172 protein-coding genes, 6 tRNA genes and 4 pseudogenes are annotated in these 178860 nt (G+C 67.4%); 119 read left to right on the top strand and 63 right to left on the bottom strand.

All coding sequences use genetic code 11. The annotated features are described in order from the left end of the window. The coding region (locus V9E98_04630) for a 2-oxo acid dehydrogenase subunit E2 (GenBank protein MEI2716269.1) at positions 1-397 on the top strand (397 nt) is incomplete at its 5' end. A gap of 394 nt (positions 398-791) precedes the next feature. Further along, positions 792-975, top strand: a pseudogene (locus tag V9E98_04625) (FAD-dependent oxidoreductase). Positions 976-2290: 1315 nt separating this feature from the next. On the opposite strand, the gene V9E98_04620 reads toward V9E98_04625, so the two are convergent. From V9E98_04620 to V9E98_04610, 3 genes are all read right to left on the bottom strand, one after another. After that, positions 2291-2668, bottom strand: coding sequence for a zinc-binding dehydrogenase (locus V9E98_04620; GenBank protein ID MEI2716268.1), 378 nt, complete (start codon positions 2666-2668; stop codon positions 2291-2293). Between the two features lie 2 nt (positions 2669-2670). Further along, the gene (locus V9E98_04615) at positions 2671-2799 is read right to left on the bottom strand and encodes a hypothetical protein (protein ID MEI2716267.1); all 129 of its coding nucleotides are present in this window, start codon (positions 2797-2799) and stop codon (positions 2671-2673) included. 82 nt (positions 2800-2881) lie between these two features. After that, a complete protein-coding gene (locus tag V9E98_04610) occupies positions 2882-3289 on the bottom strand; it encodes an alcohol dehydrogenase catalytic domain-containing protein (GenBank protein MEI2716266.1) in 408 nt (135 codons plus the stop codon). A gap of 243 nt (positions 3290-3532) precedes the next feature. Between V9E98_04610 and V9E98_04605 the strand changes: the two genes are divergently transcribed. The 4 genes from V9E98_04605 to V9E98_04590 all read left to right on the top strand — a co-directional run bounded on the left by V9E98_04605 (position 3533) and on the right by V9E98_04590 (position 6349). Further along, positions 3533-3703, top strand: coding sequence for a hypothetical protein (locus V9E98_04605; GenBank protein ID MEI2716265.1), 171 nt, complete (start codon positions 3533-3535; stop codon positions 3701-3703). Between the two features lie 42 nt (positions 3704-3745). Next, positions 3746-5116 (top strand): AMP-binding protein, encoded by a 1371-nt coding sequence (locus V9E98_04600; GenBank protein MEI2716264.1) that lies wholly within the window; start codon positions 3746-3748, stop codon positions 5114-5116. Next, positions 5023-5958, top strand: coding sequence for an SDR family oxidoreductase (locus V9E98_04595; protein MEI2716263.1), 936 nt, complete (start codon positions 5023-5025; stop codon positions 5956-5958). Before V9E98_04600 ends, V9E98_04595 begins: the two co-directional genes overlap by 94 nt. Before the next feature lie 160 nt (positions 5959-6118). Then, positions 6119-6349, top strand: coding sequence for a hypothetical protein (locus V9E98_04590; protein ID MEI2716262.1), 231 nt, complete (start codon positions 6119-6121; stop codon positions 6347-6349). Positions 6350-6539: 190 nt separating this feature from the next. Here V9E98_04590 and V9E98_04585 read toward each other — a convergent pair whose 3' ends face one another. From V9E98_04585 to V9E98_04575, 3 genes are read right to left on the bottom strand one after another with little or no spacing between them, the layout of a single operon-like run. Beyond that, a complete protein-coding gene (locus V9E98_04585) occupies positions 6540-6827 on the bottom strand; it encodes a dihydroxy-acid dehydratase (protein MEI2716261.1) in 288 nt (95 codons plus the stop codon). Positions 6828-6838: 11 nt separating this feature from the next. Then, on the bottom strand, positions 6839-8359 hold the full coding sequence (locus V9E98_04580) for an NAD-dependent succinate-semialdehyde dehydrogenase (protein ID MEI2716260.1): 1521 nt from the start codon (positions 8357-8359) through the stop codon (positions 6839-6841). 5 nt (positions 8360-8364) lie between these two features. Next, positions 8365-10278 carry a thiamine pyrophosphate-dependent enzyme gene (locus V9E98_04575; GenBank protein ID MEI2716259.1) on the bottom strand — a complete coding sequence of 638 codons (1914 nt, stop codon included), beginning with the start codon at positions 10276-10278 and terminating at the stop codon, positions 8365-8367. Between the two features lie 183 nt (positions 10279-10461). Here V9E98_04575 and V9E98_04570 point away from each other — a divergent pair, with 183 nt between their 5' ends. After that, positions 10462-11745, top strand: a complete 1284-nt coding sequence (locus V9E98_04570; GenBank protein MEI2716258.1) for an MFS transporter — start codon at positions 10462-10464, stop codon at positions 11743-11745. 198 nt (positions 11746-11943) lie between these two features. Here V9E98_04570 and V9E98_04565 read toward each other — a convergent pair whose 3' ends face one another. Further along, entirely contained in the window at positions 11944-12303 is a 360-nt protein-coding gene (locus V9E98_04565; protein MEI2716257.1) for a hypothetical protein, read from the bottom strand. 211 nt (positions 12304-12514) lie between these two features. Between V9E98_04565 and V9E98_04560 the strand changes: the two genes are divergently transcribed. The 4 genes from V9E98_04560 (at position 12515) to V9E98_04545 (ending at position 18409) form a co-directional block, all read left to right on the top strand. Further along, entirely contained in the window at positions 12515-13666 is a 1152-nt protein-coding gene (locus tag V9E98_04560) for a TDT family transporter (GenBank protein MEI2716256.1), read from the top strand. A gap of 177 nt (positions 13667-13843) precedes the next feature. Next, the gene (locus tag V9E98_04555; protein ID MEI2716255.1) at positions 13844-15544 is read left to right on the top strand and encodes an ATPase, T2SS/T4P/T4SS family; all 1701 of its coding nucleotides are present in this window, start codon (positions 13844-13846) and stop codon (positions 15542-15544) included. Positions 15545-15722: 178 nt separating this feature from the next. Then, positions 15723-16952, top strand: coding sequence for an amidohydrolase (locus tag V9E98_04550; GenBank protein MEI2716254.1), 1230 nt, complete (start codon positions 15723-15725; stop codon positions 16950-16952). 191 nt (positions 16953-17143) lie between these two features. After that, on the top strand, positions 17144-18409 hold the full coding sequence (locus tag V9E98_04545) for a YncE family protein (GenBank protein ID MEI2716253.1): 1266 nt from the start codon (positions 17144-17146) through the stop codon (positions 18407-18409). 38 nt (positions 18410-18447) lie between these two features. Here the strand turns inward: V9E98_04545 and V9E98_04540 are convergent, their stop codons facing one another. The 3 genes from V9E98_04540 to V9E98_04530 all read right to left on the bottom strand — a co-directional run bounded on the left by V9E98_04540 (position 18448) and on the right by V9E98_04530 (position 20695). After that, positions 18448-18780 carry a hypothetical protein gene (locus V9E98_04540; protein MEI2716252.1) on the bottom strand — a complete coding sequence of 111 codons (333 nt, stop codon included), beginning with the start codon at positions 18778-18780 and terminating at the stop codon, positions 18448-18450. Further along, positions 18777-20090, bottom strand: coding sequence for an NAD(P)/FAD-dependent oxidoreductase (locus V9E98_04535; protein ID MEI2716251.1), 1314 nt, complete (start codon positions 20088-20090; stop codon positions 18777-18779). Before V9E98_04535 ends, V9E98_04540 begins: the two co-directional genes overlap by 4 nt. A gap of 164 nt (positions 20091-20254) precedes the next feature. Further along, on the bottom strand, positions 20255-20695 hold the full coding sequence (locus V9E98_04530; GenBank protein MEI2716250.1) for a hypothetical protein: 441 nt from the start codon (positions 20693-20695) through the stop codon (positions 20255-20257). Between the two features lie 176 nt (positions 20696-20871). On the opposite strand from V9E98_04530, the gene V9E98_04525 reads away from it, so the two are divergent. The 3 genes from V9E98_04525 to V9E98_04515 all read left to right on the top strand — a co-directional run bounded on the left by V9E98_04525 (position 20872) and on the right by V9E98_04515 (position 23746). Beyond that, a complete protein-coding gene (locus tag V9E98_04525) occupies positions 20872-21891 on the top strand; it encodes a type II secretion system protein (protein MEI2716249.1) in 1020 nt (339 codons plus the stop codon). A gap of 222 nt (positions 21892-22113) precedes the next feature. Continuing rightward, the gene (locus tag V9E98_04520) at positions 22114-22335 is read left to right on the top strand and encodes a hypothetical protein (protein MEI2716248.1); all 222 of its coding nucleotides are present in this window, start codon (positions 22114-22116) and stop codon (positions 22333-22335) included. 100 nt (positions 22336-22435) lie between these two features. Then, a complete protein-coding gene (locus tag V9E98_04515; GenBank protein ID MEI2716247.1) occupies positions 22436-23746 on the top strand; it encodes a chloride channel protein in 1311 nt (436 codons plus the stop codon). Positions 23747-23759: 13 nt separating this feature from the next. Here the strand turns inward: V9E98_04515 and V9E98_04510 are convergent, their stop codons facing one another. Further along, the gene (locus V9E98_04510; GenBank protein MEI2716246.1) at positions 23760-24287 is read right to left on the bottom strand and encodes a hypothetical protein; all 528 of its coding nucleotides are present in this window, start codon (positions 24285-24287) and stop codon (positions 23760-23762) included. Between the two features lie 209 nt (positions 24288-24496). Here V9E98_04510 and V9E98_04505 point away from each other — a divergent pair, with 209 nt between their 5' ends. Beyond that, complete coding sequence (locus V9E98_04505) at positions 24497-26254, top strand: fibronectin type III domain-containing protein (GenBank protein MEI2716245.1); 1758 nt, start codon at positions 24497-24499, stop codon at positions 26252-26254. 156 nt (positions 26255-26410) lie between these two features. Here V9E98_04505 and V9E98_04500 read toward each other — a convergent pair whose 3' ends face one another. The 3 genes from V9E98_04500 to V9E98_04490 all read right to left on the bottom strand — a co-directional run bounded on the left by V9E98_04500 (position 26411) and on the right by V9E98_04490 (position 29805). Beyond that, positions 26411-27664 (bottom strand): serine hydrolase domain-containing protein, encoded by a 1254-nt coding sequence (locus tag V9E98_04500; protein ID MEI2716244.1) that lies wholly within the window; start codon positions 27662-27664, stop codon positions 26411-26413. Between the two features lie 221 nt (positions 27665-27885). Next, positions 27886-28896, bottom strand: coding sequence for a PIG-L family deacetylase (locus V9E98_04495; protein MEI2716243.1), 1011 nt, complete (start codon positions 28894-28896; stop codon positions 27886-27888). A 336-nt stretch (positions 28897-29232) separates the two neighbouring features. Further along, on the bottom strand, positions 29233-29805 hold the full coding sequence (locus V9E98_04490) for a hypothetical protein (protein MEI2716242.1): 573 nt from the start codon (positions 29803-29805) through the stop codon (positions 29233-29235). 226 nt (positions 29806-30031) lie between these two features. On the opposite strand from V9E98_04490, the gene V9E98_04485 reads away from it, so the two are divergent. Both V9E98_04485 and merB read left to right on the top strand, forming a co-directional pair. Next, the gene (locus V9E98_04485) at positions 30032-30196 is read left to right on the top strand and encodes a hypothetical protein (GenBank protein ID MEI2716241.1); all 165 of its coding nucleotides are present in this window, start codon (positions 30032-30034) and stop codon (positions 30194-30196) included. Positions 30197-30592: 396 nt separating this feature from the next. Next, entirely contained in the window at positions 30593-31252 is a 660-nt protein-coding gene (gene merB, locus V9E98_04480; GenBank protein ID MEI2716240.1) for an organomercurial lyase, read from the top strand. Positions 31253-31269: 17 nt separating this feature from the next. Here merB and V9E98_04475 read toward each other — a convergent pair. Together V9E98_04475 and V9E98_04470 are read right to left on the bottom strand one after the other, a co-directional pair. Then, positions 31270-31342, bottom strand: a tRNA-Arg gene (locus V9E98_04475). Between the two features lie 253 nt (positions 31343-31595). After that, positions 31596-32117 carry a hypothetical protein gene (locus V9E98_04470; GenBank protein ID MEI2716239.1) on the bottom strand — a complete coding sequence of 174 codons (522 nt, stop codon included), beginning with the start codon at positions 32115-32117 and terminating at the stop codon, positions 31596-31598. Between the two features lie 113 nt (positions 32118-32230). Between V9E98_04470 and V9E98_04465 the strand changes: the two genes are divergently transcribed. Next, positions 32231-33892 (top strand): MFS transporter, encoded by a 1662-nt coding sequence (locus V9E98_04465; protein MEI2716238.1) that lies wholly within the window; start codon positions 32231-32233, stop codon positions 33890-33892. Between the two features lie 67 nt (positions 33893-33959). On the opposite strand, the gene V9E98_04460 is transcribed toward V9E98_04465, so the two are convergent. The 5 genes from V9E98_04460 to V9E98_04440 form a co-directional block, all read right to left on the bottom strand. Next, positions 33960-34307, bottom strand: a complete 348-nt coding sequence (locus V9E98_04460; GenBank protein ID MEI2716237.1) for a DUF1905 domain-containing protein — start codon at positions 34305-34307, stop codon at positions 33960-33962. Between the two features lie 22 nt (positions 34308-34329). Then, positions 34330-36330, bottom strand: coding sequence for a choice-of-anchor D domain-containing protein (locus V9E98_04455; GenBank protein MEI2716236.1), 2001 nt, complete (start codon positions 36328-36330; stop codon positions 34330-34332). A gap of 72 nt (positions 36331-36402) precedes the next feature. Further along, positions 36403-37212, bottom strand: a complete 810-nt coding sequence (locus V9E98_04450) for an ECF transporter S component (GenBank protein MEI2716235.1) — start codon at positions 37210-37212, stop codon at positions 36403-36405. Next, complete coding sequence (locus V9E98_04445) at positions 37209-38816, bottom strand: ATP-binding cassette domain-containing protein (GenBank protein ID MEI2716234.1); 1608 nt, start codon at positions 38814-38816, stop codon at positions 37209-37211. Before V9E98_04445 ends, V9E98_04450 begins: the two co-directional genes overlap by 4 nt. Continuing rightward, a complete protein-coding gene (locus tag V9E98_04440) occupies positions 38813-39940 on the bottom strand; it encodes an energy-coupling factor transporter transmembrane component T (GenBank protein ID MEI2716233.1) in 1128 nt (375 codons plus the stop codon). Before V9E98_04440 ends, V9E98_04445 begins: the two co-directional genes overlap by 4 nt. Before the next feature lie 329 nt (positions 39941-40269). On the opposite strand from V9E98_04440, the gene ettA reads away from it, so the two are divergent. Next, a complete protein-coding gene (gene ettA / locus V9E98_04435) occupies positions 40270-41967 on the top strand; it encodes an energy-dependent translational throttle protein EttA (protein ID MEI2716232.1) in 1698 nt (565 codons plus the stop codon). A gap of 5 nt (positions 41968-41972) precedes the next feature. Continuing rightward, positions 41973-42371 (top strand): thioesterase family protein, encoded by a 399-nt coding sequence (locus V9E98_04430; GenBank protein ID MEI2716231.1) that lies wholly within the window; start codon positions 41973-41975, stop codon positions 42369-42371. A 21-nt stretch (positions 42372-42392) separates the two neighbouring features. Here the strand turns inward: V9E98_04430 and V9E98_04425 are convergent, their stop codons facing one another. After that, complete coding sequence (locus tag V9E98_04425) at positions 42393-42788, bottom strand: globin (GenBank protein ID MEI2716230.1); 396 nt, start codon at positions 42786-42788, stop codon at positions 42393-42395. 68 nt (positions 42789-42856) lie between these two features. Here V9E98_04425 and V9E98_04420 point away from each other — a divergent pair, with 68 nt between their 5' ends. After that, a complete protein-coding gene (locus V9E98_04420) occupies positions 42857-44239 on the top strand; it encodes a GAF domain-containing protein (GenBank protein MEI2716229.1) in 1383 nt (460 codons plus the stop codon). Between the two features lie 37 nt (positions 44240-44276). Here the strand turns inward: V9E98_04420 and V9E98_04415 are convergent, their stop codons facing one another. The 3 genes from V9E98_04415 to V9E98_04405 form a co-directional block, all read right to left on the bottom strand. Continuing rightward, positions 44277-45815: an SDR family oxidoreductase gene (locus V9E98_04415; protein MEI2716228.1), complete on the bottom strand. Its 1539-nt coding sequence runs from the start codon at positions 45813-45815 to the stop codon at positions 44277-44279. A gap of 171 nt (positions 45816-45986) precedes the next feature. Continuing rightward, positions 45987-46907, bottom strand: coding sequence for a mechanosensitive ion channel family protein (locus V9E98_04410; GenBank protein ID MEI2716227.1), 921 nt, complete (start codon positions 46905-46907; stop codon positions 45987-45989). Positions 46908-47024: 117 nt separating this feature from the next. Beyond that, positions 47025-49136, bottom strand: a complete 2112-nt coding sequence (locus tag V9E98_04405; GenBank protein MEI2716226.1) for a prolyl oligopeptidase family serine peptidase — start codon at positions 49134-49136, stop codon at positions 47025-47027. Between the two features lie 283 nt (positions 49137-49419). Between V9E98_04405 and V9E98_04400 the strand changes: the two genes are divergently transcribed. From V9E98_04400 to malQ, 4 genes and pseudogenes are all read left to right on the top strand, one after another. After that, entirely contained in the window at positions 49420-49743 is a 324-nt protein-coding gene (locus tag V9E98_04400; protein MEI2716225.1) for a lipopolysaccharide assembly protein LapA domain-containing protein, read from the top strand. After that, positions 49743-50606, top strand: a pseudogene (locus tag V9E98_04395) (amidase). Before V9E98_04400 ends, V9E98_04395 begins: the two are co-directional and overlap by 1 nt. 13 nt (positions 50607-50619) lie before the next feature. Continuing rightward, a complete protein-coding gene (locus tag V9E98_04390) occupies positions 50620-51180 on the top strand; it encodes an amidase family protein (GenBank protein ID MEI2716224.1) in 561 nt (186 codons plus the stop codon). Beyond that, positions 51173-53248 carry a 4-alpha-glucanotransferase gene (gene malQ, locus V9E98_04385; protein ID MEI2716223.1) on the top strand — a complete coding sequence of 692 codons (2076 nt, stop codon included), beginning with the start codon at positions 51173-51175 and terminating at the stop codon, positions 53246-53248. The genes V9E98_04390 and malQ overlap by 8 nt, the downstream gene beginning before the upstream one ends. 102 nt (positions 53249-53350) lie before the next feature. Here malQ and V9E98_04380 read toward each other — a convergent pair whose 3' ends face one another. The 5 genes from V9E98_04380 to V9E98_04360 all read right to left on the bottom strand — a co-directional run bounded on the left by V9E98_04380 (position 53351) and on the right by V9E98_04360 (position 58546). Further along, on the bottom strand, positions 53351-53935 hold the full coding sequence (locus tag V9E98_04380; protein ID MEI2716222.1) for an NAD(P)-binding domain-containing protein: 585 nt from the start codon (positions 53933-53935) through the stop codon (positions 53351-53353). Positions 53936-54000: 65 nt separating this feature from the next. Beyond that, positions 54001-55125 (bottom strand): ERAP1-like C-terminal domain-containing protein, encoded by a 1125-nt coding sequence (locus V9E98_04375; GenBank protein MEI2716221.1) that lies wholly within the window; start codon positions 55123-55125, stop codon positions 54001-54003. Positions 55126-55243: 118 nt separating this feature from the next. After that, positions 55244-56545 carry a M1 family aminopeptidase gene (locus V9E98_04370; protein ID MEI2716220.1) on the bottom strand — a complete coding sequence of 434 codons (1302 nt, stop codon included), beginning with the start codon at positions 56543-56545 and terminating at the stop codon, positions 55244-55246. Positions 56546-56574: 29 nt separating this feature from the next. Further along, on the bottom strand, positions 56575-57801 hold the full coding sequence (locus tag V9E98_04365; GenBank protein ID MEI2716219.1) for a patatin-like phospholipase family protein: 1227 nt from the start codon (positions 57799-57801) through the stop codon (positions 56575-56577). A gap of 10 nt (positions 57802-57811) precedes the next feature. Beyond that, positions 57812-58546: a DUF3159 domain-containing protein gene (locus tag V9E98_04360; GenBank protein MEI2716218.1), complete on the bottom strand. Its 735-nt coding sequence runs from the start codon at positions 58544-58546 to the stop codon at positions 57812-57814. 293 nt (positions 58547-58839) lie between these two features. Between V9E98_04360 and V9E98_04355 the strand changes: the two genes are divergently transcribed. The 3 genes from V9E98_04355 to V9E98_04345 are packed head-to-tail and all read left to right on the top strand — an operon-like array spanning position 58840 to position 59935. Next, a complete protein-coding gene (locus tag V9E98_04355) occupies positions 58840-59409 on the top strand; it encodes a hypothetical protein (protein ID MEI2716217.1) in 570 nt (189 codons plus the stop codon). A 14-nt stretch (positions 59410-59423) separates the two neighbouring features. Further along, entirely contained in the window at positions 59424-59675 is a 252-nt protein-coding gene (locus V9E98_04350) for a type II toxin-antitoxin system Phd/YefM family antitoxin (GenBank protein MEI2716216.1), read from the top strand. Beyond that, entirely contained in the window at positions 59672-59935 is a 264-nt protein-coding gene (locus V9E98_04345; protein ID MEI2716215.1) for a type II toxin-antitoxin system RelE/ParE family toxin, read from the top strand. The genes V9E98_04350 and V9E98_04345 overlap by 4 nt, the downstream gene beginning before the upstream one ends. A 73-nt stretch (positions 59936-60008) precedes the next feature. Here V9E98_04345 and V9E98_04340 read toward each other — a convergent pair. After that, positions 60009-60079 (bottom strand) — tRNA-Gly (locus V9E98_04340). Between the two features lie 89 nt (positions 60080-60168). Here V9E98_04340 and V9E98_04335 point away from each other — a divergent pair. The 5 genes from V9E98_04335 to clpX all read left to right on the top strand — a co-directional run bounded on the left by V9E98_04335 (position 60169) and on the right by clpX (position 64743). Continuing rightward, positions 60169-60244 (top strand) — tRNA-Pro (locus V9E98_04335). Between the two features lie 109 nt (positions 60245-60353). Further along, positions 60354-61811 (top strand): trigger factor, encoded by a 1458-nt coding sequence (gene tig, locus V9E98_04330; GenBank protein ID MEI2716214.1) that lies wholly within the window; start codon positions 60354-60356, stop codon positions 61809-61811. 185 nt (positions 61812-61996) lie between these two features. Beyond that, on the top strand, positions 61997-62608 hold the full coding sequence (locus V9E98_04325; GenBank protein MEI2716213.1) for an ATP-dependent Clp protease proteolytic subunit: 612 nt from the start codon (positions 61997-61999) through the stop codon (positions 62606-62608). Further along, on the top strand, positions 62605-63240 hold the full coding sequence (locus V9E98_04320; GenBank protein MEI2716212.1) for an ATP-dependent Clp protease proteolytic subunit: 636 nt from the start codon (positions 62605-62607) through the stop codon (positions 63238-63240). The genes V9E98_04325 and V9E98_04320 overlap by 4 nt, the downstream gene beginning before the upstream one ends. Before the next feature lie 198 nt (positions 63241-63438). Next, entirely contained in the window at positions 63439-64743 is a 1305-nt protein-coding gene (gene clpX / locus V9E98_04315; protein MEI2716211.1) for an ATP-dependent Clp protease ATP-binding subunit ClpX, read from the top strand. A 51-nt stretch (positions 64744-64794) separates the two neighbouring features. On the opposite strand, the gene V9E98_04310 is transcribed toward clpX, so the two are convergent. Next, positions 64795-65892 (bottom strand): hypothetical protein, encoded by a 1098-nt coding sequence (locus V9E98_04310; GenBank protein ID MEI2716210.1) that lies wholly within the window; start codon positions 65890-65892, stop codon positions 64795-64797. A 1078-nt stretch (positions 65893-66970) separates the two neighbouring features. On the opposite strand from V9E98_04310, the gene V9E98_04305 reads away from it, so the two are divergent. Continuing rightward, complete coding sequence (locus tag V9E98_04305) at positions 66971-67222, top strand: hypothetical protein (GenBank protein ID MEI2716209.1); 252 nt, start codon at positions 66971-66973, stop codon at positions 67220-67222. A 526-nt stretch (positions 67223-67748) separates the two neighbouring features. Here the strand turns inward: V9E98_04305 and valS are convergent. Then, a complete protein-coding gene (gene valS, locus V9E98_04300; protein ID MEI2716208.1) occupies positions 67749-70277 on the bottom strand; it encodes a valine--tRNA ligase in 2529 nt (842 codons plus the stop codon). A gap of 117 nt (positions 70278-70394) precedes the next feature. After that, complete coding sequence (locus V9E98_04295; GenBank protein MEI2716207.1) at positions 70395-70844, bottom strand: hypothetical protein; 450 nt, start codon at positions 70842-70844, stop codon at positions 70395-70397. 127 nt (positions 70845-70971) lie between these two features. Here V9E98_04295 and V9E98_04290 point away from each other — a divergent pair, with 127 nt between their 5' ends. Next, on the top strand, positions 70972-71559 hold the full coding sequence (locus V9E98_04290) for a 2-oxoacid:acceptor oxidoreductase family protein (GenBank protein MEI2716206.1): 588 nt from the start codon (positions 70972-70974) through the stop codon (positions 71557-71559). Then, positions 71543-72670: a hypothetical protein gene (locus V9E98_04285; protein MEI2716205.1), complete on the top strand. Its 1128-nt coding sequence runs from the start codon at positions 71543-71545 to the stop codon at positions 72668-72670. The genes V9E98_04290 and V9E98_04285 overlap by 17 nt, the downstream gene beginning before the upstream one ends. 617 nt (positions 72671-73287) lie before the next feature. On the opposite strand, the gene V9E98_04280 is transcribed toward V9E98_04285, so the two are convergent. After that, a complete protein-coding gene (locus tag V9E98_04280; GenBank protein ID MEI2716204.1) occupies positions 73288-73497 on the bottom strand; it encodes a hypothetical protein in 210 nt (69 codons plus the stop codon). A gap of 943 nt (positions 73498-74440) precedes the next feature. Here V9E98_04280 and V9E98_04275 point away from each other — a divergent pair. The 11 genes from V9E98_04275 to rodA all read left to right on the top strand — a co-directional run bounded on the left by V9E98_04275 (position 74441) and on the right by rodA (position 83739). Then, positions 74441-74983, top strand: coding sequence for an FAD-dependent oxidoreductase (locus V9E98_04275; protein MEI2716203.1), 543 nt, complete (start codon positions 74441-74443; stop codon positions 74981-74983). A 36-nt stretch (positions 74984-75019) separates the two neighbouring features. Then, the gene (locus V9E98_04270; protein ID MEI2716202.1) at positions 75020-75472 is read left to right on the top strand and encodes a hypothetical protein; all 453 of its coding nucleotides are present in this window, start codon (positions 75020-75022) and stop codon (positions 75470-75472) included. A gap of 88 nt (positions 75473-75560) precedes the next feature. Further along, positions 75561-76895 (top strand): folylpolyglutamate synthase/dihydrofolate synthase family protein, encoded by a 1335-nt coding sequence (locus V9E98_04265; GenBank protein ID MEI2716201.1) that lies wholly within the window; start codon positions 75561-75563, stop codon positions 76893-76895. After that, entirely contained in the window at positions 76892-77278 is a 387-nt protein-coding gene (locus tag V9E98_04260) for a DUF4233 domain-containing protein (protein ID MEI2716200.1), read from the top strand. Before V9E98_04265 ends, V9E98_04260 begins: the two co-directional genes overlap by 4 nt. A 44-nt stretch (positions 77279-77322) precedes the next feature. Next, positions 77323-77736: a nucleoside-diphosphate kinase gene (gene ndk / locus V9E98_04255; GenBank protein ID MEI2716199.1), complete on the top strand. Its 414-nt coding sequence runs from the start codon at positions 77323-77325 to the stop codon at positions 77734-77736. A 258-nt stretch (positions 77737-77994) separates the two neighbouring features. Then, positions 77995-79005 (top strand): rod shape-determining protein, encoded by a 1011-nt coding sequence (locus tag V9E98_04250; GenBank protein MEI2716198.1) that lies wholly within the window; start codon positions 77995-77997, stop codon positions 79003-79005. A gap of 3 nt (positions 79006-79008) precedes the next feature. Further along, positions 79009-80016, top strand: coding sequence for a rod shape-determining protein MreC (gene mreC / locus V9E98_04245; GenBank protein ID MEI2716197.1), 1008 nt, complete (start codon positions 79009-79011; stop codon positions 80014-80016). Next, a complete protein-coding gene (gene mreD / locus V9E98_04240; protein ID MEI2716196.1) occupies positions 80013-80564 on the top strand; it encodes a rod shape-determining protein MreD in 552 nt (183 codons plus the stop codon). Before mreC ends, mreD begins: the two co-directional genes overlap by 4 nt. Beyond that, on the top strand, positions 80557-80832 hold the full coding sequence (locus V9E98_04235) for a hypothetical protein (protein ID MEI2716195.1): 276 nt from the start codon (positions 80557-80559) through the stop codon (positions 80830-80832). Before mreD ends, V9E98_04235 begins: the two co-directional genes overlap by 8 nt. Beyond that, positions 80819-82591: a penicillin-binding transpeptidase domain-containing protein gene (locus V9E98_04230; GenBank protein MEI2716194.1), complete on the top strand. Its 1773-nt coding sequence runs from the start codon at positions 80819-80821 to the stop codon at positions 82589-82591. The genes V9E98_04235 and V9E98_04230 overlap by 14 nt, the downstream gene beginning before the upstream one ends. Then, positions 82588-83739: a rod shape-determining protein RodA gene (gene rodA, locus V9E98_04225; protein ID MEI2716193.1), complete on the top strand. Its 1152-nt coding sequence runs from the start codon at positions 82588-82590 to the stop codon at positions 83737-83739. Before V9E98_04230 ends, rodA begins: the two co-directional genes overlap by 4 nt. Positions 83740-83844: 105 nt before the next feature. Here rodA and V9E98_04220 read toward each other — a convergent pair whose 3' ends face one another. Beyond that, on the bottom strand, positions 83845-84732 hold the full coding sequence (locus tag V9E98_04220) for an alpha/beta hydrolase (protein ID MEI2716192.1): 888 nt from the start codon (positions 84730-84732) through the stop codon (positions 83845-83847). 391 nt (positions 84733-85123) lie between these two features. Between V9E98_04220 and V9E98_04215 the strand changes: the two genes are divergently transcribed. The 29 genes from V9E98_04215 to V9E98_04075 all read left to right on the top strand — a co-directional run bounded on the left by V9E98_04215 (position 85124) and on the right by V9E98_04075 (position 116501). Continuing rightward, entirely contained in the window at positions 85124-87043 is a 1920-nt protein-coding gene (locus V9E98_04215; protein ID MEI2716191.1) for a TIGR03960 family B12-binding radical SAM protein, read from the top strand. Further along, positions 87040-87720, top strand: a complete 681-nt coding sequence (locus tag V9E98_04210; protein ID MEI2716190.1) for a TIGR03936 family radical SAM-associated protein — start codon at positions 87040-87042, stop codon at positions 87718-87720. Before V9E98_04215 ends, V9E98_04210 begins: the two co-directional genes overlap by 4 nt. A 169-nt stretch (positions 87721-87889) precedes the next feature. Then, positions 87890-89749 (top strand): hypothetical protein, encoded by a 1860-nt coding sequence (locus tag V9E98_04205; GenBank protein MEI2716189.1) that lies wholly within the window; start codon positions 87890-87892, stop codon positions 89747-89749. A gap of 233 nt (positions 89750-89982) precedes the next feature. After that, positions 89983-91524 (top strand): hypothetical protein, encoded by a 1542-nt coding sequence (locus V9E98_04200; protein ID MEI2716188.1) that lies wholly within the window; start codon positions 89983-89985, stop codon positions 91522-91524. Position 91525: 1 nt separating this feature from the next. Beyond that, positions 91526-93400 (top strand): glycosyltransferase, encoded by a 1875-nt coding sequence (locus V9E98_04195; GenBank protein ID MEI2716187.1) that lies wholly within the window; start codon positions 91526-91528, stop codon positions 93398-93400. Between the two features lie 484 nt (positions 93401-93884). Further along, the gene (locus V9E98_04190; protein ID MEI2716186.1) at positions 93885-96293 is read left to right on the top strand and encodes an Rne/Rng family ribonuclease; all 2409 of its coding nucleotides are present in this window, start codon (positions 93885-93887) and stop codon (positions 96291-96293) included. 127 nt (positions 96294-96420) lie between these two features. Beyond that, on the top strand, positions 96421-96732 hold the full coding sequence (gene rplU, locus V9E98_04185; protein MEI2716185.1) for a 50S ribosomal protein L21: 312 nt from the start codon (positions 96421-96423) through the stop codon (positions 96730-96732). 1 nt (position 96733) lies between these two features. Further along, positions 96734-96988 (top strand): 50S ribosomal protein L27, encoded by a 255-nt coding sequence (gene rpmA, locus V9E98_04180; GenBank protein MEI2716184.1) that lies wholly within the window; start codon positions 96734-96736, stop codon positions 96986-96988. A 17-nt stretch (positions 96989-97005) separates the two neighbouring features. Continuing rightward, positions 97006-98358, top strand: coding sequence for a GTPase ObgE (obgE, locus tag V9E98_04175; protein MEI2716183.1), 1353 nt, complete (start codon positions 97006-97008; stop codon positions 98356-98358). Further along, a complete protein-coding gene (proB, locus tag V9E98_04170) occupies positions 98355-99476 on the top strand; it encodes a glutamate 5-kinase (protein ID MEI2716182.1) in 1122 nt (373 codons plus the stop codon). The genes obgE and proB overlap by 4 nt, the downstream gene beginning before the upstream one ends. A 12-nt stretch (positions 99477-99488) precedes the next feature. Then, entirely contained in the window at positions 99489-99881 is a 393-nt protein-coding gene (locus V9E98_04165) for a hypothetical protein (protein ID MEI2716181.1), read from the top strand. A gap of 16 nt (positions 99882-99897) precedes the next feature. Continuing rightward, positions 99898-101289, top strand: coding sequence for a glutamate-5-semialdehyde dehydrogenase (locus tag V9E98_04160; protein MEI2716180.1), 1392 nt, complete (start codon positions 99898-99900; stop codon positions 101287-101289). A 160-nt stretch (positions 101290-101449) separates the two neighbouring features. After that, complete coding sequence (locus tag V9E98_04155) at positions 101450-101608, top strand: hypothetical protein (protein MEI2716179.1); 159 nt, start codon at positions 101450-101452, stop codon at positions 101606-101608. 5 nt (positions 101609-101613) lie between these two features. Next, entirely contained in the window at positions 101614-102213 is a 600-nt protein-coding gene (gene nadD / locus V9E98_04150) for a nicotinate-nucleotide adenylyltransferase (protein ID MEI2716178.1), read from the top strand. After that, positions 102210-103424, top strand: a complete 1215-nt coding sequence (locus tag V9E98_04145; GenBank protein ID MEI2716177.1) for an LCP family protein — start codon at positions 102210-102212, stop codon at positions 103422-103424. Before nadD ends, V9E98_04145 begins: the two co-directional genes overlap by 4 nt. 309 nt (positions 103425-103733) lie before the next feature. Further along, the gene (locus V9E98_04140) at positions 103734-104105 is read left to right on the top strand and encodes a hypothetical protein (GenBank protein MEI2716176.1); all 372 of its coding nucleotides are present in this window, start codon (positions 103734-103736) and stop codon (positions 104103-104105) included. 28 nt (positions 104106-104133) lie between these two features. After that, positions 104134-104505: a ribosome silencing factor gene (gene rsfS, locus V9E98_04135; GenBank protein MEI2716175.1), complete on the top strand. Its 372-nt coding sequence runs from the start codon at positions 104134-104136 to the stop codon at positions 104503-104505. Further along, positions 104502-105161: a histidine phosphatase family protein gene (locus V9E98_04130; protein MEI2716174.1), complete on the top strand. Its 660-nt coding sequence runs from the start codon at positions 104502-104504 to the stop codon at positions 105159-105161. The genes rsfS and V9E98_04130 overlap by 4 nt, the downstream gene beginning before the upstream one ends. Before the next feature lie 50 nt (positions 105162-105211). Continuing rightward, positions 105212-105284 (top strand) — tRNA-Ala (locus tag V9E98_04125). Between the two features lie 54 nt (positions 105285-105338). Further along, entirely contained in the window at positions 105339-106058 is a 720-nt protein-coding gene (locus V9E98_04120; GenBank protein ID MEI2716173.1) for an SGNH/GDSL hydrolase family protein, read from the top strand. Next, positions 106058-106693 carry a lysoplasmalogenase gene (locus V9E98_04115; GenBank protein MEI2716172.1) on the top strand — a complete coding sequence of 212 codons (636 nt, stop codon included), beginning with the start codon at positions 106058-106060 and terminating at the stop codon, positions 106691-106693. The genes V9E98_04120 and V9E98_04115 overlap by 1 nt, the downstream gene beginning before the upstream one ends. Positions 106694-106833: 140 nt before the next feature. Beyond that, complete coding sequence (locus V9E98_04110) at positions 106834-108981, top strand: class I tRNA ligase family protein (protein MEI2716171.1); 2148 nt, start codon at positions 106834-106836, stop codon at positions 108979-108981. 113 nt (positions 108982-109094) lie between these two features. Further along, a complete protein-coding gene (locus tag V9E98_04105; protein ID MEI2716170.1) occupies positions 109095-109307 on the top strand; it encodes a hypothetical protein in 213 nt (70 codons plus the stop codon). 68 nt (positions 109308-109375) lie between these two features. Then, on the top strand, positions 109376-110251 hold the full coding sequence (locus tag V9E98_04100; GenBank protein ID MEI2716169.1) for a DegV family protein: 876 nt from the start codon (positions 109376-109378) through the stop codon (positions 110249-110251). Continuing rightward, entirely contained in the window at positions 110251-110868 is a 618-nt protein-coding gene (locus V9E98_04095) for a glycerol-3-phosphate acyltransferase (protein ID MEI2716168.1), read from the top strand. The genes V9E98_04100 and V9E98_04095 overlap by 1 nt, the downstream gene beginning before the upstream one ends. A 105-nt stretch (positions 110869-110973) precedes the next feature. After that, the gene (locus V9E98_04090) at positions 110974-111651 is read left to right on the top strand and encodes a ComEA family DNA-binding protein (GenBank protein MEI2716167.1); all 678 of its coding nucleotides are present in this window, start codon (positions 110974-110976) and stop codon (positions 111649-111651) included. Continuing rightward, complete coding sequence (locus tag V9E98_04085; GenBank protein ID MEI2716166.1) at positions 111648-113876, top strand: ComEC/Rec2 family competence protein; 2229 nt, start codon at positions 111648-111650, stop codon at positions 113874-113876. Before V9E98_04090 ends, V9E98_04085 begins: the two co-directional genes overlap by 4 nt. A 149-nt stretch (positions 113877-114025) precedes the next feature. Further along, on the top strand, positions 114026-115240 hold the full coding sequence (locus V9E98_04080) for a CPBP family glutamic-type intramembrane protease (protein ID MEI2716165.1): 1215 nt from the start codon (positions 114026-114028) through the stop codon (positions 115238-115240). A 253-nt stretch (positions 115241-115493) separates the two neighbouring features. After that, entirely contained in the window at positions 115494-116501 is a 1008-nt protein-coding gene (locus V9E98_04075) for a hypothetical protein (protein ID MEI2716164.1), read from the top strand. Positions 116502-116523: 22 nt separating this feature from the next. Here V9E98_04075 and rpsT read toward each other — a convergent pair whose 3' ends face one another. Further along, a complete protein-coding gene (gene rpsT / locus V9E98_04070; GenBank protein MEI2716163.1) occupies positions 116524-116787 on the bottom strand; it encodes a 30S ribosomal protein S20 in 264 nt (87 codons plus the stop codon). A gap of 124 nt (positions 116788-116911) precedes the next feature. Here rpsT and lepA point away from each other — a divergent pair. From lepA to era, 13 genes and pseudogenes are all read left to right on the top strand, one after another. Next, positions 116912-118760: pseudogene (gene lepA / locus V9E98_04065) on the top strand (translation elongation factor 4). Between the two features lie 82 nt (positions 118761-118842). Then, a complete protein-coding gene (locus V9E98_04060; GenBank protein MEI2716162.1) occupies positions 118843-120711 on the top strand; it encodes a long-chain fatty acid--CoA ligase in 1869 nt (622 codons plus the stop codon). 60 nt (positions 120712-120771) lie between these two features. Further along, entirely contained in the window at positions 120772-121962 is a 1191-nt protein-coding gene (gene hemW, locus V9E98_04055; protein ID MEI2716161.1) for a radical SAM family heme chaperone HemW, read from the top strand. Positions 121963-122046: 84 nt separating this feature from the next. After that, positions 122047-122697: a vitamin K epoxide reductase family protein gene (locus V9E98_04050; GenBank protein MEI2716160.1), complete on the top strand. Its 651-nt coding sequence runs from the start codon at positions 122047-122049 to the stop codon at positions 122695-122697. Positions 122698-122851: 154 nt separating this feature from the next. Then, the gene (gene hrcA, locus V9E98_04045; GenBank protein ID MEI2716159.1) at positions 122852-123871 is read left to right on the top strand and encodes a heat-inducible transcriptional repressor HrcA; all 1020 of its coding nucleotides are present in this window, start codon (positions 122852-122854) and stop codon (positions 123869-123871) included. A gap of 79 nt (positions 123872-123950) precedes the next feature. Further along, positions 123951-125072: a molecular chaperone DnaJ gene (gene dnaJ / locus V9E98_04040; GenBank protein MEI2716158.1), complete on the top strand. Its 1122-nt coding sequence runs from the start codon at positions 123951-123953 to the stop codon at positions 125070-125072. Positions 125073-125084: 12 nt separating this feature from the next. Further along, a complete protein-coding gene (locus V9E98_04035) occupies positions 125085-125831 on the top strand; it encodes a 16S rRNA (uracil(1498)-N(3))-methyltransferase (protein ID MEI2716157.1) in 747 nt (248 codons plus the stop codon). Between the two features lie 78 nt (positions 125832-125909). After that, positions 125910-126251, top strand: a complete 342-nt coding sequence (locus V9E98_04030; GenBank protein ID MEI2716156.1) for a histidine triad nucleotide-binding protein — start codon at positions 125910-125912, stop codon at positions 126249-126251. 115 nt (positions 126252-126366) lie between these two features. Continuing rightward, entirely contained in the window at positions 126367-127374 is a 1008-nt protein-coding gene (locus V9E98_04025; protein ID MEI2716155.1) for a PhoH family protein, read from the top strand. Next, a complete protein-coding gene (gene ybeY / locus V9E98_04020; protein ID MEI2716154.1) occupies positions 127367-127837 on the top strand; it encodes an rRNA maturation RNase YbeY in 471 nt (156 codons plus the stop codon). Before V9E98_04025 ends, ybeY begins: the two co-directional genes overlap by 8 nt. Then, positions 127834-129120 (top strand): hemolysin family protein, encoded by a 1287-nt coding sequence (locus V9E98_04015; protein ID MEI2716153.1) that lies wholly within the window; start codon positions 127834-127836, stop codon positions 129118-129120. The genes ybeY and V9E98_04015 overlap by 4 nt, the downstream gene beginning before the upstream one ends. Then, positions 129117-129491, top strand: a complete 375-nt coding sequence (locus V9E98_04010; protein ID MEI2716152.1) for a cytidine deaminase — start codon at positions 129117-129119, stop codon at positions 129489-129491. The genes V9E98_04015 and V9E98_04010 overlap by 4 nt, the downstream gene beginning before the upstream one ends. Next, positions 129488-130432, top strand: coding sequence for a GTPase Era (gene era, locus V9E98_04005; protein ID MEI2716151.1), 945 nt, complete (start codon positions 129488-129490; stop codon positions 130430-130432). Before V9E98_04010 ends, era begins: the two co-directional genes overlap by 4 nt. Here the strand turns inward: era and V9E98_04000 are convergent. Continuing rightward, positions 130374-132890: an EAL domain-containing protein gene (locus tag V9E98_04000; protein ID MEI2716150.1), complete on the bottom strand. Its 2517-nt coding sequence runs from the start codon at positions 132888-132890 to the stop codon at positions 130374-130376. The genes era and V9E98_04000 overlap by 59 nt on opposite strands. A gap of 49 nt (positions 132891-132939) precedes the next feature. Next, positions 132940-134244 (bottom strand): AI-2E family transporter, encoded by a 1305-nt coding sequence (locus tag V9E98_03995; protein MEI2716149.1) that lies wholly within the window; start codon positions 134242-134244, stop codon positions 132940-132942. Positions 134245-134351: 107 nt separating this feature from the next. Here V9E98_03995 and recO point away from each other — a divergent pair, with 107 nt between their 5' ends. Both recO and V9E98_03985 read left to right on the top strand, forming a co-directional pair. Then, the gene (gene recO / locus V9E98_03990) at positions 134352-135086 is read left to right on the top strand and encodes a DNA repair protein RecO (GenBank protein MEI2716148.1); all 735 of its coding nucleotides are present in this window, start codon (positions 134352-134354) and stop codon (positions 135084-135086) included. A 2-nt stretch (positions 135087-135088) separates the two neighbouring features. Continuing rightward, entirely contained in the window at positions 135089-135928 is an 840-nt protein-coding gene (locus V9E98_03985) for an isoprenyl transferase (GenBank protein ID MEI2716147.1), read from the top strand. On the opposite strand, the gene V9E98_03980 is transcribed toward V9E98_03985, so the two are convergent. Beyond that, positions 135878-136297 (bottom strand): DUF6703 family protein, encoded by a 420-nt coding sequence (locus tag V9E98_03980; GenBank protein MEI2716146.1) that lies wholly within the window; start codon positions 136295-136297, stop codon positions 135878-135880. The genes V9E98_03985 and V9E98_03980 overlap by 51 nt on opposite strands. Before the next feature lie 160 nt (positions 136298-136457). Here V9E98_03980 and V9E98_03975 point away from each other — a divergent pair, with 160 nt between their 5' ends. From V9E98_03975 to V9E98_03935, 9 genes are all read left to right on the top strand, one after another. Continuing rightward, a complete protein-coding gene (locus V9E98_03975; GenBank protein MEI2716145.1) occupies positions 136458-136802 on the top strand; it encodes an antibiotic biosynthesis monooxygenase in 345 nt (114 codons plus the stop codon). A 58-nt stretch (positions 136803-136860) separates the two neighbouring features. Beyond that, positions 136861-138234, top strand: coding sequence for a glycine--tRNA ligase (locus tag V9E98_03970; protein ID MEI2716144.1), 1374 nt, complete (start codon positions 136861-136863; stop codon positions 138232-138234). 163 nt (positions 138235-138397) lie between these two features. After that, on the top strand, positions 138398-139828 hold the full coding sequence (locus tag V9E98_03965; GenBank protein MEI2716143.1) for a ferredoxin reductase family protein: 1431 nt from the start codon (positions 138398-138400) through the stop codon (positions 139826-139828). Between the two features lie 2 nt (positions 139829-139830). Then, the gene (locus V9E98_03960) at positions 139831-140265 is read left to right on the top strand and encodes an FMN-binding protein (GenBank protein ID MEI2716142.1); all 435 of its coding nucleotides are present in this window, start codon (positions 139831-139833) and stop codon (positions 140263-140265) included. After that, complete coding sequence (locus tag V9E98_03955; protein MEI2716141.1) at positions 140262-140984, top strand: FAD:protein FMN transferase; 723 nt, start codon at positions 140262-140264, stop codon at positions 140982-140984. The genes V9E98_03960 and V9E98_03955 overlap by 4 nt, the downstream gene beginning before the upstream one ends. A gap of 30 nt (positions 140985-141014) precedes the next feature. After that, a complete protein-coding gene (gene dusB / locus V9E98_03950) occupies positions 141015-142184 on the top strand; it encodes a tRNA dihydrouridine synthase DusB (GenBank protein MEI2716140.1) in 1170 nt (389 codons plus the stop codon). 84 nt (positions 142185-142268) lie between these two features. Then, a complete protein-coding gene (ppdK, locus tag V9E98_03945) occupies positions 142269-145013 on the top strand; it encodes a pyruvate, phosphate dikinase (protein ID MEI2716139.1) in 2745 nt (914 codons plus the stop codon). Between the two features lie 100 nt (positions 145014-145113). Then, the gene (locus tag V9E98_03940; GenBank protein ID MEI2716138.1) at positions 145114-145779 is read left to right on the top strand and encodes a YdcF family protein; all 666 of its coding nucleotides are present in this window, start codon (positions 145114-145116) and stop codon (positions 145777-145779) included. Then, positions 145776-147014 carry a deoxyguanosinetriphosphate triphosphohydrolase gene (locus V9E98_03935; GenBank protein ID MEI2716137.1) on the top strand — a complete coding sequence of 413 codons (1239 nt, stop codon included), beginning with the start codon at positions 145776-145778 and terminating at the stop codon, positions 147012-147014. Before V9E98_03940 ends, V9E98_03935 begins: the two co-directional genes overlap by 4 nt. A 24-nt stretch (positions 147015-147038) precedes the next feature. Here the strand turns inward: V9E98_03935 and V9E98_03930 are convergent, their stop codons facing one another. Continuing rightward, on the bottom strand, positions 147039-148166 hold the full coding sequence (locus V9E98_03930; GenBank protein ID MEI2716136.1) for an aminotransferase class V-fold PLP-dependent enzyme: 1128 nt from the start codon (positions 148164-148166) through the stop codon (positions 147039-147041). A 185-nt stretch (positions 148167-148351) separates the two neighbouring features. Between V9E98_03930 and dnaG the strand changes: the two genes are divergently transcribed. The 4 genes from dnaG (at position 148352) to V9E98_03910 (ending at position 150876) form a co-directional block, all read left to right on the top strand. Next, complete coding sequence (gene dnaG / locus V9E98_03925) at positions 148352-150160, top strand: DNA primase (GenBank protein ID MEI2716135.1); 1809 nt, start codon at positions 148352-148354, stop codon at positions 150158-150160. Continuing rightward, on the top strand, positions 150160-150660 hold the full coding sequence (locus V9E98_03920) for a hypothetical protein (GenBank protein MEI2716134.1): 501 nt from the start codon (positions 150160-150162) through the stop codon (positions 150658-150660). Before dnaG ends, V9E98_03920 begins: the two co-directional genes overlap by 1 nt. A gap of 52 nt (positions 150661-150712) precedes the next feature. Further along, positions 150713-150785 (top strand) — tRNA-Asn (locus tag V9E98_03915). Between the two features lie 17 nt (positions 150786-150802). Further along, positions 150803-150876, top strand: a tRNA-Ile gene (locus V9E98_03910). Positions 150877-150890: 14 nt separating this feature from the next. On the opposite strand, the gene V9E98_03905 is transcribed toward V9E98_03910, so the two are convergent. Next, positions 150891-151769 carry a peptidoglycan-binding protein gene (locus V9E98_03905; GenBank protein ID MEI2716133.1) on the bottom strand — a complete coding sequence of 293 codons (879 nt, stop codon included), beginning with the start codon at positions 151767-151769 and terminating at the stop codon, positions 150891-150893. 188 nt (positions 151770-151957) lie between these two features. On the opposite strand from V9E98_03905, the gene V9E98_03900 reads away from it, so the two are divergent. Then, on the top strand, positions 151958-152962 hold the full coding sequence (locus tag V9E98_03900; GenBank protein MEI2716132.1) for an alpha/beta hydrolase: 1005 nt from the start codon (positions 151958-151960) through the stop codon (positions 152960-152962). A gap of 18 nt (positions 152963-152980) precedes the next feature. Here the strand turns inward: V9E98_03900 and V9E98_03895 are convergent, their stop codons facing one another. The 4 genes from V9E98_03895 to V9E98_03880 form a co-directional block, all read right to left on the bottom strand. Next, positions 152981-153340, bottom strand: coding sequence for a hypothetical protein (locus V9E98_03895; GenBank protein ID MEI2716131.1), 360 nt, complete (start codon positions 153338-153340; stop codon positions 152981-152983). Between the two features lie 105 nt (positions 153341-153445). Further along, complete coding sequence (locus V9E98_03890) at positions 153446-155077, bottom strand: hypothetical protein (GenBank protein ID MEI2716130.1); 1632 nt, start codon at positions 155075-155077, stop codon at positions 153446-153448. Between the two features lie 16 nt (positions 155078-155093). Then, a complete protein-coding gene (locus V9E98_03885; protein MEI2716129.1) occupies positions 155094-155360 on the bottom strand; it encodes a hypothetical protein in 267 nt (88 codons plus the stop codon). 55 nt (positions 155361-155415) lie between these two features. Next, complete coding sequence (locus V9E98_03880; GenBank protein MEI2716128.1) at positions 155416-157101, bottom strand: sodium:solute symporter family protein; 1686 nt, start codon at positions 157099-157101, stop codon at positions 155416-155418. A 157-nt stretch (positions 157102-157258) separates the two neighbouring features. Between V9E98_03880 and V9E98_03875 the strand changes: the two genes are divergently transcribed. Together V9E98_03875 and V9E98_03870 are read left to right on the top strand one after the other, a co-directional pair. Continuing rightward, positions 157259-158701, top strand: a complete 1443-nt coding sequence (locus tag V9E98_03875; protein MEI2716127.1) for a glycosyltransferase — start codon at positions 157259-157261, stop codon at positions 158699-158701. A gap of 58 nt (positions 158702-158759) precedes the next feature. Then, a complete protein-coding gene (locus V9E98_03870) occupies positions 158760-159728 on the top strand; it encodes an enoyl-CoA hydratase/isomerase family protein (GenBank protein ID MEI2716126.1) in 969 nt (322 codons plus the stop codon). Here the strand turns inward: V9E98_03870 and V9E98_03865 are convergent. Further along, complete coding sequence (locus V9E98_03865) at positions 159682-159975, bottom strand: GMC family oxidoreductase (GenBank protein ID MEI2716125.1); 294 nt, start codon at positions 159973-159975, stop codon at positions 159682-159684. The genes V9E98_03870 and V9E98_03865 overlap by 47 nt on opposite strands. Before the next feature lie 58 nt (positions 159976-160033). Beyond that, positions 160034-161251 carry an FAD-dependent oxidoreductase gene (locus V9E98_03860; protein ID MEI2716124.1) on the bottom strand — a complete coding sequence of 406 codons (1218 nt, stop codon included), beginning with the start codon at positions 161249-161251 and terminating at the stop codon, positions 160034-160036. An 8-nt stretch (positions 161252-161259) separates the two neighbouring features. On the opposite strand from V9E98_03860, the gene V9E98_03855 reads away from it, so the two are divergent. Genes V9E98_03855 through V9E98_03845 form a run of 3 tightly spaced genes read left to right on the top strand, consistent with a single transcriptional unit; the run spans position 161260 to position 163492 of the window. Further along, positions 161260-161877 (top strand): aminotransferase class III-fold pyridoxal phosphate-dependent enzyme, encoded by a 618-nt coding sequence (locus V9E98_03855; GenBank protein ID MEI2716123.1) that lies wholly within the window; start codon positions 161260-161262, stop codon positions 161875-161877. Between the two features lie 20 nt (positions 161878-161897). Continuing rightward, positions 161898-162512, top strand: coding sequence for an aminotransferase class III-fold pyridoxal phosphate-dependent enzyme (locus V9E98_03850; protein ID MEI2716122.1), 615 nt, complete (start codon positions 161898-161900; stop codon positions 162510-162512). Next, complete coding sequence (locus V9E98_03845; GenBank protein ID MEI2716121.1) at positions 162512-163492, top strand: DUF6206 family protein; 981 nt, start codon at positions 162512-162514, stop codon at positions 163490-163492. The genes V9E98_03850 and V9E98_03845 overlap by 1 nt, the downstream gene beginning before the upstream one ends. Before the next feature lie 19 nt (positions 163493-163511). Here V9E98_03845 and V9E98_03840 read toward each other — a convergent pair whose 3' ends face one another. Beyond that, entirely contained in the window at positions 163512-164306 is a 795-nt protein-coding gene (locus tag V9E98_03840; protein ID MEI2716120.1) for an N-acetylmuramoyl-L-alanine amidase, read from the bottom strand. Positions 164307-164385: 79 nt separating this feature from the next. Between V9E98_03840 and V9E98_03835 the strand changes: the two genes are divergently transcribed. Continuing rightward, positions 164386-164985: a carboxyl transferase domain-containing protein gene (locus V9E98_03835; protein MEI2716119.1), complete on the top strand. Its 600-nt coding sequence runs from the start codon at positions 164386-164388 to the stop codon at positions 164983-164985. Here V9E98_03835 and V9E98_03830 read toward each other — a convergent pair. Beyond that, positions 164969-165178 carry a hypothetical protein gene (locus V9E98_03830; protein ID MEI2716118.1) on the bottom strand — a complete coding sequence of 70 codons (210 nt, stop codon included), beginning with the start codon at positions 165176-165178 and terminating at the stop codon, positions 164969-164971. The genes V9E98_03835 and V9E98_03830 overlap by 17 nt on opposite strands. On the opposite strand from V9E98_03830, the gene V9E98_03825 reads away from it, so the two are divergent. The 6 genes and pseudogenes from V9E98_03825 (at position 165105) to V9E98_03800 (ending at position 169011) form a co-directional block, all read left to right on the top strand. Beyond that, the gene (locus V9E98_03825) at positions 165105-166568 is read left to right on the top strand and encodes a carboxyl transferase domain-containing protein (GenBank protein ID MEI2716117.1); all 1464 of its coding nucleotides are present in this window, start codon (positions 165105-165107) and stop codon (positions 166566-166568) included. The two genes, V9E98_03830 and V9E98_03825, sit on opposite strands and share 74 nt — an antisense overlap. Beyond that, a complete protein-coding gene (locus V9E98_03820) occupies positions 166565-167671 on the top strand; it encodes a hypothetical protein (protein MEI2716116.1) in 1107 nt (368 codons plus the stop codon). The genes V9E98_03825 and V9E98_03820 overlap by 4 nt, the downstream gene beginning before the upstream one ends. After that, positions 167637-168002 (top strand): biotin/lipoyl-containing protein, encoded by a 366-nt coding sequence (locus V9E98_03815; protein ID MEI2716115.1) that lies wholly within the window; start codon positions 167637-167639, stop codon positions 168000-168002. Before V9E98_03820 ends, V9E98_03815 begins: the two co-directional genes overlap by 35 nt. Then, entirely contained in the window at positions 167999-168223 is a 225-nt protein-coding gene (locus V9E98_03810) for a hypothetical protein (GenBank protein ID MEI2716114.1), read from the top strand. The genes V9E98_03815 and V9E98_03810 overlap by 4 nt, the downstream gene beginning before the upstream one ends. A gap of 202 nt (positions 168224-168425) precedes the next feature. After that, a pseudogene (locus tag V9E98_03805) lies at positions 168426-168728 on the top strand (hydroxymethylglutaryl-CoA lyase). Between the two features lie 109 nt (positions 168729-168837). Beyond that, positions 168838-169011: a hypothetical protein gene (locus V9E98_03800; protein ID MEI2716113.1), complete on the top strand. Its 174-nt coding sequence runs from the start codon at positions 168838-168840 to the stop codon at positions 169009-169011. Here the strand turns inward: V9E98_03800 and V9E98_03795 are convergent. The 4 genes from V9E98_03795 to V9E98_03780 form a co-directional block, all read right to left on the bottom strand. After that, complete coding sequence (locus tag V9E98_03795) at positions 168973-169971, bottom strand: glycoside hydrolase family 3 N-terminal domain-containing protein (protein ID MEI2716112.1); 999 nt, start codon at positions 169969-169971, stop codon at positions 168973-168975. The genes V9E98_03800 and V9E98_03795 overlap by 39 nt on opposite strands. After that, positions 169958-170092 (bottom strand): hypothetical protein, encoded by a 135-nt coding sequence (locus tag V9E98_03790; GenBank protein ID MEI2716111.1) that lies wholly within the window; start codon positions 170090-170092, stop codon positions 169958-169960. The genes V9E98_03795 and V9E98_03790 overlap by 14 nt, the downstream gene beginning before the upstream one ends. Before the next feature lie 95 nt (positions 170093-170187). Further along, positions 170188-170673 (bottom strand): patatin-like phospholipase family protein, encoded by a 486-nt coding sequence (locus V9E98_03785; GenBank protein ID MEI2716110.1) that lies wholly within the window; start codon positions 170671-170673, stop codon positions 170188-170190. A 48-nt stretch (positions 170674-170721) separates the two neighbouring features. Then, positions 170722-171117, bottom strand: coding sequence for a patatin-like phospholipase family protein (locus tag V9E98_03780; GenBank protein ID MEI2716109.1), 396 nt, complete (start codon positions 171115-171117; stop codon positions 170722-170724). A 169-nt stretch (positions 171118-171286) separates the two neighbouring features. Here V9E98_03780 and V9E98_03775 point away from each other — a divergent pair, with 169 nt between their 5' ends. After that, entirely contained in the window at positions 171287-172579 is a 1293-nt protein-coding gene (locus tag V9E98_03775) for an acyl-CoA dehydrogenase family protein (protein ID MEI2716108.1), read from the top strand. Here V9E98_03775 and V9E98_03770 read toward each other — a convergent pair. Continuing rightward, entirely contained in the window at positions 172576-173640 is a 1065-nt protein-coding gene (locus V9E98_03770; GenBank protein MEI2716107.1) for an LLM class flavin-dependent oxidoreductase, read from the bottom strand. The genes V9E98_03775 and V9E98_03770 overlap by 4 nt on opposite strands. A 498-nt stretch (positions 173641-174138) precedes the next feature. On the opposite strand from V9E98_03770, the gene V9E98_03765 reads away from it, so the two are divergent. Continuing rightward, positions 174139-174963, top strand: a complete 825-nt coding sequence (locus V9E98_03765) for a lysylphosphatidylglycerol synthase domain-containing protein (GenBank protein ID MEI2716106.1) — start codon at positions 174139-174141, stop codon at positions 174961-174963. Positions 174964-174987: 24 nt separating this feature from the next. On the opposite strand, the gene V9E98_03760 is transcribed toward V9E98_03765, so the two are convergent. The 8 genes from V9E98_03760 to V9E98_03725 form a co-directional block, all read right to left on the bottom strand. Further along, positions 174988-175398, bottom strand: a complete 411-nt coding sequence (locus V9E98_03760; GenBank protein ID MEI2716105.1) for a hypothetical protein — start codon at positions 175396-175398, stop codon at positions 174988-174990. A 319-nt stretch (positions 175399-175717) separates the two neighbouring features. Next, a complete protein-coding gene (locus V9E98_03755) occupies positions 175718-176182 on the bottom strand; it encodes a hypothetical protein (GenBank protein ID MEI2716104.1) in 465 nt (154 codons plus the stop codon). After that, on the bottom strand, positions 176113-176772 hold the full coding sequence (locus V9E98_03750; protein MEI2716103.1) for a hypothetical protein: 660 nt from the start codon (positions 176770-176772) through the stop codon (positions 176113-176115). Before V9E98_03750 ends, V9E98_03755 begins: the two co-directional genes overlap by 70 nt. Next, entirely contained in the window at positions 176726-177094 is a 369-nt protein-coding gene (locus V9E98_03745) for an FtsX-like permease family protein (protein MEI2716102.1), read from the bottom strand. The genes V9E98_03750 and V9E98_03745 overlap by 47 nt, the downstream gene beginning before the upstream one ends. A 142-nt stretch (positions 177095-177236) precedes the next feature. Then, complete coding sequence (locus V9E98_03740) at positions 177237-177503, bottom strand: hypothetical protein (protein MEI2716101.1); 267 nt, start codon at positions 177501-177503, stop codon at positions 177237-177239. A 223-nt stretch (positions 177504-177726) separates the two neighbouring features. Then, complete coding sequence (locus V9E98_03735; protein ID MEI2716100.1) at positions 177727-177852, bottom strand: hypothetical protein; 126 nt, start codon at positions 177850-177852, stop codon at positions 177727-177729. A gap of 494 nt (positions 177853-178346) precedes the next feature. After that, positions 178347-178523: an ATP-binding cassette domain-containing protein gene (locus V9E98_03730; GenBank protein ID MEI2716099.1), complete on the bottom strand. Its 177-nt coding sequence runs from the start codon at positions 178521-178523 to the stop codon at positions 178347-178349. After that, on the bottom strand, positions 178523-178860 hold a 338-nt coding region (locus V9E98_03725), incomplete at its 5' end, for a hypothetical protein (protein ID MEI2716098.1). The genes V9E98_03730 and V9E98_03725, both read right to left, overlap by 1 nt.

The following is a 178860-nucleotide window of genomic DNA, read 5'->3' as shown; positions in this document are numbered from 1 at the left end:
TCAGTCCGGGCGGCCTCATCACGCCGATCATCCAGGACGCCAACGGCCGCACCCTCACCTCGATCGCGCAAGCCATGAACAACATGCGACCCGCGCCAAGGAAGGCAAGCTCAAGACCCACGAATACGTCGGCGGCACCGCCAGCATCTCCAACATGGGCATGATGGGAATCAAGCAGTTCACCGCCGTGATCAACCCGCCGCAGTCGACCATCCTTGCCATCGGCGCGGGCGAGAAGCGCCCCTGGGTGATGGACGACGGCACGCTGGGCGTCGCCACGGTGATGAGCGCGACCGGCAGCTTCGATCACCGCGCCATCGACGGCGCGGACGGCGCGCGGCTGATGGCCGCGTTCCAGCGACTATGTCGAAAAGCCCGCTGGGCGATGGTGGCCTGACATGCGCGCCCCGACGGCGAACCGGTGATCCGCGTCACCGCCATGCCGGCGGACGCCAATGCCGATGGCGACATCTTCGGCGGCTGGCTGATGAGCCTGATGGACATGGGCGCCGGGACTGGTCGCGGCGCGCGAGGCGCGGGGCCGCGCGGTGACGGTGGCGATGGACGGCGATGCAGTTTCACCTGCCGGTCAAGGTGGGCGACGAAGTTTCGGTCTATCGGCCGGCTGGAACGGGTAGGGCGCACCTCGATGACGATCGCGATCGAAGCCTGGCGCCGCATCGCCGCGAGGACGGAAGGCCGGTTCAAGGTGACGGAGGCGATGCTTCACCTTCGTCGCGCATGCGACGAAGCCAGGGCAGCGCTCAGCGCCCGGTCAAGCAGGAGAGTTAATACCAGTGTCCGATCAATACGACGTCATCGTCCTCGGTTCCGGCCCCGGCGGCTATGTCGCGGCGATCCGCGCCGCGCAGCTTGGGCCTGAAGACCGCGATCGTCGAGCGCGAGCATCTGGGCGGCATCTGCCTCAACTGGGGCTGCATCCCCACCAAGGCGCTGCTGCGCTCGGCCGAAGTGTTCCACCACATGAAGCACGCCAAGGACTATGGGCTGTCGGCCGACAACATCGGCGTCGATCTCGACGCCGATCGTCAAGCGCTCGCGCGGCGTGGCCGACGCAGCTCAACAAGGGCGTCACCGGCCTGATGAAGAAGAACAAGATCGACCGTCGTACATGGGCACGGGCAAGCTCGCCGCGCACGGGCAAGCTCGCGGTCACCGGAGAGGACGGCAAGAGCGACCGACGCTCGAGGCCAAGCACATCATCATCGCCACCGGCGCCCGCGCGCGCGACCTGCCCGAGCTGGCAAGGCCGACGGCAAGCGCATCTGGACCTATCGCCACGCGATGACGCCGACCGAGATGCCGACGCAAGCTGCTGGTCATCGGCTCGGGCGCGATCGGCATCGAGTTCGCCAGCTTCTACAACGATCTCGGCGCCGAGGTGACCGTGGTCGAGATGCTGGACCGCGATCGTGCCGGTCGAGGACGCCGAGGTCTCCGCCTTCCTCGAAAAGGCGCTCAAGAAGCAGGGCATGAAGATCATGACCGGCGGCCAAGGTCGGCAGACGATCGAGCCGCGGCGACAAGGGCGTCACGGCGACGATCAAGGGCAAGGACGGCAAGGTCAGCGAGACCGACGAGTTCAGCCACGTCATCGTCGCGGTCGGCATCGTCGCCAACATCGAGAACATCGGGCTGGAGGACACTCGGCGTCGAGCCCGACGCAAGTGTCCACATCAAGATCGACGACTCATGGCCGCACCAACGTGCCGGGCGTCTGGGCGATCGGCGACTGTCACCGCCGGCGCCCTGGCTGGCGCACAAGGCGAGCCACGAGGGCGTGATCGCGGCGGAGGCCATCGCGCGGAGCTCGGCAACGCGACGTCCATCCGCATCCGCTCGACCGGCGCAACATTCCCGGGCTGCACCTATTGCCATCCGCAGGTCGCCAGCGGTCGGCCTGACCGAGGCGAAGGCGCAAGGAGGCGGGCTACGACGTGCAAGGTCGGCAAGTTCCCCTTCATCGGCAACGGCAAGGCCATCGCGCTGGGCGAGCCGGAGGGCTTCGTCAAGACGGTGTTCGACGCGCAAGACCGGCGAACTGCTGGGCGCGCACATGGTCGGCGCCGAAGTCACCGAGACTGATCCAGGGCTTATGTCGTCGGCAAGGCGCTGGAGACGACCGAGGCGGAACTGATGCAGACCGATCTTCGCCGCATCCCACGCTGTCAGCGAGGCGCTGCACGAAATCCGTACTAGCCGCCTATGGGCGCGCCGTCCACATCTGATCGCCGCGCCCCTCCGCGCGGGGAGGGGCGGGCGGTTGGGCTCAGAGCAGGTTCACCGCGACCTTGCCGAAGAACTGTCCGCTCTCCAGGCAGCGGTAGGCATCCTGGATGCGGTCGAGGTCATAGACCACATCGACCACCGGGTTGATGCGGTGTTCGACCATGAAGCGCGCCATCGCCTCGTGCTGGTCGCGGTTGCCGACCGCGATGGGGACGAGGTTGACCTCGGGGTTCTGCTTCGTCCAGCTGAAGTCCGAACCCCAGCATGCCGATGGCCGAAAGCTGACCGCCCTGGACCAGCAGCGAGGCGTTGTCCTCGAACTGCACCGCGCCGACCGTGTCGATGATGTTGGCGATCCTGGCGCCGCCAACGGCGTTGCGGATCGCTTCGCCCAGTTTGGCGTCGATTTGTAGTTCACGGTCACATCCGCACCCAGCCAGCGGGCGCGAGCGACTTCGCGTCCGACGAGGAGGTGATCGCGACATTGGCACCCATCGCCTTGGCGAGTTGCAGCGCGGCGAGCGAAACGCCGCCGGTGCCATGCGCCAACACCCATTCGCCAGGTGCGGTGGGCCGGAAACCCGTCAGCGCCGACCATGAGGTGAGCGCCGCGCAAGTCAGCGTCGCGGCTTCAGAGATCGCCCAGCTCGTCGGGATTGCGGACCAGGCTTTCGGCTGGGAACACGGCATATTGCCGGGCAACGCCATCGACCGAACCGCCCAGCATTTCGTAACTTTTCTGTTCGCCGCTGATCCAGCCCAGCGTGAAGATCGGGCTGACGCGGTCTCCGGCCTTCACCCGGGTGACGCCGCTGCCCACCGAAACCACCGCGCCCGCGCCGCAGGACAGCGGGATCAGCTCCGGTTCCTTCGCGATGCCGGGGATCAACCCCCTGGCCATGATCAGGTCGCGGAAGTTGAGCGTCGCCGCATGCAGCCGCACCAGCGCCTCGCCCGGCCCGGGATCGGGGATCGGCGCATCGATAATGTTGAGCGTATCGACGCCCTTTCCGCTCTGGAGTTTCGCAACCTTCGCCATCAATTCTCTCCCATCTGGCTTTGCCCCGTCCTAGACCAAGGCGGGGGCAGGTTTCACGTCCTAAATGCCATCGCCATGGCGATGAGCCGCGCCGCCAATTGCCTAAGCCTGCGCGGCGGCGTGACCGCCGCCGGGAACGGTTGGAGCCAGCCTTGCCTTGCGGAGGGCCGCTGTTAGGTTCGAACTTTCGCATCCGGTCAATGCACCCGGTCAATGCACCCGGTCAATTCAGGGAGATGTAGCGTGGCGGATACCGCCCTGTCACTGGTCAAGGGCATTCCACTTTCCGAGGAGGAAGGGCAGGGGGCACACACGATTGGCGGCTATTTGCGAGAGATAATAGCAGCGCGGCATGGCGATGCCGAGGCTCTGGTGCTGCGCGAGTGCAAAAACCAGCTATCAGTGGAGCTATAACGATCTGCTTCGGCGATTCCATGGCCGTGGCGAAGGCGCTGATTGGCAGCGGCGTCGGCAAGGAAACTTCACGTCGGCATCCTGATGACCAACCGACCGGAATTCATCGCCTCGCTGTTTGGAATCGCGCTTGCGGGCGGTGTGCCGGTGGCGCTAAGAAGCACCTTCTCGACGCCGAATGAGCTCGACTACATGCTCAAGGCCTCGCAGATTTCGCTGCTGCTGTTCGAACAGCATGTGTTGAAGAAGGACTTCCACGCGATGATCGCCGGGCTGGAACCGGCGATCGCGCAGGGCGAACCGGCTACGGCATCGGACCGCTTCCCCTTCCTGCGCCACCTCGTCTCGGTCGGCGGCGTGCCAGGGCGACGCCAATCCGCTGGAGCTCCACGCAGGGCGGAGCGGTGGAGCGGTGGGACGGTTTCCTTGAGGCGCGGGGCCGGAATCGGCGACACGCAGCTATTCGCCCGGGCCGTTCGGTGGTGCCCAGCGATCCTGGCGGCGTCTTCTTTTCATCCGGAACCACCAGCCTGCCCAAGGGCATCGTCCATTCGCAGCGCGCCTTCACCATCCAGTGGTGGCGCTGGCCGCGCACTTTCGCGATGCGCGAGCCGGTGTCGCGGCTGGACCGGCAATGGCTTCTTCTGGTCGGGCAATATCTCGATGGTCGCGGGCAGCGCCTTTTCCACTGGCGGCGCGGTGATCCTGCAGCGCTACTTCGACGAGACCGAGGCGCTGGAGCTGATCGAGAAGGAGCGCATTGCCTTCATCAACGGCCGCCCGCACCAATGGGCACGCTTTCAGGCCGCACCCAACTGGGCGAGCGCCGACCTGTCCAGCCTGAAGTACATCCCGCGCGGCGAGATGATCTGGGAGCATCCCACGGTGAACACCGACTGGCGCGTGCCCTTTGCCTTCGGCACCACCGACGATGACGGTGTGCACCGGCTATGCTGCGGATACGCCGCCCGAGGTCTACCTCGCCAGCGCCGGTCCGCCGCTTCCCGGCAATGTGATGAAGATCGTCGATCCGATGTCGGGCGCGATCCTGCCGCTCGGCCAGAAGGGAGAGATGTGCATCAAGGGGCCGACGCTGATCAGGGCTATCTCGGCAAGGCCCCGAGGAGTGCTTCGACGCCGAGGGGTACCCGTATATTGCACAGGCGACGGCGGCCATCGAGATGCGCAGGGGCGCTTCTTCTGGGATGGACGGCTGACCGACATGATCAAGACCGGCGGCGCCAATGTCTCTTTACCCCGGTCGAGGTGGATGACGTCATCGTGAGTTCCCTGGCGTCAAGCACAGCCAGACGGTGGGCGTGCCCGACGATCTGCTGGGCGAGATGGTGGTCGCATGCATTGTGCCGATCGAGGGAACCGAGCTTTCGGCAGCGGAGATCATTGCCTTCGTGAAGCAGGAAATCGCCAGCTTCAAGGTACCGCGCCGGGTGCTGTTCTTCACCGACGGGGATTATGCGCTGACCGGCAACAAAAGGTCAAGTCGAGCACCGTGCGCGAACTGGCGGTCAAGCGGCTGGAGGCGAAATCGGCGGGTTAGGCCGGCCGCAAGCGGCGGGAGACGGACGATGGAAGGCAGATTGAACGGCAAGGTGATCGTCGTCGCGGGGGCTGGCGGCATCGGCGATGAACTGGCGCGGCGTTATGCCTCCGAAGGCGCCTCGGTGGTGCTGGGCGACATTGACAGCAGAAGGGCAATCGGCACCGCCGAAGCCTTTTCCGGGGCGGGGTTGAAAGTCGCCGGCACGAGGCTTGACGGCGCCGACGGGGAATCCATCGCGGCAATCGTCTCGCTCGCGCAATCGCGCTTCGGCGGGCTCGATGGCTTCCACGCCAACTATGCCGGCTTCAACGAAGGAAATTCGCTGAACGACGTTACCACCATCCCGATGGACGACTTCGACGAGGTCTGGAACGTGAGCGCGCGCGGTTTCGTGCTGTGCACGCGCCATGCCGATCCCGGCGATGCTGAAGCGCGGCGGTGGTTCCATCGTCTATACGAGTTCGGACGCTGCCTTCATGGGCGAGGAAGTGCGGCTGGCCTATGCGATGAGCAAGGTCGCGCTCACGGCGCTGGCCCGCCATGTCGCGCGGCGGTTCAGTCCGCAGGGCATCCGCGCCAATGTGATCTGCCCCGGCGTTGTTTCGCACCCAAGGTTCGCGGAGCATATCCCGGCGGAAGTTGCCGAGGCATTCGCGAAGGCAACTCTCGTCGGTCGCCTGGGCAGGCCGTGTGACATCGCCGCGATGGGCGCACTGATGATGTCGGATGAGGGCAGCTACATCACCGGGCAGGTTATCAGCGTCAACGGAGGGGCGATGATGAAGCCATAGGCTGCCTGGTCCGGCATCCGAAAAGCCCCCCGTCTGGGGAGGGGAGACTTCCGATTCGGCGAATTGCGCCAGCGCCTGCCGCCCCGCCTTTTCCAGAAGGTCGTCCTGGCTGCCGCCGAGCACAAGGTTCAGCATCGCCCGCTTCATGAACAGGTGGCACTGGTGTTCCTCGGTCAGGCCGATGCCGCCGTGCAGCTGGATCGCTTCCTCGGCTACGAAGCGATAGGTGTCGCAGGCCAGGGCCTTGAGCGCTCCCATGTCGGCGAGCGTCGCAGCCGGATCGGCGGCGCGTGACCATAGCGGCGCCCCTCGGCGGCGACGATCTGGGTCTTGAGGTCGGCGCAGCGGTGCTTGAGCGCCCTGGAACATGGCGAGCGGCCGTTCGAACTGCTTGCGCATCTTGAGATACTCGACAGTCATGTCGAGCGTGGGGCGCTGGCCCCGCCGAGCGCGTCCGCCGAGAGCGCGAGCAGCACTTCTGACTTCAGGCCCATGCCGATCTCGTTCGACCTCGGCGCCCTCGGCTCGGCTCGGGCAGCGACATCGTGGGGAACACGAACGGCAGGCCACCGGCTTCGAGGACGCCGCGGCGAACCGCTTCGATGAGCTGGGGCATCTCGCGATGACAGGTCGTGTAGTCGCTGCTGGTGTCCGCGATACCCACGACAGGACGGTCGAGGTCGGAGTCGTCGAAGCCGGCGGACGCGAGGAAGGCGCGGCGCAGGAAACGGCTGAATCCCTCGTCACCGTAGGAAGTCAGCCCGCGATCCACGCCTCGTTGGTTCACTGCGGGTTCTCCGGCAGGAGCATGTTCGGGTTCTCAGGCAGGAGCATGTTCGGGTTCTCCGGCAGGAGCATGTTGATGTACTTCGCGTGGGTGTACGCATCGATTCCCTCAGTGCCACCCTCTCGCCCGTAACCGGAGTACTTGACGCCACCGAAAGGCGCCTCGGCCGTTGCGATCGTCAGGTGGTTCACGCCGACCATCCCGACCTCGAGTGCCTCCGCCGCGCGGTGAGCCAGCGCCAGGTCTCGGGTGTAGACGAAACCGGCCAGTCCGTAGGGAGTGGAGTTCGCGCGGGCGACAGCCTCGTCGAACGACGCGAACGACGTGATCGGGGCCACGGGCCCGAACGGCTCCTCGGTCATGACGGTCATGTCGTCCGAGACGTCGGTGAGCACGGTCGGGGCGAAGAAGAAGCCTGCCTGGAACTCCTCCATGCGAGAGCCCCCCAGGGTCACGGTCGCTCCCTTGTCGACAGCGTCCGCCACGAGGTCTTCCATGGCTGCCAGTCGCTTGGCGGAACCCAGGGGACCCATGTCCGCTCGGGGATCCGTGCCGGGACCCACGTTCAGTTGTCGAGCCTGGTCGACGAAGGCTTCGGTGAAGCGCGTGACGACGGATTCATGCACGAGGAACCGGCTCGCCGAGATGCAGACCTGACCCGCGTTGCGGAACTTGCCCAGGGCAGCGGCCCGGGCGGCAGCATCGATATCCGCGTCCGGGAAGACGAGGACCGGAGCGTGACCACCCAACTCCATGCTCACCGATTTCAGGGTGCGGGCGGACTGCTCGGCAAGGAGGATCCCCACCGGTACGGACCCGGTGAGCGACACCTTGCGGATGACCGACGAGGCGAGTAGCCGCGCCGAGATCCGCGCAGGATCGCCGGTGAGCATGGTGATGACACCATCGGGAAGCCCCGCCCGCTGGGCGGCCTCGGCGAACAGGAGCCCGGACAGCGGCGCTTCGACTGCGGGCATGACGATGATCGAGCAGCCGACGGCCAGGGCGGGCGCGATCTTGCGCGCGGGCAGTAGTGAGGGGAAGTTCCAGGGCGCGAACGCCGCCACGGGCCCGATGGGTTCCCGGATCACCGTGATCCGCATGTCGGTGGAGTGGGCCGGCACTGTGCGGCCGTATACGCGACGGGCCTCATCGGCGTACCAGTCGAACTGGTCGGCGGCGGAGAGAACCTCGGCCCGGGACTGTGCCAGCGGTTTGGACAACTCAGCGGTCATGACCGCCGCGTAGCGGTCCAGATCGTCGCGGATGATCTCGGCCATCCTGCGCAGAATCGCCGATCGTTCCCAGGCGCCCACGCGACGCCACGTGTCGAATCCGGCGGCAGTGCTGGCGAGCGCAGCGTCGACGTCGACGTCCGTGGCGTCGGGCACCCGGGCGATGACCTCTTCTGTCGCGGGGTCGTGCACGGCGATCGTGGCGCCGTCGGAGGCCGCGCGCCAGGTCCCGTCGATGAACAGTTCGGCGGGTGCCGCGAGGTCTCCCAGTGATGAAGGCATTGTCGTCACAGTCCGATCTCGTGTCGCAGAGCCTGGGTTTCGGCCACCCAGTTGCCGACGTTCCATCGCCCGAAAGCACCCAGGCCACCGAGGGGATCATCGCCGAAGTAGACAGGGACGTGGACCACTGCGAGGCCGGGGTACTGCAGTGCCTGCGTCATCGCGGCCTGCAGAGTGTCGGGGGTGGTGCCGCCATGAATGCCCCGGACCCCGGTTACCGAGTTCGCCCAGGCCACGTAGTCGACCGCGACGGAGTCGTTGGTCGCGAAGATCTCACCGTACTGAGCCGACTGCAGGCTGGAGATCGCCCCCATGCGGCGGTTGTCGAAGACGACGATCACTCCGTTTGCCCCGTGCTCGGCGGCGTCGATCAAGACCGCGGGGTTCATGGTGAAGGAGCCGTCCCCGGTCATGGCGACGGCCTGCCAGGGCTCGGAACCCAATGCGGTCGCGAGGACGGCGCTGGTGGCGAACCCCATGTAAGACGCCCCGCCGTCGGTGATGGTTCGGCCCTCGACGTCGTCATCGGCCAACTGGAATCCGTTGGCCTGGACATCGCCGGCGTCGAAGAACACCACCGCGCTGGCTTCGTGCGCCGCCTGCATGACGAGGTGGATAGCGGCGGGCTGGGTGAGGACCTCTTCCTGCCACGCCTCGTCGAACAGAGTGGGATTGTCGAAGCGCTCCTGTTTGAAGGCCTCCCATTCCTGCCGCTTCTGACGGCAGTCGGCCAACCACTGCGACTCGGCCCCGGCTGCATCTGATTCGGTGGCGCTGGCGGTTGCGGTGGTTCCGGTGGTGTTCCGCGCGAGTTCCTCGCGGACCGCGGCGATCAGCAGTTCGAGAGTCAGGCGAGCGTCACCGACGAGGCCGGTGGTCCGCTGGTAGTGCAGAGCGGCATCCATGTCTGTGTTGATGTTCACCACGTGCCGAACGTTGGGGTAGCCGGTCCGACTCGAATCCGACTGACACACGGCACGTGCACCCACCACGAGCAGGGCGTCGGCCTCGGACATCGCGTAGTTCCCGCTGATACTGCCCTTGCTGCCGCCCACGGTCATGCATCGCGAAGAACTGCTGGGGACCACTCCCACACTGATGGGCGACATCACGAAAACGGCGTCGATGAGTTCGGCCAGTTCCTGCAGTTCAGTTCCGCAGCCGCGCGCCCCGCCACCTACTTTGATGACGACGCGGTGCGCCGCGAGCAACTCGCGGGCGGCCGTGCCGTAGTCGCCGGCAGCCGGGCCCGGCGCCGGTGGAACACCTTCCGGCAATTCCTCGAGATTGAAGTTCGGCATCAACGCGGGTTGCGTGTTCAAGGGCATGAGCAGGTAGAACGGGCCGGCCCGGTCCGAGGCGTCCACCCGATTCAGGCCACGACGCAGCGCCACTGGAAGTGCGCCTGGTGTGTGCAGCGAATAGGAGGGGCCCATGGTCGAGGTGAGTTGTAGGAACAATCCCTGTTGTGCCCGAGGGATCTGCTGCATGTTGGGACCCTCGTCCTCAGTGGTCTCGTCTCCGTAGAGGTGCCAAACCCCGATCCCATCGCTCGCTGCCACCAGAGATCCTGCGAACGCCTGCAGGGCGCCCGGCCCGATGGAGGTGACCACCGCTGCCTTCTCGCCTCTGGCCCACCGCAGGGCCGTGGCGGAGTGGGCAGCCGCTGTCTCGTGTCGCACCGGGAAGACGTGGACAAGTCCCGCGCCCTGGTAGATCCGCAGTACCTCGCCGAGCTCGGTCGAGCCGTGTCCGAGAACGGTCACATAGCGGTTCACGCCTTGCCGCAGAAGGCCCAGCACAATGCCCTCGGCGACTGTCAGGTCGACGAACTTCGGAAGAACACCTTCCGTCAGCGCCGCGTCCATGCCCCCCGCCCGGGCGATCTGCGTCGCCCGGTCCTGTGGGGAACTCGCCATCACCTGTCGATTCGCCATCGTGTCGGCCCCTGTCTCGCACTCCGATCCTGCCGCAGTGAGCAGGGTGGTGGCACGCTGCCCCACCAATCCGTGCCCGCAACCGGAGAAGCCCCTGCTGAGCCGTCGGGCAGACAACCTTGTGGTCCGACACTAATGTCGAGAAGCAGGACACCAGGAGGCGTCGTGAGTGACCCGAGCCAGCCTGCGCATCAGATCCGGGCGGCGGATGACGCTGTGGCAGCCCTGGCCGAACCCCAGCAGAACGTGAGCCGGACGTTCCTGATCTCGCTGACCCTCGCCAATCTCGGCATCGTGATGGTCCTGATCACGCCGCTCAACAACTTGCTCCCCCGCTACACCGAGCTGCTCACCGGAGGGGACGGCAAGGAAGCCGCCCTGGCGTGGGTCAGCGGCATCGGGGCTGTGGCGGCCATGGTGTTCAACCCGCTGGCCGGTGCCCTGTCCGACCGCACCACGTTGGCCATCGGGCGTAGACGTCCCTGGCTGATCGTCGGCGTCGTCAGCGGTGCCGTCCTCATGGTGGGGATGTCGTTCCAGACGACCGTGGCGGGACTGGCGATCATGTGGTTCCTGGTCTTGGCGTGCGCGAACGTCGCGTTCTCGGCACTGACGGCCTACATCCCCGATCAGGCGCCGGTGCGACAGCGCGGGACCGTGTCGGGATGGGTGGGTTTCGCATCCGTCTTCGGCATCATGGTTGGCGTCGCGTTGGTGTCCTTCGTCGTCACCGACCTGGAATACGGGACGTGGCTGCTCGGTGGACTCATGGTCGTGTTGGCGCTTCCCTTGCTGTTGCTGGTCAAGGACGCACGGCTGCCCAAGTCCGCGTTGCAGCCGTTCGACTGGGGTCGGTTCTGGTCCAGCTTCTGGGTCAGCCCACGCGCCTACCCCGACTTCGCCTGGGCATTCATCACTCGATTCCTCGTATGGCTGGGCACGGCCATGGCCACCATCTACCTGCTGTACTACCTGCAGGACTACCTCGACTATCCGCAGCCGGCGCAGGGTCAGACGACACTCATCGCCTTGTACGGGGTAGGCGCGATCCTGACCACCGTGTTCTTCGGGCGGCGCTCGGATCGCTCGGGTCGACGCAAGATCTACGTCATCGTGTCCAGCATGGTGATGGGTGGTGCTGTGCTGATCCTGGCGTTCATTCCGAACTTCATCGCGGCGATGATCGGAGCGTTCATCCTGGGACTGGGCTACGGCATCTACCTGGCCGTCGACCAGGCGCTGATCACCCAAGTGCTCCCCGCCGCTGCGGATCGTGCGCGGGACCTGGGTGTCATCAACATCGCCAACACGATGCCGCAGATCCTGGCGCCTATGCTCGCCGCACCCTTGGTCACGTCGCTGGGCGGCTATCCGACTCTGTTTCTGGCGACCGCTGTCGTGATGGTGGTCGCCGGGTACCTCGTTCGGTTCATCCGCTCGGTCCCATAGCCCTGCCCCACGGATCGTGGTGGGGCAGCTCGTCTGAACAAGCCATCCGATCGCCGGGGCCAGCGCCGTCCTGCACAGGATCGGAGTCTGCACGGGCAACGGTGATTGTGGTGGGAGTCGGTTTCCCGGCCCGTGTCCCCGCCGGGTCTGGCGCGCCGGGTCCTGCGAACTCGGAGGACTCAGGAGAAGGCTCTGGCCCTACGTCAGGCGTCCCACGGCGGCGTTGACCGCAGCCGCGAGGATGTCCTGCATCTCACCGGCTCCACTGGTCGCGACTTGCCACGACGCGCCGCTCTCCTGCTCCCAGGCCTCCTGATAGTCCGGTGGCAACTCGTCGGCGAAGTGCACGACGGCCGTCTCCCAGATGTCGACACGCAGCGAACCATCTGAACTGTCCGCCGCCTCTTCGACGAAGACCGGATCGATCTCGGCGACGGCTCCGGCCACAGCCACTGCGGCTGCCCGGACCACCGCCGGATCACGATCGAGATGTTCGATGTCGGCGACGACTCCAGCGATCAACTGCGGGTCCGGCGCCGGGTGATTCGGACTGGTCATCGGGAACTCCTCAACTCGGAGGCTTCGCCCCCGACAATTCGCAACCTACTCCGGCGACGGAACTCCGAGTCTGCTGGGGCGACGACCCCAACCATCAGGGAGACGACCCCAACCATCAGGGATGGGTACCACCGTGGGGGAGTTCCGATAGCGGCGCGATGTGGTCCTGGATCGGCGGACTCAAGACGGTCCGGGACTAGGGTGATTGGTCATGCAAAGGCTCACAGTCGGCAGCGCGTTCGAACGTTGGGCGGGTCTGCTTTCTTCTCCCATCGAGGGTCGCGTGGTGCTCGGACCCAACTGGTTCGCGTCGGTCATGGGTACGGGGGTCATCGCAGTGGCCTCTGCAACACTGCCGGTCGAATGGCCCGTCCTGACCGTGTTCGGGACCGTGGCGTGGGTTCTCGCGAGTCTGCTGCTCATCGCGTTGCTGATCGTGGTCCCCGTGCATTGGCTGCGGGATCGCGAGGTCCTCAAGGGCATCGCCAACGACCCCATCGCCATCCAGTTCTTTGGAGCACCGCCGATGGCGCTGCTCACCGTGGGCACCGCCACGCTGCTGGTCGGGTCCCGCTACCTCGGCGATACCGCCGTGACCATCGACTGGATCTTGTGGACCGTGGGAACCGTGCTCGGCTTCGCCACCGCTGTCCTCGTGCCCTACCGGCTCTTCACCCAACTGCAGGTCCGACAGGATGGCGCCTTCGGTGGTTGGCTCATGCCGGTCGTACCGCCCATGGTGTCGGCGGCCGGAGGCGCGCTGCTTGTCGCGCACGCCCCCGAGGGCGCGGCTCGTGAGAGCCTGCTCCTGCTGTGCTACGCATTCTTCGGGATGAGCCTCGTGGCGTCGATCGTCGTGATCACCTTGATCTGGAGTCGCCTCGCCCACTTCGGTTCCTCCGGCTCCGCACGTGTTCCCACTCTGTGGATCGTGCTCGGTCCCGTCGGACAGTCGATCACCGCCGCAGGAGCTCTCGGTACAGCTGCTGCGCTCGCTGTGGCCGCACCTCTGGCCACTGCGCTCGACGTCCTCGCCGTCGTCTTCGGTGTTCCAATGTGGGGGTTCATGCTCCTGTGGCTTCCCATCGCTGCGTTGCTGACGCTGCGGGCGCGCAAACGCAGCATGGGATTCGCGCTGACCTGGTGGTCGTTCACCTTCCCCGTAGGAACCTGCGTCACCGGCACCAGTCAGCTGGCTCACCACACGGATCTGCCCATGTTCCGTTGGACCGCGGTCGCCTTGTACGTGCTCCTTCTGGCGGCCTGGGTGTTGGTCCTGGTCCGCACGGCCCGCGGCTCCATGAGGGGGCAGTTGCTGGTTCCGCCGCTGGAGTCGCCGCACCCAGTGGCGTCGAAGGGGTAGGGGCGTCGATCGGTTGCGGTTCGCGACGTCGAGATGCCTGGGGGTGCCGCCACACGGCAGCGATGTTCCGTGCGGGCGACAGACCCGAATGGCCAGTACCGTCGATTCAGGTAGTCGTGAACGCGATGCTCTGCGAGGTATTCGGCGGATGCCTCGCGGAACGGATCGAGGAGGCTGATGATGGGTCGTCAGCAACTCGGTGACCTTCTCATCCAGCAGGGCCGCGCCACCCCGGAACAGGTTCGAGCCGCCCTGGCCAGTCAGCAGCAGTCGGACCAGCGGCTGCGACTGGGTCGGATTCTGGTGCAGCAAGGGGTGATCGACGAAGTCACACTTGCGGAGGCTCTGGCCCAGTCGCATGCCTTGCGCAGTGTGAACCTCGAGCTTGTGGAAGTGCCGCCGGACATCGCTCGCAGCCTGCCGAAGGATCTGGCCGAACAACATCTCATGGTCCCCATCGAGGCCACTGACGATCACATGACGGTTGCTGTCGCCGATCCGGTCGATGTCTTCGCGTTGGACGATCTGCGTCGTCGCCTCCCGCATCACCACCTGATCATCGTCGTCGCGCCGGGCGAGCAGATCCGCCGCGTGTTGGCCCAAGCCTGGGGTGATGAACGCCATCGTCAGGCGATGGCCCAGATGAGGGACAACGTCGTTGCTGTCGCTGGGCCCACGGAGGCCGAGGATGATCTCGATGAAGGGACCGCTGCGCTCGTGACGCAGCTGTTGCGGACCGCAGCTGATAGCGGTGCCAGTGACATTCACATCGAGCCGCAGGCGGAGGCGATCCGCGTTCGCATCCGGGTGGACGGGATCCTGCGTGACCTGATGAAGTTGCCGTTGGGCAGCCTCTCCTCAATCACAGCACGCATCAAGATCATCTCGAACTTGGACGTATTCGACCGACGCACACCCCAAGACGGCCGCATCCGATTGCGGGTCCAGGACTACGACCGTGACATCCGCGTCTCCACGCTCCCTGCGATCCATGGCGAGAAGATCGTCATGCGGCTACTGCCCACCGCCGACCGGCTGCCACCACTCACTGAGTTGGGGTTGACCACCGAGCAGGTGACGATGCTCCGCGAGGTACTCACCAAGCCCCAAGGAATGGTGCTCGTCACCGGACCGACCGGCTCGGGCAAGTCGAACACCCTGTACGCGGGACTGGTCGACTCGATGGACGACGAACGAAACGTGATCACGATCGAGGACCCGGTCGAAGTCGAGATCCCGGGCATCACCCAGGTGCAGGTCAATGAGGCGGTCGGCCTCACGTTTGACGCCACACTGCGGGCCGCTCTTCGGCAGGACCCTGATCTGCTCATGGTGGGGGAGATCCGGGATGCCCCCACCGGTACTTTGGCCCTGCGCGCCTCGTTGACCGGACACATGGTCATGTCCACTCTGCACACCCTGGACTCACCGGGAAGTGTCGTACGACTGCTCGATCTCGGAATCCCGCCCTACCTCGTGGCCGCATCGTTGAGCATGGTGATCAGCCAGCGACTGATCAGACGCAACTGCTCGTTGTGTGCCGTCCCAGTACGACCTGATCCACAGATCTGTGGGCTACTCGGCATCCCTGCTGACGGAACTGCCGGCATGATGTCAGGCTCGGGGTGTGTGGCTTGCCAATACACCGGATATCGCGGGCGAATCGGCCTGTTCGACATCCTCCCGATCACTCCAAAGCTGCGCCACCTCATCTCCGCCGGCGCGAGCGAGGTGGAGTTGCGCCGTCAAGCCCGCGCCCAGGGGTGGCAGCCGCTGTTCTATCAGGGCCTTCGCTCTGCCGAGCAGGGAGTGACCACGTTGGACGAGATTCTGAGGGTCGTGGGCATCCCCTCGGAGGAGGCGGCCGAACCGATGTGACGGTGGCAAGTTGGCACACCCACATATCTCATCAATCGGGGTTCATCAAGGCTCGTTTCCGAGTCGGGCTGTCACTTCGATTCCCTGATGTGCTGGGCGAATCAGCGAGTACTTGGACCCGCGCATGACCGGCGGCGGTTGCTAGCCTGAGGGCATCGCAGGTGACGAAAGAGTCTCTATGTCCACTGATGGCGGCCTCGCCGAGTTGTACCGCGACCTGCATGCACATCCCGAGTTGGGCTTCGCCGAGAAGCGCACCGCTTCCATCATCGAAAAACGTCTTCGTTCGCTCGCTTTCGAAGTTACGACTGGCATCGGGACGACAGGCGTGGTGGGAGTGCTTCGAAACGGGGCCGGACCGACGGTTTTGTTGCGGGCGGATACTGACGGCTTGCCGGTTGAGGAGAAGACCGGACTGCCGTACGCGAGTCGAGCGACGGCTCCTGACGGCGACGAAGTCGATGTTCCTGTCATGCACGCCTGCGGTCACGACATGCACGTGACATGCCTGTTGGGCGCCTGCGCCGAGTTGGCGGCCGACGAGTCGTCATGGGCCGGGACGGTGATGGCTGTCTTCCAGCCCGCCGAGGAACTGATCACCGGCGCGCGGGCGATGATCGACGACGGGATCTTCGAGAGATGTGGCTACCCCGATGTGGTTCTCGCTCAGCACATCATCCCCTTCCCGGCCGGGGCCATCGGTCTTCGAGCTGGGACAGCCTGGGCGTCCGCCGACTCGCTCAAGATCACCCTGCATGGCCGGGGGGCGCACGGGTCGCAGCCTCAGGCTGCGGTGGACCCAGTCGTGATGGCCGCGGCCACGGTCATGCGGCTGCAAGGGGTGGTGTCGCGGGAGATCGCGGCTACCGACATGGCTGTGGTCAATGTCGGCGCCAGCAAGGCAGGCAACAAGGACAACATCATTCCGGACACCGCCGAGTTGCTGATCAGTGTGCGCACCCTGGACTCCAACGTGCGCGACACGGTTCTGGCAGCGATCTCGCGAATCGTGCGCGCAGAGGCGGCAGCTTCCGGTGCCCCTCGCGATCCGGAGATCGAGTCCATCGGGCAGGCGCCGGTTGTCGTCAACGATGAGCGAGCCGTCGAACGGACGCGGCCCGCCCTTGAGACCGCGGGCCGTGTCTTCGACCCGGGCCCACTGTTCGGCTCCGAGGACGCCGGCGACCTGGCGACCGCTGCCGGCGTCCCGATGGTCTACTGGGTCATCGGGTGCGCCGACCCCGCGCTGTTTGAAGCGGCGAGGACGACAGCGGAGATCAGCAGCATCATGGCCGAACAGCCTGTGAATCACAGCGCCCTGTTCGCGCCGGTCATCGAGCCAACCCTGACCGTCGGCGTCAATGCGATGGTCGCAGCTGCGAAGTCCTGGCTGCGCGTCCCGACCTGAGGTCGACCGTCCGGACCCGGATGGTCGGCGCGCCCCGCGATCCGCATCGGACTGCTCGGCCAGTGCGGGCCGGTCGGCCGTCCACGCGCCCGCTTGACGTGGACCCGGGCTTCGGCCTAGCCGGACTGCTCTCGTCCGACATGGACTCATGTGAAGGTGCATACTGCCGAGAAGTACCGATTGGAGTCGCCATGACGGTCAGGCAACAGCGTTACCGGACGGTGTGGACGACGATTGGAATCCTGCTCGGGATAGTGACTCTCGGGGCCACGCCCGCTCAGACGGCGACAGGGGCGGACAGCATCGACGTGGGCCTCTATCCGCTCGGTGTCGCCTTCTCTCCGGACGGCACGAAGGCCTATGTCACCAACAATTCCGATGGCACGCTCTCCGTGATCAATCCCGCGACGAGCACGGTGACGGCGACAACCACTGTCGGGTTCAACCCATCCGGGGTGGCAGTCTCTCCCGATGGGAGCAAGGTCTATGTCGTCAACTACAACTCTCCGTTCAGCGTCTCGGTGATCAACTCCGCCACAGGTACTGTGACCAGCACCATCGCGGTCGGTGACTATCCCGTAGCCGTTGCGTTTTCTCCGGACGGCACGAAGGCCTATGTCACTAACAGCGGCGACAACACCGTGTCGGTGATCAACCCGGCGACTGAGGCCGTGACCGCCACTCTCGGCACCGGGAACAACCCCGGTGGCATCGCCATTTCGCCAGACGGCTCCAAGGTCTACATCGCGAACCAGGGGAGTGCCTCGGTGACGGTGATCAGCCCCAACTTCGACACCGTTACGGGCACTATCCCCGTCGGGCGCTATCCGTCTGGAGTGGCGTTCGCGCCGGACGGTACCAAGGCATACGTCGTCAACATGAGTGACGACACCGTGTCGGTGATCAATCCCTCCGGCGGAGCGGTGGGAACGGTGACTGAGACCATCAGTGTAGGCGGGCAGCCGCAGTGGGTGGCCTTTTCGCCCGATGGCTCCAGGGCATACGTCACGAACTCTTCCGACGACACTGTCTCGGTCGTCAATCCCGCAGCCGGTGTCAACACCGGCACCATCCCGGTGGGCGACGAACCCCTCGGGGTTGCGTTCTCCCCGGTGGGGCTGTTGGCTTACGTTGCCAACGCCGACGACGCTTCCGTGTCGGTAATCACCAATCAGACGTCGGTGACACCCCTGCCACCCTCCGCACGTGCAAAATCGAAGGTAGTCAAAGCCTCCTGGACGGCGATCACGGGCACCAACAAGTATCAGGTCAGTGCCTACGGCAAGACCCGCTCGGGCAAGAAGTTCTCCAAGACCGCAACGACCATCGGCTCTCAGGTGAAGGTCAAGGTCAAGGCCGGAATAGCATCTGGCTCCAAGGTCAAGGTGTGTCTCACTGCGATCGGACCTGGCGGACCGTCGACGGCGGCATGCACCATGGCGACCCGGGGTGGGTAGTCGGGATCGCGCGGCGTCAAGGCCGACCTCAGCGGGGCCTATGGGGGATTGGCGAGCCCGAAGACCACGAAGGACACCACGGCAATCAGCGAAGACACCGTCGCGAGTGCGCCGATGACAATTGCCGCAACGCCTACGCCTGTATCCCGAGTGCGGACTCCGATCACCATGCCGCCGACGGCAGCCACGAGTGGAATGAGGTTCACGATGGCGGCGACAATCCAGGCAACTGGAATGATCCCCCCGGTTCCGGCGATGCCGAACGCGACGCTGAGCATGCCGAATGGGACAGTGCCGGCGAGTGCGACCGCCGCAACGATGGCCAGCGTCAGCGCGAGAGGGCCGGACCGCGATAGGCCGCTGGCTGTCATGTCAGCGGCCCCTCGTCCTGCGCCGCCGGGATGGCTCCGGGTGGCGGCCGCTGGGGGATAGGTTCGGGATTGATGATCAGTCGAGGGCCCCGGTCCCACGTCAGGTAGTTCCACGACCAGTTGAGCATCACCGAGAATCTGTTACGGGTCCCGAGCAGATAGACCAGATGCAGGAACAACCAAGCCAACCAGGCGATGAACCCGTTGAGCTTGAGGCCGTTCGGTAACTCCGCGACTGCGGCCGAACGCCCGATCGTGGCCATGATGCCCTTGTCGTGATACCGGAACTCGTCGCGTGGTTCACCCGCGATGGAGTGCAAGATCTGGTCGGCGGCGAACCTGCCTCCTTGTATCGCGACCTGAGCCAGTTGTGGCAACGGCTCTTGCTCGCCGTTGTCGATGTCGGCGATATCTCCAATGGCGAATGCCTCGGGGTGGCCCGGGATACTCAGGTCCGGGTTCACCGTGACTCGCCCGCCTGGACCCGTTGCCACATTGATCGCATCGGCCAGGCGCTGCGCGCGGATACCCGCCCCCCACACCACCATTCGGGTGGGCAGGGTCGAGCCGTCGGCAAACACCACATGATCGGCGGCGATTCTGCTCACTGCCGCGTCCAATCGGACCTCGATGCCCATTGCCTCGAGGGTCTTGATCGTGTACTTCTGCAACGCGGGCGCGAACGGGGCGAGCACAGTGTCAGCCCGTTCGACCAGGATCACTCGAGCCGCTGCCAGATCCATGTCGTGGAAATCCTGGTCCAGGACCTTGGCGACAAGCTCAGCGATGGCACCGGCCACCTCAACTCCGGTGGGTCCACCGCCGACCACCACGAAGTTCAGGATCCCTTGGGCCACCAACTCACGGTCGGCGTCGGCGGCCTCCACTAACGACAGCAGGTGATTCCGGAGCCGCAACGCGTCCGGGAGTGTGTACAGGGGGTATGTGTAGCGCTCGGCGCCGGGGACACCGAAGTAGTTGGCTGCGGCGCCCGCCGCCAGGATCAGGTAGTCGAATGCGACATCGTCCTCGTCGTCGATCACGACCCGCCGATTCACCCAGTCGATGCCCACCACCACACCCTGGCGGAACAAGACACTGCGCCTGCGCCGGAAGAGCCCCCGCACCGGGTACGCCACGTCGGCGTCGTTGAGTCCGGCGGTCGCCACCTGGTACAGCAACGGAAGGAACGTGTAGTAGTTGTGCTTGTCGATGACGGTGACGTCGACGGCCCGCTTCTCCAGGCGCTTGGCAGCCGCGAGGCCTCCGAAACCGGCACCGATGATCACCACGCGTGGTCTTGCCGCCATGTTGTGCATCATCGCCGCACAGCACTGTGCCCGCACGCCAGTTGAAGGAACAACGGTCGAACCGTGTCGCACGGGTGCCGGACGGTTACGGCGGTCATGAGTGCACGCTTCGTCAGACCGCGCCCGCGTTGGCCGCGGGTCGCATGCTCGACTGCCGTTCGACCTCAGCGTTGGTGGATCCTGCTGTGGCGCCAGGCGCGCCATGCCCCCGTCGACCACAGCGCCCAGAGCACCAGGACCGGCTGGAAGATCAATCGAATCCCTCGCAGCAGGTCGCTGTCGAGCCCGAACGCGCTGGTCTGGGTCACGAACTGAGAGACGTTGCCCGGGAAAATGATGACGAAGAAGCCGGCGACGATCCAGCCCACCTGTGCACGCCATCGGGGTAGGGCCACGAGGGCCACCGCCAAAGCCAGTTCGACAACACCCGAAACCGCGATCACAGCCTCCTGCCAGGGCATCCACGGAGGAACCTGAGCGCGGAAGGCTTCCGCATTGCTGAAGTGATTGGTGCCGGCGAATCCCAATGCCAGTGCCAGTGTCCACCGCGCTAGCGCTCGGATCGTCGAGCCATGGTCGGCGCTACTTTGGGCTCTGGCTGCCACGGAAAGACGCTAGTCCAGAGTCGCGATAGCGCACGTCGAACCCACGTCGATGCCTCGAGAGTCCCCTTTCACCTGCGCGGATTAGGTCGGAAGTCCTGTCCTCGTGTTCCCTGCCTCCAAGACCTGCCGGCGCTTTCTATGATGGAAGGAGCACTGCCCGCCTGTGGTTCGACGGCGTGGGCGTCCGGATCGGTGGTTCGGTGTGGCTGGCGGAGGAGGTGCCTCCCGTGTGTGTCTCGCGGCGACGCAAGCCCGAGACCGCCACACTCCAACGGGGCTTCACCCTCATCGAGTTGCTGATCACGATCGTCGTGTTGGGAGTCCTGGGTGGGATCGTGGTGTTCGGTGTCGCCAAGTTCCGAGATGACGCGAACACCGCAGCCGATCAGGCCAATCTGGTGCAGTTGAACCGAGCGTCGACCGCCTACAACGCCTCGGCCCCGGCAGGGGAATTCAATGGACTCCCCAGCGACACAGCACGGATGAACCGCCTGTTCGATCGCGGTCTGCTGACTGGCGAGGCCGGCGGCTCGGATGTGATCACACCGGCCGTGGAGGGGGCAGCCTTCGTGTGGAGCGCATCTCAGCGTGCCTGGCAGTACTTCGTGAACAACGCCGAGGTCATCGACTTCGCCTCTGCTGCGGCGCCGCCGAGCAACTACCCCCGGGTAGGGGCGTGGACACAGAACAACTCGGGATGGGTGTCACCCAGCCCGGGCGGGGGCTTGATCTTCATCCCGAACCCGCGCTCTGAATACACCATCAATGTCTCCGCAACTCTCGGCGCTGGACCCGGGGTCGGGTATGGCGTGCTGTTCAACACCACGATCAACGGCACCAAGGACACCGGCTATGCCTTGCAGTTCGACCGAGGTCTCGGGGCCATCGTCATACGACCGAGAACCAACGGGACAGAGGCGGGCACGGTCAAGGTGTGGAACAGCGCCAACACCGGCGGCCTCGTCCCCAGCGACAGGTCGAACTCGTGGTGGACGGATGAACACACGATTACGGTCAAAGTGACCGTCGTGAATGCAAGCCAAGGTACTGCTTCGGTGTCCATCGACGGCACTGCGCTGGGCAGTTACACCTTCAACAACCCCGTGCCAGCGGCCCAGAACTACACGGGGTTCCGCACCTGGTACGCGTCCAACCCGCCCACAACCGCGACCTTCCACACCATCAGCATTAGCTGATCGTCCGCAGGGGCTCCGCTCGCCTCTTGAACCGACCTCCGGAGTCTCCAACCGTCAATGCGCAAAGGGGTGCCACGGCTGAGATTCCATCGATGGCTGCGTCGCTCCAGGCCACGCTTGTCGGAACGAACCCTGCGGTGCCTAATGCTGGCGCATGGACCCCAAGGTCCAGTTGCACAAGATTTGCAACGGTTCTACCGTGAAAGAGACCAGGAGGTCGAAATGGATATCACGTACAAGATGAAGTACTTTGCCACCCGCACTCTGCTCACATTCCTGGGGCCGGCGGATCTCGACGAGAACAATGATCCGCGGGTGTTGCTCAAGCGGGAATACGTCGAGCGATACCCCAAGAAGGGCCGCGCGGGAGTGGACGGCGCGGACCCCCAAGCCCCGGTCGCGAGTCTCGCGTCCAGCGGCGTCACGGCCGCCCACACGCGGTAGTCAGCCCCGGCAGGATTCCGATAGACGTCGTGGTCGTCGTCAGCGCCCATAGCTGACCGAATGCTCAGCTCCGGGGCGGGGGATTCGGCAGAATCAAGCCGTGGGTCCTGCGCAAGCCACCGTGCGCGCCACCTGGGTCGAGTTGATCATCGTCCCGGTGGCCATCGGCGCTGTCACGGGGGTGTGCGTCGGTGTCCTCGTGGACGTCATCGAACGCTTCTTCTTGGAGCGAGTCGTGTTGGGCATCCCCGGTCCATGGTTCGCCTTGCCCGCCCTGGGAGTGTTCCTACTGACTCGCTTGGCTCTCATCCGAGTCGCGGGCACGACTCGACCGAGCACGTCTGAACTCTTTCCGGTCTACTACCACCACAGCAGTCGACCGTATCCGCTGCGGCAGGTTCCCGGACGCCTGCTTTCCGGGGCGACAACGGTGGGGCTGGGCGGCTCACAGGGTCTGGAGTCGCAGTCGGTCATGGTCGGCAACGCGCTGGGGGTGGCCTGCCGCCGCCTGACCCGGGGTCGCCTCGCCTACCTCGGCACTCCGCACGGGCGCCGACTGGTGCTGGTGTGCGGCGCGGCGGCCGGGATCGCCACGGTCTTCTCCTCGCCAATCCTCGGGGCCGCCTACGGCATCGAGATGCCCTTCCGGCGGAATCTGGACGGTAGGCGGCTGTTGGCCGCCATGCTCGCGGCGGCTTCGTCGTTCGCCACGGCTTCGCTCATCAAGAGCGCCCGGAACCTGATGACCTACGTACCGCACGAGATCGGCCTCTACGAGATGTTCGGCGTCATCGTTGTTGCGGTGCTGTGCGGGTTCGGCGCCCGGCTGTTCGCGATCATCATGGGCCGGGTCCGCAACTGGAAGGATGGCCCTCGACCGTGGGGGAGAGCGGCCCTTGCCGGCGTCGTGCTGGCCGGGCTGGCGGCCTCGTCCTGGTGGGTGACGGGCGCCGCCGTCACCGCGGGCCCCGGCTACGTCGCCTCCGACTGGGCGCTGCCGGCGTCAGGACCACCTCCGGCCCTGCTTCTGCTGCTGGCCGCGCTGGCTTTCCGCTGGGCGTCGGTCCTGCTGTGCATCGCAGCCGGGGGCGGCGGCGGTGTGTTTACGTCATTGGCCACGAACGGTCTGCTGATCGGGACAGCGACCGCGGTCATCATGGGCTTGCCCAACCCGACATTGCTGGCTCTGGTCGGGATGGGCGCGTTTCTCGGCGCCGGCTATCGCATCCCGCTGGCAGGTGCCGGTTTGATCATCGAATTGTGCGGCGAGGCGATGCCGACGGCGTTGGGAATCGCGGGCGTCGCGATCGCCACGGTACTGATGGGAAGCCACTCGGCCTCTGATGCCCAAGAGGATCAGGTCGAACTGGATGTGCCCTCTTCGGCGGGCCCTCCCACGGTCGCGCCGTAAGGGGCAGTCAGGATCACACCTTCGTGCCCTCCCAGCGATAGGTGCAGAACCTGTCGAACGGCCAGTACGTGTCGCACGTGGAGTACTTGCCGCGGAATGATCTTCGGTCGTCATTGAGTATCGTCCTGTGCCCCCCGGCGTTCAGGAGTCCGCTTGTGTCCTCGTACTCGCCCTTCCAGACGTGACCGCACGACGCATTGAGGTTCCCCCAAATCGTGCCGCTGGTCCCGCCGCCGCTGTAGTGGCCGCTGAGTGAGCGGGCTTTGGGGCCCTGGGTCTTGAGTACCATGTATCCGTAGTTCTGACCCCCGTCACCGGTATAGGTCCAACGGCCATTCCAGGCGCACCTGTTGGAGGCGGCTCGTCCTCCGACCCGCACGATCGTCACCCCAGGTGAGAAGGGGCCCCAGACAGCTGGATCTGCTGCACCCTGCGAGAAGCCGGGGTCAGCTTGTGGCGCCGACGCTGCATCGGCTGATGACAGACTGGCGAAAACACCCATGACGGTCACCGAGACCGCCACGATGACTTTCCTGATCACGATGGACACCTTCCGACGAGATCGATCCGAGCGCGTTGCCCCGGTTCCTGCCCACCCGCCCAGGGAAGCACGACAGCGGGGCAGTGCGGCACCTTGGCGACCCGAACGGGTGCATGACCGATGGTGCTGACATCCGTTGGGACAGACTCTTGAGGGATTCCAGAGAGTGGCCAGAGGTCTCCCAGATGGTCCTCCGACACTGTGAGACCATGAGCCTCTCTCGACCACTCGCCCTCGGCCTCGTTTCACTGTCCGTCATCATGACGGGCACAGTGACAGTCGCAGCCTCCCCAGCTTCGGCTGTCGCTGCTCCGGAGGCTCCCCGCGGTCTGTCAGTGACCCGGTCGGCCACTGACCCCCACGCCTTGGCGATCAACTGGAAGCCCGTGGCCGGGATCAACAACTACATGGTTCGCGTCAACGACGGCACCAAGGACACGAACATGATCGTCCCTGCCGATCAGACGTCGGCCGTCTTCCAGGGGCAGGGTGACTGCACCAACTACAAGGTTTCGGTGTCGGCCGTCGTCTCGAACGACTCGATGGGTACGACAGGAGCCACCTACGTTCCGTCCCTGGGTCCCGGGGGAGTCAACTCGACGAGCGGGAAGCGGACCGACAGCGGCACCACGGGGGTTGTGTCCTGGGGTGCGCCCAAGCATCAAGGCGCGACGCCCGTCAGCGGCTACGCGGTTCAGGTGAAGCAGTTGTCCAACGGCAAGGTGGTCCACTCGCAGGACCAGGCCCAGACTTCAGTGACCGTCAAGGACCTGGATCCTGACCGGATGTATGTCGCGAAGGTGACCGCCACCAACAGTTTCGGGGGATGCGTCACGAGCACCCAAGTGTTGGGCAACAATCGCGCCGCCAGCCCCAAGTTCACCGTCAGCCGGGCGGCAGACGAACCCGCGGCCGCAGTCGTTAACTGGAAGCCCAGCGACTGGACGGGATATGGCGAACTCACCGGATACCGCATCGGGTACAAGCGCTTGACGGACAAGTCCTACACCTGGGTTTCCGCCAAGCCGTCCGACCGGTCGGTCACTGTCTCCGCCTTGGATCCGACGGTGAACTGGACGTTCGTCATGCGCGGGGTCAACGGCGATGTCGAGGGCTTGCTGAGCAAGCCGTACAGCCTGAACCGCAGCGGCTACAACCCGGTCTCCGCGACCGCCACCATCACGGGTGGCGACGACTCGATCGCCGTCGACTTCTCCGCGCCGGTTGGTTCCTCGAGCAACTACCCCGTCGCTCGCATCGATGTCGCCCGGGCCAACGGCACTGCGGGATGGACGGACCGTCATCAGGTCACCAACAATGCGGGTCGGGTGACCTTCGACCCGGTGCCCTGCGGCACCTACAACGTGGTGGTCACCGGCATCGGGGCTACCTCGTCGCAGGAGATGCTCCGCATGAAGGCGCGCGTCTGCGAACCCGCCCCCATCTGTTTCGTGTCGACTTTGACCAACGGTGGGTTCGAGACTCCGGCCATCCCCAACGCGACCTACCGGATCCTGCCCTCGAGCACTTCGGGTCTGCAGTGGAACAACTCGGCGGAAAGCTTCATCGAGTTGTGGTCCACCGGGTTCAGTCATAGTTCCAACGGCAAAGTCACCGCCGCCGAGGGCCGACAGTTTGCGGAACTCAACGCCAACAAGGCCGGGACCCTGTATCAGGACCTACCGACCACTCCCGGCACGACGATGCGTTGGCACCTGAAGCACCGGGGGAGGGCCGGAACCGACACCATGCGGGTCATGGTTGGCGCCCCTGGCGGCCAACTGAGCCAGTCCGGGTCGGAGCTTTCTACCGGGAACACAGCGTGGGTCCAGTACACCGAGACCTACAAAATTCCGGCGGGCCAGACCACGACTCGGTTCGCCTTCCAGGCGGTGCGCACGGCGTCTTCGATGTCGGTCGGCAACTTCTTGGACGACGTGGTGTTCACGCCCGAGACGTGTCAGTAGTCCGAGTCCCGGGTCCGTCTGCTGGTCCCCTCTGTCCCCTTCGGGCAGAGGGGACCACTCGCGTGATAGCCCCGCTGGGCAGGTCCAGCGCGTCATGGCCGAACCATCCCAGCAGGGCCGAGTGATCGCCTCGCCTAGCGCAGTGACTCGTCGCTGCTACTTCTTGATCGGCGGTGGGTCCTTCGGGGCCAGGTAGGCGCCGATCATCCGCCACAGTTGGTCGCTGGGGTTTCCGGGATAGTTGCCTTGGTCATCGAACGCCGACTCGCGGAATGTGGCCGCGACTGCGATTGACAGCCTCTGCTTGGGCAGGTTGGCCATGGCGGCGCTGTACCCGCCCAGCAAAGGGTTCTGCAGCAACCAGGATCCCGAGCGGACCACCCCAAGTCCGTAGTTGTAACCCCGTACCTGCTTGAAGCACTCCGGCACACAGTTCGGTTGCGCGCGACCGAAACCCAACAGATTCGGACCGGTCATGGCCTTGTAGCTGGACTTGGACAGCAGACGCCCGCTTCCCACGGCGTCGGCAGTGGCCGTCATGTCGACGATGTCGGTGGTCTGGGTCGCTCCGATGGGAGTTCCCCATGCCGAGTTCCAGAACGTGGACTCCTCGTAGAACTTCTGACCCGTAGGGATTCCCAATGCTGCTCGACGTTCCGAACTGAACGAATGCAGCACCGGACTGGGGATCTGGGACGACTGAGAAGACACCGTGCTCGACAGTCCCATGGGACGCAGCACCTGCTGCCTCAGCAGCGTCGCCAGCGGCTTGGCGCCGATCGTGGACAGGATCTTGCCCAGCAACATGAAGTTGGTGTGCGAGTAGCTCCAGTTCGTTCCAGGGGGGAACAACTGGGGTCGGGAGAATGCGATCGTGCGCCGCTCCTTGAACGAGAAGTCCTGGAACGGGTTCTCGAGGAAGTCCGCAGTGAACTGCGGATCTTCCTCGTAGTCCGGGTAGCCGCTCGTCTGGTTCGCCAGCATCTTCACGGTGACTTGGTCGGACAACGGTACGTTCGGGAGCCAACGATCGATGGTGTCGTTCAGGCGTACTTTGTCCTGGTCCACGAATCTCATGAGCAAGGTGGCCACGTAGGCGAACGCGACGGCTCCGTTGCGGAAACGCATGTCGGTGGTGGCCGGAACCCCCGTGAGTGATTCGCCGAAGGCCTTGGTCATGATCACCTTGTTGTTCTTGGTGACCCGGACGATGACGGCCTTGAGATGGTCGGACTTCATGGTGTCGCGCACGATGTCGGAGATGTGCGCAGCTTGGTCCTTGCCGGACCCAGGCGCAGCCGACGCTGGGATGGCGACTCCTGTCGTCAGGACCAGCGCCGTTGCCGCAGCAGCCACGCGGCGAGTGGTTGCTGAACCGACAAGACCTGGTCGGTCGATGGGATTGTTCACGAAGTGTCCATTCCGTCGATCGGGCCCCCGCCTGCGGCGAATCTACCTGTTGTGTCCGCGGATCAGTCCAGAGTTCGCGGGCGCTTTCATGAGTCAGAGGGAACGGGTGGGAGCCGCCACAGTGGTGTGCGCGCCGATCGCCGAACTCGTGCGGCGCCCGCAGTCGGTCCGGTCAGATCCCTGGAGATCAGTACCGTGGTCAGGTGCCGGAACCGCTCCGGTCAGTCGATCCCGCTCATGTCGGTCTGTCGAAGTTCGCCCGGATCAGGAGCCCCCGGCACAGGCGGCGAACTGTCGAGGAGTGTGGTCAAGGTCGTATCGGTCGCGGCCAGTCGCCGGATGATGTCGATGTCGCCGTAGCCCGGGAGGAAGCCTGCGTCGGCTCGAGCCTCGAACCACACCGGATGGGAGCTCTGACTCACGTATGAGTCCGTTGCCCATGTCCAGTTCTCGGCGTAGGTGCGTTGCAGTGTCGGGGAGAACGCGGAACGGTCGAACGTCTCATCACCCTTCTGTGGCACCTGTGACTGCTCGTACCAGCCGTGCTCACGAAGGCCGTACAGGATCGGCCTTGTTCCGGTCGCGGAGTCCAGTTGACCGGAGATCCACATCGAGCGCACGATGCGCCCGAGCCCCTGGTGCTGTTTGTGCGCCCACGTCTCGCCGGGATTCATGGTGACGACAACGCCGGGCTGGACGCGCTCACTGATGAGCGCCAACTGCCGCCGTAGTCGGGGAACATCCCAGTTACGGATTCCGTTGTCCCAGGAGTCTTCGTAGTCGGAACGCTGCAGGTCGGACAGGAAGAAGACCTCCTGAACTCCCTGCCTGCTCATGGTGTCCAGGAACTCGGCCCGACGCTCCCGCGCCAAGTCCACGGAACTGCGCACAGGACGACCGCGGTCACCATCCGGCGGTTTGGCGACCACACGAACCGTTGGCGCCGGATCCTTCTCGGTCAGCACGTCACCGTCCTTGTCGGGAGTCGCTCGGATTCCTTCAACGACCTGACCGCCCTCGCCGTTGGTGACCAGTGCGACATCCACCTGCCAGTCACGTTCCCGAAACCGCCCAAGGCCGAATAGGGTCTCGTCGTCGGGATGGGCGGTGATGAACAGCACCCGTTGCGGCGGTTCGGTGGGTTTCGGTTCAGAGTCACAGGCCGTCACGAACCAACTGACCATGAGGAGGACAACAAGAGCGCCCCACGTGGGCGCTTTCCGCACTGGCATCGGTCTCCCTCTTCTCGTATCCAGTGTCCTCCCTGTCGTGTTCGGGTAGGTCGGCATGTCCCGGGACGTCGGTTCAGCGCCCCGCGACGAGGTCCAGGTCAGAGGCCGGACGGACGTTTCTGGCGCGACGTGAGGTCGCGGGATACCGGGACTGCCGCCCGCGTCCTCGCGAAACTCCGAATCGAACCTTCTTCCGCTGGACCAGCGCCTCCCTTTCCAGGCTGGCGTCTTCACGCTACGAGGGGAAGGCCAGCTGGCAGGGTCCTCAGTGCCGGGAGCGGTGGTTTCCTCACGGCCCCCACCGGAGCCGTTCGCTATGGCCTCAGCCGGGGTCCGTCAGCGGAAGGGCGGTCCGATAGGTGCTGGTCCCTGATCGGTACGCAGTTCGCCCCGCACTTCCGCCCCGTCGGTGTCGGTGAGTCTGATGGTGAGGACTGACCGGTCGGAGTTCCACGATCCCTCGGTCCATCCGCCCCCGATGGACTCGCTCTGCGTGCTGCTCAGGTCGTCGGGTACGCAGGTAACGGACCCGTCATCGCCGTAGATGGGGCTCGTCCGCCCTGATGTGTGCCAGTAACTGGTCACATCTTGTTTGAGCCAGAACCCGGTCATCCCCATGAAAGGGGCACCCGCGAACGTGGTGCGCGTCGTCTCTGTTCCTTGTGGACACTCCAGGCCCGGTTGGCCGACGGTCTCTTCGGACTTCTCATAAGTCACGGTGGATCCGGCGTCCTCCCAGGAGCCCTTGTTGTTCCACTTCTGGTGAACGGTCAGGGTCCACTCGACCTTGATGGCGGTGTCATCGACGTTCCTGTTCAGCGAGCCCCGTACGACGCCAGACAGGTCACCGTCCCCGACGGCGTAGCTGACCCTGGCGGTCTTGGTGCCAGCCGCATTCAACCGCACCACCTGTCGGGGCTGCGACGGTGTAGCTGGTCCCTTATCCGTGTTGACGGTCTTGGCTTGGATGACGTACCTGCCCGGTTTCAGGCCGCTGAGCCTCTTCGATGCAAGAGAGCCTGGCCGTACTTGCCGGGTCCATCGACGGTGACCGGGGCTAGGAGTGAGGTTCGATTGCCGGCGGGCAGCCCACGAATCTTGACTATCAGTCGCGCTGAGCCGGGAGCGAGTTGACGTGAGTGTGGAACTCGCGCCGTACCGGGAACAAGGGTCCGCGCCCGCGCTACCCATCGAGCCCGCGACGATCAGACTTGGCGCCACCACGCTGGCGCCAAGGGCCAACCCCATCAAGCTGCGGGCTATTGGGCTCATGGCTCAGGCGACCATGTTGGGGTCGTGATCGAAGCGGATCCGCCCGGAGGCAGGCGGCGACTCACGATCCACAAGTGAAGCATTGACATCCAGCGAGGCCCGGACGGCATGTTGTCGCATCATGAGGCGCCTCCATTGGTGGTAGCCAAGGTATACCCCATTGGCTCACTGGGGAAGGGGCCCCGGATCGGTTGTACGCGAAGCCATGAGCGGTACACCAGCCGCAAGTGCATTGTCGTATTGAGGATTGGAGCGCAATACCCCGCGTCGCTTTCTTGCGACTTCGGCCGCCAGATTGACGCTCCGGCCTTCGCGAATCCGGCGGCTACCCGTTCTCGGCGAAGTCAACACCGCCGCGTTGCGCCGAAGCGCCGAAGGCGCTCGCCACTCGTGACGTGACGTCGGGTTGCCCTACCTTGGACCGGTGGACGTCGAAGACGTGCGTGTGGCGGTGTACGAGTCGTTCAGCCGCACAGGCCGTGCCCCCAACCTCGATCGGCTTGCTGCTCGATTCATGGTTACCGAGCCGGAGATCCGAGGGGCACTGCGAGAACTTGCAGCCGCCCGACACCTCGCCGTAGGGGCCGACGGGTCCATCGTCATGGCGCACCCCTTCTCTTCGGTACCGCTCGGGTTCTCCGTGATGGGGAGGGACACGCTGTGGTGGGGTGGCTGCGCCTGGGACTCGTTCGCTCTCCCACACCTGCTGCCCTGGGACGACGAGGTTCTTGTCGCGACGCGGTGCCCGTTCTGCGGCCACCCACATGTTTGGTCGGTCGGGACCGGTAGCCCGCCGCCTGGGGATCAGGTCGCGCACTTCCTCGTACCAGCGGCTCACATGTGGGACGACGTGGTGCACACGTGCGGCAACCAGCGGATCTTCTGCTCCCGTGACTGTGTGAGCAGGTGGCTCAACGACACGGGTCAGGACCAGGGCTACGTGATGGACCTTCCGACCCTCTGGAACCTAGCCTCGCATTGGTATGACGGACGGCTCGACCACGGCTACATCCGGCGTGAACCGTCAGCGGCGCACGACTACTTGAGAAGTGTCGGTCTCTCGGGTCCGTTCTGGGGACTCTGAGCCACCAGGGGACTTTGCGCGCCCGGAGGGATTCGAACCCCCAACCGACCGGGTAGAAACCGGTTGCTCTATCCGTTGAGCTACGGGCGCTCGGTGCTGGCTCGCAACTGGCACCTCACTGGCTGAGATGTCGCCTGTGCACCTGGGTCGCCATTCTCTCAGATGATCAAAGAGGGATCCGGTTCGCGGGAGGTGGCGCCGATAGTGGTCCGGTCGGGACTCGCCCGACGCCGATCCGGCCCAACCTTCGATCACGTGGCGTGGAGTGACAACCGGGGGCATTCGGTGGATGCGATCCGACAGGACAACAGGACACGGCCAGCACCGGTGACTCCATTCCGAGTCAATCCGCGCTTCTCGCCCCCAGTCGGATCGCGAAAGTGGTGTCGAGGAGCAGGAGAAACACCCCCTGTGCGACCACAGCCACCCCATCGCCGCGCATCTCGTCGGCCCCGTATCGACGGCCAGGCGTCCTCGCTGGGATCGAGTCCGCGAGTGGGTCCGCGCGAGCGAACAGAACAACTCCCCCCGCCACATAGAAGACGTCGAGGACGCTGTTGATCACGAGAGCACGACGCAGCCGGCGCCTTTCGTCGTCGTCCGGTGGGCCCTTCCGGCGTCGAGCACGCACGAGTCCGAACCCCGCGATCGCGACGTCGATTGCTCCCCAGGCGGCCGTCTGCCGGCCGAATGCCGCCAGGCTCTGCTGACGTGCCGATGCCCACACAGCGCCGCCGACCAGCACCGACCCCGCACCCCACGCAGCCAGCGCCGTTGTCAGCTGCCGCTCCACCGGCGCCATGGATTTTCCGGGCCCACCATGCGCTGAGGGGCCAGTCCCTCTGTCGGCAACTTGATCGGTCATGGAGTCAGTTCACCATGCCTCGTCAAGGTCACGGCGCCGGACAGCACGCGTGACTCACTCCCGATGCGCCAGCATGGTCGCATGACGAGTCAGGCCGACAGGTGAACACCGAGATGCCCGCCAGCACCGATGCAGCGCACAAAGGCCGCTATCTGGCTCTGACCGCGATGGTGTTCGCCACGGGAATGACATTCATCGACATGACCATCGTGTCGATCGGTGCCCCGGTGATCGAGTCCGATCTGGGAATCTCCGACGACGCCGTTCAGTGGGTGGTCAACGGGTACCTGTTGGGCCTTGCTGCAACGTTCGCGCTCATGGGTCGAGTGGCGGATGTCTACGGGCACCGACGGATGGTCATCATCGGCACCCTGGTGTTCGCCTTCTCCTCGCTAATGTGCGGCCTGACCCCGGGCGGCAGCATCGCGGCGGGGTGGCTGATCGGATGGCGGGTCATCGAGGGAGTCGGGGCCGCCATGCTGTTCCCCGCGGCGTTGGCCATCGTGGTCGCTGCCTTCCCGCCGGCCGGCCGCGGTCGGGCGTTGGCCCTCTTCTTCGCCATCACCGGAGGTCTCACCGCGATTGGACCCATTCTCGGAGGTTTCCTCGTGGAGTGGAACTGGCGGTCGATCTTTTGGGTCAATATCCCCATCGCGATCGTCGCCTTGGCTTTGACCGCTATTGCCAAGCCGACCACCAGACGTCGGAACGAGCCCGTCGATTGGATCGGTGCGGTGCTCACCATCGTGGGCATGGGCTTGTCGGTACTCGGCTTCCAGCAGGCCGGTACGTGGGGGTGGAGCAGTCCGGTCACCTGGGCGTGCATCATCGGCGGCCTCGTCGTGCTAATCGTCTTCGTGCGGTACGAACTGGGCCAGCAGTATCCGTTGATCAAGATGAAGATCTTCGCCGACCGCGCATTCCAGGCGGACAACGCGGTGCTGTTCTTCATGTCCATGGCGTTCGTTCCGGTCTTCTTCTTCCTCAGCGTCTACGCTCAAGCCGCGCTCGGGTACACCGCACAGGAGGCTGGGCTGTTCCTGATGTGGTACTTCATCGGGTTCGTCATCGCCGCGCAGATCGGTGGGGCGATCCTGGATCGCAAGGGATCCAAGTTGCCGATGCTCATCGGCGGACTCATCGGGGCCATCGGCTACGCCGGGTGGGGGTTCAACGCGGGCTCCCTCAGCGCTAGTGCGGTGACACCGTGGATCGCACTGGGCGGTTTCGGAGTCGGCCTCATGCTGGGGCCGGCCAGTACCGACGCTGTCAACCGTGCGATAGACGCGACCTATGGGGAAGTCACCGGCATCACCCAGACAGTGCGCAACTACGCATCCGCGCTGGGGTTTGCGATGCTCGGGTCGCTCATGTCCAACCGCATCGCGGTCGATCTCACTTCCAGCGCCCAGCAAAGCGGCTTGGACCAGCAGCAGGCCGAGGCCTTGGTGTCTTCGGCGAGCGGGCAGACCAGCGGCGGTGCGGCCGGCACGATGGCGAATCTGCCGGCAGGATCACAGTCGTTCCTGGCCGCAGTGCCGGGGGATTTCGCAGCGGCCCTCTCGACCGTGATCTACGCCATGGCCGTGATGCTGCTACTGGCTGCCATCGTGGCCTTGCGCCACCCCGGTGGTCGGGCGGCCGTCGCAGAGCAGGCAGCAGCCGCAATCTCCGACGAATCCGGTGGCTCTGCCGTCCGGCAAACCGTCAAGCGACTCCTGATCTTCGCCGCCATCTTCATCGCTGTCTACTTGGTCATCGCCTACGTCCTCTGAACTGAGTCCCCTCAGCGCCGACGCCGAAGCGATTACGGATTGGCTTGACATTCCCCAACGCTTGGGATCAGACGGGACTCAAGGTGATGTGGATCGAGTCTCCCGCGGCGATGGCCTCGGACCGTCGTACTGCAGCCTTGATGGGCAGCACGAAACAGCCGGACTGCTTGTCTGGGAAGACCGAGGTTCGCCAGGTCGAGGTGCCGATGGTGACCTCCACCGGGATTGACCCGAATCCTCTCCTCGGTCCGGCCCGGGCCAGCAGATCGTCGCTGTGCTCTGGCGGGACTGTCGCGAAGGTCCAGGAGTCGGACTTGCGGGCGTCCCAGATCCACAGCTCCGCGGTGAAGGCGTAGACCATGAGGTGATTGTGCACCGTGGAGACCTGGTTGCCGGGAATGCCGCTGGCGAGCATCGGTACCTGGCGCAGAATCCATCTAGCCCTTCGTGCGCGTGCGTCGACAGACCTTCTTGGAACTGCCGGCGTCATTGTGGGAACGCACGCAGACCCGGTAGCGCTTGCTGGGTTTCAGGCTCTTCACGGTGCGGTGCAGCGCTGCTGTGGTGGCGGTACGAACGACTTTGGGCTTCTTGCCGCGCACGGCGATGCGGTACTCATTTGCCCTGGCGCCCGCCCGCCAGGTGGCCTTGACCTTCTTGCGCTTGGGGACGACCTTGAGGCCTTTCGGCGGCGCGGGGCGGGCGCCGGCGTTGGGTCCCGGTTGGGGAGCCGGGTCGCTACTGGACTCAGGTGCGGGGCTCACTCCCGATTCCGGGGTGGGCGTCATGCTGGAAGCGGGTGCGGGGTCCTGTGTCGGCGAGGCGGTAGGTGCGGCCTCCGCAGCCGGCGTTCCAGTCCCGGTCAGCGGGATCCGTTGTGGGCTGGCGTCCGCACCATCGGTGAACTGCAGAAACGCGTTGCGCCCGTTGGCAGCAGTGGGGGTGAATGTCACGGACACCGTGCAAGACCCAGCCGGCCAGGCTCCAGCGGTGCAGGTGTCCGACACGATGGCGAAGTCCCCGGGCGCCTCGCCGGTCAGTTCCACCGACGGCAGCAGAACTGCCGACCCGGAGTTGCTCACCGTCACAGTCTTGGCGTCCGCGGTAGACGCAACCTGAGTCTCCGGGAAACTGAGCCGCAAGGGAGCCGACGCGAAATTGGGGAATCCATAGAGCAATACCGCGCCGCCACCGCCGGCAGCCAGTTGGGCGCTGGGCCAGCCCAGCAACACGTAGTCATCATTGGCGGCCACACTGCTGCCGATCTGATCCAGGGTGTTTCCGGTTGGGGCGATCTGCCACGCGCTCTCATCCGTTGTGGTCCACCCGGCATCGGCTTCCGTGAACTTCACTAACCCGCCACGCTGCCCGATCCCGGTGGCGCCCACGAGAATTTCGGATCCGTTGACTATGACAGCCACTCCGGCAAAGGAGCTACCGGGGTCGCTGGGCACAGTCAGCCGCGCGGTCTGAGTCGCGTCCTGCCATCCGCCGGCGGGTCGAGAGTAGACAAAGGCGGCCCCGTCGCTGCCCCACTGTGGTGCTCCGACGACGATGGTGCTCTCGTCAACGTCAACGGAGTCTCCGACATCATCGCCAACTTCGCCAGTGGAGGTCGTGAGTTTCGCTGTCTGGCTGGCGGGCCAAGGGCCGAAGAGTCCCACGCCACGTTCGAAGACATAAGCGGCGCCTCGCCCATTGTTGTCTTTGGCGCCCGCGACAACGGTATCGCCGGAAATCGCGACTGCCCTCCCCAACTGGTCGGAGGGGTCCGCATCGCTGGCCAGCATGGTCTTCGTGGGTGTGGCGTCGTCCTGCCAGCCCAGCAGCGGGGTGTCGTACACCCGCACTGCACCTCTGGCTCCATCGTGACCGTAGTCCCCTGCCACAACGGCACCACTCGACACCGCGACGGAATACCCCAGGTAGGCGCTGTTCGCAGCGGTGAGTTTTGCCGTCTGCGTCAACTCACCGGACCACCCGGCATCCGGTCGCTTGAACACGTAAGCGGCGCCGGCGTCGGCGTTGGCGCCGTATGCTCCGACGACGATGGTCGAGCCGTCGATTGCGACAGCGCTGCCGAAGCGATCAGCTGCCACGCCATCTGACGCCTGCAATCGGGCCAAGCGGGTGACGCTGCGATCAGGATTGAATCGGTAGACGTACGCTGCGCCTCGCGCCGCATTCTCGCCGGCTGCACCGATCACCGCGTACTCTCCGTCAGCGGCAAGGTCCAAGCCGAATCCCGCCGTTGCTCCCCCCTGATTTGGGGTGAGCGTTGCGAACACTTCCGGCATGGCCTCTGCCCGGGCCCTCGTTGCCGGAACAGACCCACCGGCCATGAGCACGGTGAGCGAGAGGAGAACGACGGGGACGTACCACATCGTCCGGCCGCTGTCGGGGACGGATGTCGCCTGCACACCAACCTGGTGTCGCACGACGTGAGGCTACCGTCGAACTAGCCCCCGGTACACCACGACAGCCTCATGTCAGCCCCTTCGGAGCAGTTCTTACGGTGGTGTGGAGACCACAGTGTCCTCGAACACCGGGGTTGCGGCGAAGTTCGCCTTCCGCGTCACCCGGCGGATGCTGCGCAAGAGCGGGCCACCGGCGAAAGCGATCAGCAGCACATTGCCCAGCGCCCGGGGAATGTCGAAGCCCAGCGAAGTCACCAGGCAGAACGCCAGGAACCGGCTCAGATTCTCGGTCACGGGTGCCCCGGCGACGTAGGAGATGCCGGCGTCCCCGGCCATGAGAAAGGGCCACAACCACATGTTCAACAAGAACCCGTACAGGATCCCGGACACGGCCCCGTACCCCGCCAGCAGCGCCACCTCCGCCCGGCCAGTGGCGCGAGGCAGCAGTCCGGCGAACATCCCCAACCACGCCGCCCCCAGCATCTGGAAAGGTAGCCAGGGGCCCACACCACCGGTCAGCAGAGCCGATCCGAACATCGACACCAGCCCGAGACTGAAACCGAAGCCGGGCCCCAACGCACGACCCCCGAGGATCAACACGATGAACATCGGCTGAAACCCGGAGACCCCGGAGCCGAGCGGCCGCAGCACCGCGGCCGTAGCCGCCAAGACACCGAGCATGGCCAAGGCTTTGGCGTCCAGGTGCCCCGACGTCACCTCGGTCGCGAGCACCACGACAAGCATGGCCATTACCAGTGCGAACACCAACGGCGCATCGGTGCTGTGAGCCAGCTCGGAGTCCACATCTGCAAAGAGCGGCCATACGAACATCTCGAGTCCGATGACCGACACGATGGTCAGGACGACCGTGGATCGGGCGTTCAGCCGCATGGGAGTCGTCATGCGCGACCTGCCATCGCATCCTTGACCTCAGTCACGGTCAGATAGGGCAGCGGCGCTAAGACCTTGGCCACCTGGGGGGCGAACGCGGGGGATGATGCCGCCCCGCTGCGGGCGTCGGTGTCGAGCACCACCTCACCATCCGCGAGCATCACCATCCGCGAGCACACGTCCGCAACCAACTCGACGTCGTGCGTCGCGATCACGATCGCAGTGCCGCGCTGGGCGCGCTCGCGCAACAGCGCCGCCAGTCGTTGCTTGGCCAGGTAGTCCAGCCCGCGTGTTGGTTCGTCCAATAGCAACAGATCCGGATCCCCGGTGAGCATGATCGCCAGGACGAGCGCCAGCCTCGTGCCCTCGGACAGGTCGTTGGGATGAGTCTCCGGATCGGTGTTCGGGTGCAGTGTGGTGAATAGACCCCATGCGGTCCCGGCCGCAGCACCCGCGTCGCGATCCGCCCCTTCACACTCCGCTGCCACAGTCTCTGCCCACAACAGGTCCTGCGGCTCCTGCGGGACGAGGCCGACGGTGCTGACGAGCTCCCGACCCCGCAGGTCGGCGGGGTCGCGGCCACTCACCCGGACCGTCCCCCCGCCGGGTCGGTCCTGTCCGGACAGCAGAGCGAGAAGCGTCGACTTGCCGGCACCGTTGCGTCCCATGAGCGCGACGACATCGCCCGCGCATACGTTCAGGGAAGCGGATCGCAGCGCCTGCACTGATCCCCAGCTTCGCGACGCGCGCGACACGTCGGCAACAACAGCTCCTACGTGGCCACCTACCGGGGAACCGGGTGGTGGCAGTTCCGCGCGCAACATCACGGCAGCGCGACGGGCATCACGGATCGACAGTGGCAGCGGCGTCCAGTTCGCCCACTTGCCCAGATCCACCACCGGGGGCACCAACTGCGACACGGCCATCGCATCCGATGGGTCCGCGTAGTCCGCGACTCGTCCCCTTTCGTCGATGAGCAGGACTCGATCTGCGTATTGAATGACCCGCTCCAGGCGGTGTTCGGACAGCAGAACGGTCAGAGCCAGGTCGTGAACCAGGCGTTGGACAGTCGCCAGTACCTCCTCTGCCGCCTGAGGGTCCAGCGCCGAGGTGGGCTCATCGAGAATCAGGACCTTGGGATGCGCGGTGAGCACGGAACCGATCGCCACGCGCTGGCGTTGTCCGCCGGACAGAGTGCGCAGCGAGCGGTCGCGGAGGTCCGCGATCCCGAGCAGGTCGAGTGTCTCCTCGACGCGGCGGCGCATCACATCGGCGGGCACGGCGAGGCATTCCATCGTGTACGCGAGTTCGTCCTCGACGATGTCCGTGACGAACCCGTGCTGCGGATCTTGCGGAACGTAACCCACCACATCCGCCAGATCCCGGGGTGGTCGATCAGCGGTGCTGAGTCCGGCCACGGTCACCCTGCCGCGCAGCGTGCCTCCCGTGAAATGGGGAGCCAGTCCGTTCACGCACTTCAGCAGTGTCGACTTTCCGCAGCCGGTGGGCCCGACCAGCAGGGCCAGCTCGCTTTCGGGAACAGCGATGTCGACCCCGCTCAGGACAGGCTCACGCTCGGCCCCATAGGTGAAGGTCACGTTGTCGAAGGTGATCACGCGGGCACCTCCCGCACCCGTGACGGCGTCTGCTGCGCCGGCCGCGGCAATGGTGGTGCCACGACTACAGGCAAGGCCGCGACCAGGACCGCCAGCGCGGGCAGTACCGGCAGGGCGGGCCAGCCCGGCGGTGATGCCGGACCCAACAGTTCCGCTGTCGACCCGAAACCGACGAACACCACGGCGGGCACAAGTCCACTGACCGTCACGAGCCACTCCGGGGCGCGCCACGGGTCCGGGCGGTAGCGCGTGCGGGCGATGCGACCGCCCGCCAAGAGCGACGCTCCGGCCGCCAGTGCGGCGCCGACGATCAGCATCGGCCAACCGAGCAGGCCCGTGCCGGCGACTCCGGGTGTTCCGCCCTGCAGCAGGCCGTACAGCCCGATCAGCACTCCGAGCAGCCCACCCACCACCAGTGCCGAGGTCAGGTGACGAGACTTCGCCGGGACGTTTCCGGTGCGCCCGTAGCCGCGGGCATCCATAGAAGCGGCCAGCGACACGGAACGTTCCAGCGCACCCGAGAACAGCGGAAGAGCCATCTGCCCCCACACCCGCAAGCCGCGACTAGGTCGCCCGCGCAACCGTCGCGCCCGCCGGATTCGGGCGGCATCCGTGACGAGCGTGGGGGCCACCGTCATGCACACCACGACCGCGACACCAGCCTCATAGAGTGCGGCCGGAACGATACGCAGCAGTCGACTCGGATTCACCAAGGAGTTCGCCGCTCCGACACACATCAAGATGGCCGCAAGCCGCATGCCCTCGAAGACCGCCAACAGGAATCCGTCCCAGGTGACGACCCCTCCCAGTTGGACCCCCGCCATCCAACTCGGCAAAGCAATCTGCGGCAGAACGACCAGTGGGCGCCCGACATCCGTGGCACCGAAGACCATCTCGAAGACCACCCGAATGACGATAACCAGCAGCCCGAACTTCAAGAACGCGGTGTATGACCGCGACCATGGCCCCGGGACCCTGCGCTCACTGACAACCAGCCCGGCGACGGCAGCGATCAACAGCAACAAGAGGGGATTGGTGGTGCGTGCCGCGGCAGTCGCGAGCCCCAGCGCCCACAGCCACCACGCACCGGGATGCAGCAGTCGGGGGGCGAAGGTGGCGGACACCGGAACCTCTCGAGCAGGCGGCCCCGGGGCGACGGGCGCACAGCCCACCGCACCCGCAGACCACGACGGGCACTTCAGTCGCCACCGTCCGGTCCGGCTGTCACGGTTGCGGGTCAGCGTCGGGATCTCACCGACTTCGGGTGCGGAAGCCAGGCCAGTCTATGGGGTCGGACGACCCGTCACCTCGGACTGAATGCGGGGACTCGCAGACCAGCACCTGGCACGGGAATCGCAGCCGTGCAGGCGCGCGAACCGAGTTGCCCCGCGCAGCCAGTGCGAGTCGACCAACCCGTTCGGGCGCGCTGAGCTGCTCCCCGTACCCTGGCCCAATGGCGGAATTCATCTACACCCTTCAGAAGGCGCGCAAAGCACACGGTGACAAGGTCGTCCTGGACGACGTGACCCTGTCGTTCCTGCCCGGTGCCAAGATCGGTGTCGTCGGCCCGAACGGCGCCGGAAAGTCAAGTCTGTTGAAACTCATGGCCGGTCTGGACCAGCCCTCCAACGGCGAGGCGCGGCTGAGTCCGGGAGCCACGGTCGGCATCCTCGAACAGGAACCCGAACTCGACCCGGACAAGACCGTCTTGGAGAACATCGAGGTCGGGGTCGCCGCCACCAAGGCTCTCATCGACCGCTACAACGAGATCTCGGCCCAGATGGCCGACCCCGACGCGGACTTCGACAAGTTGATGGCCGAGATGGGCACGCTGCAGGAACAGATCGACCACAAAGATGCCTGGGACCTGGACTCGCAGTTGGAGCAGGCGATGGATGCCCTGCGATGCCCAGCGCCGGACGCCGACGTCACGGTGTTGTCCGGTGGCGAGCGCCGCCGGGTCGCACTGTGTCGGCTCCTACTGGAACAGCCCGACCTGCTCCTGCTCGACGAGCCGACGAACCACCTCGATGCCGAAAGTGTGCAATGGCTCGAGCAGCACTTGGAGAAATACCCGGGCACTGTCGTCGGCATCACCCACGACCGCTACTTCCTGGACAACGTGGCCCAGTGGATCCTCGAGTTGGACCGCGGCCGTGCCTACCCCTATGAGGGCAACTACTCGACCTACCTCGAGAAGAAGGCCGCGCGGCTGAAAGTCGAGGGCCAGAAAGACGTGAAGATGCAGAAGCGTCTGACCGATGAACTCGAATGGGTGAGGTCGAACGCCAAAGCCCGGCAGACCAAGTCCCGGTCCCGCCTGCAGCGCTACGAGGAGATGGCCACCGAAGCCGAGAAGACCCGCAAACTCGACTTCGAAGAGATCCAGATTCCGCCCGGACCACGCCTGGGCAACCTCGTCGTCGAAGCTGATCACCTCACCAAGGCGTTTGACGACCGCGTCCTGATCGACGACCTGTCGTTCTCGCTGCCACGCAACGGGCTCGTCGGTGTCATCGGTCCCAACGGCGTCGGCAAGACGACACTGTTCCGTATGATCGTCGCCGCCTCACAGGGTGGATCGGACGACAAGGCAGAACTGCCGACATCCGGAGATCTTCGGGTGGGCGACACCGTCAAGCTGTCCTACGTCGACCAATCCCGCGCCGGACTGGACCCCACCAAGAACGTGTGGGAGGTCGTGTCGGACGGGCTCGACTGGATCAAGGTCGGCAACGTCGAGATGCCGTCGCGGGCCTACGTGGGTGCGTTCGGCTTCAAAGGGCCCGACCAGCAGAAGCCGGCCAAGGTGTTGTCCGGTGGCGAGCGCAACCGGCTCAATCTGGCGCTGACGTTGAAGCAGGGCGGCAACGTACTGCTGCTCGACGAACCGACGAACGACCTCGATGTCGAGACCCTGAGCAGCCTGGAGAACGCACTTCTCGACTTCCCGGGCTGTGCGGTGATCACCTCCCACGACCGCTGGTTCCTCGATCGTGTAGCGACTCACATCCTGGCCTACGAGGGCGACTCGCAGTGGTTCTGGTTCGAGGGCAACTTCGACTCGTACGAGAGGAACAAGGTGGAGCGACTCGGCCCCGAAGCTGCCCGACCGCACCGGGCCACGTACCGCAAACTCACCCGCGACTGACGACCATGGCGGTCTTCCACACCGAGGTCGCGTTGCGCTGGGGGGACATGGATGCACTCGGTCACGTCAACAACGCCGCCACCTTGACTCTGCTCGAAGAGGGAAGGGTGCGCCTCCTGGCCGAAGCGCGGCAGGCATTACGCCCCGATTTCGGTCTGGTGGTGGGTCGCCACGAGATCGACTACTTGCGACCGCTGTACTACGCCATCGAACCCGTGGCGATGGACGTCTGGGTGGATCGGATCGGTACGGCGTCGTTCACGTTCGGGTGCGAGATCCGCGACGCGTCGGGCGAGGTTGCTGTGCGAGCCCAGACGGTCGTTGTGTGCATTGTGCGCGACGGTTCCGGATCGATGCCGCTGCCTCAGGCTGCTCGGGACGCGTTGGCGCGGTACCTGATCTGAGTCGCACCGAGCTGACGGCGATCACTCCAGCGCGGGGTTGACGTTCATCATCGCGTCGGCGGCGGATTCCAGATAGCGCCACAGTTCGTCGCGGACCTCGGGATCGAGGTCGCCACCGTTGTCCTGCAGTGATTCGTGCATCAGCGCGAGCCACCGGTCGCGCGCTGCCAGGTCGACGGGAAACGGTGCGTGGCGCATTCGCAGTCGTGGATGGCCGCGTTCTTCGCCGTAGGTTGTGGGGCCACCCCAGTACTGCATCAAGAACAGGCGTAGTCGGCGTTCCGCGGGGCCGAGGTCTGGCTCGGGGTACATGGGCCGCAGGAGGTCGTCGCCCGCAACGCGCGAATAGAAGCCGGCCACGAGCGCGGTGAAAAACTGCTCGCCACCCAGTCGGTCGTATCGCGTCACATCGGGCACTGGGGCATTCTGTCAGGTGTGGCCGGGTGCGGGTAGCGCGCCTGCGTCAGACCGAGGGGCGGAGATCGATGACGGCGGATGCGGCTTTGCGTCAACGGCGACTGCAAGCGTGCAACCAGTTGTTGCAGTTGCCCTCATCGACACCGGAGTCCGACATGCTGCGCCAGGCGGTGGACCTGGCCGTTGAGTTGACCGGCAGCACCATCGGATATGGGCACTTCGTCAATCCCGACCAGGACAGCATCGACCTGTGCGCGTGGTCGAGCGGCCTGCGCGATCACTGCACGGCTGCGCCGGCCCAACACCATCCCATTTCTGAGGGAGGCCGGTGGGCGGAGAGTGCCCGCACCCGGCGCCCCTACATCGACAACGACCCCGCTGACGCACCCGAATCCCGCAGCCTTCCCGAGGGGCATTCCCCTCTGAGGCGCCAACTCGGAGTGCCCGTGCTGGCAGCCGGTGGTATCTGCCTGCTGATGGGGGTGGCGAACAAGAAGGAACCGTACGACCAGGACGACGTGGAAACGTGCCAGATCATCGCGGACCAGGCCTGGGAGACTTCGCTGCGACTGCGGTCCTATCGCGAAGCCCAAAATCGGCCGGAACGACTGAGGGAAGCGCAGGAACCACGGTCGGCGGTCGACCTGGTCCTGTGGGACTGGGACCCTGTGACCGGCTCGTTGTCCTGGGACGACTCCGCTGGTTCGGTCGCGCCGTTCCTCGCGGATCCGTCAAGGAGTTGGGCCGGGTTGCGGCACATTCTCGATCACGGGTCGCGGGCAGCGCTCGACGAGATGTTGGCAGGCCCGCCCCAGGGCCAGTTCAAGTTGCGTCTCGTCGGATATTCCGCGGGCCTTCAGGTGCTGCGGTTGGATGCCGTGTGGGGGGACCGTTTGGAAGGGCATGGGCGGGTCCTGCGCGGCACCCTGATGAACATCACCGCGCAGGAGGCCGAGCGGGACGCCGAGTACCGCGCCACTCACGACGACCTCACGGGACTGCCCAACCTAACGTGGTTGCTCGGCCATCTGAAGACGCACGTTGGCGATGGGCAGAACCGACGCCAGGGCGCGCTGGCGCTGCACCTGATCTCCCTTGGCGGGATCGAGACTGTTGCGACCGCTCACGGTCAGGCCGTGGCCAACGCGATCATCGTTCAGGGCGGCCATCGGCTAGGAACGCTCACCCGGGACACGGACCAGGTTGTGCGGATGGAGGGGGACCGGCTCGCACTGGTGCAATCTGGACCGGTCGAAGAGGATGCCGCCCGCCAGTTGGCGGATCGGGCTCAACGGGTTCTGGTCGGCTTGCCCGACGGTGACACCCTGCACGTGCGCATCGGGGTCGCCATCTGGCATCCCGGTGAAGGCGTTGACGATCTCGTCGCACAAGCTGAAGGGGCGTTGGCCGAGTCCGTTCGCTCGGAGGTCGATGTGGTGGTGGCCTCGTAGCAGAGAAACTCCTCGGCAGACGTCGAGCCTGTGATCGTCAGGATGCGGCCGCCACCTCGAGAGGCGATGCATCGTCGGGTGTTGTGCGAGGTCGACGAGCGGTGCGTAGTTCGGCTGCCCGCGCGATGCGGCGCACCATCGGCTTGAAGACGAACGCGTGGAACGGAGCCACGGACCACCAGTAGGCGTGTCCCGCCAGTCCCCGCGGGTGGAATGTGGCTTTCTGCGTCAGGTGGGTGCCATCCGCTTGTGGTTCGACATGCCATTCGAGCCACGCCAAGCCGGGCAGTTTCATCTCTGCCCGAAGTCGAAGCAATTCGGGTTCGATCCGCTCTTCGACGCGCCAGAAGTCCAAGGCGTCGCCCACCTGCGTGTGATCGGGGTCGCGCCGCCCGCGACGTAGCCCGACACCGCCCACGACCCGATCCATCGCTCCCCGGATCTCCCACATCCAGTTCGCCGCGAACCAGCCACGCTCCCCGCCGATGCCGTCCACCACGGCGAAAGTGTCCACCTGATCGGCTGCCACACAGACTTCCCGAACGTCGGTGTACAGCGAACCACCCGCCCAGTCGGGGTCGGTGGGCAGCGGCTCAGCCGGTGCGCCTGCGACTGAAGCGCTGGACCACCGGGTTGTCACGTTGGCCTCGCGCACCCGGGCCAACGCCAAGCCGACAGCCGTGCGGTAAGGGAGCAAGCCTTGGGGTGGATCAGGGATGATCTCGGCGACCGAGTGGTCCCGACACACGACCGGTACCTTCAGTGACTCGACGAGCGGTCGAGCGATGCCGCGGGGGACCGGGGTCACGAGGCCGACCCAGTGGCTGGACAGGCCAGGACTCAACAGGTTGATCGGCAGGATGATCCGGGAGCGCAGTCCAGCGACTGCGGCGAACTCCTGCATCATCGACTGGTAGGTCATGACGTCGGGACCACCGATGTCGAAGTCCCGGTTGACCGTGCCGGGGACCGTCGCCGCCGCGACCAGATAGTGCAGGACATCGCGCACCGCGATCGGCTGCGTGCGGGTGCGGACCCAGCGCGGGGTGATCATCGCGGGCAATCGCTCGGTCAGGTAGCGCAGCATCTCGAAACTCGCCGATCCGGATCCGATGATCACCGCCGCGCGGAACTCGATCGTGGGAACGCCGCTCGTTCTCAGGATTTCCCCCACCTGCGCGCGGCTGCGCAGATGTGGGGACAACTTGGTGTCACCTGCTGGGATCATCCCGCCCAGATAGACGATGCGATGCACATCGTTGTCGCGGGCCGCTCGGGCGAACGTGAGCGCCATATCGCGCTCCATCAACTCGAAGTCGGCGTGGTTGCTCAGCGAATGCATCAGGTAGTAGGCAACATCGACACCCGTCATGGCCCGATCCATGTCCTGCGGATCCATGGCGTCACCGGCGACCACCTCGACATCGCCGAACCATTCGCGCTGGCGCAGTCCGTCGGGATGGCGCGCCAGGATGCGCACGCGGGCACCGGTGGCCACCAGCAGGGGAATCAGCCGCCCGCCGATGTAGCCGGATGCGCCGGTGACGAGGTACAGGGGGGAATCCGTGCGATCCACAGCGTCATTGTGCGCGCGGCTGTTGCGTCACGCACATCGGATGTGGGGCTCCGCGTCAGCCCAGGGCGCCTCGCCCGGCTGGTGCTCCAACGGTGGGGCCGGTTCCTTGCCCAGCGTGTCGGTGACCGTGGGGGACCCTGAGTCGCCGAGGAGGGAGTGTTCAAGTGGCAGTTACTGCTTGGTCGATCCCGAACCGGCGCCCGCACCCGCACCCGGTCCCCCGGGGGCTCCAGGCGCTCCCGGCGCTCCCGGTGCTCCCGGTGCCCCAGGCATCCGGTACAGCACCGGAACCCGGATCTCGGCCTCGTCAAAGGACGCCTTGAGTCGCTGCCGGATCTCACGCTGCAGTGGGATCTGATCTCCGGGGTCCGACTTCGCGAGCACCCGGACGAACACCGCCTCACCCGACACAGACTCGACTCCGGCGTACGTCGGGCGGCTGAACTCCGACACCAGACTGTCGGGATCGGCCACCATGGCATCGGCGGTCTGCTCCACGACGGTCTGAACGTCGTCGAGGTCCTGGTCGTAGGCCACGGGGATGTCGATGATCGCCATCGTCCAGCCCTGGGACCGGTTGGCGACGCGCAGGATCTCACCGTTGCGCACGTACCAGACCACACCGCTGGTGTCCCGTAGCCGAGTCACGCGCAAGGTGACCTCGTCGACAGTGCCCACGGCTTCGCCGAGGTCGACGAAGTCTCCGACCCCGAACTGGTCCTCGAGGATCAAGAAGATGCCGGAGAGGTAGTCCTTGATGAGTGTCTGCGCGCCGAATCCCAGCGCCACCCCGATCACGCTGGCGCTGGCCAGCAGCGGTGTGATGTTGACGCCCAGCAGCGGCAGGATCATCAGGACCGCAGTGCCCCACACGATCAGCGTGACGATGCTTGTGGTGAGTTGTCCGATCGCCTTGGCCCGCTGTTCACGGCGCTCCTGTTGGGCCTGCGCCTGGGCGCCGGCGCGCTTGAGCAGCCCCGGGGAGTTGATCGAGCGACGGACGACGCGCTTGATGAGCCAGGCCAGTACCCAGTTGATGATCGCGGCCGTCACCACGATCGCGAACAGGCGGATCGGGGCGTCGCTGAACACCCAAGTCAGAGGATCCTCGGCCGTGATGATCGCGGACGGGCTGGGGCTTGGAGTCGGACTGGGACTGGGGCTGAGACTCGGGCTGGGGGTGGGACTGGGGCTCTTGGCGAACACGGGTCAGCGCTCCTCGTCGCCCAGGCCGGTGATGTGAGCGGCGAACGCCAGCGACTCGGCGGCCTCGGCGACGGACTTGTCCAGAGCGCGGGCGCCGTGGCCGACATCCGACTCGGTGCGCAAGATGATCGGGGCGGTGCCTGTCGTGGCGTGCTGCAAGGCGGCGACCATCTTGCGGCCGTGCATGGGGTCGGTGCGGGTGTCGTTGTCGAACACCATCATCAGCACCGCCGGGTAGGGCACACCGTCGCGCACCCGGTGGTACGGGCTGTACTGCCACAGCCAGGCGAACTCTTCGGGGCGCGAGGGGTCGCCGTACTCCACGGTCCACGTGGCGCCGAGCTGACTCGTGACGTAGCGGATCATGTCGAGCAGCGGCGCGGTACAGATGACCCCGCCGTACAACTCGGGGTGCTGCGTGAGCGCGGCACCGACGAGCAGGCCGCCGTTCGAGCCGCCGCTGATGCACAGTTGGGCCGGCGTGGTCCAGCCAGTGTCGATCAGCCAGCGCGCGGCGGCGTGAAAGTCGTCGAACACGTTCTGCTTGTCGGCCAGCATGCCGGCGCGATGCCACTGTTCGCCTTCTTCCGATCCCCCCCGTAGGTTCGCGATCGCGTACACCCCGCCGGATTGGACCCAGGCCAACGCCGACGGGTTGTAGGCGGGGGGTAACGACACCCCGAACCCGCCGTATCCGTACAGGATCGTCGGCCGCGGGCGCGACGGCTGCCCGTCGGAGCTGATGACGTACATGCGCACTTCGGTGCCGTCTGATGAGCGGTAGACCACGTGCTGGGTGACCACGCGGGGGATCTGCACGTCGCCTGGCGGGGTGGCCCACAACATCGTGGTGTCGGACACGGCGTCGTAGCAGTAGACGTTCGGAGTGGTGGTGTGATCGGTGTAGACGTACCAGTTCTCGCTGCCGCCCTCGGGACGTCCGACGGGCCCCGCGATTGTGCCCAGACCCGGGACCGCAACCGGCCGCACCAAGTCACCGGTGTGGGAGTCGAGGACCTCCAGACTTCCGATGGTGTGGCTGGTCCGGTGCACCACGAGGTACTGATCAGGTCCATCCGGTCCGTCGCTGAGCCGGAATGACTCCAGCACCGAGTCCGGGGACTCGGCGACGAGATCCTGCCAGTGCTCCGGCTGCGGGTTTTCCGCGCGGCAATGTAGCAGTCGACCGCGAGGAGCCTCGAAGTCGGTCCAGATGAACATCCGCCCGTCCGGGCGGATCGTGATCGACGTCTGCGCGTCCCGGCGCTCGATCACCGGACGCAGGTCGGGGGCGGCCAGATCGGCGCCGGCGAGGGGGGCGAGATAGACGTCGTTGCGCGGGGCCGTCCCCTCCGCAGCATCGATGACCAGCCACTTGCCGTCGCGGGTGACTCCCACGGAGTAGTAGTTGGTGATGCGCAGCCCGCCGCCGAAGATCTCCGCGTCGGTGTCGGGGTCGGCGCCGAGGTGATGCAGTCGGACCCGGCGGTGGAACTGCACCTCGTCGGGAGCCAGAGTCGCAGGGTCCTGGCGGCGGACGTAATAGAACGCGGCGCCGCCGGGAAGCCACGCCACGGACGAAAACCTCGTCCGGTCGATCGGACCGTCGATGACGTCTGCGGTGGCGACGTCCATGACCCGCAGGACGGACTCCTCGGTGCCGCCTTCGCTGAGCAGGTAGGCGAGCTTGTCGCCCTCCCATGACGGCTGGAACCCGTCGAGCGTCGTGCGCCCCGACGGATCCAACTCGATCGGGTCGATCAGCACCCGGTCGGTGCCATCGGGGTCGACGGTGTAGAGCACCCCGAACTGTTGGCCCGGGTCGCGCCTGATGAAGAACTGCCGCTGGCCGCGCCACACGGGCAGGCCCTGGTATCCACCTGCCAGCAGATTTGTCAGGATGCCCGCAAAATCGTCACGGCGCCGCCACTGGGCAGCTTCCTGTTGGTAACGGTCCGCCTGCGCTCGATCCCAGTCCTGGCGCCACTGGCGCCACTGCGTGGCGTCCCCCTCTGGGAATGTCGCAGGATCCTCCAACCAGCGGTAGGGGTCGCCCACCGGCGTGCCGTGGTAATCGTCCACCAGGGGGAGTCGCGGCGCATGGTCTGAAGTCACGATCAGACCCTACGGTGACCGACCTGTGCCACACACAGGATCCCTACACGCGGCGCGGGGTGTCGCGCTACCGCGCTGTCAATCAATACTCTGGCCGAGGGTCAACCACCGTGGCCGAGGCAATCAACCACTGTGGCAGAGGCAGTCCGTCACTGCGGCCGAGGCAACCGGCCGGCCGGCAGCAGCCAACGGCCTTGGTCGAGCGGTCAACCGCTCCGGCCGAGCAGCCGACTGGCTGACGGACGCGGTGAAAGGCCCGGCGGCAGCGACGAAGGGAAGTGTCATGGCGGTTCCAGGTGGCAAGGACGGGCGGCCCATCCCCGACAAGGACTTCGTGCAGGGCAAGCCCCAGGTTGTCAGCGGCGAGGCCCCCGCACCGCCGTGGCGTCGCTGGGCCCGCTTCACCGCCTGGGTGGTGCTCGCGCTGATCGTGCTGGTGTTCATCTTCACCAACTCCCAACCGGTGCCGGTCAACTTCGTGATCTTCCGGGTCGACTCCGCGCCGCTGTGGATCGTGCTCGTGGTCGTCCTGCTCATCGGCATCATCCTCGGGTGGATGGCATCGTGGTGGACCCGGCGGCGTCGCCGGGCGAATGTCCGCGACTGATGACGACGCAACTCAGCGACCTCACCGCGCTGGAACAGTCCACTGGCATCCGTGCTGGGGAGTTCTCGTGCGGCGAGTTGACCCAGCACTACCTCGACCGCACCACCGCGCTCGATCCTGTGGTCGGCGCGTTCGCCCATCTGGCCGCGGAGCAGGCTCTGGCGCAGGCAGCGCAGGTCGATCAGGCATTGGCTCGCGGCGATTTCGCCGACAGTGACGCGTTGGTGGGTTGTGTCGCGCCCGTCAAGGATCTCGACCTGGTCGCCGGGATGCCGTGTACCTTCGGCTCCCGCGCGATGGCGGATTTCGTGGCTCCCGTCGACTCTGCCTTTGTGAAGCGGATGAGAGCCGCAGGGCTGGTGATCACCGGCAAGACCTCGACTCCGGAATTCGGGTTTCCCTCCTACACCGACAACGATCTGGGTCACACCGCGCGTACGCCGTGGGACCTCGAACGCTCCGCGGGGGGATCCTCCGGCGGAGCCGCGGCCGCGGTCGCCACCGGCCTCGCCTCCGTCGCCCAGGGCTCCGACGGCGGAGGTTCCATCCGGATCCCCGCCAGCGTGACCGGCCTGGTCGGCATCAAACCCGCGCGGGGCCGGGTCAGCAACATCCCCCTGGGGGAGTCCGTCGGCGAACTCGCTGTCGTCGGCCCGTTGGGGCGCACGGTCGCCGATGCCGCCGCGTTGCTGGATGTGCTCGCCGGGTCGACCGATGCAGATCTGTTCGGCTTGCCGAACGCAGCCCCCGGTTCGTTCCTCGCCGCCGCACGCCGCGATCCGGGTCCACTCGTGATCGGACGGTTCAGTCGCCCCATGGTCGTGGACGCTGACGTCGACGACGAGTGCATCGCCGCATACGAAGAGGCCACAAGACGTGCTCACCGACCTCGGCCACGAGGTCCGCGACATCGAGCGGCCGTTCACCCCAGAGGCGGTTCCCGCTTTCGAGACCGTGTGGCGGGTGGGCGCGGCCGCGCTGCCACTCACCGACTCGCAGGTGGATCTACTCACCCCACTGACCCGTCACCTGCGCGAACTGGGACAGCAATACAGTGCGGCCGACCTCGCGCTCGCTGTCTCCGTGATGAGACGGGCTGCGGCACAGGCGATCGAGGCGACGTCCGGATGCGACGTTCTGCTGACTCCGACCTTGGCGCAACTGCCCGCCGAGTTGGCCGGGCTGCGACTGGACCATGATCCAGCCGAGGACTTCGAGAACCAGAAGCGGTTCACCCCGTTCACGGCCCCCTTCAACGTCAGCGGTCAACCGGCCATCAGCGTTCCCGTGCATCACACGGACCGCGGACTACCGGTGGGTGTGCAGTTGGTAGGGCGCCCTCGCGACGAATGGACGATCATCTCGCTCGCTGCGCAGATGGAGCGGGCCGTGCAGTGGCATCTGCGCATGCCCGACCTGCGGGGCCCGCATGGATGATGCTCTGGCTCGACTGGCAGACCGCTACGGAGTTGCCACCGAGTACTGGGACCAACAGGGCAATCACCGCCAGGTGTCGCCGGACACCGTCGTCGCGGTCCTCGCCGCTCTCGGGGTCTCAGCCGCGACTCCCGTCGAGGTCGATGCCGCGACCACAGAGGCGGAGCTGAGGTCCTGGCATCGGGTGCTGCCACCGGTCTACGTCCACCGCCGCTCCCGCACCGGCCGCATTTGGGTGCACGTTCCGCACGGAACCACGATCACCGCTCACCTGGTGTGGGAGGACGGCAGCGGATCCCGACCCGCGACCCAAGTCGAGCACTTCGTGCAGCCACGCGAGATCGGCGATGTGCTCGTCGGCGAGGCAGCGTTCGAGATCCCCGCCGATCTGCCGCTCGGCTATCACCAGTTCCAGGTGCGAACCGAGCAGGGGATCGCCTACTGCCCGCTGATCGTGACCCCGGACCGACTCCCCGACGTCGAGCCCGGCTGGGGTCTCATGGTGCAGCTGTACTCGGTGCGCTCCCGCCGGTCGTGGGGGCTGGGCGATCTGGGCGACCTGGCTGAGCTCACGCGTCAGGCGGCCGAGTTCGATGGCGATTTCGTGCTGGTGAATCCGTTGTATGCGGGCAGCCCTGTCGAGCCGATCGAGCAGTCCCCGTACCTGCCGGTGACCCGCCGGTTCCCCGATCCGCTGTACCTGGACATCGACCGCATCGCCGCCGGCCTGAGCCTGAGCGAAGCCGAGCGTCAGCGGCTGTCCGATCTGCACGAACAGGTCCCGTCGATCGCCGCCGACAGGATCGATCGATCCCACATCTGGCCCGTGAAACGCGCCGCGCTCGAGGAGTTGTGGGCCGCGGCTGATCGCGATGATCCGGAATTCCTGATGTTCGTGTCTGACGGGGGAGTCGGGCTCCAGGACTTCGCGCTGTGGTGCGCTCTCGCCGAACAGCACGGCCCCAGATGGGGTGAGTGGCCCGAGGATCTGCGCGATGTCCGGGCGCCCGCCGTCACCGCGCGGTTCGCCGAACTCGAAGAGCGAGTCCAGTTCTACAGTTGGATGCAGTACCAACTCGACCGACAGTTGGCGCAGACTCAGTCCGCGGCGGAGGCCGCCGGCATGGGCATCGGAATCATCCACGACATCGCGGTGGGCGTCCATCCCGACGGTTGCGACACCTGGCGGCTCGCTGGCGTCGTGGCCGCGAACACGAGCGTGGGTGCGCCACCGGACATGTACAACCCGATGGGCCAGGACTGGTCCTCGCCTCCCTGGCTTCCCGAAGCGCTCGCCGATGCCGCTTTCGTGCCCTATCGGGACATGATTCGGACGACGCTGCGCCACGCCGGTGGCATCAGGATCGACCATGTGCTGGGTCTGTACCGACAGTGGTGGATTCCCGAGGGGTTCCCGCCCGATCAGGGCACGTACGTGGCCATGGACCATGAGGCACTGGTCGGGATTCTCGCGTTGGAGGCCGACCGCGTCGGTGCAGTCGTGATCGGGGAGGACCTGGGTACGGTGGCCGACTGGATGCGAGCGGACATGGCCGACCGCGGGATCCTCGGCACCGGGGTGTTGTGGTTCGAACGCGGCCACACGATCACGCCCCCCGAGCATTGGCGGGCTCAGTCGCTGACCAGCGTCACGGTGCACGACCTGCCACCTTCGGCCGGCTACGCGGCCGGGGAACACATCGACGTGCGGGAGCGGCTCGGCTTGCTGCACGGGACAGTAGAAGAGGAACGGCGGGACCATGCCACGGAGATTGCTGAGTGGCGGCGACTCCTGCACGAGCGCGGCTGGATCGCGCAGGTCGATGCTCCGATCGCCGAGTTCGTGGTCGGTCTGCACCGATGCCTCGCGGCGAGTCCCGCCGTCCTGCTTGGGGTCGCTCTGCCGGATCTGACCGGTGAGGTTCGCACCCAGAACCAGCCGGGCACACATCGCGAGTACCCGAACTGGTCGATCCCTCTCGGCGATGGCTGCGGTCGGACGGTGCCGGTCGAGGAGCTCGCCGACCAAGAACTGTGGGCCCAGATCCTCGACGTCGTCAACAGGTGACGCCGACGCCCCCCGGCTGAATCCCGCACCCGGGTGTTCCATCATCCTCCGCCACCGGGCGGCGAAGCGGTGGGACGACGAGTCGCCTCCGGAGGAGGGTGCTCAGCGGGTCAAGGCTCCCAGGGCGAAGTGGCGCCCCAGCCCACCCGCGAAAGCGAGAAGCCCCCAGTAGCGGGCGGCTTCCTCGAGCAGCCCCGCGTTGGCGAGTCCGCCGACGGCGACGGCCTCGTAGCCCATGGCCCGGGCGAGTTCCACGACAGACTGGCGAGCCTCGTCGTCATCACCGGCGACGGGCAGCAACGCCCGACCGGCGGGGAACTGGGGCTCGCGCATGTTCTCGGCTCCCAGCACATTGAAAGCCTTGACGAGTCGCACGCCTGGGCCCAATGCCCCGGCAATGGTCGCGGCACCGGAGGCCGCCCCGGAGGGCAGGGGTGCCCCGAAGGGGTTGGTGGCATCGACCACGATGGTGGACTTCCCGGGAGCCAGCAAAGCAGCCGTGTCTGCGGCGACTGCGAACGGCACCGCAAGGATCACCACATCAGCGTCGTCGGCTCCGCCGGGGATAGCCGTCTCGTCGGCGCGGCTGGGATCTCGGACTGCGTACGTCACCACATGTCCGAGTTCTGCGGCGGATTCACCCAAGGCAGAACCCACATTGCCCCGACCACACACCACGATCTTCATCTCGTTATCCTTCGTCAGCCTTCATATCGTTCTCCTCTCGTCAGCCTTCATCTCGCTCTCCCTCGTCAGCTGGCGTCGCGGGCGCGGGCACGCAGGGCCCGGGCCGTCGCATCCCGTCCCTCGGACACGAGCCGACGTGCTGATGCCCTGATGTCGGTACGGGCCAGGTAGGTGTCCGCCGCGGCGATGGTGTCGTCCTCGACCAGCAAGTACGGGTACAACAGCATCGTGATCGACTGCGCCATCTCCGGGGTGCGGTGGCGCCAGATGTCGTCGAGGGCGGCGAAATATCTGTCCCGGTAAGGCCTCAGCAAGTCGTCCTGCCCCGTCTGAGCGAAGCCACCTAGCGTCGCATCCAGCAGGGCGTTCGGGAGGTCGGGGTCCGACACGATCGAGTCCCAGGCCCGTTCCTTGGCGTCCTCCGTCGGCAGGGCAGCCAGCGCCAGCGCCTCTTGACGTTTACCGGTCGCCGTGTTGTCCCGCTGGCGTTCGGCGTCGAGTTCCGCGGTGCCGCACCGGCCCGCGGCAGCGAGTCGCTGCAGCAGCAGCCAGCGCAGGTCGGTGTCCACGGCCAGGCTGGGGAGTACAAGGTCACCGGAATACAGTCCCGCGACACGGTCGAGGTCGGAACCGGACTCGGCGAAGGATGCGAACGACCGGACGAACGCCAACTGGTGATCGCTGCCCGGATCGCTGCTGTTGGCCGCATCCCACAACAGGGCTGCCATCAGCTCGGCATAGCGGGGTCGGTTCTCAGGGGCCGCGTACTGGTCGACAGCGGCTTTCGCCTGCCGCAGTGTCGTCTGCACGATGGAGACGTCGGACTCCACGACGATGCCCGAGCGTACGAGGTCGACGTATTCGCCCGCGGACATCTCGGCATCGCGGGTCATGTCCCACGCCGCACCCCAGATCAACGTTCGCGCCAACGAGTCGTCGATCCGACCGATCCCGGAGATGGCGGCGCGTACCGACTTGTCATCGAGCCGAATCTTGGCGAACGTCAGATCGCCGTCGTTGAGCAGCAGCAGTTCCGGCTGCCGTTCTCCGGCGAGTTCGGGGACTTCGGTCACGGCGCCGGTGACATCGACCTCGATCAGCCGGTCGCGCACCAACTGACCTTGCAGGTCGATGTACAGCCCGACACCGATGCGGTGGTCACGCAGGACCGGCTCCAGTCCCGGCGGCATCGCCGGCGGCTCTTGGCGGATTGCGAACCGCTCGATGACCCCGTCGGTGACGGTGAGTTCCGGGCGCAGCAGGTTGACGCCAGACGTTTGCAGCCATTGCCGCGTCCAGTCGGTCAGGTCACGGCCGCTGGCGGCCTCGAGATGCCGCAGGAGGTCCGGCAGGGTGGCGTTGCGCCAGGCGAAGTCGCCGAAGTACGCACGCAGCCCGGCGAGGAAGTTGTCCTCGCCGACCCAGGCCACGAGTTGCTTGAGCGCGCTCGGCGCCCTTCGCGTAGGTGATGCCGTCGAAGTTGACGCGGACGGCGTCCAGGTCGGTCATGTCGGCCGCGATCGGGTGCGTCGACGGTAGTTGGTCCTGGCGGTACGCCCAGGCTTTGCGCAGCACGGAGAAGCTGGTCCAGGCGTCCGTGTAGCGCGTCGCCGCGACGGAGGAGAAGTGAGCGGCCCACTCGGCGAACGACTCGTTGAGCCACAGGTCGTCCCACCACTTCATGGTGACGAGATCCCCGAACCACATGTGTGCCATCTCGTGCAGGATCGTGTTGGCGCGCTGCTCGTAGGCCGAGTAGGTGACCCGGCTGCGGAACACGTAGTCCTCGAGGAACGTCACACAGCCCGCGTTCTCCATGGCACCGGCGTTGAACTCGGGCACGAACAACTGGTCGTACTTCCCGAACGGGTAGGGGATGCCAAAGATGCGCTCGAAGAACTCGAAGCCCTGTTTGGTGACAGTGAGGATCTCATCGGCGTCGAGGTGTTCGGCCAGGCTGCGTCGGCAGAAGACCCCCAAGGGATAAGTGCCGTATGTGCCCGTGTACTCGTCGCGCACCTCGTGGTAGGGGCCGGCCACGAGCGCGGTGATGTAGGTCGGCAGCACAGCCGTCGTGTCGAATTGCCATCGGGCCACCCCGTCGCCGATCGGAGTCGGTTCCGGAGTCGGGGCATTCGACACGACTGTCCAGTGCGCGGGCCCGGTCACGGCGAGTCGGAACGTGGCTTTCATGTCCGGCTGCTCGAAGCATGCGTACATGCGGCGTGCGTCCGCTGTCTCGAACTGGGTGTAGAGGTACGTCTCGCCGTCGACGGGGTCCACGAACCGGTGCAACCCCTCGCCGGTGTTCATGAACGCGCAGTTCGCCTCGACCACGACCTCGTTGTCGGCCGCCAAGCCGGTCAGTTGTATGCGGTGGCCGTCGTAGGCGGTGATGTCGACCGCAGCGCCGTTACACGTCACGCTGAGCAACGTTGGTGCGATCAGATCGAGCCAGGTAGTGGCAGTGCGCGCGGTGAAGCGCACCGTGGTTCGACTACGGAAGGTGGTGTCGCCGGTCACGTCCAACTCGACGTCGTAGGACTGCACCGAGACGTCGGCTGATCGTGCGGCGGCCTCAGCCCGGGTGATGTTCGCGGCAGTGGTCATGATCGTGAATCCTGCCAGACCCGGTGGGGTCATTTGTCGTCGAGTGCTCGCAGCGCGGCACGCGCGGCGGTCTGCCCGATCTCGATCTGGGCGGCGAAGTACTCCTCGTCGAACAGCACGTAGCTGAGCAGCTCACGCTGACCGGTGCCCTCGCCGATACCGCGCAGGACCCGCTCCAGTGCAAACAGATCGGATTCGCGGATCCAACTGCGCCAGCGCGACAGTCGTTTGCGGGTCATGACGTACTCGGCGAGGCTGGCGAGTTCGCCGGGTCGCGGTCCGACCGTGATGGTGTCGATGGGCCGGTACGCACGACCTTCCCGCGACACGGGGACGAGCCCCTGCGCTATCCACTCGTTGCGTTGTCGCAAGGCATGCAGGTCCTCGATCATCCGGTCACCCAGCACCGTGTGCAGGGTCAGGGCTGTGGCATCACCGACGTCCGGCCATGGTTCGCCCGCTCCGGCTGGGGCTTCGGCGGGTGCGTAGTCGGTGGCGTCGGCAGAGATCACGACAATCGTCTGCGCGCCCAGCGCCACCGCCGGACGCAGAGGGGCGTTCAGTCGCACCCCACCGTCGATGTACCAGCCCGCGACAGCGGTGGGATGGGACAGACGCACCGCCGGGAACGCGACCGGGATCGCCGCCGAAGCGAGCACCGTGTCGGCGGTCAGGTGACCCACAGCGACGTCGACAGCGCGGGCCGAGTCCGCCACCCCCTCCGTGGGGAGGTTCGTGTCGATGAAGACGACCGAGCGAGCAGTGCCCATGGCGGCGTTGCGGGTCGGCATACGCGTGGCCACGACCCCCACCGCGCTCACGACGTCGTCAGCGACATTGGCGGCGAGGCGGCGAGGGTCGAACACTGTCCGAGACGTGCGCACGAGCGGTTCGGTGTTGAGCAACGACCGCAACCCGGGCCCGCGCCCGGCCAAGGAACCGGGCAGCAGCCGCCAACTGTCACCTAGGACCGAGCCGACCGGATGCGTCAGGATGTCCTTGCGCCCCATCGAGCGCCACACGTCCACCATGCGTCGGCCGGCCCGGTCGCTGCCCAGATGCGCGAACGATCCCCACAGCGCGGCGTTGATGGCGCCGGCGCTGGCCCCCAAGAACACCGACGGACGCAGGCCGCGGGCCTCCAATTCGGGCACGATCGCGGCCAAGGCGCCGGCCTGGAATGCACCCCTGGCCGCGGCCCCCGTCATCACGACGGCGACGGTCGAGTTATCGGCGCTGGTCGTGGCGTCGGCCATAACGCGCAGGCTACTCCCGCGGGACTGACGCGGGACTGGGGGAACGAGGATGCAGCAGACCGGGATGGCCCGGTGGCAAGGAGCGGTGGATCAGCCACCAGGAGATGCCGATGACTGCCAGCACCATGGGCCAGCCGAGCACGAGCCGGGCGACCCCCAGCCCGACGACATTGTCGGTGAGCCATAGCGGGTACTGCACCGCCGCGCGGATCAGGAACGACACCGTCCACACCCATGACGCGAGTCCGTAGACGCGCACGAGGTCGGGGTCGTTGCGCCACCTGGTGCGCTGCCCGAGAGCGAGCCCGACGACGATGCCCAGCATGGGCCATCCCACGAGGATCGACAGCGCCCACGCCAGCGCGGACACGACATTCGCCAACAGGCTGGGCAGGAAGTAGTCGACGGCGTTGCCCGTCCGAGCGGCCACCAGCGCCGCTATGCCGACGGCCAGCAGCCCTCCAATCACCCGCACCGGTTTCTCGCGGCGCACCAGCCGCAGGATCGCCAGCGCGACTCCCACCGTGACCGCTGCGATCAGTGCTGTGCCGAGGCCGTGGCCCGCCACGACGTAGGTGAGGGCGAACACGACGCTGGGCGCCGCGGACTCCAACCCGCCGCGCCAGCCGCCGAGCAGGCGGTGCATCGGATTGTCGGGAGCCGCGACGGCGATCACGGCGTCAGGGCCATCGCCGTGAGGCTCGGCCGGTGAGTCACGCTCGGTGCCGGTGTCCTCGATGCCCACTCCGTCATTGTCGCGGGGGGAGCGGGGTTGCGCGAACTCCGTTGCACATCAGACTTGAACTCGGGCCGGCAGCTCCGGACGTTCGTGTCTGGAAGAATGGCGCCGACCGGATTCACGGGGTTTCCGATCGAAGTCTGCGGCAGTGGAGGACACGACAGATGCACACCGTTCCATCGAGCCATTCGAGCCATTCGAGCCATTCGAGCCATTCGGGCCAGCTGGCCGGTCAATCGGAGCCGGTCCGGATCGACAGCCGACGAGGGCGTCACGTTCGACTCGGGGCATGGGGGTCCGTGGCGGTGCTGGCGATCGGCCTGGCGGGCTGCAGCGGGTCGAGTTCTCCGAGCGAGTCCCCCAGCCTGTCGGCGTCCGCGCAGTGGGCCGACTCGGTGTGCACGTCGGCGGCATCAGTTCAGTCCAGCCTCGATGCGTTGGGCAGTGACTTGACCTACGACCCGGCGCAAGGCGACTCCGCAGTGGAACAGATGAAGGCCACCCTGAAGAGTCAGGCGGGGCAAGTGCAGGCGTCTGTGAATCAGCTCAGCACGACGATCGCCGCTGCTCCGGTGGACGCCGCGGGTGCCGAGCAACTGAAAACTGAGCTGTCGAACGCCGACAAGAGCTTCGACGAGTCGGTTCAGACCGCCGCTGACGCGGTGCAGAAGGCAGCCGACGCCCAGACCACCAAGGACTTCGTCAGTGCCGCTGCTGAGGCGTTGATTGCGGTGAAGGCGGCCGACGCTTCTGCGGAATCGTTCACGACGACCCTGACGACCGCGGCCTCCGGAGCCAACTCGGAGTTGAGTGCGGCCTTCGCCGCTGCCCCCTCGTGCCAGAAGGCGGCTTCGCCCAGCCCGAGCTAATGTACGATTCGTACATGACCGAGATTGCTGTCAGCGAGGCGCGCAACCATCTCGCCGAACTCATCGACTCCACCCGGCGCAGTGGGGACCCGGTGATCGTGACCCGTCGTGGGCGCCGCGTGGCGGTGATCCTGGACCACGAGGCCTACGAGCAATTGCTGGAGGACGCTGAAGAAGCCGTCGACCTGGCCGAACTGCGGGCTGCGCGGGAGGACGACGATTACATCCCGTGGAACGAGGTCAAGGCCGACCTCGGACTGGTGTGACCGGCACCTGCCGGGTGGAAATCGCGCGCCGGGCGCTGAAGTCGATCCAAGCCCTTCCCAAGAAGGAGCAACAGCGCGTGCGAGCGACCATCGAGCTTCTTTCGGTGAACCCGCGCCCACCGGCGTGTGTCCCACTCAAAGGTGAGAGTTCGGCGCACCGTGTCCGCGTGGGGGACTACCGCATCGTCTACGAGGTCCACGATCGTCGCCTGCTGATCCTGGCCGTCCGAGTCGGGCATCGCCGGCAGGTCTACCGATGAGGTCGGCCGGCGTCAGTCGTGACACGAAGTCAGCCGCGGAACAGAGGAGATGTCACTGTCGGACGACTGTGAGAGCGGGTGACGGGGATCGAACCCGCACCATCAGCTTGGAAGGCTGAGGCTCTACCATTGAGCTACACCCGCAACGACCACCGAGTACTACCCGCGGTGCGCGCATCAGTGTATCCGCCCGCAAAATGTTCTCGACCCGGCCCGTACACTGAGCGGGCTGCCGGGGCGTAGCGTAGTGGCTAGCGCGCCTGCTTTGGGAGCAGGAGATCGGGAGTTCGAGTCTCCCCGCCCCGACCATCACCACCACCGTCAACTCACCAACCAACCCAGCCGACAGCAACAGCCGACCAGACAGCACCACCCAACAACCCGCCCAGGCGACACCGCCGACCGACAGAGGAGCCCCGTGAAGACCGACGTTGAGAACCTGTCGGAGACCCGCGTCAAACTGACTGTGGATCTTCCTTTCGACGACTTGACCGACGAACTCGACGCCGCCTACAAGCGCATCGCGTCCCAGGTGCAGATCCCCGGGTTCCGCAAGGGCAAGGTCCCGCGGGCGATCATCGACCAGCGCCTCGGTCGCGGTGCGGTGCTCGAAGAGGTCGTCAACGCCGCCGTCCCCCCCGCCTACGAGGCCGCCATCAAGGAAGCAGATGTCATTCCCTTGGGCCAGCCTCAGGTCGAAATCACCGATATCACCGACGGTGACAAGATCGCCTTCGTCGCCGAGGTCGACATCCGGCCCGCCTTCGACCTGCCTGACTACAAGGGCATCGAGGTCGAGGTCGCCCCACTCGCCGTGTCTGACGAGGACGTCGCCGAACAACTGGACCTCTTGGCCAAGCGTTTCGGTTCGTACTCGGAGGTCGACCGGGACGTGGCCGACGGTGACGTACTTCTGATCGACATGACCGCCATGTCCGACGGCACCGAGATCGAAGAACTCGCCCAGACCGCGCTGTCGTACGAGGTCGGCGAAGAGGGACTGGTCCCCGGACTCGACGAGGCCGTCATCGGTCTGTCCGCCGGCCAAAGCACCACGTTCGACTTCACTCCCGAGTTCGGCGACTACCAGGGCAAGCCGATCGAGGTCTCCGTCACCGTCTCGACGGTCCGAGAGCGCATCATGCCCGAACTCGACGACGAGTTGGCCATGATGGCGTCCGAGTTCGACACCCTCGACGAGTTGCGCGCCGACCTGCGCACGCGCCTGGAGCGGGCCCGGCTCATGGAGCGGGGTCAGGAAGCCCGCGAGAAGGCCCACGACCAACTGCTCGCCGCGTTCGAGGTCCCGCTGCCCGAAGGGGTCATCGCCGCCGAGGTCGAGCAGCACTTCGAGAACCACGGTGAATCCGACGACGATCACCGCGCCGAGGTCGAGGCCGACGCCCGCAAGTCGCTGAAGAGCCAGTTCCTGATGGACGCCATCGCCGAGGCGGAGGACGTCTCTGTCGGCGAAGGTGAACTCAGCCAGTGGCTGCTCATGCAGGCTCCGCGCTACGGCATGTCACCGGATCAGTTCGCGCAGGCCCTCGTCGAGGCCGGGCAGGTGCCCATGGCGGTCGCCGAGGTGCGCCGCGGCAAGGCGCTGGCGGTCGTGCTCGAATCCGCTCGGATCACCGATACGGACGGCAACGAGATCGACTTGTCGCAGCTCGATCGCCAAGCTGAGGAAGCGGAAGCAGAGGAACTGGCCGAAGAGCTGGCCGAAGAAGCCGAGGAACTCGTTGACGCCCTGGAAGAGGCCGAAGAGGAACTCGACGAGGCCGAAGCAGTGCTAGAAGCAGACGAAGCGATCGAGGCCGAAGAAGCGCTCGAGGCCGCCGAGGCCGAAGAGGCCGCTGAGGAACGCGACCGCTGAGCTGCGCCTCGCGACGCCCCAGCGGGCTGCCGGCCTGGATGTCGAATCCCCCCGCCTGACCTGGCCCGGTCGCGACGGATTGAGCCGACCGCGAAACGGTGCGTGCTGCGGGAGTGGATCCCCGGTCGCCGCGTTAGGGTCTTCAAGACCACGACGGAAGAGCACGGAGGCTGCACGTGTCGGACATTCTGCTCCCCGAGTCCCGGGGCCGCGAGCCCTCGGGTCCGGGGTTGGACGAGTCGGTGTACCAGCGGTTGTTGCGGGAGCGCATCATCTTCCTGGGGTCCGTCGTCGAGGACCAGATGGCGAACACGATCGCCGCTCAGATCCTGCTCCTCGCCGCTGAGGACGCCGAGCGGGACATCTTCTTGTACATCAACTCACCGGGCGGATCAGTGTCCGCCGGCATGGCCATCTACGACACCATGCAGTACGTCAAGAACGACGTCGCCACCGTCGCGATGGGCCTGGCCGCGTCCATGGGGCAGTTCCTGCTGTCCGCGGGAGCGCCCGGCAAGCGCTACGCGCTACCGCACGCACGCATCATGATGCACCAGCCGTCAGGCGGCATCGGCGGCACGGCCTCGGACATCAAGATCCAGGCCGAACAGATGCTCTACACCAAGAAGAAGATGGCCGAACTCATTGCCCAGCACACGGGCCAGAGCCTCGAGACGGTCGAGGCCGACTCCGACCGCGACCGCTGGTTCACCGCCGACGAAGCCAAGGACTACGGCTTCGTCGACCAGGTCGTGGTCAGTGCCAGCGACGTGACCGGAGATGGTGGTACCGCATGAACCAGCCGCTGTTCGCGCCTCAGGCGCGTTACATCCTGCCCGAGTTCCGGGAGCGCACCTCAGGGGGCATGGAACGCGTCAGCAACCCCTACGCCAAGCTGTTCGAAGAGCGCATCATCTTCCTCGGGGTGCAGATCGACGATGCGTCCGCCGACGACGTCATGGCCCAGTTGCTCTGCCTGGAACAGATGGATACCGAGCGGGACATCTCGGTCTACATCAACTCCCCGGGCGGCTCGTACACCGCTATGACCGCGATCTACGACACGATGCAGTTCGTCAAGCCGCAGATTCAGACGGTGTGCCTTGGCCAAGCGGCGTCCGCGGCGGCTGTGCTTCTCGCTGCCGGTACTCCGGGCAAGCGGTTCGCGCTGCCGCACTCGCGCATCCTGATCCACCAGCCCTACAGCGAAGGGCAGGGGCAGGGCTCGGACATCGAGATCCAGGCCAACGAGATCATCCGCATGCGCAAGGAGATGGAAGGCATCCTCGCGCATCACAGCAACAAGCCCGTCGAGGAGATCGAGCACGACATCGAGCGTGACAAGATCCTCACGGCGGAGCAGGCCAAGGACTACGGGATCATCGATCAGGTGATCACGTCCCGCAAGGCCTCGCCGTCGGGCGCCTGAGCCGGTCAGAGGGGCCGGGCAACCCCGGCCATCGGCTGCGTCCGCTCGCAATCACCTGGGGGAAACGCCGAGTCGGTACCGGGCGTGGCTGGGTCGGTCGGGGTACGGTCTGAGGGGCTGCATCTGCGGTGTCGGACCCGGCGCTTAGGGTTCGTTCATGAGGTGGGTATCGGTCACCTTTCGAGGAGGGAGTGCGCAGTGGCACGAATGGGCGACGGCGGCGACCTCCTGAAGTGTTCGTTCTGCGGCAAGAGCCAGAAGCAGGTCAAGAAGCTCATCGCAGGTCCAGGTGTCTACATCTGTGACGAGTGCATCGACCTGTGCAACGAGATCATCGAAGAGGAGTTGTCCGACGGCTCTGGCGCGTCGATGGACGAGTTGCCCAAGCCCAAGGACCTCTTCGACTTCCTCGATCAGTACGTCATCGGCCAGGACAACGCCAAGAAGACCCTCTCGGTGGCGGTGTACAACCACTACAAGCGGCTGCAGTTCGGCGGTCGCGAGCGGGGCCGCGACGAACACGTCGAGCTCGCCAAGTCCAACGTCCTGCTTCTCGGTCCCACCGGGTCCGGCAAGACCCTCCTGGCCCAGACCCTCGCCCGCCGACTCAACGTCCCCTTCGCGATCGCCGACGCCACGGCACTCACCGAAGCCGGCTACGTCGGCGAGGACGTCGAGAACATCCTGCTGAAGCTGATCCAGGCCGCCGACTACGACGTCAAGAAGGCCGAGAGCGGCATCATCTACATCGACGAGATCGACAAGATCGCCCGCAAGAGCGAGAACCCTTCGATCACCCGGGACGTCTCGGGTGAGGGGGTCCAGCAGGCGCTGTTGAAGATCATGGAAGGCACGCAGGCCTCGGTTCCGCCGCAGGGGGGCCGCAAGCACCCCCACCAGGAGTTCATCCAGATCGACACCACCAATGTGCTGTTCATCGTCGGGGGCGCGTTCGCCGGGCTGGACAAGGTCATCGAGTCCCGGGTCGGCGCCAAGCCGATCGGCTTCACGCATCACCTCACCGAAGAGGAGTCGGGCGACACCAACCCCGACGACATCTTCAGCAAGGTCATGCCCGAGGACCTCCTCAAGTTCGGACTGATCCCGGAGTTCATCGGCCGGCTCCCGGTGGTCACCTCGGTGTCCGCGCTCGATCGCGCGGCACTCATCGCGGTCCTCACCGAACCGCGCAACGCGCTGGTCAAGCAGTACGAGCGGTTGTTCGAGCTCGACGGCGTCGAACTCGAGTTCGACAAGAAGGCGCTCGACGCGATCGCCGACCTCGCCATCGAGCGGGGCACCGGAGCGCGCGGGTTGCGCTCGATCCTCGAGAACATCCTGCTCCACGTCATGTACGACGTCCCCAGCCGCAAGGACATCGCCAAGGTCGTCATCACCGAGAAGACCGTCGTCGACCGCGCGGCACCCACCATGGTTCCCCGCGAGATCACCCCGCGGCGGCGGCGTGGAGGCGGCTCGTCATCGGAGCGCACGACCGCCTGAGCGAGTCACGAGCACTTCGACTGACTCACCAACCGGTTCGACGGCCTCACCTCAGGGGATGACCGGAGGCTCGAGGGCGATCCGCATGTTCGCCACCAGTTGCGCGGCGGCACTGCGGCCCATCCCGGTCACGTCGGCAGCGCCGCTGACTCCCTCATCGGTCCAGAAACACAGACTCTGCTGAGCGGATACCGCGGCGCACGCCATGGAGCCACCGCGGGGACCGGCCGGGACGGTGGTCAGGGTGCCGAGTTTCTCCCCGCCTGACTTGGTGTATGCGGCGGCGATCGCGGCTGGGTCCGCGCTGGCGGTGGGGGACACCCACACGGTCGAGGTCACGGCATTGCTGGCGGTGGCCTCCTGCTTCCCGTCGGGCTTTCCCTGGGAGTCCTTCTTGCTGTTCGAGGTCTTCTCGCTGTTGGGGTTCTTCTCGCTGTTGGGGTTCTTCTCGCTGTTGGAGGTCTGTGCTTCTCCGTTGGAGTAGGTCGCGAACTCGCTGCCAGGGCCGGCGCCGAGCGCGGTGGCGGTCTTCTTGAAGACCCCGGTGGCGGGCTCGGCGGGTTTGGCCGCCTTCGTCAGTCCTGCCGCCGCTGCGGGAGTGTCGACAGCCGGGACCACGGGGGCGATGGGCTTGGACTTGAGGAAGCCAGGGTTGACCAAAGCGATGTAGGCGCTGAGTGCGACAGCAATCAAGCCACCCCCGATGATCAGGATCCACGTCAATGCGCGTCGGCCACGGGGCTTCGACGGGGAGCCGTCGTCTTCGGATTCCGGTGGGGGTGGCTGCTCTGAGTCCGCCCCGGTGTCCGGCTCGGGTGGCTGTTCAGCCCCTGCTTCCGGGTTTGCCGCTGGGGCTCCCGTGGCTGCCGGCGGGGCTCCCGGGTCTGCCGGTGGGGCTCCCGGGTCTGCCGGTGGGGCTCCCGGGTCTGCCGGTGGGGCTCCCGGGTCTGCTGAGGGGGCAGGTGTCGACTCGTCCGTCGCTGTCGTCGTTGCAGGAGGTGTCGAATCATCGGCCGTCGCGATAGGGGCACCCGAGGGAGGTGGTTCGGGTACGTCGACGGTCGTCGGGAGATCAGCCGAGGCGGCCTCCGCGGCGCTGGCCTCAGTGGCCCGGGAGTCGGCCACCGGCGACTTCGCGACGCCGGCCACTGCAGCCACTGTCGCGGCCAGTGGCAGTGCCGCTTCGGGTGCGCCTGTATCTCGGGGAGGGGGCGTCGCTCCGTTCGTGAAAGCTGCAGGGTCAGAGCCAGACGAACTGTGGTCAGAGGCCTCGGAAGAGAAGGTGGGCAAGGAACTCGTCGTCGACGGCGGGGCGGGTGGCTCATCGTCAACGGTGTCGTGGGGGTTGAACCACGGCTGCGTCACCGGCCGGGTGACAGTGCGGGGTCGATCAACGGGAATCGCGTGGCCAGCCGGAGGCGGCCCGATGGGATCCGGTCGCGGTTCCGGGGCCGGCGGGGTTGGAGGAGCGGACGAGGTTGACCGGGTTGACGGGGCCGGCGGGGTTGGAGGAGCGGACGAGGTTGACCGGGTTGACGGGGCCGGCGGGGTTGACCGGGTTGACGGAGCTGACGGAGGTGACGGAGCTGACGGGGTTGGCGGGCTTGGAGGAGTTGACGGGGATTCGTCGGGCTCCACCAACCACCCGAACTGCGGCTGCACCGCGGCAGTCGCGGCAGGCGCATCGGCGGCAGACGCCCCAGCGGCGGCGGTGTCGGATGCGGTCGTCACCGAGGGGGCGGGTGGCGTGGCTGGAGAGGCTGATCCCTCGGACTGGGGCGGCGCGGGCGCTGCTGTCTTTGGCTGCGACGAGACGGCGGAGGGTGGCGGGACGACGGACGCAGATGACGTTTGGGAAGTCGCGAGTGGCGATGGTGTCACCACAGGCGGCGGCGCCATATCCGCGGGAGGCGATGACGACGCAGCAGCCGCGCTCGTGAGATCAGGGGAGGCAGCTGTGGCTGCCTGGGGGCGTGGGGGGGAGGCCGCAGCGGAATCCACCACCGGTGCCCCGACTGGCGGAGGCATGGCGGGCACTGAGGTCGCCCCTTGCCCAGTGGTGTCCTGATCGGAGGTGGGGGTGACCGGGGGCGTTGTCGGAGCCGGAAGCTGCGGTTCGGTCTGCGGCGCGGACCCCCACACCACGGGGCCGAGAGGGTGCTCGGACCACTGCGCGGGATCAGGGGGCGGCAACGGAGAGCCGGGGGGGAACGCGGGCGGCAGCGAGGTGTCGTACAACGCCGGCGCCGCCGGCGTTGTCTCGACCGGTGCCGACTCGGGTGTCGGTGCCACGGTGCCGGGAGCCAGCGCGGCCTCCGTCATGAGCGCCGCGCCGCCGGGGGCCGGGGTCGCCCACTCAGGCAGCGGCACTCCGGGCAGGATCGCGACCGCCACGCTGTTGATGTCCTCGGGCTGCGGTGCCGTGCCCCGCGCCGGAGGGCCGGCAGCAGGCTCCGGTTCGGACGCCGGTGCGAAGTAGTTGGCGGGCTGATGGGGGTCGCTGTAGGTCTGCGGCGGATACGGCTGGCTGGCGTCAGTGCCGGACGGATAGACCTGGGGTGCGCTCGTCTGATCCGGATACGCCTGTTGCGGATTGACCTGCTCCGCGTAGGTCTGGGGCGGGTAGTCCGGAACCGCCGTGGGCTGCGGGCCCTGATACACGGGGAGCGCAGCGGTCTGATCCGGAGGAAGTTGCTGAGCATCGACGGGCGCGTCGGACTCCTCGGATTTCCTCCGGCGCAGGCGCATGGTCGACTCCTCGTGTCAGGACGACAACATCCTGCCACTGCGGCAGCCGTCCTGGGGGTGTGTTGACGATCGGCGGTACCCGAGCGTCGCAGCAGACGTTCGCAGGCACGTCGGTCACAGCGATAGTCACAGGGATTCGTCCGATCCGATTCAGCGCGACGGCCTCAGGGCACCGAAGTACCCACCAAGTTGATCGTGCCCGTGCCGGTGGCCGCCCGGTCGCTGGCACCTCGCCCCCGGTGGGCGGCCGGGTTCGATCAGGAGTCGGTGACCAACTCGACGTCCGAAACGGCGAGTTCGGCTCCATCCGCGAACCGGAGATCGTCGATACGCCCGGCCGCGACGAGGTCTCCGGCGGCGGCTCGGATCCGATCCTGGGCGGCGTCGGGTCCGGTGACGGTCGCGTGATGGACGCGCGTGCGCATCCCGACTTTCGCCTCGCTCTTGGCCTTGCGGACCCGGCTCAACACCGCGCTGACCGAGGTCAGGATCTCGGGATCTCCGCCGGTGGGGATGTCGTCCGAACTGGGCCAGGGGTGGCGATGGACCGACCCCGCCTGCCACCACGACCAGACCTCTTCGGTGACGAACGGCAGGAACGGGGCGAAGAGAAGCAGTTGGGCCCGCAGCGCCACCCGCAGAGAGGCCTGGGCCGAACGCCGCCCGGCGTCGTCGGACTCGTCTGCGGCACGCGCCTTGACCAGTTCGAGGTAGTCGTCGCAGAACGTCCAGAAGAACGACTCGGCTGACTCCAGCGCGCGGGTGTAGTTGTAGTCGTCGAGGGCGCGGGTGGCGTCGTCGATCACCCGGGCCAACTGCGCGAGCATGGCGAGGTCGAGCGGATTCGTGACGTCGGCGGCATCGCGCTTGTCTGGGGCGGAGAGCAGTACGAACCGTGAGGCGTTGAGGATCTTGATGGCCAGGCGGCGGCCGATCTTCATCTGGCCCTCGTCGAACGCGGTGTCCGTGCCGGGGCGGCCGCTGGCGGCCCAGTAGCGCACGGCGTCGGAACCGTGTTGCTCCAGCAGGCCCATGGGCGTGACGACGTTGCCCTTGGACTTCGACATCTTCTTGCGGTCGGGGTCGAGGATCCAGCCGGAGATCGCCGCGTCGCTCCACGGCAGCCGGTCGTCCTCGAGGTGGGAGCGCACGACGGTCGAGAACAGCCAGGTGCGGATGATCTCGTGGGCCTGCGGGCGCAGATCCATAGGGGACACGCGGGCCCAGAGGTCGGGGTCGGTGGCCCAGCCGCCGGCGATCTGCGGGCTAAGTGATGACGTGGCCCACGTGTCCATGACGTCGGGGTCGGCGATGAACCCTCCGGCGGCGCCGCGCTGCTGCTCGGTGAAGCCGGGCGGGCAGTCCGACGCCGGGTCGACGGGCAGTTCGCTCGGCATGATCGGGTCGTCGTACTGCGGGTTGCCGTGGTCGTCGAGGCGGTACCACAGCGGGATCGGAACGCCGAAGAAGCGCTGCCGCGAGATGAGCCAGTCGCCGTTGAGGCCGGAGACCCAGTTGTCGTAGCGCACGCGCATGTGGTCGGGGTGCCAGTGCAGTTCCCGCCCTCTGGCGAGCAGCTCTTCGCGCAGTGCCGGTTCGCGGCCGCCGTTGCGCAGGTACCACTGCCGGGTGGTGACGATCTCCAGCGGCCGGTCGCCCTTTTCGAAGAACTTCACCGGGTGGGTGATGGGCTTCGGGTCGCCGTGCAGGTCGCCGGACTCTCGCAGCATGTCCGCCGTGCGTTGCTGTGCGGTGAACATGGTGGCGCCGTGCAGGGACGCGTAGGCAGCGATGCCGGCCGGGTCGGTGATCCAGGAGGGCGACTCGGCGATGATGCGGCCGTCCCACCCGATGATCGGTCGGGCGGGCAGCTGCAGCTCGCGCCACCAGGTGACGTCGGTGGTGTCGCCGAACGTGCAGATCATGGCGATGCCCGAGCCTTTGTCGGGGTCGGCGAGTTCGTGGGCGACGACGGGTACTTCGACGCCGAAGAGCGGTGTGGTGACGCTGGTACCGAACAGCGGCTTGTAGCGGTCGTCGTCGGGGTGGGCGACCAGGGCGACGCACGCGGCGAGTAGTTCGGGGCGGGTGGTCTCGATGAACACCAGCTCGCCGTCGGGTCGGTGGAACGACACCCGGTGGTAGGCGCCGGGGAGTTCGCGGTCCTCGAGTTCGGCTTGGGCGACGGCGGTGCGGAAGGTGACGTCCCACAAGGTGGGGGCTTCGGCCTGGTAGGCCTCGCCGCGTTCGAGGTTGTTCAAGAACGCCTTCTGCGAGGTGAGGCGGGCGTTGTGGTCGATGGTCTGGTAAGTCTGCGTCCAGTCGACGCTGAGCCCGAGGTGGCGCCACAGCGACTCGAAGCCTTTCTCGTCCTCTTCGGTCAGCGACTCGCACAGGTGGACGAAGTTGCGCCGCGAGATGGGGATCTGGCGTTTGGGGTCGGGCTTGTCCGGGGGAGTGAAGTCCGGGTCGTACGGCAGGCTGGGGTCGCAGCGCACGCCGTAGAAGTTCTGCACCCGGCGCTCGGTGGGCAGGCCGTTGTCGTCCCAGCCCATGGGGTAGAAGACTTCCTTGCCGCGCATGCGGTGGTAACGGGCGATGCAGTCGGTGTGGGTGTAGGAGAAGACGTGCCCGACGTGCAGGGCGCCGCTGACGGTCGGGGGCGGGGTGTCGATGCTGTAGATCTCGGCGCGAGTCTTGCTGCGGTCGAAGCGATAACTGCCGTCGGATTCCCAGCGTTGGGACCACTTGTCCTCGAGGCCCTCCAGCGCGGGGCGGTCGGGCATGGACACAGGCGTTGGTTCGGCAGGCACGGTCCCCGAGTCTAATGGCGCTGCCAGCGACGCCACATCTGGCTGTTGCTCGCGAGCGGTGTTGCGGGGATCGGGCCGCCTACGCGCTGGTCAGGTCTTGGGTTGCGTGAAGAAGGCGCTCGCGCGGGAACTCCACAGCATGCCGAGGATGATCAGCCAGATCAGGATGCCGAGCAGTCCCGTCCAGATGGACCGGTTCTGCCAGATCGTGAGTTCGGCGACGTCCACGAGAATCTGCAGGACGATCAAGATCGTCACGAATATCCGAACTCCGTTGCTGCCGTTCTTCAGGCCAATGGCCAACAAGATCGTGATGATCCCGAAGATGACGCCGATGATGCCGGCCGTGAGCAGGACACCCCCGGTGACGTCCTCGACTCCTGCGCCCTCGTCGAATCCCGTGACGAAACTGCTGCTGGTGGCGCCGAGCATCAACAGGACGCCGCCAATGATCTCGATGATGGCGTTGATCCACATCAGCACGACGATGAGCGTGATGGTTCCGGGTCGTGAGACGGTCCCGGTGGACGGTGCGGTCATGGACTTCTCCTTTGTGCCCACTCAGCTCGAAGTGAGTACTCGAGCTCCTTCAATGTCCCGCGTTTGAAGGGTCCGCGTCCAATCGACAGGCGTACGGTGGGGGTAGACAGTCGGACGGAGATCCCACGTGTTCCAGACCCGCATTCACGGTCGAGGTGGTCAGGGGGTCGTCACGGCTGCGGAGTTGCTGTCCGTCGCCGCCTTCGACGCCGGTGCCCACGCACAGGCCTTCCCCAGTTTCGGCTCGGAACGTACCGGCGCCCCTGTCGTCGCGTACTGCCGCATCGACGACAAGCCGATCCGTACCCGCGAACCGATCGTGGTGCCCGACGCGCTGATCATCCAGGACGCCACCCTGCTCCACCAGGTCGATCTGCTGGCCGGCCTGCCAGAACACGCCTACCTGGTCGTGAACACTACCGAGGACATCGCCCGCCTCGGCATCGACGCCTACCTCGCCGACCACAGGAGCGAACGAATCGTCACCTTGCCGGCCACTCAGATGGCGCTACGGCACATCGGTCGGCCGGTGCCGAACGCGATCCTGCTGGCCGGCTTCGCGGCGCTCACCCACGTCATCACGCTCGCGGGTCTCGAACTGGCGTTGGCCGAGCGGTTCTCAGGGCCAGTCCTCGAAGCGAACATGGCGGCCGCGCGCGAGGCCTACGAGTTGGTCGCCGCAGGGATGGAGGCAGCCGATGCGACTGCAGATTGAGGGCTCGCAGGCGGTCGCGCGGGCGGTCGCCCTGACCCGGCCCGAGGTGATCTGCGCCTACCCCATCTCGCCGCAGACCCACATCGTCGAAAGCCTCAGCGCCCTGGTGAAGTCCGGCGAACTGCAGCGGTGCGAATACCTCAACGTCGACAGCGAGTTCGCTGCCATGAGCGCCGCCATCGGAGCCAGCGCCACGGGGGCCCGCACCTACACCGCGACCGCCAGCCAGGGTCTGCTGTACATGGTCGAAGCCGTCTACAACGCGTCCGGGCTGGGCTTGCCCATCGTCATGACCGTTGCCAACCGCGCCATCGGCGCCCCGATCAACATCTGGAACGACCACAGCGACGCCATGAGCCAGCGCGACTCCGGCTGGATCCAGCTGTACGCCGAGGACAACCAGCACGCCGTCGACCTGCACATCCAGGCATTCCGACTGGCCGAGGAAGTGTCGCTGCCGGTCATGGTGTGTATGGACGGATTCATCCTCACGCACGCCGTCGAAGAGGTGGACATGCCGTCGGCTGCCGCAGTGGACGAGTTCCTGCCCGGCTACGACCCGCGCCAGGTCCTCGACCCTGCCGACCCCATGTCCATCGGCGCCATGGTCGGGCCCGAAGCATTCCTCGAAGTGCGCTACCTCGCCCACCTGCGTCAGATGCAGGCACTGGAACTGATCCCCGACATCGCCGCCGAGTTCGGCGCCGTCACCGGACGCGAGCGTGACGGTCTGATCTCGCCCTACCGGCTCGACGACGCCGAGATCGCCGTGGTCGCCCTCGGCTCCGTGCTCGGCACTCTGCAGGACACCGTCGACGAACTGCGCGACGCCGGTCATCCGCGTCGGCGTACTGGGCATCACGTCGTTCCGGCCCTTCCCCCTGGACGCGGTCCGGGAGGCCCTGTCCGGCATCGACCGCGTCATCGTGCTCGAGAAGTCCCTCGCCGTCGGCATCGGCGGAATCGTCAGCTCCAACGTGCGCACCGCGCTGGCCGACCTGCCCATCCACACCACCACCGTCATCGCTGGTCTTGGTGGGCGGCCGATCCTGACGTCGTCGTTGGCCACGATGATCCGACAGGGACTCGGCCGGTGACCTGGCACCGCTGACGTTCCTCGACCTGCAAGACCGAGCTGATCGAACGCGAACTGCAGCGCACTCGCGAACATCCGGCGTTCCGGTCCAGCGGCGGAGAACATCCTGCGCGACGTCGCCGGCGTCGGCGACCCGCACGCAGTGGGGAGGCCCCGGTGAGCGAGCACCGTGAAGTTCTACCAAGTCGGATCGTTCGCAGTCGGCAACCGACTGCTCGACATCGAGGACCTCAGCGTTCAATCCGACCCCGGCCGCAGCAACGCCATCACCAGCGGACACCGTGCGTGCCAGGGCTGCGGCGAGGCACTCGGCGCCCGCTACGCGCTCGACGCCGCCATGCGAGCCACCGAGGGCCAGACTCGTGGCGGTCAACGCCACCGGCTGCCTGGAGGTCTTCTCGACCCCGTACCCGGAGACCAGCTGGCAGATCCCGTGGCTGCACTCGCTGTTCGGCAACGCCCCCTCGGTGGCCACCGGAGTGGCGGCGGCGCTGCGGGTCAAGGGCCGCGACCGACGTGCGGGTCGTCGCGCAGGGCGGCGACGGCGGCACGGTGGACATCGGCATGGGCACCCTGTCGGGCATGTTCGAGCGCAACGACGACGTGCTGTACATCTGCTACGACAACGAGGCCTACATGAACACCGGCGTGCAGCGCTCCGGCGCCACGCCGCCCGCCGCGCGCACCATGACCACCCAGGCAGTCGGACGCACATCCCGGGCAACCAGTTCGGCCAGGGCAAGGACCTGCCCCGCATCGCCATGGCCCACGAGATCCCCTACGTCGCCACCGCCACGGTCGCCGACCTGCGCGACCTCGAGGCCAAGGTCGAGCACCGCCATGTCGCTCCGCGGCGCCCGCTACCTGCACGTTCTCGTGCCCTGCCCGCTGGGCTGGGGTTCCGCGCAGCGGCGAAACCATCCTGCTCGCGCGCCTGGCCACGCAGAGCGGGCTGTTCCCGGTCTTCGAGGCCCGCGACGGCGAGGTGACCTCCGTCGCCCCGATCCGCACGCCGCGTGCCCGTCACCGAATACCTGTCGCCGCCAGAAACGGTTCGCGCACCTGTTCAAAGACCCGCCCGCCACCGAAGTGACTCGACCGCATCCAGGCCCACGGCCGACCGCAACATCGCCCGCTACGGCATCGCAGGAGGTCGCCGGTCATGAGCGACAAGCCCTTCGCCATCACCCTCGACGTCGGCTCCAGCCTGGCCAACAAGACCGGCTCCTGGCGCACCGAACGGCCGCGTGTACCGCAACGCGCTGCCGCCGTGCAACGACGCCTGCCCGGCCGGGCGAGAACATCCAGGGCTGGCTCTACGAAGCCGAGGAGGGCAGCTACGAGGCGCGCCTGGAGCGCTGCTGGTCACCGACAACCCGTTCCCCGCCATCATGGGCCGGGTCTGCTACCACCCGTGCCAGATCGGCCTGCAACCGTGCCCAACTCGACCAACCGGTCGGCATCAACTCCGTGGAGCGGTTCCTCGGCGACGCCGCGCTGTCGCGACGGCTGGCAGCTCGACCCGCGCCCGCGGCCGACACCGGCACGACGCGTCCTGGTCATCGGCGCCGGACCTTCCGGACTGTCCGCCGCCTACCACCTGCGTCGATTCGGTCACGCGCGTCACGATCCGCGACGCCGGTCCCGAAGCCGGCGGCATGATGCGGTTCGGCATCCCCGCCTACCGCCTGCCCCGCGACGTCCTGGACGCCGAGATCGACCGGGTGCTCGGCGCTCGGCATCGATCTCGAACTCGATACCCGCGTCGACAACGTCCTGGCCGCCATGACCGACGACGGGTTCGACGCCGTATTCCTCGCCGTCGGCGCTCACATCGGCAAGCGTGCCTACATCCCGGCGGGGGAGTCCGCCCACGATCCTCGACGCCGTGTCGCCTGCTGCGGGGCATGGAGGACGACGAGCCAGCCGCTGCTGGGACGGCGGGTGGTCGTGTACGGCGGCGGCAACACCGCCATGGACGCCGCCCGCACCGCCAAGCGGCTCGGCGCCGACGAGGCGATCGTCGTGTACCGCCGCACCCGCGACCGCATGCCCGCCCACGACATCGAGGTGCAGGAGGCCCTTGAGGAGGGTGTCCTGATGCGGTGGCTGTCCACCATCAAACACGTCGACGCCGGGCACGATCGCCGGTCGAGCGGATGGAACTCGACGACACCGGATTCCCGCAGCCCACCGGCGAGACCGAGGAGCTGGCCGCCGACTCGCTCGTGCTCGCCCTGGGTCAGGACGTCGACCTGTCGCTGCTCGACGGGCGTGCCCGGGTCTGGAGGTCGACGGATGGTGTCGTGCGCGTCGACGAGCGCATGATGACCGGGCACCCCGGGCATCTTCGCCGGCGGCGACATGGTCCCCAGCGAACGCACCGTCACCGTGGCCGTGGGCCACGGCAAGCAGGCCGCCCGCAACATCGACGGCTGGTTGCGCGGGGAGCAGTTCGTGCACGCCCGCGCGGCCGCCGCTGGCGACCTTCGACACGCTGAACACCTGGTACTACACCGACGCGCCCAAGACCGTGCAGCCCGACGCTGGACGTCGCCCGCCGCGCTCAGCACCTTCGACGAGGTCAAGCAGGGCCTCGACGAGTCGACCGCCCTGTTCGAGGCCCGCCGCTGCCTGTCGTGCGGCAACTGCTTCGGCTGCGACAACTGCTTCGGCGTGTGTCCCGACAACGCGGTGCTGCAAACTGCCGCGCGGCTCCGAGGCCGGCGACAACGGCCGCGACTACGCGTTCGACCTCGACTACTGCAAAGGCTGCGGGATCTGTGTCCACCGAATGCCCCTCGGGCGCGATCGTGATGGTGCCCGAGCAGACCTGAGCCCGGATGTACCCGGGCTGAGCGTCGGCTGAACTTCTGACTCGCCGCGCTGCCCATAGACTGCGACAGTGACGGAACCGCCCGACCTCGCTGATGTGACCGAGGAACTGCTGGCGAGGCAGCCCGAGACCGACATGGTGCCCACCCTCGACCGGGTCGCGCGGGTCATGGAGTTACTCGGTGACCCCCAGCGGTCGCCGCGGATCGTCCACATCACCGGCACCAACGGCAAGACCTCCACCGCGCGCATGATCGAGACGCTGGTGCTGTCGTCCGGTCTGCGGGTCGGCACCTTCACCAGCCCCCACCTGAACTCCGTGACCGAACGCATCCGCGTGGACGGGCACCCGATCGGCGCCGAGGAATTCGTCGCGTCCTACGAGGACATCCGACCCGTCATCGACATCGTCGACACCGAACAGGCAGCCGAGGACCGTCCGGCGCTCACCTTCTTCGAGGTCCTCACCTGCATCGCGTTCGCGGCGTTCGCCGACGCTCCGGTGGACGTTGCCATCATCGAAGTCGGACTCGGCGGCCGCTGGGACGCCACCAACGTCGCCGATGCCGACGTCGCCGTGATCACCCCCGTGGCCCTCGACCACGAAGTCTGGCTCGGCCACACCATCGAACAGATCGCCGCCGAGAAAGCCGGGATCATCAAACCCCGATCGATCGCGGTGATCGGCCATCAGGACCCCACGGTCATGGCCCTGCTGCTGCAACGCTGCGCGGACGTCGGTGCCGCGGCGCGGGTGGTCGGCCGTGACATCGACCTGGTCGAGCGGGTCGTGGCGGTCGGGGGGCAGGTGCTGGGCATCCGGACCGTCACGGGCCAGTACGACGAGGTGTTCCTCGGTCTGCACGGCGGCCACCAAGCCGACAACGCGGTGCTCGCCGTGGCGGCCGTCGAGGCGCTGCTGGTGTCGCACTCCGCACTGGATTCGGCACTGGTCGATGCCATCGGCAGCGTCACGTCACCGGGTCGCCTCGAAGTGGTGGCCCGTGAGCCGACGGTCCTGATCGACTCGGCACACAATCCCGCGGGCGCCCGCGCCCTGGCCCAGGCGGTGCGGGACTCGTTCACTTTCCCGGACCTGACCCTCGTCCTCGCGGCGATGGCCGACAAGGATGTCGCCGGCATCATGAGCGCTCTGCGCGATGTCGCCGACCGCGTCGTCGTCACCCGGAACAACTCCTGGCGTAGCTGTGACCCCCAGACCATGGCCGAACTCGCGGCCGCCGTGTGGGGCGCGGACCATGTCGATGTGGAGCCCGACCTGGCCGAGGCGTTGACGGTCGCCCGCCGCCACGCGGAGCAGACCGGCGGCGGGGTGCTGGTCACCGGCTCCGTCGTGACGGCCGGAGACGCCCGCACGATTCTGGGTGCGGAGGAACCGACATGAGGGTGCTGGGGTCGACGGTCCTGGTCTTCGAGTGGCTCATCGTGGCCCTCGGCGTTCCGGTCGCCATCAACACCGCGGGCGTGCCCGCCACCGGGGCGTGGGTGTTCCTCGCGGTGGTCACCGCGCTGATTGTGCTGTCGATCGCCACGATCACCCGTCCACTCGGGGTCGGCCTCGGGTGGGTCGTCCAGGCTCTGATCCTCGCGGCCGGATTCGTGGTGCCGCTGCTGATCCTGCTGGCCGTCATCTTCGCGGGACTGTTCTTCGTCGCTGTGCAGCAAGGGCGCCGCGTCGACGCGATCCGCGCCGCGCGGACAGTGGCCCCCGCCGACCCCGAGCCCGGCGGCGTCGGGGACACTGAACCGGTGAGCGACGGCCGCTGAGGCCGCCGCCGATCCGCCAGCTTCTTCCGAAAGGACCTCAACCGATGACCGAACGCACGCTGATCCTGGTCAAGCCCGACGGCGTCGCCCGCGGGTTGATGGGTGAGGTCATCGCCCGCATCGAGCGCAAGGGGTTCCGGTTCGTCGCGCTGGAGTTGCGCACGCTGGACGCCGACACCGCGGGCCGTCACTATGCCGAGCACAAGGACAAGCCGTTCTTCGCCGACCTGGTCGACTTCATCACCAGCGGCCCCCTGCTCGCCGGTGTGATCGAAGGCCCCGACGCCATCGCCGCCTGGCGCACAATGATGGGTGCCACCAACCCGGTCAATGCTGCTCCCGGCACCATCCGCGGCGACCTCGCCACGGAGATGCAGAACAACGTGTCCCACGGCTCCGATTCGCCCGAATCCGCCGTCCGCGAGATCGGAATCTTCTTCCCCGAGCTCAGCGCCTGACAGAGCCCGGATACGCCGCTTCGCACCGCCGCGAGCGGGGTGGCCGGCGATTGCCCACTTAGCCGAGCGCCCGGCCATTACCCGGCCAAGGCATCAGGGCATTGCCCGGATCGGGTGAGTCGCGGATCGACTCGCCGTGGCACCTTCCTCCGGGCCCCTTCGCGAAGTACAGTTGCGGCCTGACGGAGTTGGGCCGTCGGGATCGAACAGCCGCTGTGCGGCGTGGTGGGGTGAGTGATGGGGTTCGAGGCTGCCCTCATGGGACGCGACCTCGCGGTCGACCTGGGCACGGCCAACACCCTTGTCTACGTCCGGGGTCGCGGCATCGTCGTCGACGAACCGAGCGTCGTGGCCGTCGACCAGAACTCCGGCGCGGCGATCGCCGTGGGGGAGCGCGCCAAGGAGATGCTCGGGCGCACGCCCGACGACGTCACCGCCATCCGCCCGCTGCAGGTCGGGGTCATCGCCGACTTCGAAGCCGCGGAGGACATGCTGCGTCACTTCGTGCAACGCGCCCAGCCGCGGCGCGCGCTCGCGAAACCCCGACTCGTGGTGTGTGTGCCCTCGGGAATCACCGGAGTCGAACGCCGCGCCGTCGAGGACGCCGGCTATGCGGCCGGGGCTCGCCGGGTGTTCCTGATCGAGGAACCCATGGCCGCGGCCATCGGCGCGGGCCTGCCCGTCTACGAGGCGGCCGGCTCCATGGTGGTCGACGTGGGTGGAGGCACCACCGAGGTCGCCGTCATCTCCTTGGGTGGCGTCGTGGTCAGCCTGTCCGCCCGGATCGGCGGCGATGCCATGGACGAGGCTCTGGTCCAGTACATGAAGAAGCAGTACTCGCTGCTGCTCGGCGAGCGCACCGCCGAGCGCGTCAAGATGTCCATCGGGTCGGCGTACCCGGCGGCAGGTGAGCCCGACGCCGAGATCCGCGGCCGCGACCTCGTCTCAGGGCTGCCTCGCACGATCGTCGTATCGGCCCAGGAGATCCGCGAGGCCCTCGACGAGCCCGTAACCGCCATCGTCGACGCCGTGCGCGACACGCTTGACCGCACCCCACCGGAACTCGCCGGCGACGTCATGGACCGCGGCATCGTGCTCACCGGCGGCGGTTCGCTGCTCGGTGGCCTCGACGAGCGACTGCAGCACGAAACCCGCATGCCCGTGCGCACAGCGCCCGACCCGCTGCGCTGCGTCGCGCTCGGAGCCGGGCGGTGTGTCGAGGAGTTCTCGGACCTGCAGCCGCTGCTGATGAACCGACCCCGGCGGTGACCGGTGAGCACTTCCCCGACTCGCACCCAGCCAACCCGCACCCAGCCAACCCGCACCGCGCCAACCCGCACCCCGCCGACGCTCGCCGAAGCCCCCCGACCCCAAGTCCACGCCAAATCCCAACCCCAACCCCGACCCCAGCCCCGGCTGAGTGACCCCGACCTGCGGACCCGGCGCTGGCGGCGGTGGGCACCCGGACCGGTCGCCCTCGTCCTGATCCTCGCGAGCCTCGCGCTGATGCTGCTCGACCTGCGCGGCGGACCCACCGACGCGCTCCGCAGCGCCGGGGCAGTGGTCGGCGGCCCCCTGCAATCGCTGACCGATTCGGTACTGGGGCCGGTGCGCACGGGGGAGTTCCGCCGCGCCGACACCCAGGCACTGCAGCAGCAGGTCGCCGACCTCGAGGAGGCCAACCGCCGGTTGCAGGCCCAAAGCGACATCCTGGCCGAACAACTCGCCGACGCTCCCGAGCAGCGGGCCGCCGCCTCAGCCGCCCAACGCCGCGTCGAGTCCGCCGTCGCCGCCCGAGTCGTGGCGGCCGATCCCGGGCTCGGGTCGGCAGCCGTCACCATCGACGTAGGCAGCGCCGACGGTGTCGTCGTGGACAGCCCGGTGCTGGTGGCCGGCGGTCTGGTGGGACGGGTCGTCACGACGGCAGCGACCACGGCGACCGTCCTGCTCGTCACCGACCCGGGTAGCTCGGTGGCCGTGCGGGTGGGCGCCGACAGCGCGCTGGCCCAGGGTACCGGCGACCGGCACAGCGTGACCCTCGGATACCTGGACCCGCTGGTCCCCGTCGAAGTCGGTCAGAAGGTGGTCACGCAGGGCTCCGACGACGACTGGCCCTACCCCGCGGGGCTGCCGGTGGGCACCGTCCGCGCGATCAGTGGCGACCTCGGCGACCTCGACCGCGTGGTCACCGTCGAACCCGCAGCCGGCATGAGTTCGCTGGACCACGTCATCGTCCTGACCCGGCCCACCGATTCCGCGCGACCCGAGGGCACGCCATGACCCCGCGGCAGTGGCAGATCGCCACCGCGGCGCTGATCCTGCTTGCGGCCGTGCTGATCCAGTTCGTGGTGTTGGCCCGGTTGCCGTTCGCCGGACCCGGCCTGGTGCTCGTGGCCGTCGTCGGGATCGCCATGGCCGCCGGGCAGAGCGCCGGGGCCATCGCCGGGTTCGCCGCTGGGCTCACCCTGGACATCTTGCCCCCCGGCGACGGGCTTATGGGCGCCACCGCTTTGGCGCTGGTCGTGGTCGGTTACCTGGCCGGGCGGGTGCGCGACCCGCGCGGCCTCGCCCCGCTGCAGTTGCTCGGCATCGTGGCTCTTCTCGCCGTGATCGGCGCCGCCATCAGCACCGGTTTCGGGCTGCTGCTGGGCGACTCCGCCGCGGCCGTGCAGCCCACCGTGCTGGCGCTCACGGTCTATGTCGTCGGAACCGCCGCTCGTGGGCGTGGTCGGTGTCCCGCTGATCGGTGGGGCTCTGCGTCGGGTCACGGGTGTGCGGCGCCGTCGGCGGCGCATCGGAACCGTGGCCGGGTGAGTGCCGGTGCATGAACGTTCCACACTGCGGCTGGCCCTGTTCGGGGTGTTCCTCGCCGCCCTGCTCCTCGTCCTCGCCGGGCGACTGGTCGAACTGACGGTGGTGCGTGGGCCCGCCCTGGCCGAAGCCGCCGAGACCAACCGCACCCGGGTCGTGCCCGACCCCGCCCCCCGCGGACTGATCCTCGACTCGTCGGGCCGGGCACTGGTCGCGAACACCGCCGCCGCCGGCGTGCTCATCGATCGTCAGGTCCTCGCCGAACAACCCGATGGTGGGAGCTGACGTCCTGCGTCGCGTCGCGCCTCGGCTCGGTCTTACGGTCAAGGAGCTGCGCAGCCGCCTGGTGCTGTGCGGCACCGACGGCGCACCGCCCCGCCCGATCTGCGACGACGGCAGCCCGCAGACTCCCGTGTCGGTGCTCAGCAAGGACCGCTCCGAACTGCTGCCGCTGGCGGAGACCCCCACCGACTACCCCGGCGTGACCTTGACCAGTGCCGTGAAGCGCTCGTATCCCGCCGACGGGGTCAGCGGCGGGCACCTGCTGGGATACCTGGGATCGGTGTCCGCCGAGGAGCTCGCGTCGGACGAGATGCTCACGTCGTCGGACCTCATGGGCCGCGGGGGATTGGAACAGCAGTACGACGCCGAACTGCGCGGCTCCGCCGGGCAACGACGCTTGCTGGTCGATGCCGCCGGTGACGTTCAGGGCACCGAGCAACTGGTGCCTGCCCAACCCGGCACCAACCTGGTGACGTCCATCGACGCCCGCCTGCAGGCCGCCGTCGAGGCCGCGCTGAACAACGCGCTCGCCTACGCGGGCAGCCCCGACGCCCGGGCGGGCGCTGTCGTCCTCGACGTCACCACCGGCCGCGTGCTCGCCATGGGCTCGAAGCCCGACTTCAGTCCCGCGGTGTGGGTCGACGGCGTCACCCAGGCCGACTACCGCCGCCTGTCTCGCGGCGGGGCGCTGGTCGACTACCCGGTCTCCGGAACCTCCCCGCCCGGGTCGGCGTTCAAGCCGATCAGTGTCCTGGCCATGTTGCGCTCCGGCTACACCACCACCGAGCCGTACGACTGCCCCAGTACCTACACCGCAGGGGGACGCACGTTCACCAACCACGAGTCCGAGGCGTTCGGCAGCCTGTCGCTGCAGCGGGCTCTCGAGGTGTCGTGCAACACCGTGTTCTACCGTGCCGGCGACCGGCTGTGGCGCCTAGGCGGAGGAGAGAAGCAAAGTCAGGGCGACCTCGGTCCGGTGGCCCAGGCAGCCACCGACCTCGGCCTGGGACGAGCCACCGGCGTCGACCTGCCCAACGAAGTCGGCGGAATGGTCGCCAGTCCCGCGCAGAAGTACGACCTGTGGCTGCAGCGGCGCGACGCCTGGTGCGCGGCTGCCGAATCGAAGTACCCGGAAATGCGTCGCACCGACCCGGCCAAAGCCGACTACTACACCGCACTCGACCGCGAGAACTGCCGCTCGGGTCAACTGTGGCGGCAGGGCGACGCCGTCAACGCCGCCATCGGGCAAGGGTTCACGGCCACCACGCCTCTGCAACTCGCCGTCGCGTACGCCGCGATCGCCAACGGCGGCACCCTGTGGCAGCCCACGGTGGCCCGAGCATTGGTGCAACCCGACGGCTCCATCGCGCGCGAACTCGCCCCCCAGGCCATGGGCCAACTGACCGGCGACCGGGCCGCCCTGCGGTTCCTGCGTCGCGCGCTGGAGTCGGTACCCCGATCGGGTACCGCGGCCGACGCCTTCGCGGGATTCCCGCTCGATCGGTTCCCCGTCGCCGGCAAGACCGGGTCCGCGCAGGTCGAAGGCGAGAACTCCACATCGTGGTTCGCGTCGTTCGCCCCGGCTGACGCCCCCCGCTACGCGGTCGTGGCCATGGTGACCAACGGCGGCGCCGGGGGCGAGACCGCCGCTCCCGCGGCCCGGCGGATCTACGAGGCGCTGTTCGGGGTCGGGATCGAGCGGGTGTTCGGACCCGAGGGTCCGCCGCAGCAAGTGGCCGAGGTCCGGGGGATCGGCGAATGACCATCACAAGCCCCCGGCCCCGCCTGGCTCTGCGGCAGCGCGATCGACGCCATGCCGCCCGCCTCGACTGGGTGCTGCTCGCCTCGGCGCTCGCGCTGTCCCTGCTCGGCTGCGTCCTCGTCGCCTCGGCCAGTGCTGCCACCACGGGCGGTGCGCCAGCCAAACGCCAGTTCCTGTCCGTGCTCGCAGCCGTGATCCTCGCGTACGCCGTCAGCCGGGTCGAACCCCGATCACTGCGCGCGTGGTCACCGGTGCTGTACCTCGTGGCCATGGCCGGACTCCTGCTGCCGTTCACACCACTGGGCGTCGAGATCGCCGGCGCCCAGGCGTGGGTGTCGCTGCCCCTCGGCTTCACCGTGCAGCCGTCGGAGTTCGCCAAACTCGCGCTCATCTGCGCCCTGGCCACCACGCTGGCCGTCGGTCCCCGCGACCAGGCGATCGGCAACGATGTCGTCGTGCGGGCTCTGGCTCTGGCGGCGCTGCCGCTCGCACTCGTGCTGGTCGGCAACGATACCGGCTCGGCGATGATCATCACCGGCATCGTCGCGGCGATCATGCTGATCGCCGGGGTGTCGTGGCGGTGGCTCGCCGGTCTCGGGGGCGCTGCTGTCGCCGTCGCGGTCGCGGCCATCAGTCTGGGGTTGCTCGCCGACTACCAGATGCAGCGACTCCTCGCGTTCCTCGACCCGACCGCGGACCCGTGGGGGTCGGGACTGAACACTCTGCAGGCGCGCGTGGCCGTCGGATCGGGGGGCGTGACCGGTCGGGGACTGTTCGACGGGCCGCAGACCCAGGGCGGGTTCGTGCCCGTCAACGACTCCGACTTCGTGTTCACCGTCGCCGCCGAGGAACTCGGCTTGCTCGGAGCGCTGGTGCTGCTCGCGTTGCTCGCGGTGCTGCTGTGGCGGGGTCTGCGGATCGCGTTCGACGCTCGCGACATGTTCGGCCGACTGATCGCGGTCGGCGTCGTCGCCTGGTTCGCGTTGCAGGCGTTCGAGAACATCGGCATGAATCTCGGGGTCATGCCCGTCACCGGCGTCACGCTGCCGTTCGTGTCCTACGGCGGATCGTCCATGATCGCGGCCTGGCTGGGGGTCGGACTGCTGCAGTTGGTGCGGTTGGCCAGCAATCCGCCGCCGCGCGTCTGAGGGATCCGCGTCCGAGGGGTCCGGGTGCGAGGAGTCCGGATCCGAGGAGTCCGGGTTCGAGGAGAGGGATTCCGGCTCGGCGGATCGAACCCACCACAGGGCGCGCTACCGCCGCAGGAAATCGACGATCCGGGTCTGCGCACTGGCGGCGTCCGCGGACGCCCACACCGCCAGATGGGTGCCGTCCGGAATGGTGAGGACGGTGTTGTCCGGCAGCTGCCCGGCGGCGAAATCGGTGTAGGAGGGCGGCAGGTCGGTGTCGGCGGTGCCCTGGACCAACAAGACCGGAACCTGAACCGAGTCGAGTTGCAGCGAGTCGATGGCGGCGAACGTCGTCATGTCGTTGTCGGTTCCGGCGCGGCGATCCCCCCGGTGGCTGACCGTGCCCGCGAGGCTCAGGACGAACTGTCGCTGCACCGGGTCGGCGCAGACCTGGGCGACCAACTGTTGGATCTGTTCCTTGTCCAGATCACCCTCCGTGGACAAGGTGGCGGCGATCAACTTCTCGGGCTGATGTCGGGCCATCATGCCGATGAGCCAGTTGCCCGGCCGGGTGCCGAACGTGAACTTCTCGTCCATGCCCAGATGCCATTCGTACCGCCGGCTGACAGCCGCCACCGCCACCAGTGCGGTGACCCGGTCCGCGTGCCGCACCGCCATCCGATACGACGACGGACCGCCTCCGGACCAGCACAACACCCCGGCCTGTGGAATCTCGAGCGCGGTCAGGAGGGCCGCGTGGAGGTCCGACTGCGCGTCGATCGATGCGTTGGCTTCTGTCAGCGGCGTTCCCAGGTAGCCCGGCCGCGACGGGACCACGACCCGGAATCCGGCAGTGAGCAGGAACTGGGCCATCAGCCAGCCCGCGTCGGCGCCGCCCGGGCTGCCATGGACCACGAGCACGGCTGGTCCATCGCCCGCTTCGAGGAACTCGACCGGGCCGCGGTCGGTGTCGATCGTGCGTGTGGCCGGGGTGCCGGGGATCGCAGGCATGAGGTCCTCCTACTGTCGGGCTCGCCGAGCGGCTGTCGGGCTCGCCGAGCGGCTGTCGGGCTCGCCGAGCGGCTGTCGGGCTCGCCGAGCGGCTGTCGGGCTCGCGGAGCGGCTGACCGGCTCGCGGTGGGGCCACGGTAGTACGGCTTCTTGCCCTGATGTCGAGGTCGACTGCCAACGGGGCTGTGGCCGGACGTCGGCTGTGGCCGGACGTCGACGTGCAGGGCGGCGGCTGGAGTGCCAGGTCGCTTGGGTGGGAAGCGGCGTACCCTGCGTCTCTGGTGGGCGTAACTTGGGGCGTGATCTAGGGAGGCGCGGTTCTGGGGCGGATTCCCGGGGGAGTGGTGTTGGGGGCGTAATCTGGGGCACTGCCACACTCCCGGAGGTCTTCATGGCGGCTTCGCTGTACCCGCAGTTGGAGCCCCTGCTCGCCTCGGTGACCAAACCCATTCAGTACGTCGGTGGCGAGGTCAACTCGGTCGTCAAGGACTGGGATTCGGTCGCGGTCCGATGGGCACTGGTCTATCCGGACGCCTACGAGGTCGGGTCGCCCAACCAAGGGCTCCAGATCCTCTACGAGGTCCTGAACGAGCGCCCCGACGCCTTGGCGGAACGTGGCTACGCCGTGTGGCCCGACCTCGAAGAGCAGCTGCGCGGCGCGGGGTTGCCGTCGTTCACGGTCGATGCGCACCACTCACTGGCGGACTTCGACGTCGTCGGTGTGAGCCTGGCCACCGAACTCGGCTACACGAATCTGCTCACCCTGCTCGACCTCGCCGGAATCCCACTGCACGCTGCGGACCGCGGCGACGACCACCCCATCGTGCTGGTCGGTGGCCATGCGGCGTTCAACCCCGAGCCGATGGCGGCGTTCATCGACGCGGCGGTGCTCGGCGACGGCGAACAAGCCGTCGGGCGCGTCACCGACATCATCGCGGCCTGGCAGTCCGCCGGTCGGCCGGGCGGGCGAACGGCCGTCCTCGAGCAGTTGGCTCGCACTGGATCCGTCTACGTACCGGGGTTCTACGACGTCGACTACGCCCCGGACGGGGCCATCACCCGCATCGCCCCCAACCGGCCCGGAATCCCGTGGCGGGTCAGCAAGCACACCCTGATGGACCTCGATGAATGGCCCTACCCCAAAGCGCCCATCGTCCCGGTCGCCGAGACCATCCACGAACGGATGAGTGTGGAGATCTTCCGCGGCTGCACCCGGGGCTGCCGGTTCTGCCAGGCGGGCATGATCACGCGCCCGGTGCGGGAACGCTCCACCACCACGATCGCGGACATGGTCGATTGCGGCATCGCCCGCACCGGGTTCGACGAGGTCGGCCTGCTCAGCCTGTCCAGCGCCGATCACTCCGAGATCGCGGGCATGACTCGGACATTGGCCGACCGCTACACCGACACCCGCACCTCGTTGAGCCTTCCGAGCACCCGGGTCGATGCGTTCAACATCGATCTGGCCGAGGAGTTGTCCCGCAACGGGCGTCGGTCGGGACTCACCTTCGCCCCCGAAGGCGGCAGCGAACGGTTGCGCCGGGTGATCAACAAGACCGTCACCGAGGACGATCTGATCCGCACCGTCACCGCCGCTTACGCGGGCGGCTGGCGCCACGTGAAGCTGTACTTCATGTGTGGGCTGCCCACCGAGACGGACGAGGACGTCCTGCAGATCGGCCGGGTGGCGCGCGAAGTGATCCGCGCAGGGCGAGAAGCTGCCGGCCGCCGGGACATCCGGTGCACGGTGTCCATCGGGGGATTCGTGCCCAAACCCCACACTCCGTTCCAGTGGGCGGCCCAACTGGATGCGGTAGAGACCGATCGACGCCTTGCGCTGCTGCGCGACGACATCCGCGCCGACCGCGACTACGGCCGCGCCATCGGCTTCCGCTATCACGATGGACAGCCGGGAATCATCGAAGGTCTGCTGGCCCGTGGCGACCGGAGGGTTGCCGATGTGATCGAGACCATGTGGCGCAGCGGAGGCCGGTTCGACGGCTGGTCGGAACACTTTTCCTACGCCCGCTGGGCTGACGCCGCCGAGATGGTGTGGCACGACTCACCACTGTCGCTGGAGTGGTTCACCACCCGGGAACGACCCTTCGACGAAGTGCTGCCCTGGCAACACCTCGACTCCGGGCTCGAGGCCGAATGGCTGTGGCAGGACTGGCGGGACGCGTTGGCCGGTGACGAGGTCGGCGACTGCCGCTGGACCCCATGCTCGCAGTGCGGCGTGTGCGACCAGATGGACACCGTCATCCAGATCGGCCCCTTCTCGCCCAATCGGCCGCATGAGAGCCCGGCGTGACGCGCCGACAGCCGCCGAACGAGGCCCAACCGGTCGTCACCCGAGTGCGGATCCGTTACGGCAAGTCCGGGCGCATGCGGTTCGCCAGTCACCGTGACTTCCAGCGGGCCCTGGAACGCGCCGTCCGCAGAGCCGGCCTGCCCATAGCGATGAGTGGGGGATTCACGCCTCATCCCCGCATCTCCTACGCCAACGCCGCACCCACCGGGGCCGCCAGTGAGGCCGAGTACGTCGAACTCGGTCTGTCCGCACCGGTTGCCGCCGACGAGGTGGCCGCCGCGCTCAACGGCGCGCTGCCGGACGGTTTCCGGATCCTCGCCGCTGCCGAGGCCGACCGCACTGCTCTCGCCGACCAGTTGCAGGCCAGTCGCTGGCGTATCGAACTGCCGGACCGCAGCCGCGAGCGGATCGATGCGGCCATCGCCACGATGTGGCAGCGGGCGCCGGTGACCGTCCCACGCCTGACGAAATCCGGTACTCGCGACATTGCGGTCACCGACAACTGGGTGGCTGCCGAAGCCGACGACGACGGGGTCCTGCGGGTCGTCGTCCGGGCTGCGACCCCCACGGTCCGCCCTGACGACATCGTCGCGGCGCTGGGCATCGGACCTGCGACAGTGTGCACCCGGGAGGCGCAGGGCCCGCTCGTCGCCGGGGCCGTGACCAACGCGTTCTGACCGGTACCACCACCCTGGCGGGTCCGAGCCGGCGGATTCGGGTAGGGCGCGATCTGCCGCCTGATCCCACCGCCCCACTCAGGAGGGGCTCGCGGCCCTGAGGCCGGATCGCTGGCAGACTCCCTCGCGCTCAAGTACGATGTCGCCACCGCTGTTGGAGGGGGCTCCCATGATGTCGCTGGTGGTCTGGGCGACGAGAGTCCTGGTCGCGAGTGCTCTGGTGGTGGCCCTCGCCCCGGCGCCGCCCACGCGAGCCGCCACCACATTCATTACGGGGACCGGCAACGACTTCACCATCACGGGACCGCACGGACAGGCCACGGCCGGGATTCTGTTGCCACCCAACGCGGTACCGCAGCGACTCACCACGACGGTGCGCAGCACCTACACACTGCCGGGCAGCATCATCCTCACGGTCAACGACCGCGTCATGGCGAAGGTTCCCGCCTCGCGTGACGCGCGGCTTCGCGTTCCACTGCGACCCGGTGATGCCCGCGCCGGCCTCGTCACCGTCGGTTTTCGAGTTCAGCTGGACTCCGATGATGAGTGCATCGACACCGGCGCTTCGAGCGCAAGCTTGCTCAACCCGCGGATCGTCTACCGGCTGGTGGGCGGAGGCCCGACCAGTGTTGCGGGCTATCTCAGTCCGGGTGCCCGGGAGGTGATCGTCACGACGTCAGTCCGGCCGGTGGTCTCCGAACAGCAGGCCGCGCTGAACGCTATCGCGGTCGCCCAGAGGGTGTTCGGTCCGCAGGCCCGGGTGGTGTATGCACCTGACGTGCCGCGTCCTGCGCAGCCCGCGGCTCAGCGTGTGATCCGGATCAGTCGAGGCGGGGACCGCCCGCAGGTCGTGGTGCGAGGCGGTGTGCTGACTGTCAGTGGGCCACCGGACTCCTTGACGACATCGGTGCTGTCTCTGGCCAGCGAGTACGTGTCCGTGGCCGGTGAGCGTGTTGCGGTTTCGCCGTCAGCCAGTTTCGAGGACCGTTTCGGCGATCTCTCTCAGACCCTCGGGGATCTGGGTCTTGAGCCCCCGCCCCTCACGGGCATCGGTGACGTCGAGCTCAACCTGGGTATCGACCAGGTGGCCTTCGGACGTCCAGTCGCTGGATTCGCCCTCGAGCTCAGGGGCGCCGTCACCCCCGTGCTCGGCGGGACCGGCCGCATCAACGTGCTGTGGAACGACACCCTCGTCAGCTCCACGGCTATGACAGAGAACTCCGCGTTCGCCGCCAGCGCGACGATCGGCTCCGAGCTCGTCGAGCGTGCGAACACGCTGACCCTGCAGATGCAGTACGCACCGAAGGGCGGCTGCCGACGCGGTGAACTGCCCGCCCGTTTCGACCTCGACGACCAAAGCGTTGTCACGGCGAGCGCCGGACAGACTCTGTCCGGGTTCCAATCCATGCCGCAGCAACTCGGACAGGTGACTCCTGTGGCGCTGACGGGGGCCGCTCCGGTGCCCCAGACGCTGGCCCAGGCGGCGGGCGTCATCGCAGGCTGGCAGCGCCTCACGCCCCGGCTTTTGCGGACCGAACTGCTCGGCTTCGAGCAGTTCGCCGGCGACTCCCGGCCGGGCTTGGCAGTGGGTGTGACCCCTGCGCAGGACGCCATCCTGCGGACGCCGCTGCGGTATGCGCCATTTCGTTCCGTGGACGGACAGGCCCAACGGTTCACTGCTGAAGTGGCCGGCAGCTTCGCAGGGCTGCAGACCTACGACACGGGGCAGCGACAGCTCACCGTGCTCGGCGCGACCGGCGACGCAGGAGGCCGGTTGATGTCCAGGCTGGGCCGCCGCGCGAACACTGTCGCAGGCGGGTGGGCATCGTTGTCCGGCGACATCGCGGTGGCGCAGACGGGGGCGGCGATCACCACCTTGTCGCAGACCTCCCTGGCCGTTCAGCCGGAGAAGGTCGCAGACAGCCGAGTACTCGACTCACTGTGGCTGATCCTGAGCTTTCTGGGCGTGGCCGTGGCCGTCGTGGTGGGCCTGATCGTCCGTCGACGCAAGCGAGACGACCATGGCTAGTCGCGTTCTCAACAGTGATCTCATGCGCGGGAGGTTGCAGGTGACATGAGCGGCGGTCTCCCAGGTCCTGGGTCAGGGCTGCGCTCATGGCTCTTCGTGGGGGCGGGCGCGGGTCGCGGTGTCAGACGGATTGCGGTCGGGCCATGACACCCCCCCCGCAGACTGCGGGCACTGTTGCGCCGATCGCACTCTACGATCGGGACCGGCTTCGGTCCCGGCGAGACGTCAGGCGAGTGCCGAACACCGTCCGTGTGGGACTGGTCGCGGCCCTCATCGCCGGGGTGGCGGGGTGGTACAGCATGCGGTCCGGGCTGGCGACGGCTTACCCCGACGCGATCAGTCACGCCTCGATCGCGCGCCGGATCTGGGACGCAGACAATGCGGGGTTCGGCCAACTCGGCACCGTATGGCTGCCGGTGCCGCACCTGCTGCTCGCCCCGCTGACGTTAGTGGGACTGGGCAACGAGGACTGGTGGCGTGCCGGTCTACCGGCCGTCGTGCTGTCCTCGCTGTGCATGGGGGTGGCGGCTTCGGCTTTGTACCGTGTCCTCTTCCGTTGGCGGGTCACCAGTTGGTGGGTAGTCGTGGTGGCTCTGGGCGTCTACGTCCTGAACCCGAGCAACCTCTACGTCCACACCACCGCCCTGACCGAGCCGGTCCTGATGGCTGCCATGGCGATGGCCGCTGCCGGGCTGTCCGGGTTCTTGGCCTCTGACCGTCCTCTGACCGGTGGCGAGGTGGCCGTGTACGCGGGGCTGCCCGCAGCGGCAGCGGTGGGAAGTCGGTACGACGGATGGGTTTTCGCCGCTTCGGCGGCGGTGATGCTCTTGCTGGTCGCCCAGGCGCGCTGGCACCACTGGCGCTACAGCCTGCGGGTGGCGGTCAGCTTCGGCTTCCCCTCCGCGCTGCTCGCGTTGTGGTGGGTGTTGCTCAACGCCACCCAATACGGTGATCTCCTCGCCTTCCAGCGTGGCCCGTACTCCGCTGGCGCCTTGCAGCAGCAGTTCGCCGAGCTCGACCTGTTGCCCACCCAGGGTTCGTTGTCGCTGTCGATGTACACCTACTCGTGGACGATCTGGTATGTCCTGGGGGTGGTGGTGATAGCGGCCCTCGTGGCCGGGTTGGTGGCAATCGCGCTGCGCGAGAGATTCACGTCGCCCACGGTGCTGGTGTGGGTGATGATGTTCCCGCTGCCTTACCACGTGATGTCACTGATCACCGGTCAGACGGTGATCTGGCATCCACACAGCGAGCCGCCCGGCCTGTTCAACGTACGCTACGCCCTGCCGCTGCTGATCCCCGCAGTGCTGGCGATCGGGTACGTCGTGAACCTGACGGCCAGGTCGTGGCCCCAGCGGATCGTGCTGCCGCTGGCCGTCGGCGTGGCTGTGGCGTTCAGCTACCTGTTCCAGGTGCAGCTGCCGACCCGGGCTCCAGTCGTGATGGAAGCGAGGGCCCAGGTACCCAAGCAGGCAGCCTTGCGCACTGCGGTCGAGACTCTGCGCGCCAGCGCCTCACCCACGGACACGCTGCTGATCGATGAGACCGCTAATCCGGCCCTGGTGGAGCTCGGCTGGGACTTCTCGCGAGTTATCGGCCGCTACGACTCCCGCTTCGAGGCCGAGCTGGCCGAGCCGACCGCGTCCTGGCTGTTGTTCAACACAGAAAACTCGGCCGATGCGGTGCGGGCTGCAGGTCTGACCAACCCTGAATTCCGGCAGCGCTACACCGTGCAGTTCCGGGACGGCCCGATCCTGTTGCTGAGAAGGGTCTGACATGGTGGGCGATCAGGGCGCGCTCCGGCTCGGCGACCTCCTCATCCAGCGGGGAATGATCACATCCGAGCAGCTGTCCATCGCCTTGCGTGCCCAGCACGACCACGGTGGCCTGCTGGGTAAGCACCTAGTCCTCTACGGGTTCGCCCACAGGTTGACGATCCGGGACGCCGTCGCGGCGCAGTTCGGTCTGCGCGTGCGGGATCTGCTTGAGTATCCACCGGACCCCGCGGTGTTCGACATCGACGACCCGCTGACACTGCTGCACCGGCCCTGGCTGCCGGTCGCCCGTCGGGGGAGTACGACACTCGTGGTGACCGATGAGGTCCCTGACGCCGAGTTGCTGCGTGAGATCGAACGCTCTCTGGGAACCTCCGACATCGAGATCCAGATGACGACGTGGTGGGACATCGATCAGGCGGTGACCCAGATCTACCGGGCCCGATTGCGCACCCTCGCCGCCGACAGCCTACGTATCGAACGGCCCATCTACTCCGCGGCGCTGGGCATCTTCCGTTGGCAGACCCTTGCAGCCTGGGGCTTCCTGGCAGGGCTGCTGTTCATGGTGTTCGTCTGGCCGGGTAACGCGGTGCTGACGATCATTCTGCTCGGCAATGTTCTGTTCCTCACGGGCTTGATCTTCAAGGTCCTGACCAGCCTGCTCGGCATGGCGCTGGTATGGGGCCGTAAGTCCCCGCCGATGACGACCACCGCTGACACGGATCTCCCCGAGTACACGATCCTGGTGCCGGCCTTCCGGGAACCGAACGTGGTCGCCGAGGTCATCGGGCACATGGCTGGAATGGACTACCCTCCGAGCAAGCTGCAGATCCTGCTGCTCCTCGAGGAGTCCGACAACGAAACAATCGCGGCTGCGAAGGCCAGTTCCCCGCCCCAGAATCTCAAGATCGTGGTGGTCCCGGAGGGCAGCCCGCAGACCAAGCCGCGGGCGTGCAACTACGGGTTGTCGCTGGCTACCGGTGAACGATTGGTGATCTACGACGCCGAGGATGTGCCGGAGCCCTCGCAGTTGCGGGTCGTGCTCGGCGCTTTCGAGACCCTGCCTGACAATGTGATCTGTGTGCAGGCGCCGCTGAACTACTTCAACGCAGAGGAGAACATCCTCACCCGCATGTTCTCCCTGGAGTACTCGGCGTGGTTCGATGCGATGCTGCCCGGCTTGGACGCCACGAGGTTCCCGATCCCGCTGGGTGGTACGTCGAACCATTTCGTGACCGAAGGCCTGCGCCGGGTGGGGGCCTGGGACCCCTACAACGTCACGGAGGACGCCGACCTGGGCCTGCGGGCTGAGGCGCTGGGTTACCGCGTGTCGGTGATCCACGACAGTGGCACGTGGGAGGAGGCGTGTTCGTCGGTGCCGGCCTGGATACGCCAGCGCACCCGCTGGATCAAGGGCTACCTGGTGACGGCCTTGGTCCACTTACGCAGGCCGTGGCGCTTCGTCCAGCGGTTCGGGCTGCGAGGTGTGTTCGGCATGGCAGGACTGATCGCCGGCACCCCGCTGATGTTCCTGGCCTATCCGCTGGTGTGGATCGTGACAGTGCTGGGCGCGACCGGGATTCTGCAGGTCACCGGCTACGTGCCCGGGTGGCTGGTCGCCGCGTCAGCCTTCAACGCGTTGGTCGGCAACCTACTGGCCATCGCCATCTGCGCGGTCGCCGGATTCCGGCGTCACGGGTGGCGGATCGCGGCGTACGCACTGCTCAACCCGTTCTACTGGTTCCTCCACTCGTTCGCGGCATGGCGGGCCCTCTATCAGCTCATCCGCTCGCCGTTCCGGTGGGAGAAGACCCCGCACGGTCTCGTGGACGCGCACGCGCCGCCGTCCGCGCAGGCTCACCCCGGTCCCGGGTGATCGGTGAGCGGAGCAGCGGGTCAGGTGGGGTGGGCGACGAGTGCAACACCCCGTGATCGGTGCCATCCACGCGGCCCGTGCACTCAGAAGGTCCGTAGTCACTCAGGTGCCCGCATGGCAGGCGCGCGAACAGAGAGGCTCGTCCTCATCCGTGGCATGACCTGATCCCACCGCGAATCCGGCGGCCGCGAGGTGCCCTGTGCCATACTGCAGGCAGGTCAGCGGTCCGAACTGCTGACCGCGACGCCCCCGCCGCACGACTGCGGAGACTGTTCCGCTCAGCCCGGCGCCGCGAAGGCCGCCGCCAGCAGAACCGGTGCGGCAGATGCCTTCGCAGGCCCCCAGGGCTTCGGGCCGAACAACGGACGTCGCCGCAGGTTTCGACCTGTTGGACAGAGGACTTCCGGTCCGCCGCGGCGGACCGAACCGAGTACAGGGGCCCGAGCGGTGCAACGCACCCGGGCCCCGTGAAGGGATCGAGCACATGCTCGACGACGACGATCAGACCACAGCCGAAACAGCCTCCGACAAGGCGAGCGACGCTCCTGCTTCCGAGACCCCGGCCGACTCTTCCGCCGGCCAGACGCCTGCGCCGCGGCGTCGCCGGGCCGCCCGCCGACCCGCCGGCCCGCCCCCAGAAGCCCAGCCGGCGTTCTCGGCAGCACCCGACCCCGTCGCGCCGGAGCCCGAGCCAGCAGCCGAGCCAGAGTCACCTCCGGCTCCCCGCACCCGCCGCCGTCGGGCGGCCGTGTCCTTCGCAGCCCCAGCAGCCGATAACGCCGAGTCCGGCGAGGACTCCGCGGCCCCCCCGGCCACAGGTGCGGGCGTGCCGCTCTTCCAACCCCCACCCGAGGTCCCCGTGAAGCGGCGCAGCAGTGCCCAGTCGGGCAAAGCCGGAACCGATAGCGAGAAGACAGACAGTCCCGACAGGACCGACAAGGCCGAGAAGGCCGACAACGGGAGCACCGCCGGCGACGGGGCGGAACCCAGCGACGACGCCGCAGCCGAGAAGCCGACCTCGCGCCGCCGACGTGGCCGGCGCAAGCCGGCTGAAACGCCCGCGGAGGGCAGCGAACCCACCGACGCCGCGGCGGAGAAGCCGAAAGACGACTCATCCGCCTCAGAGTCCGATGACGAGGAGGGCGGCACGGTCCGCCGCCGTCGCCGGCGACGCCGCGGAGGCGGTGGTGGCGGTGGCGACGACTCCGGTTCGGGCAGGCAAGCCAAGGACGAAGTCACGGCCCTGAAGGGGTCGACCCGGATCGAGGCCAAGAAACAGCGCCGCAAGGAGGGTCGCGAGTCCGGCCGCCGCCGAGCACCGCTGGTCACCGAAGCCGAGTTCCTCGCCCGTCGGGAATCCGTCACCCGCTCCATGGTGGTGCGGCAGCGCGGCGAACTCACCCAGATCGCCGTGCTCGAAGACGGTGTGCTGGTCGAGCACTACGTCAACCAGGCCACCGCCACATCTTTGGTCGGCAACGTCTACCTGGGTCGGGTCCAGAACGTTCTGCCCTCCATGGAGGCCGCGTTCGTCGACATCGGCCGCGGCCGCAACGCAGTCCTGTACGCCGGAGAGGTCAACTGGGACGCCGCCGGGCTCGAGGGTCAGCCCAAACGCATCGAACAGGCTCTGTCGTCCGGGGACAAGGTCCTGGTCCAGGTCACCAAGGACCCCGTGGGACACAAGGGCGCACGCCTCACGAGCCAGGTGTCCTTGCCGGGCCGGTTCATCGTCTACGTCCCCGACGGCTCCATGACCGGCATCAGCCGCAAGCTCCCCGACAAGGAACGCACCCGCCTGCGCGGCATCCTGCGCGCCGCCCTGCCCGAAGGGGCAGGTGTCATCGTGCGCACCGCCGCCGAGGGCGCCAGCGAGGAGGACCTCGCCCGCGACGTCGAGTACCTCACCTCCACGTGGGAGCAGATCCAGGCCAAAGCCGAGAAGGCCAACCCCCCGGCCATGCTGCACAGCGAACCCGACCTGGCGTTGCGGGTGGTGCGCGACATCTTCAACTCCGACTTCGAGTCGTTGGTCGTCTCGGGTGACGATGTCGCCGACACCCTCGTCGCGTATGTCGGCGACAACGCACCCGGGCTCTCCGAGCGTGTGACGCGCTGGACCGGTACCGATGACGTGTTCGCCAAGTACCGCATCGATGAGCAACTGGCCAAGGCGCTCGACCGAAAGGTCTATCTGCCGTCCGGTGGGTCCCTCGTGATCGACCGCACCGAGGCCATGACCGTGGTCGACGTCAACACCGGGCGCTTCACGGGTCAGGGTGGCAACCTCGAGGAGACCGTCACCCGCAACAACCTCGAAGCGGCCGAGGAGATCGTCCGTCAGATCCGGCTGCGCGACATCGGTGGGATCATCGTCATCGACTTCATCGACATGGTCCTGGAAAGCAACCGCGACCTCGTGCTGCGTCGCCTGGTCGAGTGCCTGGGTCGCGACCGCACCAAACACCAGGTGGCGGAGGTCACCTCGCTGGGATTGGTGCAGATGACCCGCAAGAGGATCGGCCAGGGGCTGCTCGAGACCTTCAGCGAGCCGTGCGAATGCTGCAACGGACGCGGGATCAAGGTCCACAGTGAGCCGCTCGAGGGGCGGGGCAAGGACAAGCGGCCCCGTTCGGTGCGGCCTCCCGGCGCACACGATCCGATTGAGGCCGCGCGGGCCCGGGCGGCGGGCACCGATGCCGCCGACAGCGGCTCGGAGGAGGTCGGCGCCGAGTCGGCCGAGGCCAACGGCGAGTCGGCAGAGTCCGGTGCCGAGGCGGCTCCGGGTGAGACCGAGGTGGCTCCGGGCGATGTCCAACCGGATACCGAGGACCCCACCGACAGCAACCCGCCCGAGGGCGACCAGTCCGGGGACGCCGAGCACCCGGTTTGACCGGGCCCAAGACCACTCCGTAGCCTAGGAGGGTTGCCCCGCAGGGCGATCCCACCCAACGCGCAGGTCCGCATCACGCCGGACCGCCGCGTGACTGCGGGCCACACCGACCAAGGAGGTAGGGCCGATGTACGCCATCGTCCGCGCCGGAGGGCACCAGGAGAAGGTCGCCGTCGGCGACGAGATCGACGTCAACCGGCTGGCCGACGCCCCCGGAGACACCGTGGCGCTGCCCGCTGTCCTGGTCGTCGATGGCGCTTCGGTGACGAGCCAGGCCGACGCACTGTCCGGCGTGAAGGTCACCGCCGAGGTCGTCCAGCACCACCGCGGCGACAAGATCACCGTGCTGCGTTACAAGAACAAGACCGGCTACCGCCGGCGCCAGGGTCACCGCCAGGACCTGACCCGGCTGCGGGTCACCGGGATCGAAGGAGTCTGACATGGCGCACAAGAAGGGCGCGGCGTCCACCAAAAACGGCCGCGACAGCAACTCCCAGCGGCTCGGCGTGAAGCGCTTCGGCGGTCAGCTCGTCGGTGCGGGCGAGATCATCGTGCGCCAGCACGGCACCCACTTCCACCCGGGCGACAACGTCGGCCGCGGCGGTGACGACACTTTGTTCGCGCTGTCGGCCGGAACGGTCGAGTTCGGCACGGCGCGTGGTCGCCGCGTGGTCAACGTCCGTCCCTCTGCCTGATCGGGTCCGGGGACCACATGGCCCCCTCGTTCATCGACCTCGTGACGGTGCACGCCACCGCGGGTGACGGCGGGAACGGGTGCGCGTCCGTGCACCGCGAGAAGTTCAGGCCCCTGGGTGGACCCGACGGCGGCAATGGCGGCCGAGGTGGCTCGATCGTCCTGCTCGCCGACCCCGCCACCCACACTCTGCTGGAGTTCCATCGTCGCCCCCACCTGAAGGCGGGCAACGGTGGTGCCGGCAGGGGCGGCAACCGCACCGGCGGCGACGGATCAGACGTCATTGCGCTTGTTCCCGTGGGGACCGTCGTCATGTCGGGCCGAGGAGAGGTCCTCGCGGATCTCACCGCTCCCGGCACCACGTGGACCCTGGCCAACGGGGGCAGAGGAGGGCTCGGGAACGCCGCGCTGGCGTCACCGCGCCGCAAGGCACCGGGATTCGCGTTGCTCGGTGAACCCGGTGAACACCGCGACGTGACACTGGAACTCAAGACCGTCGCGGACGCCGCGCTCGTCGGATTCCCCAGCGCCGGCAAGTCGAGCTTGATCTCGGCCATGAGCGCCGCAAGACCCAAGGTCGCCGACTACCCCTTCACCACACTGGAACCACACCTGGGGGTCGTCGCCGCCGGAGACACGTCGTTCACCATCGCCGACGTCCCCGGCCTGATCCCGGGTGCCAGCAGCGGCAAGGGCCTCGGACTCGAGTTCCTGCGCCACATCGAGCGATGTCACGTCATCGTCCACGTCATCGACTGCGCCACCCTCGAACCCGGGCGCGATCCGCTGACGGACCTGGACGTCATCGAAGCCGAACTGGCCCACTACGGCGGGTTCGCCGACCGGCCCCGCATCGTGGTCTTGAACAAGATCGACGTTCCCCAGGCGCGGGAACTCGCCGAACTCGTGACCCCCGAGTTGCTGTCACACGGCTGGCCGGTGATCCCGGTCAGTGCCGCCAGTCATGAAGGTCTGCGCTCCTTGGGGTTCGCGATCGCGGACTTGCTGCGCGATCGACCTGCCGAGGCGTCGCCCGCCCGCCCGGTCGTGTTGACGCCGCCAGCCGCCGACGACAGCGGATTCACAGTGACGGCTGACGGTGAGATGTTCGTGGTACGCGGAACCCGCCCTGAACGGTGGGTGCGCCAGACCGACTTCTCCAACGACGAGGCGGTCGGGTACTTGGCCGACCGATTGGCGCGCCTCGGAGTCGAGGACACACTGATCGAACTCGGTGCCGACGAAGGATCCACGGTCGTGATCGGACCCGCCGATTCGGGTGTCATCTTCGACTTCCAGCCCTCCATCTCAGCCGGCGGACACCGCCCGAGCGGGCCACGCGGCACCGACGAGCGGGTGGACGGCCGATGACCGATCGGCGCGTGTTCGCGACTGCTCACCGGCTCGTCGTGAAGGTCGGCTCTTCGTCCTTGGCCAGCACCGACGGACTCGACGACGCCCGATTCCAGCAGGTTGCCACCGTGATCGCCGCCGCCGTCGAGGCCGGGCGCCAGGTCGTGCTGGTCACCAGTGGCGCAGTCGCCGGCGGGATGGGTCCGCTCCGGTTGCGCACCAGGCCCCAGGACCTCGCCACCCAGCAGGCCGCGGCCAGCGTCGGGCAGGGCGCCCTGATGGCGCGCTACGCGGAAGTGTTCGCCGCCCGCGGACTACTCGTCGGGCAGGTTCTGTTGACGGCCGACGACATGGTCCGCAGAGCGCACTACCGTAACGCCCAGCGCACGCTGTACCGGCTGCTGGAACTCGGTGTCGTCCCCGTTGTCAATGAGAACGACACCGTCGCCACCGACGAACTGCGCTTCGGCGACAACGACCGACTGGCGGCACTGGTCGCCCATGTCGTCCATGCCGAAGCACTGGTGCTGCTCAGTGATGTCGCGGGTCTCTACACCACACGTCCCTCGGACCCGGCCGCCGAGTTGGTCACCGATGTCCACGACTTCGCCACGGTCGCCGAGTTCGACACCGGACGCAGAGGCCGTTCCGGAGTCGGATCAGGGGGGATGCGAACCAAGGTGAGCGCAGCGCACCTGGCCAGCAGCGCTGGGATTCCGGTGCTGCTCGCCGACGCCGACGATGCCGCGGAGGCGCTGGCAGGTGACCAGGTCGGGACGATGTTCCACGTCACAGGGCGCCGGGTCCCCACGCGCCTGTTGTGGTTGGCGCACGCTGCGGCCCCCGAGGGTGCCCTGGAACTGGACGACGGGGCCGTCCACGCGGTCGTCGTCCGCCGCAAATCCCTGCTCCCTGCCGGAATTCGCCGGGTTTCCGGTGATTTCACCGCAGGTGATCCCGTCGACCTCTTGGACCAAAACGGGCGTGTCGTGGCCCGTGGACTGGTCAACTTTGACTCGTCGGAACTTCCGGGACTTCTGGGCCGGTCGACTCGGGAGTTGGCCGCCGAATTGGGCTCGGCCTACGAACGTGAGGTCGTCCATCGCGACGATCTGGTGGTGATGACGTCCAGGTGAGAGAGGAGCCGCATGACCGAAGATGCGGCTGCCGTTCGCCTGCCCGGCGTCATGTGGCACGTGACGCTGACTCTCCACGGTCAACCTCAGGAGCCGGAATCTCTGGCGCAGCGTCTGCAGCACCTCGCCTTCAGCCACGGAGTCGAACTCGCCGCGCGCTACAGCGAGGACACCGTGGAGTTGCGCTACTGGGATGAGGGGCAGGACTGTCGGGTGGTGGTCGACCACGCCCTCGATCTGTGGGACGCGCACCGGGAGGGTGCGGACCTTCCTCTGTGGCCGGTCGTGGGCATCGAGGTACTGGATCGGTCGTCGTTTCGGCGTCGTTGGCCGTCCGGGACACCGGCGGAGCTGCTCGCACCGGGCGTCGCCCCCATGCCCGTCGCGGCCGACGATGAGGGCTGAGCCCTACCCTTGTCGCATGAGTGACACCCCTTCGTCCGACCAGGCAACCTCGTCCGACCGGGCAACCTCGCCCGACCGGGCAACCTCGCCCGACCGGGCAACCTCGCCCGACCAGGCAACCTCGCCCAACCACGACGACTCATCCGCCCGGCAGGCCGTGATCGCCGCCGCGGCTCGGGCTCGCGATGCCGCTGTCGAACTGCGGGCCACCACGACAGAGCGGAAGAATCGCGCCCTGAGCGCGATCGCCACGCATCTGGACAAGGACCGCGCGGCCATCAGCGAAGCGAACGCCGCGGACGTCGCGGCGGCCGTGGCGGCAGGAACGAGTCCTGGACTGGTGGATCGCTTGACGCTGTCGGACGACCGGCTCACGGCCATCATCGACGCCATCACAACCGTGATCGAACTCCCCGACCCGGTCGGTCAAGTCGTGCGGGGGTACCACCTGCCGAACGGCCTGAAGGTAGAACAGACCCGGGTCCCGATGGGTGTCGTCGGCATGATCTACGAGGCCCGTCCCAACGTCACGGTCGATGCTGCCGCCCTGTGCCTCAAGAGCGGCAACGCGGTTCTGTTGCGTGGGTCGTCCTCGGCAGCGCGCACGAACGAGGCACTGATCGCCGCGATGCGCACCGCCCTGGCAGCAGAAGGTCTACCCGCCGACGCGATCCAGGCGGTCCCCGGATCAGGCCATGAGACGGTGGACCATCTCATCACCGCCCGGGGCTGGGTGGACGTGGTGATCCCCCGCGGAGGGGCCGACCTCATCAACCGGGTCGTCGACGGCGCCCGGGTACCCGTCATCGAAACCGGGATCGGCAACTGCCACGTCTACGTCGATCGCGACGCCGACCCCGATGCCGCCGTCGACATCGTGGTCAACGCGAAGACCCAGCGCCCCAGCGTGTGCAACGCTGCCGAGACGCTGCTGGTCCACGAAGACCTGGCCGACACGCTGTTCCCGCGGATCGCCACGGCCCTCATCGAACGAGGCGTCACGCTGCACGCCGGCGACTCGGCCGAGACTGCCCTCGCGGCAGCGGACCTTCCGTTCACCCCGGCCACGGACGACGACTGGGCGGCCGAGTACTACTCCTTGGACATCGCAGTCGCGCTGGTTCCCGACGTCGACGCAGCGGCGGCCCACATCCGCCGCTGGAGTTCGGGGCACACCGAAGCCGTGGTCTCGGATTCGGCGGCCACCATCGACCGGTTCATCGCCCGAGTCGACTCCGCGGCCATCGCGGTCAACGCCTCGACGCGATTCACGGACGGGGGCGAGTTGGGCTTCGGCGCCGAGATCGGCATCTCCACTCAGAAACTGCACGCGCGCGGACCCATGGCGCTGCCGGAACTGACCACGACCACCTTCCTTCTGACCGGCTCAGGACACATCCGGTCCTGAGCCAAACCTGCCTCCTCACCTGCTCCAGGACACGTCCGGTCCTGAGCCCCGAACCTCCTCACCTGCTCTAGGACACATCCCGTCCTGCGCCGAATGACGTGGCGCCGCCCCTGAGCGCGGCCGGCTTCGGTACGCTTCGGGCTGTGACTTGGAGGACACGATGAACCACTTGGCGACACTGGCGCTCCTGGCCAACGAATCCGAACTCGTCGAGTCGGAGTCGGTGGTACCGCTGCCTTCCTGGGTGTACGGCGCGATCGCTCTGGTGACCCTGCTTCTGTTGCTCGTCGTGGTGACCCGGCTGAACCTCGACCGCTGACCGCCATGCCGCCGACCGGCCCCGTGGGAGTCATGGGCGGCACCTTCGACCCCATCCACCTCGGTCACCTGGTGGCGGCCAGCGAGGTCGCGCACCGATTCGCGCTCTCCGAAGTCCTGTTCGTCCCCACCGGACGGCCCTGGCAGAAGACGCACCGGACGGTCACCGACGCCGACCACCGATACGCCATGACCATCATCGCCACCGCCGCCGACGACCGATTCACCGTCAGCCGGGTCGACATCGACCGACCCGGTCCCACGTACACGGTCGACACGCTGCGCGACCTTGCGGCGGGACCCACGGCAGGTCGCGAGATGTTCTTCATCACCGGCGCCGACGCGCTGCAGCAGATCCTGACCTGGCGGGACCCGGTCGAGGTGCTGCGGATGGCGCACATGGTCGGCGTCACGCGCCCCGGTCACCGATTGGCCGCTCCGGACGTCGATCCCGCGTCGGTTAGTCTGATCGAGATTCCCGCGCTCGCGATCTCATCGTCCGACATCAGGTCCCGGGTCGCGGCGGGCCGACCGATCCGATACCTCGTCCCTGACGGGGTGGATCACTACATCGCCAAGACCGATCTCTACCGGGACGACGTGTGACCGATACCGACCACCAGGCGGAACAGCACCGCCTGCGCCGGACCACGCGCCACCTGATCCTCAGCCTCGCCGCAGTCGCAGTGTTCGGGATGGCGTTCGCCGGAGTGTATGTGTGGACCGTCGATCGGCAGGTGCCACCGCAGCCGACTCCCACGCCGGCTCCCACCGCCACCACTGTCCCGCTGCAGGAGACGCTGCTCATCCAGGCCACCACGGCGGACGGGGCGGTCGGGAACCTCTTGGCGGCAGTCAGCACCGATGCCACGTCCTCGGTCGTGTTCCCGCTGCCGGCGGAACTGGTGGTCACCGGACCCCAGGCGGCCCCCGAACCACTTCGTCTGACCGTCGCTGGGCTCGACACCTTGCGGTCATCCAATGCAGTGGCCGCGACCCTGGGCGTCCGGGTCGATGCCGCCTGGCGGATCGACCGCAAGGCCCTCGCCGGGTTGGTCGACTCGGTCGACGGACTTCCGGTCACCGTGCCCGAGTCGGTCCGCGTGCGCGACGAGGCAGGGGAGGTCGTCGCCACCGTGCGGGCCGGACGACAACGCCTCGACGGAACCACTGCCTCTTGGTACGCGGTCGGTACCGTGCCGCGCCAGACCGCCGCCGAAGCCACGAGCCGATTCACCGACGTCATGACAGGTGCTCTGCGCCGTCTGCCCCGCAGCGACGTGGCCATCCGGGAGTCCCTGACCGCGCTCGGGGCGCTGGCCCCGTCCACCATCGGGACGCAGGAACTCGCCGTGTTCTTGCTCGACCTGTCGCAGTCGTTGACCCAGGAAGGGGCGACCATCACCGAACTCGCCACCACCACAACGCCGGTGGGGGAGTTCGAACCGGAATGGCTGGACTACAACCGGGCCACGCCGCAGTTGCGCCGGACCGTTCCCTACGCGCTGTGGCGCACGGGGGTCGATGGGCCGGCTCGGGTCCTGGTGTCCGCGATACAAGTGCGGCCGGGTCGCCTGGCGCAGGCGAGCACACGGATCTCCGACGCGGGCTTCGTGTTCGTGGACGGGCGCGGGACCCCCGTTCCCTCCGGCCAAACACGCACGACCGTGACCGCTCGGGGAACCCGAGCCCCCGCGATGCAGGTTGAGGCTGCCCTCGAGATCCCGGATGCTCGCACTGAGGTCGTCCCCGCCGGCGAGCCCGGCCGGCCCTGGGCGGACGTGGACGTCGTGCTCAGCGGACGAAGCGGCGAATGATCAGGTTGATCCCTTCGCCCTAAGCTTCAATCCACCGATCCACCGGCTGCTGCGCGTCACCATCGAGGCGCCCTGGCTTCGTTACAGCCACTCAACAGTGGCCCACACTGCCCTCGTGTCTGTGCCTTGCCATGGCACCCCGCTGGTGACGCTCGTTGCGCCAAGGACCGGTGGATTGAAGCTCAGCCCGGAGGCGACGTCCTTTCCGCAGCGGTTAGTCTGCCCGTCATGGTGCCTGGCTCAAAGACGACTGGCTCAAAGTTGACTGGCTCGACGACGATGGGATCCGCGCGGGGACGATCCTGGATCGTGACCGCCGCTTTCGCCACCAGCGGGGTGGTCCACCTGATCCGCCCCAAGGTCTTCGAGCCGCTGATCCCCGCAGCTCTCGGCCCGGCGCGACCGTGGGTCCTGGCGAGTGGAGCCGCGGAACTCGTGTGCGCGGCCGGACTGGTGACGCGTCGACGCTGGGCACCCCCGGCGACCGTGGCTGTCTTGGCCGCGATCTGGGTGGGTAACTGGCACATGGCCATCACCTGGCAGCGCGACCCCCGCCGTACCCGCGCCCAACGCCTCGTTGCCTGGGGCCGACTTCCGCTGCAGATACCGCTGATGCAATGGGCGTGGCAGGCGCCGACGATTGGGCGCGTTCCGGCACCGACTCGTACCCTGGAGCAATGACCTTGAGGACCAATGACCCAGAGGACCGATGACGGCGAGCGCTGAAGCGGTCGAGTGGGCGCGCGTGGCCGCCGCGGCCGCCTACGACAAGAAGGCCACTGATGTCGTCGCGTTCGACGTCAGTGATGTGTTGTTCATCACCGACATCTTCGTGATCTGTTCTGGCTCCAACCCCCGCCAGGTCGGCGCCATCGTCGACGAGATCGAGACCCGCGTGAAACAGGCGGGTGCCCCGTCCGTGCGTACCGAGGGACAGCGCGAAGGGCGGTGGGTCCTGCTCGATTTCGTGGACCTCGTCGTTCACGTGCAACTCGACGATGAGCGTCTGACCTACGGGCTCGAACGCCTGTGGCACGACCGGCCCCAACTGGACCTGTCCGACATCGAAAGCGCCAGTTGACGCGCCACGCGATCCTGTGGCGGCACGGCCGCACCGAATGGAACCACGCCCAGCGATTCCAGGGTCAACTCGACGTGCCACTCGACGACGTGGGGCGCGAGCAGGCCTCTCGGGCGGCGGCTGTCCTGGCGCATCGGCAGCCGGCCCTCATCGTCAGCAGCGACCTATCGCGGGCCACGGCCACGGCATCGGCGTTGGCCGAAGTGTCCGGGCGGCCGGTGATCTCCGACCCCGATCTGCGGGAAGCTCATGCCGGCCGGTGGCAAGGCCGCACCCACGCCGAGATCGCACAAGACGATGGCCCTGCACTCGATCGGTGGCGCACCGCCTCGGATGTGCGCCCCGGCGGTGTCGGCGAGACCAGGTCCGAAGTGGCCGCCCGCGTGGCCGCCGCCGTGAATCGCCACATGGCAGCCGTTCCGGCTGACGGATGTGCCGTCTTCGTCACCCATGGCGGTGCTGCGCGAGCCGCGGTCGCACAGTTGTTGGGGCTCGCCTTGTTGGACTGGCAGCGCATGGCGGTGTTGCGCAACTGCGCCTGGGCCGTGCTCGAAGTCGATCGCTTCGGATCGTGGCGACTCGAGAGCTACAACGCGGGACTCGACCTGCCCGGAGTCGCCCCGATCCCGACGGAGGTTCGGGACGGTATCGTCTGAGGCGCCCGGTCATGCGGGCCGAGCAGAGGGGCTATCCTTGTCGGAGCATCGGGGCTGTGGCGCAGCTGGTAGCGCACTTGCATGGCATGCAAGGGGTCAGGGGTTCGAGTCCCCTCAGCTCCACCGAAACCTCTTCTCCCCGCAGTATCTCCACACCATGTTCGCGGCGAACACCACGTGACCAGTTCAGCTCACCTCCTCGTTCTGGGGGACTCACTGGCCTTTCACGGTCCGGTGCGAGCCGAGGTCCCGGATCATCCCGACCTGTTCGCCAACGTCGCCGCGCGCGCACTCGGTGACGATGTCCACGTCGACATCGTCGCCCGGATGGGATGGACCGCGCGCGATGGCTGGTGGGCTCTCACCAAGGACCCCATGGTCTGGGGCCGGTACCTACCTCGAGCATCGGGACTCGTCGTCTCGCTCGGCCACTTCGACCAGTTGCCCGCCGCGCTACCCACGTGGTGGCGCGAGTCGATCCCGTACGTACGACCGGGCGCCGTGCGTCGTCGAATCCGCTCCGCCTACTCGGCGGGGGCGCCTGCACTGATTCGAGCATTCGACGGACGAATGACCCAGTTGTCGCCGCGCGCCACATCCCACCTCTTGGGCCGCATCGTCACCTCCGTCCGGCACCTGTACCCGGAGCTTCCCATCGTCCGCTTGGCGCCGTCGCCGTGGGACAGTTGCCTCTACCCGGTTCAGCGATCACACGAGCCCGCGGTCGCAGCCGCGCGGGAATGGTCCGCGATGTTCGATGTCCCCCTGGTCGAGGTGGACCCGCTGGTGTCGACGGCCACGAACAACCCCGACGGTCTGCACTGGGGGTGGGACTCGCACGAGCGGGTCGGAACCGCCACGGCCAAGGCGTTGCTCGCAGCCGGATGGGAGATCTGATGACCGGTGCCGCCTGGCTCGCGATCCTGGTGGCGGTGGTGGCCGCCCCGGTCGATTGGTGGGCTGTCGCGCGCGAGCGACTCGAGACCGAGTACGTCGCCAAACCCCTGGTGCTGGTCGCGTTGATCGCTGCCGCAGCGGCCCTGACGCCCGGCGATGCGGCGGTGCGCACGGCTGTGGTGGTCGGCCTCACGCTGGGGCTGATCGGGGATGTGCTGCTGATGCTGGATCGCTTCATCCCTGGGGCCGCGGCGTTCCTGCTCGGACACCTCGCGTACCTCGTGGCCTTCCTCCTGGTTCCCCAGAAAGGCCCGTTCCTCTTCGCCGGCGCGATCGTCATCGGCATCCTGCTGGGCCTGGTCGCGCGGCCAGTCGTGGCAGGCGCGCGCCAGCGATCCACCACGTTGACCGTCGTGATCGTCGCCTACCTGATCGTCCTCGGCGCCGTCGTCGTGTTCGGCTTCGGCACCGGCAACCCCTGGCTCATGGCCGGGGTCCTCTTGTTCGCGGTGTCCGACGCTCTGCTCGCGTACGGCCGTTTCGTGGGTTCCGCGCCCGGTGGGCGCGTGGCCGTCCACGTGACCTACCACCTGGCCCAACTGCTGATCGTGCTGTCACTGCCGACATTGGTGTAGCAGTGCCCCCAAGGCACGCGACGATGCGGCAGGTTGACCGGGACATCCCGTTGGTGTGACCCATCACCAACGGGCCGCAGACGCGGGTCTGGCGTCGACCACGGGTGGCTACCATGGGGCGTCCCCCGAGAAGGAATCCCATGGAACCCAGCACGACCGCCGACGTCTACGACCCGGAACTGTTGCAGCACACGTGGCTGCCGGTGTGGGACGAGTTGCAGCCGTTCCGGTCCGGGGACCCCGCCGACCAGCGGCCGAAGAAGTACGTGCTCGACATGTTCCCGTACCCGTCCGGCGACTTGCACATGGGCCATGCCGAGGCCTACGCCCTGGGCGACGTTCTGGCGCGCTACTGGGTCCAGCGCGGCTTCAACGTCCTGCACCCGATCGGGTGGGACGCTTTCGGGCTGCCCGCCGAGAACGCGGCCATCAAACGCGGTGTCGATCCCACCGCCTGGACCTACGAGAACATCGAACAGCAGAAATCGTCCATGCGCCGCTACGCCTGTTCGTTCGACTGGGACCGCGTGCTCAACACCTGCGATCCGGAGTACTACCGGTGGAACCAGTGGCTGTTCCTGCGCATGTTCGAGCGCGGGCTGGCCTACCGGAAAGACTCCCAGGTCAACTGGTGCCCCAACGACCAGACGGTGCTCGCCAATGAGCAGGTGGTCAACGGCCGGTGCGAACGCTGTGACGCCCTGGTCACGAAGAAGAAACTCACCCAGTGGTACCTGCGCATCACCGACTACGCCGACCGACTGCTGGCCGACATGGAGCAACTGCAGGGCGCCTGGCCCGAGAAGGTACTGCTCATGCAGCGCAACTGGATCGGCCGTTCGACGGGAGCCGAGGTCGACTTCGCGATCGAAGGCCGCGCTGAGCCCGTCACCGTCTACACGACCCGACCAGACACTCTGTTCGGCGCGACGTTCTTCGTGGTTGCCGCGGACAGCGATCTGGCCGCCGAACTCGCGACGGGCTCCCCGGCGGAGCAGGAATTCGCGGACTACGTCGAGCGGGTGAAGCTGACCAGCGAACTCGACAGACTGGCCACCGATCGCGAGAAGACCGGGGTCTTCCTGCACCGCTACGCGGTCAATCCCGTCAACGGCGCTCGACTGCCGATCTGGGCCAGTGACTACGTCCTGGCCGACTATGGGACGGGCGCCATCATGGCGGTGCCCGCCCACGACCAGCGCGACCTGGACTTCGCCAGGACGTTCGATCTCCCCGTGCAAGTCGTGGTCGAAGCGGGGGAGGACCCGAACGAAACCGGTGTCGCGACCGTCCGACGACGGTGTCATGGTCAACAGCGGACCGTTGAACGGGCTGGCCAAGGACGAAGCGATCACGCGGATCATCGAGATCCTGGCCGAGCGCGGAACCGCCCGACCCGCGGTGAACTACCGGCTGCGCGACTGGCTCATCTCGCGGCAGCGCTACTGGGGAACCCCCATCCCGATCATCCACTGTCCCGACTGCGGCGAGGTGCCGGTGCCCGACGACCAACTGCCGGTGCTGCTGCCCGCAGCCGAGGGTCTGGACCTCACCCCGCAGGGATCCTCACCACTCGGGGCAGCGACATCGTGGCGTGCCGTGGCGTGCCCCGCCTGCGGTGCGGCCGCGCAACGCGACCCCGACACCATGGACACGTTCGTCGACTCGTCGTGGTACTTCCTGCGGTTCCTCGATCCCCACAACGAGACCGCCCCATTCGACCCGCGGCAGGCGCGGGAGTGGTTGCCGGTCGACCAGTACGTCGGCGGCGTCACCCACGCGATTCTGCACCTGCTGTACGCGCGGTTCTTCACCAAGGTCCTGCACGACATGGGCATGCTCGACTTCACCGAACCGTTCACCCGGTTGCTCAACCAGGGCATGGTCGTCATGAACGGTTCCGCCATGTCCAAGTCCCGCGGGAACCTGGTGCGACTGACCGACGAGCTCGCCGACAACGGGGTCGATGCCGTACGGCTGACGCATGGTGTTCGCCGGTCCTCCCGAGGATGACATCGACTGGGCCGATGTCTCGCCGGCGGGAGCCAAACGGTTCCTCGCACGGGCCTGGCGGCTGGCTCGGCGACGTGACCAGTTCCCCCGGGAGCGATGTGGCCCAGGGTGATCTCGGGGTGCGCCAAGCCACCCACCGTGCGGTGGACGAGGCACAAACCGCCGTGGAGTCGTTCCGCTTCAATGTCGCGGTCGCCCGCACCATGGAACTGGTCAATGTGCTGCGCAAGGCCGTCGATGCGAGATGTCGGCGGCGCCGACCCCGCGGTGCGTGAGGGGGTCGAAGCGGTCGCCGTGATGCTGTCGCTCGTTGCCCCCTACACCGCCGAGGACATGTGGGCAGCGCTCGGGCCGGGAGCCGAGCGTCGCCCGCGCCGGCTGGCCGGCCGTGGATCCGGAGCTCGTCGCCCGCGAAGCCGTCACCTGCGTCGTTCAGATCGGCGGCAAGGTGCGCGAACGCATCGAAGTGACTCCGGACATCGGCGACGACGAACTGCAGGCGCTCGCCTTGGCGACACCCGCTGCAGTGGCCGCGCTCGATGGTGCGCAGCCGCGCCGGGTCATCGTGCGGCCCCCCAAGCTGGTCAACATCGTGCCCTGACCCGTTCCTCGCTCTCGTCCCTCCCTCACGTCCCTCGATCTCGCCCTCTCGTTCCTCACGATCGATCCGTGAGTAGCCTGACAGTCATGTCGCAGCAAACGCTTCCTGCGCTGGTCACCGACTCCACCGCCAACCTGCCACCCACGCAGGTGGACTTCTGGGGGATTCGCGTCGTGCCCGTGCAGGTCATCGTCGGTGACCGGGCACTGCAGGAGGGGGTGGATGTCAGTGCGTCGGACGTGGCGGCCGCGCTGAGAGCGGGAACCACCGTCAGCACTTCCCGCCCGGCACCCGCGACATTCGCGCAGGTCTACCAGCAAGCCGCCGACGCGGGTGCGACGCACATCTTGTCCGCCCATCTCTCGGCGGATCTGTCCGGCACGTACGACGCGGCGGTGTTGGCCGCCGCCGACGCCCCGGTCCCCGTCACGGTCGTCGATAGCCGAAGTGTGTCGATGGGGCTCGGGTACGGCGTGGTGGCGGCCGCACGGGTGCTGGCCCGCGGCGGAAATGTGGACGAAGCAGCGGCGGCCGTCGTGGCCACAGCGCAGGCCAGCCGGGTCCTGTTCTACGTCGACTCACTCGATTTCCTGCGCCGAGGTGGCCGGATCGGATCGGCGCAGCGGCTGATCGGGTCCGCCTTGGCCATGAAGCCGATCCTCCACCTGGCCAAGGGCAGGGTGAAGCCGCTGGAGAAGGTGCGCACCGCGTCGCGGGCCTTGGCCCGGCTGGAGGAGCTCGCGGTGGAATCGGCTGACGGTCAGCCCGTCGGAGTCGCCGTCCTGCACCTCGATGCCGCCCGGCGGGCCGCCGACCTCGCCGTCGGCATCCGCTCCCGCCTGCCCGAAGCCGACGTGATCATCGGCGAGGTAGGTGCGGTCATCGGGTCGCACGTGGGCCCGGGCATGGTCGCGGTGGTCGTGAGCCCGGTGCCCGACCCGTGATGGACCAACTCCAGGTCGCCGAGCCGCTCGCCCTGCTGCTCGCCGCGGTCGTCGGCTATGCCATCGGGTCCGTGAACCCCGCGGCCATCATCGCGCGGATGCGCGGCATCGATCTGCACTCCGTCGGGTCGGGTAACCCGGGGGCGACCAACGCCGGCAGGGTGCTGGGCAAACGCACCGGGGTGATCGTTGCCATCCTCGACATCCTGAAAGGACTGGTGCCGGTCCTGCTGTTCAGCAGACTGGGAGTGGCCGCTGCAGAAGTCGCCGGTTTCATGGCCGTGGTCGGGCACATCACGTCCCCGTTCCTCAAAGGTCGCGGCGGCAAAGGTGTGGCGACCACACTGGGTGCGGTCCTCGGCGTCTATCCGCTGTGGATCCCCTTCGTGTTGGTGGGCTTCGCCGTCGGGTTCCTGCTCAGTCGCCGAATGGGCATCGGTGCGGTGTTCGGTGCGGTCGTGCTGATCGGGTGCGGCATCGTCGCCCCCCAACTCGATGGCAAGATCTACGGCATCGCACTGGGTGGCCTGGTGCTCGTGCGGCACTGGCGCAATATCGGTGCGGTTCTGCGCGATCGCCAGGTCAATCCGCGCGAACCACTCGACGAAGACGGCTGACCTTCCCGGGGCGCAGCCGGCGGCCACAGGGATTCGGCGGTCGCGATCGTCCACAGGCGATTTCTCATCCCGCCCGCTGGACACGGCGCCGGATAGACGTCAGGCATGACCGATTCCCGGCACCGCGCAGTCCCCTTCGAACGTGGCTCGACGCTGGTCGTCGCCCTGGTCATCGGCGCTGCCCTGCTACTCGCCGGGCTGTGGTGGTGGGATGGGCGGTCGCGGTCGACACCGGTGGTGACTGCGCCGGCTGTTCAACCGGGCAACGGGTCGCCGTCCGCACCGATTCCCTCCGCTGTGGGTTCATCTGCTCCCGCGCCGACGAGTGGAACGTCGCCACCGGTGACCGTCACCGTGGACATCCGTGGGGCGGTGCGCGCCCCCGGACCGCGCGAGTTGCCGGCGGGGAGTCGGGTCATCGACGCCGTGAATGCCGCGGGCGGGTTACAGTCCGGGCGCCGATACGGCCCGCTGAACCTTGCCCGAGTCCTGACCGATGGCGAGCAGATCAGGGTCGGTCACGCTGACACAGCGCAGCCGGTCGAGCCCGCTACTGCGGCACCTTCGGTGGGTCCGGGTAGTCCGACGGGCCTGATCAACCTCAACACCGCCGACGCGGTCACGTTGGAGGAACTCGACGGCGTGGGCCCCGTGTTGGCCGCTGCCATCGTCGAGTGGCGCACCACCAACGGTCCCTTTGGGTCGGTGGACGACCTGCTCGACGTGTCGGGCATCGGCGACGCCACGTTGGCGGGGCTGCGCGATCAGGTGACTGTCGGGTGATCCCCGATCTGCGTACGACGATGCTGGCCGGTGCGGCATGGGTCGGCGCCGCCATGGGCTGGTGGGCTGGTGCGCCCTCCCTGGCTGTCGTGGCGATCGTCGCTGTGACCGCGTGTGTGCTCTCCGCCCTGATCCACCGACCGATAGCGGCGCCGGTCGTGGTCATGATGGTGGGGGCGACTGCCGTCGCGGCGCTCTCCGGTCAGGCTCGGCGGGTGCCGACCGACGTCGTGGATCGCACGGTCGAAATCACTGCCGTGGTCACGGGTTCGGCCCGACCCGTCGCGGTGGATCCTGGTCGCGCCCCCGCCCTGTTCCTGCCCGCCACCGTGCGGTCGGCGCGGGCCGGTTCAGCGCGGTGGGACCTGTCCTTGCCGGCACGAGTGTTCCTCGACCGATCGGACCTACCGCCGGCCACCCGACCCGGAACGACGGTGGTGTTCCACGGACGACTGGCCGACCGCGAACCCAGCGCGGCCGACATCAGAGTCGTGGCAGTCAGCTCAGTGCGAGTGGTCGCCGACCCCTCGGCGGGGGCATCGGTACTCAACGCCATCCGTGTTGGCCTGACCGACACGACCGCCTCTGCCGATGCCGACGCCGCCGGACTGGTTGCCGGTATCGCGCTGGGCGACGAGTCCCGACAGTCACCGCAGTTCGCCGAAGCCATGCAGGACTCGGGGTTGTCCCACCTCACGGCCGTGTCCGGCGGCAACTTCACCGTCATCATGGCCGCACTGCTGCTGATCACGCGGGCCTTGCGCGCGCCCCCACCCGTCCAGGTGTCGCTCACCGCAGCAGCGGTCGCCGGGTACGTCCTGCTGGTGGGGCCGCAACCCAGCGTGGTGCGGGCAGCCGCCATGGCGGCGGTCGGGCTTCTCGGTGTTCTGCTGGGTGGGGTCGAGCGTGGGCTGCCCCTGCTGTCGGCCTGCGTGGCAGTACTGCTGGTGCTGTCCCCGGAACTGGCCTGGTCGCTGGGATTCGCGCTGTCCGTTGTCGCGACCGCGGGACTCCTGGTCCTCGCTCCTGTCCTCCTGCACGGGATAGAGGCTCACGTCCCGATGGTCCTGGCTCTGCCGCTGACCGTCACGCTCGCCGCGCAGGTGGTCACCGCCCCACTGCTGCTGGCCGTCGGTGCGCCGGTGTCGTGGGTGAGCGTCCCCGCCAACCTGGTCGTGGCCGCCTTGATCGGCCCCATCACGATTCTGGGGCTTCTCGCGGCCCTGGTCGCACCGATCTGGTCACCGCTCGCCAGCCTGTTGGCTGTCCCGGCGCTGAGTCTCGCCCAGGTTGTCGTCTTCGTGGCCCGCACCGCCCAGCAGGTGGCGTTGTCCCCCCACGGGCGTGAGATCGGCCGGCTTCTCGTCGTTGTCGTCGCCGCCGGTCTCATCTGGGTCGCGGTGGTTCGGCTCGCCGGCCGGCGAACCGCGACCGCGGCGGCTGTCCTGACGGTTCTCGGTAGTCTGCTGATCGGCCGACTCGCCGGACCGCCGGAGGATTGGCGGTTGGTGGTGTGCGACGTCGGGCAGGGCACCGCGGTGGCGCTGCGAACGGGTCCGAACAGCGCGATCCTGGTCGACGCGGGCCCTGCGCGGGCCGACCCCGGTGATTGCCTGGCGGGGGCGGGGGTAACCCGGCTCGACGGTGTCCTGATCAGTCATTACCACGCCGATCACATCGCGGGACTCGCTCCCGTGATGGCCGGCAATCGGGGTACGCCGGTCTGGGCCACCGCTTTCGCCAAGCCGGACGCTGCTGTCGCCGACCTCGAACTGCTGACCGGCGGACCGGCAACACCCTTGGTCGCGGGTAACACGATCACGTGGGGCGAGGCCACGGCCACGGTCCTGTGGCCACCCGCCGACTTCCGTGGGTCGGAAGACGATGCCAACAACGGCAGCCTGGTGCTGGCAGTGCAGTGGCCAGACGGCTTCACAGCGCTGATTCCCGGCGACGTGGAACCGGAGAGTCAGACCCAGATCATGCAGCGGTGGCAGGGCCCGGGATTCGATGCAGTCGTGATCCCGCACCATGGATCGGACCACCAACAGCCCGGTTTCGCCCAGTGGGCCGCCGCCGACGACGGCACGGCTGTCGCCAGCAGCGGGCTGGGCAACACTTACGGGCATCCAGCCACGGAGACCCTGACGGAGTACCTCGCGGCGGGAGCTGACGTGCGGCGCACCGACACCGAGGGATCGGTCTTCCTCCCCGACGGGCGGTGATCCCGATGACCCACGACGACGAGTGACTCTTCCACGGCGAGGCTCCGGGGTGGGCTCCGGGTTGGCTCCGGGGTGGGCTGCGGGGTGGGACAGCCCATGGCTGTGGGTGACGGCCAACGCGGACTCCGGTGGCGCAGTAGCGTTCCTCCATGACCGCGACAACCACCCAGCGGCCCTCCTACCTGGACTGGTCCAACTCGGGACGGTCGTCAGGTTGGCGCTATCTGTCGGGTGCGCTGCTCATCCTGATCATCTGGTTCATCGGACAAGCTCTGCTGGTCATCGTCGGCGCGCTGGCACTCGGGGCGGAGATCACCCCGGCCGGCGAGATCCGGGGAATCCCGCAGTGGTGGGTGCTCCTGATCTCCGTGGGCAGCTTCATCCCCTTCTTCATCGCGACCCCGTTGATCGTCCGGTTCATCTTGGACCGCCCCGCCCTGACCGTCGTCACTCCCTTCCGGCGGATCTCACCGCGACTGATGCTGTGGGGCGGCGCCCTGTGGCTGGTGGCGGTCATCCTGCCCTCCATCCCGGTTCTGATCACCCGCAGCGCCGACCTCACCTGGAACTACCAGCCCGGGGTGTTCTGGCCCGCTCTCGGCGTCGCCATCGTCCTCCTGATCTTCCAGACCACCGCCGAGGAGCTGTTCTTCCGCGGGTACCTGCTGCAGTGGTTCGGCAAGAAGTTCACCGGTGCCTGGTTCCTCGGCGTCGCCAGCGGAGTGTTGTTCGCGCTCCCCCACCTGGCCAACCCCGAGGTCGCGGAGGCGGACGGCTGGGGATGGCTCCTGGCGTTCGCCGCCTACTTCCCGATCGGCTTCGCGCTCGCGGTCGTCAGTGTTCGTTCCGGCACTCTGGAATTGGCCATCGGCGCTCACTTCGCGAACAACTTCCTCAACGTCGTGGTCGTGTCCGTGTCCAACTCGGCACTGGGCACCACTGCGTTGTGGATCGACACGGCTCCCAGCATGCTCGAAAGTGCGATCGGCGCTGCGGTGTCCGCCGCGCTGTTCATCGGCCTGTGCTGGAAGCTGCGCGGCTCCGGTGAGCCCCGCCCGCTCCAGCCCCGTTGGGTGCGTCCCGCACCCGTGATCGCGCCCCCCGGCTGGTTCCGCGACCCCCTGGGCGCTGCCGCACTGCGGTACTGGGACGGAGCCTCGTGGACTCACTACACCCATCCTCCGCAGGCCGCCCAGCCGGCGCAGGCCGCTGAGCCCGTGCAGGCCGGCGGGGGAGCGCAGGCGTCGCAGTACACGCAGGATTCCCAGTCCGGGCCGGTGGCCTGGGAGGCATCACCCACCGACCCCACACCCCCAGGACTCCCCGGACCAACGGAACCCCCCAACGCGACCGACCCGGGTTGACCTGTCCACTCCGGTCGTCGCCCTCTGTGTCCCTTGGAGTCCCCGCCGTTCGCGTGGTGCCCTCCGGGAGTTGCGTGGCGCCCTCCGAGAGTCTTGTCTGCCGCCCGAAGTCGTGCGCGTCTACTCCCAGGAGCTGTGGACCCGCGGGACGGTGGACCGGCGGGACGGTGGACCGGCGGGACGAAAGGGACGGCAGTGATCAGGAACAGCAGCGACGCGAGGGTGTGTCGGGGCGCCATGACAGGATCACCCCATGGCACCGAGTCCCCGCCGAGCCGAACCGGCGATCGTCGTCACCGGGCCCGAGCCGCTACTGGTCCGGCGCACGGCTGACGATGCCACCGAGCGGCTCCAGGCAGCCGAACCCGAGCGAGGTCTGCGAGTCCTGGACTGCGCGCGCAAGTCCGATTCGGGGATCGACCTCGCCCAGGTGATCGCGCAAGCCGCGGCTCCCAGTCTCTTCGGTGACGCTCCGATCCTGCGGGTCGACAACATCGAACTGTCTGACGACGGCGTGCAGTCGGTACTCAAGGACCTCATCGCCGACTCCGGGGGAGGGGCGGTGGTCATCACTCACAACGGCGCCGCCCGGGGTCGAGGGGTGGTCAACGCGGCCACCAAGTCCGGTGCGGAGGTCATCAAGTGTGCCCGGCCCAACGAACGCGAGATCCGGCGCATGGCCCGAGCGGAGGCGGCCTCGGGTGGCGGCACACTCACGGACCAGGCCGAGCAGTGGCTCGTCGATGCACTCGGCACCGATTCCCTCGAACTGCTGCTCGCTGCGGTCCGCCAGGCGGTGACCGACACACCACAGGGCCGAGTCGACGAGGACACGGTGCAGGCGATGTTCCCGCAGCAGGCCAAGGTCAGTTCGTTCGCTGTCGTCGACCAGATCTGGGCCGGGCGTACCACCGATGCGCTGCGGTTGCTACGCGGAATGGAGCAGCGGGAGCGGGGGGTAGGGGTGTCAGTGGTCGCGGCTCTGGCTCACGGATTGCGCATGATGGCACTTGTCGGCTTGCGCGGGTCCAACCCGCCGCCGGACATGTCCGTGGCCCCATGGCAGAAGGACCGCGCCCGGGACAACGCCCGTCGCTGGGGAGCCACTGCCGCCAAGATCGCCGCCGTATCCGCGCGCCTGCCGCAACTCGACGCCGACATGAAAGGGGGAGTGGACGGCGGCACCGCACTTGACGACGAGCAGAAGATGGCCATCATCGAGATGGTCGTGGCTCGGCTGGCAGCGGCGTCAGAGCGCTGACGACCGGCTGATCAGGCGCTGATCAACCCAGCGCGGCGGCCTGCCGAAAGATCGCGGACTTGCGGTTCGCGGCCTGGTTCTTGTGGATGACGCCCTTGCTGGCCGCCTTGTCCAACTGCCGCCCCACGGTCTGGGCGAGTTCGTGTGCTTTCGCCGCATCACCGGCGGACACCGCCTCGTTGAAGTGGCGCACTGAGGTCTTGAGGGCGGACTTGACCGCCTTGTTGCGCTCATGGGCCTTGTCGTTGGTCCGGTTGCGCTTGATCTGCGACTTGATGTTCGCCATGGGTCCAGAAGCCTTCGTCGGTGGGGCACTCGTGCTGATGGTCGGGCGCGAGGAACGCGCACCAACAGGAGTTTAGGATAACGGTGCAGGACCCACTCGCGCCAAATCCCCCGATCGGACAGCCGTGACAGACACCTCAGACGGCGCGGCCGCCACCCGGCCCGGCGCCACCGATCAGGGGCTGATCCGCAACTTCTGCATCATCGCGCACATCGATCACGGCAAGTCGACGCTCGCCGATCGCATGCTCCAACTGACGGGTTTGGTCCCCGATCGCGAGATGCGCGCTCAATACCTCGATCGGATGGACATCGAGCGCGAGCGAGGCATCACGATCAAGAGTCAGGCCGTTCGACTGCCCTATCAGGCCGTCGACGGGCGCACCTACGTGCTCAACCTGATCGACACGCCCGGCCACGTCGATTTCACGTACGAGGTATCCCGCAGCCTGGCCGCCTGCGAGGGGGCAGTTCTGCTCGTCGACGCCGCGCAGGGGATCGAGGCGCAGACCCTCGCCAATCTGTATCTGGCGTTGGAAGACGACCTGCACATCATCCCGGTGCTCAACAAGATCGACCTGCCCGCCGCCCAACCCGACAAGTACGCGGCGGAACTGGCACACATCATCGGCTGCTCCGCCGACGATGTCCTGCGGGTGTCGGCCAAGACAGGGGAGGGAGTCGGCGACCTGCTCGAGCAGGTCGTGCACGACGTCCCGCCACCCGGCGGAGACGCCGACGCTCCCGCACGCGCATTGATCTTCGACTCCGTCTACGACACCTACCGCGGAGTGGTCACCTACGTGCGGATGGTCGACGGTCATCTGGGGCATCGGCAACGAATCCGCATGATGTCGACAGGCGCGACGCACGAGGCGCTCGAGGTCGGTGTCATCTCCCCTGAGCCGGTGGCGTCACTCGGCTCTGGCGGCCGGCGAGGTCGGCTACCTCATCACGGGAGTCAAAGACGTCCGACAGAGCCGGGTGGGCGACACCGTCACGACATCCGACGGCGGCGCGGACGTCGCCCTCGGCGGCTACCAGGATCCCAAACCGATGGTCTACTCCGGGCTGTTCCCGATCGACGGCTCGGACTACCCGGTTCTGCGCGACGCGCTCGACAAGCTCAAACTCAACGACGCTGCCCTCGCCTACACGCCCGAGACCTCGACGGCGCTCGGGTTCGGGTTCCGGTGCGGATTCCTGGGTTTACTGCACCTGGAGATCGTCCGCGAACGGCTCGAGCGCGAATTCGACCTCGATCTCATCTCGACCGCACCAAGCGTCGTCTACGGCGTGGATATGGAGGACGGTGACCATCACGTGGTCACCAATCCCAGCGAGTTTCCCGACGGCAAGGTCGCAGCTGTCACCGAGCCCGTCGTGCGCGCCACGGTCATCGCACCGTCGGACTACGTCGGCACGATCATGGAACTGTGCCAGGCGCGGCGCGGCACGTTGCTGGGCATGGACTATCTGTCGTCGGACCGGGTCGAGTTGCGCTACACGCTGCCGCTGGCCGAGATCGTGTTCGACTTCTTCGACGCCTTGAAGTCGCGAACCCGGGGCTATGCGTCGCTGGACTACGAACCGGCCGGCGAGCAGCAAGCCGACCTGGTCAAGGTGGACATCCTGCTGCACGGCGATCCCGTCGATGCGTTCAGTTCGATCGTCCACCGCGACCGCTCCTACGCCTACGGCGTGGCGATGGCGGCACGGCTGAAGGACTTGATCCCGAGGCAGCAGTTCGAAGTCCCCATCCAGGCGGCGATCGGCTCGCGCATCATCGCTCGCGAGAACATTCGCGCGATCCGCAAGGACGTGCTCGCGAAGTGCTACGGAGGCGACATCAGCCGCAAGCGCAAACTGCTCGAGAAGCAGAAGGCGGGCAAGAAGAGGATGAAGATGGTGGGCTCTGTCGAGGTTCCACAGGAAGCGTTCATCGCGGCCCTGTCCACGGATTCCGAACGCTGATCGAGCGATAGGGGCGCATCGCAGGCCCAGGGCGTATAGGGTTCCCAGGATGCAATCGACCGCCCCAAGGAGGCGTTGACGGATGACTGAGGTCCCCTCGGCTGGAATGACAACCGGGTCACTGAACGAGCCCTACCCCAAGCAGGCGCCCTCCTTCGGGCAACTGATCCTGGATCGGGTCGCGAAAGGCCCGACCAAGGAAGCCTTCCGGGCCCCCACGAAGGACGGGGGCTGGCGTTCGTACACGTGGGCGCAGTCCCTGGACGAAGCCAGTGAGGCCGCGGCCGGTCTGGTCGCGCTCGGGCTCAACATCGAAGAGCGTGTCTCGATCGCCAGCAACACGCGGCTGGAGTGGATCTTCGCCGACATGGCCATCATGCTGGCCGGCGGTGCGACGACCACCGTGTACCCGAGCACGCAGCCTGAGGACGTCAACTACATCCTGGAGGACTCGCACTCCCGGATCCTCATCGCCGAGGACCAGAGCCAGATCGACAAGGTCGATCGCGCCGCCAACCCCGACCTGAAGCACTTCGTGCTCATCGACGGCGAAGGCGACGGCGACACGGTTCTCAGCTGGGCGCAGTTGCGCGAGAAGGGCAAGGCCCTGCTCGCCGAGAACGCCAACCTGATCCAGGAGCGGGTCGATCAGACCGGCCCCGACGGTTTGGCCACCTTGATCTACACGTCCGGGACGACCGGCAAGCCCAAGGGCGTCGAACTCACCCACGGCAACTGGACCTACGAGGGGGCCGGACTGTCGGCGCTCGGCGTGATCCAGGAGGACTGGGTGCAGTTCCTTTGGCTGCCCATGGCGCACTCGTTCGGCAAGGTGCTCATGGCGGCCCAGATGCAGATCGGGTTCGTCACCGCCGTCGACGGCCGGGTCCCCGAGATCATCAACAACCTTCCCGTGGTCAAGCCGACCTTCATGGCGGCCGTTCCGCGCATCTTCGAGAAGGTCCACGCCGGCGTCAATCGGCAGGTCAACGAAGAGGGCGGTGCCAAGGCGTCGATCTTCGCGTGGGCGTTCAAGGTCGGCGCCAAGGCGCGCGAGAAGCGACTCGCCGGCGAGAAGGTCGGTGGCCTACTCGGAGTGCAGTTGGGTCTGGCCGACAAACTGGTGTTCTCCAAGGTGCGCGAACGCATGGGCGGCAATCTCCAGTACTTCGTGTCCGGCTCGGCCGCGTTGTCCAAGGACATCAACGCCTGGTTCGACATCGCGGGACTGACCATCCTCGAGGGTTACGGCCTGACGGAAACCTCCGCCGGCACCACGCTGAACCGCCCTGGCAACGTCGCGATCGGCACTGTCGGCCAGCCGCTGCCGGGCACCGAGATCAAGATCGCCGACGACGGCGAGATCATGATCCGCGGCGGGGGCGTCATGCGCGAGTACCGCAACCGGCCCGAGGCCAACACCGAGGTCTTCGGAGATCAGGCGCCCGGTCCCAACCGCTGGTTCGCCACCGGTGACATCGGCGTGATCGACGAAGGCGGCCGGGTCAAGATCACCGACCGCAAGAAGGACCTCGTCAAGACCTCCGGCGGCAAGTACATCGCCCCCGGCGCGATCGAGGCCCAGTTCAAGGCGCACTGCCCCCTGGCCGGCCAGGTGGTCATCATCGCCAACGAGCGCAACTTCGCCAGCGCCCTGGTTGCTCTCGATCCGGATGCCGCGAAGCAGTGGGCCGAGGCCAACGGCAAGGCCGGGGCGGACATCCCCACCCTGGCGAAGGACCCGCAGGTCATCGCCATCATCCAAAAGGGCGTCGACGACTTGAACGGCGAACTGAACAAGTGGGAGACGATCAAGCAGTTCCGGGTCATCCCGCAGGAGCTGACCGTCGACGACGGGTTCTTGACCCCGAGCCTCAAGGTGAAGCGCAAGGTCGTGGAGCAGAGCTTCTCCGGACTGGTCGACGACATCTACGGCGGCACCAGCAAGTAACCGTCTGAACGACCGCAGCGCCGGTCGGGTATCGGTCCCCGTGCACGGCACAATCGGACCGTGACCCGACCGGCGCTGCGTTTCTACGTCCACGTCCCGTACTGCAGCGCGCGGTGCGGCTACTGCGACTTCAACACCTATGTCCCCGGAGAGTCCGGGCGGGGAGCTCCCGGGCTCTGGCGCGGTGCCGCCGAGGCCGAAACCCGGCTCGCCCGCACGCAACTGGCCGACGATCCGCGACCGGTGTCGTCGATCTTCTTCGGTGGGGGGACTCCGACCCTCCTTCCCGCCGACGACCTCGGTGCCGTCATCTCGATGATCAGGTCCGAGTTCGGGCTGACCCCCGCCGCGGAGATCACGGTCGAGGCGAACCCCGAGAACATCTCCGAGAAGCTGCTCGGTGAGCTCCTGAGCGTCGGGGTCAATCGTTTGTCGATCGGTATGCAAAGTGCCGATCCGGTGGTGCTGAGTCACCTGGATCGGCGCCACGGCGGCGACGCGGCCGTGAGGGCCGCCGATCTGGCGATCACCGCGGGCTTCGGGCGGTTGAGTCTCGACTTGATCTACGCGACCCCCGGCGAGACTGATGACTCCTGGCGCGGCACCGTACAGGCGGCCATCGACTCGGGAGTCGGACATGTGTCGGCTTACGCACTGAAGGTCGAACCCGGGACCGCTTTGGCCCGGCAGGTGTCCACCGGAGTCATGCCCCCGGTGGATGACGACGCCGCCGCATCCCGGTATGAGATCGCCGACGACATGCTGTCCCACGCCGGGCTGCAATGGTACGAGATCTCCAACTGGGCCCGAGCCGGCCAGGAGTGTCACCACAACCTGGGCTACTGGCGCGGCGACGACTGGTGGGGAGTGGGCCCCGGCGCCCACAGCCACGTGGCCGGCACCAGGTGGTGGAACCGGCGCCATCCCCAGGCGTGGATCGACAGCCTGCGCGACGGTTCCGGTCCGCGAGCGGGCCAGGAGGTCCTGACAGGCCCTCAGCGGACCACTGAAGCCGTGATGCTCGCCATCCGCCTGGCGGAGGGTTTCGATCCGGAGGCGCTGGCTGGTCCGGCCACCCCCACCGCGGACCTGATCGATCGAGGTCTGCTCGAAAGATGTGGCGAGCGGCGGTGTCGGTTGACCCGGCGTGGCCGGCTGCTGGCAGATGCACTCACCCTGGAGCTGTTGGCTGCGGCCGAGTCGTCCTGCGAGGCGAGCGACGACGACGTGCCCCGCACCAAGGTCGGGTAGGCTCCCCTCAGCGCCATGTGGAGCACGAAACGGCCATGTGGCGCGATACCGCGCAACCCGCGACCCGGTCGATTCGAGGACGGTATGACCGACACCGACACCTTTATCGCACCCGACGCCGAACCCGACGCCGAACCCGACGCCGACAGCGCGGCCCCCTCGAAGTCCCGGGTGCGCCACCGTGGTGCCTACATCGAGATGCTGATCTCCAGTGTCCTCGGGCTGATCGCTTCGTTCGTGTTGTCGGTCGACGCCCTGGCGATAGCCGCCGACCCGGACGCGGAGTTCTCGTGTGACATCTCGGCCACCATCTCGTGTGGGGCGGTCGGGCGCACCTGGCAAGCCGAGTTGCTCGGGTTCCCGAACGCTTTCCTCGGACTGATCACCGAGCCGGTCGTCATCACCGTCGCCTTGGCGGCCCTGGGCGGGGTGCGGTTCCCGCGCTGGTTCATGATCACGGCACAGGTGTTCTATTCGATCGGCCTGATCTTCGCGTACTGGTTGTTCTACCAGGCCTACTTCAACATCCACGCGTTGTGCCCCTGGTGCTTGCTCATCACGGCCACCACAACGTTCGTCTTCACGTCGATCACCCGGGTGAACATCCTCGACGGCCACCTGGGCGAGGGTGTGCGCCGAAAACTGACGCCTGCCCTGCGATACAACGCGGACACCGTGGGCGCGGTGCTGGTCCTCGCGATCATCGCGGCGATGGTGACCTACACGTACCTGTGACGGGATTCGGGGACCCCTGAGCCGGCCGGTCTCTCTGCGCTCCCTGCCAGGTTCACGCCCGGGCACTAGGCTCTCGGGTGAGGTCTTGGGCTCCTGGGCGCGCGGTTCTCGGAGTGAAGACCAGGGGGCAAGCGACTGAACGCGGGAGGCAAACGTGAGCGATGACCGTCGCCTCGCTGTCCTGCGCGCGATCGTGGAGGACTTCGTCGCCACCAATGAGCCGGTCGGCTCCAAATCCTTGGCCGACCGCCACGATCTCGGCGTCTCCCCGGCCACCATCCGCAACGACATGGCCGTCCTCGAAGACGAGGGCCTGATCGTACAGCCGCACACCAGCGCCGGCCGGATCCCCACCGACATGGGCTATCGGTTGTTCGTGGATCGGCTCGCCGAGGTCAGGCCGATGTCCGCCGCGGAACGCCGTGCCATCCAGACGTTCCTCGAATCGGCGGTCGACCTCGACAATGTCGTCGAGAGGGCGGTCCGCCTGCTGGCCCAACTGACGAATCAACTGGCGCTCGTCCAGTACCCGTCTCTGCAGCGGTCCCGGGTGCGCCACATCGATCTGGTGGCACTGGGCCAACACCGGCTGCTGCTGGTTCTCATCGCCGATTCCGGCCGGGTGGAGCAGCGCATCCTGACGAGCTCCGACGACATCGACCCGAAAGTCGCGGACGACCTGCGCACCCGGCTGAACGCCGAACTGCACAACAAGACATTCGCGGAGATCTCCGCTGCCGTCGGCGGCCTACCGGACCGGGTCCCCCCCGAACAGCGTGACCTCGTCGCGGCCGTCGTGAATCTGCTCGTCGAGGCCGGTGTCGAGCAGGTCGAGGAGCGGGTCGTGATCGCCGGAACGTCCCACCTGGCGAGGTACGGCCGCGATTTCCCGCAGACACTGCATCCCGTGCTGGAAGCCCTGGAGGAGCAGATGATCCTCCTGCGGCTCTTGGGTGAGGCCACCGCCACAGACACCATCAGCGTGCGAATCGGACACGAGAACGACCTCGCGGCGATGGATTCCGTGTCTGTCGTCACCTCCGGCTATGGTCCCGCGGACACCGCCGTGGCCCATCTGGGGGTGCTCGGACCGACTCGGATGGACTATCCCGGCTCGATCACGTCGGTACGCGCAGTGGCCCGCTACCTGGGTCGCATCCTGGCCGAGCAGTGACCAGTGCCAGCGGTTGGTGCTCCGTTCACCGCTGGCGAAGCCGGATGGCCGAACGCCGCGGGTGAAGTAGATTTGGTCAGTGCCGCCGCGAAACGACTACTACGACATCCTCGGGGTGTCCCGAGAAGCCGACCCCGGCGAGATCAAGCGGGCCTACCGACGTCTCGCCCGCGAATTGCACCCCGATCTCAACCCTGACCCCGTCACCCAGGAACGGTTCAAGGACGTCACCGTCGCCTACGAGGTCCTGAGCGACCCCGACAAACGTCGGCTGTATGACAGTGGGGTCGATCCCATGGCCGCCAACGCAGCCGGCGGGCCGTTCGACTTCGGCGATCTGATGGACGCGTTCTTCGGGCCGTCGGCTCCCCGCGGCCCGCGCCCCCGCCGGCAGCGTGGCCAAGATGCCCTGATCCGGATCTCCGTCGAACTCGACGAGGTCATGTTCGGCTCCGAGCGAGAAGTCACCATCGACACCGCCATCGCGTGCACAGCCTGCGCGGGAGCGGGCACGGCCCCCGATACCGAGGTCGTCGGCTGCACCATGTGCAAGGGCCGCGGTGAGATCCAATCCGTCCAGCGCTCGTTCCTCGGTCAGGTGATGACCACCCGCGTGTGCCCCCAATGCCGTGGGTTCGGCACGGTCATCCCGCACCCGTGCCCAGAGTGCTCGGGCGACGGTCGGATCCGGACCCGGCGTACGGTCGGATTCCGGGTCCCGCCCGGAGTCGAGACCGGGACCCGCATTCAGCTCAGTGGCGAGGGCGAGGTCGGCGCCGGAGCCGGCCCGGCCGGTGACCTTTACGTCGAGATCGTCGAGAAACCGCACCCGCTGTTCCAGCGCAACGGCGACGATCTGCACTGCACCCTGTCGGTACCCATGACCGCTGCGGCGCTGGGCACCGAGATCTCCCTGACGACCCTCGACGGGGAGGAACTGATCAAGGTGGCCCCCGGCACCCAATCCGGCACCGAGAACATCATCCGCGACCAGGGTGTGCCCCGCCTGCGTGGCACCGGGCGCGGCTCCCTGACCGTGCACCTGCAGGTCCAGACCCCCACGGGCGTCGACTCCGCGCAGCGGGCTCTGCTGGAGCAACTGGCCGATCTGCGCGGCGAGGACAACCCGCAGGGAACACCCATCGCCCAGACCGGTGGATTCTTCAGCCGCATCAAGGATGCCTTCGCCGGCAAGCAGTGACGGCCGCCGACAATGACGCCGCCGGTCTTCCTGGTCGACCCTCACAGCGTCGCCGATGCCGAAGTCGGCGACGTCATCCCCGTCCTCGGCACCGAAGGCCATCACGGCGCCGCTGCCCTACGACTCCAGCGGGGAGAACAAGTCGACCTCGTCGACGGGGCGGGGCTTCGCGTCACGGGAGCCGTTGACTCCGTGGGCCCCGGATCGTTCGATGTGGCGATCGATTCGGTCACCACCGACGCCGCGCCGCGCCCGCTCATCACCGTCGTGCAGGCGCTGGCCAAGGGAGATCGGGGCGAGTCCGCGGTGGAGATGCTGACAGAGTGCGGAGCCGACCGCATCGCCCCCTGGGCGGCCGCGCGGAGCGTCGCCGTGTGGCGGGGGGACAAGGCCGATCGGGGGACCCGCCGCTGGCGTGCGGTCGCCCGGGCGGCGACCAAGCAGTCGCGCCGCAGTCGGATCCCCGAGGTCACGGGAATGGTGACGACCTCCGCTGTGTGCGCGCTGCTGCAATCCGCCAGCCTGGGCCTGGTGCTGCACGAGGAAGCGGCGGCCCGGTTGTCCCGCTTGACACTTCCCGACGACGGGGACGTCGTTGTAGTGGTCGGCCCCGAAGGTGGGATCACGGATTCCGAACTCACGGCGTTCGTCGAGTGCGGAGCGCTTCCGGTGCGGTTGGGGGAGTCCGTCCTGCGGACCTCGACCGCCGGTGTTGCCGCGACCGCGCTGCTCATGGCCGCCTCCGGTCGATGGGGGTGAGAGGCATCTCACCGCGTCCGAGCGAGAAGGCGCCCATTGCAGAGCACACAACTGCGAAGTGAGAGGTAAGTTTCCCCCATGACCGACTGCCTGTTCTGCAGCATCGCCGCCGGCGAGATTCCGGCCGACATCGTGCACAGCGATGAGACGTTCATCGCGTTCCGGGACATCAACCCCCAGGCCCCCATCCACGTCCTGGTGATCCCACGTCAGCATGTGCCCACTGCAGGTGAACTGGCGGCTGCGGAGCCCGACATCGCCGGGCGCCTTTTGGCCACGGCGGCGGCGCTCGCCACCGAATTCGGACTTGCCGCCGGCTACCGGATCGTGCTCAACACAGGCGACGACGGTGGCCAGACTGTTCCCCATGTGCACGCCCACCTGCTCGGGGGACGTCGGATGGGCTGGCCGCCCGGATGACCTGCGAGTGGACGAAGTCCGATCGACCGACGACGATGGAGCGGGTGGTCCGTGAGAGACCGTTCCGCCCGGGGAAAGAAGCGGCCGGGAAAGAAGCGGCCGTGAGAGAGGTGTCATGACGTCGACGAGCGTCGAGGCCCGTATCGCTGTGCCCGCGTCCCAACCGATGCTCGCCTTGTTGGGCGTCTCCGACGCGCACCTGCGGGTGATCGAGAACTCGTTCCCCGACCTCGACGTCCATGTCCGGGGCAACGAGATCACCGTCGCCGGTCCGGAACACGAAGTCCGCCTGGCTGAGCAACTCTTCGCGGAGCTGCTCGCGATGCTGCGGACCGGCCAGGCGCTCACGTCCGACACCGTCGAGCGTTCGATCGGCATGCTGCGCGCGGGGGATGTCATGCCGTCGAGTGTGCTGACGGCGAACATCCTGTCCAGCCGCGGACGCACGATCCGCCCCAAAACCCTGAACCAGAAGCACTATGTCGACGCCATCGACAAGAACACCGTCACGTTCGGGATCGGGCCGGCGGGCACCGGCAAGACCTACTTGGCCGTCGCCAAAGCGGTTCAGGCGCTGCAGGGCAAAGAGGTCAGCCGGATCGTGCTGACCCGACCGGCAGTGGAGGCCGGGGAGCGGCTGGGGTTCCTCCCAGGAACGCTGAGCGAGAAGATCGACCCCTACCTGCGACCCCTCTACGACGCTCTGCACGACATGATCGACCCCGACTCGATACCGCGACTGATCACCACCGGAACGATCGAGATCGCCCCCTTGGCGTACATGCGGGGACGCACCCTCAACGACGCTTTCATCATCCTGGACGAGGCCCAGAACACCACCCCGGAACAGATGAAGATGTTCCTCACCCGGCTGGGGTTCGGCTCGACCATGGTGGTCACCGGTGATGTCACTCAGGTAGACCTTCCCAGCGGACAGTCGTCCGGTCTGCGCATTGTGGAGGGAATCCTCTCAGGGCTCAACGATGTCGCGTTTTGTCGGCTCGATGCCCGCGATGTCGTTCGCCACGAACTCGTCGGCAGGATCGTCGCTGCTTACGGCCAATGGGACAGTGAGCAGGCATCTACCCGGCATCGATCGGATCGTCGGGGCCAGCGTGCCTGAGCATCCGGCGCTGGATGTCCGTGACGACACGGCCGAGGGTTTCGACACGTCCGACATCTCCGGGCTTGCCGGCTACCTGCTGGACACCTTGGGCATGGCACCGGACGCCGAACTGTCCATCACTGTCGTCGACGAACCAGCGATGGCGCAGTTGCATGTGGAGTGGATGGACGAACCCGGGGCGACGGATGTGCTCAGTTTCCCGATGGATGAGTTGCGGGAGCCCGCTCCGGGGGCACCGCGCGCCCGCGGAGTCCTCGGAGATGTCGTGGTGTGCCCGGCGGTCGCCCGCCGGCAAGCTGTTGTCGCCGGACACGACGAGACCCATGAGATCCGAGTGCTGGTCACGCACGGGGTGCTGCACCTGCTGGGCCACGACCACGCGGACCCCGATGAAGAGCTGCTGATGTTCGCTCGCCAGGAGCAACTCGTCGCCGCCTACGCTCGGGGGAGCGCTCCGTGACGTCGGGAACGTTCGCGCTGCTGGGCATCGTGGTCGTCCTGGTGCTGATCTCGTGGTTCTTCGTCGCGGCCGAGACCGCGTTCGGGCTACTTTCCCGAGTTCGACTCCAAGAGCTCAGTGACGAGGGCGACAAACGTGCCGGTCGTCTGCTCACGTTGGTCGCCGACCCACCGCGGTACATCAACGTCCTGCTGCTGTTGCATACGTTCATCACCCTGGCCGCTCTTGCCGTCTTGTACCTCGCGCTCGGCGACTTCTTCCCCGGCGACACATCTGTCGATCTGCTCATCGCCACGGCCGTCATGACCGTGGTGTCCTACGTGGTACTCGGCGTCTCCGCTCGGACGGTCGGACGACAGCATCCGGAACGGGTGGCTGCCGCAGCCGCGGGGATCGCGCGGGTGCTGGCGGTGCTGCTGACCCCGGTGTCCTGGGCATTGATCCACATCGGTAACGCGATCACGCCGGGCAAGGGTTACGCCCGCGGGCCATTCACATCCCAGGCGGAGTTGCGGGCGCTGCTGGACCGGGCCGGCGAGGACTCCCTGATCGAAGACGACGAGCGGCAGATGATCCACTCCGTCTTCGAGTTGGGTGGCACCATCGCCCGAGAGGTGATGGTGCCGCGCACCGAGGTCGTGTTCATCGAACGGGACAAGAGCCTGCGACAGGCGATGTCCCTGGCGCTGCGTTCCGGTTTCTCCCGAATCCCGGTGGTGGGTGAGGACGCCGACGACGTTGTGGGAGTCGTCTTCTTGAAGGACCTGGTGAAGCGCAACTTCGAACACCGTGACTCCGAGAAGGTGGAGCAAGTGGGATCGATCATGCGATCCGCGCACTTCGTCCCGGACAGCAAGCCCGCCGACGAACTCCTGCGCGAGATGCAGGCCAGCCGCGTCCACATGGCGATCGTCGTCGATGAGTTCGGCGGGACCGCAGGGCTGGTCACCATCGAGGACATCCTGGAGGAGATCGTCGGCGAGATCGACGACGAGTACGACACCGGTGCCCCCGAGGTAGTTCGGCTGGGTGACGGGGTGCTGCGCGTCAGTTCGCGTCTGTCGGTCGAGCACCTGTGCGAGCTCACCGGGATGGACCTGGACCCCGACCGGCTCGGTGTCGAGACAGTCGCCGGACTGCTGGCGCGCCGGTTGGGACACGTCCCGATCCCCGGTGCCGAGATCACCGAACAAGGGTGGCGCCTGGAGGCGGAGTCGGCGGAGGGGCGCCGCAATCGGATCGGTTCGGTGCTCGTGGAACCACAGTCCGGGAGTCACGTATGACCGCCACCCCGCAGCCGGAGGACGACAAGCCCGAGGCGGAGGGTGAGAAGCCCGATCCGGACGACGAGAAACTGGTGACGCTGGCGCGGGCCGCGCGTGCTCGGATCATGGCCGAGCACGGGGCCGCGGTCCGCGACGACACGGGCCGGACGTATTCGGGTGCGGACGTGACAATCGGGGGTCGCGCGATCACCGCGCTGCAATTGGCCCTGGCCCAAGCGCGCGCGGCCGGAGCCAAGGGGATCGAGGCTGCTGCGGTGGTCGGAGGCGGACCCTGTGACATCAGCGATGTGGCCGCGGAAGGCGGTCCCGGGATCCCTGTGTGGATCGCAGACCGCAAGGGCACCGTGACTGATCGGCTCGTGACATGAGTGTCGAGTTGGGCAGTGAGAAGTCCGGCGGCGACGAGTTCCGCAGTGGATTCGTGTGCATCATCGGGCGGCCGAATGTGGGCAAGTCCACGCTGCTCAACGCGCTGGTCGGATCGAAGGTCGCCATCACCTCCGACCGCCCCCAGACCACCCGACATGCGATCCGCGGAGTGCGTCACACCCCCAAGGGTCAGATCGTCGTGATCGACACTCCCGGTCTGCACAAGCCGCGGACCCTGCTCGGTCGGCGCCTGAACGATCTGGTTCGGGCCACGTGGAGCCAAGTGGATGTGCTGGTGCAGTGTTTCCCTGCGGACCAGAGCGTGGGCCCGGGGGATCGGCTGATAGCCCGAGAGTCGGCGGCCGCCCACCGGGGTCCGCGGGTCGCGGTGGTCACCAAGAGCGATCTCGTTGCGCCGACAGTGCTCCCCGAACGGTTGATTCAGGTGCAAGAACTCGCGGATTCCCTGAACCGCCCGTTCGACGACATCGTCCCGATCAGCGCCGTCACCGGGGACCAGGTCGAGGTGCTGGTCGAGGTTCTCCTGGGTCATCTGGGGCCGGGGCCCGAACTGTATCCCGAGGGGCAGATCACCGAGGAACCGGAACGGACTCTGATCGCCGAGATCATCAGGGAGACCGCCCTGGCCGGGATGACCGACGAACTTCCCCACTCGATAGCGGTGGTCGTCGAGGACATGGCCCCACGACCCGACCGGCAGGACCCACTGATCGACATCACCGCGTTCCTCTACGTCGAGCGGGACAGTCAGAAGGCGATCGTGATCGGGGCCAAGGGAGCCGGAATCCGCCGCATCGGGCAGCAGTCCCGCGAACGCATCGAGGGGCTATTGGGAACGCGAGTGTTCCTGGATCTGCGAGTCAAGGTAGCCAAGGACTGGCAGCGGGATCCCAAGCAGATGAACCGGCTGGGTTTCTGACGTCGTCGTCGGCAACCTGCTGAGACGGAATCCGGCCGGGCGGTGCCGCGAACAGGTCCGCCAACGGTTCGGGTTCGTGGAACAGGAAGCCTTGGCCGTAGTCGATGCCGAGTTCACGGACGTGGTGCAGGATCGTCAGATCCGTGACCTGCTCGGCGACTGTCTCCGTGCCCACCAGGCCCGCGAGTTCCACGAAACTGCGCACCGACAGGGCGTCGATCGGGTCCCGCCCCAGCCCTTGGATGAACTGGCCGTCGATCTTCAGCAGGTCGAACGACATCGACTTCAGGTAGGAGAACGACGACAGTCCCGATCCGAAATCGTCGAGCGCGATCCGGACACCGAGCTCGCGCACAGCGTCGAAGAACGGACGTGCCGTCAGGATGACTCCGGATGAGGCGCTCTCCGAGATTTCCAGGCACAAGCGGGTGACGATCGAGGGGTCGGCGTCGGCCAGCAGCTCGATGACCTCGTCGTGGAACTTCGAGTCCGAGATGGCACGCGCCGACAGGTTCACCGTGAGCGTCGACACCCGAGTGAGGTCGGGGTGTCCGGCGAGCATGTCGAGAACGGAGTTCAGCACCCACCGGTCGATGCGCGTGGACAGGTCGAACATCACCGCAGACGGCAGGAACATCCCTGGGTTCAGGATCTTGCCGGAGGCGCCGGGCAGGCGGAGCAGGACCTCGGCGTGCAGTCGGGGATCAGGGTGGCTCAGGGGTTGGATGCGCTGCCCGAACAGTTGGAACCGAGAGGTGTCGAGCGCTTCGCCGAGTCTTGTGGCCCACTGGGTGTGATCCGACCGGTCGAGGATCAGTTCGTTGCTGTGATCCCATTCGAAGACCCGGTTGCGGCCGGCGTCTTTGGCGCAGTAGCAGGCGCTGTCCCCGGCCCGGATCAGTTCGACGGAGTTGCGCCAGGTGGGGTCGATCGGTACCAGCCCGATGCTGGCTCCACCGCGATAACTACGGCCCTCATGGATGAATCGGTAGGTCTCCATCGACTGGCGCAATCGTTCTGCGATCCGCAGGGCATCGGCCCCGGCGCAGTCGTGCAGAATGATGCCGAACTCGTCGCCGCCCAGGCGTCCCAAGGTGTCCTCATCGCGCAGGTTCATCTGCAGCAGAGCCACCACCTCGAGCAGCATCCGGTCGCCGGCCGCGTGCCCGCACGCGTCGTTGACGATGCGGAACTGGTCGAGATCGAGGTAGAGCAAAGTGTGCGGAGTGTCGTCGCGCTGGACGTGATCCAGTGCGCGCCCCAAAGCAGTGTGGAACTCGCTGCGGTTGACGAGCCCGGTCAGTTCGTCGTGGGTGGCCTGGCGTTCCAGGTCGGCCGCCAGCGTGCGGACTTCCGTGACGTCCCAACTGACCCCCACGAAGCGGCGGGGGGTTCCGTCCGGATCGGTCACCACTTCGGCCGCCGAACGCAGGTGATGCACGGTCCCGTCCGGCCACCAGACCCGGAACTCGGTGTCGAAGTGGCTCGGATCGGACATGGAACTTCGGATCAGATCCTGAAGGCGGTCGTGATCCTCGCGCAGTACCCGGCGCTGCCACTGCTCTGGTGCGACGGGGCCGTCTTGAGACGAGTGCAGACCGTACAGTCGGTACATCTGCTCGTCCCACAGCAGCGTGTCGCGCGCCAAGTCGTATTCCCAGACCCCGATCCCGCCACTGTCGTTGGCGATCTGCATCCGCTGTTGGGCGGCGGTGAGATCGGTCACCACATCCTGGAGGCGCTCCTCTTGTCGTTTGGTGTCGGTCATGTCCAGGTGCGTCCCGAACATCCACTCGGGTTTGCCGTCCGACGTCCACGTCCACACGCGGCCCCGGTCCAGAACCCATACCCAGTGGCCGTCGCGATGGCGCATCCGAGACGTGCACTCGTAGAACTCGGTGTCGCCACGCAGATGCTCCGCGACGAGGTTCTCGGCGACGACCAGATCGTCGGGGTGGGTGAGCCGATCGTTGTCCTCGATCACGCGCGGTGTGAACTCGACCGGGCTCCAGCCCAGCATCTCGATCCACCGGTCGTCGGCGCGGAACTCGCCGGTCTGGACGTTCCACTCCCAGGTGCCTGCGGCGGTCGCCTCCAACACGTGCTGCAGGCGCCGTTGGGGATCGCCGGCACCGATCGTGACATCTTCGGCGACCGCCAGGCTCACACCGTCGCCCAGAGGGTGGGCCCGCACACGGACATCGCGCAGGGTGGAGTGGGATCCGAGTCGGACCACGAGGTCGATGTCGTTGCCCGCAGCGAACGAACTGCGCCATTGCCGTTCGACGCCCGGACGGCGCTCGACGGAGACGGCCTGCAGCCAATCACCGCGCCACAGGTCCCACCACGCGGCATTGGCGTGGACGCACGCACCCTCGGCGTCGAGCAATGACGCAGGCAGCGGCATCGCGTCGCACATCCGGTTGTGTTCCGGATGTGACTCCGGGTCACGGGTCACGGAACCAACTTACGGGGGAGTGGCCCTCGTTGTCGGCGCACTGTGCCGATTACGGCACATAGGGTGAGTTGTCCGGTGGGCCCACATGTGGCGGTTCCGCCCTCGTGTTCGGCAGGTCCGCCGGGGCCGTCGTGTCCGAGAACTCACCCTCGTTCATCTCGGCGATGAGTTCGTAGCGCTGCCCGTAGGTGTCGATGACCGCGATGACGGCGGCCGCGATCGGGATGCCGATCAGGGCCCCGATGGGACCCCAGATCGCGAGTCCCACGAACACGGCACCCAGCGCCACTGCGGGATGGATGTCCATCGTCGCGCGCGAGACGCGTGGAGTCAGGACGTAGTTCTCGATCTGCTGGTAGATGGTGGCGAACACGACGATCCACACGGCGTCGATCGGCTGGTCCAGCAATGCGATCACGACGGGTACCGCCACCCCGATGTAGGTGCCGATGGTCGGGATCAGTTGGCTCGTGACCCCGGCGAAGATGCCCATCGGGAGCCAGTAGGGCAGATCGATGAGCCAGAAGAACACGCCGTGCGCCAGTGCCGAGATCGTAGCCAGGATGAGTTTGGAGACCACGAATCCGCCGGTCTTGGCAAGGCTGATGTCCCACACCGTCAACAGCACCCGTTGGCGTCGCGGGGGGAGCCACGACGCGATGGTGCGCCGCAGTCGCGGCCCGTCGGCAGCGAGGTAGAACGCGAAGACCAGCACCGTGAGTCCGTCGAAGAGGATCGAGAAGGCGACCCCGAGCGCTCCGACAATGCCGCCGGCGAAGTCGCTGGCGTACGTTGCGATCTGGCTGGCGTCGATGTTGAGCTGGCTGGTGATCGTGTTCGGATTCAGGTCCAGTTCGAAGGTCTCGTTGATCCAAGCGACGACGTCGTTGATGATGACCGGCAGCGACTGGACGAGTTGCGCCAACTGAGTCGAGAACACACCACCCAACATCGCGAAAACCCCGATGGTGGCGAGCAACCCAAGTAGCAGGGTGAGTCCCGTTCCCAAGCCTCGGGACCAGCCGCGCCTTTCGAAGAACCGCACCGACGGCTCCATGGCGATCGCGATGAGCCAGGCCAGCAGCAGGAGGAACAGGAAATGCCCCGTGACCTCGAACAACCACCGGGCCACCGCGTACAGCGACAGGATGACCAGCAGTGAGATCACCGCACGCCGGAACCACACCGGTTCGACGGCGATGAACTGCACGTTGTCGCTGACCGGCAACTCCTCGGCGACCGGTGGCACCGAGTCGGGGCGCGCCACCGACGCCATCGGGGGTTGTGGCGGTCGGCTCCACTTGATGCTGGGGCGACGCAGGCGGCGAGCTCCACCGGCGTTGTCTTGGCTCACGTCTCAGACGGTAATGCACCGGCCTGGTCTGGAGGAGGCCCGTCTGCGGGGCAGGGGCCGTGCGCGTCGAATGTGGCACGACGACGCCGCGGTGCCACACTGTCCGGGTGGCTGTCTACCGGGACGAGGGTGTCGTGCTCCGCACGCATGATCTCGGCGAGGTCGACCGCATCATCACCCTGCTGACCCGTGCCAACGGACGGGTGCGGGCTGTCGCCAAAGGAGTGCGGCGCTCGCGCAGCCGCTTCGGAGCCCGGCTCGAACCCTTCGGTCACGTTGACATCCAGATGTACGAAGGCCGGTCCCTCGACACCGTCACCCAGGTCGAGTCGTTCCGTTCCTACGGCGCGGATCTCGTGGCCGACTACGCCCGTTGGACCGCGGGCACGACCATGCTCGAGGCGGCTGAGCGACTCACGCCGGTCGATCGTCAGGCGGCACCGCAGCAGTACCTGCTCCTTGTGGCCGGATTGCGGGCTCTCGTCGCAGCAGAACGCGACCCGCGGATGGTGCTCGACGCCTACCTCCTGCGTTCGATGGCTGTCTCTGGCTGGTCGCCGTCATTCTCGGACTGCGCTCGCTGTGGTGCCGCCGGACCACACCGAGCGTTCCATCTGGCGTCTGGTGGCGCGATGTGTCCGGCGTGCCGTCCCGCCGGTTCGGCCAGCCCGCGAGCGGACACGCTGGTGCTGTTGGGGGCACTGCTCTCCGGGGACTGGGACACCGTCGACGACACCGATCCCGGGTCTCACCGCGAAGGCAGTACGCTCGTGGCGGCATTCGTGCAATGGCACCTGGAACGGCAGTTGCGGTCCCTGCCGCTGGTCGAGACGGTCCGGTGATCATGGTCCGCGCACCCACTGCACACCCCTCCGGCGCCCGGCCTCCGCGCATTCCGAGCGACCTGTTGCCCCGTCACGTCGCGATCGTCATGGACGGCAACGGCCGATGGGCCAAGGAGCGCGGGCTGCCCCGCACTGCCGGACACTCCGCGGGCGAGTTCGCGCTGCTCGATGTCATGCACGGTGCGCTCGAACTCGGGGTGCGGTGGATCAGTGTCTACGCGTTCTCCACCGAGAACTGGCGTCGTTCCCCCGACGAGGTCCGGTTCTTGATGAGTTTCAACCGGGAGGTCGTGCGTCGGCGCCGGGATGAGATGAACGAGTTGGGCGTGCGGGTGCGCTGGGCGGGGCGGCGTCCGCGGCTGTGGAAGAGCGTCATCACCGAGTTGGAGTCGGCGGAGCGCCTGACCGCAGGCAACGACCGTCTCACGCTCACGATGTGTGTCAACTACGGCGGTCGCGCCGAGATCGCCGACGCGGCAGCAGCTCTCGCCGCCGACGTCCGTGCCGGTCGGGTGCGCCCGGAGCGCGTCACCGAGAAGATCTTCGCCCGGTATCTCGATGAACCCGACATGCCCGATGTCGACCTGTTCCTGCGGACCTCCGGAGAGCAGCGCATCAGCAACTTCCTGTTGTGGCAGTCTGCCTACGCTGAGCTGGTCTTCATTCCCGAACTGTGGCCCGATGTGGACCGGCGGCACCTATGGCGGGCAGTGGAGCAGTACGCCGACCGTGACCGACGCTACGGTGGTGCCGTGCCCAATCAGGTCCGTTCCCCCGAACCAGTCCCGTCACCAACGGCCGAGGGCCTTCAGCACCGCCAGCCCGAACAAGACCACTGACACGATCACCCGCACTGCGCGGCTCGACCCCGTGAGGATCGGCCACGACAAGGCCGTGAGCCACGTCAGGAAGAGCCCGATCACGACGAGCAGGATCGCTCCCAGCCACGCCCAGTCCCCGGCCAACAGCAGCCCGAGGAACAACATGATCGCCAGCCCGATGGGAACCACCCATCGCGGCATCGCGTGCAGGCGGATGAGCCAGGGGGCGCTGAGCTCCTCGAGGCGACGTCGCGAAGAGCTCTGCGCCGGAGCCACCGAGGCCGTCTTGCGACTCGGCCGACCGGAACCGCCGGACGCCCGACCGCCGGAGGCCCGACCGCCGGACGCGCTGTGCGACCGGCTGTTGCGGCTCGACTTGCTCGACATGGAACCCTTCCGCCGATCAGTTGGCTGAGTCCATGGTGGCCCACAACTGCTTCTGTAACCAATCCGGGTTCAGTGTGGATCCGGCCCTCAGCGTGGATGGCCGTGGGTATCGGACCGAACCTGCGTGTCAGTCGGGGCAGGGTTCCGGCATGCTGGGGGAGTGATGGTCCTGCTGCGCTACACCGACGCCACGATCGCACCGCTTCTCGAACAGGCACTCGCGACACTGTCGGCCCAGCCCGGTTTCGTCACGGGATGGCTGGGCCGTTCGCCGGATGATCCCACCGTCTGGGTCTTGGCCTCGCAGTGGTCCGATGCCGGGACTATGCGGCATGGGCTGGGCTCCTACGAGGCCAAGATCGCCCTCGGACCGCTCCAAGCGTTCAGCACCGGAGACGATCTCGTCCTCGAGCAGTTGGCCAGGGCGGACGAGTCCGGGGTGGTCACGTCGACGAGTGACCGCGCGACGGATGCGGACAGCGCCGGGCCCAGCGGTAGCGGGTAACCTTGGGCGCGCCCGGCCGGTCCGGGCACCGCCGACAGCCAGCCGGAGTGGAGCATCAATGGCCGATCGCGTCGACAACGTCGTCAACCTCTGCAAGCGCCGGGGATTCGTCTTCGCCTCCAGCGAGATCTACGGCGGCACCCGGTCCGCCTGGGACTACGGACCGCTGGGTGTGGAGTTGAAGGAGAACATCCGGCGCCAGTGGTGGCAGTCCGTTGTGCGAGGACGAGACGATGTCGTCGGTATCGACTCCTCAGTGATCCTGGCGCCACAGGTGTGGGTGGCGTCGGGACATGTCGACGCGTTCGTCGATCCGTTGACCGAGTGCAAGCAATGCCATCGGCGATTCCGCGCAGACCAGTTGCTCGAGGCTTTCGAGGAGAAGAAGGGCCGCGCCCCGGCAGGTCTGGCCGAGATCGCCTGTCCCCACTGTGGCACGAAGGGGGAGTTCACCGAACCGCGCGATTTCAACGGGCTGCTGCGCACGTCCATCGGCCCTGTCGAGGACCAGGGATCCGTTCACTACCTGCGTCCCGAGACTGCGCAGGGAATCTTCGTCAACTACCTGAACGTCGCCAACTCGGCGCGACTCAAGCCACCGTTCGGGATCGCGCAGACCGGTAAGTCGTTCCGCAACGAGATCACCCCCGGCAACTTCATCTTCCGTACTCGTGAGTTCGAGCAGATGGAGATGGAGTTCTTCGTCGCGCCCGGCACTGACGAGGAGTGGCACGAGTACTGGCTCGAGCAGCGCATGAACTGGTACACCGACCTCGGTATCAGGACCGAGAACCTGCGACTGTACGAGCACCCCCAGGAAAAGCTGTCGCACTACTCCAAACGCACCGTCGACATCGAGTACCGCTTCGAGTTCGCGGGCTCCGCATGGGCGGAACTGGAAGGTGTCGCCAACCGCACGGACTTCGATCTCACAACGCACAGCCAACACTCCGGAACTGACCTGTCGTACTTCGACCAGGCGAGTGGGGAGCGGTGGATGCCCTACGTGATCGAGCCCGCTGCCGGACTCACGCGGGCGGTGCTGGCGTTCCTGCTCGACGCCTATGCGGTCGACGAAGCCCCCAACACCAAGGGAGGGGTGGATAAGCGCACGGTGCTACGGTTCGACCCCCGGATTGCCCCGGTCAAGGCCGCGGTGCTTCCGCTGTCCCGTAATACGGACCTTTCCCCCAAGGCCCGCGGTCTGGCGACCGAGTTGCGCCAGACCTGGAACGTCGACTTCGACGATGCCGGCGCGATCGGCCGGCGTTACCGCCGCCAGGATGAGATCGGCACCCCCTACTGCATCACCGTGGATTTCGACACGCTCACTGACGACGCTGTCACGATCCGGGAGCGGGACTCGATGGCCCAGGAACGAGTGCCCATCGGCGGGGTGAAGAACTGGCTAGCCGACCGCCTGCCCCTGTGATGCCTGCTCCCCAGCTTTCAATGCTGAGCTGGGATTCCCAGCAGATTCCCAGGGTGTCCGCGAACCCGCTGGGAACTCGCTGACAGGTCAGTCAAGATCGGCGTTCGGGGGTGGGATCGCCGGTTCCGCGGGCACATGCTCGGTTCAGGACCGAGGAGGATCCGTGGCCATCGTCCAACACCCCGCGCAGAGCCAGGTGCCGCGCACCCCGTCGCGCACGCCCCTGCCCACCCCATCGCGTGTACCGCAGGCAGCCGCGCGTCGCCCTGAAGTGTCCCGGGCCGTTCCCCTCGGGGTCGGCGCCATCGGGGGCGTCACGGGCGCGTTCTGGTTGCTCAACGGTGGACTTGCGCAGTTGGGACAGACCGCTGGGGGCTGGCTCGCGGTCGGACAGCTCACCGGCATCATCGCCGCGTTGGCAGCCTTGGCCGGCTTGATCCTGGTCGCCCGCCCCACGTGGCTGGAGCGCTCAGTTGGGATGGACACGCTCTGGGCCTGGCATCGGCTGGCGGGGATCATCACTGTCTTCGCGTTGCTCGGGCACGCGTTCGCCAGTTCAGTGGGATTCGCCGGGGGATCGGTGGGCGATCTCGTCTCCGAGGTCATCTCGCTCATGGGAAGCGCGTCGTGGATGGTGGCCGCTGTCGTGGCTGCCGTCATGTATCTGGTGATCGCCGGATCGAGTTGGCGCCGGATTCGCACACGCATGACGTACGAAACATGGCTCGCCCTGCATGTCGGCGGCTACCTTGCGGTCCTGCTCGGTTTCGGGCATCAGATCACAGTGGGCCAAGACTTCTCCGGGACCGAGGTCACCACCACGATCGCGAGATTGTGGTGGATCGGCCTCTTCGCGGCCACTGCTCTGGTCATCCTGTGGTCCCGGGTCGGCGACATCGTGCGCTCGTTCACCACAGGTCGGGCCACGGTCGTGCGGGTGGTACCAGCAGCGCGGGGCAGCGTCGCCATCGAGATGCGGGTGTCCGGGCGGCGGTTGCGCGCGGCCCGCGCGGGACAGTTCTTCATGCTGCGAGTGCTGACGAGGGATCTGTGGTGGCAGTCCCATCCGATCTCCCTGTCCGCCCGCCCCCATGATGGACTGCTCCGGTTCACGGTGGGTCTGTCCGGGGACGGCTCCCGCCAGATGGCGACCGTGCGGCCCGGCACCCGGGTCGCCCTCGAGGGCCCGTACGGGATCCTCACCGCGGACCGGGCGGGGAGCCGGCCGGTGGTCCTGTTCGGTGGTGGCGTCGGCTTGACAGTCATCCGGGCGGTGCTCGCCGACTGCACACCGGCGCAAAGCCCCGTGGTGGTTGCACGAGTGTCTGCCGCCGACCAAATCCCGCATGCCGACGAATTGCGCAGGATGACAGCGGATCGGGAGGGCCGGTTCATCGTCGTGGCAGGCTCGCGTCGGCAATGGCCGCACAGCCGCCCTTTCGCGCCGGAGTTGCTGGTGGCGGGAATCCCGGACATCGCCACGCGGGATGCCTTCATCTGCGGGCCGCCCGGGATGGAACGTGACCTGGAGCGCTCGTTGCGGAGCCTCGACCTGCGCGAAGACCGGATCCATCTCGAGAGTTTCGGAGTCTGAACATGACCACTGTGATGAAGGCCATCGCCCCCGGCGTCGCACTGGGCGGCGCCGCGCTGGGTCTCGTAGCGGGTTTCGACCGGGCGGTCCATCCCGCAGCGGAAGCCGCGAGACCACCAGCCACCGACACGCCGGCCACCAGCAGCACGGCCCAATGCGGGCAGACAGTGACCGGGGACTCGATCTCCACCCGGTGGGGTCCGGTCCAGGTCGAAGCCGCCGTCGCCGCCGACGGGAGCATCTGCGAGTCCCGCGCGGTGGTCTACCCGGACGGTGACGGCGAGAGTCTGCAGATCAACGCCTACGCCCTGCCCATCATCGAGGACGCCGTGCTTGCCCAAGGTGTGCAGTTCGACGCAGTCAGCGGGGCCACCTACACCTCGGAGGGATATCGCGCGTCTCTGCAATCGATTCTGGACAAGTGGGTGGCGCCGTGAAGTCGTTCCGGACCACTTTCTCGGTGATGGGCACTGTCGCCTCACTGACCGGGCCGGCCGGGCTGCGGACGGTAGCCCCCGACGTCGAGCACATCTTGCGGGCAGCGGACGATCGGTTCTCGCCTTTCCGAGCCGACAGCGAACTTGTCCGGATGCAGCGAGATCCGGGCCGACATGATCCGAGCGACGACATGCGGGAGGTTCTCGCCGGCTGCCGGGTCCTGACGGATGTGACTGACGGCGACTTCCAGGCCGTCGATCCCCGCGGTCGCGTCGACACGACGGGCTACGTGAAGGGCTGGGCGATGCAACGCGTTGCGGACACTCTGAACGACGCTGGTTGGCATGACTGGTTGCTCGTCGTCGGTGGCGATGTGATGTCTGCCGGCACCAACGCGGGCCGTCCTTGGCGGGTCGCGATCCGGCATCCCGCGCTGGCCGCCGGTGTGGCCGACGTCCTCGAACTGCCTGACGGCGGTGCGGTGGCGACCTCCGCCGACTACGAACGCGGCAACCACGTCTGGGGAAACAAACTCGGGGATGTGAGCTCTCGGACACGCGCAGGATCAGTGACGGTGGTCGGGCCGCGAATCGACGTAGCGGATGCGCTGGCGACCGCGCTCTGGGCGAATGGACGGCCGCGGCCATCGTGGCTGGAGCGGGTACCCGACTACCGCGCCTTCACCCTCGACGGGCTGGGTCACCGGATCGCCGCCTGACCGACGGCTGACCGCTGGGACACTGGATCCATGTCTGCGTCCCCGACCTCGCCATCGCGCAGTGTGCCGCTCGGCCCCGCGCTCTTGCAGGTGCCGGGACTCTCGATATCCCCTCCGGTGGTACTGGCCCCGATGGCAGGCATCACCAACCGAGCCTTCCGGCGGCTGTGCCGTGAGCAGGGGGCCGGCCTGTACGTGTCCGAGATGGTCACTGCCCGTGCCTTCGTCGAGGGCAACGAACGGACCACTCGCCTGATCACCTTCGATCCCGATGAATCTCCCCGGTCCCTCCAGTTCTATTCCGTGGACCCTGACGTGCTCGGGGCGGCGGTGCGCACGGTCGTCGATCGCGATCTCGCCAACCACATCGACCTCAACTTCGGCTGCCCGGTTGCGAAAGTGACTCGCAAGGGCGGCGGCAGTGCGCTGCCGTGGAAACGCGATCTGTTCGCAGCCATAGTGACGTCAGCCGTGAACGCCGCGGCAGGGCGGATCCCGGTGACGGTGAAGATGCGCACGGGAATCGACGACGACCACCTCACCTACCTCGATGCCGGCCAGATCGCGGCTCGCGCCGGGGCTGCGTGGGTAGCGCTGCACGCGCGGACCGCCGAGCAGTACTACGGGGGAGCGGCGGACTGGTCGGCTATCGCACGACTCAAGGACCACCTCGGGCAGACACCCGTCCTGGGCAACGGCGACATCTGGTCCGCGGCGGACGCGGCGGCCATGATGGCGCAGACGGGCTGCGACGGAGTGGTCGTCGGCCGCGGTTGCCTGGGTCGGCCCTGGCTGTTCGGCCAACTCGCGGACACGTTCGCGGGGCGGCCCGTGCGGCCGGACCCCGATCTGACAGGAGTCGTCGCGACCTACCGCAGACACGCCCAGCTGCTCGTCGAGGCATTCGGAGAGCACATCGGCTGCCGGGAGATCCGCAAGCATCATGCCTGGTACTTCAAGGGTTACCGGGTCCGCCGACAGGTCCGCGCCGGGTTGGGTCAGGTCGCCAGCCTCAGTGAGGTGGACGAGTTGTTGGGTCAGATCGATCTCGCCCAGCCACACCCGGAGGCCGCGTCGGGGATGCGGGGCCGGACGTCTCCGCAGCGCCCGGTCGCCCTGCCCGAAGGGTGGCTCGCGTCCCGACAGCTGGGAGCCGGGGTCGATCTGAGAGCCGCCGAGCATGCCGTCAGTGGAGGATGAACTGTAGACCCCGGGGTCGGCTGTCCTCCCGGACCCCGACGCGCCAGACTGGGACCAACCGACGAACCGATGAAAGAGGCAAGGATGACTTCTGGGGCTGCTGCCGCACCTGCCCACAACTCCCGCTACGTCTTCGACTTCTCCGAAGGTGGCATGGAGATGAAGGACCTGCTCGGTGGCAAGGGGGCGAACCTCGCCGAGATGACCCGAATGGGCCTTCCGGTGCCGCCAGGTTTCACGATCTCCACCGAGGCCTGCCGCTACTACCTGCAGGCCGGCGATCCGCCACCCGACCTGGTCAACCAGGTGCGATCGGCGCTCACGCGTCTCGAGGTCGCCACCGGGCGCGGACTCGGGTCAGCGACGAACCCGTTGCTCATCAGCGTCCGTTCCGGAGCCAAGTTCTCCATGCCGGGGATGATGGAGACCGTCCTCGACATCGGCCTGAACGACGACACCGTCGGCGCCGTTGCCGCGCTCGCCGGTGACGACCACTTCGCGTGGGACTCGTATCGCCGCCTGATCCAGATGTTCAGCAAGACCGTCTTGGGGCTCGACTCCGAGTTGTTCGAAGTGCGCCTCGAGCAGGCCGTGGCTGCGGCTGGCATCAGCAGCGACGTCGAGTTGCCGGTGCCCTCGCTGCAGCAACTCGTGTCCGACTACCGCGGCATCGTCCGGGAACAGACGGGCGAAGATTTCCCACAGGATCCGCACCGGCAGTTGATGATGGCCATCCTGGCGGTCTTCGAGTCCTGGAACACCGAGCGCGCCCGGCTCTACCGGCGCCAGGAGCGCATCCCGCACGACCTGGGAACCGCCGTCAATGTCCAGATGATGGTGTTCGGCAACCTCGGCCATGGATCCGGGACCGGTGTGGCCTTCACCCGTGACCCCGCCTCCGGAGCCAAGGGTGTCTATGGCGACTACCTGCCCGACGCCCAGGGTGAGGACGTCGTCGCCGGGATCCGGAACACACTGCCCCTGGCAGCCCTGCGCGATTTGGATGCCGACAACTACGAGAAGTTGTCGGACATCATGGCGCAACTCGAGGAGCACTACCGCGATCTGTGCGACATCGAGTTCACCATCGAACAGGGCCACCTCTGGATGCTGCAGACCCGGGTCGGGAAGCGGACCGCCGCCGCGGCTTTCCGCATCGCGGAGCAGTTGGTCCAAGAGGGTCGCATCGATCTCGACGAAGCCCTGCGGCGGGTCACGGGTGCCCAACTCGGTCAACTCATGTTCCCGCAGTTCGACTTGTCCGGTGGCGTCGATCTCCTCACCTCGGGCATGGGTGCGTCGCCTGGCGCCGCCACGGGGCACGTGGTGTTCGACTCGGCGACGGCGGTGGCCGCCGAAGCGGACGGCCGCGATGTCATCCTCGTACGCCGCGAGACCAACCCCGACGATCTGGCCGGAATGGTCGCAGCGGTGGGAGTCCTGACCTCACGCGGAGGCAAGACCTCGCACGCGGCCGTGGTGGCGCGGGGGATGGGCAAGACGGCGGTCTGCGGCGCGGAGGAACTCGAGATCGACTACGACGCCCGCTCCCTGACGTTGCCCGACGGTCGCGTGATCGCCGAGGACGATGTGGTCAGCATCGACGGCACGAGCGGTCGCGTGTACGCGGGGGCGCTGCCCGTGGAGCCCTCGGCGGTGGTGAAGTACTTCGACGCCGGTCTGGACGCGGCCAATGATCGCGCCGACGAACCGACACGGGAACTGGTGCGGGCAGTCGACACGATCATGCGCCATGCGGACAAGGTCCGTCGGTTGACCGTCCGGGCGAACGCCGACACTCCCGACGACGCCGCCCGCGCACGACGGATGGGTGCCGGGGGGATCGGGTTGTGCCGGACCGAACACATGTTCCTCGGGGAACGCAAGGAGATCGTCCAGCGGCTCATCTTGGCCGCGAACGATCAAGAGCGTGAGGACGCGCTCGCCGAACTCCTACCGCTGCAGCGCAAGGATTTCATTCGCATCCTCGAACGCATGGACGGCCTGCCGGTCACCATCCGGTTGCTCGATCCGCCGCTGCATGAGTTCCTGCCGGACCTCACCGATCTGTCGGTGCGCGTCGCGCTGGCGGAACAAGGGGGAACCGACGCCGAATCGGAGCTGGCACTGCTCGCGGCGGTGCGCCGCCACCACGAGCAGAACCCCATGCTCGGTCTGCGCGGCGTTCGGCTGGGTCTGGTGTTGCCCGGCCTCTTCGCCCTACAGGTGCGTGCGATCGCCGAGGCGGCGTGCTTCCGGCAGCGCCTGGGGGGTGACCCGCGCGCGGAGATCATGATCCCGCTCGTCGGATCGGTGCAGGAACTCGAACTGATCATCGACGAGGCCAGCGAGGTCCTGAAGTCCGTGGCGGAGCGTAACCACTGCGCCCTGGAGTTCCCGATCGGCACCATGATCGAACTTCCCCGGGCGGCGCTGACGGCCGCGCAGATCGCTGAGGCCGCCGAGTTCTTCTCGTTCGGCACCAACGACTTGACGCAGACGACCTGGGGCTTCAGTCGCGACGACGTCGAGGCGAACTTCTTCTCCGCCTACCTGGAGCGCGGTGTGTTCGGCGTGTCGCCGTTCGAGTCCATCGACGTGGCCGGGGTGGGGCGGTTGGTCCAGATGGCGTGCGACGAAGGCCGGGCGGTGCGCCCCGACCTGCATCTGGGAGTGTGCGGCGAACACGGGGGTGACCCCGAGAGTGTCCACTTCTTCCACGACGCGGGCCTGGACTACGTGTCGTGCTCGCCGTTCCGGGTGCCGGTCGCGCGGTTGGAGGCGGCGCGCGCGGTACTGACCACGGATGCGGGCTCCGACACGCGGTGACGCGCGCACTGTCAGGTCCGAGCGAGGCCTTCGGTCAGAGCCAGGTAAGACACACCCCGAAAGTCTGGAATCTGTCGGGTGCCTCGGTGACAATGGGCAGATGCCAGCAGTCACCGCCACGCCGCCGCGGGTTCCGGCGCGCCCGCCCGCGGTGCGGCGCCGGCGGTCCGTCGTGCCACGGCTGCTGCTCGCCGGGTTGGTCGCTGTCGTCATGGTCCTGCTCCTCGCGGCCGGGGCGGTCGTCTCCTCCGCCCGGCAATACGACGACAGCCGCAGCGACGCTCTCGTCGTCCTCGGTGCGGCCCAGTACGGCGGGGAACCTTCCCCAGTGCTCGCCAACCGACTCGAGTACGCCGCCGAGCTCTACCGCGACGGTGTTGCTCCCTTCATCATCACCGTAGGTGGGGGCATGCCCGGCGACCGCACCACCGAGGCGGAGTCGGGCTCCGCCTACCTGCAGCGATTGGGAGTTCCCTCCGATGCCATCGTCGCGATTCCCAAGGGTCGCGACACGCTCACCTCTCTCGCGGCCGTCGCCAACCGTGCCGATCGCGAAGGATGGGGTGAGGTCACCGTCGTTTCCGACCGGGCACATCTCGCCCGCAGTTCAGCGATCATGTCCGAACTCGGCTTCCGCACCCACTCCAACGGACCCGCCATGGGCGATGGGGCGTTGCTCACCCCCGAGTACGTCGCCCGTGAGTCACTCGGGCTGGTGCGCTTCCACCTGTGGGATCGGTGGCACTTGGCCGGCGACCGGTCATGACCGACGCCGGGTCTCCCGGCTATGACGGCGCCGCGGTCGAGCGGTTCGTGTCCGAGCCGGACAAACCCACGCTGCGTTCTGCCTTCGCGCGGGATCGCGCGCGCGTGCTGCACTGTTCTGCGCTGCGGCGGCTCGCGGGCAAGACACAGGTGCTGGTGGCGGGGGAATCCGACGTGCCGCGCACGCGGTTGACGCACTCCTTGGAAGTCGCCCAGGTGGCCCGGGAACTCGGCGGTGCGTTGGGTTGTGATCCGGACATCGTCGACGTCGCAGGTCTGGCGCACGACCTCGGCCACCCGCCCTTCGGGCACAACGGCGAGGATGCCCTGAACGCACTGGCGCAATCGTGCGGCGGGTTCGAGGGCAATGCCCAGACGTTCCGCGTGCTGACTCGCCTCGAGGCCAAGATCATCGATGAGGATGGCCCTGTCAGCGTCGGGCTCAACCTCACCCGCGCTTGCCTGGATGCCAGCAGCAAGTACCCCTGGCCGCGTGCCGAACGGGTGCCCAAGTTCGGTGTCTACGACGACGACCGGGTGATCTTCGACTGGATGCGCCGGGATGCGCCCGCTGCCACGGTGTGTCTCGAGGCTCAGGTCATGGACTGGGCGGATGACGTCGCCTACAGCGTCCACGACGTCGACGACGCTGTGCAGTTGGGCTGGCTCATACCCGCGCGCCTCGATTCGGCCGTGGAACGCGAACGTGTGGTCCAGCGTTGTCTGGCCTGGTACGCGCCGCAGGCGGACCCGGCTGCCCTCGCCGAGGCCCTCCAGCGGCTGCGGTCGCTGGATTGCTGGGTGGAGTCGTTCGATGGCACGACACGGTCGTTGGCCGCGGTGAAGCGCATGACCAGCGAACTGATCGGCCGGTTCTCGCGCGCCGCCGAACAAGCAACCAGGCAGCAATTCGGCAGCCGTCCGCTGCGGCGCTATGCCGCCGACCTTGTAGTACCCGACTCCATCCGACTCGAGGTCGCCGTGATGAAAGCAATGGCAGCGGCTTACGTGATGCTGCGTCCGGGCGCCGATGAGTTGTACGCCGAGCAACGTGAACTGCTGACCGACGTGGTCACCGCGCTGCTCGATCGCGGCGGGGACGAACTCGAACCATGGCTGCGCGTGCGCTGGACTGCGGCCTGCGACGATGCCGCCCGGACGCGGGTGGTGCTGGACCAGGTAGCCAGCCTGACGGATGCGTCACTTCTTGTGTGGCACCGCCGGCTGTGCGGGTGAGCCCACGTCCGCCCGACCCCCGAGTCAGAGGTCCGCGAGATCCGCGAGCACGCTCAGCGCACGATCGAGCTCGGCCTGGGTGTTGTATGCGTGTGGACTCAACCGTAGGACAGATCGCTCGCCCAACTGCCGGGGATTCGTGGGGGCCGTGACCTCCCAGCCATTCACGCCGGCGCGGGCCAGCGCTGCGACGGTGTCGGCGATCGACCGGTACTCGTGACGGGCGGTGACGATGCCTGAGCGTTGGGTGCCACGGTCCAGGACCCACCACCCCGGGATGGCTCCGATGTGACTTCGCAGGTACTCGGCACTGCGCGTGATGGCGCCGTGCAGCACGGGAATCGAGACCGCCTGGGCGTACCGAGCGGCCTCGATCAGGCCCAGGTTCACCGCAACGGAGCGCTCGAACGACTCGAACCGAGTGGCGGACGCCGCCACCTCGAACTCGGCAGAGCCGATCCAGCGAGCGCCGCGAATATCAACGGGAAAGCCGTCGAGTCGAGCCAGGGCCCGATCGCTGACCGCCAACAGCCCACTGCCGCGCGGCCCGCGCAGATACTTGCGTCCGCTGGCGATCAGGAAGTCGCAGTCGATGCGGCCCATGTCGATCGGCAACTGGCCCAGCGATTGGCAGGCATCCACGAGATACCAGGCATCGGGGGCGTTGCGCCGCAGGACCTCGCCGATCGCGGCAACGTCATTCACGACGCCGTTGTGGGACGGCGCGTGCACCACACTCACCAAGCGGACATCGTCATCCACGGTCGCTGCGAGAAATTCGACGTCCATGCTGCCGTCGACTCCGTCCGGGATGAACTCGACCCGCAGGCCCATCCGCCGGGACAACTGCAGCAGCGGCAGCACGGTGCTGGCGTACTCCGACCCCGCCACCAGGACGCGGTCGCCTCGGCTCAGGGATACAGCGGACAGGACCCGGTGCAGCCCGGCAGTCGTGGACTCCACCAGAGCGACCTGCCGCGCCGTTGCGCCGACGAGTTGTGCGATCACGTGGCGGCCAGAGGCGAGTTCATCTGCCACTTGGGCTGCCGCCTCGTAGCCCCCGATCTGTTCCTCGAGACGCAGGTGGGTCACCATCCGATCGACGACCACCGCAGGACTGAGGCTGGCACCAGCGTTGTTCAGGTGGGCCACCCGCTCGCACCCCGGGGTGTCCCGCCGAAGGCTGCCCCGGCTCAGCGATCCCCGGTGGCCGCGATCGACAAGTGGTTGCACTGCGGACATGCCGCCCATTTGATCATGTCGAAGCGGGCGTTGCGGCGTCCACAGGGCACCCGCGCCCGCCCGGCGCGTGCGAGGTCGTTGCGTAGGATGCGGCCATGTCCGGACGTATCGCGGCCGCTGATATCGCGACCGTGCGCGATCGGATCCGCATCGACGAGGTCATTTCGGAGCACGTGACCCTGCGTCCGGCCGGCGGCGGTTCGTTGAAGGGCCTGTGCCCCTTTCACGAGGAGCGGTCACCCAGTTTCCACGTCACTCCCGCGAAAGGCCTGTACTACTGCTTCGGCTGCGGAGCGGGAGGCGACGCGATCGACTTCCTGATGGCGATGGACCACCTGTCCTTCCACGAAGCCGTGGAGAAACTCGCCGGCCGGGTCGGGGTCCAGCTTCGTATCGAGGGCGGAGGCGCGGGGCGTGGCCCCGATCCCGGCCAACGGGCGCAGGTCGTCGCCGTGAACACTGCGGCGGCACGGTACTTCGCCGCGCAGTTGCAGGGCTCCGGGGCGGTTGCCGCCCGCGAATTCCTGCAGTCGCGGGGCTTCGACCCCGACGTCTGGGAGCATTTCGGTGTCGGTTATGCGCCCAGACAGGGTCTGCTCGGGCACCTTCGGGGCGAGGGTCTGAGCGAGAGGGCCATCATCGCGTCGGGTGTGGCCGGTCAGGGAGATGGTCGCACCTACGATCGGTTCCGCGACCGTGTCATCTGGCCGATCCGGGACGTGTCCGGCGACATCGTGGGGTTCGGGGCCCGCAGACTGGCCGACGACGCCGGACCGAAGTACCTCAACACCCCCGAGACCGTTGCGTACAAGAAGAGCCAAGTCCTCTACGGCCTCTACGAAGCCCGGCGCGCGATCGCCAAGGAACACCAAGCCGTGATCGTCGAGGGCTACACCGATGTCATGGCCTGCCACCTCGCGGGCATCGACACCGCGGTCGCAACGTGCGGGACGGCATTCGGATCTGGGCATGTCAAGGTCCTGCGCCGGTTGCTGCTCGATGACGACAGTGCCCAGGTCATCTTCACCTTCGACGGTGACGCCGCCGGGCAGAAGGCGGCGCTGCGCGCCTACGACGAGGACCAGCAGTTCGCGGCTCGCACCTACGTGGCGATCGCCGGTGACGGGTTGGACCCCTGCGATCTGAGGCTGCAGCGCGGAGACGAGGCCGTGCGTGAGTTGGTGGCCGAACGCCGCCCGCTGTTCGAGTTCGTCCTGCGCACCTCGCTCGCCGATCTCGATCTGCGTACGGCTGAGGGTCGTGCGGCAGGGATGCGCGCGGCCGCGCCGATCGTCGCGGGTCTCAAGGATCCGACACTGCGACCGGAGTACGCACGGCAGGTCGCGGGCTGGCTCGGCACCGACACCGAGCAGGTGATGAGACAGGTGGCGGCCGTGCCCGGCCAGTCTGCCCAGCCACGTCGTCCACCCCCCGGCCGGATCCCCTCGCGGGGTGCGTCCGACCTCGAGCGTCAGGCGCTGCAGGTCATCTTGCAGCAGCCCGAGGTAGCTGGTCCGTGGCTGGAATCGATCGAGGAGGACGCCTTTGCCGAGGGCATGGCCCGGGATATCTACCAGGCCATCATCGCCGCCGGACCGGTGGCCGATGGCCCGGCGTGGGTCGCGGCCGTTCTCGATGCCTGCGTGGACGACGACCAACGGCGCGCCATCCGTGCGCTCATCAGTGGTCCGCTGCCGGCGGATCAAGGAGACGAGACCTACGGTGTCGGAGTGCTCGCCCGGCTGCTCGACCAGGCCGCGGCCCGGCGGGTCGCCGATCTGCGCGCCGCCATGGGCGAGCCGGCCGCGGAATCCGACCCTGCCCGGCAAGCGCAACTGCTGGCCGACCTGCTGTCGGTCGAGGACTACCGCCGCATGCTGCGGGGCTACTGGGCGGGCGACTGATGCGGATCCCCTGGCGCCGGGACACGGTGCCCGCTGACGTCAAACAGGCGCTCGTGCTCAAGCCCGGCGAACGGGTACTGTCCGTCTGCCACAGCGAAGACACGGCGTACCTCGTGGCCACCGACCGTGCTCTGCACCTGGTGGACCCTCCGGAGCAGGTCCGCTGGCGGTGGGACGAGATCGATCGCGCCACTTGGCAGCCTCCGTTACTGGAGCTGCAGCTACAGGTCGAAGGTGGGATCAGTCAACGGGTGGTGCCGGTGGACGCGCAAGGGGAGCTGCCGGCGGTGGTCCGTGATCGGGTGACCAACTCGATCATCGTCAACTCCCGCGTCGTGGTGCCGGGCGGGCAGGTGCGCGTCGTGGCGCGCCGCAACTCGGACACCGGGATACTCGAGTGGCGGATCGTCCCTAGCCCTGGCGTCGATCCCACGGACCCCGCGGTGCGCGCTCAGACGGACCTCGAACTGACCCGACTACGAGGCCAACTCGGCGTGTGACCCCGCCGCTGTGCCGAGCGCCTCTGGGCCGGTACAGTTGGGCCTCGATCAGTCCCGCGTAGCTCAATCGGCAGAGCATTCGACTGTTAATCGACAGGTTGCTGGTTCGAGTCCAGCCGCGGGAGCCCCTTCGACGTCTCTCGGGGCGGTAGCTCAGTCGGTTAGAGCAGCGGACTCATAATCCGCCCGTCGTGGGTTCGAGCCCCACCCGCCCCACGCGGTCAGGTGCGTCACGATGCGGTGGTCGACCATGGCTGCCACCATCGATCGACCCACCCCCGGTAGGCCACGATGTCCTGTTCGGCGCACGTGGCCTGATCCGGAGTGGCTGCGAATTCACGCCCGCCATACGCCGACCAGAAGTTGCTGTCCATCTGCCATTTGCCGCGGTATTTACCGCTGGGGTCGGAGACATCGCACTGTCCGCCGGATTCGCGTTGCACGACCATCTGGGCTGTCGCCGACGATGCGAAGGCAGTCACCCCGATCGACTGCCGATAGTTGCGTGAAGTGCGTGCCGCGGTGGTCGTGGTCACGTCGGTGGCGGGGGCGGCGACGCGGCTTCCGAGGGCTTGCCAGGTGGCACGGTTGACGATTCCGGTGACGGCGAGTCCGGACTCAGCCTGGAATCTCTCCACAGCCGCTGCGGTGACGGGACCGAAGTAGCCGGACGCGGGTTGCACGGCCAGCGCGACCTGCAGTGCTTGAACCCACGCCGAACTGTCACCTTGCCGCAGCGTGGGGCGATCGGCGAAGTCACCACCCTCGGAGGCGGTCGCCGGACTTCCGAGCAGCATCCACATCCGCACGGATACCACCGGCTTGTCCGACAGTCCGTGAGCGACCCGAAAGGCGCGGACCGCGCGTTCCGTCGCAGCTCCGAACGGTTGGCGGGCCGGGACGATGCCGAGGGCGCGGTGCAGTCTCCTGACCCACACGCCACTGGCGCCAGCACGCAGAACCGGGCGACTTTGCGCCTCCGCGCGACTGACCGGGACAACGGCCGAGGAGCCGCTCGGTGCCGCCGCCGCCAGGCCGGGAACGGTGGACCCCAGCGCGAGCAGCGCCACCACCAACCCCGGTCGCACCGCCAGTCGCAACAGTCGCATGAAGGCCCCTTCTGTCGTGGGCGACCGTAGCGACCGGCGGACCCGGCCGCCGGAAAATGGCCAATGTTCGCCCTCCTCTCCCCGCAACTCCAGTCGTGGCTGTGACCTAAACGTGACGTAGATCATGGGTGACGCAACAACCACCGCCCCTCGCGGCGTTCGATACTTGAATGACATCGGAGGTAACCGTGGGTGACAACCGTGGAAACGATGTGAGGTCTTTCCGGGTACGCAAAGTCCGGATCCACGGCTACGACCGTGCCTTCGTCATGGCGGGTCAGGGCCCCGCCTTGCTTCTTCTGCACGGCATCGGGATGAACCACAAAACCTGGCTCCCAGTCCTGCCCCAACTCGCCCGTTCCTTCACCGTCATCGCCCCCGACCTGCTGGGCCACGGCGAATCCGACAAGCCGCGCGCCGACTACAGCATCGGTGGATACGCCAACGGCATGCGCGACCTGCTCACGTACCTCGATATCCCCAGCGTCACCGTCGTCGGCAACAGCCTCGGCGGTGGCATCGCGATGCAGTTCGCCTATCAGTTCCCGGAGATGACGGAACGAATCGTGCTGGTGGCCTCAGGAGGACTCGGTCGCAGCGTCAACCCCGTGATCAAGGCGTTGACGGTTCCCGGTGCGGGAATCGCGCTCGCCGCCGTTTCCGCGCCACCGGTTCGACCCGTCGTGCGCGCCACCATGAGCGGACTGGCCGCCAGCGGCCTTCCCTGGACAGAGGATCTGCCTGGCCTCGCCGAGGCGTACGAGGCGCTCGCCGACCGCCGTTCTCGCGTCGCGTTCCGTCATGTGCTGCGGGCTGCGGCCGACTGGAAGGGTCAGGTCATCACGATGATCGACCGCGCCTACCTCGCGCGCAGCGTCCCCACCATGGTGGTGTGGGGCGACCGCGATCTCGTGATCCCCGTCAAGCACGCCTACTCCGCGCACGAACTGTTGCCCGGCTCCCGATTGGAGATCTTCCGCGGATCGGGGCACCTGCCGCACGAAGACGATCCCGACCGATTCGCGCGCGAGTTGACCGACTTCGTGATGGACACTCCGGCTGCGACCTATGAACGAGACGGGTTTCGACAGTTGCTGAGATCTGGCCACAACCCACGACATGCCGATGTGGACGATCGCGTGGTGCGCCTGCCGGAGCAGACCGACGCGTGGAACGCGGTGCCCGGGGCCTGATCAACTCCCGCCGACAGGTCAGAAGCGTCGCGTCTGCGTGCGCGGGGGCGCGGGGCGGGTCCGGTCGGTCCACTTGGTACCGGACCAGAACCACTGGTTGCCGTCATTGTCCGGCGAGTCGTACCACCCAGGGGGCGCGACATCGCCCAAAGCACTCACGACGCGGCGCCACTGGACGAACGCGGCGATCGCACCGACGAGGGCGGCGCCCACGACGAAGGCCAGAACCACGTCCATCAGGGCGGCCATCACACCGACCCGGTACACCCCGCTGAGGGCAGCGACGACAGCGACGATGACACCACCGGGGACGCCCCAGGCGATCCCGGCTTGGAGGGGGCTCATCCGGGTCTTGCTGCCCTTGGCTTCCTTTGTCACTGCTGCTCCTGCGTCGCTGATTTGTCTGTGTCTCATCGTGATTTCAGTGTCACCCGCGATGCGTCAGGTGCCGTGATCACGCCAGGGCGTGTCGCTGAAATGTGATCAGCGGGTGGGCTCGAGCCCCACACCCTGACGCGCCAACCAGGACAGGCTCTCCGCCACCACCGCGGCACGCCGACCAAGCTCAGCGCGTAGTCGGTCATGGCCGCCGACCGATGCCGCGATCCGGACCCGGTGTTCTCCGAGGACCACCATGAGTCGCGAGAGCACCGTCCTCTCCCGCGTGCCTGCCGCCGGCGTACCCAGGCGGTGCGCGGTCAGCGCGCGGGCCAGCAGTTCGACGCACGCGGGGCGGATATCTCCGACCCCACCCGGGAACCGCGCCGAGGGCGGGACTTCGCTCACTGCCAACGGCAGCAGGCTTTGGTGCAGTGCGAGGGTGATGGTGGCCGCGATGTCTTCGTCGTCCGGTGCCGATTCGGGATCGGGAGCCTTGCCGCGCCGCCGCAGCGGTCGGAACGCGGTGGCCGCTTCCAGACGACTGCGCCGGGCCACCTCCATCCACGAAGGCGGCACCCCCAGGTCGGCGAGGACCCTGCGGCGGGCCTCGTCCCCGACCTCGGGCCGGACGGTCACGGACACGCGGTCGAGTGGATCGACCCCGACCAAGTGCACCAGAACCGCGGGCAGGTCCACTTCGCCGATCGCATGCCGCAGTTGATGGGCGTGGTCTCGATCCCAGTCGTGGTGTTCGGGGTCACCCACGAGTGCCGACCGTTCCCCGATGACCCTGCGGGCCATGGCGAACCGAGTCAGCTCGGGGGCCGTCGTGGCAGGGTCCGTCGCCAGGATCTGCTCCATGTGCCAGGTGAACTGCAGAGTGGCCAGGTTCAGTGCGGAGGCCAACTCGAGATCTCCAGTCGGCTCGTGGGCGGGGGTGGGGCGCGGGTACAGCGCCTGCGCGATCACGCGGGCCACGCCCTCATCTGCCAGGCACGTCGCGAGATCGTGATTGGCGAAACCGCCGCCGACGCTGACGTCGATCGCCTGGGGGAACCGAAGTCCGATGGGAAGCCCACGGGTCACCGGATCGGCGGGGTTGAAGACATTCACCCAGCCGTCGACGCGGTCGTAGGGAAACTGGGAGTTCAGGTCGTTGAGGTTGGCAGGTAGCTTGCGGCGGGCCAGAGCCGACGCAGCTGTGACCAGTAGCGGGACATCCGTGTCGGGTGGCAGATGCCGGATCAACTCCAGTGCCACCAGCGCACCCAGACTGTGGCCGATGATGACAACAGGTCCCGCAGGCACCAGGCGCAGCACCCGGTTCAAGATCGCCCGTCGGCGCAACTCGTCATCGACGTATCGGCCCACCTCGCCATACAGCATGCCGATCACCACCCGCTCGCCGATGGCATCGATCATCCCCGGCACTCGGGCGAAACCACGGCGGCGATGAGGCCACATCGAGTTCGATCCGCGACTCACGAGAACTTGGTGCAGGTCGGCCTGCTCGGCGCGGTAGCGGCGGCGGTCGAGCGGCGTGACGGCAAGTCGGGTCGTCGGTGGTTCGGGTGTCCAGGCAATCGGTCCGGTGCTCGTCAACAAGTCCCCGTAGTCGGGGGCAACCACCGAAACCCCGTTCAACGGCGCCCCGGCGCTGAGCGTGAGACGTTCCCACCAGTCACGCCTGGTCCCGTCGTCACCGACGCCGTGCAGATACAACAGCGTCGTCACACGACCAGTTTAGAGTTCAGGAAGTGCCGTTCTCGGTGGCGCCCGCATGCGGTTGGGGGAGGTCCGGTGGAACGCGCAACACCCAGACTGTGAACCCCGCGGACAGCGCGAGCAGTCCGATGCCGGTCCACAAGCTGATGTTGATCCCAGCAGCCTGCTCGATCTCCTCGTTGCTGGCGGTGAAACCGCTCGCCGTGACCAGGACTCCGAAGATCGCGAACATGGTGGCGATGACGAACCGCAGGTCCAGCAGCCGCGCGCGGCGAGGGATCTCCTGTCTCACTTCGGGCTCCACTCTGCTCGGTTTCCTGTCTCTTCCGGCTCAGACAAACACAAACTCAGACAAACACAAACATGAGATACATGGCCAGGGCCAGCACAATGGCCGCGGTGCCGAGCACTGCTGGGGACCGGATCCACGTCACAGCCGTGGTGTCGGATTCGTCGCGGACTTCCATGCCCTTGACCAGGCCCACGAGCGCGTGGTCCGGCAGCGGTTGGGTGCGTCGTGAGACCGCGACCGTGACGACGAGGTCAACTGCACCGGCGACGATGCCCATCCACATCGCCTGTTGGAACGGGGAACGGAAGTACTCCGGGTTGAGTGCGGCGTATGCCCACACACCGCCGGCACCGAGAATCCCGGCGATCAGGCCGTAGAAGCCTCCCCATGGTGTCGTGCGTTTCCAGAACATCCCGAGGATGAACGTGATGAACACGGGCGCCTGGAAGAACGAGAACAACGTCTGCAGGTATTCGTTGATGTTGTTGTATCCGGCGGCGATGAAAGCGGTACCGATACCGGCCACGACACCGATGACCGTCAAGATCCGGCCCAAGCGCAGGTAGTAGTGGTCCTGCCGTTCCTTGATGATGTACGCCTTCCAGATGTCGTAGGTCATCACGGTGTTGAAACTGCTCACATTGGCCGCCATGCCCGCCATGAATGCGGCGACCAGTCCCGTCACCGCAACCCCCAGGACCCCGGAGGGCAGCAGATCGCCCATCAGCAAGGGGATCGCGTTGGTGTAGGTGAGGCTGGGGTCGGTGTCGCTGCCCAGTTCCGGTATCAACATCGCTGCCAGCAGACCCGGGAGGATCACGATGAAGGGGATGAAGATCTTGGGGAACGCTCCGATGATGGGTGCTCGGCGCGCGCTGTTCAGGTTCCGGGCCGACATGGCCCGTTGGACCTCGGCGAAGTTGGTGGTCCAGTATCCGAACGACAAGACGAACGCCTGGCCGAGGATGATGCCCACCCAGTCGCCGATGGGGTTGGGTTCCGAACCTCCGTCGATCGAGGTTCCCGACCAGGGTTGGTACCAGTACTCCGGATAGTCCGACAGGCGGTGGACCACCTCGGCCGGCCCTCCCACCGCCGCGATGGCGACGATCGTGAGCGGGATCATCCCCGCGATGATCACGAAGAACTGCAGGACCTCGTTGTAGATCGCTCCGGTGAGCCCGCCGACGAGGATGTAGACCAGGACCAGCAGGGCGGACACGCAGATGGCCAAGGGCAGGTTCCAGCCGAGTAGGGCCCGCAGGACGATGGCCAACGAGTACAGGTTCACGCCCGCGATCAGTACTGCGGACAGAGCGAACGACGAAGCGTTCACCAGGTGGGTGGGGTTGTTGTAGCGGCGGCGCAGGTATTCGGGAACGCTCTTGATCTTCGATCCGTAGTAGAAGGGCATCATCACGACGCCGAGGAACACCATCGCCGGGATGGCCCCGATCCAGTAGTAGTGCACGCTGGCCCAGCCATATTGAGCCCCGTTCGCGGCGAACCCGAGGATCTCGATGGCTCCGAGGTTGGCGCTGATGAAGGCCAGACCCGCGATCCAGGCCGGGATGGACCGGCCGGCCTGGAAGAAGTCCTCACTGGACTTGATCGACCGTTTCACCATCCAGCCGATGCCGAGCACGAACGCGAAGTACGTGAACAGGAGCGCGTAGTCGACGAACTTCATGTCGAGCAGTACGCCGTCGCCAATGGTGGCCTCGCTGATCACGACGATCACGGAGCACCTCCCGTCGGGGGCGATCATGGCAGTGCCACACGCGTGTTGTCAGGGACACGCCTGTTGTCCCGGCGTTGTTGTCCCGGCGTCAGGGCGGACTTTCTGGTTCGATGGCCCTGCGTAACAAACGGGAGTGCACCCACACAGGAGTGTGACCATGTTCGAGGTCAAGCTGTCACCGCGCCGCATCGAGGATCTGTCGGTCGTCGTTCCCCAGGATCGGATCAATCGGCTGCGCGACGATGTCGTTCCGCGGATGAAGGAGAAACTCAACGGCAACCAGATCATCAACGTCAACTCCACCGCCGCGGGTGGCGGAGTCGCGGAGATGCTGCATGTGCTGTTGCCTTTGACCTTGGGTGTCGGAGTCCCGACCCGCTGGTTCGTTCTCGAAGGAGACCCCGAGTTCTTCGCTGTCACCAAGCGGCTGCATCACAGGTTGCACGGCAACGAGGGCGACGCCGGTCATCTCGGCCCGGACGAGCAGGCCGTGATGCGCCGGGTCACCGATGCCAACGTCGACGTGCTCCTCGACAACATCACCCCGGGCGACGTGGTGATCCTGCACGACCCCCAGCCGGCGCCCATGGCCGCCATCCTCGCGGCTCGCGGAGTCCCGGTCGTCTGGCGCTGCCACGTCGGTGTTGATTTCGACAACCTGTTCACCGACGAGGCATGGGAGTTCCTGCGCGAGTTCCTGTACGGCAATGTCGGTGAGTACGTCTTCACGCGCCCCAGTTATGCCCCTGAGTGGGTGGCTCCCGACCTGTTGCGGATCATCAAGCCGTCCATCGATCCGCTGGCGCCCAAGAACCAGGAACTCAGTTCGGAGACCGTCCTGGGGGCGTTGTCCGGGTCCGGCATCATCCAGGGGCCGGGGTTCGGATCGGCGTCATTCGTCCGGGGCGACGGCACCAGTGCGCCGTTTCGCATGCAGGCGGAGATTGTGCGCTCGGGGGAACCGCCGACGCCGGACACGCCGTTGGTGGTGCAGGTGTCGCGGTGGGACCCGCTGAAGGACATGGCAGGTGTGATGCGGGGATTCGTCGACCACGTCGCGGCCGACACCGTGGCGCACCTCATGCTGGTCGGACCCTCCACGGCCTCGGTCTCCGATGATCCCGAGGGGCAGTCGGTGCTGGACGCCATCATCGCGCAGTGGCGCACCCTGCCCGATGACGTGCGGTCTCGGGTCCATCTGGTCAGTCTGCCGATGGACGACCCCGAGGAGAACGGCGCCCTGGTCAACGCTCTGCAGCGCCACGCGGCGGTCGTGACCCAGAAGAGCCTGGCCGAAGGCTTCGGACTCACGGTCACCGAGGCGATGTTCAAGGGCACGCCAGTGGTGGCATCGGCGGTCGGTGGTATCGCCGACCAGATCGACGACCAGGTGTCGGGCATCCTCATCGCGGATCCCCGCGACCTGCAAGGGTTCGGGCACGCCATCGTCGGACTGTTGGGTGACCCGGTGACCGCACAGCGGATCGGCAGAGCAGCCCGGCAGCGTGCCATCGACGTGTTCCTCCCCGACACCAGCCTGGACATGTGGGACGACGCCGTCCTGTCGGCCATCAGCCATTTGCAGTCCCGGTCCAAATGAACCTGATGAACCTGATGAGCCAAATGAACCTGATGAACCTGAGGGTGCAGGCACACCCGTGATCCCCGATCTCGACACCATTCGACTCAAGTCGGACGGCCCGGTGCTCACCGCCCGGATCGACAACCCTCCGACCGATCTGCTCGACGCTGCCGTGATCGCGGACCTGGGGGAGCTCACCCTCCACCTGGCCAAGGACTCCGGCGTCCGCGCTCTGGTCCTCGCGGGACCCCGGCCTGGGGTCTTCGTTCCCCACTACCTGATCGATGACATCCTCACGGGCACCGAGCAACTGGGCATGGCCACCCCCTATGCCGCAGCGCGGGCCGGACTGGCTGCTGTCGCCGGGCTGTCCCGTGTCCCCGGTGCCCGCTCGCTGCTCGCGGCGACACCCGCCGCGGGACTGCTCGATCTGGTCGACACCCATCGGACGTTGAACCGGCTCGGTCGACTGCCACAGGTCGTGATCGCGGCGATCGACGGAGACGCGCTCGGTGGAGGGTGCGAACTCGCGTTGGCCTGCGACATCCGGATCATGTCCCGGGGTGATTACCGCATCGGACTTCCCGAGCTGTCCGCCGGCATCCCGCCCGGCGCGGGCGGCACCCAACGGCTCATGGCCGCGGTCGGCCCCCTGCGGGCTCGCGCGCTCATCCTGGGAGCCCAGACCCTGTCACCCGACGAGGCGTTGGGGCTCGGGCTTGTGGACTCGGTCGTCGCTCCGGCCGAACTGGCCGGTGTCGTGGCCGGCATCGCGGACACCGTGTCCGGGTGGAACCCCGCCGCAGTCGCGGCGGCGAAACGCGCACTCCGCCCGCCTGACCTGGCCGCCGGCCTGCGTCGGGAGTCCGGTGGTTTCGTGGCAGCGGTGTCCGGCTCAGACGCCATCGAGCACCTGCGACGCTTCACCACCGCATCGAGATCCGAGTCCGGCCGCACCCCCTGGCGGGACCGCTCGTTCCTGCCTGCCCGGTTCGGAGTCAGCCGGCCAGCCAGCGCTCAGCAGCCCGCTCCGCGAGCGCTGTGATCGTCCAGGACGGGTTGACCCCGATGTTCTCCGGCACCACAGAGCCGTCCATGATGCGCAGGTTGTCGTAGCCGAAAACGCGATGGTCCGCATCGACGACGCCAGTGTCGGCTGTCGGGGCCATCACGGCTCCGCCCAGGATGTGAGCGGTCGCTCCGATCCCCAACAGAGACTCCAGGACGGTCGTGTAGGCCCGCCCCCCACTGGCTCGCGCCACCGCCGCCCCCGCCGCGTCCGCCTGCGGCAAGTGGGTCGGAATCGGCGGAACACCGGCAGCGGTACGGGACGCCAGGCGCCACGATCCTCTACGTCCGAGTGGTCCCTTGACTCAGTTCGAGCCGGATCTCGTTGTCGTCGTGCTGCATCACCGTCAGCACCGTCGTGCGGCGATGCCAGTCGCGCGGCCACACGTTCGCGAACGACTCGCGCGGATGGCGCAGCATCGCCGCCAGCGTGGCACGTCGACGCTCGCGCTGGTCACCTCCGGTGACGGCGGGACTGAGGTACCACTTCATGAACGAGTAGGACTTCGGGAAACGGTTGTTGGTGATGTGGGTTCGCTCGTCCGGGTAGAAGTCGCTGGAGATCGTGGAGCCTCGGGTGACGTCGGTGCCCGGAGGGTGCAGCACCGCGGCGAACGCCTCGGAGTTGGTGCGCACGTGATCGCCGAGCCGCGGCGAGAGGTCGGGCATCGTGCCCCACCGGTCCCGGCACGACAGCAACAGGCCGGTCGTGCCCAGAACCCCGGCTGCGAGTACCACCTCACGCGTGATCAGTGAGGAGATCGAACGCCTGTCGACCGGATCGGACAGCACCACTTTCCACCCGTGGTCGCCGCGTTCGCCCAAGGGCACGAGCGACTCCACCCGGGAGCGGGTCCGCACCGTTGCGCCCAGGTCCTCGGCGCGACGCAGATACGTCAGGTCGGTGGACCTTTTGGCGCCGTATGGGCAGCCGGTGATGCATTGCCCGCACTGAACACAGTCGTCGAACTCGATTCCCTGCCACGTCGCACCGTACGTGTCCGCGGCACCCATCGCGGCTGCTGCCTGCTGCAGCCATTCGTCCTGGATCCCGCGGTGGGGATTGCGTTGCCGCCCCAACATCTGCGCTGCGGTCGCGAAGTGGGGCTCGAGTTCTGCGTGCCAGTCGATCCCGGTCGCCGCCCAACCCGGCGCAGCGAGGACTTCGGCGTCGGGGCGCAACAGCACCGCTGCGTAGACGAGTGAGCCGCCCCCCACACCCACACCGCCGACCACTGTCACATGGCGCAGGACCGTCTGCCGGAAGTAGCCGCTCAGGCCCAGCGCCGGTTCCCACAGCAGCGCCCGGGTACTGTCCGCGCCGCGCTGGAGGTCCTCAGGGGTGACCCTGTTGCCCTGTTCGCACACGATGACGGAACGCCCGGCCTCGGCCGCCCGCAGCGCAGCGACGCTGCCGCCGAAACCGGATCCGATCACTGCTACGTCGCAGTCATAGCCACCCACACCAGTCAGCATCGCAGACGTCGCAGGTGACACCATCGGTGACCATGACCCCCCTTACCAAAGCCCAGATCCTCGACCTGGCCGAGCAGTACGTCTGTCCCGACCGGGTCCGGTTCCTGCGCAACGCGGGCATCGACCTGGTCATCGGCCGTCGTGAGGGATATCGGCTGTGGGACATGGACGGTCGGGAACTCATCGACGTGCACCTCAACGGTGGCGTGTACAACCTCGGCCACCGCAACCCGCGGTTGATCGAGGTGTTGACCCACGCGCTGAGCGACTACGACATCGGCAATCACCACTTCCCCAGCAGCGCCCGAGCGATCCTGGCACGCGACCTTGTGGCGGCGACGCCCGGCGCGCAGTACGCGGTGTTCGCCAGTGGTGGCGGCGAAGCGGTCGACCTCGCCATCAAGAGTGCACGCCGCGCCACCGGGCGTACCCGGATCGTCTCGGCACGCGACGCCTACCACGGACACACGGGGCTGGCTCTGGCCGCCGGTGACGAGACTGCGGCGAGGTCGTTCTACTCGGACTCCGACTCGGTCACCAGGGTGCCGTTCAACGAACACGGCCGCACTCGCCACCGCCTTGGAGGCAGGCGATGTGGCGGCGGTGATCCTCGAGACGCTGCCCGCCACCGCGGGGTTCATCCCACCTGAGCGCCGGCTACTTGGAGTCTGTGCGCTCACTGTGCGACCAGCATGGCGCCATGTACATCGCTGACGAAGTGCAGACCGGGCTCGGACGGTCCGGCCACATGTGGGCCGGCGAGCGGTTTCAGGTGGTGCCCGACATCCTGGTCACCGGCAAAGGGCTGTCGGGCGGTCTGTATCCGATCGCGGCCACCCTGCTGGGGGAACGCGCGGGGGAGTGGCTGCAGTCCGACGGTTGGGGTCACATCTCGACTTTCGGGGGCGCGGAGTTGGGCTGCGTCGTGGCGGGCGAGGTCCTGACCATGACGGCCGAGACGTTGCCCTCGGTCCCCGACCTGGAACGTGCCTGGGCGGCCGGACTAGCGGACGTGCAGAAGGCCCACCCCGACTGGCTCGTCGAAGTGCGACAGACCGGCGTCATCATCGGGCTGCGCTTCGCTCATGAAGCCGGCGGCATGCTGATGACCCGACTGCTGTTCGACGAAGGAGTGTGGGCGATGTTCGCCGGTTTCGACCGCAGCGTGCTCCAGGTCAAGCCGGGACTGCTCATGGATCCCGCGGACACCGCCGCCGTACTCGCCGCTCTGGACCGAGCCTGCACGGTCGCAGAACGGACCTTGCATCCGAACGAGGCCAACTGATGGACGTCACGGCCGGAGCAGTCGCCCTGCAGCGACTGGAGGATGGTTTGGATCCCGCGCACCCGGAACGCTCCGGGGTGCAGGTGCTCGCCTACGGCGAGATCTCGGCCGCGCTCTTGGTCCCCCGCGAGCCGGCCCTCGCCGACGTCGTGGTCAAGCGGATGTCCGGCTTCGCCGACGACGCCGCTGCGACGAAGTACGTGGAGTTGCTCCGGGAGTATCTCGAACGACTGTCGGGATTGGGGATCACCACCCTGCCCACTGAGCCGGTCATCGTCACCCGTCGCGGCCGCGGCCCCACCGTGTACCTCATGCAGCCCCGAGTGGCCGCGGACGACCTGGGCAACCGGGTCCTGTTCGATGCGTCAGACGATGAACTCGCGGCGGCGGTCACGGCCGTTTTGGTGGAGGTCGGCAAGGTTCTGGAGCGCAACGCGGCGGTTCTCCGGCAGTCGGGACCGGCCGACGAGATCTCCATCGACGCCCAGTTGTCGAACTGGGCGTTCCACGGCGAGGTGCCGGTGCTGATCGATGTCGGCACGCCCTTCATTCGCCGAGAAGGCTCCGTTCGCGGGTCCGGCGGCCACGCCTTCGACCAGGAGATCCTGCTCAGTGCCGTCCCGCCGGGGATCCGCCACTACTACCGCCGCAAGGGCACGGCAAGCGAGTACATGGACGACTACTTCGACGCGCGCCTGATCGCCGTCGACCTGCTGGGCAACTTCATCAAGGAAGGCGCAGCCGAACGGCTCCCAGTCGGGATCGCGGCCGTCAACGAATGGCTTCGCGGCGCGGGGAGTAATCTGCCTTCGGGCGTGGGCACCCGCCCCGACGTCACCCGACCGGAGGTCGAGGAGTACTACGAGAAGGATGCGGCGACGCTGGCTCTGTTCCTACGGGTGCGCCGGATGGACCGGCAGATCAGGCACCTGTTGCGCCGCCCCTACGACTTCATCCTTCCGGGACCAGTGCGGCGCTGAGAGCTCACCAGGAAGGCGCTCAGCAGGAAGAGGGCGCCCACCGCGGCGGCGAGGTGTCCGCGTCCGTGCCGGCGAGCCGTTCGTTCAACCGCCGCCGGTAGTCGTTCATGGTGCGACGGCTGAAGTCACCGTGCGTCTGGCATCGCCAGGGTCCGTACCGTTCGTGGTGGAACCGACTGCGCACACTCTCGCTGTGGCCGATCACGTCGCCGGTCGCCAGCCCGAACTCGGTGACCAGCCACGACGTCAGGGCCAAGGAGGCCTGCCGCTGCCTCCGGTTGCCCATCACCGCCCCATCGGACATGCCGACATGCTCGATGCCGATCATGCTGTCGTTCAATCCGACCGTGTGCCGACACCGGATGGTCGTCGACACCAGCTGATAGATGGTGCCGTCGCGGTCGATGACGAAGTGGGTGCACACCCCGGGAAGCTGCCCCAACTCCGGATCCGGCTGGTTGGCTCTGAACGTCGCGAACACTGACTCCAAAGAGTTGGTCGCCGTGTAGTGCTGCACGACACCGCGCGGCTGCAGCCGCCACTCAGCTTCGCCGTAATGGATCTTCGAGTAGTGGGCCATCTGATGCCTGCGCGCGGCACCGTAGGGAATCGGACGTTGCACGATCGTCGGGCGGGTCCCCGGTTGAGTCGCCGGTTGGCTCGCGGGCTGGCTCGCGGGCTGGCTCGCGGGCTGCCTCGCAGGGTTCGAGTCGCCCGCTGGTGCCGCATCAGTCGGGGGAGCGCAAGCTGCGGGCCCGGCCAGTGCGGTGGACATCACGATCACGGCGACGGTTCCGATCAGCGATGCGGTCATACTCCATCATCACACCCGCGCAGGTTCGGCTACCGTGAGACGTCGGCATGGACAGCCACGACACAGAGGGGCGCGGCGGATGACAGTCCTGGGTACGCGCATCGACCCGTCCTCTGCGCAGGCACTGGCCAACGACACCGCCAACCGGGAAATCGCCGCCGATCTTCACGCTCGGCTGGCCGTCGCCGCGCAGGGCGGCCCGGAGCGGTCGCGCAGCCGCCACGTCGAACGGGGCAAACTCCTGCCCCGGCAGCGTGTCGATCACCTCCTCGACCCTGGATCGCCGTTCCTGGAACTGTCCCCGCTGGCCGCGACCGGCATGTACGACGACGAAGCGCCGGCCGCCGGGATCATCACCGGCGTGGGGCGCATCAACGAGCGGCTGTGCATGGTCGATCGCCAACGACGCCACCGTCAAGGGCGGCACCTACTACCCGATGACGGTGAAGAAGCACCTGCGCGCGCAGGAGGTCGCGGCGCAGAACCGGCTGCCGTGCATCTGCTCTGGTCGACTCCGGCGGGGCGTTCCTGCCGATGCAGGAGGATGTGTTCCCCGACCGCGAGCACTTCGGACGCATCTTCTACAACCAGGCGCGCCTGTCCGCGCTCGAGGCATCCCGCAGATCGCCGCGGTGATGGGGTCATGCACCGCCGGGCGGCGCCTACGTGCCCGCCATGAGCGACGAGGCGGTCATCGTGCGCAACCAGGGCACGATCTTCTTGGGCGGACCCCCCGCTGGTGACGAGCCGCCACCGGCGAAGTCGTGACTGCCGAGGACCTCGGCGGCGGCGAACTTCATTCCCGCACGTCGGGGGTCACCGACCATCTCGCGGACAACGATCGCCCACGCCCTACAGATCGTCCGGGACATCGTCGACACACTGCCGCCACCCCCGGCCGCGCCCTGGCAGGTCCGCGATCCCGCCGAGCCCGCCGTGGACCCTACGACCCTGTACTCCGTGATCCCGCAGGACACCCGCACGCCCTATGACGTCCGCGAGATCATCGCCCGACTTGTGGACGGCAGCGAGTTCACGGAGTTCAAGTCCGAGTACGGCACCACGTTGGTCACTGGCTTCGCGCACATCATGGGACACCCGGTCGGCATCATCGCCAACAACGGGGTCCTGTTCTCGGAATCCGCACTCAAGGGCGCCCACTTCATCGAGCTGTGCGACCAGCGTCGGATCCCATTGCTGTTCTTGCAGAACATCAGCGGTTTCATGGTCGGCCGCGACTACGAGGCCGGAGGCATCGCCAAGAACGGCGCCAAGATGGTCACCGCCGTGGCCTGCGCCCGGGTGCCCAAGTTGACCGTCGTTATCGGAGGGTCCTTCGGGGCGGGCAACTACTCCATGTGCGGCCGGGCCTACTCGCCCAGGTTCTTGTGGATGTGGCCGAACGCGCGTATCTCGGTCATGGGCGGTGAGCAGGCCGCCTCTGTCCTCGCGACGGTGCGCCGCGAGCAGTTCGAGGCGCGCGGCGAAGAGTGGCCGGTGACCGCCGAGGAGGAGTTCAAGGATCCGATCCGGCAGTCATATGAGGAGAAGGGCAGTCCGTACTACGCGACCGCCCGACTGTGGGATGACGGTGTCATCGACCCGCTTGACACCCGCCGGGTCGTCGGCCTGGCCCTCGGTGTGTGTGCGCTGGCACCCCTGGAGCCGATCTCGCTGCGGCGTGTTCCGGATGTGATGGGGATGTACGACACGGTCCTGATCGCCAATCGCGGCGAGATCGCCGTGCGCGTGATCCGCACTCTGCGGGCGATGGGAATCCGCTCGGTGGCTGTCTACAGCGACGTTGATTCCGGATCCCGCCATGTGCTCGAGGCCGACGAAGCAGTGCGCATCGGTCCCGCCCCGGCCGCGCAGTCCTACCTGGACATCGACGCGGTCATCGCGGCAGCCCGCCTCACCGGAGCCCAGGCGATCCACCCCGGCTACGGATTCCTCAGCGAGAACCCCGACTTCGCCACGGCGTGTGCGCAGGCGGGTATCGTCTTCGTCGGCCCGCCGGTCGCGGCGATCGAGGGCATGGGCGACAAGATCGCGGCCAAGAACACAGTCTCGGCGGCGGGCGTTCCGGTGGTGCCGGGGCGCCACGACCCGGACATGTCCGACGCCAATGTCGCGGCAGCAGTTGCCGAGATTGGATACCCATCGATCCTGAAACCTTCGGCCGGCGGCGGCGGCAAAGGGATGCGCGTCATCCGCGACGAATCAGAGGTCTGCCGCCGGTATCGCAGCAGCGCGGCGTGAGGCACGGCGCTCCTTCGGCGACGACACGATTGCTCGTGGAGCGTTACATCGACCGGCCGCGGCACATCGAGGTGCAGGTCTTGGCTGACGCACACGGCAACGTCATCCATCTGGGCGAGCGGGAGTGCAGTCTGCAACGGCGTCACCAGAAGGTGATCGAAGAGGCCCCGTCGCCCTTCGTGACTCCCGCCGTCCGCGAGCGACTGGGCAGGGCGGCCGTCGATGCCGCACGCTCCTGCGGCATACGTCGGCGCGGGGACAGTGGAGTTCATCGTCGATGGCCGCGACCCCGACTCGTTCTACTTCCTCGAGATGAACACCCGTCTTCAGGTCGAACATCCCGTGACCGAGATGGTCACCGGCGTGGGACCTCGTCGAGTGGCAGCTGCGGATCGCCGCTGGGGAGCGACTACCTCACCCGAGGCCCCGGAGCTGACCGGTCACGCGATCGAGGCGCGCGATCTACGCGGAGGATCCCGGCCGCGACTTCCTGCCGAGTTCCGGTCGGCTGCTCACCATCCGCGAACCGACCGACGGTGCGGGTGGACTCGGGAGTCGTCGCCGGTCAGGCGATCACGGGGGACTACGACCCCATGCTCGCCAAGGTCATCGTCGCCGCGGCCGATCGCGAGACCGCCCTGGATCGACTCACCCAAGCGCTGACGCGTACCACCTACCTCGGGTGTCGCCACCAACACCCGATTCCTGACCCGGCTGTTGGGTCTGCCGTCGGTTCGCAGCGCCGAGTTGCACACCGGCCTGATCGAACAGCACCCGGACATCGCGGCGGATCCCGCGCCGACCAGACCACTGCGTCGCCGCCGCCGCGGCTGGAATGGCTGCTGGCGCTGACACCCGACAGGTTCCGTGCGGACCCCTGGGCCGTGCCGGACGGCTGGCGGCTGGGCGGACCGCCTGCAGCAGTCTGGTCTGACCCTGCGATCGCCGGGCGGACGTCGTCCCATCAGGTGGCGCATCACCGGCGCTGGCGCACGGACTGCACCGTCGTCATCGACGACGAGCCGCGCGCTGAGCGCTGTCCGCGCCGAGTGGCGCGGCGACCTACTCGTGGTCACCGCGAACGGGGACACACGGCCCTATGACGTAGCCCGCGCCGGTACTGACGTCTGGTTGGCCGCCGACGGCGTGACCGAGCGTTTCACCGAGACTGAACGGCTCGCCGCCGAGGGTGGCGCGGCGGGCACGGCAGGAGTCGGTGCCGTGCACAGTCCCATGCCCGGCACGGTGATCGCCGTCGCTGTCGCCGCGGGGGACCGGGTCGCTGAAGGCGCCCCGCTCGTCACGGTCGAGGCCATGAAGATGGAACACACCCTGACTGCTCCGGCGGCATGCGACAGTCCGCGACGTCGCCGTTGTCACCGGCGCGCAGGTGGCGATGGACGAGTTGCTCGTCCTGCTGGAGGCCGACGATGAGTGAGTTGCCCGACGCCGTCCCGTCCGAAGCCGCTGCCCTGCCGGACGTCGTCTCCCTGCCCGGACTTCCCGAACGGGTCACCATCTGGGAAGTGGGCGCGCGCGACGGACTGCAAAACGAACCGGGGATCATGCGACACAAGCGTGAAGGTCGAGTTCATCGAACGGCTCGCGGCCGCGGGTCTCCCGATCGTCGAGGCGACATCGTTCGTGCGTCCTGAGTGGGTGCCGCAACTGGCCGATGCCGGTGGATGCTCATGTCCGGCATCACGCGGCGCGAGGGCACCCGGTACCCGGTGCTGGTGCCCAACCTGCGGGGCCTGCAGGGTGCGATCGACGTGGGGGCCACCGACATCGCAGTGTTCGCCAGCGCGACCGAGACCTTCGCGCAGAAGAACCTCAACCGTTCGTTGGCCGACGCAGATGGAGATGTTCGCCCCCGTCATTACCGCGGCTGTCGCCCGACGCGGTATGACAGTGCGGGGCTACGTGTCGATGTGTTTCGGCGACCCGTGGGAAGGTCGGGTGCCGCCGCAGCAGGTCATCGATGTGTGCCGCCAGTTGGTTGACGCCGGCTGCACCTCGCTCAGTCTCGGCGACACCATCGGCGTCGCGACCCCGGGCCAGGTCACGGGACTGCTCGGCGAGCTCGCCGATGCCGGGATCGCGCTCGACACCGTCGGCGTGCACTTCCACGACACCTACGGCCAGGCGCTCGCCAACACTCTCGCCTCGTTGCAGGCCGGCATCACGACGGTCGACAGCAGCGCGGGCGGCCTGGGCGGGTGCCCCTACGCCGAAGTCGGCCACCGGCAACCTGGCCACCGAGGACCTGGTGTGGATGCTGGACGGCCTCGGCATCGACACCGGCGTCGACCTGCCCGCGCTGGTCGAGACGAGCGTGTGGCTGGCCGGCCACCTCGGCCGCCCCAGCCCCAGTCGTGTCGTGACCGCTTTGGCACGCGGCGCTTCAGGTCAGCGAGTCCTTCAGCGCCCTGATGCGATCTGAGGACTGCAGCAGTTGATCCCGATCGAGCGTTCCGCGGTCGATCGCGCGCTTGACGGCCTTGACGACTCCGATCGGATCGGTCGAGCAGGTCATCGCCCAGTCGACACCGGCACGCAAGGAGGCGACGGTGGCCTGGGCCTCGGTCAGCCCCCGCGCGGACGATGCCGCCGCCATGGACAGAGAGTCGGTGATGATGACCGTGTCGGGTCCGGCCTGGCCGCGGAGCACGGAGATCGCCTTGCGCGACTGCGTGGCGGGAACACCGTTCGGCGTCAGGCCCCGCGACTGCACGTGCGCGACCATCACGGCGGGAACACCCGCGGCGAAGGCGTCCTCGAAGGGCACCATGTCGGCGCGCTCCAGTTGGGCGCGGTTGGGGACGCGGGCCGCGAACTGGTGGGTGTCACGGGCATGGCCGTGGCCCGGCCAATGCTTGACGACCGGAGCGACCCCCGACTCTTGCAGACCACGAGACCACGCGATGACGTCCTTGCCCACATGGCTCGGACTGGACCCGAAGGATCGCCCCAGATCGTCGATGTAGGAGCCGGGCACCCGCAGATCAGCGACAGGAGCCAGACTCATCAGCACTCCCAGTTGCGCCATTCCACGACCGTATTTCGCAGCCACACGCTGCAGTTTGGCCACCGGCCAGTTGCCCATGGTCTCCGCCGACGGCAATGGGCGGATCACGGAGTCGAGCCGCTGTACTGAACCGCCCTCCTCGTCGGAGGCGATCAGGGGCTCATGCCCCTGCGGCGCCGCGCGTTCCACACGCGTCAACTGCCGCCGCAAGTCGCTGGGGGCGTCGTTGCCGAGTAGGACGATCCCGGCCATACCTTCCTTCGCCATCCGGCGTTGCATGCCGGCGTTGCGCATGTCGGTGCACCCGAACAGGACGTCGGCTGCCAGGGTCCGGTTGGACACCTGCTCGTCCCCGGCTTGCTCATCGACTGTCACAGTGGCGGACCCCGAGAGATCGCCCCGACACCGCACCGATCGACTCCCCGTGCGCCGCCGCGACCCCGGGCAGGAGCACGGCGACCGTCAATCCCGCTGCGGCGGCTGTGGTGATGCGCATGGCTTGGCCCTTCCTTCTGCGGTCCTTCTGCGGCTCCCTGCGATTGTCCCCCGGAATCCGGGGTGCTCCGACCCAGTCACGTGTTCGGCGACTCATCAGCCGGACAAATGCTCCCGGATGACTCGGGCCGCGAGTTCGCACGCGGCGAGACCGACGGCGGGCCGCTTGGCCAGGTCCATCGAGTTCAGCCCCATCAAATGGCGCAGATGAGAGTCGGGCTGAAACACGACGACGGGGGTGCCATGACGGGTGACCGCGGCGATCTCACGGTCAAGCTGGCGCCGCAGCGGTGACCGCGGGATGTTGACCAACTCGAGTGCGAACGGATCGGTTGTGCTCAGCGGGGCGGAGACGAGGATCAGGTCCAGTGGGGGGCCGTCGGGCAGGGGCCCCGCGAGCAGGTCCAAGTTGCACACCGAATGCGCACCGCCGTCCACGTATCGCTCACCGTCGATATCGATCGGGCTGAAGTACCCGGGAATCGCGCACGAGGCACTGACCGCCAGCGGCACCGTCGTGACAGCATCTCGCCCGAACACTGTGCGCTGGCCGCTTCCCAGATTCACTGCGGTGATCCACATGGGTCGCTGCGGCCATTCCTCGAACAGCGACCGAATCCAGGGTTGACCTCATCGACCGAGATGGTGCCGGTCGGCAGAAGAGCCGCGAGCGCCACCCCCAGGGGGAACCTCAGAGGATTGCCCACAACAGCGCGAAGCAGCCGAGGGGAGGCAGGTCGCAATGGTCCGCGGCGACGTCGCGGTGGTTGCGGGATCGACCCCGATGCGGTCGAGCACCCGAGCGGCCTCGGCTGAAACCGGGCGCCCCGATACTCGGTTGAGGTACTCCGCCGGGGGGAAGCCGGCACGCAGCAGTGCTGCGGACGTGGAGCCCGCGGAGGTGCCGACGATGACCTCCGCGTCGCGGGCGTCCCACCCCTGTTGGGCCAGTGCGGTGAGCACACCGGCGTGGAAGGCGGTTCCGGTGATCCCGCCGCCGCCGAGTACGAGTCCGATCCGAGGCACCCGCCCAGCCTGACACGTTGGCAGGCATGGGATCGTATGAGGGCACGCGAGCCGGAGGAGAGTCCAGTGCCCGATTTCCGTTTGTCATCCGAGCACGAGGATCTGCGCAAGACCGTCGAACAGTTCGCCCACGACGTCGTGGCGCCGGTCATCGGCGACTTCTACGAACGTGAGCGAGTTCCCCTACGACATCGTGCGCCAGATGGGCGAGATGGGGCTGTTCGGCCTGCCGTTCCCCGAGGAGTACGGCGGCATGGGCGGGGACTACTTCGCGCTGTGCCTGGCCATCGAGGAGCTGGCCCGGGTGGACTCATCCGTGGCGATCACGCTGGAGGCCGGAGTGTCGCTGGGGGCGATGCCGATCTACCGGTTCGGCACCGAGGAGCAGAAGCGGGCAGTGGCTCCCCGCTCTGACGTCGGGCCGGATGCTGGGGGCGTTCGGCCTCACCGAGCCGGGCGGCGGCATCCGACGCGGGGGACATCTCGCACCACCGCCACGCTTGACGGCGGTCAATGGGTCATCAACGGCACCAAGGCGTTCATCACCAACTCGGGCACCGACATCACCGGGCTGGTCACCGTGACCGCCCGTAACCGGGATCGACGAGGACGGCCGACCGGAGATTTCCGCCATCATCGTGCCGTCCGGGTACGCCGGGCTTCACCGTGGCGCCCGGGTAGCTTCGCCATCGCCACCCCGGTCCCCGCGGCCACCATCATGCTGTTGCGCGATGGCGCGCAAGGCCTCGAAGTGTTCATGGTCGTGCGGCACCATCAGATCGATTTCGCCTCGGGCGCGCTGGTGTTCCCGGGCGGCAAGGTCGATCCGCAGGATGGCGATGCCCGGGTGCTCGAGCGCGTGGCCGCGTATCGACAGCCAAGCGTCGAGCAATCGACGCTGCGTGCCGCCGCAATCCGCGAAGCGTTCGAGGAGTCGGGCATCCTGCTCGCGCGTCAGCGCGGTGGCGCCGCCATGACGCTCAACGGGGCCCAGGCCCGCTGGCGCGACGGCCTGAACGCGAACAAGCTGACACTGGGCGATCTGCTGATCGAGGGCGACCTGCAACTGGCCAGCGACGATCTGGAGCATTTCTCGCACTGGATCACGCCCGAGTTCATGCCCAAGCGCTTCGACACCCATTTCTACCTCGCCCGGGTGCCGGCCGACCAGATCGCGGCGCACGACGGCCACGAGAACGTCGATTCGGTGTGGATCAGCCCGAAGCAGGTGATCGAGGATGCGCGCGAGGGCCGGCGCACGGTGATCTTCCCCACGTTGTCCAATGTGGTGCGGCTGGCGCAATTCAATTCGGTGGCGGCAGCATTCGAGGGCACTCGCGCCTCGACGATCGTGCCGATCAAGCCCTGGGTGGAGAACCGCCCCGACGGGCGCTATGTCTGCATCCCGCGCGACGCCGGTTTCGCGCTGTACGAGCACAAGGCGCCGGCCCCGGGAGCCTAGCGGTTGCGTTCGTCCATCAACGGTCTCACCCAACGGGCGAAGCGGGTCGCTTCCTCGTCGTGCAGGTAGCCCGACAGGCAAAACGAACGGCATCCCAGGTCGACGAACTGCTGCAAGGTGTCGGCGCACTGGCGCGGGTTGCCCACCACCGCGATACCCGCGCCGGGACGTACCTTGGTGATGCCGGTCCACAAGTGCGGTGCGATCAGCTCGCCATGGGTGCGCGCCAGTTCCTGCACCCGGCGATTGGCCTCGGACACCGCGTAGTGGCTGCGGATGAATTCGGTCTGCGCCTCGGTGACGCCGGCCACCAGCGCGTGCGCGGCATCCCAGGCCTCCTGTTCGGTCTCACGACACACGATCTGCAGCCGCATGCCGAAGCCGATGGCGTGCTCGCGGCCGTGGCGCGCGGCCAGTGCGCGGATGTCGCGCATGTTCGATGCGATCCGCTCGGGGGTGTCGCCCCAGAACAGATGGGTGTCGGCGTGCCGGGCCGACAGCTCCCAGGCCTGGCCCGAGCCGCCGCCCAGGTAGAAGCGCGGATGCGGGGTCTGCAAGGGGCGTGGCGCGATGCGGGCGCCTTGCAGACGGTGATGGCGTCCCTCGAAGCTGACGGCGCCGGGCGTGGTCCACAGCGCCTTCATCACCGCCACGTCCTCTTCCATGAGTTCGTAGCGTTCTTCCTTCGAGAGCAGGATGCCGTCCTGGCGGGCCTCGTCATCGCTTTGCCCGGCGATCAGGTTCACCGCCACCCGCCCGCCCGACAGCCGGTCCAGCGCGGCGATCATCCTCGCCAGCAGGATCGGCTTCACATAACCGGGCCGCGCCGCCACCAGCATCCGGATGCGGGTGGTTCGGGCCAGCATCATCGCCGAGGTGGCGTAGGCATCCCAGCAGGCCGAAGCCACCGGCACCAGCAGGTAGTCGAAGCCCCCCGCTTCGGCGGCCTGGGTGATGCGATCGAACAAGTCGAGCGAGGGCGGGATCGCCGCGTCGCGATTCGAATAGGCGCTGGTGTCGCCCGATGTGGGCAGGAACCAGCCGTACTCCAGGCTCGGCATCGGATCGTCTCCTCAGGGGGGTCGTAGGAACCCTACCAGAACCGCGCTGGCGGGGGCGACCGGCGTTTCGCTCCCGGTGTTTTCGGCGGTTCGTCCGAATTGCCGTCACTGGCAAGCGGGCGCTTTGGACTCGACCCATCTTCCCAACTAGAATCCGGGGCTCGCGGCGACGCCCGCCGCCCGGTCCGATCGAGGAGATCGTGGAAGCCCCCGCACTCAGTTTGAAGAGGTCGATGGTCATCGGCACGCTCGCGCTCGGCGCGGTTGCCAGCGCGGTCTACCTCTGGTGGTCGCTGCGCGATGCCCATCTGGAGACCATCGTCGAGCGGCTGACGTCCACCGACGGCATGCTGCTGGTGGGGGCGATCGGCCTGAGCTGCCTCACCATCTTGCTGCGGGCCGCCCGCGTCTCGCTGTTGCTGGGTCGCTCGCCGGCCGACCTGCCAGGCAGCCTGCCCTCGATCATCGCCGGCTATCTCCGGCAATCTCGCGTTGCCGATGCAGGCGGGGGAAGTGGCTCGGGTGGTGGTGGGCAATCGCATCAGCGGCACCCGGCCGGCGGCCATGGTCGCGGCCATGGCGATCGAACGCGCGACCGACCTGGCCGTCGCGTTGGGAGGGCTGGCGCTCGCGCTCATCCTCGCACCTGACGTGCCGCTGTCGCTGACCGCCACCGGGGTGGCCGCCTTGCTGGCTACGGCGCTGGCCGTCGGTTTCGTGTTCGCGGCGCGTTGGCGCCCGGAGTGGATCCTGTCGTTCAGTCGGGTCGTCGAATTGTGGTTGCCGGATTTCGCGGCGCGGCTGATCGCCCACCAGACCCGTGAGCTGTGCGAGGGCCTGCGGGTGATGCGGGGCGTGCGGCGCACCGCCGTGTTCATGGCGGTCACGCTGGCGATCTGGGCCTCGGTCAGTGCCACCATCCTGCTGGGACTGGCCGCCGCCGACGCGCAAGCGCCGCTGATGGCCATCGTGCTGGTCAATGCCTTGCTCACGCTGGCCATGGTGCTGCCCCTCGGCGCCCGGCTACATCGGCACCTTCCAGATCGCCTTCGTGCTGGCGTTGGGCTCCTTCGCCATCGATGCCGATGTCAGTGTCGCGGCCTCGTTGGTGTTCCATCTGTCCTTGATCGCGGCGGTCGGCCTGATGTCGCTGGTCACGGCATTGGGCATTCCGGGCCTGCGGGCGCGCGACTAGCGTTTCGACAGACCGGCCCGATCAGCGCGAGGCGTCACGAGCCTTGTGAAGGAATCAGCCGCTCGGGTGCGGCTGATTCCTTCACGGGCTTCGAGCGCGGCTCAGGCGCCACAGCGGCCAGACGGTGACCAGGCCCAGCAGGCTGCCCACGATCACGATCCGCACCCCCTGGTAGCCCAGCCGCGCCGAGGCCATCTCCACCAGGATCCAACCGACCAACTGCGCGGCCCCCGCCGAGGACGGGCCGCGGGCTGGCCGGCCGCCTCGAACACCTGGCGAGTGAACAGCCATTGCGCGAGCACCACCGGTGGCGCGATGCAAACGCCGAACAGCAGGCCGCTCACCAGCGGCGGGCGGGGAGGCAACTGCGGCTCGATCGTCTTCACCAGCAGCACGCCCAGGCAAAAGCCGATCGACATCGCCAGCGGCCAGAGCAGCAGGCGCGGCTGGCGCAGCCGGGGGGCCAGCGCCAGCGCCGTCGCCTGGCAGGCGCCGATGAAGGCGCCATAGAACGCGTTGCGCAGGCTGCGCTCCAGGCCCTGGGCGTCGAAAATCGTTGGCACCCAGCCACCAGCCCAGCGGAAGCGCCAGCGCGTTGGCGGCCAGCCAGGCCAGCAGCAGGACCGGGATGGGGACGCGAGGGGCGGTCATGTGGACAGTCCCGCGGCCGGAGCGCGAGGCGCTGGCATGCTCAGGCCGCGCGCAGGCAGTCGACGATCTTCAGCCGCGCCGCCCGCCAGGCCGGCATGAAGCCGCCGACCACGCCCATGAACAGCGCGAACAGCAGCGTCTGCAGCGGCGATCGCCGGCGTCAGCGTGAAACTGGAAGGCCAGTTCGGCAGAAGGTCTGGAAGTTGGTGGTCGAAATGTCCACCGCCTGCATCAGCGCTGGCCGCCGCCAGCCCGATCAGCGCCGCCCACCAGCGACAGCAGCAGCGCTTCGGCCAGGAAGGCGCACCAGCACCGCGCCGCGCCGGAAGCCCAGCGCGCGCAGCGTGCCGATCTCGCCGATGCGCTGAGGCCACCGCGGCGAACATCGTGATCATGGCGCCGACGATGGCGCCGATCGAGAAGATCACCGCCAGCGACAGTGCCCAGGATGCGGATGAAGGTGGCCAGCGCCTCGCTCTGCTCGGCGTAGAAGCGGACCTCGCGCTTGGCCTCGAGCGTCAGGCGCGGGTCGGCGTCGATCGCGGCTTGCGCGCGCGCTCGAAGTCGCCGGCGTCGGCCAGGCGGAAGACCACGGTCGAGAAGGCGCTGGCGGCGGAAGGCCTGCATCATCTGTTCGGCATCGCCCCAGATCTCGGAATCGAAGCCGCTGCTGCCGGCGTCGAAGACGCCGACCACCGGTCCAGTCGCGGCCGCGCGAAGCGCAGCGTCTCGCCCAGGCCGCACGCCGCTCGAAGCCGCCGGCCACCGCGCGGCCCGGCCACGATCTCGCGTGGTGCCGGGCGGAACATGCGCCCTTCGACCAGCGCGCACCTGCGGCCGCAGCTGCCAGCGCCGGCGGCGAGGTGCCGCGCACGCGTCACGTTGCTGGGCTTGCCGCTGCCGCGCTTGGGCAGGTTGTTCAGCACCACCGGCTCCTTGCTGACACAGCGCGCCGGCCCTGGCGCGTCGGTGGCGATGCCGGGCAGGCTCTCGATGATCGCCGGCCTGCTCGCGCGTCGATCGCCGCTGTTGATCTCGGCGCCGGCGCCCTTGCGCAGCACCATCACGTTGTCGGGCTGGCCGGTGGCGACCAGCGTGGCGCGGATGCCCTCGCTCATCATCAGCACGGTGGCGAAGACGTAGACCACCAGCGCCATGCCGCCGGCGGTGAGCAGCGTGGTGACGCGCCGCACCCACAGGTTGCGCGCGATGTAGGAGAAGCGGGACGGCTTGTCATGCTCAGGCCACGTGCGCGCAGGCCGTGCGACGATGTCGATGCGGCTCATCTGCCAGGCCGGCCAGGCGGCGGCGACGACGCCCACCAGCAGCGCGGCCGCGCCGCCTGCAGCAGCCATCGTGGTGGCCGAGCACGCGGAACACCGGAAGCAGGGTGCCCGACCGCCTTGCGCGAAGGCCGCCGCCAGCGGCAAGCGTCAGCAGCGATGCCCGAGCAGCGCCGCCGATCAGCGCGATCACCAGGCTCTCGCCGAACAGCAGGCGCACCACGAAGCCCGGCGAGAAGCCCAGCGCCTTCAGCGTGGCGTATTCGGCCAGGCGTTCGCGCGCGGTCATCGTCATGGTGTTGGCCATCACCGCCATGATGATCACGACGATGATGCAGGCTCACCGCCTGGATGGCCACCAGGATGGCCTCGCTCATCGACGACGAAGCCGAGCTGGAAGGCCTTCTCGGTTTCGGTCAGCGTCTCGGCCAGCGAGTTGCGGAACTGCGCGTCGATGCGCTGCGAGATCAGCTGCCGCGTCGTCGGGCTCGCGGATGCCCGACGACGTAGACGCCGACGCTGGTCGCGCGCGCGTGGCCGCAGCGCTGGCGCATGGATCTCGTTGAGGTAGTGCCCAGTGGAACAGCATCTGCTGCTCGTCGGTGCTTGGCGTCGGCGCCGTCGTAGATGCCGCGCAGCGTGAAGGTCCAGGTGCCGGGGTAGATGGTGCCGCGCAGCGGGATCTGGTCGCCGATCTTCCAGCCGAACTTGTCGGCCAGCTTGCGGCCGACCACCGCGCCCTGGCGGTCGCGCAGGAAGGCCTGCGCGCTGCGCGTCGGGCAGCACGATACTCGGGGTACAGCGCCAGGTAGCTGGCCGGCTCGACCGCGAACTGCGGGAAGAAGTTGCGCTCGGTGATGTAGACGCCGCCGAACCAGTTGGCCCAGCGACACGCCGGCTGACGCCCGTCGACGCGCGCGCATGCGCTCGCGCGTAGTTGAGCGGCAGCGGCGAAGGTCAGCGAGATGGCGCTGCGCGTGACCAGGCGCGTGCTGCGACGATGGCCTCGGCGCCGGCGTACCAGGCGTCGACGATGGTGCGCAGCAGGCCGAAGGCGCAGATCGCCACCACCAGGCCGACCATGCGTCAGCAGCGTGCGCAGCTTGTGGCGGAAGGCGTTCTTCAGCAGCAGGCGTGAGCAGGAACATCGGGCGTCGGCGCTCGTCGGCGCCAGGCCGGCAGCTCGTCGGCACCAGCACGCCCTTTTCGAGGTGCACCACGCGGTCGCGCGCGTGCCGCGGCCTTGGGGTCGTGGGTGACCATCACGATGGTCTTGCCGAGTTCGCGCGCTGCAGGCGGCTCCAGCAGGTCGAGCACCTCGCTCGCCGGTGGCGCGGTCGAGGTCGCCGGTGGGTTCGTCGGCGACGATCAGCGTGCGGGTCGGTGACCAGGGCGCGGGCGATCGCCACGCGCTGCTGCTGGCCGCCCGACAGCTCGTTCGGGTAGTGGTCGGCACGGTCGGCCAGGCCGCACCAGCTCCAGCGCCGCGCTCACGCGCTGCGCGGCGCTCGCGCGCGCGACAGCGCGCGTCAGCAGCAGCGGCAGCTCGACGTTCTCGAAGGCCGTCAGCACCGGCATCAGGTTGTAGAACTGGAAGATGAAGCCGACGTTGCGCGGCGCGCCAGTCGGCCAGCTCGCCTTCGCCCAGCGCGGCGATGTCGACGCCGCCGATCTCGATGCGTGCCGCCGCTGGGCTGGTCGATGCCGGCGATCAGGTTGAGCAGCGTGCTCTTGCCCGAGCCGCTGGGCCCCATCAGCGCGACGAACTCGCCGTGCGCCACGTCCAGGTCGACGTCGACCAGCACCGGGATGCCTGATCGCCGCGCTGGTAGGCCTTGGACAGGCCGCGAATCCGGATCAGCGGCGCACGGTCTTCGGCCGCGATGTTCATTTGCCCACCACCCGTACCGCCCGCCCCGTGGCCAGTTCGGGTGACGGAGTCGGCCACCACCCGGTCGGCCGCCTTCAACTCACCGGCGATCTCGATCAGGTCGCCGATGCGCCGGCCCGGGGTCGCCGGCACTGCCTGCGCCGTCGTCGAGCCGCCCGACTCGACGATCCGGGAATTCTGCTTGCGGCCATCGCGTTCGA

It is taken from the genome of Candidatus Nanopelagicales bacterium (genome assembly GCA_037045355.1).
Classification (GTDB): Bacteria; Actinomycetota; Actinomycetes; order S36-B12.
The sequence above is the reverse complement of the archived record's forward strand: the minus strand, read 5'-3'. Positions and strand labels throughout refer to the sequence as shown.

Excerpts from the sequence above, each read along its gene's own strand:
- V9E98_04610 (MEI2716266.1), bottom strand. The coding sequence starts at position 3,289 with ATGGCGAAGGTTGCGAAACTCCAGAGCGGAAAGGGCGTCGATACGCTC.
- V9E98_04580 (MEI2716260.1), bottom strand. The coding sequence starts at position 8,359 with ATGCCTTCATCACTGGGAGACCTCGCGGCACCCGCCGAACTGTTCATC.
- V9E98_04575 (MEI2716259.1), bottom strand. The coding sequence starts at position 10,278 with ATGGCGAGTTCCCCACAGGACCGGGCGACGCAGATCGCCCGGGCGGGG.
- V9E98_04565 (MEI2716257.1), bottom strand. The coding sequence starts at position 12,303 with ATGACCAGTCCGAATCACCCGGCGCCGGACCCGCAGTTGATCGCTGGA.
- V9E98_04560 (MEI2716256.1), top strand. The coding sequence starts at position 12,515 with ATGCAAAGGCTCACAGTCGGCAGCGCGTTCGAACGTTGGGCGGGTCTG.
- V9E98_04555 (MEI2716255.1), top strand. The coding sequence starts at position 13,844 with ATGATGGGTCGTCAGCAACTCGGTGACCTTCTCATCCAGCAGGGCCGC.
- V9E98_04550 (MEI2716254.1), top strand. The coding sequence starts at position 15,723 with ATGTCCACTGATGGCGGCCTCGCCGAGTTGTACCGCGACCTGCATGCA.
- V9E98_04545 (MEI2716253.1), top strand. The coding sequence starts at position 17,144 with ATGACGGTCAGGCAACAGCGTTACCGGACGGTGTGGACGACGATTGGA.
- V9E98_04540 (MEI2716252.1), bottom strand. The coding sequence starts at position 18,780 with ATGACAGCCAGCGGCCTATCGCGGTCCGGCCCTCTCGCGCTGACGCTG.
- V9E98_04535 (MEI2716251.1), bottom strand. The coding sequence starts at position 20,090 with ATGGCGGCAAGACCACGCGTGGTGATCATCGGTGCCGGTTTCGGAGGC.
- V9E98_04520 (MEI2716248.1), top strand. The coding sequence starts at position 22,114 with ATGGATATCACGTACAAGATGAAGTACTTTGCCACCCGCACTCTGCTC.
- V9E98_04505 (MEI2716245.1), top strand. The coding sequence starts at position 24,497 with ATGAGCCTCTCTCGACCACTCGCCCTCGGCCTCGTTTCACTGTCCGTC.
- V9E98_04495 (MEI2716243.1), bottom strand. The coding sequence starts at position 28,896 with ATGCCAGTGCGGAAAGCGCCCACGTGGGGCGCTCTTGTTGTCCTCCTC.
- V9E98_04470 (MEI2716239.1), bottom strand. The coding sequence starts at position 32,117 with ATGACCGATCAAGTTGCCGACAGAGGGACTGGCCCCTCAGCGCATGGT.
- V9E98_04465 (MEI2716238.1), top strand. The coding sequence starts at position 32,231 with ATGCCCGCCAGCACCGATGCAGCGCACAAAGGCCGCTATCTGGCTCTG.
- V9E98_04460 (MEI2716237.1), bottom strand. The coding sequence starts at position 34,307 with ATGCTCGCCAGCGGCATTCCCGGCAACCAGGTCTCCACGGTGCACAAT.
- V9E98_04450 (MEI2716235.1), bottom strand. The coding sequence starts at position 37,212 with ATGACGACTCCCATGCGGCTGAACGCCCGATCCACGGTCGTCCTGACC.
- ettA (MEI2716232.1), top strand. The coding sequence starts at position 40,270 with ATGGCGGAATTCATCTACACCCTTCAGAAGGCGCGCAAAGCACACGGT.
- V9E98_04430 (MEI2716231.1), top strand. The coding sequence starts at position 41,973 with ATGGCGGTCTTCCACACCGAGGTCGCGTTGCGCTGGGGGGACATGGAT.
- V9E98_04420 (MEI2716229.1), top strand. The coding sequence starts at position 42,857 with ATGACGGCGGATGCGGCTTTGCGTCAACGGCGACTGCAAGCGTGCAAC.
- V9E98_04400 (MEI2716225.1), top strand. The coding sequence starts at position 49,420 with ATGGCGGTTCCAGGTGGCAAGGACGGGCGGCCCATCCCCGACAAGGAC.
- malQ (MEI2716223.1), top strand. The coding sequence starts at position 51,173 with ATGGATGATGCTCTGGCTCGACTGGCAGACCGCTACGGAGTTGCCACC.
- V9E98_04380 (MEI2716222.1), bottom strand. The coding sequence starts at position 53,935 with ATGAAGATCGTGGTGTGTGGTCGGGGCAATGTGGGTTCTGCCTTGGGT.
- V9E98_04375 (MEI2716221.1), bottom strand. The coding sequence starts at position 55,125 with ATGCCGCCGGGACTGGAGCCGGTCCTGCGTGACCACCGCATCGGTGTC.
- V9E98_04370 (MEI2716220.1), bottom strand. The coding sequence starts at position 56,545 with ATGACCACTGCCGCGAACATCACCCGGGCTGAGGCCGCCGCACGATCA.
- V9E98_04365 (MEI2716219.1), bottom strand. The coding sequence starts at position 57,801 with ATGGCCGACGCCACGACCAGCGCCGATAACTCGACCGTCGCCGTCGTG.
- V9E98_04350 (MEI2716216.1), top strand. The coding sequence starts at position 59,424 with ATGACCGAGATTGCTGTCAGCGAGGCGCGCAACCATCTCGCCGAACTC.
- V9E98_04320 (MEI2716212.1), top strand. The coding sequence starts at position 62,605 with ATGAACCAGCCGCTGTTCGCGCCTCAGGCGCGTTACATCCTGCCCGAG.
- valS (MEI2716208.1), bottom strand. The coding sequence starts at position 70,277 with ATGCCCGACCGCCCCGCGCTGGAGGGCCTCGAGGACAAGTGGTCCCAA.
- V9E98_04295 (MEI2716207.1), bottom strand. The coding sequence starts at position 70,844 with ATGACCGCACCGTCCACCGGGACCGTCTCACGACCCGGAACCATCACG.
- V9E98_04285 (MEI2716205.1), top strand. The coding sequence starts at position 71,543 with ATGCGACTGCAGATTGAGGGCTCGCAGGCGGTCGCGCGGGCGGTCGCC.
- V9E98_04280 (MEI2716204.1), bottom strand. The coding sequence starts at position 73,497 with ATGGCGGTGCTCGACCTTGGCCTCGAGGTCGCGCAGGTCGGCGACCGT.
- V9E98_04275 (MEI2716203.1), top strand. The coding sequence starts at position 74,441 with ATGACCGACGACGGGTTCGACGCCGTATTCCTCGCCGTCGGCGCTCAC.
- V9E98_04270 (MEI2716202.1), top strand. The coding sequence starts at position 75,020 with ATGGTCCCCAGCGAACGCACCGTCACCGTGGCCGTGGGCCACGGCAAG.
- V9E98_04260 (MEI2716200.1), top strand. The coding sequence starts at position 76,892 with ATGAGGGTGCTGGGGTCGACGGTCCTGGTCTTCGAGTGGCTCATCGTG.
- ndk (MEI2716199.1), top strand. The coding sequence starts at position 77,323 with ATGACCGAACGCACGCTGATCCTGGTCAAGCCCGACGGCGTCGCCCGC.
- V9E98_04250 (MEI2716198.1), top strand. The coding sequence starts at position 77,995 with ATGGGACGCGACCTCGCGGTCGACCTGGGCACGGCCAACACCCTTGTC.
- mreD (MEI2716196.1), top strand. The coding sequence starts at position 80,013 with ATGACCCCGCGGCAGTGGCAGATCGCCACCGCGGCGCTGATCCTGCTT.
- V9E98_04230 (MEI2716194.1), top strand. The coding sequence starts at position 80,819 with ATGGTGGGAGCTGACGTCCTGCGTCGCGTCGCGCCTCGGCTCGGTCTT.
- rodA (MEI2716193.1), top strand. The coding sequence starts at position 82,588 with ATGACCATCACAAGCCCCCGGCCCCGCCTGGCTCTGCGGCAGCGCGAT.
- V9E98_04220 (MEI2716192.1), bottom strand. The coding sequence starts at position 84,732 with ATGCCTGCGATCCCCGGCACCCCGGCCACACGCACGATCGACACCGAC.
- V9E98_04215 (MEI2716191.1), top strand. The coding sequence starts at position 85,124 with ATGGCGGCTTCGCTGTACCCGCAGTTGGAGCCCCTGCTCGCCTCGGTG.
- V9E98_04205 (MEI2716189.1), top strand. The coding sequence starts at position 87,890 with ATGATGTCGCTGGTGGTCTGGGCGACGAGAGTCCTGGTCGCGAGTGCT.
- V9E98_04195 (MEI2716187.1), top strand. The coding sequence starts at position 91,526 with ATGGTGGGCGATCAGGGCGCGCTCCGGCTCGGCGACCTCCTCATCCAG.
- V9E98_04190 (MEI2716186.1), top strand. The coding sequence starts at position 93,885 with ATGCTCGACGACGACGATCAGACCACAGCCGAAACAGCCTCCGACAAG.
- rplU (MEI2716185.1), top strand. The coding sequence starts at position 96,421 with ATGTACGCCATCGTCCGCGCCGGAGGGCACCAGGAGAAGGTCGCCGTC.
- rpmA (MEI2716184.1), top strand. The coding sequence starts at position 96,734 with ATGGCGCACAAGAAGGGCGCGGCGTCCACCAAAAACGGCCGCGACAGC.
- obgE (MEI2716183.1), top strand. The coding sequence starts at position 97,006 with ATGGCCCCCTCGTTCATCGACCTCGTGACGGTGCACGCCACCGCGGGT.
- proB (MEI2716182.1), top strand. The coding sequence starts at position 98,355 with ATGACCGATCGGCGCGTGTTCGCGACTGCTCACCGGCTCGTCGTGAAG.
- V9E98_04165 (MEI2716181.1), top strand. The coding sequence starts at position 99,489 with ATGACCGAAGATGCGGCTGCCGTTCGCCTGCCCGGCGTCATGTGGCAC.
- V9E98_04160 (MEI2716180.1), top strand. The coding sequence starts at position 99,898 with ATGAGTGACACCCCTTCGTCCGACCAGGCAACCTCGTCCGACCGGGCA.
- V9E98_04155 (MEI2716179.1), top strand. The coding sequence starts at position 101,450 with ATGAACCACTTGGCGACACTGGCGCTCCTGGCCAACGAATCCGAACTC.
- nadD (MEI2716178.1), top strand. The coding sequence starts at position 101,614 with ATGCCGCCGACCGGCCCCGTGGGAGTCATGGGCGGCACCTTCGACCCC.
- rsfS (MEI2716175.1), top strand. The coding sequence starts at position 104,134 with ATGACGGCGAGCGCTGAAGCGGTCGAGTGGGCGCGCGTGGCCGCCGCG.
- V9E98_04115 (MEI2716172.1), top strand. The coding sequence starts at position 106,058 with ATGACCGGTGCCGCCTGGCTCGCGATCCTGGTGGCGGTGGTGGCCGCC.
- V9E98_04110 (MEI2716171.1), top strand. The coding sequence starts at position 106,834 with ATGGAACCCAGCACGACCGCCGACGTCTACGACCCGGAACTGTTGCAG.
- V9E98_04095 (MEI2716168.1), top strand. The coding sequence starts at position 110,251 with ATGGACCAACTCCAGGTCGCCGAGCCGCTCGCCCTGCTGCTCGCCGCG.
- V9E98_04090 (MEI2716167.1), top strand. The coding sequence starts at position 110,974 with ATGACCGATTCCCGGCACCGCGCAGTCCCCTTCGAACGTGGCTCGACG.
- V9E98_04080 (MEI2716165.1), top strand. The coding sequence starts at position 114,026 with ATGACCGCGACAACCACCCAGCGGCCCTCCTACCTGGACTGGTCCAAC.
- V9E98_04075 (MEI2716164.1), top strand. The coding sequence starts at position 115,494 with ATGGCACCGAGTCCCCGCCGAGCCGAACCGGCGATCGTCGTCACCGGG.
- rpsT (MEI2716163.1), bottom strand. The coding sequence starts at position 116,787 with ATGGCGAACATCAAGTCGCAGATCAAGCGCAACCGGACCAACGACAAG.
- V9E98_04060 (MEI2716162.1), top strand. The coding sequence starts at position 118,843 with ATGACTGAGGTCCCCTCGGCTGGAATGACAACCGGGTCACTGAACGAG.
- V9E98_04050 (MEI2716160.1), top strand. The coding sequence starts at position 122,047 with ATGACCGACACCGACACCTTTATCGCACCCGACGCCGAACCCGACGCC.
- V9E98_04035 (MEI2716157.1), top strand. The coding sequence starts at position 125,085 with ATGACGCCGCCGGTCTTCCTGGTCGACCCTCACAGCGTCGCCGATGCC.
- V9E98_04030 (MEI2716156.1), top strand. The coding sequence starts at position 125,910 with ATGACCGACTGCCTGTTCTGCAGCATCGCCGCCGGCGAGATTCCGGCC.
- V9E98_04025 (MEI2716155.1), top strand. The coding sequence starts at position 126,367 with ATGACGTCGACGAGCGTCGAGGCCCGTATCGCTGTGCCCGCGTCCCAA.
- V9E98_04010 (MEI2716152.1), top strand. The coding sequence starts at position 129,117 with ATGACCGCCACCCCGCAGCCGGAGGACGACAAGCCCGAGGCGGAGGGT.
- era (MEI2716151.1), top strand. The coding sequence starts at position 129,488 with ATGAGTGTCGAGTTGGGCAGTGAGAAGTCCGGCGGCGACGAGTTCCGC.
- V9E98_03985 (MEI2716147.1), top strand. The coding sequence starts at position 135,089 with ATGGTCCGCGCACCCACTGCACACCCCTCCGGCGCCCGGCCTCCGCGC.
- V9E98_03980 (MEI2716146.1), bottom strand. The coding sequence starts at position 136,297 with ATGTCGAGCAAGTCGAGCCGCAACAGCCGGTCGCACAGCGCGTCCGGC.
- V9E98_03970 (MEI2716144.1), top strand. The coding sequence starts at position 136,861 with ATGGCCGATCGCGTCGACAACGTCGTCAACCTCTGCAAGCGCCGGGGA.
- V9E98_03960 (MEI2716142.1), top strand. The coding sequence starts at position 139,831 with ATGACCACTGTGATGAAGGCCATCGCCCCCGGCGTCGCACTGGGCGGC.
- dusB (MEI2716140.1), top strand. The coding sequence starts at position 141,015 with ATGTCTGCGTCCCCGACCTCGCCATCGCGCAGTGTGCCGCTCGGCCCC.
- ppdK (MEI2716139.1), top strand. The coding sequence starts at position 142,269 with ATGACTTCTGGGGCTGCTGCCGCACCTGCCCACAACTCCCGCTACGTC.
- V9E98_03940 (MEI2716138.1), top strand. The coding sequence starts at position 145,114 with ATGCCAGCAGTCACCGCCACGCCGCCGCGGGTTCCGGCGCGCCCGCCC.
- V9E98_03935 (MEI2716137.1), top strand. The coding sequence starts at position 145,776 with ATGACCGACGCCGGGTCTCCCGGCTATGACGGCGCCGCGGTCGAGCGG.
- dnaG (MEI2716135.1), top strand. The coding sequence starts at position 148,352 with ATGTCCGGACGTATCGCGGCCGCTGATATCGCGACCGTGCGCGATCGG.
- V9E98_03920 (MEI2716134.1), top strand. The coding sequence starts at position 150,160 with ATGCGGATCCCCTGGCGCCGGGACACGGTGCCCGCTGACGTCAAACAG.
- V9E98_03905 (MEI2716133.1), bottom strand. The coding sequence starts at position 151,769 with ATGCGACTGTTGCGACTGGCGGTGCGACCGGGGTTGGTGGTGGCGCTG.
- V9E98_03875 (MEI2716127.1), top strand. The coding sequence starts at position 157,259 with ATGTTCGAGGTCAAGCTGTCACCGCGCCGCATCGAGGATCTGTCGGTC.
- V9E98_03860 (MEI2716124.1), bottom strand. The coding sequence starts at position 161,251 with ATGGTGTCACCTGCGACGTCTGCGATGCTGACTGGTGTGGGTGGCTAT.
- V9E98_03855 (MEI2716123.1), top strand. The coding sequence starts at position 161,260 with ATGACCCCCCTTACCAAAGCCCAGATCCTCGACCTGGCCGAGCAGTAC.
- V9E98_03845 (MEI2716121.1), top strand. The coding sequence starts at position 162,512 with ATGGACGTCACGGCCGGAGCAGTCGCCCTGCAGCGACTGGAGGATGGT.
- V9E98_03840 (MEI2716120.1), bottom strand. The coding sequence starts at position 164,306 with ATGACCGCATCGCTGATCGGAACCGTCGCCGTGATCGTGATGTCCACC.
- V9E98_03835 (MEI2716119.1), top strand. The coding sequence starts at position 164,386 with ATGACAGTCCTGGGTACGCGCATCGACCCGTCCTCTGCGCAGGCACTG.
- V9E98_03830 (MEI2716118.1), bottom strand. The coding sequence starts at position 165,178 with ATGTCCCGGACGATCTGTAGGGCGTGGGCGATCGTTGTCCGCGAGATG.
- V9E98_03810 (MEI2716114.1), top strand. The coding sequence starts at position 167,999 with ATGAGTGAGTTGCCCGACGCCGTCCCGTCCGAAGCCGCTGCCCTGCCG.
- V9E98_03790 (MEI2716111.1), bottom strand. The coding sequence starts at position 170,092 with ATGCGCATCACCACAGCCGCCGCAGCGGGATTGACGGTCGCCGTGCTC.
- V9E98_03785 (MEI2716110.1), bottom strand. The coding sequence starts at position 170,673 with ATGTGGATCACCGCAGTGAATCTGGGAAGCGGCCAGCGCACAGTGTTC.
- V9E98_03770 (MEI2716107.1), bottom strand. The coding sequence starts at position 173,640 with ATGCCGAGCCTGGAGTACGGCTGGTTCCTGCCCACATCGGGCGACACC.
- V9E98_03765 (MEI2716106.1), top strand. The coding sequence starts at position 174,139 with ATGCAGGCGGGGGAAGTGGCTCGGGTGGTGGTGGGCAATCGCATCAGC.
- V9E98_03750 (MEI2716103.1), bottom strand. The coding sequence starts at position 176,772 with ATGAGCCGCATCGACATCGTCGCACGGCCTGCGCGCACGTGGCCTGAG.
- V9E98_03735 (MEI2716100.1), bottom strand. The coding sequence starts at position 177,852 with ATGGTCGGCCTGGTGGTGGCGATCTGCGCCTTCGGCCTGCTGCGCACC.
- V9E98_03730 (MEI2716099.1), bottom strand. The coding sequence starts at position 178,523 with ATGGGGCCCAGCGGCTCGGGCAAGAGCACGCTGCTCAACCTGATCGCC.